This is a genomic window from Streptomyces sp. NBC_01723, assembly GCF_036246005.1.
Classification (GTDB): Bacteria; Actinomycetota; Actinomycetes; order Streptomycetales; family Streptomycetaceae; genus Streptomyces.
The window spans coordinates 3,231,870-3,462,555 of sequence record NZ_CP109171.1 but is presented as its reverse complement, the minus strand read 5'-3'; the positions used below and the strand labels follow the sequence as shown (position 1 = coordinate 3,462,555).

General features: G+C 72.3%; 172 protein-coding genes, 3 tRNA genes, 3 pseudogenes and 1 riboswitch (2 of these 179 only partly in view). Of the genes and pseudogenes, 102 read left to right on the top strand and 76 right to left on the bottom strand.

Features of this window, described 5'->3' with window-relative positions; translation table 11 throughout:
• The 3 genes and pseudogenes from OIE75_RS15820 to OIE75_RS15810 form a co-directional block, all read right to left on the bottom strand.
• Positions 1–3,457, bottom strand: the start of a protein-coding gene (locus OIE75_RS15820; protein WP_329471268.1) for a non-ribosomal peptide synthetase. It extends 3,764 nt beyond the left edge of the window; the window shows 3,457 of its 7,221 coding nt (coding positions 1–3,457); its start codon is at positions 3,455–3,457; the stop codon falls past the left edge of the window.
• A pseudogene (locus OIE75_RS15815) lies at positions 3,457–14,364 on the bottom strand (amino acid adenylation domain-containing protein); the annotation flags it as partial. The pseudogene OIE75_RS15815 and the gene OIE75_RS15820, both read right to left, overlap by 1 nt.
• Positions 14,361–36,206, bottom strand: coding sequence for a non-ribosomal peptide synthase/polyketide synthase (locus OIE75_RS15810; protein ID WP_329471266.1), 21,846 nt, complete (start codon positions 36,204–36,206; stop codon positions 14,361–14,363). The gene OIE75_RS15810 and the pseudogene OIE75_RS15815, both read right to left, overlap by 4 nt.
• 313 nt (positions 36,207–36,519) lie before the next feature.
• Between OIE75_RS15810 and hppD the strand changes: the two genes are divergently transcribed.
• Genes hppD through OIE75_RS15795 form a run of 3 tightly spaced genes read left to right on the top strand, consistent with a single transcriptional unit; the run spans position 36,520 to position 40,078 of the window.
• Positions 36,520–37,593, top strand: a complete 1,074-nt coding sequence (gene hppD / locus OIE75_RS15805; RefSeq protein ID WP_307012985.1) for a 4-hydroxyphenylpyruvate dioxygenase — start codon at positions 36,520–36,522, stop codon at positions 37,591–37,593.
• A complete protein-coding gene (locus OIE75_RS15800) occupies positions 37,590–38,756 on the top strand; it encodes an alpha-hydroxy acid oxidase (protein ID WP_307012983.1) in 1,167 nt (388 codons plus the stop codon). Before hppD ends, OIE75_RS15800 begins: the two co-directional genes overlap by 4 nt.
• Positions 38,753–40,078: an aminotransferase-like domain-containing protein gene (locus OIE75_RS15795; RefSeq protein WP_307012981.1), complete on the top strand. Its 1,326-nt coding sequence runs from the start codon at positions 38,753–38,755 to the stop codon at positions 40,076–40,078. Before OIE75_RS15800 ends, OIE75_RS15795 begins: the two co-directional genes overlap by 4 nt.
• Here the strand turns inward: OIE75_RS15795 and absA2 are convergent.
• The gene (gene absA2, locus OIE75_RS15790; RefSeq protein ID WP_122617551.1) at positions 40,067–40,735 is read right to left on the bottom strand and encodes a two component system response regulator; all 669 of its coding nucleotides are present in this window, start codon (positions 40,733–40,735) and stop codon (positions 40,067–40,069) included. The genes OIE75_RS15795 and absA2 overlap by 12 nt on opposite strands.
• Positions 40,736–40,767: 32 nt before the next feature.
• Positions 40,768–42,495, bottom strand: a complete 1,728-nt coding sequence (locus OIE75_RS15785) for a sensor histidine kinase (RefSeq protein WP_307012979.1) — start codon at positions 42,493–42,495, stop codon at positions 40,768–40,770.
• Positions 42,496–42,631: 136 nt separating this feature from the next.
• Here OIE75_RS15785 and OIE75_RS15780 point away from each other — a divergent pair, with 136 nt between their 5' ends.
• The 7 genes from OIE75_RS15780 to OIE75_RS15750 all read left to right on the top strand — a co-directional run bounded on the left by OIE75_RS15780 (position 42,632) and on the right by OIE75_RS15750 (position 48,188).
• Complete coding sequence (locus OIE75_RS15780; protein ID WP_329471265.1) at positions 42,632–43,585, top strand: ABC transporter ATP-binding protein; 954 nt, start codon at positions 42,632–42,634, stop codon at positions 43,583–43,585.
• 6 nt (positions 43,586–43,591) lie between these two features.
• Positions 43,592–44,386, top strand: a complete 795-nt coding sequence (locus OIE75_RS15775) for an ABC transporter permease subunit (protein ID WP_122617548.1) — start codon at positions 43,592–43,594, stop codon at positions 44,384–44,386.
• 184 nt (positions 44,387–44,570) lie between these two features.
• Positions 44,571–45,026, top strand: a complete 456-nt coding sequence (locus tag OIE75_RS15770) for a phospholipase (protein ID WP_122617547.1) — start codon at positions 44,571–44,573, stop codon at positions 45,024–45,026.
• 59 nt (positions 45,027–45,085) lie between these two features.
• On the top strand, positions 45,086–45,943 hold the full coding sequence (locus OIE75_RS15765) for a prephenate dehydrogenase (protein WP_329471264.1): 858 nt from the start codon (positions 45,086–45,088) through the stop codon (positions 45,941–45,943).
• 76 nt (positions 45,944–46,019) lie between these two features.
• Entirely contained in the window at positions 46,020–46,448 is a 429-nt protein-coding gene (locus tag OIE75_RS15760) for a hypothetical protein (protein WP_329471263.1), read from the top strand.
• A gap of 203 nt (positions 46,449–46,651) precedes the next feature.
• The gene (locus tag OIE75_RS15755; protein ID WP_329471262.1) at positions 46,652–47,830 is read left to right on the top strand and encodes an alpha/beta hydrolase; all 1,179 of its coding nucleotides are present in this window, start codon (positions 46,652–46,654) and stop codon (positions 47,828–47,830) included.
• Between the two features lie 142 nt (positions 47,831–47,972).
• The gene (locus OIE75_RS15750) at positions 47,973–48,188 is read left to right on the top strand and encodes an MbtH family protein (protein WP_122617543.1); all 216 of its coding nucleotides are present in this window, start codon (positions 47,973–47,975) and stop codon (positions 48,186–48,188) included.
• Between the two features lie 67 nt (positions 48,189–48,255).
• Here the strand turns inward: OIE75_RS15750 and OIE75_RS15745 are convergent, their stop codons facing one another.
• Both OIE75_RS15745 and OIE75_RS15740 read right to left on the bottom strand, forming a co-directional pair.
• Positions 48,256–50,151, bottom strand: a complete 1,896-nt coding sequence (locus OIE75_RS15745) for an AfsR/SARP family transcriptional regulator (protein WP_329471261.1) — start codon at positions 50,149–50,151, stop codon at positions 48,256–48,258.
• A gap of 750 nt (positions 50,152–50,901) precedes the next feature.
• Positions 50,902–53,292, bottom strand: a complete 2,391-nt coding sequence (locus OIE75_RS15740) for an HAD-IC family P-type ATPase (protein ID WP_307012963.1) — start codon at positions 53,290–53,292, stop codon at positions 50,902–50,904.
• Between the two features lie 266 nt (positions 53,293–53,558).
• Here OIE75_RS15740 and OIE75_RS15735 point away from each other — a divergent pair, with 266 nt between their 5' ends.
• Genes OIE75_RS15735 through OIE75_RS15710 form a run of 6 tightly spaced genes read left to right on the top strand, consistent with a single transcriptional unit; the run spans position 53,559 to position 59,939 of the window.
• Positions 53,559–54,605 carry a class I SAM-dependent methyltransferase gene (locus OIE75_RS15735; protein ID WP_307012961.1) on the top strand — a complete coding sequence of 349 codons (1,047 nt, stop codon included), beginning with the start codon at positions 53,559–53,561 and terminating at the stop codon, positions 54,603–54,605.
• Positions 54,602–56,116: an anthranilate synthase component I family protein gene (locus tag OIE75_RS15730; protein ID WP_329471260.1), complete on the top strand. Its 1,515-nt coding sequence runs from the start codon at positions 54,602–54,604 to the stop codon at positions 56,114–56,116. The genes OIE75_RS15735 and OIE75_RS15730 overlap by 4 nt, the downstream gene beginning before the upstream one ends.
• Positions 56,113–56,715, top strand: a complete 603-nt coding sequence (locus tag OIE75_RS15725) for an anthranilate synthase component II (RefSeq protein ID WP_307012957.1) — start codon at positions 56,113–56,115, stop codon at positions 56,713–56,715. Before OIE75_RS15730 ends, OIE75_RS15725 begins: the two co-directional genes overlap by 4 nt.
• A gap of 16 nt (positions 56,716–56,731) precedes the next feature.
• Positions 56,732–57,739 carry an anthranilate phosphoribosyltransferase gene (gene trpD, locus OIE75_RS15720; RefSeq protein WP_307017952.1) on the top strand — a complete coding sequence of 336 codons (1,008 nt, stop codon included), beginning with the start codon at positions 56,732–56,734 and terminating at the stop codon, positions 57,737–57,739.
• Positions 57,736–58,512, top strand: coding sequence for an indole-3-glycerol phosphate synthase TrpC (gene trpC, locus OIE75_RS15715; protein ID WP_307012955.1), 777 nt, complete (start codon positions 57,736–57,738; stop codon positions 58,510–58,512). Before trpD ends, trpC begins: the two co-directional genes overlap by 4 nt.
• Positions 58,509–59,939 (top strand): class II 3-deoxy-7-phosphoheptulonate synthase, encoded by a 1,431-nt coding sequence (locus tag OIE75_RS15710; RefSeq protein ID WP_307012953.1) that lies wholly within the window; start codon positions 58,509–58,511, stop codon positions 59,937–59,939. Before trpC ends, OIE75_RS15710 begins: the two co-directional genes overlap by 4 nt.
• A gap of 179 nt (positions 59,940–60,118) precedes the next feature.
• On the opposite strand, the gene OIE75_RS15705 is transcribed toward OIE75_RS15710, so the two are convergent.
• Complete coding sequence (locus OIE75_RS15705; RefSeq protein WP_329471259.1) at positions 60,119–61,750, bottom strand: IclR family transcriptional regulator domain-containing protein; 1,632 nt, start codon at positions 61,748–61,750, stop codon at positions 60,119–60,121.
• A gap of 35 nt (positions 61,751–61,785) precedes the next feature.
• The gene (locus OIE75_RS15700) at positions 61,786–63,075 is read right to left on the bottom strand and encodes a M6 family metalloprotease domain-containing protein (protein ID WP_329471258.1); all 1,290 of its coding nucleotides are present in this window, start codon (positions 63,073–63,075) and stop codon (positions 61,786–61,788) included.
• A 312-nt stretch (positions 63,076–63,387) separates the two neighbouring features.
• Here OIE75_RS15700 and OIE75_RS15695 point away from each other — a divergent pair, with 312 nt between their 5' ends.
• Together OIE75_RS15695 and OIE75_RS15690 are read left to right on the top strand one after the other, a co-directional pair.
• Entirely contained in the window at positions 63,388–64,041 is a 654-nt protein-coding gene (locus OIE75_RS15695; protein WP_307012948.1) for a TetR/AcrR family transcriptional regulator, read from the top strand.
• Between the two features lie 101 nt (positions 64,042–64,142).
• Positions 64,143–65,678: an MFS transporter gene (locus OIE75_RS15690; RefSeq protein ID WP_307012947.1), complete on the top strand. Its 1,536-nt coding sequence runs from the start codon at positions 64,143–64,145 to the stop codon at positions 65,676–65,678.
• 100 nt (positions 65,679–65,778) lie between these two features.
• On the opposite strand, the gene OIE75_RS15685 is transcribed toward OIE75_RS15690, so the two are convergent.
• Positions 65,779–66,270 carry a MarR family winged helix-turn-helix transcriptional regulator gene (locus OIE75_RS15685; protein ID WP_307012946.1) on the bottom strand — a complete coding sequence of 164 codons (492 nt, stop codon included), beginning with the start codon at positions 66,268–66,270 and terminating at the stop codon, positions 65,779–65,781.
• Between the two features lie 94 nt (positions 66,271–66,364).
• On the opposite strand from OIE75_RS15685, the gene OIE75_RS15680 reads away from it, so the two are divergent.
• Entirely contained in the window at positions 66,365–67,150 is a 786-nt protein-coding gene (locus OIE75_RS15680; RefSeq protein WP_163015960.1) for a dioxygenase family protein, read from the top strand.
• A gap of 17 nt (positions 67,151–67,167) precedes the next feature.
• Here OIE75_RS15680 and OIE75_RS15675 read toward each other — a convergent pair whose 3' ends face one another.
• Positions 67,168–67,686: a GNAT family N-acetyltransferase gene (locus OIE75_RS15675; RefSeq protein ID WP_329471256.1), complete on the bottom strand. Its 519-nt coding sequence runs from the start codon at positions 67,684–67,686 to the stop codon at positions 67,168–67,170.
• 181 nt (positions 67,687–67,867) lie between these two features.
• Between OIE75_RS15675 and OIE75_RS15670 the strand changes: the two genes are divergently transcribed.
• The gene (locus OIE75_RS15670) at positions 67,868–68,866 is read left to right on the top strand and encodes a sigma-70 family RNA polymerase sigma factor (protein ID WP_122617530.1); all 999 of its coding nucleotides are present in this window, start codon (positions 67,868–67,870) and stop codon (positions 68,864–68,866) included.
• A gap of 360 nt (positions 68,867–69,226) precedes the next feature.
• Complete coding sequence (locus OIE75_RS15665) at positions 69,227–69,922, top strand: TetR/AcrR family transcriptional regulator (RefSeq protein ID WP_307012944.1); 696 nt, start codon at positions 69,227–69,229, stop codon at positions 69,920–69,922.
• A 133-nt stretch (positions 69,923–70,055) separates the two neighbouring features.
• Here OIE75_RS15665 and OIE75_RS15660 read toward each other — a convergent pair whose 3' ends face one another.
• Positions 70,056–71,033, bottom strand: coding sequence for a helix-turn-helix transcriptional regulator (locus tag OIE75_RS15660; RefSeq protein ID WP_329471255.1), 978 nt, complete (start codon positions 71,031–71,033; stop codon positions 70,056–70,058).
• A 62-nt stretch (positions 71,034–71,095) separates the two neighbouring features.
• On the opposite strand from OIE75_RS15660, the gene OIE75_RS15655 reads away from it, so the two are divergent.
• The 4 genes from OIE75_RS15655 (at position 71,096) to OIE75_RS15640 (ending at position 76,656) form a co-directional block, all read left to right on the top strand.
• A complete protein-coding gene (locus OIE75_RS15655) occupies positions 71,096–72,628 on the top strand; it encodes an MFS transporter (protein ID WP_329471254.1) in 1,533 nt (510 codons plus the stop codon).
• 146 nt (positions 72,629–72,774) lie between these two features.
• Positions 72,775–73,536 carry a DeoR/GlpR family DNA-binding transcription regulator gene (locus tag OIE75_RS15650; protein WP_329471253.1) on the top strand — a complete coding sequence of 254 codons (762 nt, stop codon included), beginning with the start codon at positions 72,775–72,777 and terminating at the stop codon, positions 73,534–73,536.
• Positions 73,533–74,480: a 1-phosphofructokinase gene (gene pfkB / locus OIE75_RS15645; RefSeq protein ID WP_307012940.1), complete on the top strand. Its 948-nt coding sequence runs from the start codon at positions 73,533–73,535 to the stop codon at positions 74,478–74,480. Before OIE75_RS15650 ends, pfkB begins: the two co-directional genes overlap by 4 nt.
• 97 nt (positions 74,481–74,577) lie before the next feature.
• Positions 74,578–76,656, top strand: coding sequence for a PTS fructose transporter subunit IIABC (locus OIE75_RS15640; protein WP_307012939.1), 2,079 nt, complete (start codon positions 74,578–74,580; stop codon positions 76,654–76,656).
• Positions 76,657–76,725: 69 nt separating this feature from the next.
• Here OIE75_RS15640 and OIE75_RS15635 read toward each other — a convergent pair whose 3' ends face one another.
• The 3 genes from OIE75_RS15635 to OIE75_RS15625 all read right to left on the bottom strand — a co-directional run bounded on the left by OIE75_RS15635 (position 76,726) and on the right by OIE75_RS15625 (position 79,994).
• On the bottom strand, positions 76,726–77,475 hold the full coding sequence (locus OIE75_RS15635; protein ID WP_329471252.1) for a DUF6227 family protein: 750 nt from the start codon (positions 77,473–77,475) through the stop codon (positions 76,726–76,728).
• 217 nt (positions 77,476–77,692) lie between these two features.
• Positions 77,693–78,727, bottom strand: coding sequence for a P1 family peptidase (locus OIE75_RS15630; RefSeq protein ID WP_307012936.1), 1,035 nt, complete (start codon positions 78,725–78,727; stop codon positions 77,693–77,695).
• Between the two features lie 46 nt (positions 78,728–78,773).
• On the bottom strand, positions 78,774–79,994 hold the full coding sequence (locus OIE75_RS15625; RefSeq protein ID WP_329471251.1) for a low temperature requirement protein A: 1,221 nt from the start codon (positions 79,992–79,994) through the stop codon (positions 78,774–78,776).
• 62 nt (positions 79,995–80,056) lie between these two features.
• Between OIE75_RS15625 and OIE75_RS15620 the strand changes: the two genes are divergently transcribed.
• Positions 80,057–80,233, top strand: a complete 177-nt coding sequence (locus tag OIE75_RS15620) for a hypothetical protein (protein WP_122617522.1) — start codon at positions 80,057–80,059, stop codon at positions 80,231–80,233.
• A gap of 43 nt (positions 80,234–80,276) precedes the next feature.
• On the opposite strand, the gene mscL is transcribed toward OIE75_RS15620, so the two are convergent.
• From mscL to OIE75_RS15590, 6 genes are all read right to left on the bottom strand, one after another.
• A complete protein-coding gene (gene mscL / locus OIE75_RS15615) occupies positions 80,277–80,747 on the bottom strand; it encodes a large conductance mechanosensitive channel protein MscL (RefSeq protein ID WP_329471250.1) in 471 nt (156 codons plus the stop codon).
• A gap of 111 nt (positions 80,748–80,858) precedes the next feature.
• Entirely contained in the window at positions 80,859–81,329 is a 471-nt protein-coding gene (locus tag OIE75_RS15610; RefSeq protein ID WP_307017950.1) for a hypothetical protein, read from the bottom strand.
• Between the two features lie 401 nt (positions 81,330–81,730).
• Positions 81,731–82,573: an S-methyl-5'-thioadenosine phosphorylase gene (locus tag OIE75_RS15605; protein WP_307012930.1), complete on the bottom strand. Its 843-nt coding sequence runs from the start codon at positions 82,571–82,573 to the stop codon at positions 81,731–81,733.
• A 106-nt stretch (positions 82,574–82,679) separates the two neighbouring features.
• Positions 82,680–83,009 carry an FmdB family zinc ribbon protein gene (locus OIE75_RS15600; RefSeq protein ID WP_307012928.1) on the bottom strand — a complete coding sequence of 110 codons (330 nt, stop codon included), beginning with the start codon at positions 83,007–83,009 and terminating at the stop codon, positions 82,680–82,682.
• 67 nt (positions 83,010–83,076) lie between these two features.
• Positions 83,077–84,393, bottom strand: coding sequence for an MFS transporter (locus OIE75_RS15595; protein WP_329471249.1), 1,317 nt, complete (start codon positions 84,391–84,393; stop codon positions 83,077–83,079).
• 247 nt (positions 84,394–84,640) lie between these two features.
• A complete protein-coding gene (locus OIE75_RS15590) occupies positions 84,641–86,173 on the bottom strand; it encodes a potassium/proton antiporter (RefSeq protein ID WP_329471248.1) in 1,533 nt (510 codons plus the stop codon).
• Between the two features lie 276 nt (positions 86,174–86,449).
• Between OIE75_RS15590 and OIE75_RS15585 the strand changes: the two genes are divergently transcribed.
• Positions 86,450–89,221, top strand: a complete 2,772-nt coding sequence (locus tag OIE75_RS15585; RefSeq protein WP_329471247.1) for a penicillin acylase family protein — start codon at positions 86,450–86,452, stop codon at positions 89,219–89,221.
• A gap of 35 nt (positions 89,222–89,256) precedes the next feature.
• Here OIE75_RS15585 and OIE75_RS15580 read toward each other — a convergent pair whose 3' ends face one another.
• The gene (locus OIE75_RS15580; protein ID WP_329471246.1) at positions 89,257–89,871 is read right to left on the bottom strand and encodes a 5-formyltetrahydrofolate cyclo-ligase; all 615 of its coding nucleotides are present in this window, start codon (positions 89,869–89,871) and stop codon (positions 89,257–89,259) included.
• Between the two features lie 93 nt (positions 89,872–89,964).
• Between OIE75_RS15580 and galU the strand changes: the two genes are divergently transcribed.
• From galU to OIE75_RS15545, 7 genes are all read left to right on the top strand, one after another.
• Positions 89,965–90,867, top strand: coding sequence for a UTP--glucose-1-phosphate uridylyltransferase GalU (gene galU / locus OIE75_RS15575; RefSeq protein ID WP_307012918.1), 903 nt, complete (start codon positions 89,965–89,967; stop codon positions 90,865–90,867).
• A 5-nt stretch (positions 90,868–90,872) separates the two neighbouring features.
• Positions 90,873–92,219, top strand: a complete 1,347-nt coding sequence (glp, locus tag OIE75_RS15570; protein WP_393565502.1) for a molybdotransferase-like divisome protein Glp — start codon at positions 90,873–90,875, stop codon at positions 92,217–92,219.
• A gap of 86 nt (positions 92,220–92,305) precedes the next feature.
• On the top strand, positions 92,306–92,818 hold the full coding sequence (gene moaC, locus OIE75_RS15565) for a cyclic pyranopterin monophosphate synthase MoaC (protein ID WP_161332004.1): 513 nt from the start codon (positions 92,306–92,308) through the stop codon (positions 92,816–92,818).
• Entirely contained in the window at positions 92,815–93,354 is a 540-nt protein-coding gene (locus OIE75_RS15560; RefSeq protein ID WP_329471245.1) for a MogA/MoaB family molybdenum cofactor biosynthesis protein, read from the top strand. The genes moaC and OIE75_RS15560 overlap by 4 nt, the downstream gene beginning before the upstream one ends.
• Positions 93,351–93,986 (top strand): GNAT family N-acetyltransferase, encoded by a 636-nt coding sequence (locus OIE75_RS15555; protein WP_185832196.1) that lies wholly within the window; start codon positions 93,351–93,353, stop codon positions 93,984–93,986. The genes OIE75_RS15560 and OIE75_RS15555 overlap by 4 nt, the downstream gene beginning before the upstream one ends.
• A 172-nt stretch (positions 93,987–94,158) precedes the next feature.
• Positions 94,159–95,409, top strand: a complete 1,251-nt coding sequence (gene sepX / locus OIE75_RS15550; protein ID WP_329471244.1) for a divisome protein SepX/GlpR — start codon at positions 94,159–94,161, stop codon at positions 95,407–95,409.
• Positions 95,410–95,505: 96 nt separating this feature from the next.
• Positions 95,506–95,579, top strand: a tRNA-Ala gene (locus tag OIE75_RS15545).
• 187 nt (positions 95,580–95,766) lie between these two features.
• Here OIE75_RS15545 and OIE75_RS15540 read toward each other — a convergent pair.
• The gene (locus OIE75_RS15540) at positions 95,767–96,252 is read right to left on the bottom strand and encodes a GNAT family N-acetyltransferase (RefSeq protein WP_307012914.1); all 486 of its coding nucleotides are present in this window, start codon (positions 96,250–96,252) and stop codon (positions 95,767–95,769) included.
• A gap of 69 nt (positions 96,253–96,321) precedes the next feature.
• On the opposite strand from OIE75_RS15540, the gene OIE75_RS15535 reads away from it, so the two are divergent.
• A complete protein-coding gene (locus OIE75_RS15535; RefSeq protein WP_329471243.1) occupies positions 96,322–97,125 on the top strand; it encodes an exodeoxyribonuclease III in 804 nt (267 codons plus the stop codon).
• Here OIE75_RS15535 and OIE75_RS15530 read toward each other — a convergent pair.
• The gene (locus tag OIE75_RS15530; protein WP_329471242.1) at positions 97,113–97,790 is read right to left on the bottom strand and encodes a MerR family transcriptional regulator; all 678 of its coding nucleotides are present in this window, start codon (positions 97,788–97,790) and stop codon (positions 97,113–97,115) included. The genes OIE75_RS15535 and OIE75_RS15530 overlap by 13 nt on opposite strands.
• 142 nt (positions 97,791–97,932) lie before the next feature.
• Here OIE75_RS15530 and OIE75_RS15525 point away from each other — a divergent pair, with 142 nt between their 5' ends.
• The 4 genes from OIE75_RS15525 (at position 97,933) to OIE75_RS15510 (ending at position 101,570) form a co-directional block, all read left to right on the top strand.
• Positions 97,933–99,465, top strand: a complete 1,533-nt coding sequence (locus tag OIE75_RS15525; protein WP_329471241.1) for a flavin-containing monooxygenase — start codon at positions 97,933–97,935, stop codon at positions 99,463–99,465.
• A complete protein-coding gene (locus OIE75_RS15520; RefSeq protein WP_307012909.1) occupies positions 99,462–100,406 on the top strand; it encodes an alpha/beta fold hydrolase in 945 nt (314 codons plus the stop codon). The genes OIE75_RS15525 and OIE75_RS15520 overlap by 4 nt, the downstream gene beginning before the upstream one ends.
• Positions 100,403–101,296: an SDR family oxidoreductase gene (locus tag OIE75_RS15515; RefSeq protein ID WP_329471240.1), complete on the top strand. Its 894-nt coding sequence runs from the start codon at positions 100,403–100,405 to the stop codon at positions 101,294–101,296. The genes OIE75_RS15520 and OIE75_RS15515 overlap by 4 nt, the downstream gene beginning before the upstream one ends.
• 88 nt (positions 101,297–101,384) lie before the next feature.
• On the top strand, positions 101,385–101,570 hold the full coding sequence (locus OIE75_RS15510; protein WP_307012906.1) for a hypothetical protein: 186 nt from the start codon (positions 101,385–101,387) through the stop codon (positions 101,568–101,570).
• 199 nt (positions 101,571–101,769) lie between these two features.
• Here OIE75_RS15510 and OIE75_RS15505 read toward each other — a convergent pair whose 3' ends face one another.
• Positions 101,770–105,231: a S41 family peptidase gene (locus tag OIE75_RS15505; protein ID WP_329471239.1), complete on the bottom strand. Its 3,462-nt coding sequence runs from the start codon at positions 105,229–105,231 to the stop codon at positions 101,770–101,772.
• A gap of 157 nt (positions 105,232–105,388) precedes the next feature.
• Between OIE75_RS15505 and OIE75_RS15500 the strand changes: the two genes are divergently transcribed.
• The 5 genes from OIE75_RS15500 to OIE75_RS15480 all read left to right on the top strand — a co-directional run bounded on the left by OIE75_RS15500 (position 105,389) and on the right by OIE75_RS15480 (position 110,252).
• Complete coding sequence (locus OIE75_RS15500) at positions 105,389–106,000, top strand: TetR/AcrR family transcriptional regulator (RefSeq protein ID WP_307012904.1); 612 nt, start codon at positions 105,389–105,391, stop codon at positions 105,998–106,000.
• Positions 106,001–106,113: 113 nt separating this feature from the next.
• Positions 106,114–108,366 (top strand): MMPL family transporter, encoded by a 2,253-nt coding sequence (locus OIE75_RS15495; protein ID WP_329471238.1) that lies wholly within the window; start codon positions 106,114–106,116, stop codon positions 108,364–108,366.
• A 152-nt stretch (positions 108,367–108,518) separates the two neighbouring features.
• On the top strand, positions 108,519–109,031 hold the full coding sequence (locus tag OIE75_RS15490; RefSeq protein WP_329471237.1) for a YbaK/EbsC family protein: 513 nt from the start codon (positions 108,519–108,521) through the stop codon (positions 109,029–109,031).
• Positions 109,028–109,873: a DMT family transporter gene (locus OIE75_RS15485; RefSeq protein ID WP_307012900.1), complete on the top strand. Its 846-nt coding sequence runs from the start codon at positions 109,028–109,030 to the stop codon at positions 109,871–109,873. Before OIE75_RS15490 ends, OIE75_RS15485 begins: the two co-directional genes overlap by 4 nt.
• A 103-nt stretch (positions 109,874–109,976) precedes the next feature.
• Positions 109,977–110,252, top strand: coding sequence for a DUF1876 domain-containing protein (locus OIE75_RS15480; protein ID WP_125493354.1), 276 nt, complete (start codon positions 109,977–109,979; stop codon positions 110,250–110,252).
• Here the strand turns inward: OIE75_RS15480 and OIE75_RS15475 are convergent.
• The 4 genes from OIE75_RS15475 to OIE75_RS15460 form a co-directional block, all read right to left on the bottom strand.
• Positions 110,243–111,463: a serine hydrolase domain-containing protein gene (locus OIE75_RS15475; RefSeq protein ID WP_329471236.1), complete on the bottom strand. Its 1,221-nt coding sequence runs from the start codon at positions 111,461–111,463 to the stop codon at positions 110,243–110,245. The two genes, OIE75_RS15480 and OIE75_RS15475, sit on opposite strands and share 10 nt — an antisense overlap.
• Positions 111,464–111,534: 71 nt before the next feature.
• The gene (locus tag OIE75_RS15470) at positions 111,535–112,293 is read right to left on the bottom strand and encodes an energy-coupling factor ABC transporter ATP-binding protein (RefSeq protein WP_161330693.1); all 759 of its coding nucleotides are present in this window, start codon (positions 112,291–112,293) and stop codon (positions 111,535–111,537) included.
• On the bottom strand, positions 112,281–113,042 hold the full coding sequence (gene cbiQ / locus OIE75_RS15465) for a cobalt ECF transporter T component CbiQ (RefSeq protein ID WP_307012897.1): 762 nt from the start codon (positions 113,040–113,042) through the stop codon (positions 112,281–112,283). The genes OIE75_RS15470 and cbiQ overlap by 13 nt, the downstream gene beginning before the upstream one ends.
• 1 nt (position 113,043) lies before the next feature.
• Positions 113,044–114,141 (bottom strand): energy-coupling factor ABC transporter permease, encoded by a 1,098-nt coding sequence (locus tag OIE75_RS15460; protein ID WP_329471235.1) that lies wholly within the window; start codon positions 114,139–114,141, stop codon positions 113,044–113,046.
• Between the two features lie 162 nt (positions 114,142–114,303).
• Here OIE75_RS15460 and OIE75_RS15455 point away from each other — a divergent pair, with 162 nt between their 5' ends.
• The gene (locus tag OIE75_RS15455; RefSeq protein ID WP_329471234.1) at positions 114,304–114,681 is read left to right on the top strand and encodes an SsgA family sporulation/cell division regulator; all 378 of its coding nucleotides are present in this window, start codon (positions 114,304–114,306) and stop codon (positions 114,679–114,681) included.
• A gap of 33 nt (positions 114,682–114,714) precedes the next feature.
• On the opposite strand, the gene OIE75_RS15450 is transcribed toward OIE75_RS15455, so the two are convergent.
• Together OIE75_RS15450 and OIE75_RS15445 are read right to left on the bottom strand one after the other, a co-directional pair.
• A complete protein-coding gene (locus OIE75_RS15450; protein ID WP_307012891.1) occupies positions 114,715–116,385 on the bottom strand; it encodes a penicillin-binding transpeptidase domain-containing protein in 1,671 nt (556 codons plus the stop codon).
• A gap of 109 nt (positions 116,386–116,494) precedes the next feature.
• Positions 116,495–118,126 carry a penicillin-binding transpeptidase domain-containing protein gene (locus OIE75_RS15445; protein ID WP_329471233.1) on the bottom strand — a complete coding sequence of 544 codons (1,632 nt, stop codon included), beginning with the start codon at positions 118,124–118,126 and terminating at the stop codon, positions 116,495–116,497.
• Between the two features lie 390 nt (positions 118,127–118,516).
• Here OIE75_RS15445 and OIE75_RS15440 point away from each other — a divergent pair, with 390 nt between their 5' ends.
• Complete coding sequence (locus OIE75_RS15440; protein WP_307012887.1) at positions 118,517–118,753, top strand: hypothetical protein; 237 nt, start codon at positions 118,517–118,519, stop codon at positions 118,751–118,753.
• An 80-nt stretch (positions 118,754–118,833) separates the two neighbouring features.
• On the opposite strand, the gene OIE75_RS15435 is transcribed toward OIE75_RS15440, so the two are convergent.
• Entirely contained in the window at positions 118,834–120,579 is a 1,746-nt protein-coding gene (locus OIE75_RS15435; protein ID WP_329471232.1) for a dolichyl-phosphate-mannose--protein mannosyltransferase, read from the bottom strand.
• Between the two features lie 104 nt (positions 120,580–120,683).
• Between OIE75_RS15435 and rsmI the strand changes: the two genes are divergently transcribed.
• From rsmI to OIE75_RS15405, 6 genes and pseudogenes are all read left to right on the top strand, one after another.
• A complete protein-coding gene (gene rsmI / locus OIE75_RS15430) occupies positions 120,684–121,532 on the top strand; it encodes a 16S rRNA (cytidine(1402)-2'-O)-methyltransferase (RefSeq protein ID WP_125493345.1) in 849 nt (282 codons plus the stop codon).
• A 150-nt stretch (positions 121,533–121,682) separates the two neighbouring features.
• On the top strand, positions 121,683–122,120 hold the full coding sequence (locus tag OIE75_RS15425; RefSeq protein WP_329471231.1) for a hypothetical protein: 438 nt from the start codon (positions 121,683–121,685) through the stop codon (positions 122,118–122,120).
• A gap of 40 nt (positions 122,121–122,160) precedes the next feature.
• The gene (locus OIE75_RS15420) at positions 122,161–123,051 is read left to right on the top strand and encodes a TatD family hydrolase (protein ID WP_329471230.1); all 891 of its coding nucleotides are present in this window, start codon (positions 122,161–122,163) and stop codon (positions 123,049–123,051) included.
• Positions 123,052–123,200: 149 nt separating this feature from the next.
• Positions 123,201–124,421 (top strand): annotated as a pseudogene (locus OIE75_RS15415) (ubiquitin-like domain-containing protein); the annotation flags it as partial.
• Positions 124,422–124,489: 68 nt separating this feature from the next.
• Complete coding sequence (rsmA, locus tag OIE75_RS15410; protein WP_307012878.1) at positions 124,490–125,350, top strand: 16S rRNA (adenine(1518)-N(6)/adenine(1519)-N(6))-dimethyltransferase RsmA; 861 nt, start codon at positions 124,490–124,492, stop codon at positions 125,348–125,350.
• 7 nt (positions 125,351–125,357) lie between these two features.
• Complete coding sequence (locus OIE75_RS15405) at positions 125,358–126,251, top strand: 4-(cytidine 5'-diphospho)-2-C-methyl-D-erythritol kinase (protein WP_329471229.1); 894 nt, start codon at positions 125,358–125,360, stop codon at positions 126,249–126,251.
• Positions 126,252–126,261: 10 nt separating this feature from the next.
• Here OIE75_RS15405 and OIE75_RS15400 read toward each other — a convergent pair whose 3' ends face one another.
• Entirely contained in the window at positions 126,262–126,858 is a 597-nt protein-coding gene (locus OIE75_RS15400) for a Uma2 family endonuclease (RefSeq protein ID WP_125493359.1), read from the bottom strand.
• Positions 126,859–127,014: 156 nt separating this feature from the next.
• On the opposite strand from OIE75_RS15400, the gene OIE75_RS15395 reads away from it, so the two are divergent.
• From OIE75_RS15395 to OIE75_RS15380, 4 genes are all read left to right on the top strand, one after another.
• Positions 127,015–128,829 carry an ABC-F family ATP-binding cassette domain-containing protein gene (locus tag OIE75_RS15395; RefSeq protein ID WP_329471228.1) on the top strand — a complete coding sequence of 605 codons (1,815 nt, stop codon included), beginning with the start codon at positions 127,015–127,017 and terminating at the stop codon, positions 128,827–128,829.
• A 274-nt stretch (positions 128,830–129,103) separates the two neighbouring features.
• A complete protein-coding gene (locus OIE75_RS15390; protein ID WP_307012873.1) occupies positions 129,104–130,891 on the top strand; it encodes an outer membrane protein assembly factor BamB family protein in 1,788 nt (595 codons plus the stop codon).
• A gap of 63 nt (positions 130,892–130,954) precedes the next feature.
• The gene (locus OIE75_RS15385; protein WP_307012871.1) at positions 130,955–132,793 is read left to right on the top strand and encodes an outer membrane protein assembly factor BamB family protein; all 1,839 of its coding nucleotides are present in this window, start codon (positions 130,955–130,957) and stop codon (positions 132,791–132,793) included.
• 230 nt (positions 132,794–133,023) lie between these two features.
• Positions 133,024–133,698: a helix-turn-helix transcriptional regulator gene (locus OIE75_RS15380; RefSeq protein ID WP_307012869.1), complete on the top strand. Its 675-nt coding sequence runs from the start codon at positions 133,024–133,026 to the stop codon at positions 133,696–133,698.
• Positions 133,699–133,911: 213 nt separating this feature from the next.
• Here OIE75_RS15380 and OIE75_RS15375 read toward each other — a convergent pair whose 3' ends face one another.
• Positions 133,912–134,115: a hypothetical protein gene (locus tag OIE75_RS15375; protein ID WP_307012866.1), complete on the bottom strand. Its 204-nt coding sequence runs from the start codon at positions 134,113–134,115 to the stop codon at positions 133,912–133,914.
• 250 nt (positions 134,116–134,365) lie between these two features.
• Between OIE75_RS15375 and OIE75_RS15370 the strand changes: the two genes are divergently transcribed.
• Complete coding sequence (locus tag OIE75_RS15370; RefSeq protein WP_329471227.1) at positions 134,366–135,268, top strand: LysR family transcriptional regulator; 903 nt, start codon at positions 134,366–134,368, stop codon at positions 135,266–135,268.
• On the opposite strand, the gene OIE75_RS15365 is transcribed toward OIE75_RS15370, so the two are convergent.
• The 10 genes from OIE75_RS15365 to OIE75_RS15320 form a co-directional block, all read right to left on the bottom strand.
• The gene (locus tag OIE75_RS15365; RefSeq protein ID WP_329471226.1) at positions 135,210–135,836 is read right to left on the bottom strand and encodes a nitroreductase family protein; all 627 of its coding nucleotides are present in this window, start codon (positions 135,834–135,836) and stop codon (positions 135,210–135,212) included. The two genes, OIE75_RS15370 and OIE75_RS15365, sit on opposite strands and share 59 nt — an antisense overlap.
• A gap of 74 nt (positions 135,837–135,910) precedes the next feature.
• Positions 135,911–136,510, bottom strand: coding sequence for a TauD/TfdA family dioxygenase (locus OIE75_RS15360; protein WP_329471225.1), 600 nt, complete (start codon positions 136,508–136,510; stop codon positions 135,911–135,913).
• A 461-nt stretch (positions 136,511–136,971) separates the two neighbouring features.
• Entirely contained in the window at positions 136,972–138,057 is a 1,086-nt protein-coding gene (locus OIE75_RS15355) for an amino acid kinase family protein (RefSeq protein WP_329471224.1), read from the bottom strand.
• Entirely contained in the window at positions 138,054–139,097 is a 1,044-nt protein-coding gene (locus OIE75_RS15350) for an aspartate-semialdehyde dehydrogenase (RefSeq protein WP_307012857.1), read from the bottom strand. Before OIE75_RS15350 ends, OIE75_RS15355 begins: the two co-directional genes overlap by 4 nt.
• Positions 139,098–139,148: 51 nt before the next feature.
• Positions 139,149–140,132: a DMT family transporter gene (locus tag OIE75_RS15345; protein WP_329471223.1), complete on the bottom strand. Its 984-nt coding sequence runs from the start codon at positions 140,130–140,132 to the stop codon at positions 139,149–139,151.
• Between the two features lie 238 nt (positions 140,133–140,370).
• Positions 140,371–141,312 carry a transporter substrate-binding domain-containing protein gene (locus tag OIE75_RS15340; protein ID WP_307012852.1) on the bottom strand — a complete coding sequence of 314 codons (942 nt, stop codon included), beginning with the start codon at positions 141,310–141,312 and terminating at the stop codon, positions 140,371–140,373.
• Positions 141,309–142,652, bottom strand: a complete 1,344-nt coding sequence (locus OIE75_RS15335) for a methylaspartate mutase (protein WP_307012850.1) — start codon at positions 142,650–142,652, stop codon at positions 141,309–141,311. Before OIE75_RS15335 ends, OIE75_RS15340 begins: the two co-directional genes overlap by 4 nt.
• On the bottom strand, positions 142,649–143,116 hold the full coding sequence (locus OIE75_RS15330; protein ID WP_329471222.1) for a cobalamin B12-binding domain-containing protein: 468 nt from the start codon (positions 143,114–143,116) through the stop codon (positions 142,649–142,651). Before OIE75_RS15330 ends, OIE75_RS15335 begins: the two co-directional genes overlap by 4 nt.
• Positions 143,117–143,333: 217 nt before the next feature.
• Complete coding sequence (locus tag OIE75_RS15325; RefSeq protein ID WP_329471221.1) at positions 143,334–143,645, bottom strand: hypothetical protein; 312 nt, start codon at positions 143,643–143,645, stop codon at positions 143,334–143,336.
• Between the two features lie 21 nt (positions 143,646–143,666).
• Positions 143,667–145,346, bottom strand: coding sequence for a sodium:solute symporter family protein (locus OIE75_RS15320; RefSeq protein ID WP_307012845.1), 1,680 nt, complete (start codon positions 145,344–145,346; stop codon positions 143,667–143,669).
• 178 nt (positions 145,347–145,524) lie between these two features.
• Here OIE75_RS15320 and galT point away from each other — a divergent pair, with 178 nt between their 5' ends.
• From galT to OIE75_RS15295, 5 genes are all read left to right on the top strand, one after another.
• The gene (gene galT / locus OIE75_RS15315) at positions 145,525–146,586 is read left to right on the top strand and encodes a galactose-1-phosphate uridylyltransferase (protein ID WP_307012843.1); all 1,062 of its coding nucleotides are present in this window, start codon (positions 145,525–145,527) and stop codon (positions 146,584–146,586) included.
• On the top strand, positions 146,583–147,545 hold the full coding sequence (gene galE, locus OIE75_RS15310; RefSeq protein ID WP_307012841.1) for a UDP-glucose 4-epimerase GalE: 963 nt from the start codon (positions 146,583–146,585) through the stop codon (positions 147,543–147,545). Before galT ends, galE begins: the two co-directional genes overlap by 4 nt.
• Positions 147,546–147,573: 28 nt before the next feature.
• The gene (galK, locus tag OIE75_RS15305; RefSeq protein WP_329471220.1) at positions 147,574–148,737 is read left to right on the top strand and encodes a galactokinase; all 1,164 of its coding nucleotides are present in this window, start codon (positions 147,574–147,576) and stop codon (positions 148,735–148,737) included.
• 83 nt (positions 148,738–148,820) lie between these two features.
• Entirely contained in the window at positions 148,821–149,474 is a 654-nt protein-coding gene (locus tag OIE75_RS15300) for a hypothetical protein (protein ID WP_329471219.1), read from the top strand.
• The gene (locus tag OIE75_RS15295; protein ID WP_443078362.1) at positions 149,471–150,508 is read left to right on the top strand and encodes a hypothetical protein; all 1,038 of its coding nucleotides are present in this window, start codon (positions 149,471–149,473) and stop codon (positions 150,506–150,508) included. The genes OIE75_RS15300 and OIE75_RS15295 overlap by 4 nt, the downstream gene beginning before the upstream one ends.
• Here the strand turns inward: OIE75_RS15295 and OIE75_RS15290 are convergent.
• Together OIE75_RS15290 and OIE75_RS15285 are read right to left on the bottom strand one after the other, a co-directional pair.
• Positions 150,505–151,488, bottom strand: a complete 984-nt coding sequence (locus OIE75_RS15290; RefSeq protein WP_307017759.1) for an IS481 family transposase — start codon at positions 151,486–151,488, stop codon at positions 150,505–150,507. The genes OIE75_RS15295 and OIE75_RS15290 overlap by 4 nt on opposite strands.
• Positions 151,489–151,589: 101 nt before the next feature.
• Positions 151,590–152,051 carry a GNAT family N-acetyltransferase gene (locus tag OIE75_RS15285; RefSeq protein ID WP_329471217.1) on the bottom strand — a complete coding sequence of 154 codons (462 nt, stop codon included), beginning with the start codon at positions 152,049–152,051 and terminating at the stop codon, positions 151,590–151,592.
• Between the two features lie 304 nt (positions 152,052–152,355).
• On the opposite strand from OIE75_RS15285, the gene OIE75_RS15280 reads away from it, so the two are divergent.
• The gene (locus OIE75_RS15280) at positions 152,356–153,123 is read left to right on the top strand and encodes a response regulator transcription factor (RefSeq protein ID WP_307012830.1); all 768 of its coding nucleotides are present in this window, start codon (positions 152,356–152,358) and stop codon (positions 153,121–153,123) included.
• Here the strand turns inward: OIE75_RS15280 and tamR are convergent.
• Complete coding sequence (gene tamR, locus OIE75_RS15275; RefSeq protein WP_122616995.1) at positions 153,082–153,579, bottom strand: MarR family transcriptional regulator TamR; 498 nt, start codon at positions 153,577–153,579, stop codon at positions 153,082–153,084. The genes OIE75_RS15280 and tamR overlap by 42 nt on opposite strands.
• A gap of 117 nt (positions 153,580–153,696) precedes the next feature.
• Here tamR and OIE75_RS15270 point away from each other — a divergent pair, with 117 nt between their 5' ends.
• Positions 153,697–154,518, top strand: a complete 822-nt coding sequence (locus tag OIE75_RS15270) for a trans-aconitate 2-methyltransferase (RefSeq protein WP_329471216.1) — start codon at positions 153,697–153,699, stop codon at positions 154,516–154,518.
• On the top strand, positions 154,515–154,889 hold the full coding sequence (locus OIE75_RS15265; protein WP_125494730.1) for a VOC family protein: 375 nt from the start codon (positions 154,515–154,517) through the stop codon (positions 154,887–154,889). The genes OIE75_RS15270 and OIE75_RS15265 overlap by 4 nt, the downstream gene beginning before the upstream one ends.
• Before the next feature lie 58 nt (positions 154,890–154,947).
• Here the strand turns inward: OIE75_RS15265 and OIE75_RS15260 are convergent, their stop codons facing one another.
• The 3 genes from OIE75_RS15260 to OIE75_RS15250 are packed head-to-tail and all read right to left on the bottom strand — an operon-like array spanning position 154,948 to position 157,838.
• Positions 154,948–156,123: a CaiB/BaiF CoA transferase family protein gene (locus OIE75_RS15260; RefSeq protein ID WP_329471215.1), complete on the bottom strand. Its 1,176-nt coding sequence runs from the start codon at positions 156,121–156,123 to the stop codon at positions 154,948–154,950.
• 30 nt (positions 156,124–156,153) lie between these two features.
• Entirely contained in the window at positions 156,154–156,831 is a 678-nt protein-coding gene (locus tag OIE75_RS15255) for a TetR/AcrR family transcriptional regulator (RefSeq protein ID WP_307012825.1), read from the bottom strand.
• The gene (locus OIE75_RS15250) at positions 156,828–157,838 is read right to left on the bottom strand and encodes an acyl-CoA desaturase (protein WP_329471214.1); all 1,011 of its coding nucleotides are present in this window, start codon (positions 157,836–157,838) and stop codon (positions 156,828–156,830) included. The genes OIE75_RS15255 and OIE75_RS15250 overlap by 4 nt, the downstream gene beginning before the upstream one ends.
• A 341-nt stretch (positions 157,839–158,179) precedes the next feature.
• Between OIE75_RS15250 and ppc the strand changes: the two genes are divergently transcribed.
• On the top strand, positions 158,180–160,927 hold the full coding sequence (gene ppc / locus OIE75_RS15245) for a phosphoenolpyruvate carboxylase (protein WP_307012822.1): 2,748 nt from the start codon (positions 158,180–158,182) through the stop codon (positions 160,925–160,927).
• Between the two features lie 77 nt (positions 160,928–161,004).
• Here the strand turns inward: ppc and OIE75_RS15240 are convergent, their stop codons facing one another.
• The 7 genes from OIE75_RS15240 to OIE75_RS15210 form a co-directional block, all read right to left on the bottom strand.
• A complete protein-coding gene (locus OIE75_RS15240; RefSeq protein ID WP_329471213.1) occupies positions 161,005–161,514 on the bottom strand; it encodes a hypothetical protein in 510 nt (169 codons plus the stop codon).
• Between the two features lie 52 nt (positions 161,515–161,566).
• Complete coding sequence (gene pth, locus OIE75_RS15235; RefSeq protein WP_307012818.1) at positions 161,567–162,169, bottom strand: aminoacyl-tRNA hydrolase; 603 nt, start codon at positions 162,167–162,169, stop codon at positions 161,567–161,569.
• A 102-nt stretch (positions 162,170–162,271) separates the two neighbouring features.
• Entirely contained in the window at positions 162,272–162,874 is a 603-nt protein-coding gene (locus OIE75_RS15230; protein ID WP_329471212.1) for a 50S ribosomal protein L25/general stress protein Ctc, read from the bottom strand.
• A 219-nt stretch (positions 162,875–163,093) separates the two neighbouring features.
• On the bottom strand, positions 163,094–164,068 hold the full coding sequence (locus tag OIE75_RS15225) for a ribose-phosphate diphosphokinase (protein ID WP_114528017.1): 975 nt from the start codon (positions 164,066–164,068) through the stop codon (positions 163,094–163,096).
• 132 nt (positions 164,069–164,200) lie between these two features.
• Complete coding sequence (gene glmU / locus OIE75_RS15220; protein WP_307012814.1) at positions 164,201–165,649, bottom strand: bifunctional UDP-N-acetylglucosamine diphosphorylase/glucosamine-1-phosphate N-acetyltransferase GlmU; 1,449 nt, start codon at positions 165,647–165,649, stop codon at positions 164,201–164,203.
• 109 nt (positions 165,650–165,758) lie between these two features.
• Positions 165,759–165,831: transfer RNA gene (locus OIE75_RS15215), tRNA-Gln, on the bottom strand.
• 8 nt (positions 165,832–165,839) lie between these two features.
• On the bottom strand, positions 165,840–166,706 hold the full coding sequence (locus OIE75_RS15210; protein ID WP_329471211.1) for a hypothetical protein: 867 nt from the start codon (positions 166,704–166,706) through the stop codon (positions 165,840–165,842).
• A gap of 134 nt (positions 166,707–166,840) precedes the next feature.
• Between OIE75_RS15210 and OIE75_RS15205 the strand changes: the two genes are divergently transcribed.
• Positions 166,841–168,148, top strand: coding sequence for a sensor histidine kinase (locus OIE75_RS15205; RefSeq protein WP_329471210.1), 1,308 nt, complete (start codon positions 166,841–166,843; stop codon positions 168,146–168,148).
• Here OIE75_RS15205 and OIE75_RS15200 read toward each other — a convergent pair.
• Both OIE75_RS15200 and OIE75_RS15195 read right to left on the bottom strand, forming a co-directional pair.
• The gene (locus OIE75_RS15200) at positions 168,145–168,660 is read right to left on the bottom strand and encodes an SUKH-3 domain-containing protein (RefSeq protein ID WP_307012810.1); all 516 of its coding nucleotides are present in this window, start codon (positions 168,658–168,660) and stop codon (positions 168,145–168,147) included. The genes OIE75_RS15205 and OIE75_RS15200 overlap by 4 nt on opposite strands.
• Positions 168,661–168,722: 62 nt before the next feature.
• Positions 168,723–169,253, bottom strand: coding sequence for a YwqJ-related putative deaminase (locus OIE75_RS15195; RefSeq protein ID WP_329471209.1), 531 nt, complete (start codon positions 169,251–169,253; stop codon positions 168,723–168,725).
• A gap of 274 nt (positions 169,254–169,527) precedes the next feature.
• Here OIE75_RS15195 and OIE75_RS15190 point away from each other — a divergent pair, with 274 nt between their 5' ends.
• The 3 genes from OIE75_RS15190 to OIE75_RS15180 all read left to right on the top strand — a co-directional run bounded on the left by OIE75_RS15190 (position 169,528) and on the right by OIE75_RS15180 (position 174,326).
• The gene (locus tag OIE75_RS15190) at positions 169,528–170,523 is read left to right on the top strand and encodes an SMI1/KNR4 family protein (RefSeq protein WP_329471208.1); all 996 of its coding nucleotides are present in this window, start codon (positions 169,528–169,530) and stop codon (positions 170,521–170,523) included.
• 7 nt (positions 170,524–170,530) lie between these two features.
• Positions 170,531–173,212: an SUKH-4 family immunity protein gene (locus OIE75_RS15185; protein WP_329471207.1), complete on the top strand. Its 2,682-nt coding sequence runs from the start codon at positions 170,531–170,533 to the stop codon at positions 173,210–173,212.
• A gap of 223 nt (positions 173,213–173,435) precedes the next feature.
• Positions 173,436–174,326, top strand: coding sequence for a cellulose-binding protein (locus tag OIE75_RS15180; RefSeq protein ID WP_329471206.1), 891 nt, complete (start codon positions 173,436–173,438; stop codon positions 174,324–174,326).
• Positions 174,327–174,359: 33 nt separating this feature from the next.
• Here the strand turns inward: OIE75_RS15180 and OIE75_RS15175 are convergent, their stop codons facing one another.
• Positions 174,360–175,970 (bottom strand): sodium/solute symporter, encoded by a 1,611-nt coding sequence (locus OIE75_RS15175; RefSeq protein WP_329471205.1) that lies wholly within the window; start codon positions 175,968–175,970, stop codon positions 174,360–174,362.
• Positions 175,967–176,395: a DUF485 domain-containing protein gene (locus OIE75_RS15170; RefSeq protein WP_307012800.1), complete on the bottom strand. Its 429-nt coding sequence runs from the start codon at positions 176,393–176,395 to the stop codon at positions 175,967–175,969. The genes OIE75_RS15175 and OIE75_RS15170 overlap by 4 nt, the downstream gene beginning before the upstream one ends.
• 509 nt (positions 176,396–176,904) lie before the next feature.
• Between OIE75_RS15170 and OIE75_RS15165 the strand changes: the two genes are divergently transcribed.
• The 3 genes from OIE75_RS15165 to mfd all read left to right on the top strand — a co-directional run bounded on the left by OIE75_RS15165 (position 176,905) and on the right by mfd (position 184,108).
• A complete protein-coding gene (locus OIE75_RS15165; RefSeq protein WP_122617011.1) occupies positions 176,905–177,693 on the top strand; it encodes an ABC transporter ATP-binding protein in 789 nt (262 codons plus the stop codon).
• Complete coding sequence (locus OIE75_RS15160) at positions 177,690–180,254, top strand: ABC transporter permease (protein ID WP_329471204.1); 2,565 nt, start codon at positions 177,690–177,692, stop codon at positions 180,252–180,254. The genes OIE75_RS15165 and OIE75_RS15160 overlap by 4 nt, the downstream gene beginning before the upstream one ends.
• 320 nt (positions 180,255–180,574) lie before the next feature.
• On the top strand, positions 180,575–184,108 hold the full coding sequence (gene mfd / locus OIE75_RS15155) for a transcription-repair coupling factor (RefSeq protein WP_307012796.1): 3,534 nt from the start codon (positions 180,575–180,577) through the stop codon (positions 184,106–184,108).
• A 64-nt stretch (positions 184,109–184,172) separates the two neighbouring features.
• Here the strand turns inward: mfd and OIE75_RS15150 are convergent, their stop codons facing one another.
• Positions 184,173–184,370, bottom strand: coding sequence for an antitoxin (locus OIE75_RS15150; RefSeq protein WP_307012794.1), 198 nt, complete (start codon positions 184,368–184,370; stop codon positions 184,173–184,175).
• 137 nt (positions 184,371–184,507) lie between these two features.
• On the opposite strand from OIE75_RS15150, the gene OIE75_RS15145 reads away from it, so the two are divergent.
• Together OIE75_RS15145 and OIE75_RS15140 are read left to right on the top strand one after the other, a co-directional pair.
• Positions 184,508–184,936 carry a hypothetical protein gene (locus OIE75_RS15145; protein WP_443078360.1) on the top strand — a complete coding sequence of 143 codons (429 nt, stop codon included), beginning with the start codon at positions 184,508–184,510 and terminating at the stop codon, positions 184,934–184,936.
• A gap of 22 nt (positions 184,937–184,958) precedes the next feature.
• The gene (locus OIE75_RS15140; protein WP_329473996.1) at positions 184,959–185,714 is read left to right on the top strand and encodes an HNH endonuclease family protein; all 756 of its coding nucleotides are present in this window, start codon (positions 184,959–184,961) and stop codon (positions 185,712–185,714) included.
• A gap of 187 nt (positions 185,715–185,901) precedes the next feature.
• On the opposite strand, the gene OIE75_RS15135 is transcribed toward OIE75_RS15140, so the two are convergent.
• From OIE75_RS15135 to OIE75_RS15120, 4 genes are all read right to left on the bottom strand, one after another.
• On the bottom strand, positions 185,902–186,531 hold the full coding sequence (locus OIE75_RS15135; protein WP_329471203.1) for a class I SAM-dependent methyltransferase: 630 nt from the start codon (positions 186,529–186,531) through the stop codon (positions 185,902–185,904).
• Positions 186,532–187,019: 488 nt separating this feature from the next.
• Positions 187,020–187,619 carry a DUF6262 family protein gene (locus OIE75_RS15130; protein ID WP_329471202.1) on the bottom strand — a complete coding sequence of 200 codons (600 nt, stop codon included), beginning with the start codon at positions 187,617–187,619 and terminating at the stop codon, positions 187,020–187,022.
• Entirely contained in the window at positions 187,616–189,820 is a 2,205-nt protein-coding gene (locus OIE75_RS15125) for a tyrosine-type recombinase/integrase (RefSeq protein ID WP_329471201.1), read from the bottom strand. The genes OIE75_RS15130 and OIE75_RS15125 overlap by 4 nt, the downstream gene beginning before the upstream one ends.
• Entirely contained in the window at positions 189,817–190,947 is a 1,131-nt protein-coding gene (locus OIE75_RS15120) for a tyrosine-type recombinase/integrase (RefSeq protein WP_329471200.1), read from the bottom strand. Before OIE75_RS15120 ends, OIE75_RS15125 begins: the two co-directional genes overlap by 4 nt.
• Positions 190,948–191,070: 123 nt before the next feature.
• Between OIE75_RS15120 and OIE75_RS15115 the strand changes: the two are divergent.
• From OIE75_RS15115 to OIE75_RS15050, 14 genes and pseudogenes are all read left to right on the top strand, one after another.
• A pseudogene (locus OIE75_RS15115) lies at positions 191,071–191,493 on the top strand (HNH endonuclease family protein); the annotation flags it as partial.
• Positions 191,494–191,616: 123 nt separating this feature from the next.
• Positions 191,617–192,201, top strand: a complete 585-nt coding sequence (locus OIE75_RS15110; RefSeq protein ID WP_307012783.1) for a hypothetical protein — start codon at positions 191,617–191,619, stop codon at positions 192,199–192,201.
• A 53-nt stretch (positions 192,202–192,254) separates the two neighbouring features.
• Positions 192,255–193,745: a serine/threonine protein kinase PkaE gene (gene pkaE / locus OIE75_RS15105; RefSeq protein WP_329473995.1), complete on the top strand. Its 1,491-nt coding sequence runs from the start codon at positions 192,255–192,257 to the stop codon at positions 193,743–193,745.
• Positions 193,746–193,892: 147 nt separating this feature from the next.
• Positions 193,893–194,540: a SurA N-terminal domain-containing protein gene (locus OIE75_RS15100; RefSeq protein ID WP_307012782.1), complete on the top strand. Its 648-nt coding sequence runs from the start codon at positions 193,893–193,895 to the stop codon at positions 194,538–194,540.
• Positions 194,541–194,605: 65 nt separating this feature from the next.
• Positions 194,606–195,583, top strand: a complete 978-nt coding sequence (locus OIE75_RS15095; RefSeq protein ID WP_329471199.1) for a nucleoside triphosphate pyrophosphohydrolase — start codon at positions 194,606–194,608, stop codon at positions 195,581–195,583.
• The gene (locus tag OIE75_RS15090) at positions 195,580–196,887 is read left to right on the top strand and encodes a cytochrome P450 family protein (protein WP_307012780.1); all 1,308 of its coding nucleotides are present in this window, start codon (positions 195,580–195,582) and stop codon (positions 196,885–196,887) included. Before OIE75_RS15095 ends, OIE75_RS15090 begins: the two co-directional genes overlap by 4 nt.
• Before the next feature lie 142 nt (positions 196,888–197,029).
• Positions 197,030–198,070, top strand: a complete 1,041-nt coding sequence (locus tag OIE75_RS15085) for a LysM peptidoglycan-binding domain-containing protein (RefSeq protein WP_329471198.1) — start codon at positions 197,030–197,032, stop codon at positions 198,068–198,070.
• Positions 198,071–198,253: 183 nt separating this feature from the next.
• A riboswitch (cyclic di-AMP (ydaO/yuaA leader) is annotated at positions 198,254–198,420 on the top strand.
• Positions 198,421–198,423: 3 nt separating this feature from the next.
• Positions 198,424–199,125 (top strand): transglycosylase family protein, encoded by a 702-nt coding sequence (locus tag OIE75_RS15080; protein ID WP_329471197.1) that lies wholly within the window; start codon positions 198,424–198,426, stop codon positions 199,123–199,125.
• 243 nt (positions 199,126–199,368) lie between these two features.
• Positions 199,369–200,649, top strand: coding sequence for a phosphopyruvate hydratase (gene eno / locus OIE75_RS15075; protein ID WP_079030721.1), 1,281 nt, complete (start codon positions 199,369–199,371; stop codon positions 200,647–200,649).
• A 102-nt stretch (positions 200,650–200,751) separates the two neighbouring features.
• Positions 200,752–201,234 carry an FtsB family cell division protein gene (locus tag OIE75_RS15070; protein WP_125491366.1) on the top strand — a complete coding sequence of 161 codons (483 nt, stop codon included), beginning with the start codon at positions 200,752–200,754 and terminating at the stop codon, positions 201,232–201,234.
• 49 nt (positions 201,235–201,283) lie between these two features.
• Complete coding sequence (locus tag OIE75_RS15065; protein ID WP_307012777.1) at positions 201,284–201,835, top strand: DUF501 domain-containing protein; 552 nt, start codon at positions 201,284–201,286, stop codon at positions 201,833–201,835.
• On the top strand, positions 201,832–202,773 hold the full coding sequence (locus OIE75_RS15060; protein WP_329471196.1) for a Ppx/GppA phosphatase family protein: 942 nt from the start codon (positions 201,832–201,834) through the stop codon (positions 202,771–202,773). The genes OIE75_RS15065 and OIE75_RS15060 overlap by 4 nt, the downstream gene beginning before the upstream one ends.
• A gap of 511 nt (positions 202,774–203,284) precedes the next feature.
• Positions 203,285–204,703 (top strand): NAD(P)/FAD-dependent oxidoreductase, encoded by a 1,419-nt coding sequence (locus OIE75_RS15055; RefSeq protein WP_307012775.1) that lies wholly within the window; start codon positions 203,285–203,287, stop codon positions 204,701–204,703.
• 222 nt (positions 204,704–204,925) lie between these two features.
• Complete coding sequence (locus tag OIE75_RS15050) at positions 204,926–206,242, top strand: cyclopropane-fatty-acyl-phospholipid synthase family protein (RefSeq protein WP_329471195.1); 1,317 nt, start codon at positions 204,926–204,928, stop codon at positions 206,240–206,242.
• A 71-nt stretch (positions 206,243–206,313) separates the two neighbouring features.
• Here OIE75_RS15050 and OIE75_RS15045 read toward each other — a convergent pair whose 3' ends face one another.
• Positions 206,314–208,845 carry an ABC transporter permease gene (locus tag OIE75_RS15045; RefSeq protein ID WP_329471194.1) on the bottom strand — a complete coding sequence of 844 codons (2,532 nt, stop codon included), beginning with the start codon at positions 208,843–208,845 and terminating at the stop codon, positions 206,314–206,316.
• A gap of 57 nt (positions 208,846–208,902) precedes the next feature.
• Entirely contained in the window at positions 208,903–209,673 is a 771-nt protein-coding gene (locus OIE75_RS15040) for an ABC transporter ATP-binding protein (RefSeq protein WP_329471193.1), read from the bottom strand.
• A 382-nt stretch (positions 209,674–210,055) separates the two neighbouring features.
• On the opposite strand from OIE75_RS15040, the gene OIE75_RS15035 reads away from it, so the two are divergent.
• The 3 genes from OIE75_RS15035 to OIE75_RS15025 all read left to right on the top strand — a co-directional run bounded on the left by OIE75_RS15035 (position 210,056) and on the right by OIE75_RS15025 (position 212,549).
• Positions 210,056–210,139: transfer RNA gene (locus tag OIE75_RS15035), tRNA-Leu, on the top strand.
• Between the two features lie 142 nt (positions 210,140–210,281).
• Positions 210,282–211,460 carry a 4-hydroxybenzoate 3-monooxygenase gene (locus tag OIE75_RS15030; RefSeq protein ID WP_329471192.1) on the top strand — a complete coding sequence of 393 codons (1,179 nt, stop codon included), beginning with the start codon at positions 210,282–210,284 and terminating at the stop codon, positions 211,458–211,460.
• A 168-nt stretch (positions 211,461–211,628) separates the two neighbouring features.
• Entirely contained in the window at positions 211,629–212,549 is a 921-nt protein-coding gene (locus OIE75_RS15025) for a Bax inhibitor-1/YccA family protein (RefSeq protein WP_307012771.1), read from the top strand.
• 84 nt (positions 212,550–212,633) lie between these two features.
• Here OIE75_RS15025 and OIE75_RS15020 read toward each other — a convergent pair whose 3' ends face one another.
• Positions 212,634–212,864 carry a DUF4287 domain-containing protein gene (locus OIE75_RS15020; RefSeq protein WP_064728274.1) on the bottom strand — a complete coding sequence of 77 codons (231 nt, stop codon included), beginning with the start codon at positions 212,862–212,864 and terminating at the stop codon, positions 212,634–212,636.
• A 103-nt stretch (positions 212,865–212,967) separates the two neighbouring features.
• Here OIE75_RS15020 and OIE75_RS15015 point away from each other — a divergent pair, with 103 nt between their 5' ends.
• The gene (locus tag OIE75_RS15015; protein WP_234961090.1) at positions 212,968–213,279 is read left to right on the top strand and encodes a hypothetical protein; all 312 of its coding nucleotides are present in this window, start codon (positions 212,968–212,970) and stop codon (positions 213,277–213,279) included.
• A gap of 34 nt (positions 213,280–213,313) precedes the next feature.
• On the opposite strand, the gene OIE75_RS15010 is transcribed toward OIE75_RS15015, so the two are convergent.
• The 3 genes from OIE75_RS15010 to OIE75_RS15000 form a co-directional block, all read right to left on the bottom strand.
• Entirely contained in the window at positions 213,314–214,117 is an 804-nt protein-coding gene (locus OIE75_RS15010) for a hypothetical protein (RefSeq protein ID WP_125491354.1), read from the bottom strand.
• 297 nt (positions 214,118–214,414) lie between these two features.
• Positions 214,415–215,635 (bottom strand): acetyl-CoA C-acetyltransferase, encoded by a 1,221-nt coding sequence (locus tag OIE75_RS15005; protein WP_329471191.1) that lies wholly within the window; start codon positions 215,633–215,635, stop codon positions 214,415–214,417.
• Positions 215,636–215,896: 261 nt separating this feature from the next.
• Positions 215,897–216,922, bottom strand: coding sequence for an SGNH/GDSL hydrolase family protein (locus tag OIE75_RS15000; protein ID WP_307012769.1), 1,026 nt, complete (start codon positions 216,920–216,922; stop codon positions 215,897–215,899).
• Between the two features lie 177 nt (positions 216,923–217,099).
• Here OIE75_RS15000 and OIE75_RS14995 point away from each other — a divergent pair, with 177 nt between their 5' ends.
• Positions 217,100–218,485 (top strand): cystathionine beta-synthase, encoded by a 1,386-nt coding sequence (locus OIE75_RS14995; RefSeq protein WP_307012768.1) that lies wholly within the window; start codon positions 217,100–217,102, stop codon positions 218,483–218,485.
• A gap of 358 nt (positions 218,486–218,843) precedes the next feature.
• Here OIE75_RS14995 and OIE75_RS14990 read toward each other — a convergent pair whose 3' ends face one another.
• Together OIE75_RS14990 and OIE75_RS14985 are read right to left on the bottom strand one after the other, a co-directional pair.
• The gene (locus tag OIE75_RS14990; RefSeq protein WP_329473994.1) at positions 218,844–219,266 is read right to left on the bottom strand and encodes a hypothetical protein; all 423 of its coding nucleotides are present in this window, start codon (positions 219,264–219,266) and stop codon (positions 218,844–218,846) included.
• A gap of 106 nt (positions 219,267–219,372) precedes the next feature.
• Positions 219,373–219,831 carry a protein-tyrosine phosphatase family protein gene (locus tag OIE75_RS14985; protein ID WP_329471190.1) on the bottom strand — a complete coding sequence of 153 codons (459 nt, stop codon included), beginning with the start codon at positions 219,829–219,831 and terminating at the stop codon, positions 219,373–219,375.
• A gap of 113 nt (positions 219,832–219,944) precedes the next feature.
• On the opposite strand from OIE75_RS14985, the gene OIE75_RS14980 reads away from it, so the two are divergent.
• Positions 219,945–220,823: a MurR/RpiR family transcriptional regulator gene (locus tag OIE75_RS14980; protein ID WP_307012766.1), complete on the top strand. Its 879-nt coding sequence runs from the start codon at positions 219,945–219,947 to the stop codon at positions 220,821–220,823.
• A gap of 112 nt (positions 220,824–220,935) precedes the next feature.
• Positions 220,936–221,523, top strand: coding sequence for a hypothetical protein (locus OIE75_RS14975; protein WP_307012765.1), 588 nt, complete (start codon positions 220,936–220,938; stop codon positions 221,521–221,523).
• 79 nt (positions 221,524–221,602) lie between these two features.
• Here OIE75_RS14975 and OIE75_RS14970 read toward each other — a convergent pair whose 3' ends face one another.
• Entirely contained in the window at positions 221,603–222,988 is a 1,386-nt protein-coding gene (locus tag OIE75_RS14970; protein ID WP_329473993.1) for a diaminopimelate decarboxylase, read from the bottom strand.
• 178 nt (positions 222,989–223,166) lie between these two features.
• Here OIE75_RS14970 and hutU point away from each other — a divergent pair, with 178 nt between their 5' ends.
• Genes hutU through hutI form a run of 4 tightly spaced genes read left to right on the top strand, consistent with a single transcriptional unit; the run spans position 223,167 to position 228,617 of the window.
• Positions 223,167–224,840 carry a urocanate hydratase gene (gene hutU, locus OIE75_RS14965; protein ID WP_329471189.1) on the top strand — a complete coding sequence of 558 codons (1,674 nt, stop codon included), beginning with the start codon at positions 223,167–223,169 and terminating at the stop codon, positions 224,838–224,840.
• Positions 224,837–226,054 carry an allantoate amidohydrolase gene (locus OIE75_RS14960; protein WP_329471188.1) on the top strand — a complete coding sequence of 406 codons (1,218 nt, stop codon included), beginning with the start codon at positions 224,837–224,839 and terminating at the stop codon, positions 226,052–226,054. The genes hutU and OIE75_RS14960 overlap by 4 nt, the downstream gene beginning before the upstream one ends.
• Entirely contained in the window at positions 226,051–227,445 is a 1,395-nt protein-coding gene (locus OIE75_RS14955) for a formimidoylglutamate deiminase (protein WP_329471187.1), read from the top strand. Before OIE75_RS14960 ends, OIE75_RS14955 begins: the two co-directional genes overlap by 4 nt.
• The gene (hutI, locus tag OIE75_RS14950) at positions 227,442–228,617 is read left to right on the top strand and encodes an imidazolonepropionase (RefSeq protein WP_307012760.1); all 1,176 of its coding nucleotides are present in this window, start codon (positions 227,442–227,444) and stop codon (positions 228,615–228,617) included. Before OIE75_RS14955 ends, hutI begins: the two co-directional genes overlap by 4 nt.
• 67 nt (positions 228,618–228,684) lie before the next feature.
• Here hutI and OIE75_RS14945 read toward each other — a convergent pair whose 3' ends face one another.
• Positions 228,685–229,599, bottom strand: a complete 915-nt coding sequence (locus tag OIE75_RS14945; protein ID WP_373462966.1) for an RNA polymerase sigma factor SigF — start codon at positions 229,597–229,599, stop codon at positions 228,685–228,687.
• Between the two features lie 252 nt (positions 229,600–229,851).
• Between OIE75_RS14945 and OIE75_RS14940 the strand changes: the two genes are divergently transcribed.
• Positions 229,852–230,229, top strand: a complete 378-nt coding sequence (locus OIE75_RS14940) for an STAS domain-containing protein (RefSeq protein WP_122617044.1) — start codon at positions 229,852–229,854, stop codon at positions 230,227–230,229.
• A gap of 194 nt (positions 230,230–230,423) precedes the next feature.
• Positions 230,424–230,686, top strand: the beginning of a protein-coding gene (locus OIE75_RS14935; protein WP_329471186.1) for an ATP-binding protein. Its footprint extends 364 nt past the window's final position; the window shows 263 of its 627 coding nt (coding positions 1–263); its start codon is at positions 230,424–230,426; its stop codon lies off the right edge, out of view.

Here is a 230,686-nt window from a genome sequence, read left to right as displayed (position 1 = left end):
CGGCCTCGGTGGAGTCGGCCGTCTCGAAGACCAGCCGGACCTCCTCGGGGCGGTGCACCACCTGCCGGGCGCCGCGCTCGTCCTCGGCGAACGTCGTCCGCAGGCTCTCGTGCCGCCCGATCACGTCCAGCAGCGCCTCGCGCAGCGCGTCCGGGCGCAGCGGTCCGGAGAGCCGCAGCGCGGTCGGGATGTTGTAGGTGGGGCTCGGCCCCTCCAGCAGGTGCAGGAACCACAGGCGCTGCTGGGCGTACGAGAGCGGTATCCGCTCGGGACGCGGCTGCGCCGTGAGGGCGGCGCGCGCCCGGCCGGCGTGGTCGAGCGTCCCGGCGAGCGCGGCCGGCGTCGGCGCCTCGAAGAACTGCCGGATCGACAGCTCGGCGCCCAGCGTGGTGCGGATCCGGCTGACCAGGCGGGTGGCGAGCAGGGAGTGCCCGCCGAGGTCGAAGAAGTCGTCGTCGACGCCGACGCTCGGCAGCGCCAGGACCTCCGCGTACAGGTCGCAGAGGATCTCCTCGCGCGGGGTGCGCGGCGCCCGGCCCGCCGTCCGGCCGGTGTACGTGGGCGCGGGCAGCGCCGCCCGGTCCAGCTTGCCGTTCGGGCTCAACGGCAGGGCGTCCAGCGTGACGTACGCCGAGGGCATCATGAAGTCCGGCAGCGAGCGGGCCAGTCCGGCGTGGACGGCGGCCTCGTCCCAGCGGACGTCGCCGTCCGGCACGACGTACGCGACGAGGCGCTGGTCGCCCGGCTGGTCCTCGCGCAGCACGACCGCGGCCTGGCGCACGCCCGGTCCGGCCGTGACGGCGGCCTCGATCTCGCCCAGCTCGATGCGGTACCCGCGCAGTTTGACCTGCCGGTCCGCCCGGCCCGCGAAGACCAGCTCGCCCCCCTCGGTCCAGTGCGCGAGGTCACCCGTGCGGTACATGCGGCTGCCCGGTGCGCCGAACGGGTCGGCCGGGAACCGTTCGGCGGTCAGCCCGCCCCGGCCCAGGTAGCCGCGCGCCAGCTGCACGCCCGCCAGGTACACCTCGCCGTCCAGGCCCGGCGCCACCGGCCGCAGCGCCGCGTCGAGGACGTACACCCGCACCCCCTCGTGCGGGGTGCCGATCGGCACCGGCCCCGCCGGCACCGCGCGGTCCGGGTCGATCCAGTGCTCCAGGCAGTGTCCGGTGGCCTCGGTGGGTCCGTAGACGTTCACCACCGTCACGTCCGGCATGGTCTCCCGCCAGGGCGCCAGGACCTCGCCGCGCAGCTCCTCACCGCCCAGCGTGATGGTGCCCGACGGCGACACGTCCTCGGGCATGGTGGTGAGCAGCGCCAGATGGGACGGGGTGCCCTTCATGAACGTGGCCCGGCGGAAGCCGGGTTCGCTCACCGCGGTCTCGGCGAGCGCGCGCAGATCCGTCAGCCGGACGCAGCCGCCGCTGATCAGCGGGGCGTGCAGGGAGCCGACGCTCTGGTCGAAGGAGGCCGACGCCTGCATCACGGACAGCCCCGAGATGTCCGGCGCCTGCGAGGACCGGCAGTGGCGGACGAACGCCGACAGCGCCCGGTGCTCGACGACGACACCCTTGGGGCGGCCCGTCGTGCCCGACGTGTAGATGACGTACGCCGGATGCCCCGGCAGCAGCGGGCCCGAGCGGTCCGCGTCGGAGAGGCCGCCACCGGAGTGCCGGGCCAGCGACCGGCCGGTGCCGGGGTCGTCCATCACGAACGTCAGCGGCCCGCTGCACTCCTCGCCGATCCGGGCGTCCACGTCGGAGGTGGTGAGGACGAGCGCCGGGTCGGAGTCCTCGATCATGTACCGGATGCGGTCCGGCGGGTACTCCGGGTCGATCGGCACGTAGACACCGCCCGCCTTGAGCACCGCCAGCATGCCGACGACGAGTTCGGTGCGGCGCGGTACCGCCACCGCCACGGGCCGTTCCGGGCCGACGCCCAGCTCGATCAGGCGCCGGGCCAGCCGGTTGGCCGCCGCGTCCAGTTCGGCGTAGGTCAGCCGCCCGTCGGGGGCGATCAGCGCCGTCTTGCCGGGGGTGCGCGCCACCTGCTCCTCGAACAGGTCGGTGAACCGCTCGGCGGGCCGGACGTCGTCCGAGCCGCTCCACTTCTCCAGGACGGTGCCGCGCACCTCCGGGTCGAGCAGCGCGACCGCGCCGACCCGGGTCCGCGGGCTGTCCAGGATCGTGCGCAGGGCCCGGCGGAAGGCGGCGACCACCGCCTGGATCCGCTCCGCGTCGAAGACCTGGGGGAGGTAGCCCAGCGAGAACCGCAGGGTCTCCCGGGGCAGGGCCAGCAGGCCCAGCGGGTAGTGCATCTGGTCCTTCGAGTGGACCTTGAGCACCGTGGGGAGGTCGGCGTCCGGGGCGGCGCCCGGCGGCCGGCCGCGGCTGGAGTTCAGCGGGTAGTTCTCGAACACCATGGCCGTGTCGAAGAGTTCGCCCGATCCCGCCCAGCGCTGGATCTCCGCGAGCCCCACCCACTGGTGGTCGATGAGCCGGGCCTGCTCGCTCTGGGTACGGCGCAGGAACTCCGCCAGTGTCTCGGCGGGCCGCAGCCGCACCCGCAGCGGCAGGGTGTTCATGAAGAGACCGACCATGGTGTCGACGCCGGGCAGCTCCGGCGGGCGGCCGCTGACCGTCACGCCGAACACCACGTCGTCCCGGCCCGTCAGGTGGGACAGCACCAGCCCCCAGGCGCCCTGGATCACGGTGTTCACCGTCAGCCCGTGCGACCGGGCGAACCGGGTCAGGGCGGCGCTCGCCGCCTCGTCCTCGGAGAAGTCGATCCGCTCGGGCGCCGCGGTGAGCGCACCCCGGTCCGGCGCCACGATGCTCGGCGTGCCGAACCCGGCGAACGCGTCCGTCCACGCCTCCTGGGCGGCGTCCCGGTCCCGGCCGCCGAGCCAGCCCAGGTAGTCCCGGTAGGGGCGCACCCGGGGCAGGACCGTGGCGTCGCCGTGCACCGTGTACAGGGTCATCAGCTCGCGCAGCAGGATCGGCATCGACCAGCCGTCCAGCAGGATGTGGTGGAGCGTCATCAGCAGGCGGTGCCGGTCCGGGCCGAGCCGGACCAGGGTGAAGCGGATCAGCGGCGGCCGGGACAGGTCGAAGCGCGTCCAGCGGTCCCGCTCGGCGATCCGCTCCGCCGCGGCCTCCCGCTCCTCCTCCGGTACGGCGGCCAGGTCCTCCTCGCCCCAGGGCAGGGCGACCCGGCGGGGGATGAGCTGCACCGGGCGCTTGAGGCCCTCGTGCCGGAAGGCGGCCCGCAGGTTGGCGTGCCGCTCCAGCAGCGCCTGCCCGGCCCGGCGCAGCCGCTCCGGGTCCGTGTTCCCCTCCAGCTCGATGAAGACCTGGACGTTGTAGGCGTCCAGTTCCTCGTCGTCGAAGAGGTTGTGGAACAGCATCCCCTCCTGGAGCGGGGACAGCGGCAGGATGTCTTCCAAGCCGGACTTGGCCATCAGAGGGAGCCCCATTCGCTCTCGAGTCGGGTGATGTCGTCCTCGCTGAGCGAGGTGAGGGAGACGTCCGAGGGGGTCAGACCGCTCGCCTCGGGCCGGCCGGCGTGCTCGACCAGCGCCTTCAGGGCCCGGAACCAGCCCTCGCCCAGGCGCCGCACCTCGGCCTCGGAGAGCACGGCGTCCGCGTACGTCCACACGCTGTGCAGCCGGGGCCCCGCCTCGGTGTCGTGGGCGCCCGCGACCAGTTCGACGGGGTGCGCGAGCGGCGTGTCCGGGTGCTGGCCGGCGACCCCGCGCCCGAGCACGCTCCACGCCTCGGGGCCGGCGGCGCCGTCGGCGGCCCGCCCGCCGGTGTACCGGCCCAGGTAGTTGAAGCCGTACGCCGGTACCGGGAGCGCGGCGAACCGGTCCCGGGTGCGCGGGTTGAGGTGGCGCAGCAGGCCGAAGCCCACGCCGTCGCGCGGGACGGCCCGCAGTTGCTCCTTGACCCGCTTCAGGGCGCGGCCCGCGGCGGCACCGCCGTCCCACACCTCCGGCCACTCCCACTCGTCGACCTCCGGGCGCAGCGGCACCGGGTGCATCGACGTGAACCAGCCGGTGGTGCGGGTGAGGTCGGCGCCCGGCACCAGGTGCTCGTGGCGGCCGTGGCTCTCCAGGTCCACCGTGACCGGCGTGCCCGCGCCGCCGCCCCGGGCGCGCCGCCAGTCGGCGACGGCCAGCCCGAACGCGGTGAGCAGCAGGTCGTTGATCTCGGCGCGGAACACCCCGGGGACCCAGGTGAGGAGGGCGTCGGTGGTGTCCGCGTCCAGGTCGAGGACGACCTGACCGGAGCGGGCGTGGGTGTCGCGGGCCGGGTCGAGGGCCGGGTCCGTCGGCTCGGCGGCCGGGCGGACCGCGTCCAGCCAGTGGTCCGTCTCCGCCTCCGTGGCGGCCGTGCCCGCGAGGTCCCGCAGCGCACCGGCCCACTGGCGCCAGTGCGTGCCGGCCGGGCTGAGCGGGCGGTCCTCGTAGGCGGCGGCCAGGTCCGGCACGAGCAGCCGCCAGCTGACGGCGTCCACGGCCAGGTGGTGGGCGACCAGGACCAGCAGCCCCGGGCGGCCGGGACCGCGGTCGATGCGGCAGGCGCGCAGCATCCGGCCGTCGGCGGGGTCCAGCCGGTCGCGTTCGGCGGCGGCCGCCTCGGCGACCACGGCGCGCAGCGCGTCGTCGTCGCCGTCCGGTGCCCGCAGGTGCGTGAGCAGGTCCGCGGCGTCCACCGTGCCGGGCTCGGGGACGGCCATGGACCAGTCCGCGGCGACCCGCAGCCGCAGCGAGTCGTGCCGGTCGACGACGGCCCCGAGGGCGGCCACCAGCCGCTCCTCGTCGAGGTCCGCGGGCACGGACACCACCACCGACTGGTTGAACGGGGCGACCGGGCCGCCCAGTGAGGCGAACCAGCCCATGATCGGCGTGGCCGGCACCGGCCCGCTCGCCGGCACCTCCTCGACGGCCCCGGCGTCCGTCTCCGGCTCGTCCGCGCCGTCCAGCGCCTCGGCGATGTGGGCGACGCTCTGGTGCTCGAACACGTCCCGCACCGAGAGCGTGAGCCCCTTCGCGCGGGCCCGGCTGACCAGCTGGATGGAGAGGATGCTGTCGCCGCCGAGGTCGAAGAAGCCGTCGTCGACACCGACGGAGTCGAGGCCCAGCGCCTCGGCGAACAGCGTGCACAGCAGCTCCTCGCGGGCCGTCGTCGGCGCCCGGCCGGTGCCGGCGGCCGCGTAGTCCGGCGCGGGCAGCCGCCCCCGGTCCAGTTTGCCGTTGGCCGTCAGCGGCAGCTCGGCCAGCCGGACGAACGCCGACGGCACCATGTAGTCGGGCAGCGACTCGCGCAGCCCGTCCCGCAGCTCCTCGTCCGACGGCACGGGTCCGTCCCCGGCCACCAGGTAGGCGACCAGCCGCCGGTCGCCCGGGCGGTCCTCGCGTACGACCGCCACCGCCTCCGGCACCCCCTGGTGCCGGGACAGGGCGGACTCGATCTCGCCCAGCTCGACCCGGAAGCCGCGGATCTTCACCTGGTCGTCGACGCGGCTGATGAACTCCAGGTCGCCGTGCCGGTTCCAGCGCACGATGTCGCCGGTGCGGTACATCCGCTCGCCCGGCCCCTCGAAGGGGTTGGCGACGAACCGGGACGCGCTCTGCCCGGGCCGGTTGAGGTAGCCGCGCGCCAGCTGCACCCCGGACACGTACAGCTCGCCCGGCACCCCGGCCGGCACGGGCTGCAGGTACGGGTCGAGGACCAGCATCCGGGTGTTGGGGAACGGGCGGCCGATGGTCAGCACGCCGTCCGCGAGGTCGTCCGGCGTCTCGACCCGCCACGTCGTGCAGCCGACGATCGTCTCGGTCGGACCGTACTCGTTCAGGACCCGCGCCCCCGGATGCGCCGCGAGCAGCGTCCGCACCGCGCGGCCGGTCAGCGACTCGCCGCCGAGGACCAGTTCCCCGTCCGGCACGCACACCCCGGGCAGCCCGGTGATCAGCGGCAGATGGCTGGGCGTCGCCTTCAGGAACGTCATCTGCGGCAGGTCCGCGGGCACGTCACCGTCCAGCGCCCGCTCGTGCAGCTCCTCCAGGTCCGCCAAATGTACGCAGCCGCCGTTCAGCAGCGGCGCGAACAGGCCCGTCACGGTCAGGTCGAAGGAGAGCGGCGAGTGCAGCAGCGCGTTGCCCGCCACGCCCGGGTACAGCTCCGTCGACACCGCCAGGTAGTTGACCACCGGCTGGTGCTCGACGAGCACCCCCTTCGGCCGGCCCGTCGAGCCCGACGTGTAGATGATGTACGCCGCGTTCCACGGCGACAGCGGCTGCGTCCGGTCCTCGTCCGCCAGGTCGTGCGCGGGCTGCGCGGCGAGCCGTGCCGTCACGTCCGGGTCGTCGAGGAGCAGCCGGGGCAGCTCCTCCGGGAACACCCCCGCCGGGACCGCGGACGTGGTCAGCGCGCACACCGGCGCCGCGTCCTCCGTCATCGTCGCGATCCGCTCCCGCGGGCTGCCCGGGTCGACCGGCAGGTACGCCGCGCCCGTCTTCAGCACCGCGAGCACCGCCACGCCCATCTCCACCGACGGCGGCAGCGAGATCGCCACCACCTGCTCCGGGCCCGCCCCGGACTCCGCGAGGAGGTGGGCCAGCCGGTTGGCGCGCGAGTTCAGCTCGGCGTACGTCAGCGTCGTCCCGTCCGCCGAGAACGCCGGGCGCCTCGGGGTCCTCGCCACCTGCTCCTCGAACAGCTCCGGCAGGGTCCCCTCGCGCTGCGGACGCGCCGTGTCGTTCCACTCCTGGAGCAGCTGCCGCCGCTCGGCCGGGTCCAGCAGGCCGATGCCGCCGATCGGCAGGTCCGGGTCGGCCGTGACCGAGCCCAGCACGCCGAGCAGCCGTGAGATCACCGACTCCGCCGTCTCCCGGTCGAACAGCTCCGTGCGGTACTCCAGCGAACCCCGCATGCCCGCGGGGCCGCCCGACGCGTCGTGCCGCTCGCCGAAGGTCAGCGACAGGTCGAACTTCGCCACGCCGGTGCCGGCCGTCATCCGGGTCGCGTTCAGGAGCGCGCCACCGTCGCCGGACGCCGCCCGCCCGGTGCTCCGGTCCGCCGTGTTGTTGAACGTGATCATCACCTGGTACAGCGGGTGATGGGCCAGACTGCGCGCCGGGTTGACCGCCTCCACCAGCCGCTCGAACGGGACCTCCTGGTGCGCGTACGCCGCCAGGTCGCCCTCCCGGACGCGGCCGAGCAGCTCGCGGAAGGTGGGGTTGCCGCCGGTGTCGGTGCGCAGCACCAGCGTGTTCACGAAGAACCCGACGAGATCCTCGGTGGCGGCGTCGTTCCGCCCGGCCACCGCCGTGCCGATCGGGATGTCCTCGCCCGCCCCGAGCCGCGTCAGCAGCGCGGCGAACGCGGCCTGGGTCACCATGAACAGGCTGGAGTGCGTGGCCCGCGCCAGCTCCGTCAGCCGCGCGTGCAGCGCCGCCGGCACCGTGAACGCGATGCGGTCGCCGGTGTACCCGGCGGTCGCGGGCCGCGGCCGGTCGGTGGGCAGCTCCAGCGCCTCGGGCAGCCCGGCCAGCGCGTCCTTCCAGTACGCCAGCTGCCGCCCGGCCACGCTCTCCGGGTCGGTCTCGTCACCGAGGACGTCGCGCTGCCACAGCGCGTAGTCCGCGTACTGCACCGGCAGCGGCTCCCAGCCCGGCGCGTCACCCGCGCAGCGCGCCGCGTACGCCGCCGTCAGGTCACGGGCCAGCGGCGCCATCGACCAGCCGTCGCTGGCGATGTGGTGGATGAGCAGCAGCAGGACGTGATCCGTCTCCGAGACCCGGAACAGCCGTGCCAGGAACGGGATGTCGCCGGTCAGGTCGAACACGTGCCGGGCCGCCTCCGCCACCCGCTCCTCGACCTCCTGCGCGGTGACGTCGACGACGTCGAGACTCCGGGCGGCCGGATCGGCGGGCAGCACGATCTGCCGCGACCCGTCGTCGTCCGCCGCGAACACGGTCCGCAGACTCTCGTGCCGCTCCACCACGTCACCGATCGCCCGCTCCAGCGCCGCCCGGTCCACCGGACCGGACAGCCGCAGCGCCGTGGGCACGTTGTACGTCGCCGAAGGACCCTCGAACTGGTGCAGGAACCACAGCCGTTGCTGCGCCGGCGACAGCGGCACCCGCTCCGGGCGCTCCCGGGCCACCAGCGGCGTCCGCGCGCCCGCCGCCCCGTCCAGCACCCCGGAGAGCCCGGCGATGGTCGGCGTCTCGAAGAACTGCCGCACGGACAGCTCGACGCCCAGCGCCGTCCTGATCCGGCTCACCAGCCGACTGGCGAGCAGCGAGTGCCCGCCCAGGTCGAAGAAGCCGTCGTCGATGCCGACCCGGGCGACGCCCAGCACATCGGCGAAGAGCGCGCACAGGATCTCCTCGCGCGGGCCCCGCGGCTCCCGGCCGGCCGGCTCACCGTCGTACTCCGGGACGGGCAGCGCCTTGCGGTCCAGCTTCCGGTTCGGCGTCAGCGGCAGCGCGTCGAGCACCACGAACGCCGTCGGCACCATGAACTCCGGCAGCCGTCCCCGCAGCCGCTCCCGCAGCTCCCGCGCGTCCGGCGCCGGGCCCGCCGGGACGACGTAGGCGACCAGCCGCCGGTCGCCCGGGCGGTCCTCGCGCACCGTCACCGCGGTCTCGGCGACCGACGGGTGCCGGGCCAGCTCCGCCTCGATCTCCCCGAGTTCGATGCGGAAACCGCGCAGCTTGACCTGCTGGTCCACCCGGCTCAGATACCGCAGCGCGCCGTCCCTCCGACGGCACACCAGGTCACCCGTGCGGTACATCCGCGCGCCGGGCGGACCGTACGGGTCGGCGGTGAACCGCTCCGACGTCAGCGCGGGACGCCGGTGGTAGCCCTGCGCCAACTGCTCCCCGGCCAGGTACAGCTCGCCCGGCACCCCCACCGGGACCGGCCGCAGCGCCGCGTCCAGCACATACGCCGAGGTGTTGGCGAGAGGGCCGCCGATGACCGGTCCGGACGCGGCGACATCGGCGGCCGTGGCCCAGATCGTCACCTCCGTCGGCCCGTAGAGGTTCGTCACGGAACGGGCCCGCTCCGTCAGCGTGCGCGCCAACTCGGTGGGCAGCGCCTCGCCGCCCACCAGGACGCGCACCCCGGCCAGTTCGTCCGCCGCCACGGCCGCGACACCCTGCCACAGGCTCGGCGTCGCCTGGACCATGGTGATCCCCGACGCGGTGACGGTGCGCAGCAGCGCGTGCGGGTCCTTCGCGGTCTCCTCGTCGGCGAGCACCAGCACCGCCCCGTGCAGCAGCGGCAGGAAGATCTCCAGGCCCGCGATGTCGAAGCCCACCGTCGTGACGGCGAGCAGCCGGTCACCGGCGGTGGGAGCGAACCGCCGGCCCATGTCCGCCAGGAAGTTCCCGAGCGCCGCACGCGGCACCACCACGCCCTTGGGGCGTCCCGTGGAACCCGAGGTGTAGATCGTGTACGCCGGATGCGAGCCGAGGACCGGACCCCGCAGCTCGTCGGCGCCGAGGTCGTCGCCCGCGTACCCCGCCAGCTCCGCGTCCGCGACCGGCTCCCTCAGCGTGAGGGCCGGTTCGGCGTCGGCCAGCATGTACGCGACCCGGTCGGCCGGATAGTGCGGGTCGATCGGCAGAAACGCGGCCCCGGACTTCAGCACCGCCAGCAGCGTCACGACCAGCTCCGCCGACCGGGGCAGCGCCACGGCGACGGACCCGCCCGGGGCCGCGCCCCGCGCGACGAGGTGCCGGGCCAGCCGGTTCGCCTGCGCGTTGAGCTGCCCGTACGACAGCCGCGTACCGCCGAACTCCAGGGCCGTCGCGTCCGGCGACCGCCGCGCCCGCCGCTCGAACAGCCCGGCCACCGAGTCGGCGGGCGCCTCGGCGGCGGTGTCGTTCCACTCCTCCAGGACCAGCCGCCGCTCCGCCGCGTCCATGATCTCCAGCTGTCCGACGGGCCGCCCCGGATGGGCCACCGCCGCCGTGAGCAGCCGCACCAGACGGTCGGCCAGGTCCCGCACGGTCTCCCGGTCGAAGAGCGCTGTGCTGTACGTGACACCGCCGCTCATGCCCTCGCAGGCGTTGTCGGCGCCGAAGTGCTCGGCCAGCGCGAACGACAGGTCGAAGCGCGCCGAGACCGACTCGGACGCCAGCACCTCGGCCGCGAGACCGGCGAACCGCTCCGTCTTCGCGCCCTGCGTGTTGTGCAGGGTGAGCATGGTCTGGAAGAGGGGGTGGTGGGCGAGGGAGCGGGTGGGGTTGAGGGCTTCGACGAGGCGTTCGAAGGGGAGGTCCTGGTGGGCGTAGGCGGTGAGGTCGGTGTCGCGTACGCGGGTGAGCAGGTCGCGGAAGGTGGGGTTGCCGCTGGTGTCGGTGCGCAGGACGAGGGTGTTGACGAAGAAGCCGATGAGGTGGTCGGTGGCGTCGTCGGTGCGTCCGGCGATGGGGGTGCCGATGGGGATGTCGTCGCCGGCGCCGTGCCGGGTGAGCAGGGTGGCGAGCGCGGCCTGGAGCACCATGAACGCGGTCGTGTTGGTCGACCGGGCCAGTTCGGTCAGTCGGGTGTGCAGCTCGGCGGGGACGGTGAAGGTGACCCGGTCGCCGGTGTGGTCGGCGGTGGCGGGGCGCGGCCGGTCGGTGGGGAGGTCGAGCTGCTCGGGCAGGCCGGCCAGTTGCCGCTGCCAGTAGGACAGTTGTCGTCCCGCGAGGCTGTCGGCGTCGGTCTCGTCGCCGAGGATCTCCTGCTGCCAGAGCGCGTAGTCGGCGTACTGGACGGGCAGCGGCTGCCAGGCGGGCGCGGCGCCCGCGCAGCGGGCGGTGTAGGCGGCGGTGAGGTCCTGGGCGAGCGGGGTGCGGGACCAGGCGTCGCTGGCGATGTGGTGCACCAGCAGCAGCAGGACGTGCTCCTCCTCCGACACCCGGAACAGCCGCACCCGCACGGGCAGGTCGGTCGTCAGGTCGAAGGGGTACGACGCGGCCTCCGCCACTCGCACGGCGACCTCCGCCTCGGCCACGTCGACCACCGCGAACGGCGTCGCGGCGACCTCCGCGGGCAGAACGACCTGATGGGCGCCCTGCTCGTCCTCGGTGAAGACCGTCCGCAGGCTCTCGTGCCGGGCGATCAGGTCCCCGACCGCCGCGCGCAGGGCGTCGTGGTCGAGGGTGCCGGTGAGGCGGAGGGTGGTGGGGATGTTGTAGGTCGGGGTGGGCCCTTCGAGCTGGTGCAGGAACCACAGGCGCTGCTGGGCGTAGGAGAGCGGGATCCGCTCGGGACGGGGCTTCGCGGTGAGCGCGGTACGGACGGAGCCCGACGTCTCGAGGGCGCCGGCCAGACCCGCCACGGTCGGCGTCTCGAACAATTGCCGGATCGGCAGCTCGACACCGAGGGTGGTGCGGACCCGGCTGACCAGGCGGGTGGCGAGGAGTGAGTGCCCGCCGAGCCCGAAGAAGTCGTCGTCGATCGTCACGTCGCCCACCGCGAGGATCTCCGCGTACAGGCCGCAGAGGATTTCCTCGCGGGGGGTGCGGGGGGCGCGTCCGGTGGTCGTGGTGGCGTAGGTGGGGGCGGGGAGGGCTTTGCGGTCGAGTTTGCCGTTGGGGGTGAGGGGGAGGGCGTCGAGGGTGACGTAGGCGGAGGGGCGCATGTAGTCGGGGAGGGTGCGGGTGACTGCGTCCCGGGTGGTGTTCTCGTCCCAGTTGGTGGTGACCACGTAGGCGACGAGGCGTTGGTCGCCGGGGGTGTCTTCGCGGAGTTGGACGGTGGCTTGGGTGATGCCGGGCTGGGTGGTGAGGGTGGCTTCGATCTCGCCGAGTTCGATGCGGTGGCCGCGGAGTTTGACCTGGTGGTCGGCGCGTCCGTCGTAGACGAGGTGGCCTTGGTGGTTCCAGTGGGCGAGGTCGCCGGTGCGGTACATGCGTGCGCCGGGGGTGGGGCTGTGGGGGTTGGCGGTGAAGCGTTCGGCGGTGAGGGCGTGGCGGCCGAGGTAGCCGCGGGCGAGTTGTTCACCGGCGAGGTACAGCTCTCCGGTGACACCGGGGGCTACAGGACGCAGAGCTGAATCGAGGACGTAGACCTGGGTGTTGGCGAAGGGGCGTCCGATGGGGACGGGGCCTTCTTCGGTGCCGTTGAGGTGGTGGTCGGTGATGTTGACGGTGGATTCGGTGGGGCCGTAGGCGTTGATGATCTGGACGTCGGGGTGCTGGTTGCGCCAGGTGGCCAGGTGGTCGGTGTGGAGGGCTTCGCCGCCGAGGATGAGGGTGTGGGAGGGGGACGCCGTCTCCGGCAGGTTGGTGAGGAGGGGGAGGTGGCTGGGGGTGGCTTTGATGAGGGTTGGCTGGGTTGTGGTTTCTTCGAGGGTGGTGAGGTGGACGGTGCCGCCGGCGGTGAGGGGGGTCCACAGGGCGGTGATGGTGAGGTCGAAGGCGAGGGGTGAGTGCAGGACGGTGGCGCCGTTCATGGCGCTGTAGGTCCGGCGGGCTCGGTGGAGGTAGGTGGCGAGGGCGTGGTGTTCGATGACGACGCCCTTGGGGCGGCCGGTGGAGCCGGAGGTGTAGATCATGTAGGCCGCGTGGCGCGGTGACCACGGGCTACGGCGCTCGGCGTTCGTGATCGTCGTGGTGGAGTGCCCGGCGTACTGCGCTGCGGGTATCGGCTCGGTGAGGGTCAGGGCCGGTCGGGCGTCGTCGAGCATGTAGCTGATGCGTTCGGCGGGGTAGTCCGGGTCGATGGGCAGGTAGGCGGCGCCGGTCTTCAGTACGGCCAGCATGCTGGTGATGGCGTCCAGCGACTTCGGCAGTGCGATCGCGACGAAGTCCTCCGCGCCCAGGCCCTGTTCGAGCAGGTGCCGGGCGAGTTGGTTGGCGTGCCCGTCCAGCTCGGCGTAGGTCAGGGACCCGGAATCGCACACCACGGCGACCGCGTCCGGCGTCCGCCCGGCCTGCTCGCTGATCAGTTCGTGCAGCGGCGTCCCGGGAAGCTCGGTCCGTGCTCCGTTCCACTCCACCAGGACCCGTTCCCGGTCGGCCGGGTCGAGGGTGTCCAGGTGGGCGACGGGCAGGTCCGAGTCGGAGATCAGGGTCTCCAGGACGCGCAGCATCCGCCGACCGAAGCCGCGGGCGTACTCCTCGTCGTAGAGGTCGGGGCGGTAGTCCACGCGGAAGGACAGCTCCGCGCCGCGCATCGTCGCGACGACGTTGACGGCGAAGTGCGTGCCGCCCTTGATGTCCGCCGAGGCCACCCGGAGCCGGTCGGGGTCGGAGGTGGCGGTGAGGTCGCCGTCCTCGACCGGGTAGTTCTGGAAGACCATGGCGGTGTCGAAGAGTTCGCCGTGTCCGGCCCAGCGCTGGATGTCGGCGAGTCCGGCCCACTGGTGGTCCAGGAGGCGGGCCTGTTCGGCCTGGAGACGGCGGAAGAGGGCGCCCAGGGGCTCGGCGTGGTCGAGGCGGGCCCGGACGGGCAGGGTGTTGATGAAGAGGCCGATCATGGACTCGACGCCGGGCAGCTCGGGTGGGCGGCCGGAGACGGTGGCGCCGAAGACGACGTCGTCGCGTCCGGTGGCCTGGGCCAGGGCGAGTGCCCAGGCGCCCTGGACCACGGTGTTCATGGTCACGCCCTGTCCCCGCGCCCACGCCGCGAGCGCACCGCTGACCTCGGAGTCCACGGTGAACGACACCTGCTCGGGCGCGGTCGACGCCGCCGGTCCGGCCGGGGCGAGGAGGGTGGCCTCGTCGAGTCCGGCCAGCGACCCCTGCCACGCGGTCCGGGCCGCTTCCCGGTCGCGGGCGTCGAGCCAGGCCAGGTAGTCGCGGTACGGGCGGAGCCGCGGAAGCGCGGACGGGTCGCCGGAGGAGGCGTAGAGCGCCATCAGCTCGCGCAGCAGGACCGGCATGGACCAGCCGTCGAGCACGATGTGGTGGTTGGTCATCACCAGCCGGACGCGGTCGGCGGAGAGCCGGATCGCCGTGAAGCGGAGCAGCGGCGGGCGGCCCAGGTCGAAGCGGCGGGCGCGGTCGGCGGCCGCGAGGCGGTCGGCCTCGGGGCCGCGCTCGTCCTCGGGCAGCGCGCTCAGGTCGGCGTCCTGCCACGGCAGGTCGACGTCGTGCAGGACGAGTTGGGCCCAGGCCCCGTTCTTGCGCTGCCGGAACCCGGCCCGCAGGTTGGCGTGGCGGCGCAGCAGGGCCTCGGCCGCCGCGCGCATCCGGGAGCCGTCGTACGGGCCCTCCAGCTCGAAGGCGACCTGGCCGACGTAGAGGTCGGGTCCCTCCGTGTGCAGCAGCCCGAGGAACACGAAGCCCTCTTGCAGCGGGGAGAGCGGAAGAATGTCCTCGATCTTGCTACGCGAACGAGACGGTTGCTGGCTCACTGCTCAATCTCCCACTCGGACTCAAGGTCGGACTCGAACTCCTCGATCTCGGACTGACTGAGCGAGTCGAGGGTGACGTCGGACGGCGTCAGGCCGCCCGCGCCGGAACGGCCGGCGTGCTCCACCAGGGCCTCCAGGGCCCGGAACCAGTGCTCGGCCAGGAGCCGGGCGTCGTGATCGGGGACCAGGCGGCGTGCGTAGGTCCATTCCGCGCGCAGTCGGGGGCCGTCCGCTCCCTCGTGCACGACGGCGCTGATCTCCACCGCGTGTGCCATGGGCGCCGCCGGTCGCGAGGCGGCCAGTCCACCGCCGGTCACGGTCCACGGCTCCGGGGCGCCGGTGGCCGGGGTGACCCGTCTGCCCAGGTAGTTGAAGCCGAAGTCGGGCTCGGGTAGGCGCGCCAGCCGGGGCCCGGTGGTGGGGTTCAGGTGGCGCAGCAGGCCGAAGCCGATGCCGTCGCCCGGCACGGCCCGTACCTGCTCCTTGACCTGCTTGAGGCCGTCGCGGAGCGCGTCGCCGTCCTGGTGCAGCCGCGCCCAGTCGGCGACCTCGGGGGCCAGCCGCACCGGGTGCAGGGCGGTGAACCAGCCCGCCGTGCGGCTGAGTTCGGCGCCGGGCACGGCGTCCTCGTGCCGCCCGTGGCTCTCCAGGTCGACCACGACGGGCGCGTCCGGGTCCTCGCCGCGCCCGCGCCGCCACTCGGCGACGGCGAACGCGAAGGCGGTCAGCAGGACGTCGTTCACACCGGCGTTGACACTCCCCGGCACCTCGGTGAGCAGGGCCGCGGTCGTGTCCGACGGCAGATCGAGGCCGACGCGTCCGGCCTCGCCCTGGACGTCGCGCGCACGGTCCAGCCGCAGCGCTCCCGCCCCGGCGAGCGTGTGCTCCCAGTGGGCGGTCTCCGCCTCGACCCGGGGGTCGGTGGCGAGCCGTTCCAGCGAGGTGGCCCACTGCCGCCACGAGGTGCCCACGGGGGCCGGTGCGTCACCCCGGTACGCCGTCGCGAGGTCCGGCACGACGATGCTCCACGTCACCGAGTCGACCACCAGGTGGTGGGCGACCAGGACCAGTACGCCGTCCCCGCCGGGCCCGGGCTCCACCAGCACCGCCTGGAGCATGAGGCCCTCAGCGGGCGCGAGGCGGTCCCGTGCGGCGCGGGCCGCGTCCGTGACCAGGCCGTCGAAGTCGTCGGCGCCGGGCGCCCCGGTGACGACGCGGAGCACGTCCGAGGCCGGCACGCTGCCCGGAGGCCGGACCTCGGCGCTTCCGTCGGGACGGACCAGGAGCCGCAGCGCGTCATGGTGGTCCAGCACCCTCTGGAGGGCCCCGGCCAGCCGGTCGCCGTCCACCGCGGGCGGCACGGACACGACGACCGACTGGTTGAAGTCGTCGCCACCCAGACCGAGTTCGGCGACACGGGCCATCACGGGGGTCAGCGGGACGGGGCCGTGCGGCGGCACCTCCTCGACCTCCGGCGCGGCGTCGCCGTCCCGCTCGGCCAGTGCCGCGGCCAGCTCGGCCGTCGACTGGTACTCGAAGACGTCGCGGACGGCGAGGGCCAGGCCGGCGGCGCGGGCCCGGCTGACGAGCTGGATGGAGAGGATGCTGTCGCCGCCCAGGTCGAAGAACCCGTCGTCGATGCCCACCGCGGACAGGCCCAGCACCTCGGCGAAGAGCGTGCACAGCAGCTCCTCGGCGGGGGTGCGGGCGGCCCGCCCGGTGGACGCCGCCGCGTAGTCGGGTGCGGGCAGCGCCTTGCGGTCCAGCTTGCCGTTGACGGTCAGCGGCAGCGCGTCGAGGACCACGAAGGCCGACGGCACCATGTAGTCGGGCAGCGCCTGGCGGGCGAAGGCGCGCAGCGCGTCCGGGTCCACCTCGCCGTCCCGGCCCTCGGCGGCCACGACGTAGCCGACGAGCCGCCGGTCGCCGGGCCGGTCCTCGCGGACGACGACGGCGGCCTGGGCCAGCTCCGGCCGGGTGGACAGCACCGTCTCGATCTCGCCCAGCTCCACCCGGAAGCCGCGGATCTTGACCTGGTCGTCCGCGCGGGCCAGGTACTCGAGTTCGCCCGCCGGGTTGTAGCGGACCAGGTCGCCGGTGCGGTACATCCGCTCGCCGGACCCGCCGTACGGGTCGGCGACGAACCGCTCGCAGGTCAGGTCCGAGCGGCCCAGGTAGCCGCGCGCCAGACCGGTCCCGGAGATGAACAGCTCGCCCGGCACCCCCGCGGGCACCGGCTGGAGGTACTGGTCGAGCACGTACGCCCGGGTGTTCCCCGTCGGACGGCCGACCGGCAGGCTGCCCCGGGCCGCGTACGGCGCCCCGACCTCGTGCTGCGTCACGCACAGCGTCGTCTCCGTCGGTCCGTACAGGTGGCGCAGCACGGCACGCGGGGCGTGCTCGAGGACCCGGGCGACCGCGGCCGGCGAGACCACGTCACCGCCGGTCAGCACCTCCCGCACCCCGGCGAAGCACTCCGGCGCCTCCTCGGCGATGACCCGGAAGAAGCCCGCGGTGAGGTGGATCGCGGTGATGTCGTGGGCGGCGATCAGGTCGGTGACGGCGGCCGCGTCCAGGTGTCCGGGCGGTGCCACGACGACCGTTCCGCCGGAGACCAGCGGCACCCACATCTCGTAGCAGGACACGTCGAACGCGTGCGGCGCGTGCAGCAGCACCCGCTCGTGCGCCTCCGGCCGCCAGCAGTGGTCGCGGACCAGGTCCACCACCCCGCGCTGGGTGACCGCCACGCCCTTCGGCACCCCGGTGGACCCGGAGGTGTACATGACGTACGCGAGGTCCTGCGGGCGCAGCCCCACGTCCGGTACGCCGTCGGCCTGCCCGGACCCGGGCGGGGCGCCGAACTCGTCGACCACCATGACCCGCGCGCCCAGCTCTCCGGCGCGCACGGCCTCGGCGCGGTCGGCCAGGACGAGCGTCGCCGCGGTGTCCGCCACCACGTGCCGCATCCGGTCGAGGGGGTACGTGTCGTGCAGCGGCACGTAGGCGCCGCCCGCGCGGCTGATGGCCAGGGTCGCCACCACATGGGCCAGGGACCGTTCCATCAGCATGACCACGGGAGTCCCCGGCCGCACACCCTGCTGCCGCAGCACCCGGGCCAGCCGACCGGCGCGCGCGTCGAGTTCGGCGTACGACACGGTCGTCCCGCCCTGCACCAGGGCCGGCGCGTCGGGCGTGCGGAGCACCTGCGCCGCGAACAGCTCGGGCAGCGTCGCGTCCAGGGTCTCCAGCGCGGCCCCGGTCCCCTCGCCGAGCAGCCGGTGCCGTTCGGTTCCGCTCAGCACCGGTACGTGGGACAGCCGGACACCGGGGTCGGCGACGACCGCCTCCAGGGTCCGTACGAACCGCTCCACCAGCGACCGCGCCGTCGACCGGTCGAACAGGTCGGTCCGGAAGTCCAGCGCGCCCGTGAGCCCGCTGCTCCGGCCCTCGCCGTCCCTGGTCTCGGCCAGCGCGAAGGCCAGGTCGACTTTGGCCGCACCGAGCCGGCTGCGCTCCACGCCGACCCGCAGCCCCGGCAGGGTGAGCGAGCCCTCCGGGTCCGCGTCGGCCGTGCTCAGGATGAGCATGACCTGGAAGAGCGGGTGGTGCGCCAGCGTCCGGACCGGGTTGAGCGCCTCGACCAGCCGCTCGAAGGGGAGGTCCTGGTGGGCGTAGGCCGCCAGGTCGGTGCGGCGCGTGTTCTCCAGCAGCTCCCGGAAGGTGGGGTTGCCGCTGGTGTCGGTGCGCAGGACGAGGGTGTTGACGAAGAAGCCGACGAGGTTCTCCGTCGCGCCGTCCGTGCGGCCCGCGACCGGCGTGCCGATCGGGATGTCCTCGCCCGCGCCCAACCGGGTCAGCAGCGCGGCTAGCGCCGCCTGCACCACCATGAACGTACTCGAGTGCGTGCTCCTGGCCAGCTGGGTCAGCCGCGCGTACAGGTCCGCGTCGAGCGAGAACGCGACCCGGTCGCCGTCCTGGTCCGCCACCGCGGGGCGGGGCCGGTCGGTGGGCAGCTCCAACTGCTCGGGCAGCCCGGCCAACCGCTCCTTCCAGTGGGCGAGCTGGCGGCCGGCCGCACTGTCGGCGTCGGCCTCGTCCCCGAGGACCTCCCGCTGCCACAGCGCGTAGTCGGCGTACTGCACGGGCAGCGGCTCCCAGGCCGGCGCGTCGCCCGCACACCGCGCCGTGTACGCGGCGGCGAGGTCCTGCCCCAGCGGCGTGCGGGACCAGGCGTCGGTGGCGATGTGGTGGATGAGGAGCAGCAGCACGTGCTCCCGCTCCGAGATCCGGAACAGCGTCGCCCGCACCGGAATGCCCGCCGTGAGGTCGAACGCGTGGTGCACGGCTGTGGACAGCCGCGCGTCCAGCTCCGCCTCCTCGGTGTCGACCACGACCAGCGGCAGCAGACCGGGCTCCCACGCCTGCACCACCTGCCGGGGCCCCTGCTCGTCCTCGGTGTAGGTCGTGCGCAGGCTCTCGTGCCGGGCGAGCAGGTCGTTGATCGCCGCGTGCAGGGCGTCCCGGTCGAGAGCGCCGGTGAGACGGAGGGTGGTGGGGATGTTGTACGTCGCCGAGGGCCCTTCGAGCTGGTGCAGGAACCAGAGGCGCTGCTGGGCGTACGACAGCGGAACGCGCTGGGGCCGCGGCTTCGCCGTCAGCGCGGCCCGCGCACCGTCGGCCTGGTCCAGCGCCCCCGAAAGCCCGGCGATGGTCGGCGTCTCGAAGAACTGCCGCACGGACAGCTCGACGTGCAGTGCGGTGCGGGTGCGGCTGACGAGGCGGGTGGCGAGGAGTGAGTGTCCGCCGAGGTCGAAGAAGTTGTCGTCGATGGTGACCTGGTCGACGCCGAGTACTTCGGCGAAGAGGGTGCAGAGGATCTCTTCGCGGGGGGTGCGGGGGGCGCGTCCGGTGGTCGTGGTGGCGTAGGTGGGGGCGGGGAGGGCTTTGCGGTCGAGTTTGCCGTTGGGGGTGAGGGGGAGGGCGTCGAGGGTGACGTAGGCGGAGGGGCGCATGTAGTCGGGGAGGGTGCGGGTGACTGCGTCCCGGGTGGTGTTCTCGTCCCAGTTGGTGGTGACCACGTAGGCGACGAGGCGTTGGTCGCCGGGGGTGTCTTCGCGGAGTTGGACGGTGGCTTGGGTGATGCCGGGCCGGGTGGTGAGGGTGGCTTCGATCTCGCCGAGTTCGATGCGGTGGCCGCGGAGTTTGACCTGGTGGTCGGCGCGTCCGTCGTAGACGAGGTGGCCTTGGTGGTTCCAGTGGGCGAGGTCGCCGGTGCGGTACATGCGTGTGCCGGGGGTGGGGCTGTGGGGGTTGGCGGTGAAGCGTTCGGCGGTGAGGGCGTGGCGGCCGAGGTAGCCGCGGGCGAGTTGTTCACCGGCGAGGTACAGCTCACCCGTGACACCGGGGGGTACGGGTCGCAGGGACGAGTCCAGGACGTAGACCTGGGTGTTGGCGAAGGGGCGTCCGATGGGGATGGGGCCGTCGGGTGTGTCTTCGTTGAGGTGGTGGTCGGTGATGTTGACGGTGGATTCGGTGGGGCCGTAGGCGTTGATGACCTGGACGTCGGGGTGCTGGTTGCGCCAGGTGGCCAGGTGGTCGGTGTGGAGGGCTTCGCCGCCGAGGATGAGGGTGTGGGAGGGGGACGCCGTCTCCGGCAGGTTGGTGAGGAGGGGGAGGTGGCTGGGGGTGGCCTTGATGAGGCTGGGCTGGGTTGTGGTTTCTTCCAGGGTGGTGAGGTGGACGGTGCCGCCGGCGGTGAGGGGGGTCCACAGGGCTGTGATGGTGAGGTCGAAGGCGAGGGGTGAGTGCAGGACGGTGACGCCGTTCATGGCGCTGTAGGTCCGGCGGGCTCGGTGGAGGTAGGTGGCCAGGGCGTGGTGTTCGATGACGACGCCCTTGGGGCGGCCGGTGGAGCCGGAGGTGTAGATCATGTAGGCCGCGTGCCGCGGTGACCACGGGCTACGGCGCTCGGCGTTCGTGATCTGGCCGCTGGGCTGGTCGCTGTACGCGGCGGCCGCTATGGGCTCGGTGAGGGTCAGGGCGGGCCGGGCGTCGTCGAGCATGTAGCTGATGCGTTCGGCGGGGTAGTCCGGGTCGATGGGCAGGTAGGCGGCGCCGGTCTTCAGTACGGCCAGCATGCTGGTGATGGCGTCCAGTGACTTCGGCAGTGCGATCGCGACGAAGTCCTCCGCGCCCAGGCCCTGTTCGAGCAGGTGCCGGGCGAGTTGGTTGGCGTGCCCGTCCAGCTCGGCGTAGGTCAGGGACCCGGAATCGCACACCACGGCGACCGCGTCCGGCGTCCGCCCGGCCTGCTCGCTGATCAGTTCGTGCAGCGGCGTCCCGGGAAGCTCGGTCCGTGCTCCGTTCCACTCCACCAGGACCCGCTCCCGCTCGACCGCGTCCATCAGGTCGATGGCGCCGATCGGCTGGTCCGGAGCCGTCGTGGCGGCCTCCAGTACCCGGAGGAACCGGTCCGCGATCGCCTGGGCGGAGCCGCGGTCGAGGAGTTCCGTGCTGAAGTCCAGTGCCGCGTCGATGCCTTGCGGTCGGCGGGACGCGTCGAAGGACTCCGCGAACCCGAAGGAGAGGTCGAACTTGGAAGACGTCCGCTGGACCTCCCGGAGCGTGACAGCGAGCCCCGGAAGACCGGCGATGTCCTTCAGCGCGCCCTCGTGGTCCGTGTTGTTGAAGGTCAACAAAACCTGGAACAGCGGGTGATGGGACAGCGTACGGGTCGGGTTCAGAGCCTCGACCAGGCGCTCGAAGGGGAGGTCCTGGTGCGCGTAGGCGGCGAGGTCGGTGTCCCGCACGCGGTCGAGAAGGCGGCGGAAGGTCGGATCGCCGGCCGTGTCCGTGCGGAGGACCAGCGTGTTGATGAAGAGCCCGATCAGGTCGTCGGCCGCGTCGTCCGTGCGCCCGGCGACGGGCGTGCCGATCGGGATGTCCTCACCGGCGCCGAGACGCGTGAGCAGGACCGCGACGGCCGCCTGGATCACCATGAACGCACTGGTGTTGGTGGCCCGCGCCAGTTCCGTCAGCCGCGTGTGCAGCTCCGCGGGCACGGTGAACGGAACGCGGTCGCCCGAGTACCCCGCGACGGCCGGTCGCGGCCGGTCGGTGGGGAGGTCGAGCTGCTCGGGCAGGCCGGCCAGTTGCCGCTGCCAGTAGGAGAGTTGTCGTCCCGCGAGGCTGTCGGCGTCGGTCTCGTCGCCGAGGATCTCCTGCTGCCAGAGCGCGTAGTCGGCGTACTGGACGGAGAGCGGAGCCCACGCGGGCGCCTCGCTCCGGACACGGGCCGCGTAGGCGGCGGTGAGGTCCTGGGCCAGGGGAGCCCGGGACCAGGCGTCGCTGGCGATGTGGTGGATGAGGAGCAGCAGCACATGCTCCCGCTCCGACACCCGGAAGAGCGAGGTGCGCGCGGGCAGTTCCTGCGCGAGGTCGAAGCGGTGGCCGACGGCCTCGTCGAGCCGGACGCCGACCTCCGCCTCGGCCACGTCCACGACCGTGAAGGGCGTCGAGGCGGCTTCCACGGGCAGCACGATCTGATACGCGCCCTGCTCGTCCTCGGTGAAGACCGTCCGCAGGCTTTCGTGCCGGGCGACGACGTCACCGATCGCCGCGCGCAGGGCCTCCACGTCGAGCGTGCCGTCGAGCCGCAGCGTGAGCACGGTGTTGTAGGTCGCCGAGGGCCCTTCGAGCTGGTGCAGGAACCACAGGCGCTGCTGGGCGTAGGAGAGCGGGATCCGCTCGGGGCGCGGCTTCGCGGTGAGCGCGGTACGGACGGAGCCCGACGTGTCGAGGGCACCGGCCAGACCCGCCACGGTCGGCGTCTCGAAGAGCTGCCGGATGGAGAGTTCGACGTGCAGTGCGGTGCGGGTGCGGCTGACGAGGCGGGTGGCGAGGAGTGAGTGTCCGCCGAGGTCGAAGAAGTTGTCGTCGATGGTGACCTGGTCGACGCCGAGTACTTCGGCGAAGAGGGTGCAGAGGATCTCTTCGCGGGGGGTGCGGGGGGCGCGTCCGGTGGAGGAGGCCGCGTAGTCGGGGGTTGGCAGGGCTTTGCGGTCGAGTTTGCCGTTGGGCGTGAGGGGGAGGGCGTCGAGGGTGACGTAGGCGGAGGGGCGCATGTAGTCGGGCAGGGCGTGAGCCAGTGTGTCCCGGACGGTGTTCTCGTCCCAGTCGGTGGCGACCACGTAGGCGACGAGGCGCTGGTCTCCCGGCTGGTCCTCGCGGAGTTGGACGGTGGCTTGGGTGATGCCGGGCCGGGTGGTGAGGGTGGCTTCGATCTCGCCGAGTTCGATGCGGTGGCCGCGGAGTTTGACCTGGTGGTCGGCGCGTCCGTCGTAGACGAGGTGGCCTTGGTGGTTCCAGTGGGCGAGGTCGCCGGTGCGGTACATGCGTGCGCCGGGGGTGGGGCTGTGGGGGTTGGCGGTGAAGCGTTCCGAGGTCAGTGCGGAGCGGCCGAGGTAGCCGCGGGCCAACTGCTCACCGGCGAGGTACAGCTCTCCGGTGACACCGGGGGCTACAGGACGTAGAGCCGAATCGAGGACGTAGACCTGGGTGTTGGCGAATGGGCGTCCGATGGGGACGGGGCCGTCGGGTGTGTCTTCGTTGAGGTGGTGGTCGGTGATGTTGACGGTGGATTCGGTGGGGCCGTAGGCGTTGATGATCTGGACGTCGGGGTGCTGGTTGCGCCAGGTGGCCAGGTGGTCGGTGTGGAGGGCCTCCCCGCCGAGGATGAGGGTGTGGGAGGGGGACGCCGTCTCCGGCAGGTTGGTGAGGAGGGGGAGGTGGCTGGGGGTGGCTTTGATGAGGCTGGGCTGGGTTGTGGTGTCTTCCAGGGTGGTGAGGTGGACGGTTCCGCCGGCGGTGAGGGGGGTCCACAGGGCTGTGATGGTGAGGTCGAAGGCGAGTGGTGAGTGCAGGACGGTGACGCCGTTCATGGCGCTGTATGTGGTGCGGGCTCGGTGGAGGTAAGTGGCGAGGGCGTGGTGTTCGATGACGACGCCTTTGGGGCGGCCGGTGGAGCCGGAGGTGTAGATCATGTAGGCCGCGTGGCGCGGTGACCACGGGCTACGGCGCTCGGCGTTCGTGATCTGGCCGCTGGGCTGGTCGCTGTACGCGGCGGCCGCTATGGGCTCGGTGAGGGTCAGGGCGGGCTGGGCGTCGTCGAGCATGTAGCTGATGCGCTCGGCGGGGTAGTCCGGGTCGATGGGCAGGTAGGCGGCGCCGGTCTTCAGTACGGCCAGCATGCTGGTGATCGCGTCCAGCGACTTCGGCAGTGCGATCGCGACGAAGTCCTCCGCGCCCAGGCCCTGTTCGAGCAGGTGCCGGGCGAGTTGGTTGGCGCGCCTGTCCAGCTCGGCGTAGGTCAGGGACCCGGAATCGCACACCACGGCGACCGCGTCCGGCGTCCGCCCGGCCTGCTCGCTGATCAGTTCGTGCAGCGGCGTCCCGGGAAGCTCGGTCCGTGCTCCGTTCCACTCCACCAGGACCCGCTCCCGGTCGGCCGGGTCGAGGGTGTCCAGGTGGGCGACGGGCAGGTCCGAGTCGGAGATCAGGGTCTCCAGGACGCGCAGCATCCGGTTCGCCAGCGAGCGGACCAGGTCGCCGGAGCAGGTGTCCGCGCGGTGGTCGAGGCGCAGCCGCAGGCTGTCGTCGCGGGTGTGGGCCACGAGGTTGACGGCGAAGTCCGTGCTCTCGACCGCGTCGAAACCGGCCACCCGCAGCCCGTCGAGCTGGCGGCTCGTCGTGTCGGCGCTCACCGGGTAGTTCTGGAAGACCATGGCGGTGTCGAAGAGTTCGCCGTGTCCGGCCCAGCGCTGGATGTCGGCGAGTCCGGCCCACTGGTGGTCCAGGAGGCGGGCCTGTTCGGCCTGGAGACGGCGGAAGAGGGCGCCCAGGGGCTCGGCGTGGTCGAGGCGGGCCCGGACGGGCAGGGTGTTGATGAAGAGGCCGATCATGGACTCGACGCCGGGCAGCTCGGGCGGGCGGCCGGAGACGGTGGCGCCGAAGACGACGTCGTCGCGTCCGGTGGCCTGGGCCAGGGCGAGTGCCCAGGCGCCCTGGACCACGGTGTTCATGGTCACGCCCTGGCGCCGTGCCCACGCGGAGAGGGCCGCCGTGGCGTCATCGTCCAGGCCGAACGGGACGCTCAAGGGGGCCGTCTCGGCCGGGCCGGCGTCCGGGGCGAGGAGGGTGGTCTCGTCGAGGTCCGCCAGGGACTCCTGCCAGGCGGTCCGGGCAGCGTCCCGGTCGCGGGCGTCGAGCCAGGCCAGGTAGTCGCGGTACGGGCGAACCCGGGGCAGGCTCACGGGGTCGCCGCCGGAGACGTACAGCTCGGTCAGTTCCTGCCAGAGCAGGGGCATGGACCAGCCGTCGAGCAGAATGTGATGGTTGGTCATCACCAGGCGGACGCGGTCGGCGGACAGGCGGATCGCCGTGAAGCGCATCAGCGGCGGGCTGGTGAGGTCGAAGCGGCGTTCCCGGTCTGCGGCCGCCAGCCGTCCGGCCTCCGCGTCACGTGCGTCCTGGGCGCGGTCGGTCAGGTCGTACTCGCTCCAGTCCGGTTCGACGTCGGCGGGGACCACCTGCACCCACGCGCCGGACCCGGTCTGCCGGAACCCGGCCCGCAGGTTGGCGTGGCGGCGCAGCAAGGCGTGGGCCGCCGCGCGCATCCGGGTGCCGTCGAAGGTGCCCTCCAGGTCGAAAGAGAGCTGGCCGACGTAGACGTCGCGGGCGGACTCGTCGTACAGGTTGAGGAAGAGGAAGCCCTCCTGGAGCGGGGCGAGGGGCAGGACGTCCTGGAGGCCGGGGAGGACGTCCTCCAGGTGCTCGATCTCGTCCTGGGCGAGCGCGGGGTGGGCGATGTCGGAGGGGGTGAGGCCGCCCGCGCCGGGCTGCCGGGCCTCCTCGACCAGGTGGCGCAGCATCCGGAACCAGGCGTCGGCCAGCCGCTGGGCGTCCTCGGGCTCCAACTCGGTGCGGGAGTAGGTCCAGCGTGCGCGCAGCCGGGTGCCGTCGGGGGTCTCCCGGGCGACGGCGTTGACGTCCACGGGGTGGGCCAGTGGCATGGCACCGTCGATACCGGCGACGTCGCCGCCCTCGATGGTCCACGGAGCCTCGTCGACTCCCTCCTGGCCGATCTGACCCAGGTAGTTGAAGCCGAACTCCGGGACGGGCAGCGCGGCGAGGGCGTCCCGGGTGCGCGGGTTGAGGTGGCGCAGCAGGCCGTAGCCGAGGCCGTCGCCCGGTACGGCGCGCAGCTGCTCCTTGACGGCCTTCAGCGCCCGGATCGCCGATCCGGCGTCGCCGGAGAGGGCGGGCGGGGCCAGCCGGACCGGATACATCGACGTGAACCATCCGGCGGTGCGGCTGAGTTCGGCGCCCGGGACCGCCTCCTCGTGGCGGCCGTGGCTCTCCAGGTCCACGACGACGGGTGCGGCGGGGTCCTCGGAGCGGCCGTGCCGCCACTGGGCGACGGCCAGGGCGAAGGTGCTCAGCAGCACGTCGTTGATGGTCGCGTGGCAGACGCCGGGGACCCGGGTGAGCAGGGCCTCGGTGGTGTCCGCGTCGAGTTCGGCGGTGATCTCGCCCGCGGTCGCGTGGGTGTCCCGCGCGGGGTCCACGTGCAGCGCGCGCGGGGTGTCGCCGAGTACCGCACGCCAGTGGTCCAGCTCGTTCTCGGTCCGCGGCTGTGCGGCCAGGTCGGTCAGGGCCAGCGCCCACCGGCGCCACGGCGTGCCCACGGGGGCGAGGGCGTCGCCGGCGTAGGCGGCCGCCAGGTCGGGGATGAGGAGGCGCCAGGTGACGCCGTCCATGACCAGGTGGTTGGCGACCAGGACGAGCAGGCCGTCCTGGGCGGCGCCCCGGTCGAGCCAGACGGCCTGGAGCATGATGCCGTCGGCGGGGGCCAGGCGGGCGCGGGCCGCCCACGCCTGCTCGGTGACCGCGGCGCGCACGGCGGACTCGTCGAGGCGTACGGCGTCGAAGCGGACCAGGCAGTCGGCCGGTGTCACGGAGCCCGGCTCCGGGATCTCGATGGTCCAGTCGTCGGCCACCCGCATGCGCAGCGCGTCGTGGCGGTCGAGCACGGCCCGCAGCGCGGCGCCGAGCGTGTCGAAGTCGAGGGCGGCGGGCACGCGCAGGACCAAAGACTGGTTGAACTCGGCCTTGCCGGACCCGAGATCGGCGAACCAGCCCATCATCGGGGTGCGCGGCGCCGGACCGTACGCCGGGACGTCGGAGTCCCGCGCGGAGTCGTCCGGGCCGGGCGTTTCGGCGGCCGACCGGGCCAGCAGGGCGGGCGTCTGGTGCTCGAAGACGTCCCGCACGGACAGGACCAGGCCCGCCGCGCGGGCGCGGCCGACGAGCTGGATGGAGAGGATGCTGTCGCCGCCCAGGTCGAAGAAGCCGTCGTCCACGCCGGGCGACTCCACGCCGAGGACCTCGCCGAACAGGTCGACCAGCAGCCGCTCGCGCGGGTCGCGGGCGGCCCGGCCGGAGGTGCGGGCGGAGTAGTCGGGGGCGGGCAGCGCCTTGCGGTCCAGCTTGCCGTTGATCGTCAGCGGCAGCGCGTCCAGCACGACGAACGCGGTCGGGATCATGTGGTCGGGCAGGGTCTCGCGCAGTTCGGCGCGGAGCGCGGCGGTGTCGACGGTGCGGCCGGGCTCGGGCACGACGTAGGCCACGAGCCGCCGGTCGCCGGGCCGGTCCTCGCGGACGATCACGGCCGCCCGTGCCAGGTGCGGGCGCTCGGTGATGACCGCCTCGATCTCGGTGGGCTCGATCCGCAGGCCGCGGATCTTGACCTGGGTGTCGACGCGCCCCAGGTACTCCAGCTCGCCGTCGGGCAGCCAGCGCACCAGGTCGCCGGTGCGGTAGAGGCGGGTGCCGGGGTCGCCGAAGGGGTTGGCCACGAACCGCTCGGAGGTCAGGGCGGGGCGGGCGTGGTAGCCGCGGGCCAGGTGCGGTCCGGCGGCGTACAGCTCACCGGGCACGCCGGGCGGGACGGGGCGCAGGGCCGCGTCCAGCACGTAGACGGCGCTGTTGGTGACGGGGGAGCCGATGGGCGGGGTGAGGGGGCCGGACAGCGGCCCGCTCATCGTGGAGCAGACCGTGGTCTCGGTGGGACCGTAGGAGTTGAGCATCGTCCGGCCCGGCGACCAGCGCTCCACCAGCTCGGGCGGGATCGCCTCGGCGCCCACGACGAGGGTCAGCCCGTCGGGCAGCGACCCCTCCGGCAGCAGCCCGAGGACGGAGGTCGTCAGGCTCAGGTGGGTCGCCGCGTGCCGGGTCGCCAGCTCGGCCAGTTCGGGTCCCGGCGTGGTCTCCGGCGGTGCCACGACCAGGGCGGCGCCGGTGAGCAGGCCCATCGCCAGCTCCCAGAACGACGCGTCGAAGCTCGGCGAGAGATGCTGGAGGACCTTGCTGCCCGGGCCCGCCGCGCAGTCGCGGGTGAAGATGTCCACGAGGCCGGGCAGCCCGGTGTGGGTGACGACGACTCCCTTGGGGCGGCCCGTCGTTCCCGAGGTGTAGATCATGTACGCGGGGTGCTCGGGACGCAGCGGGGACGGCCGGTCGGCGTCGGTGACGTCGTGGCCGGGGAGCGCGGCGAGGGCCGTCACCGTCCCGGCGTCGTCGAGCGGGAGGACGGGCGTTCCCGTGTCCGGGAGGCCGGCGGCCAGGGCGGACGTGGTGACGACGAGGGTGGGGGCCGCGTCCCGGACGAGGTGGGTGATCCGCTCGGCGGGGTAGGCCGGGTCGACGGGCAGGTAGGCCGCGCCCGCCTTGAACGCGGCGAGCGCCGAGACGACCAGGTCCGCCGAACGGGGGAGGGCAACCGCCACGAACCGCTCCGGGCCGGCGCCCAGTTCGAGGAAGCGGCGGGCCAGCCGGTTGGCTCGCTCGTTCAGCTCGCCGTAGGTCAGGGTCCCGTCGGCGGACTCCACGGCGAGGTGGTCCGGGCGCTCGGCCGCGTGCCGGGCGACGTGGTCGGCGAAGGTGCGGTCGACCGGCCTGCGGGCGGTGTCGTTCCACTCGACCAGGACGCGGTCCAGTTCCCGGGCGCTGAGCACGTCCACGTCGCCGATGCGGCGGCCCGGATCGGCGACCAGCGCGTCCAGGAGCCGCAGGAAGCGCTCCACCAGAAGTGCGACCGTGCCCTCGTCGAACAGGTCCGCGCTGTACTCGGCCGCGCCCACCAGCCCGGCGGGGGCACCGTCGGCGTCGCGGTGCTCGGCGAGTTCGAGGGCGAGGTCCAGCTTGGCGACGCCGGTGGTCACGTCGAGGAGGCTCACGCCGAGGCCGGTGGTGGCGAGCGCGGCGAGGGCGTCCTGCTGGGTGGTGTCCAGGCTGAGCAGCACCTGGAAGAGCGGGTTGTGGGAGAGCGACCTGGTCGGCGAGAGGACGTCCACCAGGTGCTCGAAGGGCAGGTCCTGGTGGTCGTAGGCGCTCAGGTCGGCGTCCCGCACCCGGTCGAGGAGTTCCCGGAAGGTGGGGTCGCCGCTGGTGTCGGTGCGCAGCACCAGGGTGTTGACGAAGAAGCCGACGACCTGGTCCACGGCGTCGTCGCCGCGGCCCGCCACCGGTGTGCCCAGGGGGATGTCGTCGCCCGCGCCCAGCCGGGTCAGCAGGGCCGCCAGGGCCGCCTGGAGCACCATGAAGACGCTGGTGCGGGACTCCCTGGCCAGCTCCGCCGCGCCCCGGTGCAGGTCGGCGGGGACGGTCAGCGGGACCCGGCCGCCGCGGTGCGAGGCGACCGCGGGCAGCGGCCGGTCCGCGGGCAGTTCGAGCCGGTCGGGCAGCCCGGCCAGGGCCTGCTTCCAGTGCGCGAGCTGGCGGCCGGCGGGGCTGGTGCCGTCGGAGGCGTCCCCGAGCGAGGCCCGCTGCCACAGGGTGTAGTCCGCGTACTGCACGGGCAGCGGCGCCCAGTCGGGGGCGTGGCCGGCCGTGCGGGCGGTGTAGGCGGCGGCCAGGTCGCGGACCAGCGGGCCGAGGGACCAGCCGTCACCGGCGATGTGGTGGACCATCAGCAGCAGGACGTGCTCGTCCGCGGCGAGCCGGAACAGCTCCGCGCGGACCGGGATGTCGGCCGTCAGGTCGAAGCAGTGCCGGGCGGCCTCTTCGAGACGGGGGCCGAGCAGATCCTCGGTGAGGTCGGTGACCGGCAGGTCGAAGCGCACTCCGGCGGCGTCCAGGACGGTCTGCCGGGCGCCCTGCGCGTCCTCGGTGAAGACGGTCCGCAGGCTCTCGTGGCGTACGACGACGTCCTGGAAGGCCGCGCGCAGCGCCTCCGGGACGAGGGCACCGGTCAGCCGCAGCGCGCCGGTGATGTTGTAGGTGGGGGAGGGGCCTTCGAGCTGGTGCAGGAACCAGAGCCGCTGCTGGGCGTACGACAGGGGCAGCCGCTCCGGGCGGGCCCCCGCCGTCAGCGCCGTCCCGGCCCGCTCGGCCCCGTCGAGGACGGCGGAGAGCCCGGCCACGGTCGGGCTCTCGAACAGCCGCCGCACGGACAGTTCGACGCCGAGGGTGCTGCGGATGCGGGCGGCCAGCCGGGTGGCGAGCAGGGAGTGGCCGCCGAGGTCGAAGAAGCTGTCGTCGACGGTCAGCCGGGGCACCCCGAGCACCTCGGCGAACAGCGAGCACAGGATCTCCTCGCGCGGGCCGCGCGGGGCGCGTCCGGTGACCTGCCCCGCGTGGGCGGGGGCGGGCAGCGCCTTGGTGTCGAGCTTGCCGTTGGGCGTCAGCGGCAGCACGTCCAGGGTGACGAACGCCGACGGCAGCATATGGTCGGGCAGGTGACCGGCGGCGTGGTCGTGCAGCGCGCGGGCGGTCGTGTCGGTGCCCGTGACCACGTACGCGACGAGCCGCGGGTCGCCCTGGACGTCCTCGCGCGCCACCACGGCCACGTCGTCGACGGCGGGGTGCGCGGCGAGCACGGCCTCGATCTCGCCGGGCTCGATGCGGAAGCCGCGGATCTTCACCTGCTGGTCGGCGCGGCCCAGGTAGTCCAGGCCGCCGTCGGTGCGGCGCCTGGCCAGGTCGCCGGTGCGGTACATCCGGGTGCCGTGCTCGCCGAACAGGGCGGCGTACGGGTCGGCGGGGAACCGGTCCGCGGTGAGCGCCGGGCGGCCCAGGTAGCCGCGGGCCAGTCCCGCGCCGGCCACGTACATCTCGCCGGTGACGCCGGGCGGGGTGGGACGAAGCCGGTCGTCGAGGACGTAGACGCGCAGGTCGGGGATGTTGACGCCGATCGTGCTCGCCGACGCGGCGGCCGCGGTGGCGCGGTCCAGGGCGAAGTGCGAGACGTGCACGGTGGTCTCGGTGATGCCGTACATGTTGACCAGCGCCGGCGCGTCCTCGGCGTGCCGCTCGTACCATTCGGCCAGCCGGGACAGGTCGAGGGCCTCGCCGCCGAACACCACGGTGCGCAGAGCGAGTTCGTCGCGGCTCTCGCGGTCTGCGGCGGCCAGCTGATGGAACGCGGACGGCGTCTGGTTGAGGACGGTGACCCGCTCGCGGGCGAGCAGGGAGAGGAACGCGGCGGGGTCCCGGCTCACGTCGTGCGGGACGACGACGAGCCGGCCGCCGTGCAGCAGCGGACCCCACAGCTCCCACACCGAGAAGTCGAAGGCGTACGAGTGGAACAGCGTCCACACGTCGTGCTCGTCGAAGCCGAACCAGTGCTCGGTGGCGGAGAAGAGCCGCACGACGTTGCGGTGCGGCACGGCCACGCCCTTGGGGCGGCCGGTCGAGCCGGAGGTGTAGATGACGTAGGCGGTGTCCGCGGGGTCGAGGGGCCGGACCCGCTCGCCCTGCGTCAGGTCGGTGGCGGGGTACGGGTGGCCGGCCGCCTCGCCGAGGACGATGCGGGGCACCTCGTGGGCGGGCAGCCGGTCGGCGGTGGCGCGGTCGGTGAGCAGGGCCGCGGGCGCGGAGTCGGACAGCGCGTGGGCGAGCCGGTCGGCCGGGTAGCCCGGGTCCAACGGCACATAGGCGGCGCCCGACTTGACCACCGCGAGCAGCGCCACGACCAGCTCGGGCGAGCGCGGCAGGGCGAGGGCGACCAGCGCGTCGGGGCCGATGCCGCGCGCCGTCAGCTGCCGGGCCAGGCGGTTGGCGCGGGCGTTGAGGTCGGCGTAGGAGAGCGAGGTGCCCTCGAAGGTCAGCGCGGTGCGGCCCGGGTGCCGGGCGGCCTGCCGCTCGAACAGCTCGGGCAGCGTGGCGGTGACGGGCGAGGAGGAAGCGGGGGCGCCGTCCGGCCGGTTGGCCGTCACCAGCAGGTCGCGGTGTTCGCCGGGGACGAGCACGTCGACGTCGCCCAGCCGCAGGCCCGGGTCGGCGGCGACCGCCGTGAGCAGCCGCAGCAGCCGCTCGGTGAGCGTGCGCACGGTCCCCGCGTCGAAGAGTTCGGTGCTGAACTCCACCGCGAGGTCGAGACCGGCCTGCCCGCCGTCCGCGTCCCGCCGCTCGTCGAAGGCGAGGACGAGGTCGAAGCGGGACAGCCCGGTGTGCACCGGCAGCAGCGACGTGCTGATCCCGGGCAGCCGCCCCAGCTCGCCCAGGGCGTCCTGCTGGGTGGTGTCGAAGGTCAGCATCACCTGGAACAGCGGGTGGTGGGAGGTGGCCCGGTCGGGGTTGACCGCCTCGACGAGCCGCTCGAAGGGCAGGTCCTGGTGGGCGTAGGCGGCCAGGCCGCGCTCGCGGACGCGGCCGAGCAGGTCGCGGAAGGTCGGGTCGCCGCTGGTGTCGGTGCGCAGCACCAGCGTGTTGACGAAGAACCCGACCAGGTTCTCCACCGCCGCGTCGGTGCGGCCGGCGATGGTCGAGCCGATCGGCACGTCCTCACCCGCGCCGAGCCGCGTCAGCAGCCCCGCGAGGGCGGCCTGGAGCACCATGAAGACGCTGGTCCGCGTCTCGCCGGCCAGCGCGGCCAGTGAGCGGTGCAGGGCGGCGGGCACCGTCAGGTCGAGGCGGGCGCCGGAGTTGTCGCGGCGCACGGGACGCGGACGGTCGGTGGGCAGCTCCAGCCGCTCCGGCAGCCCGGCGAGCGCCTCCCGCCAGTGCGCGAGCTGCCGGGCGCCCTCGCCACCCGCACTCCCGGCCTCGTCGCCGCCGGTGCCGAGCAGTTCGCGCTGCCAGAGCGTGTAGTCGGCGTACTGCACCGGCAGCGGCGCCCAGTCGGGGGCCGTACCGGCCGACCGGGCGGCGTAGGCGGCGCCCAGGTCACGGGCGAGGGGCGCCAGCGACCAGCCGTCGCCCGCGATGTGGTGCAGCACGAGGAGGAGGACGTGGTCCTCGGGCGCCACCCGCAGGAGCGTGGCCCGCAGCGGCACGTCGCGGGTGAGGTCGAAGCGGTGCCGGGCGGTGCGCGCGAGGTCGTCGGTCAGCCGCTCCGGGGCGCTGTCCAGCGTCTCCAGGCGGGACGGGGCCCGCTCGGGGGAGAGGATCACCTGGTGGGGCCCGTGTGCGTCCTCGGCGAAGACCGTGCGCAGGCTCTCGTGCCGGGCCACCACGTCGCCGACGGCCGCAGACAGGGCGGCCTCGTCCACCTCGCCGGTCAGCCGGAGCGCCGCCGGGATGTTGTACAGCGGCGAGGGTCCCTCGTACTGGTGGATGAACCAGAGGCGCTGCTGCGCGAAGGAGAGCGGCAGCCGTTCGGGACGCGGCCGGGCGGTGACCGCCGCGCGGGCCCGCCCGGTCTCCGCCAGCGCCGGGGCCAGCTCCGCCACGCTCGGCGACTCGAAGACCCGCTGGATCGGCACCTCCGCGCCGGCCGCGGCGCGGATGCGGCTGATCAGCCGGGTGGCGAGCAGGGAGTGGCCGCCCAGTTCGAAGAAGCTGTCGTCGACGCCGACCTCGTCGACGCCGAGCACCTCGGCGAAGAGCGCGCACAGCAGCTCCTCGCCCGGGGTGCCCGGGGCCCGCCCGGCGGAGCGCTCGGTGCGGGCGGGGGCGGGCAGGGCCCTGCGGTCGAGCTTGCCGTTCGGGGTGACCGGCAGCTCGGGCAGGGTGACGAAGGCGGCGGGCACCATGTAGCCGGGCAGCAGTTCGCGCAGGCGCGCGGTGAGCAGCGCGGCGTCCGCCTCCGCGCCCGGCGCGGGCACGGTGTAGCCGACGAGCCGCTGGTCGCCGGGCCGGTCCTCGCGCAGGACGACGGCGGCCTGGGCGACCTCCGGCTGCCGCACCAGCGCCGCCTCGATCTCGCCGAGTTCGATCCGGAAGCCGCGCAGCTTGACCTGGTGGTCGGCGCGGCCGAGGTAGTCGAGGCTGCCGTCGTGGTTCCAGCGCGCGAGGTCGCCGGTGCGGTACATCCGGCTGCCGGGCGCCCCGTGCGGGTCGGCGGTGAAGCGTTCGGCGCTGAGGCCGGGGCGGCCCAGGTAGCCGCGGGCCAGCTGCACGCCGGCGATGTACAGCTCGCCGGGCACGCCGGCCGGGACCGGGCGCAGCGCGGCGTCCAGCACGTACATCCGGGTGTTCCACACCGGGCGTCCGATCGGCACCGGCCCGTCGCCGGTGTCCTCGGAGCACGGCCAGTACGTCACGTCGACGGCGGCCTCGGTGGGCCCGTACAGGTTGTGCAGCGGTACGTCCGACACGGCACGGAAGCGGGCGCGCAGCTCCGCCGAGAGGGCCTCGCCGCTGCAGAAGACCCGGCGCAGGCCGCTCAGCGCGGCCGCGGACGGCTCGCGCAGGAACACGTCGAGCATCGACGGTACGAAGTGCAGGGTGGTCACGCCCGCGCGCCGGACGGTGTCGGCCAGGTAGGCGGGGTCCAGGTGGCCCTCGGGCCGGGCGACGACCAGGGTGGCGCCCTGGACGAGGGGCCAGAAGAACTCCCACACGGACACGTCGAAGCCGGAGGGCGTCTTCTGCAGCACCCGGTCGGACGGTTCCAGGCCGTAGGTGTCCTGCATCCAGGCCAGGCGGTTGACGATCGCCCGGTGCGAGACCACGACGCCCTTGGGGCGGCCGGTGGAGCCCGAGGTGTAGATGACGTAGGCCGGGTGGTCGGGGGCGGGCGCCGTCGTCGGCGCGGTGGCGGCGGGCTCCGGGGAGGCGGCCGGGTCGTCGAGGAGCAGCCGGGGCGTGCCGTCCTGCGGCAGCCGCTCCTCGGCCTCGCGCGTGGTCAGGACGAGCATCGCGCCCGCGTCCCGCAGGATGTGCGCGATGCGGTCGGCCGGATAGCCGGGGTCGACCGGCACGTACGCCGCGCCCGCCCTGACCACCGCGACCAGCGCCACGACCAGCTCGGCGGACCGTGGCACGGCCACCGCGACGAAGCGTTCCGGACCGGCGCCCCGGGCGGCCAGCGCGGCGGCCAGCCGCTCGGCGCGGGCGTCCAGTTCGGCGTAGGTCAGCGAGGTGCCCTCGAACACGACGGCCTCGTGGTCCGGGGTGCGCGCGGCCCGCGCGGCGAGCAGGTCGGGCAGCGTCGCGGCGGGCACCTCGCGCACGGTGTCGTTCCACCCGTCGAGGACGAGGTCCCGCTCGTCCGGCGTGAGCAGCGCCACGTCGTCGACACCGGCCGCGGGGTCGGCCGCCAGCTCGGCCAGGAACCGGACGAAGCGTTCCTGCAACGAGTCCAGGTCCCGGGCGCCGTACACCTGCGGGTTGCCCTCGAAGTCGACGCGGAGCCCGTCCTCGGGGGTGCCGGACAGCACGATGTTCAGGTCGGCCGTCGGGCCCGAACTGATGCTGCGCATCAGGCCGACCGGCCCGCCGAAGTCCACCGGCCTGATGTACGGCATGACGTTGACGGTGGGTCCCGACACCCCGGAGCCGCCCAGCTCGCGGTCGAGGTCCTCGCCGCGGTAGCGGCTGTGCGCCATCAGGCCGCTCATCGCCGCGGACACGTTCTCGACCACCCGCGCGAAGCTGTCGCCGGGGTGCACGGCCAGCCGCAGCGGCAGCCGGTTGGAGACCATGCCGGGCGTCACCCGGGCGCCCGCGCCGTAGCGGCCGGTGACCGGCACGGAGACCACGATGTCCCGGGCGCCCGTCATCCGGTGCACGAAGGCGCCCACGCCGGCGATCACCACGCGCGCCCAGTGCGCGCCGGTCGCGTCGGCGGCGCTGCCGAGCACGCCCGTGCGCTCCGGGCCGAGGGTCAGGCTCCGCACGGTCGGCGCGAGCACCCGGGCGCCGCCCCGGCCGGTGAGGGAGACGGGCTCGGGGCGGTCGGCGAACAGGCCGGTCCAGTAGGCCCGGTCCCGCTCGTGCCGCGCCGAGCCGCGGTAGGCCTCCTCACCGGCGACCATCCGGTCCGTGTCCCCGAACGAGTGCGCCGGGGCCTCGCGCCCGTCCCGCAGCGCGCGGTAGACCTCGGCCAGCCGCTCGTAGAACAGGGCCATGCTGGTGCCGTCGATGACGATGTGGTGGACGCCCAGGTAGTACACGTGCCGGCCGCCGCCGAGCGTGAACAGGGCGTGGCTGCTGAGGCCGGGCCGGTCGAGCGGCAGCGGCGTCGCACGGTCCCGCTCCATCCACCGCTGGGCCTCGCCCTCGGGGTCCTCGTGGCCGGAGAGGTCGATGTGGCGCAGCACCACGGGGGTGTACGGCACCCCGTCCGGGCCCTCGACGGCGTCCGAACCCTCCGGCGCGGGCGGGCAGTACGCGCGGTACGGCCGGCCCTCCTCGTCGGTGAGGAAGCGGGAGCAGAGCGTCTCCGTCTCGGCCACGGTGTGCCGCAGGGCCGCGCTCAGCAGCGCGTGGTCCAGCGGCCCGTCGATCTCCAGGCAGGACCCGGTCCGGTAGTGCGCGCCGCGCGGGTCCAGCTGCTGCGCGAGCCACACCTCGTGCTGGGCGCTGGTCAGACCGTGCCGAACCGAAGAGTTCTCAGACACCTGTCTCCTCACAATCCTCCGCCGGAACCCCCGGCCTCTCAGTGGCGCGCACTAAAACAAACAAGGTGTTGCCCGGATGGCATTCAATTAAGGGCGAACTGGGACGCTAGCAAGGCTGCGACGAGATGGTCAATATAGTTATCCGAGTGGATAACCGCAGGTAGGAAGCTTGATAACCAGCTGATAGCGAGGTTATACGGGTCATTTGTAGAGTGTGGTCACGCGCATTTCCCATTGCTGCCCGAGAATGCGGTGAACCCTCTTCCCCGGCGGGTGCTCCCGTATTTCTCCCCTTCATTCATTGGAGATCCGCATGCCGCCCAGTGCCATTGCGTACGCCGAGCTGTACGTCGCGGACGACCGGGACGCCTCCGGCTTCCTCGTCGACAGCCTCGGCTTCGTCCCCCTGGCCGTGGCGGGCCCCGCCACCGGGACGCACGACCGCCGGTCCACCGTGCTGCGCAGCGGTGAGGTCACCCTCGTGGTCACCCAGGCGCTGCGGCCGGACACCGACGTCGCCCGGTACGTGGAGCGGCACGGCGACTCCATCGCCGACCTCGCCTTCAGCTGCGACGACGTGCGGTCCTGCTTCGACCGCGCGGTCCTCGCCGGCGCCACGGCGCTGCAGACGCCGACGCCCTCGCAACGGGCGGGCCAGGACGCCTGGTTCGCCGCCGTCTCCGGCTTCGGGGACCTCCGGCACACGCTGGTCGCCACCGACGGGGACGGCGCGGCGCTGCTGCCGCCCGACCGCGACTGGGCCCTGCTGCCGGCCGCCACCGGCGACGCGGGCCCCCGGCCCTTCCTCGACCACGTCGCCGTCTGCCTGGAGGCGGGCACGCTGCGGAGCACCGCCGAGTTCTACGAGGCGGCCTTCGACATGCCCTACTACTCCTCCGAGTACATCGAGGTGGGCGAGCAGGCGATGGACTCCATCGTCGTGCGCAACGCCGGCGGCGGCATCACCTTCACGCTCATCGAGCCCGACGACACCCGGGTGCCGGGCCAGATCGACCAGTTCCTGACCGCCCACGACGGCCCGGGCGTCCAGCACCTGGCCTTCCTGGTGGACGACATCGTCGACTCGGTCCGCTCGCTCGGCAACCGGGGCGTGGCCTTCCTGCGCACCCCGGGCGCCTACTACGACCTGCTCACCGAGCGGGTCGGCGCCATGGCCGACGCCATCGGCGACCTGCGCGAGACCAACGTCCTCGCGGACCGCGACGAGTGGGGCTACCTGCTGCAGATCTTCACCCGCTCGCCCTACCCGCGCGGCACGCTCTTCTACGAGTACATCCAGCGCAACGGTGCCCGCGGCTTCGGCAGTTCCAACATCAAGGCGCTGTACGAGGCCGTCGAGAGGGAGCGGGAAGTGGCCGGTCGATGACGACCGCCACCCGGCGGCCCGCCGATGCCACCGCCGGGGACCCGGCGCGGGAGCCGCTCACGCTCGACGACTTCGCCGCACTCGCCCGCCGGGAACTGCCGCCCGCGGTGTGGGACTTCATCGCGGGCGGCGCCGGACGGGAGCGGACCCTCGCCGCCAACGAGGCCGTCTTCGACGCGGTGCGGCTGCGGCCCAGGGCGCTGCCCGGCATCGAGGAGCCGGACACCTCCGTGGAACTGCTCGGCTCCCGGTGGGCGGCACCGGTCGGCATCGCGCCGGTCGCCTACCACGAACTCGCCCACCCGGACGGCGAGACCGCCACCGCCGCCGCCACCGGCGCGCTCGGGCTCCCGCTGGTCGTCAGCACCTTCGCGAGCCGGTCCCTCGAAGAGGTGGCCCGCGCCGCGAGCGCGCCGCTCTGGTTCCAGCTGTACTGCTTCCGCGACCACGGCACCACCCTGGACCTGGCCCGTCGCGCGCGGGACAGCGGCTACCAGGCGCTGGTGCTCACCGTCGACACCCCGTTCACCGGCCGCCGGCTGCGCGACCTGCGCAACGGCTTCGCGGTCCCCGCCCACATCACCCCGGCCAACCTGGCCGGTTCGGCGGCGGCCGGCAGCGCGACCCCCTCGGCGCACAGCAGGCTGGCCTTCGACCGCCGTCTGGACTGGTCCTTCGTGGCCCGGCTGGGCGCGGAGAGCGGGCTGCCGGTGCTCGCCAAGGGCGTCCTGACCGCGGCGGACGCCGAGGCGGCCGTGCGGGCGGGCGTCGCGGGCGTCGTCGTCTCCAACCACGGGGGCCGGCAGCTCGACGGTGCTCCCGCCACCCTGGAGGCGCTGCCCGAGGTGGCGGCCGCCGTGCGCGGACGCGTCCCGGTCCTCCTCGACGGCGGCGTCCGCACCGGCGCCGACGTCCTCGCCGCCCTGGCCCTCGGCGCCCGCGCGGTCCTCGTCGGCCGCCCCGCGCTGTACGCCCTCGCGGCGGGCGGCGGACCGGCCGTACGCCGCATGCTCACCCTGCTGACGGCGGACTTCGCCGACACGATGACCCTCACGGGCCACGCGACGACCGGGACGATCACCCCGGACACACTGTTCCGGCCCGACCCCGGCCGGCCCGCCGAGCGCCGTGCGGCGCCGCACACAGACAGGAGCCACGGATGACGACCGCCCGCGTGAGCACGGAACCGGCAGGTGTGCTGCCGCGGAGCGGTCTGCACGCCAGCCTCTCCGCGCCGCTGCTCGACACGATGACCTTCCTCAACGAGGTCACCCTCCGCTATCCGCAGGCGATCTCCTTCGCGCCGGGGCGGCCGTACGAGGGGGACTTCGACGTCGCGCGCGTCCCCGGGCTCATCGAGACCTACCTCGACCACCTGCGCGCCCGCGGCCTCTCCGAGGACCGCGTCCGTACCGCGCTCTACCAGTACGGCGAGACCGCCGGCCAGATCAGGGACATCGTCGCGGGCATGCTCGCCGTCGACGAGGACATGACGGTCGACCCGGCCTCCGTCGTCGTGACGGTCGGCTGCCAGGAGGCCGTACTCCTCACCCTGCGCGCCCTCTTCACCGGCCCCGACGACGTGCTCCTCGTCGACAGCCCCGCCTACGTCGGCATCACCGGCGCCGCGAGCCTGCTGGACATCCCCGTCGTGCCCGTGCCCGGCACCCCGAACGGCCCGAGCCTGGAAGGGCTCGAACGCACCGTCCGGGAGATCGAGGCGAGCGGCCGGCGCGCCCGGTGCCTGTACGTGGTGCCCGACTGCTCCAACCCGACCGGCGTCAGCATGCGCCGCGAGGACCGCACCGCCCTGCTCGACACCGCGGCCCGGCTGGGGCTGCTGCTCCTGGAGGACAACCCCTACGGGGTGTTCAGCCGGGTGCGCCGCCCCACGCTCAAGTCCCTCGACACCGACCGGCGCGTCGTCTACCTGGGTTCCTTCGCGAAGACCGCCTTCCCGGGCGCCCGGGTCGGCTTCGTCGTCGCCGACCAGCTGGTGGCGGGCGCGGACGGCCGCCCGCCGGGTCTGCTCGCGGACGAAGTGGCCAAGGTCAAGAGCATGGTCACCGTCAACACCTCCAGCCTGAGCCAGGCCGCGGTCGCGGGACTGCTCCTCCAGAACGGCGGCGGGCTGCGGTCGGCCAACGAGTCCTCGGCACGCCACTACCAGGCCACCATGCGGTGCCTGCGGGAGACGCTCGCCGCCGAACTGCCGCCCGGCTCACCGGAGACGGCCGGGGTGCGCTGGAACGACCCCGACGGCGGCTTCTTCCTCACCCTCGACGTGCCCTTCGAGGCGGACGAGGCCGCGCTGGACGTCTCCGCGGAGAAGTACGGCGTCATCTGGACCCCGATGCGCCACTTCCACCTGGACGACGCGGGCGACCGGCAGATCCGGCTCTCGTGCAGCTACCTCACCACCGACCGGGCCGCCGAGGGCGCGGCCCGGCTGGCCCGCTTCGTCAAGGACCGCTCAGCGCCCTAGGTCGGCGTCCTGCACCAGTCCCGCCTCGTAGGCGATGATCGCCGCCTGCACCCGGTTGCGGACCTCCAACTGGGTGAAGATGGCGCTGACATACGTCTTGATCGTGCCCTCGACCAGGTGCAGCCGCTGCGCGATCTCCGCGTTGGACAGCCCGGCCCCCAGCATGCCGAGGACCTCCTGCTCCCGCTTGGTCAGCAGCGTGGTGCGCTCCCCGGACACCTCCGAGCGCGGCGAGGGCGCCCGGCGCAGCTCGGTCATCAGCCGACGCGCCACCAGCGGGGAGAGACAGGACCCCCCGGACGCCACGGCCCGCACGCCGGAGATCAGGTCGCGCGGGTCGGACGCCTTGAGGAGGAATCCGGCGACCCCCTGGTCGAGGGCCCGCTCGATGTACTTGTCCTCCCCGAAGGTGGTGAGGACGACGACCGCGGTGTCCGGGTTGGTGGTCCGCAGTTCACCCGCGGCGGTCAGGCCGTCCATCTCCGGCATCCGGATGTCGAGCAGCGCCACGTCGGGGCGGTGCTTGCGGGCCAGTTCGACCGCTTCCCGCCCGTCGGACGCCTCGGCGACCACCTCGATGCCCGGCTCGGTCGTCAGGATGGAGCGGACCCCGGCCCTGATGATGGTCTCGTCGTCGGCGAGCAGTACGCGAATCATCCGGTTCTTCCCTGGTGGTGAGAGATGGTCGGTCAGAGCGTGTCCTTGGCCATGAGGACATCATCCTCGAAACACAGCCGGTACATGGTGTCGCCGAAGTCGAGAAGACTCCTGCTCGCCCGGTAGTACTCGCACGTCGCCCCGGCCGGCACGGCGGGCTCGGAGGTGACCGGCGGCGGCTTCCTGATCCGCCGGTCCGGCAGCACCGGCGCCAGCTCGTCGCGGGTCTCCCCGACACGTATCCCGGCGTACTCCTCGGGGCTGAGCGACGTCGTCGCCGAGGTGAAGACGTAGAGCCCGCCGAGGAACGTCACGATGGCGGCACCGAGCACCACCGGGATCAACGCGGCCCGCCGCGCGTCGCGCCTGAGCCGGGCCCGGGTGCGCAGCAGCGCGGTCCGCGAGGCGCTGAGCCAGGGCGCGGCGGACGCGGGCCGGGCCGCGTCGGCCCCGGCACCCCGCCCGGTCGCAGCGGCCCCGGAACCCGCGTCCTCGCCGCCGCCGACCGCGTCGTGGTCGTCGGGGTGCGGTCCCGGACCGCCGGTGCCGGTGCCCGGCGGTTCGATGTGCCGTGACGGCGAGGACGCGCTGCGCGGCAGGCGCGCGTGCACCTCGAAGCCGCCGGCCCGCGGGCCGGTCCGCAGCGTGCCGCCCGCGAGCCGGACGCGCTCGTCGAGGCCGATCAGCCCGGACCCGCTGCCCGTCGCGGGCGCCTCCGCACCCTGCTCCGGCCGCTCGTTGACGACCGAGACCACGGTCTCGTCCGCCGTGTGCGTGACCCGTACGGTGATGGGGGCACCCGGCGCGTGCTTGGCCGCGTTGGTCAGGGCCTCCTGCACCACCCGGTAGGCCGCGAGGTCGGACAGCAGCGGGGTGCCCGGCCGGTCCCGCGCCCCGTCCTCCTGGAAATCCACCGGCATGCCCGACGGCTGGAAGCGGCGCACGAGCTGGGCGATGGACTCGTGGGCGGGGGTCAGCGAGGGCGTGGGGTCCTCCCGCAGCAGCCCGATCACCTCGTGCAGCCGCTCGGTGGCCATCGTGCACCGCTCGCGCAACTGCCCGACGGACTCCCGGTGCTGCTCCGACAGACCCGGGGCCAGTTCGAGACCACCGGCGAGCAGCGCCATCACGCTCAGCTCGTGGCCCAGGGAGTCGTGCATGTCCTGCGCGATCCGGGCCCGCTCCTTCAGCCGCGCCTGGTCGGCGATGTAGCGCTGGCGCCACTCCAGTTGCTCGGCGTGCTCCCAGCCGGCGTGCGTCAACGCGGTCCGCTGGCTCCACCAGTTGCCCGCCCACCAGGGCAGCACACAGGCGATGAACTCCGTCATCAGCAGGCTCAGCCAGTCCTTGGACTGGGCGACCGTACTCACCAGCAGGAGACCGGCCACCGCGACGCACAGGAACACCAGGTGCGCCGGCCACAACCGGGTCAGTCTGCGGCCCGCGAGGCAGCTCAGCACCACCGTCGCCATCGACGGCCACAGGCTCGCGCCGAACCACGGATAGAACAGCGTGAGGAGCGCCGCGAGCAGCAGCGACAGCAGCGGAGCGGTGCGCTGCACCACCACCGCCGCGGTGATGACCAGGCACGCGGTCAGCCAGCTGACCGGCGTGCTCACGAGCGCCTCGGTGCTGAAGGCGGAGGGCGCCAGCAGCACCAGGAGCAGCACCAGATCGCCACGCCGGGCGAACGGGCGTTCGGAGCCCAGGACCCGCAGAAGCGATTCGGTTCGTCGGCGCACGGCCTGCCATCGGTGCATTCCAGCACGCTACAAGAGGCGTTGCGGGCTCCGGATCTGCCGAAAGTCGAATGCGGTCGTTGCCGATCGCCAGATGTTTTCGCCCTTCCCCTCTCCCTAGCGTTGAGGACGTGACTTTGGAAGGAGCCACCAGGCGATGATCACTTTGGACCGACTGACCAAGCGGTACGGCGACAAGACGGCCGTCTCGGACCTCTCGTTCGAGATCAACCCGGGAAAGGTCACCGGATTCCTCGGCCCGAACGGCGCGGGGAAGTCGACGACCATGCGCATGATCGTCGGTCTGGACGCGCCGACGTCCGGGCGGGCCCTGGTGGGCGGCAAGCGGTACGAGGAGCTGCGGCACCCGTTGCGCGAGGTCGGCGCCCTGCTCGACGCCCGCGCGGGCCACCCCGGCCGCTCGGCCCACCAGCACCTGCTCGGCCTGGCCCGCAGCAACGGCATCCCGGCCTCCCGGGTCGCCGAGGTCCTGGAGACCGTCGGCCTGACCGAGGTGGCGAAGAAGCGCATCGGCTCCTTCTCCCTCGGCATGGGCCAGCGGCTCGGGATCGCCGCGGCCCTGCTGGGCGACCCGAAGGTGCTGCTCTTCGACGAGCCGGTCAACGGCCTCGACCCGGACGGTGTGCGCTGGGTCCGCGAGCTGATGCGCTCCCTGGCCGCCGAGGGCAGGACGATCTTCGTCTCCAGTCACCTGATGAGCGAGATGCAGGAGACCGCCGACCACCTCCTGGTCATCGGCCGCGGAAAGATCATCGCCGACGCGCCGATCGAGGAGGTCATCGCGGGCAGCTCGCTGACCGCCGTCCGGGTCCGGACCCCGCAGCCCGACGTGCTCAGGCGCGAGCTGCTGGAGTTCGGTCTGCGGGTCGAGCCGAACGCCGGCTCCGAGCCCGACGAGCTCCTCGTCGTGGGCGGCACCCTGGAGGAGATCGGCGACCTGGCCTTCCACCACCGCGTCCCCATCCACGAACTCAGCATGCGCAAGGCCAGCCTGGAACAGGCGTACATGGAACTCACCGCCGCGAGCGTGGAGTACGGCTCTCCCGCGCTCGCCCAGGTCACCGAAGTCCCGGACCACCAGAAGGCGTAACTGGATATGACTACTACAACCGTCCCCAAGCTCGTGGGCCCAGTGAAGGGCGGCGGCTTCAAGGGCGCCGTCGCGTTCGAATGGACCAAGTTCTGGAGTGTCCGGGCCACTTGGTGGAACCTGGTCGTCGGCCTGGTGCTCACCGTGGGCTTCGCCGCCATCGTCGGCGCGTCGGCCGACGCCAGCGCGAAGAAGGGCGTCGACGTCACGATGCCCGCTCCGCACCACGCCTCGCAGGCATTCCTCATCTCCCAGCTGACCATCGTGGTGCTCGCCACCCTCGCCCTCACCAGCGAGTACTCCAGCGGCTCCATCCGCACCACGCTCCAGAGCGTGCCCAAGCGTGGCCGGATGCTCCGCTCCAAGACCCTGGTGATCGCCGCGGTCGTGGTCGTCGCCGGCTTCGTCTTCAGCCTGCTGGGCACCCTGGTGGCCGCACCCCTGATGGGCGACTACGGCGACTACACCGGCGGCCAGTTGTTCGGCACCGCGCTCGGCGCCGGGGTCTACCTCGCCCTCCTCGCCGTCATGGCGATCGGGCTCGGCACCGTCCTGCGCAGCGCCGCGGGCACCATCACGACCCTCATCATGGTGCTGCTCGCCCTGCCCCAACTGATGGGCGTCGTGGGCGCCAAGTGGCTGGAGACCGCCTCCGACTACATGCCCAGCGTCGCCGGCACCGTCCTGCTGACCCAGGACAGCGACCCGTACGGCGGCGGAACCGCCCTGCTGGTCCTCCTGCTGTGGGCGCTGGCCGCCTACGTCGCCGGTGCCGCGGTCCTGCGCCGCCGAGATGCCTAGGACACCCGTACTCCTCCCCCCACGGAAGAGGAAGGGGCCGCACTCCGCCAGCCGGGTGCGGCCCCTTCGCCGTGTCACCTTCGCCGTGTCCGGACGGGGCGCGATAGCGGTGCGATAAGGGGCCCATAGCGGGTCTCGCCAAGGTGGTTGAGCCGCATCCTCACCCCACCTTGGAGGCCGTCCCATGCGCACCACGACGAAGACCAGGACCACCCTCGCCGCCCTCGGTTCGGCGCTCGCGCTCGGCATCGCCGCCGCCCCCGCCCAGGCGGCCCCCGCGGACAAGCCGCAGGTGCTCTCCTCCTTCACGCAGACCAGCGCGTCCAGCCAGAACGCGTGGCTCGCGGCCAACCGCAACCAGTCCGCCTGGGCCGCCTACGGATTCGACTGGTCGACCGACCTGTGCACCCAGGCGCCGGACAACCCCTTCGGCTTCCCCTTCGACAACGCCTGTGCGCGCCACGACTTCGGCTACCGCAACTACAAGGCGGCCGGCCAGTTCGACGCCAACAAGAGCCGCATCGACAGCGCCTTCTACGAGGACATGAAGCGCGTCTGCACCGGCTACACCGGCGAGAAGAACACGGCCTGCAACAGCACCGCCTGGACCTACTACCAGGCGGTCAAGATCTTCGGCTGAGCGGAAGCGAGGGCGGCAGCGGGACCGGGACCGGGTCCCGGCCGAGGAGAGGAAGACGGATGCGCAGCGTCGTCATCGTGGGCGCCGGGGTGATCGGCTGCTCCGTGGGGCTCGCACTGCGACGGCACGGCGTGACCACCTACCTGGACGACGCCGACCCCGAGGCGGCGCTGGCCGGCGAACGCTGCGGGGCCGGATTCGCGGCGCGTCCCCCGCGGCAGGCCGACATCGCGGTGCTCGCGGTGCCGCCCGACCAGGTCGCCCCGGTCCTCGCCGAGCACCAGAAGCTCGGCACGGCCCGCTGCTACACCGACGTCTCCGGCGTCAAGGTACGACTGCACCGCGAGGTCAGGGCCTACGGCTGTGACCTGACCTCGCTGGTCAGCGGCGCCCCCGTGGTCGGCGGCGGAGAGCGCCCCGCGCAGCCCCGGGCCGACCTCTTCGACGGCAGGCCCTGGGCGCTCACCCCCACCGAGGCCACCGGGAACCTCGCCCTGAACTGCGCGCTGGAACTGGTCGCGCTGTGCGGGGCGGTCTCGGTGCTGCTCGACCCCGAGGCCCACGACCGTGCCGTCGCCCTCGTCTCGCACGCGCCGCACCTGGTCGCGAGCCTCGTCGCCGCGCGCCTGCTGGGCGGCGACGAGTCGGCCGTGCGGCTGGCCGGCCAGGACCTGCGCGACGTCACCAGGACCGCGGACGGCAACCCCGAGCGGTGGGCCCAGACCCTGACCGCCAACGCCGGTCCCGTCGCCGACCAGTTGGACGACTGGGCGGCCGAGGCGCAGGCCGTGGCCCGCGAACTGCGGGACGCCGCCCGGTCCGGGGACGCCACCGGGCCGGTCCGGCTGCGGGAGGCCCTGCGCTTCGGCGTGGCGGGCCGGGCCCGCATCCGCGAGCCGGACACACCCCGGCCCTGAGGCCTGGAGGGAACCACGGACCACCGTACGGACGGCACCACGCACGGACCGGAACCACCGACGGAAGGACACGACCATGCGCGGAATCCTGCGTGCCACGGCTCTCACCGCGGCGATCGGCGCGGCCGCCCTGCTCCCATCGACGGCGGCCTCCGCCACGCCCGGCCAGAACGCGGCGCCCGGCTGTGTGACGGACAGCGGGACCGAGGACTTCGGCCGGGGCGAGATCACCGTCTGCGTCGGCGACGACGGCGTACGCGTGACCGGCCACGTCGAGGACCTCAAGCCCGGCGGCCCCTTCACCGGCGGTGACTCCGCCTGCGTGGCCTGGAACATCACCTGGGAGACCGCGTCCGGAACCGCGTCCAGCACCAGCTACCTGGCCTGCCCCCACTTCTCGGGCGAGGCGTACGTCGAGTTCGACTTCGACCCGACCGAGTCGGAGTACGGCCCGAAGAACGTCACCGGTGTGCGCGACACGAGCCTCGTGACGATCTACATGTGAGGGCCCTGCCGAAAGAACCCCTGCCGTAGGAAAGGGGAAAGCGGCGAAGCGAATGACCAAGGTCCAGGCGTATCACCGTTCGGCCCACGGAGATCGCACAGACTTCTGCCGACCAAGGTCATGAATCCGCCGTCCCCGCTTTCACCTCGCCTTTTCCGCTCCTAACGTCATCGGTGTTCCTGCTTCCGACGAAGTGAGCGCGGATGACGAAGGTGACCCGGTCCGGCCGTCCGGCGCGTCGATGCGCCGCCCTCGCGGCCGCGCTGCTGCTGGCCGTCGCACCCTCCTACGCGGGCGGCCGGAGCGCGGCCGCCGCCCCGGCCCCCAAGGTGGCGCGCGCCGCGCCCACCGCCCTGCCCGCCCTCCCCGCGCCGACCGGCGCCCTGCCGGTCGGCCTGCGCACGGCACAGCTGAGCGACACCTCCCGGCGCGACCCCTGGAACCCGGACCGGCACCGCGAGCTGACGGTGTCGCTCTGGTACCCCGCGCTGCCCTCCCGGGCGCCGCACGCCTCCTACGTCACCGCGCGGGAGTCGGAGCTGATCCTGCGCTTCCACCGGGTGAAGGGCGTGCCCGCCGACCTGCTCAGCCGCACCCGCGTCCACGCGCGCCTGGCCCCGCCGCCGCTGCCCGCGCCCCCGCGCGGCCTGCCCCTCGTCCTGCTGTCACCGGGCTTCACGCTGCCCCGCACCTCGCTGACCGGGCTCGCCGAGGAACTGGCCAGCCGGGGCTACGCCGTCGCCGCCGTCGACCACGCCTACGAGGCCCCGGCCATCAGCCACCCCGACGGCCGCGTGACCGGCTGCCTGGCCTGCGAACGACGCCCGGAGGGCGCCCGGGTGGCCGCCGTCCGCGCCGCCGACCTCCGCTTCCTGCGCGAGCGCCTGCTCCGGTCGCCCGGCACCGCGGGGCTGGGGCCGCTGGACCCGTCGCGGGTGGCGGTGGTGGGCCACTCCGTGGGCGGCGCCGCGGCCTTCGAGGCGCTGCGCACCGATGCCGGCTTCGCCGCCGCCGCCAACCTGGACGGCACCGTGCACACCGCCGGGAAGAGCCCGGTGGACCGGCCGTTCCTGCTGCTCGGCGCGGGCGGGCACGGCCGTCCGGGCGCCGACCCCACCTGGGAGCGGGCCTGGAAGGACCTGTCCGGGCCGCGCCGCTGGCTCTCGGTGCGCGGCGCGGGCCACCTGTCCTTCACCGACTACGCGCCGCTCCTGGAGCGGACCGGCGCGGCGGGCCCCGAGGTCACGCTCGGCGCGGCGGACGCCCAGCGGATCACCCGTGAGCTGGTGGCGGCCTTCCTCGACGAGCGGCTGCGCAGCCACGGCCCCCGGCTCGACACGGCGGCCCGGCACGACCCGGAGGTCGTCGACCACGGTCGCTGAGCGGGCCCTGCGCGACCCGCGCCGGCCCGCGGAAAAACGGATCGATATCGGAAGGAAAAACGGTCCCCGTACCTTGACGGTGGTCGGCAGGGTCCGCAACCCGCGCAGAGTCTTTGCCCGACGCTCCCGGAAGGAATGCGAAGTGACCAATCCGTTCGAAGACGCAGACGGCCGCTACCTCGTGCTGGTCAATGACGAGGGGCAGCACTCGCTGTGGCCGTCGTTCGTGGACGTGCCCGCCGGATGGACGGTCGCCTTCGGCGAGTCCGACCGGGAGGCGTGCCTGGAGTACGTGGAGAAGAACTGGACGGACATGCGGCCCAGGAGCCTCGTGGAGGCGATGAGCGCCGGCAACTGACGCCCCCGCACGACGCGACGGCCCGTACGACCCCGGCAGGGGCGTACGGGCCGTAGTCGTGGCCGGATCAGTCGGTGCCCACCCCGCACGGGGTGGCGGCCACCAGGGAGTGGAAGGCGTGCAGCCGCACCAACTCCTGCCACCGGTAGCGCATCTCGCCCCAGGCGCTGCGGCCCACCGCCTCCACGAGCTGGGCGTCGACCAGGGTCTCGATCAGATCCTCGGCCTCCAGCAGGTCCGTGCCGAGCACCTTCGCCGCCTCCGCGGCCTCGAACTCCGAGTCGTCGAGGCGGCTCAACTCCCGGTAGGCGGCGGCCACCCTGGGATCCAGGTCCCGCATGCTGCGGTCCAGCCGGGCGCGCAACGAGTCGTCACCGATGCTGAGTTCCGCCAGCCGGTCGCCCGAGCGCTCCAGCCGGCGGACCAGATCGAGGACCCGCCAGTGCGTCTTGGTGAGCAGCCGGGCCGCGGCGGCCCGCAGCGCCAGCGGGGTGTGCCCGCACAGCGCGGCGAGGCGGCTGGTCGCCTCGGGGGAGTCCTCCGCCCTGGCGTCCCGCAGCACGCTGGTGAGCGTCTCCCGGGACTCGTCGTCCGACAGCGGCGCGACGCGCAGCCGCAGGGCGCGGTACTTCTGCATCAGCTCGTCCAGGTTGGCCCGGCCGGTGATCAGGACGCAGCACCCGCCGCTCGTGGGCAGCAGATGACGCACCTGGGCGTACGACGAGGCGTGGTCGAGCACGATCAGGACGCGTCGGCCCTCCAGCATCCCGCGGTACCGCTCGGCCGCGTCCGCGGGCTCGGCGGGCAGCGGGCCCTCGGCTCCCAGCTGGCGCAGGAACTGGTGGAGCACGGTCAGCGTGTCGCCCTCCCGGAGGTCGGCGAAGAGCTGCCCGTCCGGGAATCTGTGTGCCGTGCGGTGCGCCCAGTTGACAGCGAGGCTGGTCTTTCCGATTCCGGGACTTCCGGTGATGTAGGCGATGGGGGGTGGATTCTGTGCGGATCCGTCGAGCAGCACATCATCCATCAGCCACTGCTCCCGACTACGCCCGATGAAGTAGGCGTCGCTTTCCGGAAGCTGACTCGGAACGGTCTGCCGGACCTCTCTTTGCGGCGCCGCTATGCCGGGGACATCGAGCTGCGGGAATTCGTCCCGGAGGATCGAGTCGTGCAGTGTCTGGAGGTCGGTGCCCAGTTCGAGACCGATCTCTTCGATGGAGTGTCGCATTCCGTCGCGGAATGTCGACAGCGCCTCCGCCCGTCGGCCCGATCGGTACTGGGCGAGCATCAGGTAGTAGCGCAGCCGGTCCCGCAGCGGGCAGGCGCCCACCAGCGCCTGGAGTTCGCCCAGCACGGCCTGGTGTTCGCCGAGTTGGAGGCGGAGCGCCATGTGCTGTTCCACGGCCAGCATCCGCTGTTCGTCCAGGCGGGCCGCCTCGGTCTCGGCGAAGGGCGCGTAGACGCCGCCGAGCGCGGGGCCGCGCCACAGGGCCAGCGCCTGGCGCAGCGCCTCCGCCGCCGGAGCCGGGCGGTTCTCCACCGTCAGCTCCGTGGCCCGGGCGACCAGTTGCTCGAAACGGAGCGAGTCGAGCGAGTGACCGGCGAGGCTGAGCATGTAGCCGGGCGTGGCCGTGACGATGGTTTCCTGGTCCCAGCCCGCGGTGCGGAAGATCTTGCGCAGAGTGGCGATGCAAATGGCCACCTGAGTGCGCGCCGTACTCGGCGGACGCCCGTTCCAGACCTTCTCTATCAGGGAATCAAAAGACACCACCTGATTGAACGAGAGAAGCAGGGCGGAGAGTACGGCCCGCTGCCTGGGACCGCCCACCGTAAGACCTCGGCCGTTCATTTGTACTTCGAGCGGCCCGAGCACTCCGAATTCGAGACCGACGGCGGGTATTTCCTTTTGGGAGTTCTCCGCGGTGCCGATTCTCTTGTATATCGGTTCTATCAGCCGAAGATCCATGACCTCTTGATACCCCCGCGTCAAGTTGTGCTGATGTCTGCGTGCCGAAATGCTCCGGATCTTTTGGGTGCCGTGGACATGAAAACTGCGCGAAGATCGGGTCAGCCGGGTTCACCGCTGGTAGGGCCCTCGTCGCCATGTCACTCACCTCCGGATCCGGTTGCTTCGTCAGGAGTTCCTGGGTTGTGTGAGTACCTCACTTCCGCTCGAGTCCATACGCCCGGCCCGGTGGCCGGGCGGCAGAGGGGGAGGGAGCGCGTCGCGAATGTCACTGTCGTGGTCGCCGGCGCGGCACCGCCTGCGGCTCGGCCCAATGTGACCTGCGGATTTTATCCGTCGTAGCTGGCTCCCCCCTGCCTGCAGTCGAATAATACGGATCTTCTTTGAGTCCAACACTCAACTTTCGTCAGGTCTCTGCCCTGGCTTTGGATAGTGCGCCGTTTCCTATTGCTCCGGGGCTTGGAACAGGCCCCCCGGTTACCCGTCGGTCACCTCGCATGTGGATTGTGTAAAAAATGTGAACTCCGCTGGTGGCGGCCGATGTTGTGGCCCGCCGCGGCCGACGCGGCCGCAGGGGCTCGGGGCGCTCCGGAGCCGTCGCGTCCGGTGGTACCGGTGCCGAGGTTTGGCTGGATCGTGACGCCCCTTGCGTCAGGGAGCCGTACGGACGCACAGACGAAAGGGACGCCCGGCACGGGCCGGGCGTCCCTTCCTCTCACCGGGCGGTACGGGGGATGACCGCCCGGTCGCTCACTCGGCGTCGAGCCCGCGCCGCATGCGGGCCCAGACCACCTCCAGCAGCAGTCCGGCGACCGCCGCACAGGCGACCGCCGTCCACGGAGCGGCGACACCGACCAGCTTCAGCTGGAAGAACTCCTGGAGCCACGGCACCACGAGCACCACCGCGAAGCTCACCGCCATGGTCAGCACCAGCGCCACCCGCCACCAGGTGTACGGACGGGCGATGATGGCCAGGGCCCACAACGCGGTGAGGAACAGCGCGAGCGTCGCCGCCGAGGTCTCGGCGTCCAGGTTGTCGTCGTACACGGTCCGGGCGACCAGGTAGGCCACCGAGGTGGCGGTGGCCGCCAGCACGCCGGCCGGGATCGCGAACCTGAGGACACGGCCGACGAAGTTGGCCCGGGCACGCTCCTTGTTGGGGGCGAGCGCGATGAAGAACGCCGGGATGCCGATGGTGAGGGAGCCGATCAGGGTGATGTGGCGCGGCAGGAAGGGGTAGGGCACCTGGGCCAGCACGACGACCAGCGCCATCACCACCGAGTACACGGTCTTGGTGAGGAACAGGTTGGCCACCCGCTCGATGTTGCCGATCACCCGGCGCCCCTCCGCGACCACCGAGGGCAGTGCGGAGAAGTTGTTGTTCAGCAGGACGATCTGCGCGACCGCCCGGGTGGCCGGGCTGCCCGAGCCCATCCCCACGCCGATGTCCGCGTCCTTGAGCGCGAGGACGTCGTTGACGCCGTCGCCGGTCATCGCCACGGTGTGGCCGCGCGACTGGAGGGCGCCCACCATGTCCCGCTTCTGCTGCGGCCCGACCCGCCCGAAGATGGAGTTCTCCTCGACGGCGTCGGCCAGTTCCTTCGGGTCCTCGGGCAGGAACCGGGCGTCCACCGGCCGCTCGGCTCCCGGCAGCGACAGGCTGGAGGCGACGGCGCCCACCGAGACGGCGTTGTCGCCCGAGATCACCTTCGCCGTCACACCCTGGTCGGCGAAGTACTGGAGCGTCGCCGGCGCCTCCTGGCGCACCCGCTGCTTGATGACGACGAGCGCGGCGGCCGTGACCGCGTCGGGCACGGCCCCGGGGTCGTCCATGAGCGCGTCCAGCTGCCGCGAACAGCGCGCGAGGAGCAGCACGCGCAGCCCCCGCGCCCCGTAGGAGTCGGCGGCGGTGAGCACCGAGTGGCCGGCCGGCAGCATCGCGTCCGGCGCGCCGAGCAGCCACGCCGACTCGGTGCCGGACGGTTCGACGAAGGAGGCGCCGCTCCAGCGCCGCGCGGACGAGAAGGGCGCGGTGGCGGTGCGCCGCCAGTCACCGGGAGCGGGGTAGGACTCGATGATCGCCTGGAGGCTGGAGTTGGGGCGCTCGTCGGCGGCGCCGAGCGCGCCGAGTACCGCCTCGACCGGCACGTCCGGCAGCAGCGGCAGGACCTCGTCGACGTCCATCGACGCCTCGGTGAGCGTGCCCGTCTTGTCCAGGCAGACCGTGTCCACCCGGGCCAGCCCCTCGATCGCCGGCAACTCCTGCACGAGGCACTGCTTCTTGCCCAGCCGGACCACGCCGACCGCGAAGGCCAGTGAGGTCAGCAGCACCAGGCCCTCGGGAACCATGGGGACGAGACCGCCCACCATGCGCCGGATCGCCTCGGAGAAGTTGTCGTCGTTCACCACGAACTGCGTGATGATCAGCGCGATGCCCGCCGGGATGATCGCCCAGGTGACGAACTTCAGGATCCGGTCGATGCCGTTGCGCAGCTCGGAGTTGACCAGGCTGAAGCGCTTGGCCTCTTCGGCGAGCTGCGAGGCGTACGCCTCCCGGCCCACCCGGGTGGCGGTGAACGCCCCCGATCCGGCGACCACGAAGCTGCCGGACATCACCGGGTCGCCGGGCTGCTTGACCACCGGGTCGGCCTCGCCGGTGAGCAGTGACTCGTCGACCTCCAGGTTGTCGCCCGAGGTGACGGTGCCGTCCACCACGATCTTGTCGCCCTGACCGAGATCGATGGTGTCGTCGATGACGATCTCGGAGGCGCTCAGCTCGACCCGCTGCCCGTCCCGCCAGACCCGCGGCCGGCTCTCACCGACGATCGCGAGCTGGTCCAGGGTCCGCTTGGCGCGCACCTCCTGGATGATGCCGATCAGTGTGTTGGCGAGGATGACCCCGCCGAACAGTCCGTCCTGCACCGGCCCGACGATCATCACGATGACGAACAGCACGCCGATGATCGCGTTGATGCGCGTGAACAGGTTGCCCCGGACGATCTCTCCGATGCTGCGGCTCGACCGGGCCGGCACATCGTTGACCTGCCCCGCCGCGACCCGTTCGGCGACCTCCGCCGCGCTCAGGCCGCCCCTCCCGCCGACGCGCGTCGTGCCCCCCGGCTCGTCCAACTGGTTCTTCATCCCTGACGCCCTCCCGGGCTCGACTCCGCGCTCAGTTCCGGTCTCGGCTGCGTCCCCCGCCACGTGACTGTAGGAGCCCGTCATCCACCGCCACCAGGCACGAACGACGTCTCTTGCGCCTTACTTTCGACAGGGACGGACCTTGGCCCGGCGGGGCGAAAGCCGATCGATATCGAGCAGAAAGTTGACGCTCCTAGCGTCGTGCCGGCAGCCCGGCGGGCATCGCGTTGGCCCGCGCCCACCCCCACCCGAGGAGATCCCGACGCATGCACGCACAGACGAGCGGACACCCCGTGACCGGGGACGACGTGCGAGGACAGCTGGCGGAACTGCGTCGGCACCACCCCGAGTTGCACGCCCTCGCCGACCCGCGGCGGATCGCCGCGTGGGAGGCGGCCAGGGACGCCACCCCGCCGCGGCACGACGACTTCGGCGCCGAGGGCGAGGGCAGCCGGGGCGTGGAGTACGTGCAGGCCCAGGCCCTCAACCGGCGGGCCCGGGAGACCGGGATCAGGAAGCTCCTCGGCTTCGCCGACACCGCCCGCCGCACGCCGGACGGCGAGCGGCCCGTCCTGGTCGACCTGCTGGGCGGCGACGGACTGGTCCGCATGGTGTGCGAGGAACTGGGCATCGGCGACTTCAACATCCTCACCTGCGACGCGTCCCCCCACATGGTGACGACGGCGTGGGCGGCGGGCGTGCCCGCCCTGCTCCAGCGGGCCGAGCAGCCACTGCTGCGCGACGGCAGCGTGGACGCCGTACTCCTGGCCTACGGCTCGCACCACGTGCCGCCCTCGGACCGCCAGACGGTGGCCACCGAGGCGCGCCGGATGCTCCGCCCCGGCGGCACGTTCGTCCTGCACGACTTCCTCGTCGGCTCCCCGGCGGACGTGTGGTTCGAGGAGGTCACCGACGTGTACTCGGCGACCGGCCACAAGTTCCTCCACTTCACCCGGGACGAGATCGACGGATACCTGGAGAAGGCCGGCTACGACCACCGCGAGGTCGTGGAGATCGACGACCCGTACACCGCCGTCGGCGCCACCCCCGAGGAGGCCGAGCTGGAGATCGGCCGGTACCTGCTCAACATGTACGGGCTGGTCAAGGTCTTCGAGGGCCGCACCGAGACCGAGGCGTACCGCTGGGTGGCCGAGACCGCGAAGGCCGTCTTCCGCTACCCGGACGCGCCGGAGGGCCTCACCTCCTGCGCACTGCGCCGGGAGGAGGCCGCCGGCGGGTGGCGCGTCACCATCCCGCGGCGCGCCGTCGTCGGAGTGGGCCGGGTCTCCTCCGCCGCCGGGAAGGCGGCATGACCACCCACGCCACCGGGTCCGGGGCGCGCACGGCGTACGCACCGGACCCGCGCGAGGCGGCCGCGGCGGCCCGCGCCACCGTCCCGGACCGCTCCGCCGCCGCGGCACTGGCCCGGGAACACGACGTCATCCCGCTCCACCAGGAGTTCCTGGACGACGCCATCAGCCCCGTGACCGCCTTCTCCCAGCTGTGCGGACCGGACGAGGCGGGCTTCCTGCTGGAGAGCGTGCCCGTCTCCGGCGGGGTGGCACGCTACTCGTACGTCGGCCACCGCCCCGTCCCGCTGGACCTGCCCGGCGGCGACCCGCTGACCGCGCTGCGCGGCTTCCTGGCCCGGTCCGCGGCTCCGGTGCGCGGACTGCCTCCGTTCCACGGCGGGATCGTCGGCTACCTCGGCTACGAGGCGGCCCGCCATTTCGAGGACCTCCCCGTCGCCGGGGGACCGCCGCCCGGCCTTCCCGAGTCCGCCTTCCTGGCCGCCGACGACCTCGTCGTCTTCGACCACGCGACGCGGCGGGTCCTGCTGATGACCCTGTACCGCCCGGCCCTGGAGTCCTACGACGACGCCGTCGCCCGGATCACGCACCTCAACCGCAGGCTGCGCGAGGCGGACCGGCCCGCCGGGTTCGCCGGCCGGCCGCTCGCCGGCGCCGCACCGGTGGACACCGAGACGGACGGCTGGACCGCCAACCTCACCGAGGCGGAGTTCACGGACCGCGTCGCCCGCGCCCGCGAGCACATCGCGGCCGGCGACGCCTTCCAGATCGTGCTCTCCCGGCGGCTCAGCAGACCCCTGCGCGCCGCACCGCTCGACCTGTACCGGCACCTGCGGGCCACCAACCCCTCGCCGTACATGTACCACCTGAGCCTCGGCGGCGGCCGGCACATCATCGGCGCCTCGCCCGAACTCCTCGTCAAGGCGACCGGCCGCACGGTACGCACCCGGCCCCTGGCCGGCACCCGCCCCCGGCACCCCGACCCCGCCGAGGACCTGAGGCTGGAGCGGGAACTGCTCGCCGACGAGAAGGAGCGCGCCGAACACGTGATGCTGGTCGACCTCGGCCGCAACGACCTCGGCCGGGTCACCGAACCGGGCACCGTCCGGGTCGAGCGGCTGATGCGGGTCGAGCGCTTCTCCCACGTGATGCACCTGTCGTCCACCGTCGCCGGAGACCTCGCACCGGGCCGGGACGCGCTGGACGCCCTGCGCTCCGCCTTCCCCGCCGGCACCCTCTCCGGAGCGCCCAAGATCCGGGCCATGGAGATCATCGCCGAGCTGGAGCCCGAGCGGCGCGGCGTGTACGGCGGTGCCCTCGGGTTCGTCGGCGCGGACGGCCTGACCGACTTCGCCATCGCGCTGCGCACCGTGGTCGTCGCCGACGGGCAGGTGCACGTGCAGGCGGGCGCCGGGCTCGTCGCCGACTCCGACCCCGCCGCCGAGTTCCGCGAGACGCTGCACAAGTCGCGGGCGATGCTCACAGCCGTACGCCGGGCGGAGGCCGGGACATGAGCGCACCGTACGGAACCCGCCCGGGTGCCGGGCCGCGCGTCGCGGTCGTCGACAACTACGACTCGTTCACCTACAACCTCGTCCACTACGTCGCCGAACAGGGCGGCCGGCCCACCGTCTTCCGCAACGACGCCGTCGGCCTCGCCGACCTCGCCGCGTTCGACCTGCTGCTGCTCTCGCCCGGTCCCGGCACGCCGGACGAGGCGGGGATCTGCGTCGAAGCGGTCCGCGCACTCGGCGCCCGGCTGCCGATCCTCGGCGTCTGCCTGGGCCACCAGAGCATCGCGGCGGCCTTCGGCGGCTCGGTGGTGCGCGGCGAACAGGTGCACGGCAAGGCGTCCGCGGTGCACCACGACGGCAGCGGCGTCCTGGCCGGCCTGCCCGACCCGTTCACCGCCACCCGGTACCACTCGCTCGTGGTCGCGCCCACCGGTCTGCCGGACGAACTGGTCGTCACGGCCCGCACGGCGGACGGCACGATCATGGGCCTGCGCCACCGCGAGCACCCCGTCCACGGGGTGCAGTTCCACCCGGAGTCGGTGCTCAGCCCCGAGGGCAAGCAGCTGATCGCGAACTTCCTGGAGTGCGCTGATGATTGAGTCCCTGAGAACGCTCGTGCGGCGCCCCCTCACCGAGGGCGAGGCCGCCGACGCGATGCGCGTGATCATGCGCGGCGAGGCCACCGCGGCCCAGATCGCCGGGTTCGCGCTGGCCGTCACGGTGCGCGGCGCGTCCGTGGACGACCTGGTCGGCATGGCCCGCGCCGCCCAGGAGTTCGCCACGCCGGTGCCGTGCGAGGGTGACCTGCTCGACACCTGCGGGACCGGTGGCGACGGGCTGAACACCTTCAACATCTCCACCGCGTCCGCGATCGTCGCCGCCGCCTGCGGGGTACGGGTCGCCAAGCACGGCAACCGCAGCGCCTCCTCCGCCTGCGGCAGCGCCGACGTGCTGGAGGAGCTGGGCATCCGCATCGACCTCGGCGCCGAGGAGGCCGCGGCCTGCCTGGAGCGCGCCGGGATCACCTTCCTGTTCGCCCCGGTCTTCCACCCGGCCTTCCGGCACACGGCGGGCCCGCGCCGGGAACTGGGCGCGCGGACCGTCTTCAACCTGCTCGGGCCGCTGTGCAACCCGTCGGGCGCCCGGCTGCGCACCCTGGGCGTGCCGAGCCGGGAGCTGGTGGAACCGATGACCGAGGTCCTCGACCGGCTCGGCGTCACCAGCGCCCTGGTCTTCCACAGCGAGGACGGCATGGACGAACTGAGCACCGGCGCACCGGCCCACATGGTCGAGCTGCGCGACGGCCGCCGCACCACCCACCGCTTCGACCCCGCCGACCACGGACTGGCCAGGTCCGGGCCCGGCGACCTGGCCGGCGGCGACCGCGCCGTCAACGCGGCCGTCGTCCGCCGCGTCCTGTCCGGTGAACGCGGCCCCGCGCGGGACGTGGTGCTGCTCAACGCCGCCGCCGCCCTGCGCGTCGCCGACCTGGCCGGCACCTGGCCCGACGCGCTGCGGCTCGCCGGGACCGCCGTGGACAACGGCGCCGCCGCCGACCTGCTCGACCGCTGGACCCGCGCCTCCTGGCAGCGCGCGGACGCGGACGTGGAGGTGCCGGCGTGAGCGGCATCCTCACCACCCTCGTCGCCGACGCGGAACTCCAGACGCGTCGCCGCCGCGCGGCACGTCCCGAGGCGGAACTGGCAGACCTGGCCGCCGCCGCGCCCCCCGCCCGGGACTTCGCCGCCGCACTGCGCGAACCGGGCCTCGCAGTCATCGCCGAGATGAAGCCCCGCAGCCCCTCCAAGGGGCCGCTCACCGACGACTACCGCCCCGCCGAGCTGGCCCGCGCCTACCAGGACGGCGGCGCCCACGCCCTGTCGGTGCTCACCCACGAGGCCGGGTTCGGCGGCAGCCCCGAGCACCTGGCCGTCGCCCGCGCCGCCTGCGAGCTGCCCGTGCTGCGCAAGGACTTCGTCACCGACGAGTACCAGATCCTGGAGGCCCGCGCGCTCGGCGCCGACGCCCTGCTGCTGATCGTCGCCGCGCTGAGTCCGGAGCGGCTGGCCGAACTCCTCGCCCACACCCGGGCACAGGGCATGGAGGCGCTGGTCGAGGTGCACGACGAGCGGGAGGTGGACGTGGCCCTCGCGGCGGGCGCCGACGTCATCGGCGTCAACCACCGCGACCTGCGGGACTTCTCGATCGACCGGACCCTTTCGGCCCGGCTGCGCGGGCGGGTGGGCACCGGACGCGTCATGGTCGGGGAGAGCGGAGTCCGCGGCGCGGCGGACGCCCGTGCGCTGGAAGGGGCCGGGGTCGACGCGGTCCTGGTCGGAGAACTGCTCATGCGGGCCGGGGATCCCGGTGCCACGATCAAGGAACTGGTCGGATGACGGCGAGCGACACGCACACGACACGACGGGCGGTCCCGGACGGGGCCCCGGCGACGGGCGGCGGTGGACGGGGCGCGTGGAGCCCGGACTCGTGGCGCGGCCGCCCGGCCGCCCAGCAGCCGGACTGGCCCGACCCCGAGGAGCTGCGCGGGGTGGAGAACACCCTCGCCCTGCGGCCGCCGCTGGTGCTCCCCGAGGAGATCCTCGACCTGCGCCGCTCCCTGGCCCAGGTCGCCGCCGGGGAGGGCTTCCTGCTCCAGGCGGGCGACTGCGCCGAGCGGTTCGGCTCCTGCACCGAGGCCGGGGTGCGCGGCAAGCTGCGGGTGATCCTGCAGGTGGCCATCCTGCTCACCTACGGATCCGGGCTGCCGGTGGTCAAGGTGGGCAGGATCGCGGGCCAGTTCGGCAAGCCCCGCAGCCGCCCCACGGAGACCGTCGATGGCGTCGAACTGCCCGCGTTCCGCGGCGACATCGTCAACCGGCCCGAGTTCACCGCCGAGGCCCGCCGCCCGGACGCCGGACGGCTGTTGAGCGCCTACCACCACGCCTCGGCGGCCCTGAACGTGCTGCGCGCGCTGACCCTGGGCGGCTACGCCGACCTGGGCCAGGTGCACGACTGGAACCAGGAGTTCGTCCGGCGCAGCGCCGCCGGACAACGCTACGAGAAGGCCGCCGACGACATCACCTGGGCCCTCAGGTTCATGTCCGCGTGCGGCCTGGACACCCGCTCCCAGGCGGCCCTGCACCAGGTGCAGCTCTACACCTCGCACGAGGCGCTGCTGCCCCAGTACGAACAGGCGCTGATCCGCTACGACGAGAAGCGGCGCGGCTGGTTCGACACCAGCGCCCACATGCTGTGGATCGGCGACCGCACCCGGCGGCTCGACGGGGCGCACGTGGAGCTGCTGGCCGGGGTGGACAACCCGATCGGCGTCAAGGTGGGCCCGTCCACCGGCGCCGACGACCTGCGCGAGCTGTGCGAACGGCTCGACCCGGACCGCGCCCCGGGCAGGCTCGTCCTGATCAGCCGGCTCGGCGCCGGACGCGGCGCGGAGCTGCTGCCGCCGCTGCTGCGGGCCGTGCGCGACGCCGGGCACACCCCGGTGTGGGCCTGCGACCCCATGCACGGCAACACCTTCGTCTCGGAGAGCGGCTACAAGACCCGCCGGCTGTCCGACATCACCACCGAGGTCGCCGAGTTCTTCGCTGCGCACCGCGAGGAGGGCCTGCACCCGGGCGGCATCCACCTCGAACTCACCGGCGACGACGTCACCGAATGCCTGGGCGGCGACCTCGACGAGGTCCTGGACACTCACCTGGCCAGCCGCTACGAGACCGCCTGCGACCCACGGCTGAACGCCGCCCAGTCCATCGAACTCGCCTTCCGCGTCGCGGAGTTCCTCCGGGAGCAGCGCAGCGGGGCCTGAGCCGTACTGCCGAAGGTAAGTTCCACGCCTGACGAACGCCAGGTGTGGCGCGCGGGACGGTCTCCGTACCCTCGTGCCAGGGCCTGAAATTCCCCCGCAGGCTCCGTTCGAACCGGCCCGGGGGCGGCGATCCGACCTCTGCGGACCGCCGCCCCCGGGCCGCCGCCGTTTCCGCGGGGTCAGACGGCGGGCACCCGGCAGAAGCGCCCCGCCACCCGCAGTTCGGTCTCGATGAGGTCCGCCGTGCGCCGCAGCTCCGGCAGGACCCGCGTCACGCACTCCTCCGTCGTCCGGCGGGCCGCGTGCATCGCCACGTTCACGGCGGCCACCACCCGTCCCGTACGGTCGCGCACCGGGACCGCGACGGCGCGCAGCCCGGCCTCCAGCTCCTCGTCGACCAGGGCGTGGCCCCGCGCCCGCACCTCCCGCAGCACGTCGGACGGTGTCCCGGCGCCGTCCGGGCGGCCGGCCAGCAGCACGCGCCCCAACGCGGTCGCGTACGCGGGCAGCCGGGTACCGACCGTGACCCGGGCGCTCAGCACGCGGCCGGTGGACGCCCGGGCCGTGTACTGGATCTCCTCGCCCGTCTCCGACAGGACGGCCAGCGCCGCCGACTCGTGCACCCGGCCGGCCAGCGCGGTCAGGTGCGGCTGGGCGATCTCGGGCAGGGACGTGCGGGAGAGCGGCGGGAAGCCGAGCGAGAGCACCCGGGGGGTGAGCGCGAACGCCCGGTCGGGCGCCGGTGCCACCAGCCCCGCGTGCTCGTAGGTGATCAGCGCCCGGCGGGCGGTCGCGCGGGCCAGACCGGTGGCCTTCGCGACCTCGGTGAGGGTCAGCGCCGGGCGGCCCGCGCCGAAGGCGGTCAGCACGGTCAGCCCGCGGGCCAGCGACTCCACGAACTCCCGGCCCAGCTCCTGTTTGGACGCACCGGTCCAGGTGGCCAGGCCGGAGGGCGGCGGCCCCGGTTCCGGTGGCGGCGCGGTGCGCAGGTCGTCCTCCATCGCGGCGACCGCCGCGCGCAGCCGGGGGAGCAGGGCGGCCCGCAGGTCCGGTGCCGTGTGGCGGCTGGTGTGGCTCACCACGCTCGCCACGCAGGCCACCCGTCCGGTGCCGGGGTCGCGCACCGGGACCGATACCGCCACCAGGCCCGGCTCGATCAACTGGTCGTCCAGCGCCCAGCCGTCGCCCGCCGCCCGCTCCGTACGTCGCTCGAAGTCCTCGTCCGGGGTGCCGTGTTCGCGCGGCGGTACGGCGGGGAAGCCGCGGTCCTCCGGGTCGGCCGCCCGGCGCCGGTGCCAGCGGTGCCAGTCGGCCGGCGTCCACTCGGCGGCGAACAGCGGTCCCGGCGCGGTGCGTTCGGCGGGCAGGAGGTCGCCGATGCGGAAGCTCAGGGACATCGCGCGGCGACGGGTGGCCTGGTGGATGAAGCGGATGCCGTCCCGGTCGCCGACCGCCAGCGACACCGACTCGTCCAGTTCGTCGGCGAGGGCGTCGGCGCGGGCGGCCAGCAGGTCGGGCAGGCGGAGCGCGGCGAGGTAGGCGTTGCCCAGTTCCATCAGCCGGGGGGCGAGGGACACGTCGCGGCCGTCCAGGCGGACGTATCCCACGCGGGCGAGGGTGGCGGTGAGGCGGTCGACGGTGGACCGGGCCAGTCCGGTGGCCTTCTCCAGCCCGCTGAGGCTGAGCGCGCCGCCGTCCGCCTCGGTCAGCCGGCGCAGCACGGCGATCCCGCGCAGCAGCGGCGCCACCGCCTCGTCCGGCACGGCGGCGGCCCCGTCGCGTGCGACGGCGTTCGTGGTGTTGGCGGGCATCGGCTCTCCGGTACGGCGTTCGCGGCAGGGCTACGTTAATCCCGCTCGCCGCGGGTGACCCGCACCCGGTGGTCGCCGTTCCCGTCCGCCCCCGCCACCTTGATCGTGACGTCCCGGGCCGGGTCCTGGAAGGTCTCGCCCGGGGTGAAGGCGGCGTCGGAGAGTTCGGCGTGGACGTTCGGACCGCGGGTGCAGCCGCCGCTGTCGCGCTGGGAGTCGTAGACCTTCACCGGGCCCATGCCGGTGTCGACGTCCGCGTCGACCTTGTAGACCAGCACACCCGGCCGGCACACCGTCTCGTCGTTGCCCGCCTGGGTGCGCAGCTCCACCGCGTAGCCGGACTCGCCGTCCAGCGGGACGACCACCAGCTTGTCGCCGCCCCTGCGGGCCAGCGGCGTCAGCGTGTACTCGGTCGTCCCGGCCGCCGCGGCGCAGTGCACCTGGGAGGGGTCGAGCCAGCCCAGCTTCCACTTGTGCCAGCCGAGGAGGTCGTTGTTGGCGCCCCAGTCCTCGCTCATGATGTCCCAGTGCCCGACGGCGCCCCCGCCGTCCTGGGTGTAGAGGTCGGGGAGCCCGAAGACGTGGCCGTTCTCGTGCGGCAGCACCCGGTAGCCGGTCTCGTCGTAGGAGCCGGAGCCGTCGTCCTGGCGGGAGTAGACGAAGGACGCGTTGGCCACCGGGACGCCGTCGGCGACCGGGGCGTCGGCGTTCCCGGCGAAGGTCACGGACAGCACCGTGTCCAGGGCGGACGGGCCCGCGTTGGGGGTGACCAGCACGTTCAGCAGGTCGTAGGAGCGGAAGTCCACCTCCGCGTCGGCCGTCGCCACGAGGTCCTGGACCATTTTGCGGTAGCCGGGTTCGAAGGGGGCGCCGCGCTCTATGGCGTACTCCGCGAACGACTTCGGCATCCGCAGCCAGTCCCGTACGGGGGTCTCGGGGCGGTAGTCGAGGCGGCCGTAGGAGCTGGTGCGGAACCACTCCTCGGTCTTCGGGAAGAACTCCGCGAACCGGTCGAGCGCCTCGCCCTCGCCGGGCGCGTCGGAGAAGTCGATCATCAGGTTCAGGGCCCGGACGGTGCCGGTCGAGGGGGCGTAGCCGGCGGAGGTCGGGACGCCCTCGGACATCTGGATCTCGGGTCCGCCACTGATCATGCAGGGGCCGTGCGCGGAGGAGCGGGAGAGGGCGGCCGGTCCGGCGCCCGCGGTGCCGGGCGCGAGGCCGCCGGTGCTCGCCGAGGTGCTGAGCGCGAGGGTCAGGACGCCGACGGTCCCGATCGCGGCCAGCCGGCGCGGACGTATGCGTCGGCTCGGCGGCTGCGCCTGCATGCGGACCTCCCCGCATCACGGCAGCCGCCCGGCACCGGCTGCGCTCCTGCGCTCACCCTGTGCCGGGGGGTGTGGGGGCGCGCGCTGGAGCGGCCGATCGTGGGTTTCTCGCCGGTAGCTTCCGTCCGGGGGACGGGCGTTGGGGCCTCACGGAGGGTGAGGAGCCGGGTCGTCCCGGTGGTGTGACTCAGGTCACGGTGTTTCTTCCCGGGTCCGGGAAATAACCGGGGATCGTTTCCCCGTTTAGCCCTGTGTCCGAGCGAAACGGGGACTGGCTCCCCGGATCGCGAACCCCTCGCCAAGGAGTACGCCGTGCAGACCGCGACCCCCGAGCAGCGCAAGGTGTCCCGGCCCCGTGCCGACGCTCTGCGCAACCGGGAGCGGATCGTCACCGCCGCCCGGGAGATGTTCGTCGAGCACGGCCCCGAGGTGCCGCTCGACGAGATCGCCCGCCGGGCCGGCGTGGGCAACGCCACGGTGTACCGCAACTTCCCCGACCGCGACGCCCTCGTCCGTGAGGTCGTCTGCTCGGTCATGGACCGCACGGCACGGGCGGCCGAGCTGGCCCTCGCGGAGACCGGTGACGCGTTCGAGGCGCTGGAGCGCTTCGTGCACGCCTCCGCCGACGAGCGGATCAGCGCCCTGTGCCCCATGGTCTCCAGCACGTTCGACCAGCACCACCCCGACCTGGAAGCGGCGCGCGAACGGGTCGAACGACTCGTCGCCGAGGTCATGGACCGGGCGAAGGCGGCCGGTCAGCTCCGTAACGACGTGGGCGTGGGCGACCTGATGATCGCCGCCGCCCAGCTGAGCCGGCCCCCGGCCGGTACGGGGTGTCTGAGCGCCGACCGGTTCGTCCACCGCCATCTCCAGCTGTTCCTGGACGGACTGCGGGCGCCGGCCCGCTCCGTCCTGCCCGGCAGCGAAGTGACCATGGAGGATCTGCGCCGGCCCTGCGACCAGTAGCTCCAGCAGTTCCGCGACACCCGACCGTCCGGCCGTCGCCGTAGGTCGGTCGTCCCTTTACTCACCTTTATCCGTCACGAAGTCCCGAAGTGGGTATCCCCATGTCTCAAACAGCCGTCAAGGCTCCCGGCGTCCCGGACGCCGGACGCTGGAAAGCGCTCGTCTTCATCGCGCTCGCCCAGCTGATGGTGGTCCTCGACGCCACCATCGTGAACATCGCCCTGCCCTCCGCCCAGCAGGACCTCGGCATCTCCGACGGCAACCGGCAGTGGGTCGTCACGGCCTACGCCCTCGCCTTCGGCGGTCTGCTGCTGTTCGGCGGCCGGATAGCCGACCTGTGGGGCCGCAAGCGCACCTTCGTCCTCGGCCTGGCCGGCTTCGCCGTCGCCTCGGCGCTCGGCGGCGCGGCCACCAACGAGGCGATGATGTTCGGCTCCCGCGCCCTCCAGGGTGTCTTCGGCGCCCTGCTCGCGCCCGCCGCGCTCTCCCTGCTCGCCGTGATGTTCACGGACGCCAAGGAGCGCGCCAAGGCCTTCGGCATCTACGGCGCGATCGCCGGTGGCGGCGGCGCCGTGGGTCTGATCCTCGGCGGATTCCTCACCGAGTACCTGAACTGGCGCTGGACGTTCTTCGTCAACATCCCGTTCGCCATCGTCGCCGCGGCCGGTGCCTACCTGGTCATCCGTGAGCCCCAGGGCGGCCGCAACCGCTCGCCGCTCGACATCCCCGGCGTGATCCTCTCCACCCTCGGCCTGGTCTCGCTCGTCTACGGCTTCACCCGCGCCGAGTCCAACGGCTGGAGCGACGCGCTGACCGTCGGCATGTTCGTCGCGGCGGCCGTGCTGCTGCTCGCCTTCGTGATCGTCGAGTCGAGGGTCAAGGCCCCGCTGCTGCCACTGCGGGTCATCACCGAGCGCAACCGCGGCGGGATCTACCTCTCGCTGGGCCTGGCGATCATCGCGATGTTCGGCCTGTTCCTCTTCCTGACCTACTACCTCCAGATCGTGAAGGGCTACACGCCGGTGAAGACCGGCTTCGCCTTCCTGCCGATGATCGCGGGCATGATCACGGGCTCCACCCAGATCGGCACCCGCCTGATGACCCGGGTCGCGCCCCGGCTGCTGATGGGCCCCGGCTTCCTGGTCGCCGCCGTCGGCATGCTGCTGCTGACCCAGCTGGAGATCGACACCTCCTACGCCGGTGTGCTGCTGCCCGGCATGCTCCTGCTCGGCCTCGGCATGGGTACGGCGTTCATGCCGGCCATGTCCATGGCCACCATGGGCGTGGAAGCGCGGGACGCCGGTGTCGCCTCGGCGATGGTCAACACCTCGCAGCAGGTGGGCGGCGCGATCGGTACGGCGCTGCTGAACACGATCGCGGCCTCGGCCACCACGTCCTACGTCGCCGACCACATCGGCGGCGCGACCTCCCGGTCCCAGCAGCAGCTGGTCCAGCTCCAGGGCCAGGTGCAGGGCTACACCAGCGCCATCTGGTTCGCCGTCGGCATCCTGGTGGCGGCCGCCGTGATCGCCCTGACCTTCATCAACGCCGGACGCCCGGGCGGCACCACCGTCACCGGGTCGGCCGCGGGTGACGGGGTCGAGGACGAGCTGCCGGTGCCGGTCGTCGCCCACTGACGCCGGACCCGGTACCCGCTCGGGCCCTTCGTTCCATCCGTGTGCGGGGGGAGGGGACGCCCTCCGCACACGGCTCCCAGGACCTGCCCCGGCCGCGCGTTCAGCGCAGCCAGGGCAGGTCCGCACCCGCTTCGCTCGGCTGAAGTCCCTCGGCGACGATCCGCATGATCTCGCCGAGGGACTTCTGCTGTTCGGGGGTGAGCCGGTCGAAGACGGCCTGGCGCACGGCGTCCACGTGGCCCGGAGCGGTCCGGCTCAGCACCGCGTACCCCTCGTCCGTGAGGATGGCGAACTGGCCGCGCTTGTCGGAGGGGCAGTCCTCGCGGCGGACCCAGCCGTTCTTCTCCAGCCGGGCGACCGCGTGCGAGAGCCGGGAGCGGGTGATCTTCGCGTGGCGGGCCAGCTCCGTCATCCGCAGCCGCCGCCTCGGCGACTCGGCCAGTTTGACCAGCAGGCCGTAGTAGACGTGCGGCATGCCCGCGTCGCGCTGGAGCTGCCGGTCGAGGTGGTCCTCCAGGAGGGTGGCGGCCTCGATGTAGGAGCGCCAGACGAGCTGCTCCTCGTCGGTGAGCCAGCGGGGTTCGTCGTTCATGGGTCCCACTCTACGGAACTACTCCTTGAAAGTTAAACAAGTTCGGGGTACATTGACCCAGTAGAGATTGAGAGTTCAAGTATCGGGAGCCGTCATGACCGCCGCCACGCAGGAGCGCATGCCCGCCCTCTACCTCAGCCACGGCGCCCCGCCGCTCGCCGACGACCCGGTCTGGCCCGGCGAACTCGCCGCGTGGGCCGCCGGGCTGCCCCGGCCGAAGGCGATCCTCGTCGTCTCCGCCCACTGGGAGGAGTCCCCGCTCGCCCTCGGCGCCACCACGACCCTGCCCCTGGTGTACGACTTCTGGGGCTTCCCGGAGCACTACTACCAGGTGCGTTACGAGGCTCCCGGCGCCCCCGCGCTGGCCGAGTCGGTCCGCAAGCTGCTGCGCGCCCCCGGCACGCCCGTCCAGGACGTCCCCGACCGCGGCCTCGACCACGGCGCCTACGTGCCGCTGGTCGAGATGTACCCCGACGCCGACATCCCGGTCCTCCAGGTCTCCATGCCGACCCTCGACCCGGAACGGCTGATGGAGACCGGCCGCAGGCTCGCGCCGCTGCGCGACGAGGGCGTGCTGATCATCGGCTCCGGCTTCTTCACCCACAACCTGGCCGCGCTGCGCCAGGGCGGTGTCCCCTCCTGGTCCGCGGAGTTCGACGACTGGGGCCGGCGTGCGCTGGAGGACGGTGACGTGGACGGGCTGCTCGACTTCGCCCGCAAGTCCCCGGCGGGGCGGCTCGCGCACCCGCGCACCGAGCACTTCGCGCCCCTGTTCGTGACCATGGGGGCCGCGGACGCGGCCGGTGAGCTGGACCTGCGGCGGTCGGTGATCGACGGGTTCTGGATGGGGCTGGCCAAGCGGTCCGTGCAGTTCGGCTGAGCGCCGCCCTGGCGGGGCTACAGCGGCTTCTCGTACCAGGCCACGTCCCAGTAGCGGCCGAACTTGCGGCCCACCTCGCGGTAGGTGCCGACGTACCGGAAGCCGAAGCGCTCGTGCAGCCGGGCCGAGGCCTCGTTGGGCTGGGCGATGCCCGCGTAGGCGCGGTGCAGGTCCTCACCGGCCAGCGCCTCGAACAGGGACGTGTAGAGCAGTGTGCCCACGCCCCGGCCGCCGGCGCCCGGGGCGACGTAGACGGTGGTCTCCACCGAGGTCCCGTAGGCGGGCTTGGCGCGGTAGGGGCTGGAGGTGGCGTATCCCAGAATCTCCTGTGAGTCCGCGTCCGTGGCAACCCTCAGCCGGTACGGGCCGTCTTCAGGGTGGGAGAGCAGCCAAGGGCGGCGCTCCTCCACGGTGAAGGGCTCGGTGTCGAACGTGACGGGCGTCTCACACACGTAGTGGTTGTAGAGGTCGGTGAGTGCCTTGAGGTCGTCCTCGACTCCCCGTCTGACCTGGACATCCGTACGTTCCGTCGACATCTCGCCACCTCCTGCGGCGGCACAGGGTACTGCATGATCAGAAAAATCGAGGGGCGGGTTGGGAATTCTGTCCGGATTCCAGTCGTTGTTTCCATCGGATGCAGGGCACCCGAGGAGAGTCCCCCACAGTGCTGAGCGTCCACCGGATCACTCGCTGAACCACCATCGCAAGGGAGCACGCATGGCAACCCGTGCCGTCGCCCGTCGTAAGTCCGCCACCGGCGAGACCTCCGGCGCGGCAACCAGCGTCCGCGCCAACGGCGGAGAGCTCGCCGACCGCGATCTGGTCGGCATGTACCTCGACGAGATCGCGCGTACGCCGCTGCTCGACGCCGCCAAGGAGGTCGAGCTGTCCCAGACCATCGAGGCGGGTGTCTTCGCGCGGCAGGTCCTCGAAGGCTACGAGGAGACCGGGGCGGATGCCACCCGTGAGGAACTCCAGGCCCTGATCGACGAGAGCGAGCGGGCGAAGGACGTCTTCATCCGGTCCAACCTCCGCCTGGTCGTCGCGGTCGCCCGCCGCTACCCGCGCAGCGGACTGCCGCTCCTCGACCTGATCCAGGAGGGCAACGCCGGCCTGGTCCGCGCGGTCGAGAAGTTCGACTACCGCAAGGGCTTCAAGTTCTCGACCTACGCGACCTGGTGGATCCGCCAGGCCATCACCCGGTCCATCGCCGACCAGTCCCGCACCATCCGCCTGCCCGTCCACCTGGTGGAGGAGCTGGGCCGGATCCGTCGCGTGCAGCGCGAGTTCAACCGCGAGCACGGCCGCGAGCCGGAGCCCGCCGAGATCGCGGCCGAGCTGGGCTCGACCCCGGAGCGCGTCACCGACGTGCTCGACTGGGCCCGCGACCCGGTCTCGCTGAACATGTCGGTGGACGACGAGGGCGAGACCCAGTTCGGCGACCTGCTGGAGGACACCTCCGCCGTGTCGCCCGAGCAGTCGGTGATGACCCTGCTGCGCAGCGAGGAGCTGGACGACCTCATCGGCCGCCTAGACCCGCGCACCGCCTCCATCATCAAGATGCGGTACGGCATCGTCGACGGCCGCGAGCGCACCCTGACCGAGGTCGGCAAGGAGCACGGCCTCACCCGTGAGCGCATCCGGCAGATCGAGAAGCACGCGCTGCTCGAGCTGAAGAAGCTGGCTCGCTCGACCGGCTTCGAGGCGGCGGCGTAGCACCGGCGCGTGACGCGGGGGCGTGACGTGGCGGGTGGGGCGCACGCCGGTGGCCGAACCCCGCGCAAACATGGCCGTACAACGCTGCTTCAACCCCCGGGGGCCCGGGAAAAACAACTCCGGGCCCGCCCGCAGGCGGCCCGGAACCACCGGACCGCCGCCCTTGAGGACCACGTCCCGACGCACTCCCCCCGGTGCCGGGACTTTCCCGAGCCGGGCTCGGCGCCCCTCCCCCCGGGGCGCCGCAGCCCGGCTCTCTCCCTGCCGGGAGCCCGAGCGGGCCGGCGGGACACCCCGAACCTGAACCCCGGGGTGGCCCGCCGAATGGCAGATTCTGCCACAGCGGCATAGCCTGCCGAAGTGAGCAGCACCATCCCCCCATTCCCCGACCCCGGGTCGGGACCGGTCTCCCTGACCGAACGGCGCAAGGCCGAGACCCGTATGGAGATCGCCCGCGCGGCGGCCCGCCTCTTCGTCGGCCAGGGCCTCAGAGCCACCCGGGCCGAGGACATCGCCCGCGCCGCCGGAATCGCCCCGCGCACCTTCTACCGCTACTTCGCGGCCAAGGAGGAGGCCGTCGCCCCGCTGTACGCCCTCGGCGCCGAGCGCTGGGTGCGAGCGGTCCGCGACGCCCCGGCCGAGCTGTCCCCGCCCGAGGCGCTGGAACACGCCGTCCGGCACACCCTGACCCCGGGCGCCGGAGTCTCGGCCGCCTCCTGGGAGTGGGCCCGCACCCTGATCCGCCTGGCCGGGAGCAGCCCGGCGCTGCGCAAGGTGTGGGCGGAGGTCTGCCACGACACGGAACGCGGACTCGCGGAGGCACTGGCCGCGCGGATGTCCGGCGGCGACGACAACGTTGCCGCACGCCTCGCGGCCTCGCCCCGGCTCCAGTTCGCGGCCGCCGTAGCCGGCGCCGCCGTGCGCGTCGCGGCGGAGCACTGGGCCATGGCCGCCGGGACGGCACGCAGCCCTCTGGAGCAGGCCCTGCGGAACCTGGAGACCCTGCGGGACTTCCCGTGGGAAGACGGGGAGGACGAGCCGCCGGGGCGGGGGTGAGCCGGGCGGGCGCCCGGTGGCGGAGCGTCGGACCCCGGGCGGACACCGGGCCGTCGCAGGCGTGCGGTCCGGGGGGAAGCGTCGGATCCGACGCGCGGGCGGCTCCGGTGCGTCGCCGGGGCCGCCGCCCGCCTCATCCCGTGCCGGACGGCGCCGCGCGACCCAGCCGCGCCCCCAACTCCCTTACCCGGTCCACCAGTTCCGCCGGCTGCCGGACCCGGAACTCCAGCCCCGTCATCGCCAGCCGCACCGCCATCCACTCGGGCGCGTCGGACACGGTCGTCCGCAGGACGCACGACGTGCCGTCGTCCACCGCCTCCGGCGCCCCGAGCCACTGCGGCAGCCGTGCCGCGACGGCCTCGGCCGGTTCGAGGAAGAGGACCTCGATCCCGTACGAGTCGTTGCGCCGCTGCATCGAGCGCCGCAGGTATTCGGCCGCGTCCCCGGTGGGCAGCTCCCGGGGCGTGAACCGGGCGCCGGTGGCGAAGGGCTCGCTGACCCGGTCGACCCGGAAGGTCCGCCAGTCGTCGCGGTCGAGGTCGTAGGCGATCAGGTACCAGCGGCGTCCCGTCGACACCAGCCGGTACGGCTCGGTCACGCGGCGCGACTCGGTGCCGTCGCCCGCGCGGTAGGCGAACCTCAGCCGCTCGTGTCCGGCCACCGTCGAGGCCATGACGGTCAGTGTGCCGGGCGCGATGCTCGGGCCGTCCCCGCTGGTCAGTGGCGTGGTCGCGGCCTGCAGCGTGGTCACCCGGTGCCGCAGCCGGGACGGCAGCACCTGCTCCAGCTTGGCCAGCGCCCGCACCGACGCCTCGTCCAGACCCTCGACCGCGTGCCCGGCGCCGGCGCGCAGCCCGACCGCGATGGCCACCGCCTCCTCGTCGTCGAGGACGAGCGGCGGCATCGCCTTGCCGGCCACCAGCCGGTAACCGCCGTCCGCGCCCATGGTGGCCTGCACGGGGTAGCCCAGCTCGCGCAGCCGGTCGATGTCGCGCCGGACCGTGCGGCGGGAGACCCCGAGCCGGTCGGCCAGCTCGCCGCCGGGCCATTCGCGGGGCGTCTGGAGGAGGGAGAGGAGCGTCAGCAGCCGGGCCGGAGTGTCCGTCGTCATGGCACCGAGGATGCCGCACATCTAGGACGTGATCAGTCCTACTGCGGTCCTAACTTCCTCGCATGACCTTCACGCAGACCCCGGACACGCCACCTGCCCCGCCCGCTTCACCCGCCCCGCCCGCGGGCGACCGCCGCCGCTGGTTCGCCCTCGCGATCGTGATGACCGCGGCCTTCATGGACCTGGTCGACGTCACCATCGTCAACATCGCGATCCCGTCGATCCAGCGGGACGAGGGCGCCTCCGTCAGCCAGATCCAGTGGATAACGGCCGGCTACGCCCTCGCCTTCGCCGCCGGTCTGATCACCGGCGGGCGGCTCGGCGACATCCACGGCCGCAAGCGGGTGTTCCTCGTCGGCATCGCCGGGTTCACCCTGGCGTCCGCGCTGTGCGGTCTGGCGGCGAACCCGGAGATGCTGGTCGCCTCCCGCATCCTCCAGGGCGCCATGGCGGCGCTGATGGTGCCGCAGGTCCTGTCGATCGTGCACGCCACCTTCCCCGCGCACGAACGCGGCAAGGTCTTCGGGCTGTTCGGCGCGATCGTCGGACTCGGCGCCGTCTCCGGCCCGCTGCTGGGCGCCCTGCTCACCGAGTGGAACCTCTTCGGCCTCGAATGGCGGCCCATCTTCCTCATCAACCTGCCGGTCGGCATCGCGGGACTCGTCCTCGGCAGCCGCTTCATCACGGAGTCCAAGGCGCCGCGCGCCCTGCGGCTGGACCTGGTCGGGGTCGCCCTGGTCACCCTCGGCATGCTGATGCTGGTCTACCCGCTCACCCGCGGCGAGGAGCTGGACTGGCCGCTGTGGGGGTTCCTGTCGATGGCCGGCTCGCTCGTGGTCCTCGCGGCGCTGGTGGCGTACGAGCGGCGCAAGAGCGCGCGGGACGGCTCGCCGCTGGTCGAGCTGTCGCTGTTCAGGGTGAAGAGCTTCGCGGCCGGCATCGCCGTGCAGACCGTCTTCGGCGTCGCGCTCGGCGTCTTCTTCCTGGTGTGGACGCTGTACATGCAGGTGGGACTCGGCTGGACCGCGCTGCGGGCCGGGCTGACCGGAGTGCCGTTCTCGATCGCCGTCTCGGTGGCGGCCGGGGTGTCGGTGCAGCTGCTGGTCCCGCGCTTCGGGCGCAAGGTGCTTCAGGCGGGCGCGCTGGTGATGGCGGCCGGAGTGCTGCTCTACATCTGGGAGTCCGAGCGCTACGGCCTCGGCATCGCGTCCTGGCAGATGGCGCTGCCGCTCACCGTGATGGGCGTCGGCATGGGCCTGATCGTCGCGCCGCTGACCGACGCGGTGCTGTCCCAGGTGCCACGTGAGCACGCCGGGGCCGCGTCCGGGCTCATCAACACCGTGCAGCAGATGGGCAACGCGCTCGGCCTCGGCCTGGTGTCGGTGGTCTTCTTCGGCACGATGAGCGACCACCTCGTCCCCGCCCGCCTGGGCCCGGCCTACGCGGACGCCTTCCAGAACGCGCTGGGCTGGGTGGCCGGGGTGATGGGCGTCATCTTCCTGCTGATGTTCGCGCTGCCCAAGCGGCCCGCCCAGCACGTGGAGGGGGCCGGGGCGGAGGAGCCGACGAGGGAGAAGGAGCCCGCGCTGCTCTGAGCCCCGCCGTCCGGGTCTCCGCCGCACGTGCCCGATCACGCCCGAACGTGTCCGAGCGTCTGCGTTTCTCTGTTTACATTCCGGAAAACCGGGGTTAGCCTCCCAGAGAAACCACAGGTTCGGGCATTGTTCGGAGGTGAATGGTCATGTACGCACCGGAGCGGCAGCAGGAGATCCTCCGGCTCGCCCGGGACAGTGGCCGGGTGGACGTGGTGTCGCTCGCCGAGGAGTTCAAGGTGACGGCGGAGACCATCCGCCGCGACCTCACGGCGCTGGACCGCGCCGGACTGCTCCGCCGGGTGCACGGTGGCGCGATCCCCGCCGGGCGGCTCGACTTCGAGCCCGACCTCGCCGAGCGCGAGTCCACCGCCGCCGACGAGAAGGGCCGGATCGCCAAGGCGGCCCTGGCCGAACTGCCCACCGAGGGCACGCTGATCCTCGACGCCGGCTCGACGGTGGCCCGCATGGCGGCGGCGATCCCGGCGGAGTCCTCGCTGACCGTCGTCACCCACAGCCTGCCCATCGCCGCCCGCCTCGCCGACCACCCCGGCATCCAGCTCCACCTGGTCGGCGGCCGGGTCCGGCACCGTACCCGCGCCGCCGTGGACGCCTGGGCGCTGCGCGCGTACGGCGAGATCCGCGCCGACGTCACGGTGGTGGCGGCCAACGGCTTCTCCGTCGAGTACGGCCTGACCACCCCCGACCTCGCCGAGGCCGCCGTCAAGCGGGCCGCCGTGGCCGCCGCCCGCCGCGCGGTGCTGGTCGCCGACTCCTCGAAGTACGGCCAGGAGCACTTCGCCCGCTTCGGCGCCCTGCACGACGTGGACCTGCTGATCACCGACACCGGGCTGAGCCCCGAAGACGCGGGCGACGTCGAGCGCGCCGGCACGGAAGTGGTACGCGCATGATCCTCACCGTCACCCCCAACCCTTCCCTGGACCGCACCTACGAGGTCCCCTCGCTCGACCGCGGCGAGGTCGTCCGCGCCACGGGCGAGCGCGTGGACCCGGGCGGCAAGGGCGTGAACGTCTCGCGAGCGGTGGCGGCGGCCGGCCGGCGCACCGTCGCGGTACTGCCGCTCGGCGGGGCGCCGGGAGCACTGGTGGCCGATCTGCTGGACGCCCAGGGAATCGAGGTCGCCCCGGTGCCGATCGCCGGGGCCACCCGCTCCAACATCGCGCTCGCCGAGGCCGACGGCGTCCTGACGAAGATCAACGCACCGGGCCCCGAACTGTCCGCCGCCGAACGGGAACTGCTCCTGGAGACCGTACGGAGCCAGTCGTCCGGCGCCGACTGGATCGCCTGCTGCGGCAGCCTGCCCCGCGGCCTCGCCCCCTCCTGGTACGCCGAGCTGGTCGCCCGGGCGCACGCCGCCGGTGCCCGCATCGCCCTGGACACCTCGGGACCCGCCCTGCTCCAGGCCCTGCGCGAGCGGCCCGACGTGGTCAAGCCGAACGCCGAGGAACTCGCGGAGGCGGTCGGACGCCCCCTCGCCACGGTCGGCGACGCCGTGAAGGCCGCCGAGGAACTGCGGGAGCTGGGCGCCCGGTCCGTGCTCGCCAGCCTGGGCGCCGACGGGCAACTGCTCGTGGCCGAGGAGGGCACGTGGTTCGGCAACGCCCGCGTGGACGCCGTACGCAGCAACGTGGGCGCCGGCGACTCCTCCCTCGCCGGGTTCCTGATCGCCCGGGGAGCGGGGCCCGGCGCCCTCGCCTCCGCCGTCGCGCACGGCGCCGCCGCCGTCCGGCTGCCGGGCAGCGTGATGCCTACGCCGGACCACCTGGATCCGTCCGCCGTGACGGTCACCACCGAGGTGCCGACGGACCGCGCACTGCGGGAGCCGACGTCATGACCCCCGACCACATCCCCGGCCTCCACCCGACCGTCCCCCTCCCCGCCCCCGCCCCTCACCCCGTGTTCCGGGCGATACGCGAGCTAAGGAGCCCGCGATGAGCGACATGATCAGTGCGGATCTGGTCGACCTCGACCTGTCCGCCGACACCAAGGAAGCGGCGGCGCGCGCCCTCGCCGAGCGGATGGTGGCCCGGGGCCGGGTGACCGACCTGGAGGGCTTCCTCGCCGACGTGGCCGCCCGTGAGGCGCAGATGCCGACCGGCCTCGACGGCGGCATCGGCATCCCGCACTGCCGCAGCGAGCACGTCACCGAGCCCACGCTGGCCTTCGGGCGCAGTGCGCGGGGCATCGACTTCGGGGCGGCGGACGGCCCGGCCGACCTGGTCTTCCTGATCGCCGCGCCGGCGGGCGCCGACGACGCCCACCTGACGATCCTCTCCTCGCTGGCCCGGCAGCTGATGAACGCCGAGTTCACGGACGCGCTGCGCGCGGTGGGCGACCCGGCGGACGCGGCGGCGCTGATCCGCGGCGAGGAGCCCGCGGCCGACGCCGGCGACGAGGACTCCGTGGCGACCCCGGCGGCGGCCTCCGCCGGGGCCGCCACGGTCGGCACCGGCGACCCGGAGGACCCCGGACCGTCGTCCGGGCGCCCCTTCCGGATCGTCGCCGTCACCTCCTGCCCCACCGGCATCGCGCACACCTACATGGCCGCCGAGTCGCTGGAGAACGCGGGCCGCGAGGAGGGCGTCGAGGTCGTCGTCGAGACCCAGGGATCGGCCGGGTTCGACCGGCTGGACCCCGCGGTGATCGCGGCGGCGGACGGTGTGATCCTCGCCCACGACGTGCCGGTGCGCGAGAAGGACCGCTTCGCCGGGAAGCCCACCGTCGACACCGGCGTCAAGGCCGCCATCAACCGGCCGGGCGAGCTGATCGGCGAGGTCCGCGGGAAGGCGGCCCGCGGCGAGGTCACGGCGGCCGGGGCGACGGATCCGTCCGGTTCCGCCGGTGCGACGCCGGTCGAGCGGGGCGGCGAATCAGGCGAGGGGTACGGGACGAAACTCCGCAAGTGGCTGATGTCCGGCGTCAGTTACATGGTCCCGTTCGTCGCCGCGGGCGGTCTGCTGATCGCCCTGGGCTTCGCGATCGGCGGCTACGAGATCAACAAGGCGCCCTCCGTGATGGACCACTTCGTGTGGACCCAGGCGGACAGCTGGGCGGCCCTGCTGTTCCAGATCGGCGGCGTGGCCTTCGCCTTCCTCGTCCCGGTGCTGGCCGGCTACATCGCCTACGGCATGGCCGACCGGCCGGGCCTGGTCCCCGGCTTCGTCGGCGGCTCGATCGCGCTGACCATCGACGCCGGTTTCCTCGGCGGTCTGGCGGCCGGTCTGATCTCGGGTGCCGTGGTGCTGGCCATCCAACGGGTGCGCATCCCGAAGGCGTTGCGCGGCATCATGCCGGTGGTGGTGATCCCGCTGATCTCGGCGGCGGTCGTCGGGTTCCTGATGTTCGTGGTGATCGGCAAACCCATCGCGTCCGCACAGTCGGCGATGACCGACTGGCTGAACGGCCTGTCCGGCGCCAACGCGGTCCTGCTCGGCGCGCTCCTCGGCCTGATGATGTGCTTCGACCTCGGCGGCCCGGTCAACAAGGTCGCCTACACCTTCGCCACCGCGGGCATCGCGGTCGCCAGTCCCAGCGACTCGGCGATGAAGATCATGGCGGCGGTGATGGCGGCCGGCATGGTCCCGCCGCTGGCGATGGCCCTGGCCACCACCGTGCGCGGCCGGCTCTTCAACGCCGCCGAGCGCGAGAACGGCAAGGCCGCCTGGGTGCTGGGCGCTTCCTTCATCTCCGAGGGCGCGATCCCGTTCGCCGCGGCCGACCCGCTGCGGGTCATCCCGTCCTCGATGGTGGGCGGCGCGGTCACCGGCGCCATGTCCATGGCCTTCGGCGCCACGCTGCGGGCCCCGCACGGCGGCATCTTCGTGGTCCCGCTGATCGGCAACCCGCTGCTCTACCTGGTCGCCATCGCGGCCGGCGTCTGCGTCACCACGGCCCTGGTGATCGTCCTCAAGGGCCTGCGCAAACCGGCGCGGGGGGCGACGGCCCAGGGCTCCGGCGGTGCGGACCCGTCGGCCCCGGCACCCGGGGCGAAGCAGCCGGTGGCCGCGTAGAGCCGGGGCGGCCGGACGCTCCCGCCGTCACCGCTCACCGCTCACCGCTCACCGCTCACCGCTCACCGCTCAGGAGGAGGGCTGCGCGGCCCGTCGCTCCATCGCGCGGCGGGCCGCGTCCTCGCTGTCGTAGACCTCGCACATGTGCCGACCGTCGGGCGTGGCCGTGTGCTCGACCTCCCAGAGGGAGACCTCGGCGCCGTCCCGGAGCAGGAACGCGTGCTCGTAGAGCGAGAACCCGGCCCGGGCGCGGCCCGCGCGGCCGGGACCGCCGAAGGCCTGGATGATCTGGTGCGCGGACGCCGTCGCCAGCAGCTCGGCCAGCTCGGATCCCGGCCGGTCCGCGTTCTCCGCGCGGCGCAGCAGCCGACGGGCGTGGTCCGCCGAGGCGTCGGAGACGTAGGTGTGCCGCGGGGCAGGGACCGGGGAGTGGTGCACCTGCACCGGCAGTTCGAAGTCCGGCGTCTCCGGCGGCAGCGCCAGCCGGGAGGTCGCGGTGCGCAGCTCCTCGTCGTCCAGGTACACCTCGTGCTGCGATTCACCGCCCGGAACGGTGTTGTGGACCAGCTCCCAGAGCGTGAGCGCCGAACCGTCGGCGAGCAGCCAGGTGTGCCGGTACGTCTCACGGTGCAGCCCCGCGCTGTGGTGCGCGGAGTGCAGGGAACCGTCGTGCGCCAGCGCGCAGTCCAGGCGCCGTATCGTCTCGTCGGGCAGTTCGAACGAGTTCAGGGCGCGACCCAGCAGCCGCATGAGGTGCTCCTCCGGAGACTCGGGCGACTCGGGTGGTTCGTACGCTGCCGTCTCGTACGGAACGCTCAAGGCTTCTCCCGGCGTTGCTGCATGTCACCTTGTGGGTGCATACCGTAGCCCCTCCATCGGACATCATGTCCGGGAACCGAGAAAACGTACGCACGAAAAACCGGCGGGCCGCGCGAAAAGTTCCCGCGCGACCCGACGTTCCGTCAAAATCGGCTGGTCAACGCCGCGTCGGACGACATCCGTCGCAACTTTTCCACACCGCCCGGCCGTTCCTCCGTCACCCGCCGTACAGCTCCCCGTACGACGGCCAGGCCCCGCCCGGTCCGTCCACCGGCCCGGCGGCCCGGACCGCGCGGACGATCGCACGCGTCACCATGTCCGCGCCCGCCGCCAGCACCTCGTTCAGCGCGAGCGGCTGCCCCTCGGCGAGCGGACGCGCCCCGGTCGCCAGCGCGAAGACCGTGTCCCCGTCACTGAGCAGGTGCACCGGCCGGACGGCGCGCGCGATCCCGTCGTGCGCCGTGCCGGCCAGCTTCTGCGCCTGCGCCTTCGACAGGTCGGCGTCGGTGGCGACCACGGCGAGCGTGGTGTTCAACGGCGGCGGTGCGTTCCTCGCCGCGACCTCCGCCAGGCGCCGCCCCGCCGCCGCGTGCGCCTCCGGCGCCGGGTACGGGATCCGCCCGCCGCCGAACAGTTCCCCGTACAGCACCCCCGTCTCCGGATCCGTCACCGACCCCGCCGCGTTGGCCACCACCAGCGCCGCCACCGTGATGCCCGAGTCCAGCACGGTGCTCGCGGTGCCGACCCCGCCCTTCAGCGTGCCGACCACGGCCCCCGTGCCCGCCCCGACGCATCCCTGCGGCACCCCGGCGCCGGGGGAGTCCGCACTCGCCTGCGCTGCCTCGACGGCCGCCCGTCCGGTGGCGGCGTCCGGCCTGGCCCGGAAGTCGCCGCCGCGCCCCAGGTCGAAGACACAGGCCGCGGGCACCACCGGCACCACGTGGGCGGGGTCCGGCCCGACGCGCACCCCCCGTCCCCGCTCCTCCAGCCAGGCCATCACCCCCGACGCCGCGTCGAGCCCGTACGCGCTGCCGCCGGTCAGCACCACCGCCTGCACCCGCTGCACCAGGTTGCGCGGATCGAGCGCGTCGGTCTCCTTGGTGCCGGGGCCCCCGCCGCGCACGTCCACGGCCGCCACCGCCCCGTCCTCCGGAGCGAGCACCACCGTCGTCCCCGTGAGCCATCCGTCGCCGCGCCGCGTCGCGTGCCCCACCAGCAGACCCGCGACGTCCGTCAATGCGTCAACTGTCATACCGCCAGTCTCGTCCACACCGGAGGCCGGGGCGGGCCGCGCCGGGTCAGGCGGCGGGCGGCGTCGCGCCCCGTGGCCGCCCGGCGCGCCGCGCGGTCAGCGTCACGCCGGCCGCCACGGCCAGCGCCAGGACGACTCCGGCCACCAGCACCGCCATGTCCCCCAGGAAGGTGCAGCAGATCACCAGCAGCGCGGCGGTCGGCAGCACCAACTGCTCGGCGATGCCCACCTTGAAGTGCCGTGCGTGCAGCGCCCACACCGCGATCAGGAACAGCGCCGTCGGCAGGGTCACCGCCGCGGACGCCGCGAGTGTCGAGATGTGCGCCTTCCCCACGGTCTGCTCCACCGCCACCTCCAGCCCCGCCCCGATCGCGGCAGCCGAGGCGAACACCACGTAGTGGCCGTAACCCCACACGAACGACTGCCTGCTGGTCCGCAGTCGGCTGTGGACGGGGACCACGAAGTAGATCCACCAGGCGGAGAAGACGAGGAGCAGCCCGCCCGCCGCGATCGGCAGCACCTCGCCCAGCGCGTCGTTCTCCTCGATGCCCGACTTGACCGCCACCGTGGCCGCCGCGATGGTCTCGCCGAGCACGATGATCGTGAACAGCCCGTACCGCTCGGAGATGTGGTGCGGATGCCAGGCCGACATGTGCCTGCGCTCGGCGAACACCGGCACGCACAGCTCCAGCACCACCATCGCCAGGTACAGCCAGCCGCGGCCGCCCTCGGGCAGGACAAGCAGTCCCAGCCAGCCGACCTGGCAGACCAGCACGCCTCCCGCGTATCTCAGGGCCATGGCACGCTCCGCCGCCCCGGCCGTGCGCGCCGCCCTGAGCCACTGCACCGACATGGCGACCCGCATGATCACGTATCCGAGGACGACGGCCACGTAGTCGTGGTCCTCGAAGGCCCGGGAGACGCCCGCCGCCAGCACCAGCACACCGGCCATCTGCACCAGGGTGACGATCCGGTAGAGCACGTCGTCGTTGTCGTAGGCCGAGGCGAACCACGTGAAGTTCATCCACGCCCACCAGATGGCGAAGAAGATCATCGCGTAGTTGAGAACGCCCTCGCCGGCATGGCCCTCGGCGACCGAGTGCACCAGCTGCACGCCCGCCTGGGCGATGGCGACGACGAAGCACAGGTCGAAGAAGAGCTCCAGCGGGGTGGCGACGCGGTGCGGCTCCTGCCGCCCGCGGGCCTTCAGGCTGCGGACCGGAGGACGGGCGCCGGGCGGGCCCGAGGGCTGGGGACTGGACGTCATGGCTCCCAGCACAGCAGAGAGGACGCCGGTCCGCTTGTGGAACGGGGCCGTACCCTGGACCCATGAGTACCGCCCCCGAACCCGAGCCGCGCGCGCCCAGGCCGGCGCTGGTCTTCGACGACCCGCTGGACCAGCAGACGTCGGACGACACCGACCGCGGCTGGGGCGAGCGGCCCGAGGGCGACAGCGCGGCCGACCTGAAGCGCTTCCTCGACGAGAAGCCGCCGCACCACCTGTGAGCCGCGCGGGCACCCGCCCGCACCCCGGCCGCCGCCGCTGCCGCTAGGAGCGGTCGGGCCCCGAACCGCGCTGTGCGACCAGCTCGTCCCGGATCTCCTTGAGCACCTCCAGCTCGGTGACCTCGATGATCTCCTCGGCGCTCTCCTTGGCCCTGCGGCGGGCCTCCTGCCGGGCCAGGTACTTCGCCATGGGCAGGACCATCAGGAAGTAGACGACGGCCGCGGTGATCAGGAACGAGAGCGTGGCGCCCAGCACCGAGCCCCACAGGATCCGCACGCCCGTCGCGGTGTCGCCGGTCCCGGTGCACGGGCCCTTCAGGCAGGAGCTGTAACTGTCCAGGCTCTGCGTGCCGAACGCCCCGATCACCGGGTTGATGACCCCCTTCACCACCGAGTTGACGATGTTGGTGAAGGCGGTGCCGATGACGACCGCCACCGCCAGGTCGATGACGTTTCCGCGCATCAGGAAGGCCTTGAAGCCCTGCCAGAGGCTCGGGTCGTTCTTCTCGCTCACGGTGGACGCTCTCCTCGCTTGAACAGGTGTTGGAATGGAGCGCTCCGCAACCTACGTCAGCGTTGGGCCGTGCTGTCCAATCCGGTCCCTCGAACGAGCGACTTGACGGCCTCAGCACAGGGTCACCGCCAACCGCCCCGTGGTACCCGCGCCGACCAGCCGGTGAGCGGTGTCGCGCGGCACCGACACCACGACCAGGGCCCCGCCCGCCGCCCCGTCCACGGGCTCCGGCACCTTCGTCACCCGCGCCCCGCGCGCGACCACTGAGGCGTCGCCGGCGTCCCCGGTCGCGACCACGTCGACGCGGTCGCCCGGACCGAGCAGCCGTACCGTCTCCGCGTCCGCGATCCGTACCGGCGCCGCCACGAGCCGCGGGCCGGGCCGCTCGCGCACCTGGTCGGCCACCGGATGTCCGCGTGCCCGCCTCGGGTCCGGCCCAGCGGTCCCCTGCTGTGGGCCCGCGGCCACGAGCGCCGCGGCCGTGACGGCGAGCCCGGCGGCCACGACGCGCCGCCGGCGCCGGACGAGCCGGTGCAGCCGGTGCCGTCCGCCGCGCACCCGCACCGGGGCGAAGGGCGGCACCTCGCCGGTGGGTGGCGCGTCGGTGCCGAGCGGGAACGGGCCGGGGGAGGGGAGGACGGAACGGGACACGGTGACCACCACCTGCGACGAGGGATCGGCTTGCGCTCCCACGATGAGGCTTTTCGCCGGACCCCGCCGAGGCCCGTGGACCACCGCCCGCTTGTGGACAACTCCGTCACCCGAAGGGGACGTTCCGCCTGAACCGGGGCCGTCCCCGCCCTGCGGCGGCATGATCCCCGGATCCGTCCCGCCCTGCGGCGGCATGATCCCCGGATCCGTCCCGCCCTGCGGCGGCACGATCCCCGGATCCGCCCCGCCCTGCGGCGGCACGATCCCCGGATCCATCCCGCCCACCGCTGCCTCGCGCCCTGCGGCAGCACGACCCCCGGATCCGCCCCGCCCTACGGCAGCACGATCCCCGGATCCATCCCGCCCAGCGCCGCCCCGCACGGGCAGTCCCGCTCCCCGCTCGCCGGCAGCGCGGCCACCGCGTCGAACAGGACGCCCCGCAGCCGGTCCACGTTGGCCGCGAACACCCGCAGCACCTCCTCGTGCGAGACGCCCTCACCGCTCTCGGCGCCGGCGTCCAGGTCGGTGACGAGGGTCAGCGAGGTGTAGCAGAGCTCCAGTTCACGGGCGAGCGCCGACTCCGGGTGGCCGGTCATGCCCACCACGGACCAGCCCTGCGCCCGGTGCCACAGCGACTCCGCCCGGGTGCCGAAACGGGGCCCCTCGACCACGACCAGGGTGCCGCCGTCCACGGCTTCCCAGTCCCTTCCCCGCGCCGCCTTCAGCGCGGCGGCCCGTCCGGTGGGGCAGTACGGGTCGGCCAGCGACACGTGCACCACGTTGGGCACGGTGCCGTCGGGCAGCGGCAGTCCGTCGAAGTACGTCGACGGGCGGGACCTGGTCCGGTCGACGAACTGGTCCGGCACCAGCAGCGTGCCCGGCCCGTACTCCGGACGCAGGCCGCCGACCGCGCACGGACCGAGGACCTGGCGCGCGCCGACCGAGCGCAGCGCCCACAGGTTGGCCCGGTAGTTGATCCGGTGCGGCGGCAGATGGTGGCCGCGACCGTGCCGGGGGAGGAAGGCGACCCGTCGGCCGGCGATCTCGCCGAGGAAGAGCGAGTCGCTGGGCGGCCCGTAAGGGGTGTCCACCTCGACCTCGGTCACGTCGTCGAGGAACGAGTAGAAACCGGAGCCGCCGATCACGCCGATCTCGGCATTCACCTTGTTCGCCATGTCCGCACCCTAACCGGCCCGGGAAACGCCGAGGACCCCGTCGTCGTACGACGACAGGGTCTCGTAAGAACCTGGTGCGGCCGAGGCTCTCGCCCGGCCCGCGGGCCTAGGCGGCGGTGGTGCTGGAGGAGGAGCTGCCGGAGCCGGAGGACGACGAGGACGAACCCGAGCCGGACGCCGACGACGAGGACGAACCCGAGTCCGAGGAGGACGACGCCCCCGACTTCGACGACGACGCCGGCGAGCTGCTCGACGAGCTGCCGCGGCTGTCGTTGCGGTAGAAGCCGGAACCCTTGAAGACGATGCCGACCGCCGAGAACACCTTCTTCAGGCGGCCCTGGCAGTTCGGGCACTCGGTGAGGGCGTCGTCGGTGAACTTCTGCACCGCCTCGAGGCCCTCGCCGCACTCGGTGCACTGGTACTGGTACGTCGGCACTGTCTTCCTCCTGGCACTCTCACTCGATGAGTGCTAACGACGGTCCATAGTGACGTATTCCTCGGGATCAGTCCACTGCGACGGGCTCGCGGTGACCGACGCCACGTGCGACCGTGCGCCCCTGGGGCCGGGAGGCCAGCCGTGAGCGCAGTGCCACCAGGACCGCCAGGGCGAGCACCGTGCCGCCCATCGGCACCAGGAATCCGGCCCCGTCACGGAACCCGTCCTCCAGCTGTCCGGCGACGGTCACCGCCAGCGCCTGCCCGAGGGCGACGGCGCCGGTCAGCCAGGTGAAGGCCTCGGTGCGGGCCCCGGCCGGGACCAGGCCCTCCACCAGGGTGTAGCCGGTGACGATGGCGGGCGCGACGCAGATGCCGACCAGCAGACCGAGGCCGGCCAGTACGAGCACCGACTGCGCCGCCCACAGGCCGGAGGCGGTCAGCGCGAGGGCGGCGTAACCGATCAGGAGGCGCCGCTGCGGGGCGACCTTCCAGGCGATGGCGCCGCAGGCCAGGCCGGAGAGCATGTTTCCGGCGGCGAAGACGCCGTAGAGGACGCCGTTCAGGCCGGGCTCGCCGATCGACTCGGTGAACGCGGCCAGCGACACCTGCATGCCGCCGAAGACGGAGCCGACGCCCAGGAAGGCGACGATCAGAACGCGCACCCCGGGGACGCGCAGCGCGGAAACGTGCTCCTCGCGCGCGTGCGCGCCGTCGGCCCCGCCGACCTCGGGCTGCGTGCTCTTCTGCGCGGCGAACAGCAGACCGCCCACCAGGGTGAGCGCGGCCTCGGTGACCAGGCCCGCGGCCGGGCCGATGCCCGTGCACAGGGCGGTCGCCACCAGCGGGCCGAGGACGAAGGTCAGCTCGTCGGTGACGGACTCGAAGGCGGCGGCGGTGCTCATCAGGGGGGAGCCCTTGAGCTTGACGCCCCAGCGGGCCCGCACCATCGGCCCGACCTGCGGCACCGACGCACCCGCGGGCACGGCCGCCGCGAACAGCGCCCACAGCGGTGCGTCCGCGAGCGCGAGGACGGTCAGGGCCAGGCCGGCCGCCGCGTGCACGAGAACGCCGGGCAGCAGGACGGCGCGCTGTCCGTAGCGGTCGGCGAGCCGTCCGCTGTAGGGGGCGAACAGGGCCATGGAGACGCCGGTGACGGCCGCGACGGCGCCCGCGACGCCGTAGGAGCCCGTGGTGTGCTGCACGAGCAGCACGATGGAGATCGTCAGCATCGCGAACGGCTGGCGGGCCGCGAAACCGGGGAGCAGGAACGTCCAGGCGCCGCGGGTGCGCAGCAGCTGTCCGTATCCGGGGCGGGCGGAGGCGGACGCGGTGTGCGGCGCTGCCTCCGGCGACTTCTTCGACGGGGTGACCGTGGATGCCACGGCCGTGCCTTTCTGCCGCCTGGTAGCGCGAATCCGCCTCGCGGCTGTCGCCGTGCGGGAGCGCCGAGAGCTGTCCTCTTGCGCGGACTGCGGTAGATGCCGGAGCCCGTGCGGATGAGGGGGCGTGCCGGCCGCCATACGGTCGCGCCAGCTCTGCATCAGACAGAGTTGGTTCGATCAGGTGCCGCACACATCGTACAGGGATCAAGAGGGGCACAACCGTGTGAAAGCGAGCACCCCGCCCCGCTCACCGGTGACGGCCGTCGTGGTCCCCCGTGCCCAGCCAGCCGGCCAGCTTGCCGCCGTGGCCGACCGCGCGCAATCGTGCCTCGGCCGCGTCGCGGACGGGGTCCGTGGCGACGACGAGGAGCTCGTCCCCGCGCCGCAGTCCCGTCGTGGGCAGCGGCACGAACGACTTCTCGTCGCGCACGACGAGCGTGACCGCGGAGCCGGGCGGCAGCCGCAGCTCGCTGACCTCGACGCCGTGCATCCTCGAGCCCTCGGGGATCGTCACGGACAGCAGGTGTCCGCGCAGCCGCTCCAGCGGCGCCGACTCGATGCCGAGGTCGGCGGCCTCGTCGCTCTTGCCCAGGCGCAGCTTGCGGGCCAGCCACGGCAGCGTCGGCCCCTGGATCAGGGTGTAGACGACGACCAGGACGAAGACGATGTTGAAGATCCGGCGACTGCCGTCGACGCCCTCCACCATGGGGATCGTCGCCAGGATGATGGGCACCGCGCCACGCAGTCCGGCCCAGGACATGAGGGCCTGCTCCTGCCACGGCACCCGGAAGGGCACCAGGCACAGCACGACGCTCAGGGGACGCGCCACCATGGTGAGCACCAGCCCGATGACCAGGGCCGGCAGGATGTCGTCGCCCAGTTCGTGCGGGGTGACCAGCAGGCCGAGCAGCACGAACATGCCGATCTGGGCGAGCCAGCCGAGCCCGTCGGCGAACCCGCGGGTGGCGGGCCAGTGCGGCAGCCGGGCGTTGCCCATCACCATCGAGGCGAGGTAGACGGCCAGGAAGCCGCTGCCGTGCGCCATGGCGCCGGCCGCGTAGGCCGCGACGGCGATGGAGAGGACGGCGATGGGGTAGAGGCCCGAGGCGGGCAGCGCCACGTGCCGCAGTCCCCACGACCCCAGCCAGCCCACCGCGAGCCCGATGGCGGCACCGATGGCCAGCTCCAGGGCGATCTCGCCGAGCAGCACGTACCAGTGCTCGATCGGGCCGGCCGCGGAGAAGGCGACCACCAGGATGACCACCGGGGCGTCGTTGAAGCCCGACTCGGCCTCCAGGGTGCCCACTATGCGCGAGGGCAGCGGGATCCTGCGCAGCACGGAGAAGACGGCGGCCGCGTCCGTGGAGGACACCACCGCGCCGACGATCAGTGCCTGCCGCCACTCCAGCCCGGTCAGGTAGTGCGCGCCCGCCGCCGTCACGCCGACGCTGACCGCGACCCCGACCAGCGCCAGTGCGGAGGCGGCCGGCAGCGCCGGTTTCGCCTCCTTCCACTTCGTGCCGAGTCCGCCCTCGGCCAGGATCACGACCAGGGCGGCGTACCCGATGACCTGGACCAGTTCGGCGTTGTCGAAGTGGATGTCGCCGATGCCGTCCTGGCCCATGGCGACGCCGATGGCCAGGTAGACGAGCAGGCTGGGGAGCCCGCTGCGCGAGGAGATCCGCACCGCCACGACGGCGATGAGCAGGACGAGCGAGCAGACGAGCAGGAGCTGGTTGAGGTGGTGGACAGTCAGCGGCCGTTCCCTTCCCTGGCGCACAGCACGGAATCACAGCGCGGGCGAGTGCGCTCGTTCGGCACGCGAGGCGCACCCCCATGGCACACGAAGCCACCATGCTCTGCGGACAACTACTTCGTTACCTTACCTAACTCTTGACGCTTTCTTGACGCTCGGCTTGGCAAGATCGAACGCCCGTGCGCCGCGGTACCCGACTCCGCGTCAAGGGCGAGCCGGGCCTGCGCCTACAGTTGCTCCAGCGCTCAGTACAAAGCACAGCCCGCCCCTGCCGCTCGTGTTAGGACAGCAAGGACAGCGATGCCCCCCAACACCACCGCCTCCACGGGTCAGCAGCCCGGCACGTCCGGCAGGAAGAAGGGGCGCAAAGGGCGCCTGCTCGTCCTCGTGCTGGTGCTGGCCATCATCGGCGGCCTCGCCTACGGGGCGTACTGGTCCATCAGCACCGTCCGCGCGTCCTTCCCGCAGACCAAGGGCTCTATAACGCTGGACGGACTGTCGGGTCCGGTCGACGTCAAGCGCGACGGCTACGGCATCCCGCAGATCTACGCCTCCACCGACGAGGACCTGTTCATGGCGCAGGGCTACGTCCAGGCGCAGGACCGGTTCTACGAGATGGACGTGCGCCGGCACATGACCGGCGGGCGCCTGTCGGAGATGTTCGGCAAGAGCCAGGTCGACAACGACGAGTTCCTGCGCACCCTGGGCTGGCACCGGGTGGCGAAGAAGGAGTACGACGAGGAGCTGTCGGACTCCACGAAGAAGTACCTCCAGGCGTACGCCAAGGGAGTCAACGCCTACCTGAAGGGCAAGGACGGCAAGGACATCTCCCTGGAGTACGCCGCCCTCGGCTTCACCAACGACTACAAGCCGCAGGAGTGGACCCCGGTCGACTCGGTGGCCTGGCTCAAGGCGATGGCCTGGGACCTGCGCGGCAACATGCAGGACGAGGTCGACCGCGCCCTGATGACCAGCCGCCTCGGCCCCAAGCAGATCGCCGACCTGTACCCGGCGTATCCCTACGACCGGAACAAGGCGATCGTCCAGGAGGGGCAGTACGACGAGCTGACCAAGACGTTCGACGGCGGCGGCCCGTCAGGGGGCGACGACTCTTCGTCCGGCTCCGGAACGGGCACAGGCACCGGAACGGGCACAGGCACCGGCACGGGCAACGCCCTCGAAGGCCAGCTGTCCGGCCTCCAGGACGTCCTGGACGACCTCCCCACCGCCGTCGGCGTGAACGGCAACGGCATCGGATCCAACTCCTGGGTGGTGTCCGGCAAGCACACCATCACCGGACAGCCGCTGCTGGCCAACGACCCGCACCTGTCCCCGTCCCTGCCGTCCGTCTGGTACCAGATGGGCCTGCACTGCCGGACCGTCTCCGCGAAGTGCCAGTACGACGTGTCCGGCTACACCTTCGCGGGCATGCCCGGCGTCGTCATCGGCCACAACCAGCAGATCGCCTGGGGCCTGACCAACTCCGGCGTCGACGTCACCGACCTCTACCTGGAGAAGATCACCGGCGAGGGCTACCAGTACGACGGCAAGGTGGTGCCCTTCCAGACGCGGCGGGAGACCATCAAGGTCGCCGGCGGTGAGTCCAAGACCATCGTCGTGCGCGAGACCAACAACGGTCCGCTCCTGTCCGACCGCGACAGCGAACTGGTGCAGACCGGCAAGAAGGCCACCGTCGACACCGCCGCCCCCGACCGCGGCGACGGCTACGGCGTCGCGCTGCGCTGGACCGCGCTCGACGCGGGCAACACGATGGACTCCGTCTTCGCGATCGACCGGGCCGAGAACTGGGACGACTTCCGCGAGGCCGCGACCCTCTTCGACGTGCCCTCGCAGAACCTGGTCTACGCCGACAGCGAGCACATCGGCTACACCCTGCCCGGCAAGATCCCGGTGCGCGCCGAGGGCCACGACGGCTCCGTCCCGGCCCCCGGCTGGAACTCCAAGTACCGCTGGACCGGCGAGTACATCGACCAGGACGAGCTGCCCTACGAGTACGACCCGGAGCGCGGCTACATCGTGACCGCCAACCAGGCCGTCGTCGGTGAGGACTACCCGTACACGCTGACCACGGACTGGGGTTACGGCACCCGCAGCCAGCGCATCACCTCCCTGATCGAGCAGAAGATCAAGGACGGCGGCAAGATCTCCACCGACGACATGCGCCAGATGCAGCTGGACAACAGCAGCGAGATGGCCAAGCTGCTCGTGCCCCAGCTGCTGAAGATCGACGTCGGCGACAAGGACGTCCGCGAGGCGCAGAAGCTGCTGGAGGGCTGGGACTACACCCAGGACGCCGACTCGGCCGCCGCCGCGTACTTCAACGCCGTCTGGCGCAACACCCTCAAGCTGGCCTTCGGCAACAAGCTCCCCAAGGAGCTGCGGGTCAAGGGCCAGTGCCTGTGGGTCGACCCGGTCAACACCACCGGGCCCGCGGACGAGGTCGACAAGGTGCGCGAGTGCGGCCGGCGCGACGCCGACCAGGCCCAGCCGGACGGCGGCGACCGCTGGTTCGAGGTGGTCCGCACCCAGATGCAGAACCCCAAGAGCGACTGGTGGACCACGCCCGACTCCGGCGCCCGCGACGGTGCCGAGAACAACCGGGACGACCTGTTCAAGAGGGCCATGATCGACGCCCGCTGGGAGCTGACCGCCAAGCTCGGCAAGGACATCGACACCTGGAACTGGGGCCGGCTGCACCGCCTGTTCCTGAACAACCAGACCCTGGGCACCGAGGGCCCCGGCTTCGTGAAGTACGCCCTCAACCGCGGCCCGTGGAAGCTCAGCGGCGGCGAGGCCGCGGTCAACGCCGCCGGCTGGAACGCGGCCGGCGGCTACGGGGTGGTGTGGGTGCCGTCCATGCGGATGGTGGTCAACCTCGGCGACCTCGACAAGTCCCGGTGGATCAACCTCACCGGAGCCTCCGGACACGCCTACAGCGCCCACTACACCGACCAGACCGACAAGTGGGCCGACGGTGAACTGCTGCCGTGGGCCTTCTCCAAGAAGGCGGTCGACGAGAGCACGAGCGACACCCTGGTGCTCAAGCCGTAACGGCACCGCCCGCGCGGGAACGGCCCGCGCGGGCGTCAGCGGAACCTGCGCACCCCCGACGGCGTCACCACCGCGTCCACCGGCCGGTCGTGCGGCTCGCCGGGGACGTGCGCGACGACCTCCCGGTCGTACAGCAGCACCAGCAGCGCGGGACGCGCGCCCGACCGCTCCAGGCGGGCGAGCACCCGGTCGTACGATCCGCCGCCGCGACCCAGCCTGAGGCCCCGCCCGTCCACCGCGACCCCCGGCAGCAGCACCACGTCGGCCTCCGTCACCGCGTCCGGCCCCAGGCGGGCACCGGCGGGCTCGAACAGGTCCATCCGCCCGCCGTGCCGCACGCGCGCGAGGGAGTCCGTCCCGGTGTACTCGCCCCAGTCCAGGTCGTTGTCCGGCAGCAGGGCGGGCAGCAGGACGCGCACGCCCCGCGCGCACAGCGCGTCCAGCAGCGCGAGGGTGCCCGGCTCGGCGCCCACGGAGACGTACGCCGCCACCGCGCGCGCCCCCTCGACCTCCGGCATCCCGAGCGCCCGCGCGGCCAGCGCGTCCCCCGATTCCCGCACGTCATCGGCCGTCAACGTGTTCCTCACCGCGAGGATCTCCCGACGCAAGGTCCGCTTGTCAGGTTCGTCCGCAGGGCCGGTGTGTGGCATTGGTCGCTCCCGTACCGCTCTAATGCGCTCATATGAGCGCCAATGATCCTGAGTCACAGATTCTCCCTATAGGCACCGGATATGGTGGCGCGCATGACTCAGTCCCACCCCAGGATCAGCAAGGCTGTCATCCCCGCAGCCGGGCTCGGTACCCGGTTCCTGCCGGCCACCAAAGCCACTCCCAAGGAGATGCTGCCGGTCGTCGACAAGCCGGCGATCCAGTACGTGGTCGAAGAGGCCGTGGCCGCCGGCCTCGGCGACGTCCTCATGGTCACGGGCCGCAACAAGCGCCCCCTGGAGGACCACTTCGACCGCAACTACGAACTGGAGTCCGCCCTCCAGAAGAAGGGCGACGCGGGACGGCTCGCCAAGGTCCAGGAGTCCAGCGACCTCGCGATGATGCACTACGTCCGCCAGGGCGACCCCAGGGGCCTCGGCCACGCCGTACTGTGCGCCGCCCCGCACGTCGGCCACGAACCCTTCGCGGTCCTGCTCGGCGACGACCTGATCGACCCGCGCGACCCGCTCCTCCAGCGCATGATCGACGTCCAGGAGCAGTACGGCGGCAGCGTGATCGCCCTCATGGAGGTCGCGCCGGAACAGATCCACCTCTACGGCTGCGCCTCCGTGGCCCCGACCGGCGACGGCGACGTGGTCAAGGTCACCGGGCTGGTCGAGAAGCCCGACGAGGCCGACGCCCCCTCCAACTACGCCATCATCGGCCGCTACGTCCTCGACCCCCGCATCTTCGACATACTCCGCAAGACCGAGCCCGGCCGCGGCGGCGAGATCCAGCTCACCGACGCCCTCCAGCAGCTGGCCGCGGACGAGAAGGTCGGCGGTCCCGTGCACGGCGTCGTCTTCAAGGGCCGCCGCTACGACACCGGTGACCGGGGCGACTATCTGCGTGCCATTGTCAGACTCGCATGCGAACGTGAAGACCTGGGCCCGGACTTCCGGACCTGGCTTCGCAGTTACGTAGCCGAGGAGATGTAACGACGTTGAGCAGCGCGCCCCGTGACACCGGACACGACCACGCCATCGCGGACGCCGGTCCGGACCGGCTGTGGTCGGTGCAGGACCACCTGGACGACGTCCTCGCCACCGTCCGCCCCCTGGAGCCCATCGAGCTGAACCTGCTCGACGCCCAGGGCTGCGTCCTGGTCGACGACGTCACGGTGCCGCTGTCCCTGCCGCCCTTCGACAACAGCTCCATGGACGGGTACGCGGTGCGGGCCACCGACGTCGCGGGCGCCAGCGAGGAGTTCCCCGCCGTCCTGGAGGTCGTCGGGGACGTCGCCGCCGGCCAGGCCGACCCGCCCTCCGTCGGCCCCGGCCAGGCCGCCCGCATCATGACCGGCGCCCCGCTCCCGCCCGGCGCCGAGGCCGTCGTCCCCGTGGAGTGGACCGACGGCGGGCTCGGCGAGGGCCCGGTCTCCGGCATGCGGGCCCGCAGCCTGGCCCCCGAGGGCGCCGAGGGACAGGTGCACGTCTACCGGCCGGCCGAGTCCCGTGCCCACGTGCGCGCCAAGGGCAGCGACGTCCGCTCCGGCGACCGCGCCCTGGAGGCGGGCACCGTCCTGGGTCCGCCGCAGATCGGCCTGCTCGCCGCGATCGGCCGGGGCAAGGTCCGGGTCCGCCCGCGCCCGCGCGTGGTGGTGCTCTCCACCGGCAGCGAACTCGTCCAGCCCGACGAGCAGCTGGCCTCCGGTCAGATCTACGACTCCAACAGCTTCGCCCTCACCGCGGCCGCCCGGGACGCCGGCGCCATCGCCTACCGGGTGGGCGCCGTCGCCGACGACGCCGAGACCCTGCGGGCCACCATCGAGGACCAGCTCGTGCGGGCCGACCTGATGGTCACCACCGGCGGCGTGAGCGTCGGCGCCTACGACGTGGTCAAGGAGGCGCTGGCGCACGTCGGCGACGAGGACGAGCCGGGCAGCGGCGTGGACTTCCGCAAGCTCGCCATGCAGCCCGGCAAGCCCCAGGGCTTCGGCGCCATCGGCCCCGACCACACCCCGCTGCTCGCCCTGCCCGGCAACCCGGTGTCGTCGTACGTCTCCTTCGAGCTGTTCGTCCGCCCCGCGATCCGCACCCTCATGGGCCTGCCCGACGTCCACCGGCCGACGGTCACCGCCACCCTGGCCGCGAAGAAGGCGCTGACCTCGCCCAAGGGCCGCCGCCAGTTCCTGCGCGGCACCTACGCCGACGGCTCGGTCACCCCGGTCGGCGGCTCCGGCTCCCACCTGATCGCCGCCCTCGCGCACGCCGACGCGCTGATCGTCGTCCCCGAGGACACCGAGTCCGTCGAGCCGGGCGCCGACGTCGAGGTGGTCCTGCTCGGCTGACCCCGCCCGGTTGCCGGTAGCGTGTCGCGCACAGCAGGCCCACGCGCCGCACCGCGCCGGGCCAGGACCGGGAGCGCCACACAAGCATGAGTACGCAGGACCGAACCCCGAACGGCGGACGGGACCCGCAAGGCCGGCTGACACACATCGACGAGGCGGGCGCCGCCCGGATGGTCGACGTGTCCGGCAAGGACGTCACCGCCCGCACCGCCCGCGCCAGCGGGCGCGTCCTCGTCGCCCCCCGCGTGGTGGAGCTGCTGCGCGGCGAGGGGGTCCCCAAGGGCGACGCCCTGGCCACCGCGCGGATCGCGGGCATCATGGGCGCCAAACGCACCCCGGACCTGATCCCGTTGTGCCACCCGCTGTCGGTCTCCGGTGTGAAACTGGACCTGTCGGTCGCGGACGACGCCGTGGAGATCACCGCCACGGTGAAGACGACGGATCGCACGGGCGTCGAGATGGAGGCGCTCACCGCGGTCACCGTCGCCGCGCTCACCGTGATCGACATGGTCAAGGCGGTAGACAAGGGAGCGGTCATCACGGACGTGCGGGTGGAGGAGAAGACGGGCGGCAAGTCGGGCGACTGGAGCCGGTCATGACGCGGGACGAGTCGACGGGGGGCGCCCTCGCCGCCCCGTACAGCGCCCTGGTGGTCACCGCCTCCAACCGGGCCGCCGCCGGGGTCTACGAGGACAAGGGCGGCCCTCTGATCGCCGACGGCCTGCGCCGGTTCGGCTTCGCCGTGGACGGACCGCAGGTCGTCCCGGACGGCGACCCCGTCGAGGCCGCCCTGCGCGCGGGCGCCGTGGCCGGCTACGACGTGATCGTCACCACCGGCGGCACCGGCATCTCGCCCACCGACCGCACCCCCGAGGCCACCCGGGCGGTGATCGGCCACGAGATCCCCGGCATCGCGGAGGCGATCCGGGCGTACGGGCGGGACAAGGTGCCCACCGCGGCGCTCTCCCGGGGCCTGGCCGGGGTGGCGGGCGGCACCCTGATCGTCAACCTGCCGGGCTCCTCCGGCGGGGTGAAGGACGGCCTCGCCGTGCTGGAGCCGCTGCTGATCCACGCCGTCGACCAGCTCCGGGGCGGCGACCACCCCAGACTCGGCACGGGAGGGGGTGCGAGCTGAACAGCCCATCCTGGCCCGCGGAGCTGAGGGACGGCGACATCGTCCTGAGGCCGATCAGGCTGCGCGACCAGCGGGCCTGGCGCGAGGTCAACCGGCGCAACCGCGACTGGCTGCGCCCCTGGGAGGCCACCATCCCGCCCCCCGGCCCCGGCGGCCCGCTCGCGCACCGGCCGACCTACCGGCAGATGGTGCGGCACCTGAGGTCGGAGGCGAACGCGGGGCGGATGCTGCCGTTCGTCATCGAGTACCAGGGGCGGCTGGCCGGGCAGTTGACGGTGGCCGGTATCACCTGGGGCTCGATGTGCTCCGGCCATGTCGGCTACTGGGTGGACGAGTCGGTGGCCGGGCGCGGCGTGATGCCGACGGCCGTGGCGATGGCCGTGGACCACTGTTTCCGCACCGTCGGGCTGCACCGCGTCGAGGTCTGTATTCGCCCCGAGAACGCGCCCAGCCGCCGGGTGGTGGAGAAACTCGGATTCCGCGAGGAGGGCCGCAGGCCGCGTTATCTCCACATCGACGGCGCGTGGCGCGACCATCTCGTCTTCGCGCTCACCGCGGAAGAGGTGCCGGAGGGTCTGCTGAGGCGCTGGCACCGGTCACGGGACCGGAGTGCGCCGAACACCGGAAATTGAATAAACGTTCGAAATTGATCGACTGGCGATCGTCCGAAGCGGAGAAATTCGCGACTCTGACAGTCTGCTGATCGCATCGATCACAAGAAAAGTTCGAAATATCAGCCAGATCGTGCGACACACCGGCCCAATTGGCGGATGGCCTCACGGAAACCCCTCTACCGTGTGAGGCGTGAGCAGCAGCGGCCTCATCTACGCAGTCATTGTCGGGGCCTGGGCCGCCTACTTGGTGCCGATGTGGCTCCGTAGGCAGGACGAGCTGAACGAGGCCCGTCCGACGGAACGCTTCAGCACCGCCATCCGGCTGCTGTCCGGACGGGCGGGAATGGAGCGCCGGTACGTCAAGGACCTGCGGTCGCGCCCCGCCGACGAGGCGGAGCCCGACGCCGACGCCCCGGACGCCGTCACCGACTCGGTGGACGTCCGGGCCTTCGCTGTGTCCCGGACCCGACGGCACACCCGGCCCACCCCACCGCAGCACACCGCGGAACGGCCCGAGAAGGCGCGCCCGGAGCCGGGCGCACCCGCGCAGGGCCCCAGAGCCGGCACGTCCCCGGAACACCCGGGCCGCACCACCGGCTCCGGCGCCGCAGCGGCCCGGGGGCGGGTCCCGCAGGCCCGCCGCGCACCCGTCTCCGCCGAGGCCGCGGCCCGTGCCCGGCGCACCAAGGTCCTCGCACGCCGCCGCCGCACCACCGTGATGCTGTTCCTGGCCTTCACGCTCGGCTCGGTCGTCGCGGCGGTCGGCGGACTCGCCTTCCTGTGGGCGCCCGGCGTGCCCGCACTGCTGCTCAGCGCCTACATCGCCCACCTGCGCACGCAGGAACGCCGCCGGTTCGCCTTCCAGATGGACCGCCGCCAGGCCGAGGTCGCCGCGCAGCGGCTGCGCGACCGCGGTCCCCGGCCACCGGGGAGGCGCACCCCCGCCGACCCCGTCGGTGCCGTCGGCGACCCCGACGCCGAGGAACTGGACGAAGGGCCCGAGACGGAGGCCGACGCCGGGCTCTCCGCGCTCGCCGCGGACCGGCGGGCACTGGTCGAGCAGACCGACCACGCCGAGTGGGTCGACCAGCAGCGCGAACCCCGCGGGCGCCCGCGCGGCGACAGCTGGGACCCGGTGCCGGTGCCCCTGCCCACCTACGTCACCGCACCGGTCGCCCCGCGCGCCACGCCCGACGTGGACCTCGCGGCACCCGACGCCTGGAGCTCGGCCCGCTCCAGCGCCGTCACCCCCGAACAGGAGGACGCGGTCTCCGCCCCCGCGCCGGACCGCCCCGCCGATCCCGCCGAGGACCGCACGGAGACGCCGGCCCGCAGCGACGCCCGCCGCGCCGCCTCGGCCCGCCGGGCCCGGGAGCGCGGCCGCACACCCCTCTTCGACCAGTACGACGACGGCGGCCGTCCCCGCGCCGCCAACGAGTAGACGCGCCTGGTGGACCCGTCCGGGGCCGTCCCGCCGCGGTCCCGGAAAGGATTTTTGAGCAGGCCGGTCGGGGTGCTAAAGTTTCACTCGTTGCAAGGGCCTGTGGCGCAGTCTGGTAGCGCACCTCGTTCGCATCGAGGGGGTCTGGGGTTCAAATCCCCACAGGTCCACGCACATTGTCGAGGGTCCCGCCCGGTCATCACGACCGGACGGGACCTTCGTCGTTCCCCGGCCCGCCCGCCCGCGCCCGAGACGGATCCGTGATCGTCCGCCGCGCGACCCTGTGTGCGGTGTCACACCAACCTGATCCGCCATCAGAGTCGCGCTGAACGGCACGGGCGCCGAGGGGACGAGGCCCTAGAGGGCCTGGAGAGCCTTCGCGTAGCAGAGGCTGTCCTCGTGGAAGCGGTAGTAGCCGAACTTCGTGCACGGCTCGTACCCGCTGGACAGGTACAGAGCCACTGCCTCCGGCTGCTTCGTGCCCGTCTCCAGCACCATCCGGGTCCGGCCCGCCGCGCGGGCGTCCTCCTCCAGGGCGGCCAGGATGCGGCGGGCCACCCCGCGGCCACGCACCTGTTCTATGACGAACATCCGCTTCAGCTCGGCGTCCCCGTCGAGGTTCCCCTCGTCGTTGGCGTCCTGGCCGCGCCAGCCGCCCGAGGCGACCGGGACCCCGCTCTCGTCGTACGCGACCAGGTAGAGGCCGTTCGGCGGCGCGAAGTCCGACGCGTCCAGGTGCGTGGCGTCGCCGCCGTCGCCGTAGCGGATGTCGTACTCGGCCTGGACCTCGTCGTTGAGCTTGACGGCGTCGGGGTGGTCGAAGGCGACCCGGCGAATGTTCATGCTACCTACCGTATATTAATGCGAGGTCCGGGATCGGGGCACCGTCCAGTGTGCCGGTATCGTGCCCTGGTGCTCACCGTGACCTCCGTGAATGTGAACGGTCTGCGCGCCGCCGCGAAGAAGGGCTTCGTGGAGTGGCTCGCCGACACCACCGCCGACGTGCTGTGCCTCCAGGAGGTACGGGCCGAGCCCCAGCAGCTGCCCGAGCACGTCCGTACGCCCGACGGCTGGCACGTCACGCACGCGCCGGCCGCCGCCAAGGGCCGGGCCGGCGTCTCCCTCTACACCCGCCGCGAGCCCGACGCCGTCCGTGTCGGCTTCGGCTCGGCCGAGTTCGACGGCAGCGGCCGCTACGTCGAGGCCGACCTGCCCGGTGTGACGGTCGCCTCCCTCTACCTCCCGTCCGGCGAGGTCGGCACCGAGCGCCAGGACGAGAAGGTCCGCTTCATGGGCGAGTTCCTCGCCTACCTCAAGGAACTGCGCGAGCGCGCCGCCGCCGAGGGCCGCGAGGTCGTCGTCTGCGGCGACTGGAACATCGCCCACCGCGAGGCCGACCTGAAGAACTGGCGCGCGAACAAGAGGAACTCGGGCTTCCTGCCGGAGGAACGGGACTGGCTGAGCCGCGTCCTCGACCCGGCGGAGGGCGGCTACGTGGACGTCGTGCGCGCACTGCACCCGGATGTCGAGGGGCCGTACTCGTGGTGGTCGTACCGGGGGCGGGCCTTTGACAATGATTCAGGTTGGAGAATCGACTACCACCTGGCGACCCCGGGGTTGGCCGCCAAGGCGGTCAAGGGGCAGGTCGAGCGGGCCGCCACGCATGCCGAGCGCTGGTCCGACCACGCGCCGGTCACGGTGGTCTACGAACGCTGAGTATCGGCCGGGCGGGTCTGCCCCGCCCGCTTCCGGGTCCGTCGGTCCAGGGCCAGGGAGAGTTCCGCCTCCACCACGCTGCGGGCCAGGGGGCGTAGGCGGTGGAGGTCCTGTTCGGGGGCGTGGCGGAGGATCAGGGTGGTGAAGAGTTCGGCGAGGGCGTCGGCGTGTTCGCGGACGCGGGCGCCGGCCTGGAGGACCTCGGCGAGCGGGATGCCCTCGCGGACCAGGGCCGAGGAGACCTCCAGCAGGCTGTGGCTGATGTGGACGAGTTCGTCGCCGTCGGTGCCCAGGTAGCCGAGGTCCATCGCGGCGGCCAGGTTCTCGGGGGTGACCTCGCCCTCGAAGCGGGCGGCGAGTTCCTCGGGGGTGAGGCGGACCGGGGTCTCCTCGGTGGGCTCGCCGAGGCCGAGCAGGTCGCCGACGTCGCGGCCGTGGTCGAAGGCGTCGGCGAGTTCCGCGATGCCGTTGAGGGTGTGGCCGCGTTCCAGGAGCGCCGCGATGGTGCGCAGGCGGGCCAGGTGGTGGTCGTCGTACCAGGCTATGCGGCCCTCGCGGCGGGGTGGCGGGATCAGTTTGCGCTCGCGGTAGAAGCGCAGGGTGCGCACCGTGATGCCGGCCAGCCCGGCCAGTTCCTCCATGCGGTATTCACGCTTCTCGGTCACGTCACCGACCTTAAGTCGTACCGCCGGTAACTTTCCTTCGCGCGACCCCTACCCATGAGTACGGAGCTGTTCTACTCTCCCATTGCGCCAGTGTTCACTGGCATGGTTCCAGACGGTCCAGGCTAAGCGTGGAGGCTCCGGGATGGCCGAGCACGAGCAGGTTCAGGAACACGTACGGGTGGCGGTGATCGGGTCGGGCTTCGGTGGCCTCGGGGCCGCCGTGCGGCTGCGGCGCGAAGGGATCACGGACTTCGTCGTGCTGGAGCGGGCGGGGAGCGTCGGGGGTACCTGGCGCGACAACAGTTATCCCGGCTGCGCCTGCGACGTGCCGTCCCACCTGTACTCCTTCTCCTTCGCGCCCAACCCCGAGTGGCCGCGCACCTTCTCCGGGCAGGAGCACATCCGCGCCTACCTGGAGCACGTCACCGACACCTTCGGGCTCCGTCCCCACCTCCGCTTCGACTCGGAGGTGAAGCGGATGGCGTGGGACACCGAGCAGCTGCGGTGGGAGATCGAGACGGCGAGCGGGAACCTCACCGCCGACGTCGTCGTGTCCGCGACCGGGCCACTGTCCGACCCCAAGGTTCCGGACATCCCGGGTCTCGACTCCTTCCCGGGCAAGGTCTTCCACTGCGCCCGCTGGGACCACGACCACGACCTCACCGGCAAGCGCGTCGCCATGATCGGCACCGGCGCCTCCGCCATCCAGATCGTGCCGGCCGTCCAGCCGAAGGCCGGCCGTCTCACCCTCTTCCAGCGCACCCCGGCCTGGGTGATGCCCCGCATGGACCGGGCGATCAGCGGCGCCGAGCGCGCCCTGCACCGGGCGGTGCCCGCCACCACCAAGGTGCGGCGCGGGCTGCTGTGGGGCATCCGGGAACTCCAGGTGCAGGCGTTCACCAGGCACCCCAACGAGCTGGGCTTCATCGAGCGGATCGCCAAGCGCAACATGGGCGCCGCGATCAAGGACCCGGAGCTGCGCGCCAAACTCACCCCCGACTACCGCATCGGCTGCAAGCGGATCCTGCTGTCGAGCAGCTACTACCCGGCGCTCGCCCAGCCCAATGTCGACGTGGTCGCCGCCGGACTCAGCGAGGTGCGCGGGTCCACCCTCGTCGGCGCCGACGGCAGCGAGGCCGAGGCCGACGTGATCATCTTCGGCACCGGCTTCCACGTGACCGACATGCCCATCGCCGAGCGGGTCGTGGGCGCGGACGGGCGGACCCTCGCCGAGACCTGGAAGGGCGGCATGGAGGCGCTGCGCGGTGCCTCGGCGGCGGGCTTCCCCAACTTCATGACGGTCATCGGGCCCAACACCGGCCTGGGGAACTCGTCCATGATCCTGATGATCGAGTCCCAGCTGAACTACATGGCCGACTACCTGCGCCAGATCGACGTCCTCGGCGGCCGCACCGCCCTCGACGCCCGCCCGGCCGCCGTGCGGAACTGGAACCACCGGGTGCAGGAGCGGATGAAGCGCACCGTGTGGAACACCGGCGGCTGCACCAGCTGGTACCTGGACGCGAGCGGCCGCAACACCACCGTCTGGCCCGGTACGACCGCCGAGTTCCGGAGGGCGACACGGCGCGTGGACCTCGCGGAGTACGACGTGCTGCGCGCGCCCGCCGCCCGGCCCGCCGCCGGCGCCGAGCCGGTCTCCGAGGTGAGCGCGTGAGCCGCCTGCTGCGTGACGCCGACGGTCGGTACGCCCCGCCCGTCCCCGCCCGTGAACTGACCGTCACCGCCGCCGACGGCGCCCGGATCCACGTGGAGGTGCACGGCCCCGAGGGGGCGCCCGCGGTGGTGCTGGCGCACGGCTGGTGCTGCTCGACCTCCTTCTGGGCGGCGCAGGTCCGCGAACTGGCCGCCGGTCACCGGGTCATCGCCTACGACCAGCGCGGTCACGGCCGCAGCCCGGCGAACCCGGCGTACGGCACCGAGCCGCTCGCCGACGACCTGGAAGCCGTCCTGGAGGCGACGCTCGCGCCGGGTGAACGGGCGGTGGTCGCCGGGCACTCGATGGGCGGGATGACGGTGATGGCCGCGGCGACCAGGTCCGCGGTGCGCGAGCACGTGGCGGCCGTCCTGCTGTGCAGCACGGGCAGTTCACGGCTGGTGGCGTCCGCCACCGTGGTGCCGCTCGGGGAGGGCCGGGTGCGCACCTGGCTGACCCGGCGGATCCTCGGTTCCCGGGCGCCGCTCGGGCCGGTCACGCCCCTCGCCCGGCGGATCCTCAGGTACGGGACGATGGGCCCCGGTTCGGGCCCGGACATGATCGAGGCCTGTGCCCGCATCGTGCACGCCTGCCCGCGCCGGGTCCGTCACGGCTGGTCGCGGGTGCTCGACCTGCTCGATCTCGACCACGGCGTACGGGAGTTGCGGATGCCGGTGGAGGTCGTGGTCGGTACCGCCGACCGGCTGACCCCGCCCGCGCAGGCCCGGTCGCTGGCCGCCGCGCTGCCCAACTGCGTGGGCCTGACCGAGCTGGAGGGGCTCGGCCACATGACGCCGGTGGAGGCGCCGGAGCTGGTCACCGGGAAGATACGGGCGCTCGCCGCCGCCCACATACCCAGCGCACGCAGCGAGCGTGCCGTACACGCCGAGGAGAGCGCATGAGCAGGGTGAGCCTGGAAGGGCGGGTCGCCGTCGTCACCGGAGCGGCGCGGGGTGTCGGGGAACTGCTGGCCCGCAAGCTGTCCGCGCGCGGCGTGAAGGTGGCGCTGGTGGGGCTGGAGCCCGACGCGCTCAAGCAGGTCTCCGCCCGGCTGCACAGCGAGAGCGAGCACTGGCACGCCGACGTGACCGACCACGAGGCGATGGCCCGGGTCGCGGCCGAGGTCAAGGAGCGCTTCGGCCGGATCGACATCGTCGTCGCCAACGCGGGCGTGGCCAGCGGCGGGCCCTTCGTCGACTCCGACCCGGAGTCCTGGCGGCGGGTGATCGAGGTCAACCTGGTCGGGTCGGCCGTGACGGGCCGCGCCTTCCTGCCGGCGCTGCTGGAGAGCCGTGGCTACCTGCTCCAGATAGCCTCGCTGGCCGCGATCACGCCCGCGCCGATGATGTCCGCGTACTGCGCGTCCAAGTCCGGTGTGGAGGCGTACGCGCACAGCCTGCGCGGCGAGGTCGGGCACCGGGGTGTGAAGGTCGGCGTCGGCTACCTCTCGTGGACCGACACGGACATGGTGCGCGGCGCCGACCAGGACGACGTCATGCGCGAGTTGCGGCAGCGGCTGCCCTGGCCGTCGAACAAGACCTACCCGCTGGGCCCGGCGGTCGACCGGCTGGTGGAGGGCATCGAGCGCCGTTCCGCGCACGTCTACGGGCAGTGGTGGCTGCGCGGCATGCAGGGCATGCGCGGCTACCTGCCAGCCCTCGTCGGCACCGTCGGGCAGCGCGAGATGCGGCGGTTCGGGGACCGGTTGAACGGGGTCCGCATGGGGCTGGTCGGGGCGGGCGGAGCGGCCGACGAACAGGGCCGGTCAGGGGCGACTACGGTCCGTAAGTGATCGACATGCGCAGGGTCACGGCTCGTGTGAATCTGATCGAGCGCCCGGCCGAAGCGGTCGGGCCCGATCACCACAGGAGTGAACCCACATGGGTATGAAGGACCAGTTCCAGGACAAGGCCGAGCGCATGCAGCAGCAGGGCAAGCAGCGGGCCGAGCAGGCGAAGGACCAGTCCCAGAACCGCGACCGCCGTCGCGACGAGGACGAGATGGACCCGTCCTCGCGTCGCCGGGAGGCGGAGGACCGCTTCGAGCAGCACCGCGACAACGCCTGATCCGTCGCCGCTGAGGTGAAGGGGCGCCCCCCGTCGTACGGGAGGCGCCCTTTCTCATGCCCGGGTGGCCATGCCCCCGGTGGCCATGCCCCGGCGGCCATGCCCCCGGTGGCCATGCCCCCGGCGGCCATGCCCCGGCGGCCATGCCCCCGGTGGCCATGTGCCCGGCGGCCATGTCCCGGTGGCCGGGCCCCGGTTCTCACTCCCGGGGCGGCAGCGGCGGACGGGATCGGTCCGGTACGTCCACGTAACCGGGGGGCTTCGCCGGCGGGTTGGTCTCCAGCAGCTCCAACGCCAGCCGCACCGCCTCGTCCAGCACCGGGTAGCGGCCCTCGGCCCAGTCCAGGGGGGTGCGCAGCGCCTCGACGTCGGGGGCGACGCCGTAGTTCTCCACGGACCAGCCGTACGCGTCGAACCAGGCCGCGTTCATCGGCACCGTGATCACCGTGCCGTCGCCGAGGCGGTGCCGGCCGGTCATGCCGACCACGCCGCCCCAGGTGCGCTGCCCGACGACCGGACCGATGCGCAGCAGCTTGAACGCGGCGGTGATCATGTCGCCGTCGGAGGAGGTGGCCTCGTCGGCGACCGCGACGACCGGGCCGCGCGGCGCGTTGGAGGCGTACGACACCGGCTGGGCGTCGCGGGTGAGGTCCCAGCCCAGGATGGTGCGGGTGAGCTTCTCGACGACGAGTTCGCTGATGTGCCCGCCGGCGTTGCCGCGCACGTCCACGATCAGCGCGGGCCGGGAGACCTCCATGCGCAGGTCGCGGTTGAACTGGGCCCAGCCGGAGCCGCCCATGTCCGGGATGTGCAGGTAGCCGCACCGCCCGCCGCTCAACTCGCGGACGACCTCGCGGCGTTTGGCGACCCAGTCCTGGTAGCGCAGGGGACGTTCGTCGACCAGCGGTACGACGGCGACCCGCCGGGACGGTCCTCCGGTGCCCTCGGCCGGTGAGAAGGTCAGCTCCACCGTCGTACCGCCAGCCCCCGCCAGCAGCGGATACGGGCCCGCCGCCGGGTCCACCGGGCGGCCGTCCACGTGGGTCAGTACGGCCCCCTCGCGGATGCCCGTGCCGGCCAGCGGGGAGCGGGCCTTGGAGTCGGAGGAGTCGCCGGGCAGGATGCGCTTGACCACCCAGTGGCCCTCCCGGCAGACGAAGTTGGCTCCGAGCAGGCCCTGCCAGCGCTGGTAGTGCGCCGGGCCCTCGTTGCGCCGGGCGGCGGCGACGTAGGCGTGGGAGGTGCCGAGTTCGCCGAGCACCTCGCGCAGCAGGTCGGCGAACTCGTCCGGAGAGGCGACCCGTTCGACCAGCGGACGGTACTGGCCGAGGACGGCGTCCCAGTCGATGCCGCACATGCCGGGGTCCCAGAAGTAGGCGCGGATCAGGCGGCCCGCCTCGTCGTAGGCCTGGCGCCACTCGGCGGGCGGGTCGACCACGTGCAGGATGCGGCGGAGGTCGATCCAGGTGGTCGAATCGCCGTCGCCGGCCTCGGTGGCGGGCACCGCGCGCAGGTCGCCCTCGTCGAGCACGACCAGGCGGGTGCCGTCGCCGCTGACCCGGAACCAGTCGAGGTGGTCGACCAGTTCGGACTTCTTCGCCTTGGCCAGGCCGAAGTGCTCCAGGGTGGGCCGCTCGCTGGGATCGGCCGGGTTGGCGAAGGTCTCGCCGAGCGCGCCCGAGATCGGCCAGCGCAGCCAGACCAGGCCGCCCCCGGCGACCGGTTGCAGCGCCGAGTACTTGGAGGCGGCGACCGGGAAGGGGGTCACCCGGCTCGCCAGGCCCTCGACCTCGACGGTGACGGCGCCGCCCTCGCCGGGTTCGTCCTCCAGGGGGTCCAGACCGCCGGCGGCGGGGCGGCCCTCGGGGTTGAGGGCGAAGGGGGAGGGGGTCGCGGAGGACAGGGGGACCAGGTAGGGGCGGCAGCCCAGCGGGAAGGAGAGGTCGCCGGTGTGCACGTCGTACACCGGGTCGAAGCCGCGCCAGGAGAGGAAGGCGAGGTAGCGGCCGTCCCGGGTGAAGACGGGGTTCTCGTCCTCGAAGCGTCCGTCGGTCACGTCGACGACGAGCGGGTCGTGCCCGTTCTGCCCGTTGATCCGGGCCATCTTGATCTGGCGCAGCGAGCGTCCGATGCCCGGGTGGGACCAGGTGAGCCAGGTCCCGTCGGGGGAGAAGGCGAGGTCGGTCACGGGTCCGTTGACGGACCGGATCAGCTCGGTGACGGAGCTTCCGGCGGTACCGGTGCTGTAGGCGTCCTCCACCGGGCCGGCACCGCTCTCCGGGGCGCCGGCTCCTGCCGGGCCGTCGGCCGCGACCGGACCGTCGGCCCGCGGGCCCCCCGCCGGGCGGTCGGCTCCCCCCGGCGCAGCGTCCTCCGCCGGGCTCCCCGTGCCCTCCCCCTCCAGCTCCTCCGCGGCTCCGGCGTCCTCCTCCGCGACGTCGAGCAGCAGCAGCCGGCCGTCGTGAGAGGCGACGGCGAGGCGGTCGCCCGCGGGGTCCGAGGCCAGCTCCAGGATCCGGCCGAGCCCTCCGGTGGCCGCCCGCCGCGCCGCACGGCCCCCGGATGCCCGGGGCAGGTGGGCGATCTCCACGGCGTCCTCGCCCGCCGCGTCCGTCACGTACGCGATCCGGCCGCTCTCGCCGAGCATCTCCGGCAGCCGCACCCGTACGCCCGGGGTGTCGGCGAGGGTGCGGGCGGGGCCGTCGCGGTGGGTGAGCCAGTACAGGCTGCCCCGGACGACGACGGCGCTCGCGCGGCCCGTCTCGTCGACGGAGATGCCGCCCACGTTCTGGGCGGCGGGCACCTGGTACGTACGCCGTCCCGCGCGCGGCCCGCTGAGGCGCACGTCGAGCCGGCGCGGCACCGACCCGGACGCGAGGTCGTCCACGATCCACAGGTCGCCCGCGCACTGGTACACCACCCGGGTCCCGTCGCTCGCGGCGTTGCGGGCGTAGAACGCGTCGTGGTCGGTGTGGCGGCGCAGGCCGGTGCCGTCGTGGGCGCAGGAGTAGAGGTTGCCGACGCCCTCGTGGTCGGAGAGGAAGGCGATCCGGTCGCCGACGAACATGGGGGCGGCCAGGTGTCCGCCGAGGTCGGGCAGGAGCCGCTCCCCGTGCAGCCAGAGCCTGCCGGTGGCACCGCCCCGGTAGCGCTTCCAGGCGGCGGGTTCGTGCGGCGGGGTGCCGGTGAGCAGCAGGGTCCGGCGTTCCCCGTCGAGGTCGGCGGCCTGGATGTCGGTGACCGGGCCCCAGGGCAGTTTGCGGCCGGGGTCGCCGTCGGGGCCGACCTTGTAGGCCCAGGTGAGGTGGGAGAAGGGCTCGCCGTGCGAGGCGACGGCGAGGACGGCGGTGGTGCCGTCGGGATCGGGCGGCGACCAGCCGCAGACCCGGGTGTCGAAGCCGCCCCAGTGGGTGAGCTGCCGGCCGGGGCCGCCGTCCACCGGCACCAGGTGGACCTCCGGCACCAGGCTGCGCCAGCTGGTGTACGCGATGTGCCGGCCGTCGGGCGAGAAGCGCGGGTGGCCCAACTTGGTGCGGTCGACGGTGAGCCGCCAGGCGCGGCCCGGACCGTCGAGGGACGCGAGCCAGAGGTCGTCCTCTGCCACGAAGCAGAGCTGGTCGCCACTGAGGTGCGGAAGGCGCAGATAACTCACCCACCCCATGCTTTTCCGGGCTCCGGGTACCGGCAACTTATGGCGAGCCGACAACCGTGACCCAGAACACGAACGAAACCGTTTCGTTTCGCTAGTGGCCGGGGTACATTCGTCGTGTACGAAACGGTGTCGTTCTGACAGAGTGGACTGGAGAGGAGTGAGCGAGATGACCGGGGCAACCACCGCGCGTCGCAGTCGGATCACTCCCGAGCGCGAGGCCGAGCTGTACGAGGCCGTGCTCGACCTGCTCCGGGAAGTCGGGTACGACGCTCTGACCATGGACGCCGTCGCGTCCCGTACGCGGTCCAGCAAGGCGACGCTCTACCGCCAGTGGGGCGGCAAGGCCGAGCTGGTCGTCAAGGCCATCCGGCACAACAAGCCCGGTGAGATCGGCGACGTCGACACCGGCTCGCTCCGCGGCGACCTGCACGCCGTGATGGCCCGCGAGGACGACTGCACCATGGAACAGAACTCCGCGCTGATGCGCGGTGTCGCCATGGCGCTGCACCAGAACCCGGACCTGCGACAGGCGTTCCGCGACCAGCTGGTCGAGCCCGAGATGGCGGAGTTCCGGCGGGTGCTGCAACGCGCCGTCGACCGCGGCGAGATAAGACCGGACTGTCCGGCCCTGGACTTCCTCGTCCACATGATGGTGGGCGGCTTCGCCACCCGCACGCTGCTGGACGACCAGCCGCCGACCCGGGACTTCCTCGCCTCCTACATCGACGCCGTGATCCTCCCCGCACTCGGCGTCTCCACCACTGACACGTCCCGGTAGCCGAACCCCCGGCTGCGACCCCCTGCTGAGCCCCATCTGACGTCACCGCTCACGTCGTCGGGCCGATCACCCCTGCCCCGAAGTTCCCACGACCTGACCGGGAGTACGCCCCCGTGGCCACGTTCCTCTACAAACTCGGCCGGCTCGCCTTCCGCCGACGGCACTTCGTCGCCCTGATCTGGGTGGCCCTGCTGACGCTCGCCGGCGTCGGCGCGGCCAGCGCCCCGCCCGCCGGCACCACGTCCTTCTCCATCCCCGGAACCGAGGCCCAGAAGGCCTTCGACCTGCTGGAACAGCGCTTCCCCGGCCAGAGCGCCGACGGGGCGACGGCCCGCGTCGTCTTCAAGGCACCGTCCGGCGAGAAGATGACGGACGCCGGGAACAAGGCGACGGTCGAGAAGACCGTCGACGAACTGGCGGACGGCTCCGAGGTCGCCTCGGTCGCCGACCCGTACACCGGCAACGCCGTCAGCAAGGACGGCACCGTCGCCTACGCGTCGGTGCGCTACGACGTCTCCGGCATGGAGCTGGAGGAGTCGACCAAGCACGCCCTGGAGGACGCCGCCGAGCAGGCGCGGGAGTCCGGGCTGACCGTCGAGGTCGGCGGCGACGCGCTCCAGGCCGTACCGGAGACCGGCGCCACCGAGATCATCGGCATCGCGGTCGCCGCGGTCGTCCTGGTCATCACCTTCGGCTCGCTGGTCGCGGCCGGGCTGCCCCTGCTCACCGCCCTGATCGGCGTGGGCATCGGCGTCTCCTCGATCACCGCGCTGGCCGGCGCGCTGGAGCTGGGCTCGACCACCTCCATCCTGGCCATGATGATCGGCCTCGCGGTCGGCATCGACTACGCCCTGTTCATCGTCTCCCGCTACCGCGCCGAACTCGCCGAGGGGCGTGAGCGCGAGGACGCGGCGGGCCGGGCGGTCGGCACCGCGGGCTCCGCGGTCGTCTTCGCCGGCCTCACCGTCGTCATCGCCCTGGTGGGCCTGGCGGTCGTCAACATCCCGATGCTCACCAAGATGGGCGTCGCGGCGGCCGGCACCGTAGCCATCGCGGTCCTGATCGCCCTGACGATGATCCCCGCACTGCTCGGCTACGCCGGACGCCGCGTCAAGCCGGCCGGCGTGAAGGGCGGGCTCCTGGGCCGCGGCCGCGGCGCACGGAGGGGTGAACAGAAAGACGAGCGGAAGGACGAGGCCGAACCGGCCAAGGCCAACCTGGGCACCCGCTGGGCGAGCTTCGTCGTCCGCCGCCCCCTGGCCGTCCTCCTCCTCGGCGTGATCGGCCTCGGCGCCGCCGCGATCCCCGCCTCCGACCTGGAACTCGGCCTGCCCGACGACGGCTCCCAGCCGACGTCCACGACCCAGCGCCGCGCCTACGACCTGCTCTCCGAGGGCTTCGGACCTGGCTTCAACGGTCCCCTGATGGTCGTGGTCGACGCCAAGGGCAGCGCCGCCCCGAAGGACGCCTTCACCCAGGTATCCGACGAGATCGAGGGCCTCGACGGTGTCGTGGCGGTGACCCCGCCCGCCCCCAACAAGGGCGGCGACACGGCGACGATCAGCGTGATCCCGGACTCCAAGCCGTCCTCCGTGCAGACCGAGGACCTGGTGCACGCCATCCGCGACGCGGGCGGGGACATCGAGGCGGACACCGGCGCGCAGACCCTGGTCACCGGCTCGACGGCGATGAACATCGACGTCAGCGAGAAACTGAACGACGCGCTGCTGCCGTACCTGGTCCTCGTCGTCGGCCTGGCCTTCCTCCTGCTGATCGTGGTGTTCCGCTCGATCCTGGTCCCGCTGAAGGCGGCGCTCGGCTTCCTGCTCTCCGTCATGGCGGCGCTCGGCGCGGTCGTCGCGGTCTTCCAGTGGGGCTGGCTGTCCGGCCTGATGGGCGTCGAGGAGACCGGCCCGGTCATGTCGATGATGCCGATCTTCATGGTCGGCGTGGTCTTCGGCCTGGCCATGGACTACGAGGTCTTCCTGGTCACCCGCATGCGTGAGGCGTACGTCCACGGGGAGAAGCCCAGCCAGGCGGTCGTCACCGGCTTCAAGCACGGAGCCAGGGTCGTCACCGCCGCCGCGGTCATCATGATGGCGGTCTTCGCGGGCTTCATCGGCTCCAGCGAGTCGATGGTCAAGATGATCGGCTTCGGCCTGGCGGTCGCCGTCTTCTTCGACGCCTTCGTCGTCCGCATGGCCCTCGTCCCGGCGGTGCTCGCGCTGCTCGGCAAGAAGGCATGGTGGCTGCCGAAGTGGCTGGACCGCGCCCTGCCCAACGTGGACGTGGAGGGCGAGGGACTGCGCACGGCCGACGAGCGGGGCTCCGACCCCGACGAGGACCGGGAACTGGTGCGCACCTGATCCGCCACCTCTGACAGGAGGACATCGAAACCAGCCGGTGAGGGCTCCGTGGGGACGGGGCTGCCCTCACCGGCTTCCTCCGTACCGGGGCCCGCCCGGGCGCCGCGGAACCAGGTCGCCTGCCGGCTGCACGCACCGCTACCGTGCCGTCCATGACCACCACCGACGACGCCTCCGAAGACTCCGCCGCCCACCCCCGCTTCGCCGAGGCCCTGAACGGACTCGGCCTCGGCGATCTGGCCGCTCAGGCCCGGCGCTTCCCCGAGGCCGCGCGTACCGCCACCGAGGCCGCCGCCGCGATCGGGTGCGAGCTGAGCCAGATCTGCAAGTCCCTCATCTTCGCCGCCGACGGCGTGCCCGTCCTGGTCCTCATGGACGGCGCCTCCCGCGTCGACCTGGAGCGCGTCCGGGAGGAACTCGGCGCGGAGAAGGTCACCCGGGCCAGGGCCGACGCCGTACGGGAGACCACCGGATACGCGATCGGCGGCGTCCCGCCCTTCGGGCACCGCAACCCGACCCGCGTCCTCGCCGACCGTTCGCTCCTCGCCCACGAGGTCGTCTGGGCCGCCGCCGGAACCCCCTACGCCGTGTTCCCGATGGCGCCCAAGGACCTCGTCACCACCGCCGGCGCCACCCTCGTGGACGTGCGCGAGCGCTCCGCGTGACCCCTCTGGTCACCGGCGCCGTCCTGCTCGCCGCCGTCACGCACGCAAGCTGGAACGCGATCGCCCACCGGATCACGGACAAGCTCACCGGCTTCGCGCTGATATCCGGCGGCGGGATGCTCATCGGCCTCGCGCTGCTGCCGTTCACGGCGTTCCCGAGGGCCGCGGCCTGGCCGTACCTCCTGGTCTCCGCCGTTCTCCACATCGCCTACTACGCCCTGCTGATGCGGTCCTTCCGGCTGGGCGACTTCGGCCAGGCCTACCCGATCGCCCGCGGCAGCGCGCCCCTGCTGGTCACCGTGGGTGCCGCCGTCCTCGTTCACGAGGTGCCGGACCGCTGGGCGACCGCCGGGGTCCTGCTGGCCTGCGCCGGCCTGACCGGCGTCGCCCTGTGGGGGCTGCGCGGACGCCGGCCCGACTGGGCGGCGATCGGCGCGGCCCTCGCCACCGGCGTGAGCATCGCGGCGTACACGGTGGTCGACGGGCTCGGCGTCCGCGCCTCCGGGTCCTCCCTCGGGTACATCGCCTGGCTGATGGCGGTGCAGGGGACGGTCCTCCCGGCCTACTTCCTCTACCGACACCGCGCCGGTGCCTGGGCGCTGCTGCGGCCCCGGGCCGGACTGGGACTGCTCGGCGCGGTGCTCTCCGTCGGCGCCTACGCACTCGTCCTGTGGGCGCAGACACGCGCCGAACTCGCGCCGATCGCCGCCCTGCGCGAGTCCTCGATCCTGGTCGGCGCGGCGATCGGGGCCCTCTTCTTCAAGGAGCGGTTCGGGGCGCCCCGGATCGCGGCCGCGGGGCTCCTGGTCGTCGGGATCGGGCTGATGCTGCACACGGGATGAGCCGCACCGCACGCGTCACGCGCGATGAGCCGGAGCGGCCGGCATGGTGCGGGCGGCGGCCGTGAGGAGCACCCTGGAAGCAGGTCTTCCGGAGGTGATCCTCATGATGCACACCGCAGTGGGATGGCACGTCGAGATGGAGTTCATGGAGGACGACCAGCACACGCGGGCGGTCGCGATGGTGCGGCTCCCCGACGGCACCGAGGTCCGCGCGCACGGCCACGCCAGCCGGCACCGGATCGACTCCCAGCAGCCACGGGTCGGTGAGGAGGTCGCGGGGGCCCGCGCGTTGAACGAGCTGGCGATGCAGCTGCTCACCAAGGCGCACGACGAGATCGACGCGGCGTCGGGACGGACGTCACACCCCATTCACGTCTGAGGGGTGTCCACGTCCGTGCCGGTCCGCCGCAGCGACTCCCGTACCGCCCGCACCAGCGCCTGCGCCCGTGGGTCCGCCGTCACCGTCTTGCGGAAGCCGTTGGTGACGTAGCCGAAGGCGACACCGGCCTCCGGGTCGGCGAAGCCGAGGGCGCCGCCGCGGCCCGGGTGGCCGAAGGAGCCGGGGGACAGGAGCGGCGAGGCGCTGCCGTGCAGCATGTAGCCGAGGCCGAAGCGGGTGCCCACGACCAGCACCCGGTCCGGCCCGGCGGACTCCTCGGCCCGGGCCCGCTCCATGGTCGCCGGGTCGAACAGCCGCACCCGCCGGGTCACCCCGTCCACGTCGCCGATCAGCGCGGCGTAGAAGCGGGCCAGCCCGTCGGCGGTCGCGATGCCGTTGGTCGCCGGGAGGACGGCCGCGCGGTAGGCCGGGTCGTTCTGGTCCGGGAAGGGCGTGATCGCGGCGAAGGCACGGCGGGTGAGCGAGCCGGGGTCCGCGTAGGCCTCGGTGACGGCGCGCTTGGGGCGCAGCCGCGGGCCGCTCCCGGACGGCCCCGGCTCGGGGTCCTCCAGCCGCCCGACCCGCCCGGCCCGGCCCGCCGCCTCCTCCGCGGCGGGCAGCCCCATCCACAGGTCCAGGTTGAGTGGCCGGGCGATCTCGTCCGCGATCCACTCCCCGGCGCCCCGCCCGCCCGTCACCCGCCGGACCAGCTCGTCCAGCAGCCAGCCGTAGGTCAGCGCGTGGTAGCCGTGGTCGGTGCCCGGCTCCCAGACGGGCGCCTGGGCGGCGACGGCCCGTGGGCCGCGCAGCGGGTCGAGGGCGTCCTCGGGGGTGAGTGGGCGGTCCAGGACCGGCAGCCCGGCCCGGTGGTTCAGCACGTGCCGGACCAGCACGCGCTCCTTGCCGTGCGCCTTGAACTCGGGCCAGTACTCGCCCACCGGCGCGTCCAGGTCCAGCTCCCCGCGCTGGTGCAGCAGGAGCGGTACGGCGGCGGCGACGCCCTTGGTCGCCGAGCGCACGACCTGGGCGGTGCCCCGGCGCCAGGGTTCGGTGCCATCGACGTCACGGGTGCCGCCCCACAGGTCGACGACCTTGCGCCCGCCCCGGTAGACGGCGACCGCCGCGCCCCGGTCGCCGAGCGCCGCGAAGTTGCCCGCGAACGCGTCCCTCACCGGCTCGAAGCCCTCGGCCACTGTGCCGTGCACGTCCACGCCCACCTCTGTACGTCCCTTCCGGTCGCCCGCGCCAGTGGATGCAACCGCCACCGGCCGCCGGTGATTCCTCACCCGCCCGTCGACACCGACCGCGGGTCGAAGCCGAAGGGCAGTTCCAGCCGGTGGGCGCGCATCAGCGCCTCGTCGGAGAGCAGGCCCGCGGTCGGGCCGTCCGCCGCGATCACGCCGTCGCTGAGGATCAGGGCGCGGGGGCACAGCTCCAGCGCGTAGGGGAGGTCGTGGGTGACCATCAGGACCGTGACGTCCAGGGAGCGCAGGATGTCGGCGAGCTCGCGGCGGGAGGCCGGGTCGAGGTTGGAGGAGGGTTCGTCCAGGACCAGGATCTCCGGCTCCATGGCGAGCACCGTCGCCACCGCCACCCGGCGCCGCTGCCCGAAGGACAGGTGGTGCGGGGGCCGGTCCTTGAACTCCGCCATGCCGACCAGCGCCAGCGCCCGGTCCACGCACGCCTCCAGCTCCGGCCCCTTCACCCCGGCCGCCGCCGGTCCGAACGCCACGTCCTCGCGCACGGTGGGCATGAAGAGCTGGTCGTCGGGGTCCTGGAAGACGATGCCGACCCGGCGCCTGATCTGCGCCATGTTCGGCTTGTCCACGGGCAGCCCGGCGACGGTGACCGTGCCGGCACCGCCGGTCAGGATGCCGTTGAGATGCAGGACCAGGGTCGTCTTGCCCGCGCCGTTCGGCCCGAGCAGCGCGACCCGCTCGCCGCGGGCGACGGAGAAGTCGACGCCGAACAGGGCCTGGTGCCCGTCGGGGTATGCGTAGGCGAGGCCGGAGACGTCCAGGGAAGCGGTCACAGGGTCCATCCCAGCAGACAGACGACGAGCGCCGCACCCGGGAGGGCCAGCGCGTACGACCACTGCGCCCGGGACGCGGTCACCTCGTCGATGACCGGCATGGAACCGGCGTAGCCGCGGCTGAGCATGGCCAGGTGGACGCGCTCGCCGCGTTCGTAGGAGCGGATGAAGAGCGCGCCCGCCGACTTGGCGAGCACGCCCCAGTGTCGGACGCCGCTCGCCTCGAAGCCGCGCGATTCACGGGCGATCCGCATCCGCCGCATCTCGTCCGCGATCACGTCCCCGTACCGGATCATGAAGGTCGCGATCTGCACCAGCAGCGGGGGGAGCCGCAGCCGCTGGAGGCCGAGCAGCAGGGAGCGCAGCTCGGTGGTGGAGGCGAGCAGTACGGAGGCGGCGACGCCCAGGGTGCCCTTGGCCAGGACGTTCCAGGCGCCCCAGAGGCCGCTCACGCTCAGCGACATGCCGAGCACCTCGACCCGCTCGCCCTCCGCCACGAACGGCATCAGCACCGCGAACGCGACGAACGGCACCTCGATCAGCAGCCGCTTGAGCAGGAAGCCCGCCGGCACGCGGGCCGCGTACGCCACCGCGGCGAGCAGCAGCGCGTAGAGGCCGAAGGCCCACATCGCCTCGCGGGGCGTCGACACGACGACGATCACGAAGGCGAACGTGGCGGCGAGTTTGGTGTGCGGGGGCAGGCCGTGCACGGGGGAGTCCCCGGGCCGGTGGAGCCGATGGGCGTGGCCGGCACCCATGTCAGACGGTCGTGTCCGTGTTCGTCGGCGAGGTGTCGTCGCTGCGGCGCCTGCGCACGGCCCAGAACACCGCGCTGCCCGCGACGACCGTGACACCGACGCCGATCACGCCCGCGAGGCCGCCGGAGACACGGGCGTTCGCGACGTCCTCGACGCCGTAGTCGGCGAGCGGGGAGCCGGCGTTCGCGTGCTCCTCGGTCTTCTCGTCGATGCCCTTGTCGGCGGCGACCTTCTCCAGGCCGTCGGGGTTGGCGGACGCGTAGAAGCTGACGAAGCCGGCGAGGACCAGGGAGGTGATCAGCCCGGAGATCCACAGCCTGCGGTGCGAGCGGGCGGCGACGGGGGCCGGTGCGGGGGAGGGTCCGGTGCCGGGGGCGTCGGGGGCGTCGACCAGTTCGCCGTTCACGCGCAGCTTGAGCCGCTGCTGGAGCCCGCGCGCCCCGTACACCAGGTCGGGGCGTACGGCGATGACGGCGCCGACGGTCAGTGCGGTGATCGCGGCCTCGCCGAGGCCGATCAGCACGTGCACGCCGACCATCGCGGTGGCGACCTTGCCGATGGCGATGTCGGTGGTGCCGCCGATCCAGTACAGGAAGGTGAAGGCGAGGGCGGCGGCCGGCACCGAGACGAGGGCGGCGACGAAGGAGGCGACGGTGACCGAGCGGCGGGTGCGCGGCAGGACCTTCACCAGGCCCCGGAAGAGGGCGTAGGCGACGACCGTGGTGACGATCGCCATGTCCGTGATGTTCACGCCGAGCGCGGTGAGCCCGCCGTCGGCGAAGAGGATGCCCTGCATGAGCAGGACGACGGAGACACACAGCACGCCGGTGAAGGGGCCGACGAGGATGGCGGCCAGCGCGCCGCCGAGCAGATGCCCGCTGGTCCCGGCCGCGACCGGGAAGTTCAGCATCTGCACCGCGAAGATGAACGCCGCGACCAGCCCGGCCAGAGGAGCCGTCCGCTCTCCCCCACGCTCCGCGCGGGAGGCGCCCCCAAACTCACGGCGCGCGCCGCGCAGGCTGACCGCGATGGCGCCGGCGGCGACGACGCCGGTGACGGCGGAGGTCGGGGCGTTGATGAATCCGTCAGGTACATGCACGGTTCGATGATAGGGACCAGTTGCGAGTGATTCGCAAGAGCGAGGTAAAGGCTGATCTCACATGTGATATTCAGCCCAAAAGGCGTGAATTGGAAAATATGGGACATTGGAGTGGGGGTAGACACAGCTTTCGCACAGGTGGCAGAGCGTAAGGGGCATCCGATGTCCGTAGTCGAGCAGTACGCACGAGCCCACATCCTCACGGACGCGGACCTCCCCGGCCAGGACGACGGCGGAGCGATACCCGTCGTCCTGCGCTACGACCCCGACCGCGACCCGCGATCCGTGAGTGTCGCGCTGCCCGCGCGGGGCCTCGCCCCCGGCCCCCGGGAGTGGACCTTCCCCCGCGACCTGCTGGAACAGGGCCTGCGCGCGCCCACCGGGTCCGGCGAGGTGCGGGTGTGGCCGTGCGGCCGGGTGCAGGCCGTCGTCGAGTTCCACTCCCCGCAGGGCTGCTCGGTGGTCCAGTTCGAGACCAAGCCGCTCATCCGCTTCCTGCGCCGCACCTACACCGCCGCGGCACAGCCGGTGGCCCACTGAGCCACCGGCCGCGCGCCGGACCGCGCCGGCCGGTCAGCCGCCCGCCTTCAGCAGCTCCGCCACCAGCGGACCCGCGGTCTCGCCGCCGTGGCCGCCCTGCTGGACCACGCCCGCCGCGGCCACGTCGCCCCGGTACGCGGTGAACCAGCCGTTGGGCTGCTTCTGGCCGTCGACCTCCGCCGAGCCGGTCTTCGCGCCGACGTCACCGCTCACCCCGGCCATCGCCTCCGCCGCGGTGCCGTACGCCGCCGTGTAGGACATCAGCTCGCGCAACTGTGCCAGCGTCCCCGCCGACATGGTGCGGGAGGCGGTGGCGAGGGCCCGTCCGTCGACCGAGGGGGCGACCAGATAGGGCTGGTGGAAGCCGCCCGACTTCACGGTCGCCGACACCGACGCCATGTTCAGCGGGTTCATCCGCACCCCGCCCTGCCCGATCAGGGAGGCGCCCATCTGGGCGTCGCTCTGCACCGGGACCGAACCGTCGAAGGTGGACACACCGACGGACCAGTTGTTCATCGACAGGCCGAACACCTCCTTGGCCTGGCGGGTCAGGTCGTCGTCCTTCAGCTTCGGGGCCTGGCTGATGAAGGCGGTGTTGCAGGAGCGGGCGAAGCTCGCCTTGAACGTGCCGTCCTTGATCTCGAACTTGTCGTCGTTCTGGAACTTCCAGCCGCCGTAGCTGAAGTACTTCGGGCACGGGTGCTTCTCGTCCATCGACGCCAGGTTCTTCTCGATGAGCATCGAGGCCGTGACGACCTTCATCGTGGAGCCCGGGGCGAGGGAGCCCTGGAAGGCGGTGTTGAAGCCGTGGCCGCCGTTGGCGACCGCGAGGACCTCGCCGGTGGAGGCGCGCAGCGCGACCACCGACGCGCGCTCCTTGCCGTCCACCTGCTTCTCGGCGACCGCCTGGAGGGCGGGGTCCAGGGTGGTCTTCAGGGTGCCGGGGGTGCCCTTGCTCAGCTCCAGCAGGGTCTTGTCGGCGACCTTCGCCGCCTTCGACTCCTTGCCGCGGACCACGCGCAGTTCGATGCCGGGGGTGCCGCCGGCCTTGTCGCCGTACTTCTCGCGCAGACCGTCCAGGACGCTGCCGAGCGAGGGGTACTTCGCGGCGGTGATCTCGGCGCCGTCCCGGTCCAGCGCCTTCACCGGCGGGTCCCCGGCCTCGCCGGTGACCAGCTTGTCACCGTCCTTCAGCTCCGGGTGGACGACGGCGGCGTGCCAGTCGACGCGGGGTTCGCCGTCGCCGGCCCGGCGCACGACGGTCAGCGCGCTGTCGTACGCCAGTGGCGCGGTCGTCTTCCCGTGGGCGACCGTGCCCTTCACGGAGAACGGGACCTTCTCCCCGGCCGGGGTGCCCGCGGTGAGGGTGACGTCCTTGATCCGGGCGTCCTTGGCGTAGCCGGTGAGCAGGGCCTTCGCGGCCTCCGCGTCGTCGGTCGCGGCGGCGGCGCCGGCCGTGTCGCCCTTCTGCCACGCGGTCAGGAACCCCTGCGCCGTCGAGGTGATCTCGGCCGCCGTCAGGGGGCCCGACTTCACCTCGTCGGCCGCCGCGGACTTCGTCCTGGCGTCGTCCTCGGCGCCGGACTCGCCGCCGAACATCGCGTAGGCGCCGAACCCGGCACCGGCCACGACCACCGCGGCCACCCCACCGATCACGGCGGGTGCCGTCCTGCGCCGTTCGCCGGCGCCCCTTCTGCTGCTCACTGCGTCCCGTCCTCTTCGGCGCCCGGATCCCGGGCCGCTCGATGCCCTCGTTGCCTCATGCTTCCAACGACCCGACCACAGTAGGGGCATACACCGTGGCCGGTCCGGCTCAGCCCCCCGCTCGTAGCACGTCCGCGACAATCGGGCCGGCCGCGTCGCCGCCGTGGCCGCCCTCCTCGGTCATCGCCGCCGCCGCGACGTCGTTGCGGAAGCCGGTGAACCAACTGTTGGACGTGGTCTGCCCGTCGACCTCGGCCGACCCGGTCTTCGCGCCGATGTCGCCGCCGAGACCGGCCATCGCCGGCCGGCCGGTGCCCTGGGTGGCGGTGAGCCGCATCATCTGCTTGAGCTGGGCCGCGGTGCTCTGCGGCAGGCCCTTGGCGGTGGCGAACTCGCGGTCGTCCAGGTCGCGGGAGACCAGGTAGGGCTGGCGGAACTCGCCGGTGATGGCGGTGGCCGTCACCGAGGCCATGTTCAGCGGGTTCATCTGGACCACGCCCTGGCCGATGGCGTTGGCCGCGCGGTCCGGGCCGCCGGAGGCGGGGACCCTGCCGTCGAAGGAGACGATGCCGGTCTGCCAGTTGTCCCCGCCCAGCCCGAAGCGCTCCTGGGCCTCCTGGGTCAGCGAGGAGTCCGAGAGCGGGTCCTCGTCGACGAGCTTGATGAAGCCCGTGTTGCAGGACCGCATGAAGGTGTTGGCGAGCGTGGCTCCCTCGTTCGGCTCCATGCCGGTCAGGTTCTTGAAGGTCTGGCTCTGCCAGGTCGCCGTGCTGGGGCAGGGGGCGGGTTGGTTCATCGAGGTCACGCCGTTGTCGATGAGCATCGCGGCAGTGATGATCTTCATGGTGGAGCCGGGGGCGACGCGACCCTGGAACGCCGCGTTGAAGCCGTCCGCGCGGTTGTTGGCCACGGCCAGCACCTCGCCGGTGCTGGGCCTGACCGCGACCACGGACGACTCGCCGTACCGCTTCACGGCCTTCTCGGCCGCCGCCTGCACGCCCGCGTTGAGCGTCGTGCGCAGCTTGCCGGGCTCGCCCTTGCTGAGCGTCAGCAACGGGGAGTCGGGGGCGTCCTGGGCGGTGTGCCGGACCACCAGCTCGACGCCCGGGGTGCCGCCCGCCTCGGCGCCGTACCGCTCCCGGAGCGTGGCCAGGACCGGTCCGAGCGACGGGTACTTCTCCTTCGTCAGCACCTCGCCGCCCCGGCCGACGGCCTCGATCTGCGGGGTCGCCGACTCCTCGGTGACCAGCGTGTCCCCGTCCTTCAGCGAGGGGTGGACGACGGACGGCTGCCAGTCCACCAGCGCCCGCCCGCTGGTCTCACCGCGCACGACCTTCAGGGTGCTCTTGTACGTCAGCGGCTTGGTCGCGCCCTCGTACGACACCTTCGCCTTCACGGTGAACGGCACGGACGCGCCGGCCGCGGCGGAGGGCGTGATCTCGACGCCGGAGATGTGCGCCTCCTCTCCGTAGGCCGCCAGCAGCGTCGTGGCGACCGAGGCGTTGTTCGTGTGCGTCGCCGCCGTCGCCGCGTCGCCCTTCTCCCACGCCGCGAAGAACTTCCCGGCCGCCTCCTCGACCTCGTCCGCGCTCGGCGGCCCGCTCTTGACCGACGCCCCGGCGGCGCCGGACCCCCCGTCCCCGTCCAGCGCCGAGACAACGTTGTACGCGCCGTACCCGGCCCCGCCGACCATCACCGCGAACACGCCGCCTATGACGGCGACCTTCACCCCCCTGCCCATCGGCAGTCCCCTCCCCGTCTCCCCGTCCGGCCTTCCGCGCGCCGACTTGAACGCGTTCAGAAGCACTTGTGGGTCGCACTCTATGTGCAGGGCGTGACCGGCGGTACGAAAGTTTCCGGATGGTGGCCGAATGGAGATGAGGCGTGTTCAGATCCGTTCGTGCTCCCGGCCGTCCGGGCGCCCGGCGAACTCGCCGCACCCGTGCACGACTTGCCCGGGGCCGCGCGCGCGGACCGGTCGTCCGCAAGGAACGCCCGTACCCCGGCGCCCGGTCGGCCGAGGCCGGCGCATCCCCCGGAAGCGCATGCTGATCGGGCCCCGTGGGGGGTGGCTCACCCGCTCGGATGCCCTCGGTGAGCAACTGATCGCGAAGGTGTGCATGGTGAGTTCATGAACACAACACCTCAGCACAAGAAGGCAGTTTCCCTCCGAGCCCGCGCACTCGTGGTGAGTGCCGCCGTGGGCATCGCCTGCGCGGCGGGGGTGGCGACTGCCACGTCCGCCGTGGCCGCGACGCCCGCCACGCACGCCGCCACGACTGCCGCCTCGGGCCACGGCGGCGGCGGGGACGGGGACGAGTTCCAGTGCGGTAACGGCCTCCTCCCCATCCTCAACTTCTGCAACTGACGGACCACCACACCCACCCGCAGGGCGGTCGGGACCGGGGGCGGCGCCCCTCACCCCCGACCGCCCTGCCGAACGCCCGGCTAGACCCAGGTGTCCAGCCACATCCGCGACCGCCAGTCCTCCATCGGGAGGGCGGTGCCGGTGTACAGGGGCCAGAAGTAGATGAAGTTCCACGCGATCAGCAGGACCAGTACGCCCGCCCCGGTCGCGCCCGCCACGCGGCGGGCGTCGCCGCAGCCCGGGCGGCCGATGACCGCCCCCAGCAGCATCGCCACCGCCAGGCACAGGAAGGGCAGGAAGACGACGGCGTAGAAGAGGAAGATCGTCCGCTCCTGGTACAGGAACCAGGGCAGATAGCCGGCCGCGATGCCGCAGGCGATGGCGCCCGCCCGCCAGTCGCGGCGGAAGGCCCAGCGCCACAGGACGTACAGCAGCGCGAAGCAGCCCACCCACCACAGCAGCGGCGTGCCCAGCGCCAGGACCTCGCGGGCGCACTTCTCGCCGGCGTCGACCGGGCAGCCGTCCGCGCCGGGGGACGGCGACTCGTAGAAGTAGGAGACCGGGCGCCCCAGGACCAGCCAGCTCCACGGGTTCGACTGGTAGGTGTGCGGCGAGGTCAGGTTGGTGTGGAACTCCAGCACCTGGGTCTCGTAGTGCCACAGGCTGCGCCACCAGTCGGGCAGCAGCCAGGACCAGGAGCTGTTCGCGCCGTCGTTCGCCGCCCAGTCGCGGTAGTAGCCGCCGGAGCCGTCGGTGGGGGAGAGGATCCAGCCCAGCCAGGACAGCACGTACGTCGCGAGCGCCACCGGCACCGTGGACAGGAACGCCCAGCCCAGGTCGTGCCTCAGCACCGCCAGATGCGGCCGTTCGGCGCCCGCGACCCGGCGGGTGCCGACGTCCCACAGCACCGCCATCACGCAGAAGGCCGCCATGATGTAGAGGCCGTTCCACTTGGTGGCCGCGGCCAGACCCAGCATCAGCCCCGCCGCCAGCCGCCACGGCCGCCACCCGAATCGGAACGTCTCGGCGATGCCCGCGTCCGGCCGGACCAGGCCGTCCCCGTCCACCGGCAGTGCGGCGGCGAGCTTCCCGCGGGCCCGGTCGCGGTCGACGACCAGGCAGCCGAACGCCGCCAGCACGAAGAACATCAGCACGCTGTCGAGGAGCGCGGTGCGGCTCATCACGAAGTGCAGCCCGTCCACCGCCATCAGCGCGCCCGCCAGGCACCCGAGGAAGGTCGAGCGGAACAGCCGCCGTCCGATCCGGCACAGCAGCAGCACCGACACCGTGCCGAGCAGCGCCGTCATGAAACGCCAGCCGAACGGGTCGAAACCGAACAGCACCTCGCCCAGACCGATGATGTACTTGCCGACCGGCGGATGCACGACGTACGCCGCGTCCGCCGGGATCGGGACGTCGCCGCCCGAGTTCAGGATCAGGTCGTTGGCGTTCTTGTCCCAGTTGACCTCGAAGCCGCGGTGGATCAGCGCCCACGCGTCCTTGGCGTAGTACGTCTCGTCGAATATCACCGCCTTCGGACTGCCCAGGTTCCAGAACCGCAGCACGCCCGCGAAGAACGCCACCAGCAGCGGCCCGCCCCACGCCGACCAGCGCAGGATCCTCCCGGTGAGCGGCTTCGACAGGCCGAGGAACGCCCACAGGCGCGGACCCGGGCTGGTGTACGGCGGCACCAGCCGGTCGCCGACGTCGCCGGCCGCGGGCCCCGCCGGGTAGCCGAAGCGGCGCAGCCGCTGCTGCCAGGCGGGCCGCTCGTCGTGCGGTGCCTGGTCCTGCCGGGTGTCCGTGGAGGACGCGGTACTGGTCACCGCGCCATCGTAGGGAACCGTGCTGTGCACGTCCCGCGCATGGCCCCCACCCGCCCGATGCGTCCCGCGGAAGGAAGCCCGTCCGCCCCTGGGAGGATGGGGGCGTGACTGGAACCCTTGTACTGGCGGGCACCCCCATCGGCGACGTCCGGGACGCCCCGCCGCGGCTCGCCGAGGAACTGGCCGGCGCCGACGTGGTCGCCGCCGAGGACACCCGGCGGCTGCGCCGGCTCACCCAGGCGCTCGGCGTCACCCCGCGCGGGCGCGTCGTGTCGTACTTCGAGGGCAACGAGTCCGCCCGCACACCCGAGCTGGTCGAGGAACTGGCGGGCGGCGCGCGCGTGCTGCTGGTCACCGACGCCGGGATGCCGTCGGTGTCCGACCCCGGCTACCGGCTGGTCGCCGCCGCCGTCGAGCGGGACGTCCGGGTCACCGCCGTACCCGGCCCGTCCGCCGTGCTGACCGCGCTCGCACTGTCCGGGCTGCCGGTCGACCGGTTCTGCTTCGAGGGCTTCCTGCCCCGCAAGGCGGGCGAGCGGCTGACCCGGCTGCGCGAGGTCGCCGAAGAGCGCCGCACCCTCGTCTACTTCGAGGCGCCGCACCGCCTCGACGACACCCTCGCCGCGATGGCCGAGGCCTTCGGCGCCGACCGCAGGGCCGCCGTCTGCCGGGAGCTGACCAAGACCTACGAGGAGGTCAGGCGCGGCGGGCTGGGCGAGCTGGCCGCGTGGGCCGCCGAGGGAGTGCGCGGCGAGATCACCGTCGTCGTCGAGGGCGCCCCGGACCGCGGGCCCGAGGAGCTGGACGCCGCGGAACTGGTGCGCCTGGTGCGGGTGCGCGAGGAGGCGGGGGAGCGCCGCAAGGAGGCGATCGCGGCGGTGGCCGCCCAGGTGGGCGTGCCCAAGCGGGAGGTGTTCGACGCGGTGGTGGCGGCGAAGAACGCGGGGGCGTGATCCGGCCGCGCTTGACCCGTTCCTGACCTCGCGGGCCCTTCCGCCAAGGACACCCCAAATCGGCTCAAACACTCGGCACTGCCTGGTGCTTTCCGACTGGTGGAGGAGTCCACTGGAGGAAGGAACGGCGAACGAACCGAAGGAGCCGGGATGAGCATGAGTGAGAGCGCGGCACGGACCGGAATACCCTCCGGGGCCACCTCCGTCGTCCACGAGTCGTACTCCTTCGCCTGCATGCGCTGCGGGCACGGCTGGGAGCAGTCCTTCGAGATCGAGCACCGCAAGGACGCCGACGGCCACGAGTACGTGCGCTACGTCTCGGAGGGCCGCGTCGTGCCCTCCCCGCTGACCCGGCCGACCTGCGCCAACTGCGACAACCACGTCGTACGGATCATGCGGCCGGGTCGGGTCGCCTCGGTCCGCGGCACCGACCACGGCCCGCACCGGGTGCCGGCCGCCGGCCCCCTCGAGGTGCCGCCGGTGCCCGAGACGCCCGGTCCCGGAGCGGCGGGGCTCTCCGCCGAACGCCGGCACTGGCACCTGGGCGACCTGCTGCACGCTCTCCACCTCCACCGCCGGGCGAGCTGACGCCCCCGGGGAGCGGGCGGGGGTTTCGTAGGATCGGGGCATGCCTTCGAACGCCTCGGGACGCTCCGACAAGAACGACGCGCCCCCGCTCCCCGAGCCCCTCCGGGTGCCGGTCGCCGACTCGCACACCCACCTCGACATGCAGTCCGGCACGGTGGCGGAGGCGCTCGCCAAGGCCGCGTCGGCCGGTGTCACGACGGTCGTGCAGGTCGGCTGCGACCTGGCCGGCTCCCGCTGGGCGGCCGAGACCGCGGCGGCGCACGACGCCGTGCACGCCACCGTCGCCCTGCACCCCAACGAGGCACCGCGCATCGTCCACGGCGACCCCGACGGCTGGTCGCGGCAGGGGGCGCGGCGGCCGGGAGGGGACGCGGCGCTCGACGACGCGCTCGCGGAGATCGACCGGCTGGCCGCGCTGGAGCAGGTCAAGGGCGTCGGCGAGACCGGCCTCGACTACTTCCGCACCGGGCCCGAGGGCAAGGAGGCGCAGGAGCGGTCCTTCCGCGCCCACATCGAGATCGCCAAGCGGCACGGCAAGGCCCTGGTCATCCACGACCGGGACGCCCACGCCGACGTCCTGCGCGTCCTCAAGGAGGAGGGCGCCCCCGAGCGCACCGTCTTCCACTGCTACTCCGGCGACGCCGAGATGGCCGGGATCTGCGCCCGCGCCGGGTACTACATGTCCTTCGCCGGCAACGTCACCTTCAAGAACGCCCAGAGCCTGCGCGACGCCCTCGCGGTCGCCCCCCTGGAACTGGTCCTGGTGGAGACCGACGCGCCGTTCCTGACCCCGGTGCCCTACCGGGGCCGCCCCAACGCCCCCTACCTGGTGCCGGTCACGGTGCGGGCGATGGCCGCGGTGCGGGGCGTCGACGAGGACACCCTGGCGACCGCCCTGGCCGCGAACACGGCCCGCGCCTTCGGCTACTGACCGGCGGCAGGTCGAACCACGCTGCGTAGTCGCGTCGCTTTGGAGAGCGACGAACGCTCCGCTAGGTTCTGGGGGCCCGATCCGGACCCCTGGAGCGTGTCGGCGTGAGCAGAACGCAGTTCGAGACCACCGAGGTCGCCGAGGGACACGAGTACCTCGCACCGTACGACGTGCACAGCGCGCCGACCCTGCCGTACGGCGCCGTCCTCCCGTCCGCCCGCACGCCGGGCGACGGGCGGGCCGAGCGGCGGCGCCGGGCGCGGGAGGCCGGACGCGCGGACGGCTCCCTGCGCCGCCTGCTGCCCCGCGCGCTGGTCGTGGCCTTCCTCGCGGGCGGCACCACCGCCTTCGTGGCCAAGGACAAGGCGGTCGAGCTGACCGTCGACGGGACGCCCCGCACGCTGCACACCTTCGCCGACGACGTGACCGAGCTGCTCGCGCAGGAGGGCGTCGAGGTCGGCGCCCACGACGTGATCGTGCCGGCCCCCGGCACCCCGCTGACCAGCGGCGAGGACATCGCCGTCCGCCACGGGCGGCCCGTCCTGCTCACCCTCGACGGCCACCGCCGCCAGGTGTGGACGACCGCGGAGACGGTGCACGGCGCGCTGCGGCAGCTCGGCGTCCGGACGGAGGGCGCCCACCTGTCCACCGAGGGCTCCCGGCGCATCGGCCGCGAGGGCCTCGCCCTGACGGTGCGGACCGAGCGGGTGGTGACCGTCATGGCGGACGGCCGGGCCCGCACCGTCCGCACCAACGCCGCGACCGTGCGGGAGGCGGTCGAGGCGGCCGGGGTGACCCTGCGCGGCGAGGACACCACCTCCGTCCCCGCGACCGGCTTCCCCCGCGACGGCCAGACCGTCACCGTGCTGCGGATCACCGGCTCGCAGGAGGTCCGCGAGGACCCGGTCCCCTTCGACGTCCGACGGGCGGAGGACTCCTCGCTGTACCGGGGCACGGAGGTCGTCCAGCAGGCCGGCCAGCCCGGACTGCGCCGCACCACCTACGCCCTGCGCACCGTCAACGGCGTCCGGCAGAAGCCGCGCCGGCTCGGTACCGAGCTGGTGCGCGAACCCCGCGCGCAGATCATCCTGGTCGGCACCCGCCCCCGCCCCACGTCCGTGCGGGGCGCCGACCACCTCAACTGGCAAGGGCTCGCCGCCTGCGAGTCGGGCGGCCGTCCGGACGCCGTCGACCCCTCGGGCACCTACGGGGGCCTCTACCAGTTCGACACCCACACCTGGCAGAGCGTCGGCGGCGAGGGCCGCCCGCAGGACGCGACCGCCGCTGAGCAGACGTACCGGGCGAAGCAGCTGTACGTCCGCGCGGGCGCCGGTTCCTGGCCGCACTGCGGGGCCCGGCTGCGGGGCTGACGGGCCCGCCCCCGGCCCCGCCGCACGACCCCGGCAAAGCCGCCGCCGCCCCCGGATACCCTTGCGGGGTGAGCAGCCCCACCCCCGACGCCCTTCTGGGCCCCGCCGACATCCGCGAACTCGCGGCCGCCCTCGGCGTGCGCCCCACCAAGCAGCGCGGCCAGAACTTCGTCATCGACGCCAACACCGTCCGCCGTATCGTCCGCACCGCCGAGGTCCGCCCCGACGACGTGGTGGTCGAGGTGGGACCGGGTCTCGGCTCGCTCACCCTGGCCCTGCTGGAGGCCGCCGACCGGGTCACCGCCGTCGAGATCGACGACGTACTCGCCGGCGCCCTGCCCGCCACCGTCGCCGCCCGCATGCCGGAGCGCGCCGACCGGTTCGCGCTCGTCCACTCCGACGCCATGCACGTGACCGAGCTGCCGGGCCCCGCCCCGACCGCGCTGGTCGCCAACCTGCCGTACAACGTGGCCGTGCCCGTCCTCCTCCACATGCTCGACACCTTCCCGACCATCGAGCGCACCCTCGTCATGGTCCAGGCCGAGGTCGCCGACCGCCTCGCCGCCGGGCCCGGCAACAAGGTGTACGGAGTGCCGTCCGTGAAGGCCAACTGGTACGCCGAGGTCCGCCGGGCCGGCGCCATCGGCCGCAGCGTCTTCTGGCCCGCACCGAACGTGGACAGCGGGCTGGTCTCACTCGTCCGGCGGACCGAGCCGCTGAAGACCACCGCCTCCAAGCGCGAGGTCTTCGCCGTGGTCGACGCCGCCTTCGCCCAGCGCCGCAAGACGCTGCGGGCCGCCCTCGCCGGATGGGCGGGGTCCGCCGCGGCCGCCGAGGCCGCGCTCGTCGCCGCGGGCGTGTCGCCGCAGGCGCGCGGAGAGGCGCTGACCGTGGAAGAGTTCGCGCGTATCGCCGAACACAAGGAGTGACGAGCAAGTGAGCGTGACGGTCCGCGTCCCCGCCAAGGTCAACGTCCAGCTCGCGGTCGGCGCCGCCCGCCCCGACGGCTTCCACGACCTCGCCAACGTCTTCCTCGCCGTCTCCCTCTACGACGAGGTCACCGCGGTCCCGGACGCCGGCGGGCTCCGCGTCACCTGCGAGGGCCCCGACGCCGGCGAGGTGCCCCTGGACCGCACCAACCTGGCCGCCCGCGCCGCGCTGGCCCTCGCCGAGCGGTACGGCCGCGCACCCGACGTGCACCTGCACATCGCCAAGGACATCCCCGTCGCCGGCGGCATGGCGGGCGGCAGCGCGGACGGCGCGGCCGCCCTGCTCGCCTGCGACGCCCTGTGGGGCACCGGCGCCTCCCGCGACGAACTGCTCGCCATCTGCGCCGAGCTGGGCAGCGACGTGCCGTTCAGCCTGGTCGGCGGGGCGGCGCTGGGCACCGGGCGGGGCGAGAAGCTGACCGGGCTGGAGGTCGGCGGCGAGTTCCACTGGGTGTTCGCGCTGGCCGGGCGGGGACTGTCGACGCCGGCCGTGTTCCGCGAGTTCGACCGGCTGGCGGAGGGCGACATCCCGGCACCGGTCGCCGACCAGGCGGTCCTGGACGCCCTCGCGAAGGGCGACTCCACGGCGCTCGCCGTGGCCGTCTCGAACGACCTTCAGCCGGCCGCGCTCTCCCTCTTCCCCGAGTTGTCCGACACCCTCGCCGCGGGACGGGCAGCGGGCGCTCTGGCGGCAATGGTCTCGGGCTCGGGCCCGACCACAGCCTTCCTCGCCCCGGACGCCGGCTCCGCGTCCGACATCGCCGGCGTGCTGCGGGCGTCGGGCACCTGCCGTGACGTGCGTACGGCGGTGGGGGCGGTGGCGGGGGCGACGGTGGTGTGAGCGACCCGGCTCAGAGTTCGTCGATGGCGGTCAGGTCGATGTCGATGACATAAGGCTTCTCGACCTTGATCCGGTCCCGGTGGATGCCCATGTGTACATACGCGTCGGTCATCGGGTCGAGTTCGTAGACGTGGACGACCGGCCTGCCGTTGGTACCACCTTGCTCGACTCGCCAGAAGTTCGGGATGCCCGCAGCGGCGTACTTCTGCGGCTTGGTCGTTCGGTCGCGGGACTCGGAGTCCGGCGAGACGACCTCGACGGCGAGGAGGACGTCCTCGGCCCGATAGCTCGTCTGCGTCGGCCCGGTGACTGCCTCGGCACGGATGACGCTGACGTCGGGCTCCGGGCCATTGCGCTGATCGAGGATGGTGGTCATCTCCCGGCTGACCTTGAACTCGGCGGGCAAGCCGGCACGCAGTCCCCAGACCAGCAGGTCGATCACGTTCGCGTGGAAACGGCGCTGCGGACTCACGAAAACAAGGCTCCCGTCGATCAACTGGGTGTGCGGCGGGAGATCCGGCAGGGTGAACAGGTCGTCCACGGTGTAGCCGTCCACGGGGGGCACCGGCCACTGCTGGCGGCGGTGCTCTACTGACTCGGCGGTCATGGTTCCTCCCATGGACGGGATCCTGCTGCCTGCCTTCTACGGTAGCCGGGCAGTCCGACAGAGGTCACCACAAAGAGTGACCACCCCCGCCCGCGTCACCCCACCCCCCGGAGGGCCTACGCTGGAAGGCTGATCGATCCCCCAGGCAGGAGAGAAATGGCCGTCAATCTGGTCAATGTCGAGAACGTCAGCAAGGTGTACGGCACCCGTGCACTGCTCGACGGCGTGTCCCTCGGCGTCTCCGAAGGGGACCGCATCGGCGTCGTCGGCCGCAACGGCGACGGCAAGACGACCATGATCCGGATGCTGGCCAGGCTGGAGGAGCCCGACACCGGCCGCGTCACCCACTCCGGCGGGCTGCGGCTCGGCGTGCTCACCCAGCACGACTCCCTGGACCCCGAGGCCACCGTCCGGCACGAGGTCATCGGCGACCTGGCCGACCACGAGTGGGCCGGCAACGCCAAGATCAGGGACGTGCTGACCGGGCTGTTCGGCGGGCTGGACATGCCGGGCTTCCCGCAGGGGCTGGACACGGTCATCGGGCCGCTCTCCGGTGGCGAGCGGCGCCGGATCGCGCTCGCCAAGCTGCTCATCGAGGAGCAGGACCTCGTCGTCCTCGACGAGCCCACCAACCACCTCGACGTCGAGGGCATCGCCTGGCTCGCCCGGCACCTGCGCGAGCGCCGGTCCGCGCTCGTCTGCGTGACGCACGACCGGTGGTTCCTCGACCAGGTCTGCACCCGCATGTGGGACGTGCAGCGCGGCGACGTCTTCGAGTACGAGGGCGGCTACTCCGACTACGTCTTCGCCCGCGCCGAGCGCGAGCGCATCGCCGCCACCGAGGAGACCAAGCGGCAGAACCTGGTCCGCAAGGAGCTGGCCTGGCTCCGGCGCGGGGCGCCCGCCCGTACCTCCAAGCCGCGCTTCCGCGTCGAGGCCGCCAACGAGCTGATCGCCGACGTGCCGCCGCCCCGGGACAGCAGCGAGCTGATGAAGTTCGCCTCGTCCCGGCTCGGCAAGACCGTGTTCGACCTGGAGGACGTGACCGTCCAGGCCGGCCCCAAGGTGCTGCTCAAGCACGTCACCTGGCAGCTCGGCCCCGGCGACCGCATCGGCCTGGTCGGCGTCAACGGCGCCGGCAAGACCTCCCTGCTGCGCACCCTCAGGGACGCCGCCCGCAGCGACGGCGAGGAGCAGCCGGTGAGCGGACGGGTCCGCGTCGGCCGGACGGTCAAGCTGGCCTACCTCTCCCAGGAGGTCGCCGAACTCGACCCCACCTGGCGGGTGCTGGAGGCCGTGCAGCGCGTCCGCGAGCGCGTCGACCTCGGCAAGGGCCGCGAGATGACCGCCGGACAGCTGTGCGAGACCTTCGGCTTCGGCAAGGAGAAGCAGTGGACGCCGGTCGGCGACCTCTCCGGCGGTGAGCGGCGGCGGCTCCAGCTGCTCCGGCTCCTCATGGACGAGCCCAACGTCCTCTTCCTCGACGAGCCCACCAACGACCTCGACATCGAGACCCTGACCCAGCTGGAGGACGTGCTCGACGGCTGGCCCGGCTCGATGATCGTCATCTCCCACGACCGGTTCTTCGTCGAGCGGACCACCGACCGGGTCTTCGCCCTGCTCGGCGACGGCGCGCTCCGGATGCTGCCGCGCGGCATCGACGAGTACCTGGAGCGGCGCCGGCGCATGGAGGAGGCGGCCGCGGCGGCCGTGCCCGCCCCGGTGCGGAAGCCGGCCGCCGACGTGCCCGAGAAGAGCGCCGCCGACGCGCGCGCCGCCAAGAAGGAACTCCAGAAGATCGAGCGGCAGCTCGACAAGGTCTCCGAGAAGGAGACCAAGCTGCACGCCCGGATCGCCGAGAACGCCACGGACTTCGCGAAGGTGGCCGAACTCGACGCCGAGCTGCGCGGGCTGGCCGGGCAGCGCGAGGACCTGGAGACGCGCTGGCTGGAACTGGCCGAGGACGCCTAGCCCTTGGCCCCCGGAGCCCTGCGCGTAGGGGGCGCGGGTGGCGTGAAGAGGGCGTGAAGGTGCGTAACAGTGGCATCACGGGCCGGTTCTCCCTTGGGAACAGGGGTGGACGCGGCCCGGTGGGCTGTCGGCCGCGGGTGATAGAAAGGCCGTCCGAGGAGTGTCTCGGAGGACTGTCCGCGACAGTCCGGACGATCGCCTGAGACGACCGCGGGGGCAGCGCGTACCCCGGGTCGTGGCTAAAAATCAGTGAGTCATAAGGGGGAACGCGCTGATGAGCCAGCCGCCCAACCAGCCGCCGCAGTCGGGTGGCTTCGGAGCACCGCAGGACCCACCGCCGGGAGGCTTCGGGGCACCGACCCCGCCGCCGCAGGGCCCGCCCCAGACGCCGCCGCCCCCGCAGGGCCCGCCGTCCGGCCCGCCGCCCCAGCCGGGGTACGGCTACCCGCAGCAGCAGCCCGGCCAGCCGGGACCGTACGGGCAGCCCGGACCGTACAACTCCGGCCCCTACGCCCAGCCCCAGCAGCCCGGACCGTACGGCCAGCAGCCCGGCTACGGCTACCCGCAGCCGCAGTACCCGGGCGGCCCCGGCACCCCGCCGCCCGGCGGCCCCGGCTCCCGCAACCCCTTCAAGGGCAAGCCCGCCCTCGTCGTCGGCGCCGCGGTCGCGGCCCTGCTGGTCATCGGCGGCAGCGTGTGGGCGGTGACCGCCAACAGCGGCGACGACAAGGACAAGAAGCCGGTGGCCGGCAAGAGCGACGACCCGAAGCCCTCCGGCTCCGGCGGCGGCGCCCCGGTCAACCCCGGCGACGGCAGCGGTGACGGCGGCGAGGACCCCGACAACCTCAACGAGGGCCGCCAGGCCGGCGAGTCCAAGGTGCTCTGGTACAAGGAGGCGCCCGACGCCCCCGGTTCCGGCGCCGACGCCAACGGCATGTGGATCACCGACAAGACCGCGGTGAAGGCGGCGTACAAGCAGGTCTTCGCCTACAACGTCGGCGACGGCAAGCCCACCTGGGACCCGATCGCCTTCCCGGAGAAGATCTGCGCGGTCACCCCGGAGAAGACGGCCGACGACAAGATCATCGTCGCCTACATGAGCGGCTCCAGCGACCGCGCCAAGTGCAACAAGCTCCAGGAGATCGACCTCGCCACCGGCGCGAAGGGCTGGACGGAGGAGGTCGCCGACGGCGAGCTGTTCGACTCCACGCTCTCCGTCGAACTCTCCGTCAGCGGCACCACGCTGATGGTCGGCCGCTCCCAGTCCGGCACCGCCTACGACGTCACCAGCGGCAAGAAGCTGTACGACAAGAAGCGGTACGGCGACGCCTGCTTCCCCGCCGGGTTCGCCGGCAGCGCGAAGAAGCTCGTCCAGGTCGCCTCCTGCGGCGCCGGCGGCAACAACGAGCACGACGAGGTCCAGGGACTCGACCCGAAGACCGGCAAGGTCCTGTGGACCTACAAGTACGACAAGGGCTGGCGGGTCGCCCGCGCCTACTCCGTCGACCCGCTGGTCGTCTACGCCACCAACGAGGACAAGAAGGTCTGGAACATCTCCACCTTCACCTCCGGCGGCAAGGTCGTCGAACAGGTCGGCGTCGACGAGGACTTCGCCCCCGAGTGCGGCTGGGCCATCCTCGAGCGCGACCTCCAGGGCTGCTCCGGCGTCGCGGTCGCCGACAACACCCTCTACCTGCCCACCGAGGCGACCAGCGGCGCCAACGAGATCGTCGCGATCAACCTCGCCACCGGCAAGGAGAAGTGGCGGACGAAGTCCCCCGCGGACGAGTCGATGATGCCGCTGAAGGTCGAGGGCGACCAGCTCGTCGCGTACGTCCAGCCGTCCTACGACGCGGGCGGCCAGGTCGTCGCCATCCCGACCGGCGGCAGCGCCCACGCGCCGGCCAAGCTGCTGCAGAACCCGCAGGGCGTCGCGGACATCGAGAACAGCTTCTACTCCAAGGACATCGACTGGGTCGACGGGCGGTTCTACATCTCCACCACCCGCCTGACCGGAAACGACGAGTCGAAGGAGAAGTTGATGCTCGCCTACGGCAAGTGACCTTCTTCGCCGCTCTCTCCGACTCTTTCCCCGTCGTCCCCGCTTCCCCGAGGTAGTCACGCCATGAGCCAGCCGCCGCCCCCGCCGCCGCCCAACCAGCCGCCCACGCCGCCTTCGGGAGGCCCGCCCAACTTCGGGAAGGCTCCCGAGCCGGGGTACGGCTACCCGCAGACGCCGCCGCAGACCCCGCCGCAGGCGCCCGCGGCTCCGCCCACTCCGCCGGCGGGACCGCCGCCGCAGCAGCCGGGGTACGGGTATCCGCAGACTCCGCCGCAGCCCCAGCCGGGGTACGGCTACCCCGGTCAGCAGCCCGGGCAGCCGGGGCCGTACGGGCAGCCGACGCCGGTGTACGGGCAGCCGGGTCAGCCCGGGCAGCCGCAGTACGGCTATCCGCAGGCGACCGTGCCGATGCAGCCCCAGCCCGGCGGGCCGGGCGGCGGCCGGAAGATCAACGCGCAGCTGGCGATCATCGTGTCGGCCGTCGTCGCGATCGCGCTGATCATCGGCGGCGGGGTCTGGTACGCCAAGTCCTCCGACGACGGCGGCAAGGACGACACCGCCAGTTCCAGCGGGGGCACCGGTGGCAAGGGCGGCACCGACGAGAAGGGCGGCGAGGGCGGCGAGTCCTCCGCCGGCACGGAGAAGGTCCCCTCCGACCCCGCCGCCAAGGTGCTCTTCCAGGTCCCGGCGCCCGCGGTGAGCAAGGACGACAGCAGCGTCGTCGTCTCCGGGTCCTGGCTCACCGACAAGGTGTACGCCAAGAGCGGCATCGCCGAGGTCGTCGGGTACGACCCCGACAAGGGCAGCAAGCAGTGGTCGATCAAGCTCGCCGGTCCCGTCTGCGCGGCCAGCCAGCACGTCACCGACGACAACAAGACGGTCGTCATCCACCAGCCCGCCATGCCGACCAAGGCCGAGCCCTCGCACGGCTGCACCCAGGTCGCCGTCCTCGACCTGGACGCCGGGAAGAAGCTGTGGACGAAGACCGCCGGTGACCAGCCGATCAACTTCAGCAACGTCACGATCAGCGGCGACACCGTCGCGGCCGGCAGCACCGAGGGCGGCGTCGGCTTCGACATCGCCAAGGGCGAGGTCCTCTGGTCCCCGAAGGCGACCGACTCCTGCTACGACGCCGGGTACGGCGGCGGCGACAAGCTGGTCGCGGTGCGCAAGTGCGGCTCGTACGACGCCCGGCAGCTGAACATCCAGAGCATCGACCCGAAGAGCGGGAAGGTGATCTCCGAGTACAAGATGGCCAAGGGCATCGAGTACGCGGGCGTCGTGTCCACGGACCCGCTGGTCGTGGCCGCCGACGTCGGTGACTCCGCCGGCGACGGCAGCGGCATCTCGGACTTCTTCTCGATCGACAACAAGACCGGCAAGCTGCTCACCCGCATCTCGGTCCCCGGCGAGCAGTTCGCGGCCCGCTGCGACACGATCACCAAGATCGAGAACTGCACGGGGCTCGCGGTCGGTGCGAACCGGCTCTACATCCCGACCGAGGAGCACGAGGGCAGCGGAGAGTCCTACAGCCGGACCAACGAGGTCGTCGCCTTCGACCTGGCCACGGGGAAGCAGACGGGGCAGCGGGCGGACGCCGGCGAGGACTACACGATCACTCCGCTGCGCATGGACGGCGGCAACGTGATCGCCTACAAGCGGCCGCCGTACGACAAGGGCGGTCAGATCGTCAGCATCGACGGCGGGTCGTTCAAGCAGACCACGCTGCTGGAGAACCCGGCCACCGACGCGGTGCGGGACGTGGAGTCCAGCATGTCGCCGGACTACTCCGAGATCCTCTACTCGCAGGGGCACCTGTACATGTCGCAGGTGTTCGCAAGTGAGCCGACCAGCGCGGACGAGAAGGAGTACCTGGCGATCGGGTTCGGCACGAGCGGCTGAGTCCGCGGTGCCTCTCGGTGCCCTTGAGTGCCCTTGACTGCCCTTCGGCCCCGTTCCCGCTTCCTGCGGGGGCGGGGCCGTCTTGTGGGTGCGGGGCGCTGCGCGGGGGCGTATTGGGGTGGGATTCGGTGATCGGGGGGCGATTCTCGCCGGTAGCGGCAGCGCGGGATCCGGCTAGCGTGTAGCTTCCGGGGGCATGCCGGGGGTCTGGGTGACTGGGGGGTTGCTCCATGGGAGTACGGCTCATGGTGGTCGACGATCACCGATTGCTCGCCGAGGCGCTGGCCTCTGCGCTGAAGCTGCGCGGGCACCGTGTGCTGGCCGCGACGGCGCCGGCCGCGGGGGCGGCCGAGCTGGTGATCAGCCGGGCGCCGGAGGTGTGCCTGCTCGGGACGGCGACGCCGGCCGAGGCGGGGATGTTCGATCCGGTGGTGCGGATCAAGCGGGAGCGTCCGCAGGTGGCGGTGCTGGTGCTGGGACCGGTGCCGAGCCCTCGCGGGATCGCGGCGGCGTTCGCGTCGGGGGCGTCGGGGTACGTCCGGCACGACGAGCGCATAGAGGGCGTGGAACGGGCGATCATGAAGGCGCGGGCCGGGGAGGCGGCGGTGGCGCCGGCGCTGTTGCAGGGGGCGTTCGGGGAACTGCTGAATCCGGCGGCGCAGCCCGACGACGAGGGGGCGCGGCTGCTGCAGATGCTCACGCCGAGGGAGGTGGAGGTCCTGGTCCGGGTCGCCGACGGCGAGGACACCCGGCTGATCGCGGCGGGGATGGGGATAGCACCGTCGACGGCGCGTACGCATGTGCAGCGGGTGCTGATGAAGCTGGGGGTGGGCTCACGGCTGGAGGCGGCGGCTCTGGCGGCCCGGACGGGGTTGCTGGACCGGGCGAGCACCTCCGGCGGCTGAGCGGGGTGCCTGCGGCGGCCTGCGCGGGTTGAGTGAGGGTGCGCGCGGCGCGGTGCGTGGGCCTGTGGGCCGGGGGCGCGCTCGGGGGTGTCCGTCCTCGGAACGGCGCGGAACCGGTCGGCCACAAAAGTGCCCTGCGGTGACGCGCCGACCGCTGCGGGCGGACACCCCCCGACACGGCCCCTTCCCGACGTACGCGGCTCTCCGGCCGCCTCAGCCGTGGGTGGTTGCGCGGGTCACCCTGTCCTCGTGCGGGCCGTAGGCGAGGTCGAACGTGATCAGGACGCCGGTTCGGCGGTCCTTGCCCTGCTCCGTGTCGCGGCGGGCGCGGGCGGCCCCGACGAGCGCGGGGAGGGCTCCGGCGGAGAGGACGGCGAGGGCGAGGACGGCCTGGACGGCCCAGTTGGATGTGTCCATGACATTCTCCTGACGTGGAGGGCGTACGGAAAAGCTACGAGCTTGCGTATGGCCAGGTCCACGCGCCGCTGGGCAGTGAAATCGATGCCGCCATCGGCTGTGCCGATAGCTCGGCACATGAGGGATGTCACATAACGCTGGGTGGTGATTGCTGGCCGCGTGTAGCTTTGCCCCCTTTGGGGTGCTGCGCCGAGGCCCATGACGGAGGCATGATCTCCTCGTCGAAACGTATAGACCACAAGGGGGTTCGGTGGAGACTCGCCACTTGGTGACGTTCCAGAAGGTCGCGACACTGCTGAGTTTCACTCGCGCGGCGAAGGAACTCAGTTATGCGCAGTCGAGTGTGACCACGCAGATCCGCGCGTTGGAGACCTCGTTGGGGGTGGAGCTCTTCGACCGATTAGGCGGGCGTATCCGGCTGACGCCCGCCGGTGAGAAGCTGCTGGAGTACGCCGGTCAGATCCTCGCCCTGACCGAGGCCGCGCGTGCGGACGTGGCAGGCGAGGACGGACCGTCGGGCACCTTGGTGGTCGGCACGATGGAGAGCATCACCTCGTACCGGATGCCGCCGCTGCTGGAGTTCCTCCACCACCGTTACCCCAAGGTGCAGTTGTCGCTCCGGCCGAGTCTGTGTGCGGAGACCTGCCACGCGCTGCGCCAGGGAAGCTTCGACATCGGCTTCCTCATGGAGCGGGAGACCCGGCACCACGGCCTGGAGACCGTGGTGCTGGCCGAGGAGCCGCTGGCGCTGGTCAGCGCACCCGGACATCCGCTCGCACAGCTGCCGGAGGTGTCGCTCGACCACCTTCGGGCGACCCCGATCCTCGCGACCGAGGCGGGCTGCGCCTACCGCGACCTGTTCGAGGAGGTGCTGTGGGGCGCGGAGACCACGCCGTTCCTCGAGTTCGGCACCGTAGAAGCGATCAAGAGAGGCGTGGTGTCCGGGCTCGGTGCCGCGCTGCTTCCCGCGATGACCGTGGCCCAGGAGCTGGAGAAGGGGGAGATGACAACGCTGTCTTGGGAGATTCCGTTCTCCGTGCACACGCAGTTGGCGTGGCGCAGCGGCAGGCGGCTGTCGCGGGAGCTGAAGCTGTTCATCGACCAGGCGGTGCGGCTGATGCGTGAGGACGAGCAGATGGCCGCGTCGGGCTGACCCGCCCGGCCGTGAGCCCGGGGGTGAAGACGGAGATCCGGCCGGTCACGTCGTCGGGTGCCCGGCGCCTGGGCCGGTGAGGCTCTGCCGGGGTGCCGATGTACAGCCAGCCCAGGAGGCGTTCGGCCGGCCGGAGCCGGAGCAGGCGATGGACCTGGGCGGATTCGGTGAACTTGCCGGTGCGCCAGATGCTCCCGAAGCCCCGGGCGTGCAGCAGCAGGCCCAGGGAGCCCGCCATGGCGCCGGCGGCGGCCAGCTGCTCCCATTCGGGCACGCGGTGATCGGGCACCGGTGTGAACACCAGCGTGGCGAGCAGCGGCGCCCGGTGGGTCTTCGCCGCCGTGCGGTCCGGCCGGAAGTCCGGTGGGGGACAGGCTTCGGCGAAGCACCGGCCGAGGGCGGCGCGGCCTTCACCCCGGACCAGGATCCACCGCCAGGGGCGGAGCCGGCCGTGGTCGGGGGCGGTGGCGGCGGCCCGGAGCAGGTAGGCGAACTCCTCGTCGCTCGGGGCCGGTTCGGTGAGCTGGTGTTCGCTGCGGCGGCTCAGTACGGCCGTCATGACGTCCATGGCGTTCCTCCTCTGCACGCGGAGCGGGGGGTGGCGGGGCCCGCCGACAGGCCCCGCCACCCCGTTGGGGCGGTTCAGTAGTGCACGCGGCGGCTGTCCGGGGTCTGGCGGTAGCGGATGGACCACTGGCTGCGCCGTACGTAGGTCCGCTGGAGCCAGCGGTCGGCGCCGTCGTAGCGGGCGGTGAACGGTGTGCGGGCGTGCAGGCCCTTGCGGTTGTTGATCAGGAGCGCCTCGCCGGGGCGCAGGTGGACCTGGTGGGAGGTCTCCCGGCAGGCGGCCTGGAGCCGGTCCAGGGCCGCCTCGGCGGCTGTGGTCATCGCGCGCACGCCGTTGGCGGAGGAGGAGATCTCCGGGAACTCCTCCGGGCCGCTGATCATGGCCACCGGGTCGGAGAGGACCTCGCGTCCGCCGGCCACGTCACGCACGTAGCTGCCGGGGGCGTTGAGCCGGAACAGCGGGCTGCGGAGCAGTTCGAGGGTCCGGGAGTCGAGGGCCCGGACGATGTCGCGGGCGTCGGCGTAGTGGGTGGCGGCGATGCCGTCGTGGTCGGCGCGCAGGCAGCTGAGGACGAGGAAGTCGGGGTTGCTGACGTCGTAGCGGCCGATGGCGTCGTGGACGATGTCGTTGTGGAAGTTGAGGAAGACGGTCGACCCCTGGTTGGTCTGCGTCATCGCGCCGCCCTCGACGGGTATGACGTCGTGGACGAGGTTGCCGCTCTTCTCGGTGAGGAACCCGACCGGCTCGCCGAGCAGGCCGGAGAGGCCCAGCAGGACGCCCTCGGCGACGAAGCTCGGCTTGCCGGTGGCCGGGCCGCCGTTCGCCGGGGTGGGGGGGCAGCTCCGCGTCGACGGGGAGGTTGCGGACGTAGCCGACGCCGGGGGCGTCGTTGTGGCGGCCGAAGTCGAGGATCTGCTGGAGCTGTCCGAGGGGCAGGGTGGCGAAGATCTGGTGGTAGCGGGCCATGGCGCGGTCGATGTCCGCGGTGGGATCGGGCTCGGCGGCGAGCGCTCGCCCGATGGCGTCCCGGGTGGCGTCCGGCACGTCGATGAGCCCCAGGGTCTGCGGGGCGCGGGTGCTGGTCTCGACGGCGGTCGTGGTCATGGTGACGGGCTCCTTCGCTGGGCTGGACTGGTCAGAGGGCTCGGATGCCGGTGGTGGGACCGGGGAGTGCGTCGTGGAGCTTCTGGGCGAGTTGGCGGGCCTGCTCGGGGTCGTCGGCGATGTGGGTGGTCGCGCGGCTCCCGGTGATCTCGGTGACGGGGATGCCCAGGGCGCGGCCCGCGGGCAGCTCGTGGAGGCGCTGGAAGCGCTCGATGTCCAGGTAGCCTCCGACGACCACGAGGTGCGGCCCGTCCTCGAGCCGTACGGTGTCGATGCCTTCGGTGTGGAAGACGCTGTGCGCCAGGTCCGCCTGGGCCGCGGTGTCGTAGGCGAGCACCTGGGACTTCGTGTTGAGGACGACGCCGACGGCGGGGCCGCCCTCGCTGCCGATGACGGTGCCCGAGGGGAAGGGCGCCCGGTTGTGCCGGCAGACCAGGGTGATGCCGTGCTGCTTGGCGGTCCGCACCGACCTGCGGTGCAGGACCTTCGCCCCGTACAGCGACATCAGGGCGGCGGTGTCGTGCGTCACCTCGGGCAGCAGGCGGGCGCCGCTGACCGCGTTCGGATCCGCGCTGTAGACGCCGTCGACGTCCGAGTGGATCTCGCAGCGCTCGGTGCCGAGCGCCGCCGCGACGAGCACGGCCGACAGGTCGGAGCTGTTCTTCCCGAGCCAGGTCGGGCGGCCCTGCCGGTCGGCGGCCTGGCCGCCGGGGACGATCACGACCTGGTGCGCCGCCAGGGCCCGCCGCAGCGGTTCGGCGTCCAGTTGCTCCACCTTGGCCCACATGAACGTGCTGTCGGTGACGAGGCCCTGCTGGTGGCCGGCGAGCACGGTGGCCGTGACGCCGGCCCGGTGCAGGGAGGTGGCCAGGAGGTGGGCGCTGGTGGTGTCGGCGAGGGTGAGGAGTCCGGCGACCGTGGCTTCCTGCGGCTGCGGGTTGGCCTCGTGCAGCATGGTGCGGAGCTTCTCGGTGTCCCCGGGCATGGCACTGACCACGACGGCCATGGGCCGCTGCTCGTCCTCGATCCGCTGCCGCAGAGCCTCGGCGAGGTCGGTGTAGGCGTGCGGGGCGGGGAACGTGGAGCCCCCGAACTTCAGGACGGCGGGTGTGGTCACAGCGCACCCCGCTCGGTGAGGGCCTCGGCGATCTGCAGGGCGTTGAGCGCGGCACCGATGCGCACGTTGTCGGCGACGATCCACAACCAGAATCCGCGGGGGTTGTGTCCGGCCACGCGGATCCGGCCGACGTGCACCCGGTTCGGGTCGCCCGCGGTGCGGGGGGTGGGGAAGGAGTCCGTGGTCCTCGGGTCGTGGACGGTGACCTCGGGCTGCCCGGCCAGCAGGTCGACGAGTTCGTCCCGTTCGACGGGGTTGTGGCACTCGATCCAGGCCGCCTCGGAGTGGCTGTTCACCACCGGGACGCGCACGCAGGTGGTGGTGACGTCCAGGTGCGGCAGTCCGAGGATCTTGCGGGACTCCTGGAGCATCTTCTGCTCCTCGAAGGTGAAGCCGTCGTCCAGGAGGCGGTCGATGCTCGGGATCACGTCGAAGGCGAGGGACGGGGTGAAGGTCCCGGACACCCCGGCGCTCTCGGGGTCCTCGAGGACGGTGCGGGCGCCGGCGTGCAGTTCCTCGATACCGGAGTAGCCCGCGCCGGAGGCCGCCTGGTAGGTGCTGACCACGGCCTGGCGTATGCCCCAGCGCTCCTGGACCGGCCCCAGCAGTCTCACCAGCGGGATGGTGGAGCAGTTCGGGTTGGCGATGACGCCGCTCACCGGGCGGGTGCCGAGTACGTGGGCGTTGACCTGGGGGACGACCAGCGGGGTGTCGGGGTCCATCCGGAAGGCGCTGGTGTTGTCGATGACCAGGGTGCCCTGGGCGACGGCCTTGGGTACGAAGGTGGTGCTCACCCGGGCGCCGGCGGAGAAGAAGGCCACGTCGGCCTGGGAGAAGTCGAAGCCGTCCAGGTCCTGCACCTGGTAGGTACGGCCCTCCACGGCCACCTCGCGCCCGGCCGAGCGGGCCGAGGCGACCAGGTGCAGGTCGCGGTAGCGGAAGCCGCGTTCCTCGATGAGCTGCAGGAGGGTGGTGCCGACCACTCCGGTGGCGCCGACCAGGGCGATGCGCGGTGCGGCGGGATCGGTGACACGGGGCATGGTGTGGAGTCCCTTCAGACGGTGGTGCGCTGCTCGGACGGTGGGCGTCGGTCAGACGGTGGTGCGCTTGCGGGGGGCCGAGACCTGCTCCGCCGGGGTCGTGGGGGCGGTCGGGGTGGCCGGCGCGGCCGGTGCGGGGGCGGAGCGCCGGCCCGGACGCCAGCCGAGGTTGACGCCGAGGGAGGCGGCCACGATGAGCGGGATGCCCAGGGCCTGCAGCCAGGTGACGTGGTGTCCGTAGACGGCCCAGTCGCAGATCATGGCGGCGGCCGGGTAGACGAAGGCCAGGACGGCGATCTTCGACGTGGGCAGCTTCTGGTACGAGGAGTACATCAGGACGTACATGACGCCGGTGTGGATGAAGCCGAGGCCGACCAGCCAGGCCCAGCCGCTGCCGAGGTCGGCGCTCTGGCCGAGTTGGGTGAAGGGCAGCAGCAGCGGGATGCCCAGCGTGACCTGGACGAGGGCGACCAGGTGGGGCTTCACTCCGGACACGCGCTTGGTGATGATCGTCGACAGGCCGTAGAAGAGGGCGGCCAGCAGGGCGTATCCGAGCCCGGTCAGGTAGGCGCTGCCGGCGGAGAGGTCCGAGGTCGAGACGCCCGCGACGAGGATGAGCCCGAGGAAGGCGACGACCAGCCAGCCCGCCTTGTGCGCGGTGATGCGGTCCTTGAACAGCACGGCCCCGAGCAGCACCACGAAGAACGGCTGCGTGTGGTAGACGACGGTGGCCACGGAGATGGACGTGGTGCTGTAGGACTCGAAGAGGAAGGCCCAGTTGAAGACGATGAAGACGCCGCCGAGTGCGGCCATGCCGAGCTTCTTCGGGGTGAAGCCGTGGTTCTTGAAGAAGCCGCGGGCCAGGCAGTAGAGGCCGAGGAAGAGGGTGCCGAACACGCACCGGTAGAAGACGACGTTGAACGGGGAGGCGCCGGACTCGACGACGAAGATGCCGAGGGTGCCCGACAGCAGCATGGCGGCCGTCAGTTCCGTGGCGCCGCGCGTCTCCTGCCGCGTAGTTTCTGATGTGCTCATGTCAGACTCCTGATCTGGGGGGAATGCTCTCCGGTGTGCTGGGGAACGCGGCGCCGGGCCGGGTGAGGGTGGCGCGGTGCCGAGCGGCGGTGCGGTGGTGCGGTCCGTCCCGCCGCTGCGGTGCACCGGCGTGACACCCAAGCTACGAGCCCGTGCGGGGCCCGGTCCACGGGCCGCTGGGGAACGAAACCGATGCCCTCATCGAGGCTGCCGATGGCAGCCTCGAGCAGGCGGAACGTCAGTGCAGGGGCAGCGGGTAGTGCAGGCCACCGTCGGTCCACAGGGCGTTGGCGCCGCGGCTCACCCGCAGGCCGGACGCGGCGCCGAGGTTGCGCTCGTAGACATCGCCGTAGGTACCGACGGCGTCCAGCACACGGCGTGCCCAGTCCTCGTCCAGGCCCAGCGCCGGGCCGTGCTTGCCCGCCAGGCCGGCGACCTCGTCCGCGGCCCGCCGCGAGCCCTGCTCGCGGACGGCGTCCTCGGCGCCGACGAGGAGCTGCAGCACCCAGCGGCACACCCGGAACCAGCCCGGGTCGTCGTCGCGGACGGCGAGCGCCATGGGCTCCCTGGAGATGGCGGTCTCCAGCACCGTGTGCTCCTCCGGCCGGGGCAGCGTGGCGCGGGCACCGGCCAGCGCGATGCGGTCCAGGACGTAGGCCGCGCACGCGCCGTCCGCGTAACCGGCCAGCGCCTCGGCGGGAGTGGGGTACGCGACGGGCTCGACCCGCAGCCCGCGCGCGCCGAACCAGGCCGCCAGGTTGCCCGCGGTGGTGGTCCCCTCCTGGGTGGCGACGCGCAGCCCGTCCAGTTGCTCAGGGCGGGATATCCCGTCCGCACCCCGGACCAGGAAGCCCTCTCCGTCGTAGCAGGTGACCCCGGCGAACAGGACGGGCTGGGCGGCCTCGCGCCCGAGGGTCCACGACAGATTGCAGGTGGCCACGTCCGCCGCGCCCGAGACGAGCCGTGTCAGCCGCTCGGCGGGGTCCGTGGGCAGCCACTCGACGGCCTCGGCGTCGCCGGTCACCGCCGCGGCCACCGCGCGGGCCACGTCCGCGTCCAGCCCGGTCCACGAGCCCTGCCCGTCCGGCAGGGACAGCCCGCGGATCCCCTGGCTGACCACCGCCCGGACCCTGCCGCGCTCACGTACCGCTTCCAGTGTGTCGTGCGCTCCGGTCGTCACAGCATCCCCCTCGCCGCCGCGCCGACCAGCTGCTCGCGGTCGAACCGGCGTTCGTTGTAGCCGAGCATGTCGATCAGTGAGCGCGCCGTCACCGGTGCGCGGCCGTATCCGTCCGAGCCGGTCACGGGCATCGCGCCCGGATGGCACCAGCGCAGGGTGCCCGCGGGGTCGATCGCCGCCCGCGACCGGTTGGCGTTGTCCTGGTGCAGACAGAACGGCACGTCCAGGTGCCCGCGGGCGAAGGCCTCCACCAGCGCGGACCCGACGTCGTCGCCGAAGCGCAGCGTGGATGTGATCAGTTGCCGCGCCTCTTCGTAGACGCCCGTCTGCTGAATCGATTCCTCGGCCGGGCCGTGGCGCTGCTCGTCCGAGGCCACCGCGGCGGCGAACTCCAGGGCGTCGACGTTCTCGTCGATGGTCGGAATCCGGTGCGCCTCCACGGCGGTCTTCACGATGAGCCGTTCGGTACCACTGCGGACCGCCAGCCGGACACTGTCCTCCAGCATCCGGTAGGCGCCCACCGGAGTCCGGGGGAAGACACCCATGTACGTGTAGAGCACCACGTGCCAGTCGACGTCCCCGAGCCACTGGCCGGCGAGGCGGCGCAGCGCGTCGAGCGCTTCGAGGTCCTGCCCGGGGCTGGTCTGCTGCGCGTAGCTGACCGAGACGCTGCGCACCCCGTTCTCCCGGAAGAACATCCCCTCCAGGATGCTGAGGGCGATCAGCAGGCTGGGCGGGCACAGCTGGCCGAGCATGCAGCCGCCGAAGCTCTCCAGGTGCATCGTCTCCGGCTGGTCCGCCAGGATGCGGCAGCACTGGGCCCAGGCCGCCGTGGCCTCCGGCAGCGGCACGCGGCTGTAGGGCAGGCAGTACGAGACCGGACCGCCCTCGGTGGCGTCCGCACCGATACGGGCCAGCGCGCCGAACAGTTCCTGCGGAAGCGCCGAGCCGTGGCGGAACTGGACCGGGAAGTCGTCGCCGGACACGCCCGCGAGCAGGCGGCGGGTCTCCTCCGTGCCGTGGGCCACCACGGGGTAACCGTTGAGATCGTCGCCCCGCTCCAGCGCCCGTCGGGCGGATGCGTGATCGTTGACGCGGGTGTAGCTGTCGACGGTGACCGTGCCGACCGACGCGCCCCGCACTCCTCGCACCGCCTCGAGGCCGCGACGCATCGTCGCCACGTCGGCGAAACCCATCCGGGGCTGCACCACCAGGTGTCCCTGCTCATGGCTGCGCCGGACGAAGCGGGAGAAGCGGCCGTGTGCCGGGACGACCGGCGAGGGCCTCGCGGAAACGGGCCGGGCGGGTAAAGCGCGTGCGAGATCGCTGCTCATTGTCATGCCCTCTCACCTGCCGTCGCGAGTTCACGGACAGAGCCTTCTCCCAGCGAGCCGAGAAAGGTGTCGAATTCGGCCAGCCCGGCTTCCGCCTCGAAAGCCGCGTCGAATCCCGCTGCTACGAGTTCGGTACCGAACCGGGCGTTCTCGGAGCCTCGGATACCGAGTTTTCCGCCGATGACGACCCGTAGTCCGGCCAGTTCGGGATCGGACCGGATCCTGCCGATGAGACGCAGTCCGTCCAGGTGCCCGTGGCCGTTGACGGTGCTCACCACCAGGGCGTCGGGGCGGTGTCTGCGACACTCGGCGAGGATCACGTCGTCCGGGACGCAGGCTCCGAGGTTGACCACCTCGCTGCCTCGTTCTTCCAGCAGCAACTGCAGAAAGACCAGGTTCCACATGTGGGCATCTGATGACACGCTGGTGACGACGAATCGTCCGGCAGGTGTCTGGGATATCTCGTCCATTGCTCCCGTCCGGAAGTCGGAGAAGCTGACGCAGTGAAAACTACGAGTTCGGACGATGCCCGGTCCATGAGCTGGTGGGGAGCGAAATCGATGCCCGTATCAAGGCTGTCGATCGCGAGCGACGACGACGGGAGGAGGGCGGGGTGAGGGCGCCCCGGAACGCCGGTCGGCAGGCGCCCCGCCGGCCGTTCCGGGAGCGCGGCTCACGGAACCCGCGTCACTCCCGTGGCGCCTCCTCCTCGGCGGGGGGCGGCGGGGGAACCGTGGGGCTGAGCTTCAGCCACACCAGGAAGAAGAGGCCGAGGGCCAGCATGCCCACGCCGGTCCAGAGGTTGATGTTCACCCCCTGCGCCTTGTCGATCTCGTCGTCGGACGCCACGAAGCCCGCGATCATCACGATGACGCCGTAGACCGCGAACAGCCCGCCGATGATCCGCCGGATGTCGAACAGCCGCGCGGCCGTGACGGACTTGGTCTCCAGCTCGGAGACCTCGTCCTGGACGTTCTTGTCGGAGTAGGAATCAGACATGCTCTCTCAATCCTCCCGCGATCAGAACGAGAACGGGATGTAGCAGGCGGCGGCCAGGATGATCGCGCCCCAGCCCAGCAGCGCCGGCTTGCGGTACCACGCGTCGTCGCCCTTGGCCGGTGCCTCGGACATGCCGGGCGACGTCGTGCCGTAGACCAGACCCTGCAGCTCGCTGACCGGCTTCGGGGCCGTGAACAGGGACACCGCGACCATGACCACCGCGCCGGCCACGAAGCCCGCGATCGCGGAGACGAAGTTGGCTCCCTGGTCGGAGGGGATGTCGATGATGCCCTGCTTGTAGATGACGAAGTAGTTCACCATCGCGGCGGTCGTGCCCGCGATCAGGCCCCAGAAGCCGGACTTCATCGACGCGCGCTTCCAGAACATGCCGATGATGAAGACCACGAACATCGGCACGTTGAAGAAGGAGAACAGCGTCTGGAGGTAGCTCATGATGTTGGAGAAGGACGACGCCAGGAACGCCGTGCCGATCGAGGCCAGCACGCCGATCACGGTGATCAGGCGGCCGAAGCGCACGTAGTACTCGTCCGGGCGGTCCTTCTTCACGTACTTCTGCCAGATGTCGGTCGTGAAGACCGTGTTGAAGGAGGAGATGTTGGCCGCCATACCGGCCATGAACGCGGCCAGCAGACCGGTCACCGCGATGCCGAGGACACCGTTGGGCAGCAGCTGCTGCATCAGGTACGGGATCGCGTCGTTGTACTGGAGGTCGGAACCGGGCGTGCCGATCTTCGGGACCAGGACGGCGGCGACCAGGCCCGGGATCATCACCACGAAGACGATGAAGATCTTCGGGAAGGCGGCGATCAGGGGCGTGCGCTGGGCCGCCGAGAGGTTCTTGGCGGAGAGGGCGCGCTGCACCTCGGCGAAGTTCGTCGTCCAGTAGCCGAAGGAGAGGACGAAGCCGAGGCCGAGGACGATGGTCAGCCAGTTGGCGCCCAGCGGGTTGTCGCTGCCGATCCCCGTCCCGCCCCACGCCGTCACGAAGTCGGGGCCCCGTGACTGCGAGAGGGAGTCGGACAGGCCGTCCCAGCCGCCGACCTTCTTCAGGCCCAGGATGGTGATCGGGATGAGGCCGGCCAGGATCACGAAGAACTGGAGGACCTCGTTGTAGATGGCCGAGGACAGACCGCCCAGGGTGATGTACGCGAGGACGAAGAAGCCGGCCACCACGATGGCCACCCACTCCGGCCAGCCCAGGAGCGCCTCGACCACGATCGCGAGGGCGTAGAGGTTCACGCCCGCGATCAGGATGGCCGCCACGGCGAACAGAATCGAACTGAGCAGGTGCGCGGCCTTGTCGAAGCGGAGGAGGAGGAACTCCGGGACCGACCTGACCTTCGAGCCGTAGTAGAACGGCATCATCACCAGGCCGAGGAAGACCATCGCCGGGATGGCGCCGATCCAGTACCAGTGGGTCGTGTAGACGCCGTACTGGGCGCTGTTGGCGGCCATGCCCAGGATCTCGGTGGCGCCCAGGTTGGCCGCGACGAAGGCGAGGCCGGTGACCCAGGCGGGCAGCGAGCGGCCGGACAGGAAGAAGTCCAGGCTGGTCTTGACCGAACGGCGGGCGGCGAAGCCGATGCCCAGGACGACGACGAAGTAGATCCCGAGGATCGTGTAGTCGAGCCAGTTGGTGGGGAGCCGAAGTTCTGCTGCTAGGTATGTGGGGGTTTGCATTAAGCACTCGCTTCGTTCGCGAACTGATCCGGAGCGGAACCTACGCCTCCGCGTTCAGTAATTGAACACTTCTGGTGATGAACTTTGTTTGATTGTGATGAACGGCTGGGCCGTGGTGGGTTGTGATGTGTTATGTTTGATTGTGTTGGGTGAATGGTGGGCGCAGAGGAGTGCGGCAGTGAAGAAGACCTCTACCCGGCTGGCCGACGGCCGTGAGCTGGTCTACTACGACCTGCGGGACGACACCGTGCGCGACGCGGTGGACCACCGCCCGCTGGAGCGGACCGTCACCACCTCCGAGGTCCGCCGCGACCCCCTGCTCGGCGACTCGATCGCCGTCGCCTCGCACCGCCAGGGCCGCACCTACCACCCGCCGGCCGACCAGTGCCCCCTGTGCCCCTCGCAGGGCGAGCGGCTGAGCGAGATCCCGGACTCGTCGTACGACGTCGTGGTCTTCGAGAACCGTTTCCCCTCGCTGGCCGGCGACTCCGGCCGCTGCGAGGTCGTCTGCTTCACCTCCGACCACGACGCGTCCTTCGCCGACCTGGGCGAGGAGCAGGCCCGGCTCGTGCTCGACGCCTGGACCGACCGCACCTCCGAGCTGTCCCATCTGCCCTCCGTTGAACAGGTGTTCTGCTTCGAGAACCGGGGCGCCGAGATCGGCGTGACGCTGGGTCACCCGCACGGGCAGATCTACGCCTACCCCTTCACCACGCCCCGCACCGCCCTGATGCTCCGTTCACTCGCCGCCCACAAGGACGCGACGGGCGGGGACAACCTCTTCGACGCCGTCCTGGCGGAGGAACTGGCCGGTGAGCGGGTCGTCCTGGAGAGTGAGGAGTGGGTGGCCTTCGTGCCGTACGCGGCGCACTGGCCGTACGAGGTGCACCTCTACCCCAGGCGCAGGGTGCCCGACCTGCTCGGGCTCGACGAGGCGGCGCGCACAGAGTTCCCCCAGGTCTATCTGGAACTGTTGAGGCGCTTCGACCGGATCTTCGGTGCGGGCGAGCCTCCGACGCCCTACATCGCGGCCTGGCACCAGGCCCCGTTCGGGCAGCTGGAGGAGTTCGAGGGCGTGACGCGGGACGACTTCGCGCTGCACCTGGAGCTTTTCACCATCCGCCGTACGTCCGGCAAGCTGAAGTTCCTCGCGGGCTCCGAGTCCGGCATGAACGTGTTCATCAACGACGTGCCCCCGGAGCGCGCGGCCGAGCGACTGCGAGAGGTAGCGAGTTCATGAGCGGGAAGTACCTGGTGACGGGCGGTGCGGGTTACGTCGGCAGCGTCGTCGCCCAGCATCTGGTGGAGGCCGGGCACGAGGTCGTCGTCCTCGACAACCTCTCGACCGGTTTCCGTGAGGGGGTGCCGGCGGGCGCCTCCTTCATCGAGGGGGACATCCGCGACGCCGCCAAGTGGCTGGACTCCACCTTCGACGGCGTGTTGCATTTCGCCGCCTTCTCCCAGGTGGGGGAGTCGGTCGTGAAGCCCGAGAAGTACTGGGACAACAACGTCGGCGGGACCATGGCCCTGCTGGAGGCCATGCGGGGCGCCGGCGTGCGGCGGCTCGTCTTCTCCTCCACGGCCGCCACGTACGGCGAGCCCGAGCAGGTCCCGATCCTCGAGTCCGCGCCGACGAGGCCCACCAATCCGTACGGCGCCTCCAAGCTCGCCGTCGACCACATGATCTCGGGGGAGGCGGCCGCCCACGGCCTGGGCGCGGTGTCGCTGCGCTACTTCAACGTCGCGGGCGCCTACGGGGAGTACGGCGAGCGCCACGACCCCGAGTCGCACCTGATCCCGCTCGTCCTCCAGGTGGCCCAGGGCCGGCGCGACGCGATCTCCGTCTTCGGCGACGACTACCCGACCCCGGACGGCACCTGCGTACGGGACTACATCCACGTCGCCGACCTGGCCGAGGCCCATCTGCTCGCGGTGGGGGCGGCCGCCCCCGGTGAGCACCTCATCTGCAACCTGGGCAACGGCAACGGGTTCTCCGTCCGCGAGGTCGTCGAGACCGTCCGCCGCGTCACCGGTCACCCGATCCCCGAGGTCGTGGCCCCCCGACGGGGCGGCGACCCGGCGGTCCTGGTGGCGTCGGCGGACACGGCACGCGAGAAACTGGGCTGGAACCCGTCCCGCGCGGATCTCGCGGGGATCGTCGCGGACGCGTGGGAGTTCGCGCAGCGACGCGCGGGCTAGGACTTACGGAAGGGTGAGGGGTCAGGGCATGGGCGAAGCTGTCGCAGGGACCGTCGGCGAGCGGTTCCGGGAGCTGTACGGGGCGGAACCGCAAGGGGTGTGGGCCGCGCCGGGCCGGGTCAACCTGATCGGCGAACACACCGACTACAACGACGGCTTCGTCATGCCGTTCGCCCTGCCGCACACCGCGGTCGCCGCCGTTTCCCGGCGCGACGACGGCATCCTGCGCCTGCACTCGGCGGACGTCCCCGGCGACCCCGTCGAGCTGCGCGTGGCCGACCTGGACCCCGGGTCGGACAAGTCCTGGACGGCGTACCCCTCGGGTGTCGTCTGGGCGCTGCGCGAGGCGGGCCACGAGCTGACCGGTGCCGACGTCCACCTCGCCTCCACGGTCCCGTCCGGCGCGGGCCTCTCCTCCTCGGCGGCCCTGGAGGTCGTCGTCGCCCTCGCCCTGAACGACCTCTACGCGCTCGGCCTGCGCGGCTGGCAGCTGGCCCGCCTGTGCCAGCGCGCGGAGAACGTCTACGTCGGCGCGCCGGTCGGCATCATGGACCAGACCGCCTCCGCCTGCTGCGAGGCGGGCCACGCCCTGTTCCTCGACACCCGCGACCTCTCCCAGCGGCAGATCCCCTTCGACCTCGCGGCCGAGGGCATGCGCCTGCTCGTGGTCGACACGCAGGTCAAGCACTCCCACAGCGAGGGCGAGTACGGCAAGCGCCGCGCGGGCTGCGAGAAGGGCGCCGCGCTGCTGGGCGTCGACGCGCTGCGCGACGTGCCCCACGCCGACCTGGACGCCGCGCTGGAACGGCTGGGCGACGAGGAGGAGGTACGCCGTCTCGTCCGGCACGTCGTCACGGAGGACGAGCGCGTCGAGCGCGTGGTGTCCCTCCTGGAATCCGGCGACACCCGCGCCATCGGCCCCGTCCTCGTCGAGGGCCACGTCTCCCTCCGCGACGACTTCCGTATCTCCTGCCCGGAGCTGGACCTGGTCGTCGACACCGCCCTCGCCTCCGGCGCCCTCGGCGCCCGGATGACCGGCGGCGGCTTCGGCGGCTCGGCGATCGTCCTGGCCGAGGCCACCGACGTGGACGCCATCACCAAGGCGGTCGAAGAGGCCTTCGCGGCAGCGGCCTTCACGGCTCCCCGGGTGTTCGAGGCGGTGCCGTCGGCGGGCGCACGGCGGGTGAGCTGACGGGAACCCGACTGACGTTCCGTAACTCCCGGTAGATAGCGTGGACACACTCGTGTGAACCCTCGCCCCACCGGGAGCCATCCGTGAATCGCCGCCCCACGTTCCTCACAGCCGCCACGTTCGCCACCGCCGCGGCCCTGACGCTGTCCGCGTGCGGGGGCGGTGACGATGACTCCGGCGACAACGACAAGATCGCGGGCGCGGACACGGGCCAGGCATCGACACCGGCTTCGCCGAGTACGCCGGGCTCCGCCGAGCGGCCGAAGATTGATCTGCCGTCGGATCTGACTTACACGTTCGAGTGGCCCAAGTCGGGCGACAAGGACGAAGACGCGGTCCTGGCCGACAGCCAGCAGTTCATCAAGGCCGTCGACATGGCCATCGCCGAGCAGGACCCGCTCAGCAAGGCCTACCGCTTCTACTCCGAGGGCGAAGCGGCGGCCGGGAGTCAGAAGTTCATCCAGGAGTTCGTGGACTACAAGGACCGCATCACCGGCGCCAAGCGTTACTTCAACGCCAACGTCAAGATCAACAGTGACGGTACGGCGGCCTTCATCTACTGCGAGGACCAGAACAAGGCCTACAACAAGAGCCTCAAGACCGGCAAGACTGACGTGACCGCCGCCTCGAAGGACAACTTCGTCCTCTACAGCAGCAGGCTCCGGGCCAACAAGCAGGGTGTCTGGGTCACCGAGACGCTGACGTCGCAGCGTGGGAGCGCCGCATGCCAGTCATGAGGTACCGAAGCTCGGCGGCTGTCGCCTTCGGTGCGGTCGTCGCGCTCTCGTTGTGCTCGCCGCAGGCGTTCGCGGGCTACGGACACGACGACAGCACCAACGGCTCGGCGGCCGACACGAGCGCCTCGGGTGAGCGTGAAGGCGACACGCTCAAGTCGGGTGTCGGCGGAGTGATCGTCTTTGACCGGTCCAAGAACGGGACCGGTAAGTCGGCCGGCACCGTCGCCTCCAGTACCTCCTGGACGCCCCCCGCCTGCTACTACGCGCCCAAGCACACGGCCAAGGAACTCGACGCGCAGATGCGGCAGGTGTGGGAGAGCAGTGCGCCCAGTCACGAGTGGGCCCTGAAGACCCAGAACTACTTCGTCAACGGGCAGCCCTACAAGGACTTCAACAAGGACAAGGAGGGCGAGGGGTACTGGTGGGACTCGTACGTCACCGAGGGGCGCGAGGCCGACCCGGCGTCGCAGGAGTGCGACGAGTTGCCCTTCTGGGTCGATGAGGGCGACGCGCCACCCCCCGACCGCCCCCAGGCCATCACCGCCGAGACGCTCGCCCAACTCGCCTACGCCGAGATCCGCGTGCCCTCGACCGAGGTCGACCTGGCGCCGGAGGGTGCCACGAAGGTGAACCTGCCGACCTGGGCATGGCTCGACACCGCCGAGTTCAAGCCCGTCTCCGTCACCGCCTCCGTCCCGATGCTCGGCCTCAGCGCGACGACCACGGCCGAACCGGTGTCGCTGAAGATCGCCCCGGGCACGGACGACGCCATCACCTACCCGGCGTCCGGACAGTGCGAGATCCGGGACGGACGGATCGGCGCGCCCTACGCCAAGGGCAAGGCCGACGAGACGCCGCCGTGCGGGGTGAAGTACCTGCGTTCCTCCGGCGAGGGTTCGTACCAGCTCCGGGCCACCGTCACGTGGAAGATCAGCTGGACGAGCACGACCGGCGCCGGCGGCGACCTGCCCGACGGCGAGTTCGGGGCAGGCCAGGACGTCGTCGTCCAGGAGATCCAGGCCGTCAACCGCTAGGTGTATTGACCCGCAACGTTGTTCACGCGGCTGATTGGTGGCTGGCCTCCGAGTGCGGTGTGGCAGCGGTGGTGGTTGTAGGTGTGGAGGAAGTCTGCCAGGGCTGCTGTTCGTTCGGTGTTGCTGGTGTAGGGCCGCAGGTAGGCCCATTCGTCGAGCAGGGTGCGGTTGAAGCGTTCGACCTTGCCGTTGGTCTGCGGCCGGTAGGGCCGGATCTTCTTGTGGGTGATGCCCGCGGTGGCCAGCGTCTGGGTGAACAGTCTGGACTTGTAGCAGGAGCCGTTGTCGGTCAGGACCCGTTCGACGGTGATGCCGTGAGCAGCGAAGAAGGCGTTCGCCCGCTGCCAGAAGCCGGCGGCGGTCTCCTTGCGCTCGTCGGTGAGGACTTCGCTGTAGGCCAGGCGGGAGTGGTCGTCGACGGCGGAGTGGATGTAGCTGTAGCCGATTACCGGTGTGCAGCTCTTGCGCTCGGTGGTGGTGGACTGGCGATTGCGGTCACCGGCCGCGCGGCCGACAGTTCGCCATCCGCCGCCGTCGGGGATGTTGCCGAGTTTCTTGATGTCGACGTGGACCAGCTCGCCCGCTCTGGCTCGCTCGTAGCGGCGGATCGGTTCGCCGGTGGGCCGGTCGAGCCAGGCCAGACGGTTCAGACCGTGCCTGACCAGGATGCGGTGGACGGTCGAGGCGTGAAGACCCAGGATCGGTCCGATGCGTGCCGGGCCGAGCTTGCGCCCGGAACGCAGTCGGCAGACCCGGGCCTCGACCGCAGACGGCGTGCGGTGTGGAGTGGTGCGGGGCCGGCTGGAACGGTCGTGCAGCCCCGCATCGCCTTCGGTCCGCCAGCGGCGGACCCACTTGTGGGCTGTAGGACGGGATATACCCATCTCCGCGGCCACGTGCGCGACGGGACGGCCGGACAGGACGCGTTCGACCAGGATTCGTCTGCCGTGAACGGTAAGACGGGCATTACGGTGGGACACGAAGACCTCCGTGTGGTGAAGCCTAGACACCTCCACCACACCGGAGGTCTTCGCCATGATCAAGATCTCGACCCTGTTAACAACGCTCGTGGTCAATACAGCTAGGCCGCGGCCAGCCGTTTCACCAGCGTGTACTCCGTGATCCCCGGCGGGTAGTCGGGGATCACGCACATCACGTCGTAGCCGTGGCGCGTGTAGAAGTCCGGTGCCTGGAAGTCCCAGGTCTCCACGCGGGACGTCGCGCAGCCGCGTTGCTCGCGGGCCGTTCGTTCCGCCTCCGTCAGCAGGGCCGAGCCCAGGCCCGTGCCGCGGTGGCGGGCGTCGACCCACAGGTAGGTCACGTGCAGCCAGGTCGCCCAGGTGTGGCCGACGAGGCCGCCGGCCAGGCCGCCGGAGGCGTCCAGCAGCCAGACGTGCAACGGAAATTCGCGTTCGTGAGGGGTTCCGCGCAGCGAACGCAGGACCGAGGACGCCGCGGTGTTCGTCTCCCGTAGGCGGGTGCGCAGCAGATCGCGTCGTGCTTTGTCGACTTCTGTCACAAGACGAAACATGCGGCTCACCATAAACGGGCGGGGCTGTCAGTTCTGCAAATAACCTTCCGCTCCCGGCGCCCGCCCGTACTCTGATGAACAGCACCGGTGGGGGCCGGTGCCGTTCAGGGGGCGAGACAGCCGGGTACGGCGCTCGGGGCGGGACAGCGGTGTACGCGCGGCGGCGGCCGTGCGGCCGTGGCGTTCCCACCCGGAGTGCCGAGCGCACTGCCGGATACGGGGCTTCGGGCGCCGTGCCCGTGCCGGTGTCGTCCTCCCATGATGGACAGACGATGGGTATCCCCTGCTCCGGGAGGAGCTCGGGGGAGGGGGTTCCGTGGTTCGTATCCGAGTCCTGGTCGTCGACGACCATCGCATCTTCGCCGAGTCGCTCGCCGCCGCCCTGGCCGCCGAGCCCGACGTCGACGTCTCCGCGGCCGGCAGCGGTCCGGCCGCACTGCGCTGCCTGGAGCGGGCCGCGTCCGAGGGGCGGCCGTTCGACGTGCTGCTCGTCGACGCCGACCTGGGCGGCCGGGTGCCCGGCACCCGGCCCGCCGTGCCCGTGCGGGAGGGCAACGAGGACGGGCTGGTGGACGGGATCTCGCTGGTCGCCGGCGTGCGGTCGGGGCAGCCGGGGGTACGGATCGTCGTCCTCGCCGGGCGGGACGACCCCCGGCGGGCGGCGCTGGCGCTGGGGGCCGGAGCCTCCGGGTGGGTCGCCAAGGACTGCTCCCTGTCGCGGCTGCTCAGCGTCATCCGGGGTGTGCTGCGCGACGAGACGCATCTGCCGCCCGCCCTGCTCACCGGCGTCCTGCGCGAACTGACCGCCGCCCGCAAGCACCGCACCGAGAGCGAGCGCCTGGTGGAGTCGCTGACTCCGAGGGAGCGCGAGGTGCTGCGGTGCATGGTGGCCGGGCTCGGGCGCAAGGCCGTCGCCGAGCGGTTGTACCTGTCCCCGCACACCGTGCGGACCCACATGCAGAACGTGCTGGGCAAGCTGGGCGTCCACTCCACCCTCGCGGCGGTGGCGCTGGCCCGGCGGGCGGGGGTGGGGCCGGCCGACCTAGCCGGGGATGTTGTCGAACGGGGCGGTCAGCTGGCGTAGCAGTGCCGCCAGTTCGCTGCGCTGGGCGCGGGACAGTTCGGCCAGGATGGCCCGTTCCTGGGCCAGGAGCCCGGCGAGCGACTGGTCGGCGCGGTCGCGGCCCTCGTCCGTGAGCCGGACCAGTACGCCGCGCCGGTCGCTGGGGTCGGGCAGCCGCTCGACCAGGCCCTTCTTCGCCAGGCGGTCGATACGGTTGGTCATCGTGCCCGAGGTGACCAGGGTCTGGGTGAGGAGCTGGCCCGGTGAGAGCTGGTACGGGGTGCCGGCCCGGCGCAGCGCGGTGAGCACGTCGAACTCCCAGGGCTCCAACTGGTGCTCGGAGAAAGCCAGTCGGCGGGCGCGGTCCAGGTGCCGGGCGAGCCTGCTGACCCGGCTCAGCACCTCCAGCGGTTCCACGTCGAGGTCCGGGCGCTCCCGGCGCCACGCTGCGACCAGTCGATCGACCTCGTCCTCCATGTCGATCAGTGTAGTGGTTGTGTCGACGTGAAGTCTCTTGATGTCGATTGTCTTGACGTCGAGATAGTTCGCCCGCGACGCTGGATACCCGTCCGCACGGTCACCCCTGGAGAGTCCATGCCCGCCACCTCCCCCGCCTGGGACCCCGCCCAGTATCTCCGCCACGCCGATCACCGGGCCCGACCCTTCGCGGACCTCCTCGCCCGTGTCCCGGACCTGCCGGGCGACCCGCCCCGCATCGCCGACCTCGGCTGCGGCCCGGGCAACGCCACCGCCCTGCTCGCCGACCGCTGGCCCACCGCCCGCATCACCGGCTACGACAACTCGCCCCAGATGCTCGACCGGGCCCGGCAGTACGCCGGCCCCACCCCCGGCGGCGGCCACCTCGACTTCGCACCCGCCGACGCCCGCACCTGGACCCCCGACGAGCCCCTCGGCCTCCTCGTCAGCAACGCCACCCTCCAGTGGGTCCCCGGCCACGTCGACCGTCTCCCCGACTGGATCGAGCGGCTCGCCCCCGGCGGCACCCTCGCCTTCCAGGTGCCCGGCAACTTCGACGCCCCCAGCCACCGCCTGATGCGCGAACTCGCCCACTCCCGGCGCTGGCGGGACCGCCTCGCGGGCGTCCTGCGCCACGACGACGCCGTGCTCACCCCCGAGGCCTACCTCGCCCACCTCACGGCCACCGGCTGCACCGCCGACGTCTGGGAGACGACGTACGTCCACCTGCTGGACGGCGAGGACGCCGTGCTGGACTGGGTGAAGGGGACGGGACTGCGCCCCGTACTGGCCGCCCTCGACGACGACCCGGCCGCCCGCGAGACCTTCGTCGAGGAGTACCGAACGGTCCTGCGCGCCGCCTACCCGGCCGGACCGCACGGCACCCCCTTCCCGTTCCGCCGCGTCTTCGCCGTCGCCCGCAAGCCGGAGGAGTCGTGATCACCGCGGTCGACCACGTGCAGCTCGCCGCGCCGCCCGGCTCCGAGGAGTCGCTGCGCGCGTTCTACACGGGCGTCCTCGGCATGGCCGAGACCCCCAAGCCGCCCGCGCTCGCCGCCCGCGGTGGCTGCTGGTTCCAGGCGGGCACCGTCCGGCTCCACCTGGGGATCGAGCCCGGGTTCCGCCCGGCCCGCAAGGCCCATCCCGGGCTGCGGGTCACCGGGATCGAGGCGTACGCCGCCCGGCTGGAGGCCCGGGGCGCTTCCGTCACCTGGGACGACGAGCTGCCCGGCCACCGGCGCTTCTACTGCGCCGACCCGGTCGGCAACCGCCTGGAGTTCCTGGAGCCCGGCGAACGCCCCCGCCCCTGACGCCCGGCGTACCGGACGCCCGGCCACTGCCGGGTGCCGGCCGGGGGCCGTGGCGGGTTCACGCCACGCCCTCCTCGACCAGCGCGTCGATGGCGTCGCCGGACAGGCCCAGCTCGCCCAGGACGGCGCGGGTGTGCTCGCCCAGCGCCGGTACGGCGTCCATGCGGGGCGCGTCCCCGGTCGGGCCCGGCGGAGCCAGCGCCGGGACCGGACCGGCCGGTGTCGCGACCTCGTGCCGGCGCCCGCGCGCGGCGAGCTGCGGGTGCTCCCAGACCTCGGCGAGCGTGTTGACCCGGGCGTTGGCGACCGGCACCGCGCCGAGCAGTTCGATCGCCTCCGCGCTGGTCAGCTCCGCGAAACGGGCCGCGACGATCGCGCCGAGCGCCTCGCGGTGCGTGTTGCGGTCCGCGTTGGTGGCGTAGTGCGGGTGGTCGGCCAGCTCCGGACGGTTCAGGAAGACCGTGCAGAAGCCGCGCCATTCCCGCTCGTTCTGCACGGCCATCATGACGGTCTTCCCGTCGCCGGCCGTGTACGGGCCGTACGGGTGGATGGTCGCGTGCGCGGCACCCGCCCGGGGCGGCGGCTCCGCGCCGTCGTACGCGTAGTACAGGGGGAAGCCCATCCACTCCACGGTGGCCTCCAGCATGGACACGTCCAGGTGCGTGCCCCGGCCGGTCCGCCCGCGTTCCAGCAGCGCCGCCAGGATCGAGCTGTAGGCGTGCGTGCCCGCCGCGATGTCCGACACCGGGATGCCCACCTTGGCCATCTCGTCCGGCGTGCCCGTGACGGACAGCAGCCCCGCCTCGGACTGCACCAGCAGGTCGTACGCCTTGCGCCCCTCGTACGGCCCCGGGCCGCCGTAGCCGGAGATGTCGCACACGATCAGCCCCGGGTGCCGCGCCCGCAGCTCCTCGGCGCCCAGACCCGCCCGTGCCGCGGCCCCCGGCGCCAGGTTCTGGAGGAACACGTCGGCGCCCGCGATCAGCCGGAGCAGCAGGTCCTTGCCGCGGGGGTCCTTGATGTCCAGGGTGAGGGACTCCTTGCCGCGGTTCGCCCACACGAAGTGCGAGCTGAGTCCCTTCACCCGGGAGTCGTAGGCGCGGGCGAAGTCCCCCGTGCCGGGGCGCTCCACCTTGATCACCCGGGCGCCGAGGTCGGCGAGCTGACGGCTCGCGTAGGGTGCGGCGATCGCCTGTTCCAGCGAGACGACCGTGACTCCGCGCAGCGGCTGCATCTGTGTTCTCTCCGGTACCGGTGGCCGCGGTCAGCTCTTGCGGTGCCCTATGAGCCGGGGCTTGGGCTCCAGGCCGTCCAGGCCGTGCCAGGCCAGGTTCACCAGGTGGGCGGCCACCTCCGCCTTCTTCGGCCTGCGCACGTCCAGCCACCACTGGCCGGTCAGCGCCACCATGCCGACCAGCGCCTGCGCGTACAGCGGGGCCAGCTTGGCGTCGAAGCCGCGGCTCTTGAACTCGCGGCCCAGGATGTCCTCCACCTGGGTGGCGATGTCGGAGATGAGCGAGGCGAAGGAGCCCGTCGACTGCGGGATGGGGGAGTCGCGGACCAGGATGCGGAAGCCGTCCGTGTACTCCTCGATGTAGTCCAGGAGCGCGAAGGCGGCCTGCTCGCACAGCTCGCGCGGGTGGCCGGCGGTCAGGGAGCTGGTCACCATGTCGAGCAGCCGCCGCATCTCGCGGTCCACCACCACCGCGTACAGCCCCTCCTTGCCGCCGAAGTGCTCGTACACCACCGGCTTGGAGACCCCGGCCTTCGCCGCGATCTCCTCCACGGAGGTGCCCTCGAAGCCCTTCGCCGCGAAGAGGGTGCGGCCGATCTCCAGCAACTGCTGGCGGCGCTCGGCACCGGTCATCCGGGTGCGGCGCGCGCGCCTGGGCTTCTCGTTGCCTGGGGTGCTGCTGGAGTCGGTCGCCACGCCGTCAATCATGCCGCCTTCGCCGTCTCCTTCCGGCGGCGGGCGCCGTCCTGCTCGGTGTTGCGGCGAGAATCGATACGCGAGCGTGACGGCCAGCGCACGTCGTACGCCCATCCGAACGCCTCGAACCAGCGGATCAGCCGCGCGGACGAGTCGAGCTGACCGCGCATGACGCCGTGCCGCGCCGAGGTCGGGTCGGCGTGGTGCAGGTTGTGCCAGGACTCGCCGCAGGACAGGATCGCCAGCCACCACACGTTGCCCGAGCGGTCCCGCGACTTGAAGGGGCGCTTGCCCACCGCGTGGCAGATCGAGTTGATCGACCAGGTCACGTGATGCAGCAGCGCCACCCGGACGAGTGAACCCCAGAAGAACCCGGTGAACGCTCCCCACCACGACATCGTGACCAGCCCGCCGATCAGCGCGGGCAGGGCCAGCGACAGCAGCGTCCACAGGACGAACTGGCGGGAGACCGCGCGCAGCGCCGGGTCCTTGATCAGGTCCGGCGCGTACTTCTCCTGCGACGTCTGCTCCTCGTCGAACATCCATGCGATGTGGGCCCACCACAGGCCCTTCAGCAGTGCCGGCACCGTCTCCCCGTACCGCCACGGCGAGTGCGGGTCGCCCTCGTCGTCGGAGAACTTGTGGTGCTTGCGGTGGTCGGCCACCCAGCGGACCAGCGGCCCCTCGACCGCCATCGAGCCCGCGATCGCCAACGCGATCTTCAGGGGCCGCTTCGCCTTGAAGGAGCCGTGGGTGAAGTGACGGTGGAAGCCGATCGTGATGCCGTGGCAGCCGAGGAAGTAGAAGAAGACCAGCAGACCCAGGTCCAGCCAGCTCACGCCCCACCCCCACGCCAGCGGCACCGCCGCCACCAGCGCGAGGAACGGGACGGCGATGAACAGCAGCAGGGTGATCTGCTCGATCGACCGCTTCTGCTCACCGCCCAGCGTGGCGGACGACGCGGCGGCGTCGCCGGAGGGTTGCGAAGCGTCTGGGATCACATCGGAACTCGTGGTCATGCGCGTCCCCTGTGGGGTCGAGGGTGGTGTCCGGTGCCGGGCCTCGGGACCATGCACGTTTTCCTACGGTTCCGTAACCTACGGCGACGTAAGTATTGCAGCGCGTTGCCGCGCGGCAAGAGCCCGAGAACCTGCGAGTCCGGGCCGACACCTATCCTGGGAGTCGGTCGGACAGCGCGGTCCGCTCTGAATAATTCCCGGACGTCCGGCCCGTAAGCGGCGCCCGCCGCGCGAGACGCCGTCCGGGTTCCCTCCCAGACGATCCCACCCGTCGCCCGCCACCGCCCCTCGAGGGAGTCGCCGGCGCGACGCACCTTCGATCACTGCAAGGAGCCGCACCTGTGAGCAGTGCCGACGACCAGACCACCACGACGACCAGCAGCGAACTGCGAGCCGACATCCGCCGGCTGGGCGACCTCCTCGGAGAGACCCTCGTGAGGCAGGAAGGCCCCGAGCTTCTGGAACTCGTCGAGAAGGTGCGCCGACTCACCCGAGAGGACGGCGAGGCCGCCGCGGAACTGCTGCGCGGCACCGAACTGGAGACCGCGGCCAAGCTGGTCCGCGCCTTCTCCACCTACTTCCACCTCGCCAACGTCACCGAGCAGGTGCACCGAGGCCGTGAGCTGGGCGCCAAGCGCGCCGCCGAGGGCGGACTGCTCGCCCGCACGGCCGACCGCCTCAAGGACGCCGACCCGGAGCACCTTCAGGAGACCGTCCGCCACCTCAACGTGCGCCCCGTCTTCACCGCGCACCCCACCGAGGCCGCGCGCCGCTCCGTCCTCAACAAGCTGCGCCGCATCGCAGCCCTCCTGGACACCCCGGTCATCGAGTCCGACCGGCGCCGCCTGGACACCCGCCTCGCCGAGAACATCGACCTCGTGTGGCAGACCGACGAACTCCGCGTCGTCCGCCCCGAGCCCGCCGACGAGGCCCGCAACGCCATCTACTACCTGGACGAGCTGCACGCGGGCGCCGTCGGCGACGTCCTGGAGGACCTGACCGCGGAGCTGGAGCGGGCCGGCGTCAAGCTCCCCGACGACACCCGCCCGCTCACCTTCGGCAGCTGGATCGGCGGCGACCGCGACGGCAACCCCAACGTCACCCCCCAGGTCACCTGGGACGTCCTCATCCTCCAGCACGAGCACGGCATCAACGACGCCCTGGAGATGATCGACGAGCTGCGCGGCTTCCTCTCCAACTCGATCCGCTACGCCGGCGCCACCGAGGAACTCCTCGCCTCCCTCCAGGCCGACCTCGACCGGCTCCCCGAGATCAGCCCCCGCTACAAGCGGCTCAACGCCGAGGAGCCCTACCGGCTCAAGGCCACCTGCATCCGGCAGAAGCTCGAGAACACCAAGCAGCGCCTCGCCAAGGGCACCTCCCACGAGGACGGCCGCGACTACCTGGGCACCGCCGAACTCCTCGACGACCTGCGCGTCATCCAGGCCTCCCTGCGCGAGCACCGCGGCGGCCTCTTCGCCGACGGCCGCCTGGCCCGCACCATCCGCACCCTGGCCGCCTTCGGCCTCCAGCTGGCCACCCTGGACGTCCGCGAGCACGCCGACGCCCACCACCACGCGCTCGGCCAGCTCTTCGACCGGCTCGGCGAGGAGTCCTGGCGCTACGCCGACATGCCCCGCGAGTACCGCGCCAAGCTCCTCGCCAAGGAGCTGCGCTCCCGGCGTCCGCTGGCGCCCACCCCGGCGCCCGTCGACGCGCCGGGCGAGAAGACCCTCGGCGTCTTCCAGACGGTCCGGCGCGCCCTGGAGGTCTTCGGCCCCGAGGTCATCGAGTCCTACATCATCTCGATGTGCCAGGGCGCCGACGACGTCTTCGCCGCCGCCGTGCTGGCCCGCGAGGCCGGCCTGATCGACCTGCACGCCGGCTGGGCGAAGATCGGCATCGTGCCGCTCCTGGAGACCACCGACGAGCTGAAGGCCGCCGACACCATCCTGGAGGACCTCCTCGCCGACCCCTCCTACCGGCGCCTGGTCGCGCTGCGCGGGGACGTCCAGGAGGTCATGCTCGGCTACTCCGACTCCTCCAAGTTCGGCGGCATCACCACCTCGCAGTGGGAGATCCACCGCGCCCAGCGCCGGCTGCGCGACGTCGCCCACCGCCACGGCGTACGGCTGCGCCTCTTCCACGGCCGCGGCGGCACCGTCGGCCGCGGCGGCGGCCCCACCCACGACGCGATCCTCGCCCAGCCCTGGGGCACCCTGGAAGGCGAGATCAAGGTCACCGAGCAGGGCGAGGTCATCTCCGACAAGTACCTCATCCCGTCGCTGGCCAGGGAGAACCTGGAACTGACCGTCGCGGCCACCCTCCAGGCGTCCGCGCTGCACACCGCGCCCCGCCAGTCCGACGAGGCCCTCGCCCGCTGGGACGCCGCCATGGACGTCGTCTCCGACGCCGCCCACACCGCGTACCGGTCACTCGTCGAGGACCCCGACCTGCCCGCGTACTTCCTGGCCTCCACGCCGGTCGACCAGCTCGCCGACCTGCACCTGGGCTCGCGGCCCTCGCGCCGCCCCGGCTCGGGCGTCTCGCTCGACGGACTGCGGGCCATCCCGTGGGTGTTCGGCTGGACCCAGTCGCGGCAGATCGTCCCCGGCTGGTTCGGCGTCGGCTCCGGCCTCAAGGCGCTGCGCGAGGCGGGCGTGCGCCAGGAGGGCGACGCCGTCCTCGAAGAGATGCACCAGCACTGGCACTTCTTCCGCAACTTCATCTCCAACGTCGAGATGACACTCGCCAAGACCGACCTGCGGATCGCGCAGCACTACGTCGACACCCTCGTCCCCGACGAGCTGAAGCACGTCTTCGACGCCATCAAGGCCGAGCACGAGCTGACCGTCACCGAGGTCCTGCGCGTCACCGGCGAGACCGAACTGCTGGACGCCGACCCGGTCCTCAAGCAGACGTTCAGCATCCGCGACGCCTACCTGGACCCCATCTCCTACCTCCAGGTCGCCCTCCTCGGCCGCCAGCGCGAGGCGGCCGCCGCCGGCACGGAGCCCGACCCGCTCCTCGCCCGCGCCCTGCTCCTCACCGTCAACGGCGTGGCGGCGGGCCTGCGCAACACCGGCTGACCGCGGCCCCGTACACAGGACGGTGCCCCCGTGCTCACCAAGAGCCCGGGGGCACCGCCATGCCGTACGCGGGAAGCTCACACCGCGAAGAACGCCGCCGTCAGCAGCGCCACACCCGCCCCGGCCATCGCCCACGCCATCCGCGTCCGCCGCAGCCCTCCGGCCACCACCACCGACGCCAGCAGCAGCGCCCCGCCCAGCGGCACCCACGCGTACAGCACCCCCGCCGGACCGGAACGCACCACCTCGTCGCTCCCCGGCTTCACCACCACCGAGTACGTCCGCCCCTTGGCCACGGCGACCGAGTCCTCCATGACGACCCGCTCCCGCTCCCGGGACCCCGCCGACACCGGTGCGTACGGGCCGCTGCACGCACCGTCGGCGCACCCCGTCACCTCGACCGTGCCCTGCTCGCGGCCCTTGGTCAGCAGCACGTGCTGCGCCGTGCCCCAGGACGCCCACACACCCGCGATCAGGATCAGCGCCGCGACCGTGCCCATCGCCGCGATCCGGCCGAATCGCATCAGGGCGTACGAGACCTGACGGGGACGAGGGGCGGCGGCGGAGGCAGGCATGGCCGGGATCATTGGCCATACCTGAGCGGTCGGTCAACTCGCCCGCGCGCCATCAACGGACAAGTCAGGAGTTGTACGTGCTCTGCGCCCGCTCCAGCCCCTCGATGACCAGAGCCTCCACCGCGTCCGCCGCCCGGTCCACGAAGTAGTCCAGCTCCTTGCGCTCCGCCGACCCGAAGTCGCGCAGCACGAAGTCCGCCACCTGCATCCGCCCCGGCGGCCGACCGATCCCGAACCGCACCCGGTGGTACTCCCGGCCCAGCGCCTTCGTGATCGACTTCAGCCCGTTGTGCCCGTTGTCCCCGCCGCCCAGCTTCAGCCGCAGCACGCCGTAGTCGATGTCCAACTCGTCGTGCACCGCGACGATGTTGGCGAGCGGAACCTTGTAGAAGTCCGCCAGCGCCGTCACCGGGCCGCCCGACACGTTCATGAACGACATCGGCTTCGCCAGGATCACCCGCCGGTTGGCCGGCCCGGGCGGGCCGATCCGCCCCTCGACCACCTGGGCCTGCGCCTTGCCGTGCCGTTTGAACCGCGCCCCCATCCGGTCCGCCAGCAGATCCGCCACCATGAAGCCGACGTTGTGCCGGTTCGCGGCGTACTCGGGGCCCGGATTGCCCAGGCCGGCGATCAGCCAGGGCGCACTCGCGTCCGTCGTCACGTCCATGTCTCCTCGCTACCCGTCCGCACATACGCGTCGGCCGCTGCTCCGCACGGGAACAGCGGCCGACCACATGATGACCCAGGCCCGACAGGACCCGGGGGACGATCAGGCCTCGGCGGCCTCTTCGCCCTCGGTCCCACCCTCGCCCTCGGCGGCCGGCTCCTCGGCCTGCGCGGACAGGACCTGCACGACCACGGCGTCCTCTTCGACGGCCAGCTTCACGCCGGACGGCAGCTTGACGTCCTTGGCGTGGATCGAGGCACCGGCCTCCAGACCCTCCACCGACACGGTGACGTGCTCCGGGATGTGCGTGGCCTCGGCCTCGACCGGCAGCGCGTCCAGGACGTACTCCAGCAGGAAGCCGCCCGGGGCCAGCTCGCCCTCGGCCTGCACCGGGATCTCCACGGTCACGGTCTCGCCGCGCTTGACCAGCTGGAGGTCGACGTGCTCCAGGAAGCCCTTGATCGGGTCACGCTGCACGGACTTCGGGATCGCCAGCTCGTTGGTCTTGCCGTCGATGTCCAGCGCGATCAGGACGTTCGGCGTACGCAGCGCCATCAGCAGCTCGTGGCCCGGCAGCGTCAGGTGCAGCGGGTCGGAACCGTGGCCGTACAGAACGCCGGGAACCTTGTCGTCACGACGGATACGGCGGGCGGCACCCTTGCCGAACTCGGTGCGCGTGCCGGCGGAGATCTTCACCTCGGACATGATCACTCCTCGTAGAGGTAGAAACGGACGTGGTCACCCGGCCACGAACGGCCTGCTACGAAGAGCGCGTCGATAACGGACAACCGAACCCGCGACACGGGTACGGCCTCCCTCGCCGAGCAACTTCAGCAGTCTACTCGGAGGGGGAGGCCGCACCCAAAACGATCTCCACGTGCTGTGCAGAACGGTTACTGCACGACGCTCACAGCTCGTCGAAACTCACTGCTCGTCGAACAGGCTCGTCACCGAACCGTCCTCGAACACCTCGCGCACCGCGCGCGCGATGGTCGGCGCGATCGACAGCACCGTGATCTTGTCCAGCTCCAGCTCGTTCGGCGTGGGCAGCGTGTCCGTGAACACGAACTCGCTCACCTTCGAGTTCTTCAGCCGGTCCGCCGCCGGACCCGACAGCACACCGTGCGTCGCGGTCACGATGACGTCCTCCGCACCGTGCGCGAACAGGGCGTCCGCGGCGGCGCAGATGGTGCCGCCGGTGTCGATCATGTCGTCGACCAGGACACAGATGCGCCCCTCCACGTCACCCACGACCTCGTGCACCGTGACCTGGTTCGCCACGTCCTTGTCGCGCCGCTTGTGCACGATCGCCAGCGGCGCGCCCAGCCGGTCGCACCAGCGGTCCGCCACCCGCACCCGGCCCGCGTCCGGGGAGACCACCGTCAGCTTCGAACGGTCCACCTTCGCGCCCACGTAGTCCGCGAGCAGCGGCAGCGCGAACAGGTGGTCCACCGGGCCGTCGAAGAACCCCTGGATCTGGTCCGTGTGCAGATCCACGGCGAGAATCCGGTCCGCACCCGCGGTCTTCATCAGGTCCGCGATCAGACGCGCCGAGATCGGTTCACGTCCGCGGTGCTTCTTGTCCTGCCGCGCGTAACCGTAGAACGGCACGATGACCGTGATGGAGCGGGCCGACGCGCGCTTCAGCGCGTCGATCATGATCAGCTGCTCCATGACCCACTTGTTGATCGGGGCCGTGTGGCTCTGGATCAGGAAACAGTCCGCACCACGCGCCGACTCCTGATAACGCACATAGATCTCACCGTTGGCGAAGTCGAAGGCCTTCGTCGGGACGACCCCGATACCCAGCTGGTGGGCGATCTCCTCGGCAAGCTCGGGGTGGGCGCGGCCGGAGAAGAACATCAGTTTCTTCTCGCCGGTCGTCTTGATCCCGGTCACAGCACTGTCTCCTCAGAGGTTCGCAGCTGAGCGTCACGGGCGCTCTCCCGACTGGCCGCGGGGGCGTCTCAGCTGGTGGGGTGCGGATGTGCACTTATCACGGTACGCCGTGTTCGACGCGCCGGTTTCCGGTCAGTCTTCGCTTCCCGCCTCCCGGGAGACCGCCTCGGCCGCCTTCGCCGCCGCGCTCCCCGGACGCTTCCGGGCCACCCAACCCTCGATATTCCGCTGCTGGCCGCGGGCCACGGCCAGCGAACCGGGCGGCACGTCCTTCGTGATCACCGAGCCGGCGGCGGTGTAGGAACCGTCCCCGACCGTGACAGGAGCCACAAACATGTTGTCCGAACCCGTACGGCAATGGGAGCCGACGGTCGTGTGGTGCTTGTCCTGCCCGTCGTAGTTCACGAACACGCTCGCGGCACCGATGTTGGTGTACTCACCGATCGTCGCGTCACCCACGTACGACAGGTGCGGGATCTTCGTCCCCTCGCCGACCGACGCGTTCTTCGTCTCGACGTACGTACCCACCTTGGACTTGAGACCGAGACGGGTCCCCGGCCGCAGATACGCGAACGGACCGACCGACGCCTGCGGGCCCACGTCCGCGCTGTAGGAGACGGTGTTGTCCACCCGCGCCCCCGCCCCGACCCGAGTGTCCGTAAGCCGAGTGTTCGGTCCCACCTCGGCGCCCTCGGCCAGGTGCGTCGCACCGTGCAGCTGCGTACCCGGGTGGACGACGACGTCCTGCTCGAACGTCACCGTCACGTCGACCCACGTGCTCGCCGGGTCGACGACCGTCACGCCGGCCAGCATCGCCCGCGTCAACAGCCGGTCGTTGAGGATCCGGCGGGCCTCGGCGAGCTGCACGCGGTTGTTGATGCCCGCGATCTCCCGGTGGTCACCGGCCACGGAGGCGCCGACCCGGTGCCCGGCCTCGCGCAGGATCCCGAGGACGTCCGTCAGGTACTCCTCACCCTGGCTGTTGTCCGTCCGCACCTTCCCCAGCGCGTCGGCGAGCAGCCGCCCGTCGAACGCGAAGACACCGGAATTGATCTCCCGGATCGCCCGCTGCGCCTCGGACGCGTCCTTGTGCTCCACGATCGCGGTGACGGCGCCGGTGGCCTCCTCCCGCACGATCCGGCCGTACCCCGTCGCGTCCGGCACCTCGGCCGTCAGCACGGTCACGGCGTTCCCGTCGGCGGAGTGCGTGGTGGCGAGGGCCCGGAGGGTGTCGCCGGTCAGCAGCGGGGTGTCGCCGCAGACCACGACCACGGTCCCGTCCACGGCGCCGCCCAGCGCCTCGAGTCCCATCCGCACCGCGTGCCCGGTGCCGTTCTGCTGCTCCTGCACGGCGGTGCGTACGTCGGGGGCGACCTCGGCGAGGTGCGCGGTGACCTTCTCGCGGGCGTGCCCGACGACGACGACCAGGTTCTGCGGGTCCAGCTCACCGGAGGCGGCGAGCACGTGCCCCACGAGGGACCGGCCGCACAGCTCGTGCAGGACCTTGGGTGTGGCCGACTTCATACGGGTGCCCTCACCCGCTGCGAGAACGACGACGGCTGCCGGGCGAATGGCGCTCACGGGATGCCCTTCGGCTTTTGGGGGTGGGGACATCCGCAGGATACCGGGGCGGTTTGAGGGGGGCATGAGTGCGGGCCCTGACCGTGTGGTCAGGGCCCGCACCGAGCAGCTCCGCCAGCTGGATTCGAACCAGCACTACAGGGCTTCAAAGGCCCGCGGGCTACCAGTTACCCCATGGCGGATGGCTGCGTCAGACCATACCTGAGGCCGGCGTACTGCCAAGAACGATCCCGTTCCACCAACCTTCGATCCGTCGGTACAGATCAGCGCTCTGTACGACGCTGATCACCAGGCAGCCACGGTAGTGATCGCCCACGTTCTTGCGGACCGTCTTTGGGTTGTGTTTTTTGAGCGTCGTCTTCCCGAAGCGGGCGGTGTCGGTGCCCGCGAGGGACGCCCAGTACTGCTCCGCAGCGGTCACGTCGGCAGTTTCGTGGATCATCACGCGGAATCGCAGACGCTCGCGTTCCACGTTGAGCAGATCGAGCCAGGCCATGAAGACTTTGATCATGCCGGGGTCGCTGTTGACGAAGAGGACATACTCACGGCGGCTGTAGGGCTTGTCCTTCGCCCCCTCTGCCCAGTAGAGCCCCACGCCGAGAAGGAACAGTTCCCGATCGTTCATGCGACCGATCTCTTGCAGTGCAGCAGCCTTTGTCTGCTCGCGCGCGGCGTCGCGCACCGCCAGCTCGTGCTCCCACCGCTTCCGTGCCGCGAGCCTCGCCTGCTCCGACGGTTCCCGTCGCTCCGGCTTCGGCAGATCCCGCACCCACAGCGAGATCGAACCCTTGCTGCACCCCAGTTCCACCTGGATCTGGTCGTACGTCCACCCCTGGAGCCGCAGCTCCCGTGCCCGCTCCCGCACGTAGTCCTTCGCGTTCGGGCGCTTCGTCCATTCGGGCGGCGGCTCGCCCTCCAGGAGCCGGTTGAGGATGTCGTTGTTGTCGACGTGCAGCCGGTCGCGGATCTGGCGGCGGCTGAGCCCCTCGCGCCGCAGCGCCACCGCCCGCTCCCGCAGGCCCTCGAAGTCCGCGTACTTGTTCTGTGAACGTGCCATGGGCATACCGTCCGGCCGGAATCCTCGCCACCGGTGTGGAATGGCGAGGGGTTCACCAGTTCGAGGGATATCGCGTCCTATCGTTTGTCGAAAGTCACCGGAAATGGGGCGGCTCGCGCCCGTAGGCTGGAGGCATGACCACGACGGGGGAAGACCACGTGCCGGCCCGGGGTGGGCCTTGGTGGTGGGACAGGCGGCGCGGCGCGGTGCTCGATGTGAGCCTCGGTGCCGTGTCCGCGTTGGAGTGCGCGGCGGAGGGGGTCCCGTTCGCGCGGGACGCCGGGATCCCGTTGGCGGTGGGGGTCCTCTTCGGGCTGCTGGCCGGCTCGGTGCTGGTGGTGCGGCGCAGGTGGCCGATCGCGGTGGTGCTGGTGGCGATCGCCGTCACGCCGGCCGAGATGGGCTTCCTGATGGGCGTCGTCGGCCTGTACACGCTGGCGGCGTCGGAGTTGCCGCGGCGGATCATCGGGTCGCTGGCCGGGATGTCGCTGCTGGGGACGTTGATCGTGACGTTCGTGCGGCTGCGGCAGGACATGGCGCGGGACGGGGTGGACCTGGGGGACTGGTTCCTGCCGTTCGCGTCGATCGCGACCTCGCTCGGGCTGACCGCTCCGCCGTTGCTGCTCGGCCTGTACGTGGGGCAGCGGCGGCGGTTGATGGAGAGCCTGCGGGAGCGGGCGGACTCGCTGGAGCGGGAGCTCCAGTTGCTCGCGGAGCGGGCGGAGGAGCGCGCGGAGTGGGCGCGGGGCGAGGAGCGGACGCGGATCGCCCGGGAGATGCACGACGTGGTGGCGCACCGGGTGAGCCTGATGGTGGTGCACGCGGCCGCGTTGCAGGCGGTGGCCCGGAAGGATCCGGAGAAGGCGGTGAAGAACGCCGCGCTCGTGGGGGACATGGGGCGGCAGGCGCTGACGGAGCTGCGGGAGATGCTCGGCGTGCTGCGCAGTGGTGGGAGCGGTGCCCGTGCGGCGCGGGCCTCGGTGCCGTTGGCGGCGGTGGGCGTGGCGGCGGCCGCGGCGGCGTCGCGGGCGGCGGGTGAAGGGGAGTCGGACGGTCCGTGCCTGTCCGAGCTGGACGAGTTGGTCGGTCAGTCGGAGGCGACCGGGATGGTCGTCGATCTGTCCGTGGAGGGGGAGGAGCGGGTGTACGCGGCGGAGGTGGAGGCGACTGCGTTCCGGGTGGTGCAGGAGGCGCTGACGAACGTGCACAAGCACGCGGCGGGGGCGAAGACGTATGTGCGGCTGGCGCACCGGGTGTCGGAGATCGCGATGCAGGTGGAGAACGAGCCGCCGCCCGAGGCCGCGACGTCGGCGCGGTTGCCGTCGGGCGGCAACGGGCTGGTGGGGATGAAGGAGCGGGTGGCCGCGCTCGGGGGTGTGTTCGTGTCGGGGCCGACGGACGCGGGGGGTTTCCGGGTGTCGGCGGTGATTCCGGCGTCCTAGGCGGTGGCCGTGTGGGGTCGGCCGGTGGTGAGGCGGGTCGGCTGGGTGCCGGCGACGAGCGTCGCGAGGGCGGTGTCGATGTCGGGGCCGAGGTACCAGTCGCCGGTGTGGTCGAGGGCGTAGACGCGGCCCTCGGTGTCGATGGCGATGAGGGCCTGGCTGTCGGTCTCGGTGCCGAGGGGGCAGGTCTGGGTGTCGAGGGCGCGGCCGAGGTCGCCGAGGGTGCGGGCCATGTGGAGGCCGTGCAGGGGGTCGAGGTGCAGGGTGGCGGGGGCGATCTGGCGGCCGGGGCCCGTGGGGGTGAGGTGGAGGCCGCCGAACTCGGCCCACGCCTCGACGGCGGCGGGGAAGACGGTGTGGCGGTGTCCGGCCGGTGAGGTGTGTTCGCGCAGGGTGTCGGCCCAGATCTCGGCCTGTTTGATGTCCCAGCGTCCGGGTTGCCAGCCGGCGTCGCGCAGTGCGGCGTCGACGGGGACGGGGAAGCGGGTGGTGGAGGTGCGGTCGGCTTGCATCGGCTCTTGGTTCTCTTCGGTCGGCTCTGGCGGCTCGGTCCTCGGCGTCGGTGGCCGGCGGGTCAGCCCTCGCTCGTCGTGGGGTCGACGACGCGGACGCCGAAGTGGGCGCTGAGGGCGGTGCAGGCGCGGCACGGTGCGGCGAAGCTGCCGTGGAGGGGGTCGCCGTCCTCGCGGATGCGGCGGGTGGTGAGTTTGGCGTGTTTGAGTGCTTTGCGGGCTTCGCCGTTGGTCATGGGTTTTCGTGCGGCGCGTTTGCTGCGGGTGGCGTCGGTGGTGGCCAGGTGCCGTGAGATGAGGATCGTCTCGGCGCAGCGGCCGGTGTAACGGTCTCGTTGGCCGCTGGTGAGGGTGTCGAGGAAGTCCTGGACGAGATGGTGCAGAGCGGGCGGGGCGTCGGCGCGGGTGGCCGTGCCGGTGAGGGTGGTGCCGCGCACGGAGAGGGCGGCGGCGACGGTCGGGAGTATGCCGTCGCGGCGGTGCCGGAGGGTGGGGGCGTGCGGGGCCTCGGCGCTGCTCCAGCCGATGCGGGGGTCGCCGCCCCGGGGGTCGTCGGGTCGCCCGGTGACGGGTCCCGTCTGTGTCGCACTCATGATCATCTTCCCCTCCTGAGCATCCCCCGGATGGTCACAGAGTGCCAAATCCCGTGGCTGCTGGGGAAGCTGGGGCTTGGCGACACGCCCGGGTATGGGCCCTGTGTCACGGGAGGGTGACGGCAGGTCACGGATGCGGAGGTCGGCGTGTCGGGTGCGGGGTCCGGCGCCGGTGACCCCTCTCGACGTACCGCATAGGCTGTCGGCACCGCTCATGCGTGCGGTGACCAGACAGTGCAGACAGATCAGACAGACGCCGCAGGGGGCAACCGCCATGACTACAGGTCGGCTCGGGCAGCGAGCCGCGCCGCCGAACGCGGCCTATGCCGGGCAGGTCGTGCATTTCCCGGATCCGGTGCGGGCGGCCCGTCACCCGAGAGGAGTACGGGTTGACGAGGGCGGCTACCCCGTCTTCTCGCCGTACGCCCGCGCGGTGGCGGAGATCGCGGAGCCGCCCGTGGGGTTCGGCGTCGACGAGTTGCGGCTGACGGACTACGTGTCGGCCAACGCGGCGCTGTCCGCGTCGGGGCACGAGCTGTGGGACACGGTGCCCGCGGTGGCGACGCCGCACGGCTGGACGTGGCACCACGTGGCCGGTTCGCGCCGGATGGAACTGGTGCCGGTCGAGGTGAAGGCGCTGCTGCGGCACCACGGCGGCATCGCGACGGCGACCGTGGACCAGGGCAAGCGCGGCACCAGGCCCTTGCAGGAGACGCGTCCGGCGCACTTCGGGCTGCCGAAGTCGGGCGTCGCGGTCTCGGAGCAGCAGGTGCTGGGGGTCGAGGAGGGTCTCGGCTACCGGCTGCCGGGCGCGTACCGGTCGTTCCTGAAGGCGGCGGGCGGCTGTGCGCCGGTCGGCACGGCGCTCGACGCCGAGCTGGGGCTGCTGGTCGACCAGCCGTTCTTCACGGTGCGTGAGGAGGCGGCGGTCAACGACCTCGTCTATGTCAACAAGTGCCTGCGGGACCACCTGACCAAGGACTACTTGGGTGTCGCGTTCGTCCAGGGCGGTCTGCTCGCGGTGAAGGTCAAGGGCGACCGGCTCGGTTCGGTGTGGTTCTGTGCCTACGACGACGTGCGCGACGTGGATCCCTCGTTGCCGCCCGCGGACCGGGTGGAGCGGCTGCTGATGCCCTGCGGCGAGGACTTCGACGCGTTCCTGTCGCGGCTGGCGGGGTCCCCGCCGGAGCTGGAGACGGTGGCGAACCTGATGGTGGACGGCGGATTCGCGCACGTGGTGCCCGCGACGCCGGCGTCCGTAGGGGAGTGAGCTGACGATGGTGACGTTCGCGCAGGCGCAGGAGCGCGCGGAGGAGTGGGTCAACGGCGAGCTGCCGGCGTACCAGCACCGTGAGGTGCGCGTGCGGGAGTTCGACCTCGGTTTCGTGGTGTGGGCCGAGGACCGTGCGGACGGCCCGCGTTCGGACGGCGGTGCGCAGCGGCTGGTGATCGCCCGGGACAGCGGGGAGGCGACGCTGTGGCCGGGGCTGCCGGTGGGTGAGGTCATCCGCCGGTACGAGGAGGAGTACGGCCGTCCCGACGAGGCCGAGGAGGCGCAGCCGGCGCCCGCCGCGCGGGTCGACCTGAACCAGACGTCGTTCCTGCTGAGTCCGCCGGAGTGGCTGCAGGAGGCGGCGGACAAGCTGGGGATTCCGGACCGCAGGCGCGGGGATCGGGACAGCGGCACCGGGGACGCCGGTGCTTCCGGTTCCGGTTCCGTGGCCGGTCCTGCCGCTCCGCTTCCCGAGACCGAGGCCGGCGTGCCGTCGGCCCCTGCCGGGGGCAGCGGTGCGGCGTGGCCTGCCGCCGCGTCCGGTGGTGACGGCGGCTCCGGGGCGGGCGCGGGTGCGTCCGGTACGCCGGGTGCCCCTGCCGGGGCGACGCCCTGGGCGGGGACGGACACCAACGCGGACGCCGGTGAGGACCGTTCCGTACCGCTGCCGCAGACCGTGTTCTCGCCGCCGCTGAGCGGGGCCGACGACGACGCGCCGCCGCCCGCGACGCCGGACGCCAAGACGGCGCTGATGTCGGGCGGCAGTTCGCTGCCGCCGACGGCGCTGTCGCCCGCGCTCGACGAGCCGAACGCGTCCGCCGCGCCCGCCGGTCCGGGCACGCCGCCGTCCGCGCCGCAGACGCCGCCCGCCGCGCAGCCGCCCGCAGGTCCGGGTGCGCCCGCCGCGCCGGCTCAGCCGCCCGCGCCGAACACCGGGGACATCGCCGACGCCGCGACCAGCAAGGCGGCGCCTCCGCCGCGCCGTGGCGGTGGCCCGACCACGCCGCCTCCGCCCGGTGCCCCGGGTGTGCCGGGCGGGCGGCCCGGCTCCACGCCGCCGCCGTCGGGGACTCCGGCACCGGGTACGCCGGCCGGCGGGTACGTGCCTACGCAGCTGGTGTCTTCGCTCGGGCCCGAGGGTCCGGGTGGCCCGGGGGCGCCGGCTGGGCCGGGGACGCCGCCGCCTCCGCCGGGTGCTCCGCAGCCTCCTGCCGCGCCGGGCACGCCGCCCGGTACGCCCCCCGGTCCGCAGGCGCCGGGTACGCCGCCCCCGCCGAGCGCTCCGGGCGGAACGCCGCCGGGCGGTATGCACCACGCCGCCACGATGCTGGCCGACCCCGGCCGCGCGGGTGGCGGTGCGCCCCAGCCTCCGGCTCCTCCCGGGCCTCCCGGTGCCCCCGCGGCTCCGGGCGCTCCTGGGGCCCCCGGTGCGCCGGGCGCGCCCGCGGCTCCGGGGACGCCGCCCCCGCCCGCCGCTCCGGGGATGCCCGGCGCGCAGGGCTCCTCGGGCGGCGCCGTGCACCACGCGCAGACCGTGCTGGCCGCGCCCTCGCTCGGCGGACCCGGTGGAGTCGGCGCGCCTCCGCCGCCGCCCGGCGCTCCGGGGGCCCCCGGCGGCGGGCAGCCGATGCCGCCGGGTGCCATGCCGCCGCCCGGGCAGCCGATGCCCGGTCAGCCGCAGGCGTACGGCTATCCGCAGCCGCCCGCCGGTCAGCCGACCGTCGGTCCGGGCTACCAGGCCGTGCTCCGCTACCGCGCCCACGACGGCTCCGAGCAGCAGCTGATCCGGCGTTCGGCGCCGGGCACGCCGCACCCGGAGTGGCAGATGTTCCACGAGCTGCGCTCCATGAACGTCCCGCCGGACCAGGTGCTGGAGCTGCACACCGAGCTGGAGTCGTGCGAGCTGCCGGGCGCGTACTGCGCGCGGATGATCCGGGAGCAGTGGCCGCAGGCGCGGATCACCTCGATCGCCCCGTACGGCACGGACCACGCGAGCCGGCAGCAGGGCATGCGGCAACTGCTCGCGCACCAGGGCGAGCTGCACCAGGTGGCCGACGGGCCGGCCCGTCCGGCGCCGGTGCGCGCTCCGCTGCCGCAGGTGCAGCCGGTGCCGCCGGTTCCGCCGGAGGCGATCGGTCAGGAGCTGGGCGGCGCGTTCGGACCGGGGGTCTTCCGGTTCGAGCAGGCCGCGGTCTCCCGGCAGGGTGTGCCGCCGGTCGTGGCGCACACGCTGGTGGCCGCGGGTCTGCCGATGGACATGGGGCCGTTCTTCTGGGCGCAGGCCCAGCCGGGGCGCCCGGTGCCCACGCTGGCGGAGCTGGCGGCCGAACGGGGGGTGCAGCCGGCCTCGGACGCGGGTTCGTACCTCGTCGTCGGCAGCGACTTCGGCCGCGCGGTCTGTGTGCAGTACGGCACCGCGGCCATCGTGGCCGTGCCGGTGGAGGCGGGGCCGGGCGGTGCGCCGGTGCCGCCGCAGTTCGTGAACTCCGGGCTGCCGGAGTTCGCGCGCTCGCTGGCGCTGCTGGGCCGGATGTGGCGGCTCAGGTTCGGTCTGAACCAGGAGCAGGCGGGCCGCTGGACCGTCGACTTCCAGGCGCAGCTGGCCGCGCTGGACCCGGCGGCGCTCGGCTCGCCGGAGAGCTGGTGGTCGGTGCTGCTGGAACAGATGTGGGACGGACTGCTCTGAGACGGCCTGCGTGAGACGGCCTGCGTGACACGGACTGCTGTGGGACGGACTGCTGCTGGACGGCGGCGTTCCTGACGTATCGAAGGGCGGGGCCCGGTCGGCCGGTGAGGCGACCGAGCCCCGCCCTTCGCGTGCGGTGTGTCGCATGACGAGGGCTTACATCCGATCCATAAAGTCGGTTAAGTCCATTTAGTGCGGCAGGTTCACCACAGGGGTGATCAGCATGAGCAGCGCAGCGGCGGCTCCCGACGGATTCGTGACCGTACGCGGGCGTGAGCGCGGCTACCGTCCGGAACAGGTGGAGGAGTGTGTCGCGGCGCTCTCCGACGACCGCGACGCGGCCTGGGAGCGGGCCGCCCGCCTCACCGTGCTCGCCCGGGAGATGGAGGAGGACCTGGGCGACCTGCTGGACGAGGTCGCGCAGCTCACCTCGCAGGACTACGAGGTGCTCGGGGAGGGCGCGCGGCGGTTGTTCCGGCTCGGCGAGGAGGAGGCCGAGGCCGTGCGGCAGCGGGCGCGTGACGCGGGGGACGACTGGATGCGGGAAGCGCGGGCGTACGCCGACGGCGTGCTGGAGGCGGCGAGGGCGCGGGCCGACGCGGTGCGCGCCGAGGCCGACGAACAGGCCCGGCAGCGGCTGCTCGTGGCGCGTGCGGAGGCCGACGAGGTGCGGATCGAGGCGCGGCGGGAGGTGAAGGCGGGGCGCGGAGAGGTGCTGTCCGTGCTGCGCGAGGCGCGCACGCGCACCGAGGACACGCTCGCGGCGCAGGGCCGGGAGCACGCCGAGCGGCTGGCCGGAGCGGAGCGGGCCGAGGAGGAGCGGGCCGAGGCGCTGGACGCGCACCACGCGGAGGCGGTGGCCCGCGCCGAGCGGGAGGTGTGCGAGGCGGAGCGGGCGCTGGCCGAGGCGGGGGAGGCGGCCGGGCGGATGGGGGAGGAGGCCCGGGCCCGGGCGGCCGAGGTGGTCGCCGAGGCCCGGGTGCGGCAGGAGGAGATCGTCCGCGAGACGGAGCGGGTGCTGCGCGAGCACGGGGAGCGGTGGGACGAACTGCAGGCCCACATGGCCTCCGTACGCAGCAATCTCAGTTCGCTGACCGGCCGGGCGGTCGAGTGAGGGCACCCGGGGCCCGCCCGGCGGCCGGCGTGGTCAGTCGCCCCTGCGCACCGCCCCCGCCAGGATCCACCCCTCCACCGCCTCGTACTGCCGGCGCTGCTCCTCGGCCTTGCGCCGGCCGGAGAGCATGGTGCCGATCCAGCCGCAGGCGAAGCCGAACGGGATGGAGACCAGGCCGGTCGTGGTGAACGGGAACCAGTTGAAGTCGGCCTCGGGGAAGGCGGAGACGGGTGAGCCCGAGACCAGGTTGGTGCCCGGCATCAGCAGCAGGACGGCCAGCGAGCCGCCGATGAGGGTGCTGAGCATCCCGGTGCGGGTGTAGCGGCGCCAGAAGAGGCCGTAGACCAGGGCGGGGGCGATGGCCGAGGCGCCCAGGCAGAACGACAGCGTCACCAGTGGCTGGAGGCTGCGGTGCTGGACCAGGGTGGCCAGGACGATCGCCGGGACGCCGACGGCCAGCGCGGAGACGCGGGCGAGGGCCATCTCGCGGCGCGGTGACATCTCCTGCACGCGGGTGGCGAACACGTCGTGGGCCAGGGAGTTGGCGCAGGCGAGGATCATGCCGCCGACGGAGGCGAGCAGGGTGAGGAAGACGGCTGTGGTGACCATCGTGAACAGGAACGTTTCCGCGGTGGACACCTCCGCACCGAAGGCGGCCTGCGATCCCAGGAGGTAGGCGGTGTTGCCCTGCGGGTCGACCGCGGCCACGACCGCCCGCCCCACCAGCGCCGTCGCACCGAAGCCGATGACCGTGACGACCAGCACGAACAGCGCCACGCTGGACACGGCCCAGGACATCGAGCGGCGTACCTGGCGGGCCGAGGAGGCGGTGTACATGCGCATGGTGATGTGCGGGAGGCAGGCTCCGCCGAGTACGACCGTCAGGTGCGCGGTGATCATGTCGGCGTCGGGGTGGGGCCCGCCGGCGAACTGGAGCCCCGAGTGCAGGAACGCCGAGCCCACCCCGCTGCGGTCCGCCGCCGCGCCGAACAGCGCGCCCGGGTCCCAGTCGAAGCGGTTGAGGATCAGTACGGCCACCACGGCGCCCGAGCCGAGCAGCATCACGATCTTGAGGATCTGGATGAGGGCGGTGCCCTTCATCCCGCCGATCGCCGCGTAGCTGATCATCAGCACACCCAGCCCGATGATGCACCCGGTCTCCAGCGACTCGCCGGAGAACCCGAGGACGAAGGCGAGCAGTTGGCCGGTGCCCGCGAGCTGCACCAGCATCAGCGGCAGCAGCGCGGCGAGGGTGACGGCGCAGGTGGCGACGCGGACGCTGCGGCCGGGCATCCGGCGGGCGAGCGCGTCGCCCATGGTGAACCGGCCCGCGTTGCGCAGGGGTTCGGCCAGCAGGAACATCAGCAGCATCAGGGAGAGTGCGGTGCTGAGCGCCAGCACGACACCGTCGTGGCCGAACAGGGCGATGACGCCGCTGGTGCCGAGGACGGACGCCGCCGAGATGTAGTCGCCCGCGATCGCGAGGCCGTTGCGCATCGGGGACAGGGAGCTGTACCCGGTGTAGAACTCGTCGAGGTCGTCCCGGTCGGGGCCGGTCATCACGCACAGCAGCAGCGTGATGGTGGCGACCGCGGTGAAGCCGACCAGGGACATGGTCTGCGCGTTGCCGCTGAACTCGGTCATCGTCCCGCCTCCCGCCGGGCGTCCAGTTCGGCCTCCTTGCGGATGCGGTCCGCGAGCGGGTCCACGCGGCGCCGGGCGGTCTGCTCGTAGAGCGCGATCGCCAGCCAGGTGACGGGCAGTTGGACCAGGGCGAGCAGTAGTCCGGTGGGCAGTCCGTCGACGACCGTGCCGGTCATGAATCCGGGCGCGTAGGCGGACAGGATCAGGAACAGGGTGAAGTAGCCGAGCGCGGTGAGCGTGGCGGTGCGCCGCTGCCAGCGGTAGGCGCTGCGCAGGATCCGCAGGTCGCTGTGGTGCCCCAGCGGGTCGCGCCGCGGGGCGCGTCGGGTCGGGGCGCGGTGGGACGGCGCCTGGTGCGCCGGGGCACGGGGCGGGTACGGCGGTGGGGGGTGATGGGGGTACGACGGGGACGGGTCGTAGGACATCCCGGTTCTCCTTGCGCGGCTGGGGCCCGGGTGGCGGACCGCAGGGAGGTGGGGGGTGGGGAGTCACGCACGTTACTCGCCGGTCACCTGGAGCGCTGCCTTTTGGCCGAACTGGTCGGTCGGTATGGCCTGGCCGACGTGCCGGTTTGCCCCTCACGTGGCGGGAGGGTGGAGGCTTGGTGCGTCTCGGGGTGGAGAGCGACCCCGAGACCGACTCCACCGAAGGGTGGACTGCCCCTAGGGGTACCTCCGTACTACGGCTCGGGGAGGGTTCGTACCGGCGGAGGACGAGAGGGGCCGGGCGGCGTCCTTAATCTGGCCTTACGCCGCTGGGGGGCGGCAAACCGGACCCGTGGGGGTGGGGTTTTCCCCAGGAAAAGAGTGCGCTGAACACCAGCGCGCCCGCCCCACGGTTCCGGACAGACTCTTCGAGACAGCAGCACGGCGCACCCGCGACAGTCCAACGGGGCACCGGCGGCTCACTCGATGACCGACATAGGAGACTTGACATGACATCGGCCGTAAGTATTCCCACGCACGGGGGCACCGGAGGGCGTACGGCCGTTGCCGCGCGAGCGCGGCAGGTCGTGAAGGCCTACGGGTCGGGCGAGACGCGGGTGGTGGCCCTCGACCATGTGGACGTGGACATCGACCGCGGTCGGTTCACCGCCATCATGGGGCCGTCGGGCTCCGGCAAGTCCACGCTGATGCACTGCCTGGCCGGCCTGGACACGGTCACCGGCGGGCAGATCTACCTCGACGAGACCGAGATCACCGGCCTCAAGGACAAGAAGCTCACGCGGCTGCGCCGGGACCGGATCGGCTTCATCTTCCAGGCGTTCAACCTGCTCCCGACGCTCAACGCGATCGAGAACATCACGCTGCCCATGGACATCGCGGGCCGTAAGTACGACAAGGCGTGGCTGGACCGGGTCGTGGAGACCGTGGGGCTGGCCGGCCGGCTCAAGCACCGGCCCACCCAGCTCTCCGGCGGCCAGCAGCAGCGGGTCGCGGTGGCGCGGGCCCTGGCCGCCCGACCCGAGATCATCTTCGGCGACGAGCCCACCGGGAACCTCGACTCCCGCGCCGGTGCCGAGGTGCTGGGCTTCCTGCGCCGCTCGGTCACCGAACTGGGCCAGACCATCGTCATGGTCACCCACGACCCGGTCGCCGCGAGCTACGCGGACCGGGTGCTGTACCTCGCCGACGGCCGGATCGTCGACGAGATGCTGAGCCCGACCGCGGACGCCGTCCTCGACCGCATGAAGGACTTCGACGCCCGGGGGCGCACGTCATGACCGTCGTCAAGACCTCGATGCGCAACTTCCTCGCGCACAAGGGCCGGATGGCGCTCTCGGCGGTGGCGGTGCTGCTGTCGGTGGCGTTCGTGTGCGGCACCCTGGTGTTCACCGACACGATGAACACCACCTTCGACAAGCTCTTCGCGATCACCTCGTCCGACGTGACGGTCCTGCCGAAGGACGCCAAGGCCGAGGACACCCCGCAGAACGGCGTGCCCGAGGCCCTCCCGGCCTCCGCACTGGAGCGGGCCCGGGCGACCGAGGGCGTCAAGTCCGCCGAGGGCGTCGTCAGTTCGATGAACGTGACGGTCGTCAACAGCGACAACGACAACGTGGGCGCCACCAACGGCGCCCCGACGATCGCCGGAAACTGGACGAAGAACGACCTCCGGTCGATGGAGATCACCACCGGGCACGCCCCGCGCGGGCCCACCGAGGTGATGGTCGACGCCGACACCGCCGACAAGCACGACCTGAAGCTCGGCGACGAACTGCGCACCATCGCGCAGACCGGCGACTTCAAGGCGAAGATCGTCGGCATCGCCTCCTTCACAGTGACCAACCCCGGCGCCGCCGTCATCTACTTCGACACGGCCACCGCCCAGAGCGAACTGCTGGGCGCCACCGGCAAGTTCACCCAGCTCAACATCACCGCCGAGGCCGGTGTCTCCGACACGCGCCTCAAGCAGGACGTCGCCTCGTCCCTGGACGGCACCTACAAGGTCCAGACGGCCAAGGAGAACTCCGACGAGAACCGCGAGGGCATCGGCGAGTTCATGAACGTCATCAAGTACGCCATGCTCGGCTTCGCCGGGATCGCGTTCCTGGTCGGCATCTTCCTCATCATCAACACCTTCTCCATGCTGGTCGCCCAGCGCACCCGCGAGATCGGCCTGATGCGGGCCATCGGCTCCTCCCGCCGGCAGGTCAACCGCTCCGTGCTGGTCGAGGCGCTGCTCCTCGGCATCGTCGGCTCCGTCCTCGGCGTCGCGGCCGGAGTCGGCATCGCCATCGGCCTGATGAAGCTGATGTCCGCCGCGGGCATGAACCTGTCCACCGACGACCTGACCATCAAGACGGCGACGCCCGTGATCGGCCTGGTCCTCGGCGTCGTGGTCACCGTCCTGGCCGCCTACCTGCCGGCCCGCCGCGCCGGCAAGATCTCTCCGATGGCCGCCCTGCGCGACGCCGGTACGCCGGCCGACGTCAAGGCCGGCTGGATACGCGGCCTGATCGGCCTGGTGCTCACCGGCTCCGGTGCCGCGGCCCTGCTCACGGCGGCCGGCGCCGACAAGGCGAGCGAGGGTTCGCTGATGCTCGGCGCGGGCATCGTGCTCTCCCTCATCGGCTTCGTCGTCATCGGCCCGCTGCTGGCCGGCTTCGTGGTCCGGGTGATCAGCGCGGTGCTGCTGCGGGCCTTCGGCCCCGTCGGCCGGCTGGCCGAGCGCAACGCCCTGCGCAACCCGCGCCGCACCGGTGCCACGGGCGCCGCCCTGATGATCGGCCTCGCGCTGGTGGCCTGTCTCTCCGTGGTCGGCTCCTCCATGGTCGCCTCGGCCACCAGCGAGCTGGACAAGACGGTCGGAGCGGACTTCATCGTCCAGGGCAACCAGCGGATCGTGCCGAAGGCCGAGAAGGCGATGCAGGACACGCCCGGCCTGGAGCACGTCACCCGCTACAAGATGCTCGACGCCACGCTGACCTCGCCCGACGGCAAGACCGACGACGACGGTGTCACGGCCGCCGACCCGACCTACGCCGAGGACGTCCGCCGCGCCACGACGGAGGGCAAGCTCTCCGCCGCCTACGGGCCGGACGCCATGTCCGTCGGCTCGGACTACGCCGAGAAGCACGGCGTCCACGTCGGTGACACCGTCTCGGTCGCCTTCAAGGGCGGCGAGACCGCGAAGCTCAAGGTCGCCGCGATCACGAGCGACGACGTGGCCATCGACCAGGGCGCCCGGTACATCAGCATCGACACGATGCGGAAGTACCTGCCGGCGGAGAGCGTCCCGCCGAACACGATCATGTTCGCCAAGGCCGAGGACGGCAGGAGCGACCAGGCGTACGCGGCGCTGAAGAAGTCCATGGACGCCTACCCGCAGTACCAGGTGGCCGACCAGACCGACTACAAGCAGGAGCTGAAGGACCAGGTCGGCCAGTTGCTGAACATGGTCTACGGCCTGCTCGCCCTGGCGATCATCGTCGCGGTCCTCGGTGTGGTGAACACCCTGGCCCTCTCGGTGGTCGAGCGGACCCGCGAGATCGGCCTGATGCGGGCGATCGGACTCTCCCGCCGCCAGCTGCGCCGCATGATCCGCATGGAGTCCGTCGTCATCGCCCTCTTCGGCGCGCTGCTCGGCCTCGGACTCGGGATGGGCTGGGGCGCCACGGCGCAGAAGCTCCTCGCCCTGGAGGGACTGAACGTCCTCGACATCCCCTGGCCGACGATCATCGGTGTCTTCATCGGCTCGGCCTTCGTGGGCCTGTTCGCCGCCCTGGTCCCGGCCTTCCGCGCGGGCCGCATGAACGTCCTGAACGCCATCGCGACGGAGTAGCAGCCGACAGCCACCGCACACGGGGGTTGCGGGGGACCCGGCGCCGGAAGCCACGAGGCATCCGGCGCCGGCTCTTGTGCGGGGGCACTACGGGCGTCCACCCTTCAACCCGCCGAGTCGGGTGGTTGGTGGGCATGGGCCCGGGGGGGTTCCAGGGGGCGGAGCCCCTGGTACGGCCACCGCGACGCCGCCACCCCGCACCCGGCGTCGTCCACAGCCCCCGACGCACCCGCGCCCGGCGACGTACGCTGGACACCCCCGGCCCCACCCGCGTCGGGCTACTCGTGTTGCCCCACCCCAGGACGGAAAGCGCCCCCTCCATGAGCCTGCACGGTCTGCTCGACGCCGTCGTCAAGGACACCGCCCTCGCGGAAGCGATCTCGGCGGCCGCAGACGGCAACCGCATGCACGTCGATCTGGTCGGCCCACCCGCGGCCCGCCCCTTCGCCATCGCCGCCCTGGCCCGCGAGACGTCCCGTACCGTCCTGGCGGTGACGGCGACGGGCCGCGAGGCGGAGGACCTCGCCGCGGCCCTGCGCTCCCTCCTGCCCCCCGAGGGCATCGTCGAGTACCCCTCCTGGGAGACCCTCCCGCACGAGCGCCTCAGCCCGCGCAGCGACACCGTCGGCCGCCGCCTGGCCGTCCTGCGGCGCCTGGCCCATCCCCGCCCCGACGACCCGGAGACCGGCCCGGTCTCCGTCGTCGTGGCGCCCGTCAGGTCCGTGCTCCAGCCGCAGGTCAAGGGCCTGGGCGACCTGGAGCCGGTGGCCCTGCGCACCGGACAGACCGCCGACCTGAACGAGACCGTGGAAGCCCTCGCGGCAGCCGCGTACGCGCGCGTGGAGCTGGTGGAGAAGCGCGGCGAGTTCGCCGTCCGCGGCGGCATCCTGGACGTCTTCCCGCCGACCGAGGAGCACCCCCTCCGCGTCGAGTTCTGGGGCGACGACGTCGAGGAGATCCGCTACTTCAAGGTCGCCGACCAGCGCTCCCTGGAGATCGCCGAACACGGCCTGTGGGCCCCGCCCTGCCGCGAGCTGCTGCTGACCCCGGACGTGCGCGAGCGCGCCGCCGCCCTCGCCGAGGCCCACCCCGAGCTGGGCGAACTGCTCGGCAAGATCGCCGAGGGCATCGCGGTCGAGGGCATGGAGTCCCTCGCCCCCGTCCTCGTCGACGACATGGAACTGCTCCTGGACGTGCTCCCCAAGGGCGCCATGGCCCTCGTCTGCGACCCCGAGCGGGTGCGGACCCGCGCCGCCGACCTGGTGGCGACGAGCCAGGAGTTCCTCCAGGCGTCCTGGGCGGCCACCGCGGGCGGCGGCGAGGCGCCGATCGACGTCGACGCGGCCTCGCTCTGGTCCATCGCCGACGTCCGGGAGCGGGCCCGCGAGCTGGACGTGATGTGGTGGTCGGTGTCGCCGTTCGCCGCCGACGACGCGTTCGAGGAGGCCGACACCCTCAAGCTCGGCATGCACGCCCCCGAGACCTACCGCGGCGACACCGCCAAGGCGCTGGCCGACACCAAGGGCTGGCTCGCCGACGGCTGGCGCGCGGTCTACGTCACCGAGGGCCACGGCCCGGCCGCCCGCACCGTCGAGGTCCTCGGCGGCGAGGGCATCGCGGCCCGGCTGGACAACGACCTGGGCACCCTCAGTCCCTCCGTCGTGCACGTCTCCTGCGGCTCGATCGACCACGGCTTCGTCGACCGCGCCCTCCGGCTCGCCGTCCTCACCGAGACCGACCTGACCGGCCAGAAGGCAGCGGGCCGCGAGGGCGCCCGGATGCCCGCCCGGCGCCGCAAGACCATCGACCCGCTCACCCTGGAGACGGGCGACTACATCGTCCACGAGCAGCACGGTGTGGGCCGCTACATCGAGATGGTGCAGCGCACCGTGCAGGGCGCCACCCGCGAGTACCTGGTCGTGGAGTACGCCCCCGCCAAGCGCGGCCAGCCCGGCGACCGGCTCTACATCCCCACCGACCAGCTGGAGCAGATCACCAAGTACGTCGGCGGCGAGGCCCCCACCCTGCACCGTCTCGGCGGCGCCGACTGGACCAAGACCAAGGCCCGCGCGAAGAAGGCGGTCAAGGAGATCGCCGCCGACCTGATCAAGCTCTACAGCGCGCGGATGGCGGCCCCGGGACACGCCTTCGGCGCCGACACGCCCTGGCAGCGCGAGCTGGAGGACGCCTTCCCCTACGCCGAGACCCCGGACCAGCTCACGACCATCGCCGAGGTCAAGGACGACATGGAGAAGACGGTCCCCATGGACCGCCTGATCTGCGGCGACGTCGGCTACGGCAAGACCGAGATCGCGGTCCGCGCCGCCTTCAAGGCGGTCCAGGACGGCAAGCAGGTCGCCGTACTCGTGCCGACGACCCTGCTGGTGCAGCAGCACTTCGGGACGTTCGGCGAGCGGTACGCCCAGTTCCCGGTGAACGTGAAGGCGCTGTCCCGCTTCCAGACCGACACCGAGTCGAAGGCGACCCTGGAGGGCCTGCGCGAGGGCTCGGTGGACATCGTCATCGGCACCCACCGGCTGTTCTCGTCCGAGACCAAGTTCAAGGACCTGGGCCTGGTCATCGTCGACGAGGAGCAGCGCTTCGGCGTCGAGCACAAGGAGCAGCTGAAGAAGCTCCGCGCCAACGTCGACGTGCTGACCATGTCCGCCACCCCCATCCCGCGCACCCTGGAGATGGCGGTCACCGGCATCCGCGAGATGTCCACGATCACCACCCCGCCGGAGGAGCGCCACCCGGTGCTGACCTTCGTCGGCCCCTACGAGCAGAAGCAGATCGGCGCCGCCATCCGCCGCGAGCTGCTGCGCGAGGGCCAGGTCTTCTACATCCACAACCGCGTCGAGTCCATCGACCGCGCGGCGGCGCGGCTGCGCGAGATCGTCCCCGAGGCGCGCATCGCCACCGCCCACGGCCAGATGTCCGAGCAGGCCCTGGAACAGGTGGTCGTCGACTTCTGGGAGAAGAAGTTCGACGTGCTCGTCTCCACCACCATCGTCGAGTCCGGCATCGACATCTCCAACGCCAACACCCTGATCGTCGAGCGCGGCGACAACTTCGGCCTCAGCCAGCTCCACCAGCTGCGCGGCCGGGTCGGCCGAGGACGGGAGCGCGGCTACGCGTACTTCCTCTACCCGCCGGAGAAGCCCCTGACGGAGACGGCGCACGAGCGGCTCGCCACCATCGCCCAGCACACCGAGATGGGCGCGGGCATGTACGTGGCGATGAAGGACCTGGAGATCCGCGGCGCGGGCAACCTGCTCGGCGGCGAGCAGTCCGGCCACATCGCCGGCGTCGGCTTCGACCTGTACGTGCGGATGGTCGGCGAGGCGGTCGCCGACTACCGGGCGTCGCTGGAGGGCGGTGTGGAGGAGGAGCCGCCGCTGGAGGTCAAGATCGAGCTGCCGGTCGACGCCCACGTCCCGCACGACTACGCGCCCGGCGAGCGACTGCGCCTGCAGGCGTACCGGTCCATCGCCTCCGCCAACAGCGAGGAGGACATCAAGGCCGTACGCGAGGAGCTCGTCGACCGCTACGGCAAGCTGCCGGAGCCGGTGGAGAACCTGCTGCTGGTCGCGGGCCTGCGGATGCTCGCGCGGGCGTGCGCCGTCGGCGAGATCGTGCTCCAGGGCAACAACATCCGCTTCGCGCCGGTGGAGTTGCGCGAGTCCCAGGAGCTGAGGCTGAAGCGGCTCTACCCCGGCAGCGTCATCAAGGCGGGCACCCGCCAGGTCCTCGTACCGCGCCCGAAGACCGCGAAGGTCGGCGGCAAGCCGCTGCTCGGGCGGGAACTGCTCGGCTGGGTGGGGGAGTTCCTGACCTCGATCCTGGGGTCGTAGCGCGAAGCCCGTCCATGGGGCAGCCCCATGGACGGGCTTCGGCGGTTGTGGACGTGCGGAGCGGCTACCGCTGCTCCGGCCGGTCGCCGCCCTCGCGCCCGAAGCCGAGCTTTCCCTCGGCCTGCTGCTGCGCGGAGTCGACCTGCTTCTCGTACTTGCCGCCGGTCCGCTGGTTGACCTGGCGCTCGGCGGCGTCGGACATCTTCCTTGACCTGTCCTTGTCCTTGCCGGCCATGGCTTTGACCTTGTCGAGGATGCCCATGCAGCAGCTCCTTCCGAGACGTGACTCACTTTCGAAGGTACGGCAGACATGTCCGACATGCCCAATTAAGCCCACTTTGGTCTGGACCTCTCCGTCGCTACGGTGATACCGGCGATCGAGTCGGGGGAGGGACGCGCATGACGCGGCACAGCAGGATCCGTACCGGATGGACCGCGGGCGCGGCCCTCGCACTGGCCCTGGTCAGCGGATGCGAGGGCCTGGAGGGCGACGCGGCCTCCCCCACCGACAGCGGCGCCGCCGCCCCGGCCGCCGGACCGGCCGTCAGCCCCCTGCGCAACCCGGACGGCACCGGCCCCGGCCTCGCCCCGGTCGCCGGCGACGGCCCCGAGGCCACGGCCCGGGGGCTCATCGAGGACCTGGAGACCAAGGGACGCGGCCCGAAGACGGGCTACGACCGCGACGAGTTCGGCTACGCCTGGATGGACTCCGCCGACGGCGTCCCGCTCGCCCGCAACGGCTGCGACACGCGCATTATCTCTATGCTTCGAGCCGTGATGACACTGTTTTCGCAGCCTATGCAGGGTGCGGTCAGCCATGCGTACTGAGAGGCACGTGAGTCACAGCGTCATGCGCGCTCACCGAAAGAAGGGTGCGATTGCGGTCACCGTTGCCGCCGTGCTCGTCGCAGGATGTGACGCCACAGAGCCGGGCGGGAACTCCCCGGAGTCCGGTCCGGGCACCACTACTGGGCGAGCGGTGAGCCCGCTGAAGAATCCTGACGGAATGAAGCCGGGTCTCGCCCCTCTCACGTCGGAGACGGACGAGGCCGACGCGCGCAAGCTTATCGACGGACTGGCCACGAAGGGCCGCGGGCCGAAGACGGGCTACGACCGGGACGAGTTCGGATACGCCTGGATGGACACGGCAGATGGCGTTCCGCTGGCCCGGAATGGTTGTGACACTCGAAACGATCTTATGAATCGCGATGGTGAGGACGTTCGTTTCCGCGCAGGTTCCGACTGTGTGGTTGTCTCGATGACGTTGGACGACCCCTACACCGGCCGCACCGTCGACTGGCGCAAACAGCAGGCCACCGAGGTCCAGATCGACCACGTGGTGCCGTTGTCGTACAGCTGGCAGATGGGCGCGGCCCGCTGGCCGGAGAGCAGAAGGAAACAGTTCGCGAACGACGTGCTCAATCTGCTTCCGGTCGAAGGCCGCGCCAACTCTGCGAAGCGGGACTCCGGGCCCGCCTCCTGGCTGCCGCCGAACAAGCGGATCCGGTGCGCGTACGCAGTCCGCTTCGCGCAGGTCGCCGAGAAGTACGAGCTCCCGGTGACGGCCCCGGACAAGGTGACGATGCTTGCCCAGTGTGGCGAGTGAGGACGAAGCACTCGCCGAGAACCTGCGCTCATCGCGAGACGGTGCTGCGGCTTCCCTCCGGATGGTTACGTTGAGACAAAGCCCAGTGGTGGCCACTACGACACCTTGAGCAGCCGCTGGAGTACAGCGAGGTCCGCATGATGTTCAACCGTGCCCATGAGCTACTCCTCAGGCCACGGGACGCGCTCTACGGGCGGCGGACCAGTAAGTGTGCATCGAGGAAGCCCCGCTCAGACGCTGGGTCATGGAGCAACCGAGCCACCGTGTCGAGCCCGGCTGCGGCCAGCAACTCGGCAAACTGCTCCGTCGGCCAGCTGTATGCGGGCGCCACCTTGTGATCGAAGCGAACCGGCTCCGGCCCTTCGGTCCCGAAGAAGGACACCAGGAGCAAGCCCCCTGGTGCCAGGACACGCACCTGCTCAGAGAGCAGTGCGGGCAACTCTCCAGGTGGGGTATGGATCATCGAGTAGTGGGCCAGCACTCCACCGAGTTCGCCGTCCTTGACCGGCAGGGCCTCCATTCGCGCTTCGTCGAACCGCAGCGCCGGATAGGCCCGACGGGCGTGGTCGACCATGGCCGGAGAGAGGTCGAGCCCAAAGGCATCCAGCCCCAAATCGTGCAGCATTGCCGTCAGATGACCGGGACCGCACCCGACGTCGGCTACCCGCAGGTTGGCCGCATCACGCACGAGCTCGGCGAAGGTGCCGATCATGTTCCGCGCGAACGGCTGCGTCTCCAGCTGGTTGGCGAACATCGACGCATACAGTTCGACGACTCCGTCGTAGGCCGCCCTGGTCCTGTCCTGGTGTCCCAACATGGGAAGGAAGCTAACACCCGTGCCGTTCGCCGCTGTTCTTCGGCCCATGGCGGTCCTTCCCCTCGGTACTGATCATCCCACCACCTGACCGCAGGACGTCTCCAGCGCCGCGGAGAAGGCGATGGAGGCGTACTACGAGGGGTGGCGGTGCTCAAGTCGGCGCGGTGGTGCGTGTCGGCAATTCGGTTCGCCGCCCGGTGGCAACACCGCCGACCTGGTGGGAAGCCAGCTCCGTCATCTGAACGGGGATACTGCCCTGGCTCCCGCCCCGGGTCACGGAACGGCGCGGGTGCAGACTCCCGTCCGGGGCCGAAGGGAATCTGGGGTGCCGTACGGACCTCTGTCTGGAGAACGTGGTGGCGCGGGGCGGCCAGGCGGCACTCATCGATTGCGGCCTGACCCGGGATGAGTTGATCCGGCGGCCCAAGGCAGGCCGGTGTGCCGGGACCGTAACGGTCGGCAGAGGCCGTCCGCCGACCGCTCGTCGGTCAGCTGCCCGGGACTGCTCGCATTGCCCTACGGAGGCTCGCGCGGGCAGCAGTGAGGTCGTCCTCAGCTTCCCGGAGCCGGCCCTCCAGCGCGGAACAACACTCCTGGGACTTCCCTAGCTTGGCGCGAAGGACAGCGTTCTCTCGTTCCAGCTCCTGGACCCTGCCGACCAGTTGAGCGCGATCTGCTTCCTCCAGTTCTGCTCCTAGCGAGAGCCGGACGCGTTCTCGGAGGCGATCGCGCTCGCGCTTGAGGTCCTTGATCTCTTCACGGGCCAGGGCGAGATCCGTTTGCAGGCCGGCAGAGGACACCTGCTGGGCTGCTGGGTACGAGGAGATTCGGTGTCCCTGCGCACGCTGGGCGGAGATGCCGGCCTCGACGGCCTCGTGCACCCGAGGCTGGTTATAGATGAACCAGGTGGATACCGCTGCCTCCCGCGCTACCTGAGCAACAGTGATGCGTCGTCCCGTCCGGAGAAGGCCGTTTACTGCTTCGAGTGCGCGCGCAGTCTTGGTTTCACTGTCCTGGGCACGGCTGGCGCGCAGACGCTCGACCCGGGCGTCCCGGTCGTTGGCGTTCGAAGGGGCCGGGCGCTTCATCCGGGGCTCCGTGTCGTCAGTGCCTGCAGGGGCACGAAGGCTGCGGCCGAGCGGGCCTTGCGCAGTTCGCGCGAAGCGGATTCGACGGCGTCCCGCTCGTCGGTGGGCATCGCCTCAAGCTTCCGCCGCATCTCGTCGGCCGACTTCGAGTAGGCGCGGATCTGGTCGTCGAGATTGCGTACGACCCAGTCGGCGGCCTCCATGGCAACGGCAGCTTCCTTGTCGGCCCGCAGGTCCGCGATCTGCTGTTCCAGGGCTGGCAGGTAGGAGGGATCAGGCCGGTAGAAATCGCATCCGGCGCACTGGAAGCGGATGCGGCAGTGCCCGCCGCCGGCCTTGACGTTGCTCGGTTCGGTGCAGCCGCCGTAGGGAACGGCGACGCTCTCCACCTCGTAGGCGAGGGGATCGCTGAAGCCGTGAGCTGCGCCGTGCCGGTCGACGGCGAGCGTCGCGACCGTCCGTACGGCCTCCTGTTTCCGGGTGAGGGAGACCTTGTAGTAGCCCATGGTCACGTCCAGCGAACGGTGGTCCATGAGTTCCCGCAGGACGTCGGGGCGGGTGCCCGCGTCCGCATGGCGCTGGGCGTAGGCGTGGCGGAAGCCGTACGGAACGACCTGGGTGCGGTCGTAAGCGAGCGGGTTGCCGTCCTCGTCGAGCCGGTCGTCCACGAGGTCCGGGATCAGCTCGTCGATCCAGTCGCGGAAGATCCGGTTGCAGAACTGCGCAGCGTTCAGGTGCCCACGGCGTGGACGATTGCGCTGTCCCGGTGAGGGAAACAGCCACTGAGCACAGCCCGGCACGACCGGCAGCGCATCGAGTTCTCGCTGCCAGGTCTCGACCAGCTGGGCGGTGCTCTCCGAGACAGGCAGGCGGCGGCCGTGCCGCCGCCGCTTGTGGTTGTCGTAGAGCAGCGTCGGTTTGCCCTCGACCCGCTCCAGACAGTCACGGTGCAGGCTGGTGACCTCACCCGGGCGTCGGCCGGTGTCCCGGAGGACCGCGTAGACCACCTGATACATCCGCGCGAAGTCGGCGGCCGTCCAGCCGCCGCTTGCATAGGCCGTCGAGGTGCCCAGCAGGCCGAGGTGCACGTCGAGTTGGGCGATGACGTGCTCGGGGATCGCGCGGCCGAGATCGTCCTCGGTCACCTCCACGGCGGCGATCGAGTGGAAGCGGGGATTGAGGGCGAACCCGCCGGGCACGTGGTCCATCATCCCGGCCTGGCGGGCGTATTCCAGGAACGTGCGCCAGTAGCGGAGCAGGGCCCTGCGGTGGCTGGTGGAGTAGTCGTGCCCGTCCTCGGGCCGCTTGATGATCCGGAAGAGGTCCACCACAGCGTTCATATCGGCCATGGTGAGCGCCTCAGGCTCCTCGCTGTGCGGCCTGCCCGCCAGCGCGGAGGAGGCGATGGTGGCCGCGTATACGGTCTGCCGGAGATCGAGGACCGCCGGACGCGCGGTGCGTCCGTATTCCTTGACCAGGTCCCGCAGCCAGCGCTGCTTCACCGGGCGGAAGTCGATGTCGCCGTAGACAGCGGCGTACTTGCGACCGCGCCCGGCCGTCAGCCCGATGAGAGCGCACTCCCACACGTCGCCGGAGGTCGGGTCGGTGCCCTCGAACTCGACACGTGCGCGGCGGACGTGCAGCAGAACACCGTTCAGGACGCCGGCGGTCGCAGCCGGAAGCCCGGAGGGGAAAGAGGCGTCCAGGTCGAGGAGCGAGCCGAGTCCGGCAGGGAGACCGGCCACAATGCGGCGTACCCGCTGGGGGACCAGGCTGATCCCGGCGTCGTCGCGCTGCTGGAGCCCGTACAGGAGCTCCTGGCGGACCGCCGGGCTCACATCGGCGAGCGAGAACTGGGAGACGCCCGGCATTGCCCCGTTCGCAGAGGTGTTGGGCTTGCGGCGGGACGGATCCGGGGTGTGCGTGGTGTCGAAGTCCGCGGGGTTCCCCAGGAGGTAGCGGGCTTTCCGGCAGGCGTCGCAGCGGGATCCGTTGCTCGCCACATGGGTGACGCAGGCGACCACGGAGCAGATGAACACGCTGGTCGTCGGGTTGCCGGGATCGGCAGTGAACAGCGCCTGGACAGGGTCCCACTCATCCGTGCGCCAGCCCGACGGGAGGCGTGCCGCGAGCCACGACGGCCACTCCGGGACAACAGGGACGGAGGAAGCGGCAGCGGAGCCGAAGAGTGCAATGGTCATCGCAGCAGCTCCGTCGCGAGGCTTTCGACGGCCGCGACGGCTGCGCGGAGATCCTCGTCCTGGGCGTGCAGGTACACGGCGGTGCTCGCCGAGGATGCGTGGCCCAGGAGGGTCTGTACGACGTCCGGAGCGACCCCGTTGCGAATCCAGCGGGTGGCGGCAGTGTGCCGCATCATGTGCGGTCGGGCGGTCAGACCGCAGCGCCTCCCGATCCGTTCGATCACTTGCTTGGCGTTGGAGTACGAGAGAGGACGTCCCGCGTGGACGCCGACGAGGTTGACGAAGACGTAGTCACAGTCGGTGGAGCCGGCCACCTGTTCACGCTCGGCGAGGTGATCGCGATATCGATGCACCACCTCTGGCGTCAGCGGAACCATGCGAGGTCGCCCGGCTTTGGCCCGTGCCCCGTTGACGTTGTCGTGCCGAGGTCTGACGTGCAGGTGTGCGCCACCGGTCCGGCAGCCGAGGTGAGTGGAGTCGGGGAGCAGATGCATGTCCTCACGCCGCAGTCCGAGAGCTTCACCGATGCGGAGACCCGCTTCTACGAGAACAGTCAGCAGCAGCCGGTCACGCGCGGTGCGCGCGGCGTCGAGGAGCTGATCCGTCTGGGCGCGGGTGAGCGTCTGTGGCGCCCGCTCGATCTCCGGCGCCTTCAGGACGCGGGCTTTGACCATAAGGTGCTGGCCACCCTCGCCGGGATCGAAGCCGGCCGGGGCGTGGGTGAGGAAGCGGGGCTCGCTGAGACGAGCGGCGACTTCGTGGGCCACATGTCCCTGGACGGCACAGAAGCGGAGGAATTCGCAGACCGCGGTGAGCGTGGCGTTGACCGTCTTGCCGGTCGGAGGCCGCCCGTACCGGGTCGGTGTCCGCTCGACGTGGAACTTGAACAGGCTCACGTCCCGGAGTCGGACGGCCTTCCAGTCGGCCCCCCGCTCCGTGCACCAGTTGAGGAAGCGGCCGATTCTGGGGATGTATGCGCGCTGTGTCTGCGGTGACCGCCCGGCTCCGCGCAGATACAGGGAGAACTCGCGGGCCTCGGGGTGAGGCGCGCAAGTCTCCTCGTTGACGAGGAGCCAGGTGATCTCGCCGGTCGTAGGCGACACGGCCTTCTCTGCGCGTAATGTCACGGGATCTGCTTCCTGTCTCCGATGTCACTCATGTGCCTCATGGCGTGACTGATAACTGCGAGGGACAAGAAGGGGTTACGGCTGTGCCTCATGTGCATCGAGGACTGGAGGGCGATAGAGATAACGCGCAACGACCTCCTCAAGCGCGACGGCCAGGAGGTCCGCTTCCGCTCCGGCTCCGACTGCGTGGTCGTCGCGATGAGCCTCGACGACCCCTACACCGGAACGACCATCGAGTGGCGCAAGCAGGAGGCGAGCGAGGTCCAGATCGACCACGTCGTGCCGCTGTCCTACAGCTGGCAGATGGGCTCCTCGCGATGGACGGAGAACAAGCGCGAGCAACTGGCCAACGACCCCCTCAACCTGATCCCCGTCCAGGGCCGCGCCAACTCCGCCAAGCGCGACTCCGGACCCGCCTCCTGGCTCCCGCCGGCCAAGCAGGTCCGGTGCGCGTACGCGGTCCGCTTCGCCCAGGTCGCCGCCAAGTACGAACTGGCGGTGACCGCGCCCGACCGGGAGGCGATGCTCCGCCAGTGCGGCGGCTGACACCGCCCTCGGCCGGCCGGAGTGATCAGGTCGACAACGGTTCGGTACAACCCGGGGCCGCCTGTCGGTGTCGGCCTATACGCTCGACGCGACATCCGCCCGTTCCAGGTACCAGGAGCAGCCATGCACGGCCACGGCTACACGCAGCCGGTGAAGCAGCCGCCCTCACCCGGGTATCTGGTCTCCATGCGCGTGCTGTTCGTGACCCTGTCGGTCCTCACCTGCGGCTTCCTGACCTGGGTGATGCTGCTGCGGCTGGCGGTCGTCACCCGCAGGTCCGTGGACTGGGGCCTGTTCGTGGCGGTCCTGGCCGTCGACATCCTCAGCATCGTGCTGATCGGGACCGAGCCCGGCGACGAGATCCACACCCCCGGCGGCTACACCGGACTCGCGCTGCTGCTCATCACACTCGTGGCCGTGATCGCCTACTACATCGCGGCCGACGTGCGCCACTTCCAGCAGCAGCGGTACGGCGGCTACGCCCCGACCCCGACCCCCGGCTACGGCTACCCGCAGCAGCCCTCCTCGCCGTTCACGGCCACCACCGTGCCGCAGACCGCGCCGCCGCAGACCACACCGCCGCCCCCGCGGCAGACGCCGCCCCCGCCCGCCCGCATCGACCAAGTCCGCGCCGAACTCGACGAACTCAGCGACTACCTGCGCCGCCACGACGGCAACGGCGGCGCCGGTCACCAGGGCGGAACGTGAGCGCGCGGCAGGCGACCGGCACGACAGGACGCGTCGTCGCCGACCGCTACGAGCTGTCCCAACTCGTCGGACAGGGCGGCATGGGCCAGGTCTGGACGGCGTACGACCGACGGCTCGACCGGCGCGTGGCCGTCAAGCTGCTGCGCCCCGACAAGGTCGCCGGGCAGGAGGCCGACGAACTGCGCCGCCGGTTCGTCCGCGAGTGCCGGGTCACCGCACAGGTCGACCACCCCGGCCTGGTCACGGTGCACGACGCGGGCAGCGAGGGCGAGGAACTCTTCCTCGTCATGCAGTACGTCGACGGCGCCGACCTCGCCGACCACCTCGCCGAACACGACCCCTACCCGTGGCAGTGGGCCGTCGCGGTCGCCGCGCAACTGTGCGCCGTACTGAGTGCCGTGCACGCCGTGCCGATCGTCCACCGCGACCTCAAACCGCGCAACGTGATGGTGAAGCAGGACGGCACCGTCACCGTCCTCGACCTCGGCGTCGCCTCCGTCATGGACGCCGACACCACCCGCCTCACCCACACCGGCACCCCCATCGGCTCGCCCGCCTACATGGCGCCCGAGCAGGCCATGGGCGGCGCCGTCGGCCCGTACACCGACCTGTACGCACTCGGCGTCGTCCTGCACGAACTGCTCAGCGGCGACGTGCCGTTCGCCGGTTCCACCGCGCTCGGCGTGCTCCACCGCCACCTGTACGAACCGCCGCTGCCCGTGCGCCGTGTCCGCCCCGAGGTCCCCGAGGCGCTCGAAGCCCTCGTCCTGCGCCTGCTCGCCAAGGACCCGCAGCACCGCCCCGACTCCGCCCAGGAGGTCTACGAACACCTGGCGCTGCTGCTCCCCGCGCGCGGCATGCCCACCGGCCGCGCGCTGGACCCCACCCGCCCCTTCGTCCGCCCGCACGCCCCCTGGCCCAACCGCGCCCGCACCCCCGCCCCGCAGCCGGCCCCCGTGCCGCCCACCGCGGACGCCGCCAAGCCGGACGTCGCCCGCGCCGTCGACGAGGTCAAACGCCTCCTCGGCGAGGGCCGCATCACCCAGGCCGTCGACATCCTCGGCGCCATCCTGCCCACCGCCGCCGAACAGCACGGCGAACGCTCCCCGGTCGTCCGCACCCTGCGCAAGCAGTACGCGGCCACCCTCATGGACGACGGCCAGTACCGGCGCGCCCTGCCCGAACTGCGCCGCCTCGCCGACGAACGCGCCGCCGAGGCCGGCCAGGCCGACCCGCAGTCCCTGCGCCACCGCTACGACGCCGCCCAGTGCCTGGAACAGCTCGGCGAACCGGCCGCCGCCCTGGCCGAGTACCGCGCGCTGCTCCCTTACTACGAGAACCAGTACGTCGCCGGCGACCCCGACCTCGCCCACGACGTCCGCCGCCGCGTCGGCCACCTGCTGCTCGCCCTCGGCGACCGCCCCGCCGCCCACGACACACTGGCCCGGCTGCTGCACGACGTGGAGCGCGTCCACGGCCCCGGCCACCCGCTCGCCTCCGACGTCCGGCGGACGCTCCACTGGCTGGGCCGGATGCGCGGCTGACGACCACCGCAGCGCGCGGGGGCGAGGCGGTGCCCGAAGTCCTGGTGAATCGTTGGTCCAATGGGTTGGCCAGAGCCGGGCCACTGCCTAACATCGATCATCGCAAGACCTTGTGCACCGTCGCACAATCTCCAACGGGAGGTCTCCTTGCACCGCCGCCGTCGCCCCGCGCTCCTCCTCACCGCCGCGATCGCCGCCGCGGCACCCCTGCTCACCGCCTGCGGCAACGACGCGCATCCGGGCGCGGCGGCCGTCGTCGGCGACCAGCGCATCACCGTCTCCCAGCTGGAGAACCGCGTCGACGAGGTACGCGCGGCGCAGCGGGCCGCCGTCCCGGACGACACCCAGTACCAGCAGGTCGTCGCCCAGACCGGCACCCTCACCCGCGACACCCTGCACGGCATGGTCCTGGACCAGGTGCTGCACCGCGCCGCCCGGGACGCCGGTGTGACCGTCACCCGCAAGGAAGTGCAGGCGATGCGCGCGGGCCTGGAGGAGCAGGCCGGCGGCCCGAAGCAGCTGGAGACGGCCTGGCTCCAGCAGTACGGCGTCGCCCCCGAGCGCCTCGACGAGAACCTCCGCCTCCAGCTGGAGGCCCAGAAGCTGGCCCAGGGCCTCGGCACCGACACCAGCCGCCCCGAGTTCTGGCAGGCCCTGTCCAAGGCCTCCGCCAAGCTCGACGTCGACCTCAACCCGCGCTACGGCGCCTGGGACGTCCGCAAGAGCAGCCGCGTCAACGCCGAGACGCCGTGGCTGCGGGAGACCACCGCCGCGAGGAGCCAGGAGACGGCGTAACGGTCCTGCGCAGGCCCCCTGTGGACAACTCGGGGGGCGTCCGGGGCATGCGTTACGTTCGTGGAGTGAACGCAACCACCGCCGACGCGGCCCCCGCCGACCCGGGCCGCATCGTCCTCCTCACCACCAGTCACCGCGTCGCCCCCGGCCTGCTCTCCTGGCCCGCCTGGCAGGCCCTGCGCACCGCCGACCGCGTGCTGTGCGCCGACGGCACCCACCCCCAGCTGCCCTACCTGCGCGAGGCGGGGATACGGGTCGACGAGGCGGCCCCCACCGCCGAGGAACTGGTCGGCGCCTGCGCCGGCGGCCGCACCGCGGTGGTCGTGGCGACCGGCGAGGGCGACCCCGCGCTCACCGACGGACTGGCCCGCCTCGCCGGCTCCGGCCGCGTCCACATGCCCGAGCTGGAGCTGCTCCCCGCCTCCTACGACCTCCCCGGCGCCCGCCTCCTCGACCTGATCCAGGTCATGGACCGCATCCGCCTCGAATGCCCCTGGTCCTCCCAGCGCACCCACAAGGGCCTCGCCAAGTACGCCATCGAGGAGGCCTACGAACTCGTCGAGGCGATCGAGGACGGCGACCGCGACGAGCTGCGCGAGGAACTGGGCGACGTCCTCCTCCAGGTCGTCTTCCACGCCCGCATCGCCGAGGAGGACCCGGACGCGCCGTTCTCCGTCGACGACGTGGCCGGCACCATCGTCACCAAGCTGATCCACCGCCACCCCCACGTCTTCGGCGACGAGACGGCCGCCACCCCGGAGGACGTCCGGGAGCACTGGCTGCGCACCAAGGCCGCCGAGAAGCAGCGCACCTCCGTCACCGAGGGCGTCCCCCTCGGCCAGCCCGGCCTCGCCCTCGCCGCCAAGCTCGCCTCCCGCGTCCGCCAGGCCGGCCTCCGGGTCCCCCTCCCCTCCGGCGAGGGCATCGGCTACGACCTCCTCGCCCTGGCCGCCCGCGCCGAGTCCGAGGGCACCGACCCGGAGGCGGCGCTCAGAGCGGCGGCCCGGGCGTACCGGGACGCGATCCGGGGGGTCGAGGGGTGACCCCGCGCCCGCAGCCCGCCGGACCCGCCCCCGAGCTGTTCACCTGGGAGTTCGCCAGCGACCCCTACCCCGCCTACGCCTGGCTGCGCGAACACGCCCCCGTGCACCGCACACGGCTGCCCAGCGGCGTGGAGGCCTGGCTGGTCACCCGGTACGCCGATGCCAAGCAGGCCCTCGCCGACCCCCGGCTGTCCAAGAACCCGGCCCACCACGACGAGCCCGCGCACGCCAAGGGCAAGACGGGCATTCCGGGGGAGCGGAAGGCCGAGCTGATGACCCATCTGCTGAACATCGACCCGCCGGACCACACCCGGCTGCGCCGACTGGTCAGCAAGGCGTTCACCCCTCGCCGGGTCGCCGAGTTCGCACCCCGGGTGCAGGAGCTGGCCGACGACCTCATCGACCGGTTCGCGGCCGACGGCTCCGCCGACCTGATCCACGACTTCGCCTTCCCGCTGCCCATCTACGCCATCTGCGACCTGCTCGGCGTACCCCGCGAGGACCAGGACGACTTCCGGGACTGGGCGGGCATGATGATCCGTCACGGAGGGGGCCCACGCGGCGGTGTGGCGCGGTCGGTCAAGAAGATGCGGGGCTACCTCGCCGACCTCATCCACCGCAAACGCGCCGCGCTGCCGCCCGAGCCCGGCCCCGGCGAGGACCTCATCTCGGGTCTCATCCGCGCCTCCGACCACGGCGAGCACCTCACGGAGAACGAGGCCGCGGCGATGGCCTTCATCCTTCTCTTCGCGGGTTTCGAGACCACGGTCAATCTGGTGGGCAACGGGACCTACGCCCTGCTCACCCACCCCGAGCAGCGCGCCCGCCTCCAGTCCTCCCTCGCGGCCGGCGAACGCGGCCTGCTGGAGACCGGCGTGGAGGAACTGCTCCGCTACGACGGCCCGGTGGAGCTGGCCACCTGGCGCTTCGCCACCGAGCCGCTCACCTTCGGCGGTCAGGAGATCGCGGCGGGCGATCCCGTCCTCGTCGTCCTGGCCGCCGCCGACCGGGACCCGGAGCGCTTCGCCGACCCGGACACCCTGGACCTGGCCCGCCGCGACAGCCAGCACCTCGGGTACGGCCACGGCATCCACTACTGCCTCGGCGCCCCGCTCGCCCGGCTGGAGGGGCAGACCGCGCTCGCCACGCTCCTCACCCGCCTCCCCGACCTGCGCCTCGCCGCCGACCCGGGCGAACTGCGCTGGCGCGGCGGGCTCATCATGCGGGGTCTGCGCACTTTGCCCGTCTCGTTCACGCCGTCCGCGTCAGCACTCGGCAACGGTGCGTCGTCAAGGCAAACGTGACACGCCCTCAACTCTGTGATCTTCACGTGATCTGTGCGGCATGAACTTGTGACAAGCGATCATCTGCCTATACGTTCACGAACCAGTGTGGCGACGAGCATCACCCGCCGCACGGTCCCCGTCGTCTGTGAAAGGTCGTCGCATGCTCTCCGGGAACGGTCGTCACCGCCGCCCCCGCCAGGCTCCCGCACTGGTCGTCGCCGCCGGAGTGACCGGCTCCGCCATCGCCATCCCGCTGCTCGGCGCCACCGGCGCCCACGCGGCCGGGGCGAACTGGGACCAGGTCGCCGAGTGCGAGACCGGCGGCGCCTGGAGCCAGAACGTCGGCAACGGCTACTACGGCGGCCTCCAGCTCCCCCAGGAGGCGTGGGAGCGGTACGGCGGTCTGGAGTACGCGGCCAGCGCCGACCAGGCCAGTCGCTCCCAGCAGATAAGAATCGCCGAGAAGCTGTACGCGGACCAGGGCATCGCGGCCTGGCCGACCTGCGGGCTGCTCGCGGGTCTCGGCAACCCCCCGGGCGCCACCGCCCCGACGGGTGACGGCGCGTCGGAGGGTTCGCAGGCCCCGAAGACGTCGGACACCCCCGACCCCGCCGGATCGGCCGCCGGGTCCAAGACGCCCGAGCCGACGGGTTCGCCCAAGGCGTCGGACTCGCCCGAGTCGTCCGAATCATCCGAGTCGTCCGACGCGTCGTCGCCGTCGGGTTCGGAGAAGGAGACCGCGCCGACTCCCGGCGCGTCCGCTTCGTCCCCTTCGTCGTCTTCTCCGTCCTCCGGGTCGGATTCCTCTGACGACTCGTCCGGCGGCAAGGATCAATCCGCCAAGACGGGCACATCGCCTGAAAGTGACCGCCGCGCCACCGACGAACCGGAGGCCGCCGACCGCTCGTCCGGCTCGGGCAAGCACCGCGGCGACAGTGCGGACGAGGGCGGGCGCTGGAAGGGCCTCACCGACAGCACCTCGGGCCGGCACGCCTCGCGTGACGGAGGGTCGGGCGACGCCGACGACGGCTCGTACATCGTCCGCTCCGGGGACAATCTCTGGGCCATCGCCGACTCCTTTGGTGTCGACGGCGGATGGCGTGCGCTCTACTCCGACAACGAGCGGGTCGTCGGCCAGGACCCCGACCGCATCCTGCCCGGTCAGACGCTCACGGTCACGGGCGAATCGGGCGAAAAGTAGGGGGAGTTCACGTCACGGTTAGAGACTCTATGTCCGTTTTGGATCTCGTGAGAGATAGGTCTCAGAAGCCGTGATCGTCTTTGAAAATCCGCGGAGCGCGTGTCTACGGTCATGACCGCTCGCCACCGCGGGCCCCGACAGCCGCAACGCCGAATCCTGCCAGCGGCCGTACGGGAACAGTCGTCGCGTAAAGCGCCGAAGGCAGGAGCGGGGGACCCAAGGTAAGTGCCGCACCGGGCAGTTCTGCCGGAGCGGCTAGGGGTGGAGCCGAGTTCCGCGAGGAACCCGGCCGGGCAACTCAACCGGCCCGAACCCGACAGCTCACCTCGCAGGCGTCGGTGAGGGGATCAACCATGCTGTTTTCCGGCAAGGGCAAGCACCGTCGTCCGTCCAAGGCCACTCGCGTCATCGCCGTCGCCGGCGTGACCGGTGCCGCCGTCGCCGCCCCGCTGATGGCGGCCGGCAACGCCTCCGCCGCCACCACCTCCGAGTGGGACGCCGTCGCCCAGTGCGAGTCCGGTGGCAACTGGTCCATCAACACCGGCAACGGCTACTACGGCGGCCTCCAGTTCTCCGCGTCCACCTGGGCCGGCTACGGCGGTACCCAGTACGCCGCCACCGCCGACCAGGCCAGCAAGGCGCAGCAGATCGAGATCGCCGAGAAGGTGCTCGCGGGCCAGGGCAAGGGTGCCTGGCCGGTCTGCGGCACCGGCCTCTCGAACGCCGCGAACACCGGCGGCGGCTCCGGCGAGAGCCAGGACAGCGGCTCCACCGCCGACCGCTCCACCGAGCAGAAGGCGTCCCGCTCCGACGAGCGCCCGGCCGCCGAGCCGAAGGCCGAGAAGAAGGCCGAGGAGAAGACGGTCACCACCCCCACCGGCAAGAAGGTCGAGAAGGGTGACGGCGAGTACAAGGTCGTCAAGGGTGACACCCTCAGCTCCATCGCCGAGAAGCACGAGGTCAAGGGCGGCTGGGAGAAGCTGTTCAAGCTGAACGACGACATCGTCGACGAGGCCGACCTGATCTTCCCGGGTCAGCAGCTGCACCTGAAGTAAGCGGCTCCTGTCGCGATTCCCGCCCCGGTGCGTGTTCCCCGTGCGCACCGGGGCGGGATTTTTGCGCCCGTCGCCCAGCCCTCTTTGTTCCGTTCGGAAACAATTTACTCTCGGTTCTGTCCAGCGGGTGGGCGATCGGCTGGCCGATCGCCCGGAGCCGGTTAGGCTCGGTCCCGCAGAGCCGACGCGGTCCTGCGGACCCGCGCGTCACACCGAAGCGTCACATTGAAGAAGGAGATGCTCGTGCCGTCCATCGACGTCGTCGTAGCCCGGGAAATCCTGGACTCCCGAGGCAACCCCACGGTCGAGGTCGAGGTCGGCCTCGACGACGGCAGCACGGGTCGTGCCGCCGTTCCGTCCGGCGCCTCCACCGGTGCCTTCGAGGCCATCGAACTCCGTGACGGCGACCCGGGCCGTTACCTCGGCAAGGGCGTCGAGAAGGCCGTCCTCGCCGTCATCGAGCAGATCGGCCCGGAGCTGGTCGGGTACGACGCCACCGAGCAGCGCCTGATCGACCAGGCCATGTTCGACCTGGACGCCACCGACAACAAGGGCTCGCTCGGCGCCAACGCCATCCTCGGCGTCTCCCTCGCCGTCGCCCACGCCGCCTCCGAGGCCAGCGACCTGCCGCTCTTCCGCTACCTGGGCGGCCCCAACGCGCACCTGCTGCCGGTGCCGATGATGAACATCCTGAACGGCGGCTCGCACGCCGACTCCAACGTGGACATCCAGGAGTTCATGATCGCCCCGATCGGCGCGGAGTCCTTCTCCGAGGCCCTGCGCTGGGGCGCCGAGGTCTACCACACGCTCAAGAAGGTCCTGAAGAACAAGGGCCTGGCCACCGGCCTCGGCGACGAGGGCGGCTTCGCCCCGAACCTCGGCTCCAACCGCGAGGCCCTCGACCTCATCCTGGAGGCGATCAAGGAGGCCGGCTACACCCCCGGCGAGCAGATCGCCCTCGCGCTCGACGTCGCCGCGTCCGAGTTCTACAAGGACGGCTCCTACGCCTTCGAGGGCAAGAACCGCACCGCCGCCGAGATGACCGAGTACTACGCCGAGCTGGTCGAGGCGTACCCGCTGGTCTCCATCGAGGACCCGCTGTTCGAGGACGACTGGGACGGCTGGAACACCATCACCGCCAAGCTCGGCGACAAGGTGCAGCTCGTCGGCGACGACCTGTTCGTCACCAACCCGGAGCGCCTGGCCCGCGGCATCGAGGAGAACTCGGCCAACGCCCTGCTCGTCAAGGTCAACCAGATCGGTTCGCTGACCGAGACCCTGGACGCCGTGGAGCTGGCCCAGCGCAACGGCTTCAAGTGCATGATGTCCCACCGCTCCGGCGAGACCGAGGACGTCACCATCGCCGACCTGGCCGTCGCCACCAACTGCGGCCAGATCAAGACCGGCGCCCCGGCCCGCTCCGAGCGCGTCGCCAAGTACAACCAGCTGCTGCGCATCGAGGAGATCCTCGACGACGCCGCGGTGTACGCCGGCCGCAGCGCCTTCCCGCGCTTCAAGGGCTGAGCGCCGCCGCCGTCGTAGGCGGCGTCGTACGTACGTCCCCGTACTCGGTCCCGTACCGTGTGCGGGGACGTACGCACGTGTGGACGGGAAGCGGGGACAGACATGGCGGTGAAGGACCGGGACCGTTTCTCCACCGCGACCAGGATCCGGATCATCGGGGAACAGACCGCGGCCCGGGTCTACCGCTCGCAGACCAAGCGCCAGGCCCGTCGCTCCCGGCTGACCGGCCGGGCCGCGCTGCTCGCGATGGTGCTCTGCTCCCTCGTCGTGGCGCTCGCCTATCCGATACGGCAGTACGTCGCCCAGCGCGCCGAGATCGCCGATCTGCGGCGGGAGCAGCAGGAGACCCGGGACCGGGTCGAGGAGCTGCGCGACCTCAAGGCGCGCTGGCAGGACGACGCCTACGCCGAGCAGCAGGTCCGGCTGCGGCTGCACTACGTGATGCCGGGGGAGACGGGGTTCGTCGTCGTCGACCCGGACGCCGCCAGGAAGGCCCGCGCCGAGTCCGGCGGGGCCGACCGCCCCTGGTACCGGAACGTCTGGGACGGTGTCGACAAGGCCGACGCCGCCGCCCGCCGGCCGTGAACCGACCGCGCCGGCACTGACTCAACAGGAAGACCAGCAGAAGACAGTCATGCAGACTCCCCCGCCGACCACGCCGCGCACCGAGCCCACCGACGCGGACGTGCTGGCCTTCAAGCAGCAGCTCGGCCGTCCTCCGCGCGGCCTGCGCGCCATCGCGCACCGCTGCCCCTGCGGACAGCCGGACGTCGTGGAGACGGCACCGCGGCTGCCCGACGGCACCCCCTTCCCGACGCTGTACTACCTGACGTGCCCGAAGGCGGCCTCCGCCATCGGCACGCTGGAGGCGAACGGCGTGATGAAGGAGATGACCGAGCGCCTCGCCGCCGACCCGGAGCTGGCCGACGCCTACCGCGCGGCGCACGAGGACTACATCCGGCGCCGCGACGAGATCGAGGAGCTGACCGGTTTCCCGAGCGCGGGCGGCATGCCGGACCGGGTCAAGTGCCTGCACGTGCTGGTCGCCCACTCGCTGGCGGCCGGACCCGGCGTCAATCCGCTGGGCGACGAGGCGATCGCGCTGCTGCCCGAGTGGTGGCGCAAGGGGCCGTGCGTGACGCCCGCCGACCCCGCCGGCCCCGCCGACCAGGAGGACGCCCAGTGACCCGTGTCGCCGCCGTCGACTGCGGTACGAACTCGATCCGGCTGCTCGTCGCGGACGCCGACCCGGCCACCGGTGAGCTGACCGACCTGGACCGCCGCATGACCATCGTGCGGCTCGGCCAGGGCGTCGACCGCACCGGGCGGCTGGCGCCGGAGGCGCTGGAGCGGACCTTCGCCGCGTGCCGCGAGTACGCCGAGGTGATCAAGGAGCACGGCGCCGAGCGGGTGCGCTTCGTGGCGACCTCCGCCTCCCGGGACGCGGAGAACCGCGACGACTTCGTGCGCGGGGTGCTGGACATCCTCGGTGTGGAGCCGGAGGTCATCTCCGGCGACCAGGAGGCGGAGTTCTCCTTCACCGGGGCGACCCGGGAGCTGGCGGGGCGCGACGACCTCGACCGGCCCTACCTGGTCGTCGACATCGGCGGCGGCTCCACCGAGTTCGTGGTGGGCGACGACCATGTGCGCGCCGCCCGCTCGGTGGACGTCGGCTGTGTGCGGATGACCGAGCGGCACCTGGTGCGCGAGGGCGTGGTGACCGACCCGCCCACCGCCGAGCAGGTCGCGGCGATGCGGGCCGACATCGAGGCGGCCCTCGACCTCGCCGAGGAGACGGTGCCGCTGCGCGAGGCGCGCACGCTGGTCGGGCTGGCCGGGTCGGTGACGACGGTGTCCGCCATCGCGCAGGAGCTGCCGGCGTACGACTCGGCCGCCATCCACCACTCCCGGGTCTCCCGGGACCGGGTCCGGGAGATCACCGACTGGCTGCTGCGCTCCACGCACGCCGAGCGGGCGGCCGTCCCCTCCATGCACCCGGGCCGCGTCGACGTGATCGGGGCGGGCGCGCTGGTGCTGCTCTCGATCATGGAGCGGACCGGTGCGGAGGAGGTCGTCGTGAGCGAACACGACATCCTCGACGGCATCGCGTGGTCGGTCGCGTAGGGCCTGTCGTTTGGGTCAGGCCGGCTGACAGAGACTGCGCCTTTGACTCACCCGAGCCCCGCGACGCCGGCATGATCCAAACGACAGGCCCTGGCCCGCGGGGTGCCGGTCTGAGCAGGACGGACGACGATTGAGCGGCTGCCGGGGGGCCTCACGGGCCTCCCGGTGACGTCCCGTCCGGAAAGTTCGTGAAGTTCTTCACAAGGAATTGGGCCCTGTCGGACGACGAAAGCGCGGTCGCTGACCCTTTTGGGGCTTCAACTGCCCTTTGAACGTGTTCAGGACGGTGCTCGGAGGGTGCCTCGAAGAGGGGTCGCGAGGGGGTGGTCCACCGTCCCCGGCGGCACGGAGGGGCAGCTCACGCGGCATTGACAACGGGGTGTGAGGGGGTCCGGTTCCTCTCCTCACCATGATCTCCGTCACGTGAGTGGCGGATGGTAACACAGACCTAACATGAGCTTGTGAAGGGGCGCACGAACGACCCCCCTGGGGCGGGTGGATACTCGATGGCATGAGCACCACGGAGCGTCCCAGGATCCTCGTAGTAGGCGGTGGGTACGTAGGCCTGTACGCAGCTCGACGCATCCAGAAGAAGATGCGTTACGGCGAGGCGACCGTCACCGTCGTCGACCCGCGGTCGTACATGACCTACCAGCCCTTCCTCCCCGAAGCCGCCGCCGGCAGCATCTCCCCCCGACACGTCGTCGTCCCCCTCAGGCGCGTGCTCCCCAAGGCGGAGGTCCTCACCGGCCGGGTCACCACCATCGACCAGGACCGCAAGGTCGCCACGATCGCCCCGCTGGTGGGCGAGGCGTACGAGCTGCCCTTCGACTACCTGGTCATCGCGATGGGCGCGGTCTCCCGCACCTTCCCGATCCCCGGCCTCGCCGAGCAGGGCATCGGCATGAAGGGCATCGAGGAGTCCATCGGCCTGCGCAACCACGTCCTGGAGCAGCTCGACAAGGCCGACTCCACCACCGACGAGGAGATCCGCCGCAAGGCGCTCACCTTCGTCTTCATCGGCGGCGGGTTCGCCGGCGCGGAGACCATCGGTGAGGTCGAGGACATGGCCCGCGACGCGGCCAAGTACTACACCAACGTCTCCCGCGAGGACATGCGCTTCGTCCTCGTCGACGCCGCCGACAAGATCCTCCCCGAGGTCGGTCCCAAGCTCGGCCAGTACGGCAAGGAGCACCTCGAGGGCCGCGGCGTCGAGGTCTACCTGTCCACCTCCATGGACTCCTGCGTCGACGGCCACGTGGTGCTGAAGAACGGGCTGGAGGTCGACTCCAACACCATCGTGTGGACGGCCGGCGTCAAGCCCAACCCGGCGCTCTCCCGCTTCGGCCTGCCGCTGGGTCCCCGCGGTCACGTCGACTGCGAGCCGACCCTCCAGGTCAAGGGCACCGACTACATCTGGGCCGCGGGCGACAACGCCCAGGTGCCGGACCTCGTCGGACGCAAGGCGGGCAACGAGAACGCCTGGTGCCCGCCGAACGCCCAGCACGCGCTGCGCCAGGCCAAGGTCCTCGGCGACAACGTGATCTCCGGCATGCGGGGCTTCCCGCAGAAGGAGTACAGCCACGCCAACAAGGGCGCGGTGGCGGGCCTCGGCCTGCACAAGGGCGTCGCGATGATCGTCATGGGCAAGATGAAGATCAAGCTCAAGGGCCGTCTCGCCTGGTACATGCACCGTGGCTACCACGGCATGGCGATGCCGACGTTCAACCGGAAGATCCGCGTCTTCGCGGACTGGACCCTCGGCATGTTCCTCAAGCGCGAGGTCGTCTCCCTCGGTGCGATGGAGACTCCGCGCGAGGAGTTCTACGAGGCCGCCAAGCCGGCCCCGGTCGCGCCGCCGAAGGCCGCCGACCAGGGCGAGAAGATCGCGTCGTCGGAGAAGGCCGAGGAGAAGGCCAAGGCCTCCTGACCCCGGCTCCCGAGCGTCGGTAGTACCCGCGGTACCCCCGAAGGGGCCGCCCGCCATCCGTGGTGCGGGCGGCCCCTTCGCGTTGCTCCGGCGGGGCGACGATTCCGATGGTGTGTACAAGTATTTTGCCGAGTCGTAACGCGTGCCGGGGACTGTGCGGCGGGCTCCCAGGTGTTTACGTGGTGTTGGACATTCCGGGATCGCACGTCACGGAGGTACGCCATGGCTGACGCCGCGCTGCGGCTGCAGGACCTCTTCGAACAGTTGCTGGGAGCACCTCTCCGGGTGCGCATCCGCGCCTGGGACGGTTCCGAGGCGGGCCCGCCGGGTGCGCCGACCCTCGTCGTCCGCAACCGCAGGGCCCTGCGCCGCCTGCTGTTCAAACCGGGCGAACTCGGCCTGGCCCGTGCCTGGGTGGCCGGCGACCTCGACGTCGACGGAGACCTCTACACCGTCCTCGAAGCGATGGCCGGACTCGTCTGGGAGCGCGGAGAGGACGCCCGGGGCCTGGCCGAGGCGCTGCGCGACCCCGAGGTCCGGGCCGCCGTACGCGGACTGGTGCGGCTCGGCGGGCCGCCGCTGCCGCCCGCACCGCCGCCGGAGGAGATCCGCCGGGCCCGCGGCCACCTGCACACCAGGCGCAGCGACAGACGGGCCGTCAGCCACCACTACGACGTGGGCAACGACTTCTACGAACTCGTCCTCGGCCCGTCCATGGTGTACTCCTGCGCCTACTGGCCGGCCCTTCCGGCCGAGGGCGGCACTCTGGAGAACGCCCAGCGCGACAAGCTCGAACTCGTCAGCCGCAAGCTCGGTCTGAGCCCCGGTCAGCGCCTCCTCGACGTCGGCTGCGGCTGGGGCTCCATGGCGATCCACGCGGCCCGCGAGCACGGCGTGAGCGTCGTCGGCGTGACGCTCTCCCAGGAACAGGCCGCCTACGCCCGCAAGCGCGTCGCCGACGAGGGCCTCACCGACCGGGTGGAGATCCGCGTCCAGGACTACCGGGACGTGTCCGACGGGCCGTACGACGCCATCTCGTCCATCGGCATGGCCGAGCACGTCGGCGCCGAGCGCTATCTGGAGTACGCCACCGACCTGCACCGGCTCCTCAAGCCCGGTGGACGGCTGCTGAACCACCAGATCGCCCGCCGCCCCCAGCGGGACGAGTCCGCCTACCAGGTCGACGAGTTCATCGACGCCTACGTCTTCCCGGACGGCGAACTCGCCCCCGTCGGCACCACCGTCACCCAGCTGGAGCGGGCCGGGTTCGAGGTGCGCGACGTGGAGTCGATCCGCGAGCACTACGCGCTCACCCTGCGCCGCTGGGTCGCCGACCTGGAGGCCGAGTGGACGGCGGCCCTGAAACTGGTCAGCCCCGGCCGCGCCCGCGTCTGGCGGCTGTACATGGCCGCCTCCGCGCTCGCCTTCGAGCGCAACCGCATCGGCGTCAACCAGGTCCTCGCCGTGAAGACCCCCGCCTCGGGCGCCTCCGGGATGCCGTTGCGGGCCCGCGTGTGGGGCGCGCCCGGCCGAGCCTGACCCGCACCCGACCCGAGGGCCGGGCCCCCGTGCGGGGAGCCCGGCCCTCGGTGCGCCGCGTCGCGGTGAGGTCACTCGGTCTTGATCGCGTTCAGCATGTTCAGCCGGGCGGCGTTGCGGGCCGGCCACATGGCGGCCAGGACACCCACCAGACCGGCCAGCACCACGAAGATCCCGATCCGGTCCCAGGGCAGGACCAGCGCGTACCCCGGGATGCTGTCCGCGACGGTCTCGCCGATCGCCCAGCCGAGGAACGTGCCGAGACCGATGCCCACCACCGCGCCGAACACCGAGATGACGACGGCCTCCAGCCGCACCATCCGCTTCACCCGGCGCCGGTCGAGACCGATCGCGCGCAGCATGCCGATCTCCTGCTGCCGTTCGAAGACGGACATCGCGAGGGTGTTGACGACGCCGAGCACCGCGATGATCAGGGCCATCGCCAGCAGGCCGTACATGACGTTCAGCAGGGTGTTGATGGCGCCGCCGAACTCGTCGCGGATGTCCTGGCGGTCCATCACGGTGATCGCGGGGTTGTCGCCGAGCGCGTCGACGAGGACCTTCTCGTTCGCCGCCGACTGGCCGCCGTCGGTCTTCACGAAGATCTCCCGGATGGACGGCTTGGCCTCGTGCCCGGCCACGACCTTCCGGTCCACGAGGACGGGGGAGAGGAACTCGCTGTCCTTGTAGACGGCACCGACCGTCAGCTCGGCCTTCTCGTCGTCGTCGAAGGTGACGGAGACGGTGTCGCCGGGCTTCCAGCCCCTGCTCTCGGCCGTCTCCTCGGCGACCGCGATCCGGCCCTGGGCGAGCGAGCCGGCGTTGCCGCTGACGGTGTCGACGGTCAGCACCTTCTCGATGTCGCCCGGGGTGACCGCCGAGGCGGACACGAAGTCGCCGTCGACCCGGAAGTAGGCGTCCTGCTGCGGCGAGACCGCGGACACGCCGTCGGCCTTCTCCAGGGCCGTCAGCGCGGACCGGTCGAGGTCGCCGCCGTTGGCCATCGAGACCATGTAGTCGGCCCTGATGTTGTCCGTGGTCATCTTGTCGATGGCCGCGCCGACCGTGACGCCGAGCACCGACAGGGCGGTCACCAGCGTCAGCCCGATCGCCAGCGCCGAGGCGGTGGCGCCGGTGCGGCGGGGGTTGCGGACCGCGTTCTGGCCGGCCAGCTTGCCCGCCACCCCGAAGGGCCCGACGAGCAGCGGACGGACGAGTGCGATCACGGGCCGGGACAGCAGCGGGATGAGGACGATCACGCCGATGAGCGCCAGGAACGCGCCCGCGCCGATGTACAGCCGGCCGTCGTCGCCGCCGGTCGAGGCGCCCGCCACGATCCCCACCGCACCGAGGGCGGTGACGGCCGCGCCGATGGAGTTGCGCAGCACCAGCGACTTGGTGGTGGCCACCGCGTGGACGCTGTTCATGGCCGCCACCGGCGGGATCTTCGCGGCCCGGCGGCCCGGCAGCCAGGCGGCGAACACCGTGATCAGCACGCCCACCAGGAACGCCGCGACCACCGGGGTGGCGGACAGGACCAGCGGACCGGCCGGCATCTTCATGTCGAGCGCCGCCATGCCGGAGCGCAGTCCGACGGCAAGACCGACGCCGAGGGCGAAGCCGACGGCCGAGGCCACCAGACCCACCAGCGCGGCCTCGGCCAGCACCGAGCGGGTGATCTGCCTGCGGGACGCGCCGACGGCACGCATCAGGGCGATCTCCTTGGTGCGCTGGGCGACCAGCATCGTGAACGTGTTGGAGATCAGGAAGATGCCGACGAAGAGCGCGATGCCCGCGAAGCCGAGCAGGACCTGCTTGAGGTTGCCCATGCCCTGTTCGATCTGGTCGGCCTGCTCGTCCGCGAGCGCCTGGCCGGTCTGGGCCTCGGCGCTCTCCGGCAGCAGCGGCTCGACCGCCTTCAGGACCCGCGTGTCGTCGGCGCCGGGGGCGGCGGCGACGGTGGCGCTCTCGAAGTAGCCGGGCCGGAGGTACTGCTGCTGGGCGACGGCGGTGTCGAAGAGGACGAGGCTGCCGCCGGCGTTGACGGCGCCGTCCTCGGTGGTGAACACACCGCTGAGGGTGTACTCCTTCACCGGGCCGTTGGTCGCGACGCGCACCCGGTCGCCGACCTTGTACTCGCCCTTGCCGGCGGACTCCTCGTCCAGGGCGATCTGGTCGTCCTTCACCGGGCCGGAGCCGTCGGTGAACGTGTACGCGGTGTCCTTGCCGTCCTTGCCGGGCGCGAAGTTGGAGCCCTTGTTGGACCAGCCGACGCCGATGAGCTTCCCGTCGGGGTCGGCGACACCGGCGAAGCCCTCGACGCGGCCGTACACCCCGGCGACGCCGTCCACGGCGGAGATCTTGTCGAGGACCTCGCCGGAGAGGCCGGGCTCTTCCTTGGGGTTGTCGGGGTCGGCGTGCGAGCTGACGGCGACGGCGACGTCGTCGTAGCTCTTCGCCGACTGGTTGCGGAAGGCGTTGGAGAGGGTGTCGGCGAAGACCAGGGTGCCCGACACGAACGCCACGCCGAGCATCACGGCGAGCACGGTCATCAGCAACCTGGCCTTGTGCGCGAAGACATTGCGCAAGGCGGTACGGAACATGGGGTCTTCTCTGTCCAGACGTACGTACGAGTCGGTACGGGGGCGGGCGGGGGGACGTCAGCTGGTGCGGCCCTTGGCGTCGAACCGCTTCATGCGGTCCAGCACCGCGTCGGCCGTCGGCCCGTACAGCTCGTCGACGATGCGTCCGTCGGCGAGGAAGACCACCCGGTCCGCGTAGGCCGCGGCCACCGGGTCGTGGGTCACCATCACGACGGTCTGGCCCAGCTCCCGCACCGAGTTGCGCAGGAAGCCCAGCACCTCGGCGCCGGAACGGGAGTCGAGGTTTCCGGTCGGCTCGTCACCGAAGATGATCTCCGGCCGGGAGGCCAGCGCCCGGGCCACGGCGACGCGCTGCTGCTGGCCGCCGGAGAGCTGGGCGGGGCGGTGACCGAGCCGGCCGGAGAGGCCGACCATCTGGATCACGGAGTCCACCCACTGCTTGTCCGGCTTGCGGCCCGCGATGTCCATCGGGAGGGTGATGTTCTCCAGCGCGGTCAGCGTCGGCAGCAGGTTGAACGCCTGGAAGATGAAGCCGATCTTGTCCCGGCGCAAGTTGGTCAGCTGCTTGTCCTTCAGCGAGCCCAGTTCGGTCTCACCGATGCGCACGGAGCCGGAGGAGAAGGTGTCGAGGCCGGCCACGCAGTGCATCAGCGTGGACTTGCCGGAGCCGGAGGGGCCCATGATGGCGGTCAGCTCGGCCTGCCGGAAGTCGATGGAGACCCGGTCCAGAGCGACCACCTGGGTCTCACCCTGGCCGTAGATCTTGGACAGCTCCGTGGCGCGTGCGGCCACGACGGTGGACCGGTCGGCGATGGGTGCGGTGGTCACGGGAAAGGCGCTCCTGTCGGTACGGCGTGTGCTCGGGGACGTCTCCCATCGTTCCGCCCGGACGGCGCCGTGTAGTCAGCCGCTGTTCCGGTTTCGGGGGGCGACTTCGGTCGGACGGGCGGCGGCGGTGTCATACCTGCGGATGACGGCCGACCCCGACGGCGGAACGGGGCGGGCGCCCTGACCGGGACGGTGAAATCCCGTCATTCCACGTGCGCCGCGGGCCGCCACTCGCGAGGCTGTTGGCGAGTACTGATGGCCTGAACCAGGAACTGATGGACCCTCAGGCGCCAATAAAATAAGACAACATCGCACCTCCCGCCCACGGTTCGGGAGGTGTGTCCCGATAGGCTCAAGACACTCGACGCGGAGCCCATGGCCTGCCCGGATGGTGGAATGCAGACACGGCGAGCTTAAACCTCGCTGCCCCTTCGAGGGCGTGCCGGTTCAAGTCCGGCTCCGGGCACTTCCGACGCTTCCCTTCAGTTCCGCAGGCTCCCACCCCCTGAACCGTTGACAGCGGCGCGCGTGTGGTCGGAAACTCACCCCGATATTCGGTGAAGGAAATTTCACCACGCGAACAAGCGAACGCGACGAAGGGACGACCGATGCGCACCACCGTCGGCATCATCGGGGCCGGACCCGCCGGACTCCTGCTGGCCCGGCTGCTCCACGACGCCGGGATCGACTCGGTCGTCCTGGAGAGCCGCGACCGCGCCTACGTCGAACGCCGGCAGCGCGCCGGGATCCTGGAGCAGGGCACGGTGGACGTGCTGCGCGCGGCCGGGGCGGGGGAGCGGATGGACCGCGAGGGGCTGCGCCACGACGGCATCGAGCTGCGCTTCGACCGGCGGCGCCACCGCGTGGACTTCCCCGCGCTCACCGGCGGCAGGTCCGTCATGGTCTACGCCCAGACCGAGGTCTGCAAGGACCTCATCGCCCTCCAGTTGGAGGACGGCGGGCCGCTGCTCTTCGAGGCCGAGGCGCTGGCCGTGGAGGGCGCCGGGACCGACCGCCCGCGCATCCGCTTCCGGCACGGCGGCGCCGACGGGACGGAGGACGTCCTGGAGTGCGACTACGTCGTCGGCTGCGACGGCTTCTGGGGCATCGCCCGGACGGCGGTCCCGAACGGCCGCACCTTCGAACGGACGTACCCCTTCGGCTGGCTCGGCATCCTCGCCGACGTCGCCCCCTCCCACCACGAGCTGGTCTACGCCCGCCACGACCGCGGCTTCGCCCTGCTGTCCATGCGCTCCCCGTCCGTCTCCCGCCTCTACCTCCAGGTCCCCGCGGACACGGACGCCGACAGCTGGAGCGACGACGCGATCTGGGCCGAGCTGGAGCGCCGCTTCGAGACCGACGACGACTGGACGCTGCGCCGCGGCCCCATCACCCAGAAGTCCGTCACCCCCATGCGTTCCCACGTCCACGAGCCCATGCGGTACGGCCGCCTCTTCCTGGCCGGCGACGCCGCGCACATCGTGCCGCCCACCGGCGCCAAGGGCCTCAACCTCGCCGTCGGCGACGTCGTCACCCTCGCGCGGGCGCTGGCCCACCGCGCCGGGACCGGCTCCGACGCGCTGCTCGACGCCTACTCCGCCACCTGCCTGCGCCGCGTCTGGCAGGCCGAGCGGTTCTCGTACGACATGACGACCCTGCTGCACCGCGACCCGGCCGCCACGCCCTTCGACGACCGCCTCCAAGTGGCCCGTCTGGACCGGATCGCCTCCTCCCGCGCCGCCGAGACCGACCTCGCCGAGGCCTACACCGGGTTCCCGATCGGGTGAGCGGTCCCGGACGTCCCCTGGGGCCCCGGCCGTGAGGGGAATCACTGATCGGCGTAGCGTGTTGTGCGCCAGAGCGAGGGAAAGATCCTCCCCAAGCAGTAGGGTCATTCCTTTGCCGTTCTATTACTCTTGAGCCAAGGCTGCGCCGTGTGGCCATGGAGGAGTGAAATGAGGAGCAGAAACCCGGTCTTCTCGCGACGGGGGTTCAGCCGCGACAACGGCTACGCGGGCTTCAACGCCGCGCCGCAGGCCGGGGGACCCGCCGTCGCCACGCAGGGCAACCCGTACGCGCAGGGCACGCAGGGCACCCCGTACGCCCAGCCCGCGGACAACCCGTACGCGCAGAACCCGTACGCCCAGCAGGACCTTCAGTACGGCACGCCGCCGCAGGCGCCGGCCACCACCGGCCGGATGACGATGGACGACGTCGTCATCCGCACCGGCAGCACGCTCGGCGTGCTCGTGGTGACCGCCGCGCTCGCGTGGGCGCTGCTGCCCGTGGACGACGCCAACATCGGCCGCTCGTACGGCATCGGTATCGGTGCCGCCCTGATCGGCATGGTCCTGGCGCTCGTCCAGTCCTTCAAGCGCAAGGCCTCGCCCGCGCTGATCCTGTCGTACGCGGCGTTCGAGGGTGTCTTCCTCGGCGTCGTCTCCAGCGTCGTCGACAACCGCATCGCGGACGGCGCGGCCATGCAGGCCGTGATCGGCACGATGGCGGTCTTCGCCGGTGTGCTGATCGCCTACAAGGCCGGCTGGATCCGCGTCAACCGCCGCTTCTACGGCTTCGTGATGGCGGCGGCGCTCGGCTTCGTCTTCCTGATGATGGTGAACCTGCTGTTCGCCGTCTTCGGCGGCGGCGACGGCCTCGGTTTCCGCAGTGGTGCGCTCGGTGTCGTCTTCGGCATCGTCGGCGTCATCCTCGGCGCCTGCTTCCTCGCCCTGGACTTCAAGCAGGTCGAGGACGGGCTCGCCTACGGTGCGCCGCGCGAGGAGGCCTGGCTCGCGGCCTTCGGCCTCACGCTGACGCTGGTCTGGATCTACCTCGAGTTCCTGCGACTCATCGCGATCTTGAACAGCAACGACTAGCGGATACCGCCGTCGGTGTGACAAGTGAAGGGCCCCGGGCTTCAAGCCCGGGGCCCTTCGTCGTCGTGGTGCCGGCGCCCCCGCTCAGAGCAGGTTGCGCGCGGCCCTTCTCAGGTCGTACTCGTGGACGATGGCCTTCGCGTGGCCGTACGCGAGGTTGTGTTCGTGGCGGAGCCAGCTGACCTTCTCCTCGAAGCGGAAAAGGGAGGGGCCGTCCTCGACGGCACGCAGCCAGTCGGAGATCTCACGACCGGTGCACTGGGGAATGCGGGCGAGCAGATTGCGATGGGTCTCCTCGGAGAAGACTTGGGACATCGGCGCCTCCGGGCGAAAGGGGATGTAAGCCGGTCCTTCAGGTCACCGTGCCTGAGTGTTCGCCCGTTGGCAACAGTCCCGGACGGCCGCGTACGCTCGCGCCGTGGTTGATACGACGCCTTTGACCCGTGCCGTGGACGACTTCGCCGACCGGCTGCGGGCCGCCCCGCAGAGCAGACTCCAACGCGGCGCCGCCGCCGAGGCGCTGGAGCTGGCCAGGGAGCTGGCCCGGCGCGCCCAGCTGATCGAGGAACCGGGGGCCGAGCCCCGTCTGATGCCCGACGCGGGCATGTTCGCGGCCGCCGACCAGATCGCCGTCGCCGCACACGACTTGGCCCTCGTACTGACGGACGAGGGCCAGGTGGAAGAAGCGGCGGGGCTGGTGGAGGAGGCCCGCAAGCGGGCCGGGGTCTAGGGACTCGGTGCGGCAGTAGTCCTGTGTGCCAGGACTACAGGGACGCGATGACCCGGTCCGCCAGGATGTACACGTTCTCCTCGCCGCACGCGAAGGTCAGCGTGTAGGCGCCGGAGATCCCCGAGCCGCCGAGGAGGTACGGAGTCTGGCCGGCGCCCAGCGCGTCCGCCAGGCGCTCCGCGGTCTCGCGGTGGCCCGGGGTCATGCACAGGGTGGTGCCGTCGGAGAAGACGTACACGTCGAGGGTGCCCAGCGGCCCCGGACGGACGTCCGCGAGCGTGACGCCCGACTCGGCCAGCCCCTCCAGGGTGGCGACGGTCCGCTCGTGGTCGTTCACGGCCGGTGCCGGGTTCGGTACGAAGTCCGGGTGCGAGGGGTGCCGGCGGCGCGCGGCGGCCAGCTCGGCGGAGTCCCTCGGGCCGGCGAGGTCCTGCGCGGACGGCTCGTCGCTCTCCGCGACCGGCTCGATCACGGGCTCCAGCCCCACGAGGTCGGCCTGACGGGGCAGGAACAGCTCACTGTCGGTCAGCCCGAGCAGCAGCGGGGCGTCGGACGCGTCCCGCGACTCCTGGGCGGCCCAGAAGGCCCTCGCCTCGGCGAGTTCCCGCTCGCGCTCCTCGGCGAGCGCCTCCGCGACGGCGGCGCGTATCTCCTCGGCGTCGGCGGTGGTGCGGGCGGCCGGCACACGGCCCCGCGTTGCGGTTGCCCGGCTCTCGGCCAGCTCGGCGCGCAGGGCGGTCACCTGCCGGCGCAGCACCAGAATGCTGCGCAGGACGGCGACGCCCACGGCGCCGGTGGCGGCCGTGGTGAGCAGCAGGGCGATCGGCATGGCGCTCACTGACGTACTCCCGGTTCAAAGTCGACCCCCGACTTCCTACATCAGCTTGAAGGGAGGACTAACCGTCTGTCAGTGCGTAACGTCACGAAACGGACAGGACTTTGGGCCCGGTAGGGAGGGGTGTGGTTGGTCTGACCTGCGTAAATCAAGGGGGCGGGAGAGGTAGGTCACATCCTGGGGGAGATTGGGTCACAAAACGGCCCAGAACCCTGTGGTCACAGGGCCCCGGGCCGTGGCGTCACGCAGGGTCCCCCGGGCGCTACTGACAGTCCTTCAGTCACCCGCCCGGTACGGCCGTCAGCTCAGGCGCTCGATGACCATCGCCATGCCCTGGCCGCCGCCGACGCACATCGTCTCCAGGCCGAACTGCTTGTCGTGCCACTGGAGGGAGTTGATGAGCGTGCCGGTGATGCGGGCACCGGTCATGCCGAAGGGGTGGCCGACGGCGATGGCACCGCCGTTGACGTTCAGCTTCTCCAGCGGGATGCCGAGGTCGCGGTAGGAGGGGATGACCTGCGCGGCGAACGCCTCGTTGATCTCGACCAGGTCGATGTCGCCGATGCCCAGCCCGGCGCGGGACAGGGCCTGCTTGCTGGCCTCGACCGGGCCCAGGCCCATGATCTCGGGGGAGAGGCCGGAGACGCCGGTGGAGACGATCCGGGCGAGCGGGGTCAGGCCCAGCTCGCGGGCCTTGGTGTCGCTCATGATCACGAGGGCGGCGGCGCCGTCGTTGAGCGGGCAGCAGTTGCCGGCGGTGACCAGCCCGTCGGGGCGGAACACCGGCTTCAGGCCCTGTACGCCCTCCAGGGTGACGCCGGCGCGGGGGCCGTCGTCCTTGGCGACGACGGTGCCGTCGGGGAGGGTCACCGGGGTGATCTCGCGCTCCCAGAAGCCGTTCTTGATGGCTTCCTCGGCGAGGTTCTGGGAGCGGACGCCGAACTCGTCCATGTCCTGCCGGGTGACGCCCTTGGAGCGGGCGAGGTTCTCGGCGGTCTGGCCCATCGCGATGTACGGGTCGGGGACCAGGCCGTCCTCGCGCGGGTCGTGCCAGGTGGTGCCCTCCTGCCCGGCGACGGCGGCGGTACGGGCCTCCGCCTCGGCGAACAGCGGATTGCGCGTGTCCGGCAGGCTGTCGGAGTTGCCCTTGGCGAACCGGGAGACCATCTCGACGCCGGCCGAGACGAAGACGTCGCCCTCGCCGGCCTTGATGGCGTGCAGGGCCATGCGGGAGGTCTGCAGGGACGAGGAGCAGTACCGGGTGACGGTGCAGCCCGGCAGGTGGTCCATGCCCATCTCGACGGCGACGATACGGCCGAGGTTGTTGCCCTGCTCGCCGCCGGGCAGGCCGCAGCCGAGCATCAGGTCGTCGATGTCCCGGGGGTCGAGTTCCGGAACCTTGGCGAGCGCGGACTGGATGATCGTGGCGGCCAGGTCGTCGGGGCGCAGATCCTTCAGGGAGCCCTTGAAAGCGCGGCCGATGGGGGAGCGGGCGGCAGAAACGATCACGGCTTCGGGCATCACGGCTCCAGTGGAGAGGCGGTGGGCGGCTGCTGGGGAAGTTACCCGGACGTATGGCCTGGGTCACGGGTGTGGGGGTGTGACATGGACCGCAACTTTCTAAGCGCTTGCTTTTGCCTCCGGCGGTTGGACGTTGTCGGCGCGGGGCGTCGTGGTGGCCGTCGACCTGGGGGGGGCGCCCCCAGACCCCCGTCGGCCTGGACGGCCTCGTCCTCAAACGCCGGACGGGCTGAAGGAGGCCGCCGCAGCGGCACCCCGCCCCTACCTCGGCTGAGCCGACGGTGCGGGTTCTGCCTCCGACACCCTGCGGCGCCGGCGGCGCTTGAGCAGTGCCCACGGCCCCCGGGGCCCCGTCGGCATCGCCGCCGCGACCTCCGTGCCGGCCTCGGAGGCCGCTTCCGCCGCCGCCCGGGCCACCGGCAGGAAGCCCTCGCGGCGCAGGGCGTCGGGGTGCTCCTCCTCGGCCGGCCACAGGCCGAGCGCGGCGCACACCGACGGCAGGACGGCCATCGCGGCCGTGGCGTACCCCTCGGCGGAGGGGTGGTAGTTGTCGGGGCCGAACAGCTCGCGCGGGTTCTGCGCGAACTCCGGGCCCAGCAGGTCGCCCAGCGACACCGTGCGCCCGCCCTGCTCCACGACGCCGATGGTCTGCGCCGCCGCCAGCTGCCGCGAGGTGCGCCGGGCCACCCAGCGCAGCGGCTGCCGCACCCGCTCGATCGTGCCCAGGTCCGGGCAGGTGCCGACCACTACCTCCGCGCCGGCCGTGCGCAGCCGCCGTACCGCCGCCGACAGGTGCCGGACCGACTGGGTCGCCGGCATCCGGTGGGTGACGTCGTTGGCGCCGATCATGATCACGCAGATGTCGGGGACCCGGCCGTGCTCCGCGAGCACCAGCGCCACCTGCCGGTCCAGGTCGTCCGAACACGCCCCGGGCGCCGCGACCGAACCCAGGTCCACCGGCCGCTCGGCCACCGCCGCCAGCCCCGAGGCCAGCAGCGCGCCCGGTGTCTGGCCGGCCCGGTGCACACCCTGCCCGGCGGCCGTGGAATCGCCCAGCATCATCAGGCGCAGCGGCGGCTCACCGGCCGTCGGCAGGCCGTCCCCGTACAGCCCCTGCGCGTTCGGCACCCGGTCGGGCGTGCCGATGCCCACCCGGCGCCTGGCCAGCTGCACCTCCGCCAGCAGCAGACCGACCGCGGCCGCACCGGCCAGCCCGATGCCGCCGCCTCCGTAAGCCGCTCCCGTAGCGATCCGGCGCGCCACCCTCGCTCTGGACATGCTCGTCATACGTCGCCGCCACCTCCTTCAAGCCGTACACCCACTCCTTGCCCCGTACGGACGGTTGTCCAATCTCAACGGGGAGTGAACGACCGTCACGTGGCACGGGCGGGTGCACGGGGCGGGCAGGCCATAGGCTGGCCGGACCGATAAACGACCCATCCTTTGCGGCATCCGGAGACCACGGTGCATTTCCACGACTCGATGATCAGCCTCGTCGGCAACACCCCGCTGGTGCGGCTCAACAGCGTGACCAAGGGCCTGAGGGCTACCGTCCTGGCCAAGGTGGAGTACTTCAACCCGGGCGGCTCGGTGAAGGACCGCATCGCCCTGCGCATGATCGAGGCCGCCGAGAAGAGCGGAGAGCTGCAGCCCGGCGGCACGATCGTCGAGCCCACCAGCGGCAACACCGGCGTGGGCCTCGCGATCGTGGCCCAGCAGAAGGGCTACAAGTGCATCTTCGTCTGCCCTGACAAGGTGTCCACCGACAAGATCAACGTCCTGCGCGCGTACGGCGCCGAGGTCGTCGTCTGCCCGACCGCGGTCGACCCCGAGCACCCGGACTCCTACTACAACGTCTCCGACCGGCTGGTCCGCGAGACGCCGGGCGCCTGGAAGCCGGACCAGTACTCCAACCCGCACAACCCGCTCTCCCACTACCACTCCACGGGCCCCGAGCTGTGGGAGCAGACCGCGGGGAAGCTCACCCACTTCGTGACCGGTGTCGGCACCGGCGGCACCATCTCCGGCACCGGCCGGTACCTGAAGGAGATCAGCGACGGCGCCGTGCAGGTCATCGGCGCCGACCCCGAGGGCTCCGTCTACTCCGGCGGTTCCGGACGGCCGTACCTGGTCGAGGGCGTCGGCGAGGACTTCTGGCCGACCGCGTACGACCGGAACGTCGCCGACGAGATCGTCCCCGTCTCCGACAAGGACTCCTTCCAGATGACCCGCCGCCTCGCCAAGGAGGAGGGCCTGCTGGTGGGCGGCTCCTGCGGCATGGCGGTCGTCGCGGCGCTCGAGGTGGCGGCGCGGCTCGGCGAGGACGACGTGGTGGTCGTACTGCTGCCGGACAGCGGGCGCGGTTACCTCAGCAAGATCTTCAACGACGAGTGGATGGCCGACTACGGCTTCCTGGAGGACGCCGGCCCCAGCGCCCGCGTCGCCGACGTCCTGAACCACAAGGAGGGCGACTCGATCCCCTCCCTCGTCCACATGCACCCGGACGAGACGGTCGGTCAGGCCATCGAGGTGCTGCGCGAGTACGGCGTCTCGCAGATGCCCATCGTCAAGCCCGGCGCCGGCCACCCGGACGTGATGGCCGCCGAGGTCGTCGGCTCGGTCGTGGAACGCGAGCTGCTGGACGCCCTCTTCACCAAGCGCGCCTCGCTGGACGACCCGCTGGAGAAGCACATGTCCGCCCCGCTGCCGCAGGTCGGCTCCGGCGAGCCGGTCGAGGACCTGATGTCGGTGCTCGGCCGCGCCGACGCGGCGATCGTCCTCGTCGAGGGCAGGCCCACCGGCGTGGTGAGCCGTCAGGACCTGCTGTCCTTCCTGGCCCGCGGGAAGTAGAACCGGCGGTGTCCGCCGGGTGAATCCCCGATGCGCACCGCCGACTTGGCCCGCTCCGCGATCTTCGTGGACTTCGCGGAAGCGGTACGCGCACGTCACGTGCGCGCAGCAGTCGCTTAACACGCGACCGGCAGAGTATGCGGTGTCGGCGGGATTGGGAGCGGCTCCCCGGTCCGGCCGGCGCCGAACGGCGTCACGGACCTTCCGGAGCGGCTCCCGGACCTCCAAGGACGCCACGGACGCGCCGCCCCGGCCGTGAGGCCCGGCACCGCGCGTCCCCCGCGGGGACCGCCGTCGTCCCGCCCCCCAGTGATGGGGGTGCCGGCGGTCCCCGCGCAGTCTTCCGCCAGCCCCTCTGTCAGTCCTCCCAGGCGTCGTCCCGCCGGGCGCGGCGGCGTCCGAACAGGCCCGGGTTGGTGCGGGCGGCCTGTACGACGTTCACCCCGACGATGCCCGCCCAGGCGACCAGCAGTCCGGGGAGGTCGGCGACTCCGCCGCCGATCGCGGAGAGCGGGACGGCGAGCACCAGCGAGACGATGCCGAAGCCGAAGCGCTCGCCGAACGAGTCCGTGGACCTCGGCGTCCGGCTCTCCCGGGCCGTGGTCATCTGCTGCTCGGCGAACTGCCGGCGCACCCGGCGCTCGACCGCGCCGTCGATGCGCTGGTCGACCTTCTCCAGGAACGAGTCGACCAGCGCGGACTCGTACTCCTCGCCCAGCTCCCTGCGGGTCTGCAGGGTGGCGTCGAGTTCTTTCCTGAGGTCGGCGTCCCGCGCGTCCATTCCCGTCATGTCACTCAAGGTAGGCGGCCGGGGAGGCGGTGGCACTGGGGACAGCCCCCGTATCCGGTGGGGGATGTCCCGCAGGGGTCAGCGAGGACGGACGAGGTCACGCCCGCCCGATGCCGCCGGTGCTCGCGGCGTGGACCTGACGGACGAAGCGCCGCTGCCAGGGCACCTCGACGGCACGGGAGTGGTAGTTGCGCCGCACCCACCTGACCGCCTCCTCGGGGTCCATGCCCTCGAAGACGCAGATCGCGGACAGCGCGGTACCGGTCCGGCCGACGCCGCCCCCGCAGCAGACCTCCACGCGCTCGCCCGGCGCGCGCTCGTAGGCGTCGCGGAGCTTGCGCATCGCGTCCATCGGGTCGGCGGGGAGCCAGAAGTCCCGCCAGGGCACCCAGACCGACTCCCACGGCGGGCTGGGCGGCTCGTGATCCGTCAGGTGCACGGTGTACGTCGGCGTCTGCCCCTCCGGCAGGTCGTATCGGAGGCCGCGTCCCCTGAGCCTGCGGCCCGAGGGCAGCTCCACCAGCCCGGGGGTGCCGGCGTCCCATGATTCGGTCATCCGTCGTCCTGTTCCCTCGGTCCCGTCGCGCTCGGCATCGTGCCCTCCGGCGCCTGGATGTATAACGGTATGCAGTGACCGGGCGACGTGAATACACCTAGGGGGAGCAGGCCATGAGCGGGACCAGTGGGGCCGGCGCGAGTGGGGGGACGGGCGGGGCCGACAGCCCGGCCGCACGGCTCCAGGCGCTCTTCGAGGGGCACCGGCTGACGCCGACCCAGCGGCGCATCGCGCACAGCATGGTGCGCCGGGCGCCCGAGGTGCCCTTCCTGTCGAGCGTCGAGCTGGCCGAACTGGCCGGGGTCAGCCAGCCGTCGGTGACCCGCTTCGCCGTCGCCCTCGGCTTCGACGGCTACCCGGCGCTCCGCCGCCACCTGCGCGAGGTCGCCCCGGCGGAACCGGAAGCCGGCACCGCCTCCCGCAACGAGTACCAGCAGGCGGTGGCCGCGGAGATCGAGAACCTGCGGCATCTGGCGGAGGTGCTGGCCGACCCCGGGCCGGTGGCGGAGGCGGGCCGCCTGCTCGCCGGCAGCCGGCCGCTGCCGGTGCTCGGACTGCGGGCCGCCGCGGCCCAGGCGCACGGCTTCGCCTACTTCGCCGCGAAGGTCCACCCGGACGTCCGGCTGCTCAACGAGGGCGGCACGATGCTCCACGACCGCGTCGACGCCGCCGTCCGGGCCGGCGCCACCGCCCTGCTCTGCTTCGCCCTGCCCCGGCATCCGCGCGAGGTCGTCGACGCGCTCACCCACGCCAAGGAGGCCGGGCTCATGGTGGTGACGGTCGCCGACTCCGCCTTCGCGCCGGTCGCCAAGGTGTCCGACCTGCTGCTGCCCGCCGCCGTCGGCACGGGCCTCGCGTTCGACACCGCCTGCGCGCCGATGCTGCTGGGCCGGGTGCTGCTCGAGGCGATGTGCGACGACCTGCCGGACGCGCAGGCCCGGCTGGAGGAGTTCGACACCAAGGCCGCGGCGCGGGGGCTGTTCGTGGAGTGACCCGGACGGCTGACGCGTTCTCAGACTCGTCTCAGCTTGCCCCGTTACCGTGCGGCGCCTGACCCGCCCTTCAAACGTGTCGGACGGGCAGAAACGGGACGGGAGGCAGGACGTGGCGCGCGCAGGACAGGTGGGGCTGGCTCGGGTCGCCGTCGTCGTACGGGCGGGAGCCGCACCGCTGTGGTGGCTGGGCGTTCTCGCGGCGGGCGTCGGCGTGCTGGTGCCGGGGCTGACCGGGCGCCGGATCGGCGTACTGGCCGGCGCCGCGCTGTTCATGGTCGCGGCGGCCGCCGTGGCGTGGACGCGGCGCGGGCGCTACACGGCCCTGGCCGGTTCGGCCGCCCGCGCGGGCAGGCACGACGTGCTCCAGGACCGCGCGGTGACCCTGCGCAACTGGCGCCGGGGCCACCGCTGGTGGCTGCTCCTCGCCTTCCTCGCCGCCCTGGGCAGCGCCTTCGCCGTGCCCGCCGCGGGCGGACTGCTGATGGCCGGCTGCGGCGCGGGCCTGTGGCTCAAGTCCGCCTGGATCGGCCGCCGCGAACAGTCCGGCGAGGCCCTGCTGTGGGTCCGCGTGGACTGGCTCGCCGACAACACCGGCCGCCCGGCGGGCAAGACGGTCAGGGCCTACCGCAGCACGGGCATCGCGGCGGGCGACGCGGCCCCGGGCGGCGCGAGGCGCAAGGCCCCGACACTGGCCTGACGGCATCGTCAGGGGCGCGGGCCGGTGACCTCACGCGGCTCCGCCGCGTGGGCGCGCCCGGCAGCGACGCATACCCGGCCTACGCACGGCCGGTGCCCCCACGGCGAACGGCGGCGGTCAGCGCGTCGGCGTGACCCCCACCCGCCTCGGCCACGATCTCCTCAACGCGCTGCTCCTCCCGCACGGTGGCGAAGGAGACACCCCCGCCCCCGTCGGAGACGAACCCGTACACCCCGGGCCGCGCCAGCGAGTTGTACGCGTAGTGATGCGCGAAGTAGTACGCCCCCGTGTCCAGCGCCGCCGCGTAGTCCCCCTGCGCCAGCAACGGCATCGCCCGCCCCACGGCCAGCAGGTCGCCCGCGAAGCACGCCGGCCCCGCCACGTCCTGCACCACGTCGGGCCCCTCCTTCGGCAACCCCTTGCCGTCGTACGCGGCGATCCGCAGCGGCCACGCCCCCGGCGCGTACACCGTCCGCGTCGCGACCTGCACGCCCGCGTGCGTCACCGCGACCGGCCGCCCGCCCGCCCTCTTGGCGTACTCCACGCGCGCCACGACCGTGCCGTGCTTGGCCAGCAGGGACCGCCCGAACTCGGTGACCAGCCCGTAGCGCCCGTCGAACAGCCCCGGCACCGCCTCGCGCAGCGCGCGCGCGTACTCGGCGTACGTCGGTGACTCCTCGTCCGACGCGAAGTTCACCGGCAGCCCGCCGCCGATGTCCAGGGTGTCGACCTGCTGCCGCCCGGCCCGCTCGTTGATCTCCTCGGCGAGGGCGTACGACGCCGCCACGCCCTCGGCCATCAGGGTGAGCGGGATGCCCTGGGACCCGGTGTGGGTGTGCAGCCGGGTCAGCCACGGCCGGTCCAGGTAGGCCCGCACCACCCACTCCCGCGCCCCCTCGTCCCGCAGCGCAACGCCGAACTTCGAGGTCGCGGTCGCCGTCGAGAGGGCCTCGATGGAACCCCCGCCAACCTGCGGGTTCACCCGGATTCCGAGGGGCGAGGCGGTGTCGGGTACGGCCTTCACCAGGGCGTCGAGGCGCTCCAGTTCCTGGGGGTTGTCCGCGTTGACCGCGATCCCCAGCTCCAGCGCCTCCCGCAGCTCGGCCGGCGTCTTCGCGGGCGAGTCCAGCACCGTCCGCTCCGCCGGCACCCCCGCGGCCCGGGCCAGCGCCAGCTCGCCGGGGCTGGCCACCTCCACGCCGATGCCCTCCTCGTGCAACAGCCGCACCACCGGGACCAGCGGGGTCGCCTTGACCGCGAAGGCGTGCAGCACGGGCGTACCGGGCGCCGTCACCGCGTCGAACGCCGCCCGCAGGGCCGCCGCCGACTCCCGGATCCCGGCGACGTCGAGGAGCCCGACGATCGGAACGTCCGGCCCGAGCAGCCCCTGCTCCACCGCGGCCCGCACCGCCCCGTCCCGCCGCGCGGCCCGCTCCGTCCCCGTGCCGTCGAGGTCACCGCTCATGCCCGTGCCGTCGCTCACGCGATCCTCCCTGTCGTCGCAGCCTGCCTACGCGTCCAGCCCCACACTCGCACGCGCCCGGCGCGGGACACGAACGTATTGACTAGTTCTATTCACGAAGCGAGTATGTGAATATCCGTAGCAATAATCCGCCCGGGAGCAAGCCACCAGGAGGCAGACCATGTCCGGACCCCGCGCCGTCCGAGCGCCACGCGGTACGACGCCGAGCGCCTTGGGCTGGCAGCAGGAGGCCGCCCTGCGGATGCTGCAGAACAACCTCGACCCCGAGGTCGCCGAGCACCCCGACAAGCTCGTCGTCTACGGCGGCACGGGCAAGGCGGCCCGCGACTGGCGCTCCTTCGACGCCATGGTCCGCACCCTGGAGAAGCTCAAGCAGGACGAGACGATGCTCGTCCAGTCCGGCCGACCGGTCGGCGTCATGCAGACCCACGAGTGGGCCCCGCGCGTCCTCATCGCCAACTCCAACCTCGTCGGCGACTGGGCCACCTGGGAGGAGTTCCGCCGCCTGGAGGCCCTCGGCCTGACCATGTACGGGCAGATGACGGCCGGCTCCTGGATCTACATCGGCACCCAGGGCATCCTCCAGGGCACCTACGAGACCTTCGCCGCCGTCGCCGCCAAGAAGTTCGGCGGAACCCTCGCCGGCACCATCACCCTCACCGCCGGCCTCGGCGGCATGGGCGGCGCCCAGCCCCTCGCCGTCACCATGAACGACGGCGTCGTGATCTGCGTCGACTGCGACCCGCGCGCCATCGACCGGCGCATCGAGCACCGCTACCTCGACGTGCGGGCCGACTCCCTCGACCACGCCCTCCAGCTGGCCACCGAGGCCCGGGACCGGCGTAAGCCGCTGTCCATCGGTGTCCTCGGCAACGCCGCCGAGCTGGTCCCGCAGCTGCTCGCCATGGGCGCCCCCATCGACATCGTCACCGACCAGACCTCGGCCCACGACCCGCTGGCCTACCTGCCCACCGGGATCGCCTTCGAGGACATGGCCGACGCCGCCCTCGAGGACCCGGCGGGCTTCACCACCCGCGCCCGCGAGTCCATGGCCCGGCACGTCGAGGCCATGGTCGGCTTCCAGGACGCCGGCGCCGAGGTCTTCGACTACGGCAACTCCATCCGCGGCGAGGCCCAGCTCGCCGGATACGACCGGGCCTTCGCCTTCCCCGGCTTCGTCCCCGCCTACATCCGCCCCCTCTTCTGCGAGGGCAAGGGCCCCTTCCGCTGGGCCGCCCTGTCCGGCGACCCCGCCGACATCGCCAAGACCGACAAGGCGATCCTCGACCTCTTCCCGGAGAACGAGTCGCTGGCCCGCTGGATCAAGATGGCGGGGGAGCGGGTCCACTTCCAGGGCCTGCCCGCCCGGATCTGCTGGCTCGGCTACGGCGAGCGCGACAAGGCCGGTGAGCGCTTCAACGACATGGTCGCGAGCGGTGAGCTGGCCGCGCCGATCGTCATCGGCCGCGACCACCTCGACTGCGGCTCCGTCGCCTCCCCGTACCGCGAGACCGAGTCGATGCTCGACGGCTCCGACGCCATCGCCGACTGGCCGCTGCTCAACGCCATGGTCAACGTGGCCTCCGGTGCCTCCTGGGTCTCCCTCCACCACGGCGGCGGCGTCGGCATGGGCCGCTCCATCCACGCCGGCCAGGTGACGGTCGCCGACGGCTCCGCACTCGCCGGGGAGAAGATCCGCCGCGTCCTCACCAACGACCCCGGCATGGGCGTCATCCGGCACGTCGACGCCGGGTACGACATCGCCGAGTCGGTCGCCGGGGAGCGGGGCGTGCGGGTGCCGATGCGCGAGGGCCGCGAGGGTGGCGCCGCGTGAGCTTCCACAGCACGTGGGCGGAGCTGCTGCCGATCGGCCGCAGCTCCGCCTCCGGCGGCTACCGCCGCTACGCCTGGACGGGCGCCGACGCCGACTGCCGCACCTGGTTCCAGGAGCAGGCCGAGGCGCGCGGGCTGGCCTACGAGACCGACCGCAACGGCAACCAGTGGGCCTGGCTCGGTGACCCGGCCGCCGGGGACGCCGTCGTCACCGGGTCCCACCTGGACTCCGTGCCCGACGGCGGCGCCTTCGACGGGCCCCTCGGTGTCGTCTCCGCCTTCGCCGCCCTGGACGAACTGCGCGGGAGGGGATCGCGGTTCACCAGGCCGCTCGGCATCGTCAATTTCGGCGACGAGGAGGGCGCCCGCTTCGGCCTGGCCTGCGTCGGCTCCCGGCTCACCGCGGGGGCACTCACCGTGGAACAGGCCCACCGGCTGACCGACGGGGACGGCATCACCCTCCCGCGGGCCATGGAGGACGCCGGCCACGACCCGGACGCCCTCGGCCCGGACCCCGAGCGGCTCGCCCGCATCGGCGCCTTCGTCGAACTCCACGTCGAGCAGGGCCGCGCCCTCGACCTGTCCGGCGACCGGATCGGCATCGCCTCCGCCATCTGGCCGCACGGACGCTGGCGGTTCGACTTCCGGGGCGAGGCCAACCACGCCGGCACCACCCGCCTCGCCGACCGCCGCGACCCGATGCTGTCCTACGCCGAGACCGTCCTCGCCGCCCGCCGCGAGGCCGAACTCGCGAGGGCCGTCGCCACCTTCGGCAAGATCAGTGTGGAGCCCAACGGCGTCAACGCCATCCCGTCCCTGGTCCGCGGCTGGCTCGACTCCCGCGCCGCCGACCAGCAGAGCCTGGACGCCGTGGTCACCGGGGTGGAGCGGGCGGCCCGCGAGTACGCCGCGGCCCACGGAGCCGACCTCGACGTCGTCCGCGAGTCCTTCACGCCCGTCGTCGAGTTCGACCACGCCCTGCGCGACGAACTCGCCCGCATCCTGGGCGGCGCGACGGAACTGAAGGTCCCCGTGCTCGGCACCGGCGCCGGACACGACGCCGGAATCCTCTCCGACCGCATCCCGACCGCCATGCTGTTCGTACGCAACCCCACCGGCGTCTCGCACTCCCCGGCCGAGTACGCGGCCGAGGACGACTGCGTGGCCGGGGTGAACGCACTCGCCGACGCACTGGAAGGGCTGGCCTGCACGTGACCCCCACCGAGCGGACCCGGACCTACTGGCTGGAGCACGCCTGGCTCGGCACGCACGTCGAGCCGGGCGTCGCCGTGGAGGTGGCGGACGGCCGCATCACCGCCGTCCGCCAGGACACGCCCACCCCGCCCCCCGGCGCCGAGATCCTGCGCGGACTGACGCTGCCCGGCCTGGCCAACGCCCACAGCCACGCCTTCCACCGGGCCCTGCGCGGCACCGTCCAGGTCGGCTCCGGCACCTTCTGGACCTGGCGCGAGGTCATGTACTCCGTCGCCGACCGGCTGAACCCGGACACCTACCGAGACCTGGCCCGCGCGGTGTACGCCGAGATGGCGCTGGCCGGCATCACCACCGTCGGCGAGTTCCACTACGTCCACCACGCGCCCGGCGGCACCCCCTACGCCGACCCCAACGCGATGGGCGAGGCGCTGATCGAGGCCGCCGCCGAGGCCGGCATCCGCATCACCCTCCTGGACACCTGCTACCTGTCGGCCGGCTTCGGCGAGCCCCCGAACACCCACCAGCGCCGCTTCTCCGACGGGACGGCGGACGCCTGGGCGCGACGCTCTTCACTTCTCAAGGAACGGGATCACGCACGGATCGGGGCCGCGATCCACTCCGTACGGGCCGTGCCCGCGGACCAGCTGGCGACCGTGGCGCGCTGGGCCGGGGATCGGCAGGCCCCGCTGCACGTGCACCTGTCCGAGCAGACCGCCGAGAACGACGCCTGTCACCGGGTCCACGGCCGCACCCCCACCCGCCTGCTGGCCGACCACGGCGTGCTGGGGGAGCGCACCACCGGCGTCCACAGCACCCACCTCACGGACGAGGACGTCGCCCTGCTCGGCGGCAGCCGCACCGGCACCTGCATGTGTCCCACCACGGAACGGGACCTCGCCGACGGCATCGGCCCCGCGGCCGCCCTCCAGCGGGCGGGCTCGCCCCTCTCCCTGGGCTCCGACAGCCACGCCGTCGTCGACCTGCTGGAAGAGGCGCGGGCCATGGAGCTGAACGAGCGCCTGCGCACCCGCACCCGCGGCCACTGGACCGCCGCCGCACTGCTGCGCGCCGCCACCGCCGACGGCCACGCCGCCCTCGGCTGGGACGACACCGGCCGGATCGAGACCGGCGCCCGCGCCGACCTCGCGACGGTCGCCCTCGACTCGGTCAGGACGGCGGGGCCGCTGCCCAGGCTCGGCGCCGAGACGGCCGTATTCGCCGCGACGGCAGCGGACGTACGGCACACGGTCGTGGGCGGACGGCACGTCGTACGCGACGGGGCGCACACCCTCGTACCCGAGGTGCCGCGGGCCCTCGCGCGGGCCGTGGAAGCCCTGCGCGCCCAGCCATCACCCAACCCCGCCCCCACGAGGACGCCACGGACGCCATGAGTACCAGCACCGTCATCACCAACATCGCCGCACTCGTCACCAACGACCCCTCCCTCGGTGACAGCTCCCCGCTCGGACTGGTCCGGGACGCGGCCGTCGTCATCGACGGCGACCGCGTCGCGTGGACCGGTGAATCAAGCAGAGCACCCGCCACTGACAACCGGGTCGACGCCGGGGGCCGGGCGGTCCTGCCCGGCTTCGTGGACTCGCACTCGCACCTCCTCTTCGGCGGCGACCGCACCGAGGAGTTCAACGCCCGCATGTCCGGCCGCCCCTACGGCGCCGGCGGCATCCGCACCACCGTCGCCGCCACCCGCGCCGCCAGCGACGCGGAACTGGAGGCGGGTCTCACCCGCTACCTCGCGGAGGCCCTGCGCCAGGGCACGACGACCTTCGAGACCAAGTCCGGCTACGGCCTGACCACCGCCGACGAGTCCCGCGCCCTGCGCGTCGCCGCCCGCCACACCGACGAGGTCACCTTCCTCGGCGCGCACATCGTCGCCCCCGAACTCGCCGACGACCCCGCCGCCTACGTCGCCCTCGTCACCGGCGAGATGCTCGACGCCTGCGCGCCGCACGCCCGCTGGATCGACGTGTTCTGCGAGAAGGGCGCCTTCGACGGCGACCAGGCCCGCGCGATCCTCACCGCGGGCAGGGCCAGGGGCCTGCACCCCCGCGTCCACGCCAACCAGCTCTCCTACGGCCCGGGCGTCCAGCTCGCGGTCGAACTCGACGCCGCCAGCGCCGACCACTGCACCCACCTCACCGACGCCGACGTGGACGCGCTGGCGGGCGGCAGGACGGTCGCCACGCTGCTGCCGGGCGCCGAGTTCTCCACCCGCGCCGAGTGGCCGGACGCCCGGCGCCTGCTCGACGCGGGGGTCACGGTCGCGCTGTCCACCGACTGCAACCCGGGGTCGTCCTTCACGTCCTCGGTGCCGTTCTGCGTCGCGCTCGCGGTGCGGGACATGGGGATGACGCCGGACGAGGCGGTCTGGTCGGCCACCGCGGGCGGCGCCGCCGCGCTGCGCCGTGACGACGTCGGCCGCCTCACGCCGGGCGCGTACGCCGATCTGACGCTCCTCGACGCCCCGAGCCACGTGCACCTCGCCTACCGGCCGGGCGTGCCGCTGGTCAGCGGGGTCTGGCGGCGCGGCGTACGCGTGGTCTGAGCAGCCCGAAGGGGGGCGGCCCGGCCTCGGACCACCCCCCTGGAGGGCAAGCGTCGTCCGGTGAGGATCACTCCTCGACCGTGAGCCCCTTGCGCAGCCGCACGAGCGTGCGCGACAACAGCCGCGACACGTGCATCTGGGAGATGCCCAGCTCCTCGCCGATCTCCGACTGGGTCATGCCCGCGACGAAGCGGAGGGAGAGGATCTTCCGGTCCCGGGCGGGCAGCTCGGCGATCAGCGGCTTCAGCGACTCGACGTACTCGATGCCCTCGAGCCCGTGGTCCTCGTAGCCGATCCGGTCGGCGAGCGCACCCTCGGCGTCGTCCTCCTCCGGCTGGGCGTCCAGCGAGGAGGCGGTGTAGGCGTTCGACGCCGCCATGCCCTCGACGACCTCGTCCCGGGTCAGGCCGAGGTGCTCGGCCAGCTCGGTCACGGTGGGGGCGCGGTCGAGCCGCTGGGCCAGCTCGTCGCCCGCCTTGGCGAGGTCGAGCCGCAGCTCCTGGAGGCGGCGCGGGACGCGCACGGACCACGAGGTGTCGCGGAAGAAGCGCTTGATCTCGCCGATGATGGTCGGCATCGCGAACGTGGGGAACTCCACACCGCGCGACAGCTCGAAGCGGTCGATCGCCTTGATCAGGCCGATCGTGCCGACCTGGATGATGTCCTCCATCGGCTCGCTGCGCGAGCGGAAGCGGGAGGCGGCGAACTTGACCAGAGCCAGGTTCAGCTCGACGAGCGTGTTGCGTACGTACGCGTACTCGTAGGTGCCTTCCTCCAGCGACTCCAGTCGCCCGAAGAGGGTCTTGGACAGAGCCCTGGCGTCCGCCGGAGCGACCTCGTCGTACGCGGGGATGTCCGGAAGCCCGGCGAGTGCGCCGTCGTGGTCGACGACGGCGTCGGGGTGCTCGATGGGATCCAGATGTTCCGGAAGGAGTGCCGACGTCGCTTCTTGGGTACGCGATCCGTCGAGCCGGGGTGACATGGTGTCCTCCATCGTTCTCGGCATACGGCTGCCGAAGCCAATTGCGTGCACTGCGGTGTGCGGCGCCTCCAAAGCCGGCCGTGTCGTTTTACGTGTCCACCTAGGCCTACCGGGTTTACCGAGGCGATCGCAAGTGTGCTCTGTACGCTTATGTCCGTTTGTGTGCGGTTGTTCGGGTGTCGGAGTGCGTGCGGAAGGCGTAGTGTTCGAGGTCGTCAGCAAGCAGTCATGACCTCGGGAGAGAGAAACGGCATGGACCGCGGGACGGTCGGCAGTGCCCAGTCGGGCCGGCTTCTGGTCGAGGTACGGGAAGAGGGCCCCAGCGCCGTCGTGACCCCGGCGGGTGAGTTGGATCACCACACCGCCGAGCTGTTGCGCGAGCCGCTGGAGGAGTGCCTCGCCAAGGGATTCAATCGCCTTGTCGTCGACTGCTCGCGCCTGGAGTTCTGCGACTCCACGGGACTCAACGTCCTGCTCGGCGCGCGGCTGAAGGCGGAGGCCGCAGGGGGCGGTGTGCATCTGGTGGCCATGCAGCCGGTGGTGGCCCGTGTCTTCGAGATCACGGGGGCCGAAGCGGTCTTCACGCTGCACGACACGCTTGCGGCCGCCCTGGCCGACGAGTCCGGCTGAGCCGGTTCTTGTCCGGCCGTCGGCGGGTTTCGTGCGCCTCACGGGACGGGCGTTTTCGCCTCGTCCCGTGTTTCGTGTCGATTGCAGGGGTGTTCGGACGGCCCGGTCGGGCAGGAGAGACCCTGAGTCGGCTGTACGACGTTCCTGTCCAAGACTTGAAATGTGAACTGGTGGATCGGTGAGGTGAAGCGCTGATGAGCACCACCCGGCCCTACTCGCCGGGCGACCGCGGTCCGGAGTCCGGCGGCGCTTCCGGGGCGCCCGAGGGGGGCGTGCCCGGAACCGGGGAGTCCGAGGGCGGCGTGCCCGCCGGGCAGGCCGCCGTGATGGGCGCTCCCGTACCCGCGGGCGCGGCCCCGGCGGCTTCCGGGAGCGCGGCTCACGCCCCGCCCGGCCCCGTCTCGGAGGGCGGGCGGCAGGTCCGCCTGCTGAACTTCGAGGACGCGAGCGGGGTCGT

Bases quoted from the DNA above. Each gene is read 5' to 3' on its own strand.
- hppD (WP_307012985.1), top strand. From the start codon at position 36,520: ATGCCGCCCAGTGCCATTGCGTACGCCGAGCTGTACGTCGCGGACGAC.
- OIE75_RS15800 (WP_307012983.1), top strand. From the start codon at position 37,590: ATGACGACCGCCACCCGGCGGCCCGCCGATGCCACCGCCGGGGACCCG.
- OIE75_RS15795 (WP_307012981.1), top strand. From the start codon at position 38,753: ATGACGACCGCCCGCGTGAGCACGGAACCGGCAGGTGTGCTGCCGCGG.
- absA2 (WP_122617551.1), bottom strand. From the start codon at position 40,735: ATGATTCGCGTACTGCTCGCCGACGACGAGACCATCATCAGGGCCGGG.
- OIE75_RS15785 (WP_307012979.1), bottom strand. From the start codon at position 42,495: ATGCACCGATGGCAGGCCGTGCGCCGACGAACCGAATCGCTTCTGCGG.
- OIE75_RS15780 (WP_329471265.1), top strand. From the start codon at position 42,632: ATGATCACTTTGGACCGACTGACCAAGCGGTACGGCGACAAGACGGCC.
- OIE75_RS15775 (WP_122617548.1), top strand. From the start codon at position 43,592: ATGACTACTACAACCGTCCCCAAGCTCGTGGGCCCAGTGAAGGGCGGC.
- OIE75_RS15770 (WP_122617547.1), top strand. From the start codon at position 44,571: ATGCGCACCACGACGAAGACCAGGACCACCCTCGCCGCCCTCGGTTCG.
- OIE75_RS15765 (WP_329471264.1), top strand. From the start codon at position 45,086: ATGCGCAGCGTCGTCATCGTGGGCGCCGGGGTGATCGGCTGCTCCGTG.
- OIE75_RS15760 (WP_329471263.1), top strand. From the start codon at position 46,020: ATGCGCGGAATCCTGCGTGCCACGGCTCTCACCGCGGCGATCGGCGCG.
- OIE75_RS15755 (WP_329471262.1), top strand. From the start codon at position 46,652: ATGACGAAGGTGACCCGGTCCGGCCGTCCGGCGCGTCGATGCGCCGCC.
- OIE75_RS15745 (WP_329471261.1), bottom strand. From the start codon at position 50,151: ATGGATCTTCGGCTGATAGAACCGATATACAAGAGAATCGGCACCGCG.
- OIE75_RS15740 (WP_307012963.1), bottom strand. From the start codon at position 53,292: ATGAAGAACCAGTTGGACGAGCCGGGGGGCACGACGCGCGTCGGCGGG.
- OIE75_RS15735 (WP_307012961.1), top strand. From the start codon at position 53,559: ATGCACGCACAGACGAGCGGACACCCCGTGACCGGGGACGACGTGCGA.
- OIE75_RS15730 (WP_329471260.1), top strand. From the start codon at position 54,602: ATGACCACCCACGCCACCGGGTCCGGGGCGCGCACGGCGTACGCACCG.
- OIE75_RS15725 (WP_307012957.1), top strand. From the start codon at position 56,113: ATGAGCGCACCGTACGGAACCCGCCCGGGTGCCGGGCCGCGCGTCGCG.
- OIE75_RS15710 (WP_307012953.1), top strand. From the start codon at position 58,509: ATGACGGCGAGCGACACGCACACGACACGACGGGCGGTCCCGGACGGG.
- OIE75_RS15705 (WP_329471259.1), bottom strand. From the start codon at position 61,750: ATGCCCGCCAACACCACGAACGCCGTCGCACGCGACGGGGCCGCCGCC.
- OIE75_RS15700 (WP_329471258.1), bottom strand. From the start codon at position 63,075: ATGCAGGCGCAGCCGCCGAGCCGACGCATACGTCCGCGCCGGCTGGCC.
- OIE75_RS15690 (WP_307012947.1), top strand. From the start codon at position 64,143: ATGTCTCAAACAGCCGTCAAGGCTCCCGGCGTCCCGGACGCCGGACGC.
- OIE75_RS15685 (WP_307012946.1), bottom strand. From the start codon at position 66,270: ATGAACGACGAACCCCGCTGGCTCACCGACGAGGAGCAGCTCGTCTGG.
- OIE75_RS15680 (WP_163015960.1), top strand. From the start codon at position 66,365: ATGACCGCCGCCACGCAGGAGCGCATGCCCGCCCTCTACCTCAGCCAC.
- OIE75_RS15675 (WP_329471256.1), bottom strand. From the start codon at position 67,686: ATGTCGACGGAACGTACGGATGTCCAGGTCAGACGGGGAGTCGAGGAC.
- OIE75_RS15670 (WP_122617530.1), top strand. From the start codon at position 67,868: ATGGCAACCCGTGCCGTCGCCCGTCGTAAGTCCGCCACCGGCGAGACC.
- OIE75_RS15660 (WP_329471255.1), bottom strand. From the start codon at position 71,033: ATGACGACGGACACTCCGGCCCGGCTGCTGACGCTCCTCTCCCTCCTC.
- OIE75_RS15655 (WP_329471254.1), top strand. From the start codon at position 71,096: ATGACCTTCACGCAGACCCCGGACACGCCACCTGCCCCGCCCGCTTCA.
- OIE75_RS15650 (WP_329471253.1), top strand. From the start codon at position 72,775: ATGTACGCACCGGAGCGGCAGCAGGAGATCCTCCGGCTCGCCCGGGAC.
- pfkB (WP_307012940.1), top strand. From the start codon at position 73,533: ATGATCCTCACCGTCACCCCCAACCCTTCCCTGGACCGCACCTACGAG.
- OIE75_RS15640 (WP_307012939.1), top strand. From the start codon at position 74,578: ATGAGCGACATGATCAGTGCGGATCTGGTCGACCTCGACCTGTCCGCC.
- OIE75_RS15630 (WP_307012936.1), bottom strand. From the start codon at position 78,727: ATGACAGTTGACGCATTGACGGACGTCGCGGGTCTGCTGGTGGGGCAC.
- OIE75_RS15625 (WP_329471251.1), bottom strand. From the start codon at position 79,994: ATGACGTCCAGTCCCCAGCCCTCGGGCCCGCCCGGCGCCCGTCCTCCG.
- OIE75_RS15620 (WP_122617522.1), top strand. From the start codon at position 80,057: ATGAGTACCGCCCCCGAACCCGAGCCGCGCGCGCCCAGGCCGGCGCTG.
- OIE75_RS15605 (WP_307012930.1), bottom strand. From the start codon at position 82,573: ATGGCGAACAAGGTGAATGCCGAGATCGGCGTGATCGGCGGCTCCGGT.
- OIE75_RS15585 (WP_329471247.1), top strand. From the start codon at position 86,450: ATGCCCCCCAACACCACCGCCTCCACGGGTCAGCAGCCCGGCACGTCC.
- OIE75_RS15580 (WP_329471246.1), bottom strand. From the start codon at position 89,871: ATGCCACACACCGGCCCTGCGGACGAACCTGACAAGCGGACCTTGCGT.
- galU (WP_307012918.1), top strand. From the start codon at position 89,965: ATGACTCAGTCCCACCCCAGGATCAGCAAGGCTGTCATCCCCGCAGCC.
- moaC (WP_161332004.1), top strand. From the start codon at position 92,306: ATGAGTACGCAGGACCGAACCCCGAACGGCGGACGGGACCCGCAAGGC.
- OIE75_RS15560 (WP_329471245.1), top strand. From the start codon at position 92,815: ATGACGCGGGACGAGTCGACGGGGGGCGCCCTCGCCGCCCCGTACAGC.
- OIE75_RS15540 (WP_307012914.1), bottom strand. From the start codon at position 96,252: ATGAACATTCGCCGGGTCGCCTTCGACCACCCCGACGCCGTCAAGCTC.
- OIE75_RS15525 (WP_329471241.1), top strand. From the start codon at position 97,933: ATGGCCGAGCACGAGCAGGTTCAGGAACACGTACGGGTGGCGGTGATC.
- OIE75_RS15515 (WP_329471240.1), top strand. From the start codon at position 100,403: ATGAGCAGGGTGAGCCTGGAAGGGCGGGTCGCCGTCGTCACCGGAGCG.
- OIE75_RS15510 (WP_307012906.1), top strand. From the start codon at position 101,385: ATGGGTATGAAGGACCAGTTCCAGGACAAGGCCGAGCGCATGCAGCAG.
- OIE75_RS15505 (WP_329471239.1), bottom strand. From the start codon at position 105,231: ATGGGGTGGGTGAGTTATCTGCGCCTTCCGCACCTCAGTGGCGACCAG.
- OIE75_RS15500 (WP_307012904.1), top strand. From the start codon at position 105,389: ATGACCGGGGCAACCACCGCGCGTCGCAGTCGGATCACTCCCGAGCGC.
- OIE75_RS15490 (WP_329471237.1), top strand. From the start codon at position 108,519: ATGACCACCACCGACGACGCCTCCGAAGACTCCGCCGCCCACCCCCGC.
- OIE75_RS15480 (WP_125493354.1), top strand. From the start codon at position 109,977: ATGATGCACACCGCAGTGGGATGGCACGTCGAGATGGAGTTCATGGAG.
- OIE75_RS15470 (WP_161330693.1), bottom strand. From the start codon at position 112,293: ATGGACCCTGTGACCGCTTCCCTGGACGTCTCCGGCCTCGCCTACGCA.
- cbiQ (WP_307012897.1), bottom strand. From the start codon at position 113,042: ATGGGTGCCGGCCACGCCCATCGGCTCCACCGGCCCGGGGACTCCCCC.
- OIE75_RS15455 (WP_329471234.1), top strand. From the start codon at position 114,304: ATGTCCGTAGTCGAGCAGTACGCACGAGCCCACATCCTCACGGACGCG.
- OIE75_RS15445 (WP_329471233.1), bottom strand. From the start codon at position 118,126: ATGGGCAGGGGGGTGAAGGTCGCCGTCATAGGCGGCGTGTTCGCGGTG.
- OIE75_RS15440 (WP_307012887.1), top strand. From the start codon at position 118,517: ATGAACACAACACCTCAGCACAAGAAGGCAGTTTCCCTCCGAGCCCGC.
- OIE75_RS15425 (WP_329471231.1), top strand. From the start codon at position 121,683: ATGAGCATGAGTGAGAGCGCGGCACGGACCGGAATACCCTCCGGGGCC.
- OIE75_RS15420 (WP_329471230.1), top strand. From the start codon at position 122,161: ATGCCTTCGAACGCCTCGGGACGCTCCGACAAGAACGACGCGCCCCCG.
- OIE75_RS15400 (WP_125493359.1), bottom strand. From the start codon at position 126,858: ATGACCGCCGAGTCAGTAGAGCACCGCCGCCAGCAGTGGCCGGTGCCC.
- OIE75_RS15395 (WP_329471228.1), top strand. From the start codon at position 127,015: ATGGCCGTCAATCTGGTCAATGTCGAGAACGTCAGCAAGGTGTACGGC.
- OIE75_RS15390 (WP_307012873.1), top strand. From the start codon at position 129,104: ATGAGCCAGCCGCCCAACCAGCCGCCGCAGTCGGGTGGCTTCGGAGCA.
- OIE75_RS15385 (WP_307012871.1), top strand. From the start codon at position 130,955: ATGAGCCAGCCGCCGCCCCCGCCGCCGCCCAACCAGCCGCCCACGCCG.
- OIE75_RS15380 (WP_307012869.1), top strand. From the start codon at position 133,024: ATGGGAGTACGGCTCATGGTGGTCGACGATCACCGATTGCTCGCCGAG.
- OIE75_RS15375 (WP_307012866.1), bottom strand. From the start codon at position 134,115: ATGGACACATCCAACTGGGCCGTCCAGGCCGTCCTCGCCCTCGCCGTC.
- OIE75_RS15365 (WP_329471226.1), bottom strand. From the start codon at position 135,836: ATGGACGTCATGACGGCCGTACTGAGCCGCCGCAGCGAACACCAGCTC.
- OIE75_RS15360 (WP_329471225.1), bottom strand. From the start codon at position 136,510: ATGACGCAGACCAACCAGGGGTCGACCGTCTTCCTCAACTTCCACAAC.
- OIE75_RS15350 (WP_307012857.1), bottom strand. From the start codon at position 139,097: ATGCCCCGTGTCACCGATCCCGCCGCACCGCGCATCGCCCTGGTCGGC.
- OIE75_RS15345 (WP_329471223.1), bottom strand. From the start codon at position 140,132: ATGAGCACATCAGAAACTACGCGGCAGGAGACGCGCGGCGCCACGGAA.
- OIE75_RS15335 (WP_307012850.1), bottom strand. From the start codon at position 142,652: ATGACAATGAGCAGCGATCTCGCACGCGCTTTACCCGCCCGGCCCGTT.
- OIE75_RS15330 (WP_329471222.1), bottom strand. From the start codon at position 143,116: ATGGACGAGATATCCCAGACACCTGCCGGACGATTCGTCGTCACCAGC.
- OIE75_RS15325 (WP_329471221.1), bottom strand. From the start codon at position 143,645: ATGTCTGATTCCTACTCCGACAAGAACGTCCAGGACGAGGTCTCCGAG.
- OIE75_RS15320 (WP_307012845.1), bottom strand. From the start codon at position 145,346: ATGCAAACCCCCACATACCTAGCAGCAGAACTTCGGCTCCCCACCAAC.
- galE (WP_307012841.1), top strand. From the start codon at position 146,583: ATGAGCGGGAAGTACCTGGTGACGGGCGGTGCGGGTTACGTCGGCAGC.
- galK (WP_329471220.1), top strand. From the start codon at position 147,574: ATGGGCGAAGCTGTCGCAGGGACCGTCGGCGAGCGGTTCCGGGAGCTG.
- OIE75_RS15295 (WP_443078362.1), top strand. From the start codon at position 149,471: ATGAGGTACCGAAGCTCGGCGGCTGTCGCCTTCGGTGCGGTCGTCGCG.
- OIE75_RS15285 (WP_329471217.1), bottom strand. From the start codon at position 152,051: ATGGTGAGCCGCATGTTTCGTCTTGTGACAGAAGTCGACAAAGCACGA.
- tamR (WP_122616995.1), bottom strand. From the start codon at position 153,579: ATGGAGGACGAGGTCGATCGACTGGTCGCAGCGTGGCGCCGGGAGCGC.
- OIE75_RS15270 (WP_329471216.1), top strand. From the start codon at position 153,697: ATGCCCGCCACCTCCCCCGCCTGGGACCCCGCCCAGTATCTCCGCCAC.
- OIE75_RS15260 (WP_329471215.1), bottom strand. From the start codon at position 156,123: ATGCAGCCGCTGCGCGGAGTCACGGTCGTCTCGCTGGAACAGGCGATC.
- OIE75_RS15255 (WP_307012825.1), bottom strand. From the start codon at position 156,831: ATGATTGACGGCGTGGCGACCGACTCCAGCAGCACCCCAGGCAACGAG.
- OIE75_RS15250 (WP_329471214.1), bottom strand. From the start codon at position 157,838: ATGACCACGAGTTCCGATGTGATCCCAGACGCTTCGCAACCCTCCGGC.
- OIE75_RS15240 (WP_329471213.1), bottom strand. From the start codon at position 161,514: ATGATCCCGGCCATGCCTGCCTCCGCCGCCGCCCCTCGTCCCCGTCAG.
- pth (WP_307012818.1), bottom strand. From the start codon at position 162,169: ATGGACGTGACGACGGACGCGAGTGCGCCCTGGCTGATCGCCGGCCTG.
- OIE75_RS15230 (WP_329471212.1), bottom strand. From the start codon at position 162,874: ATGTCCGAGGTGAAGATCTCCGCCGGCACGCGCACCGAGTTCGGCAAG.
- OIE75_RS15210 (WP_329471211.1), bottom strand. From the start codon at position 166,706: ATGGCACGTTCACAGAACAAGTACGCGGACTTCGAGGGCCTGCGGGAG.
- OIE75_RS15205 (WP_329471210.1), top strand. From the start codon at position 166,841: ATGACCACGACGGGGGAAGACCACGTGCCGGCCCGGGGTGGGCCTTGG.
- OIE75_RS15200 (WP_307012810.1), bottom strand. From the start codon at position 168,660: ATGCAAGCCGACCGCACCTCCACCACCCGCTTCCCCGTCCCCGTCGAC.
- OIE75_RS15195 (WP_329471209.1), bottom strand. From the start codon at position 169,253: ATGAGTGCGACACAGACGGGACCCGTCACCGGGCGACCCGACGACCCC.
- OIE75_RS15190 (WP_329471208.1), top strand. From the start codon at position 169,528: ATGACTACAGGTCGGCTCGGGCAGCGAGCCGCGCCGCCGAACGCGGCC.
- OIE75_RS15185 (WP_329471207.1), top strand. From the start codon at position 170,531: ATGGTGACGTTCGCGCAGGCGCAGGAGCGCGCGGAGGAGTGGGTCAAC.
- OIE75_RS15180 (WP_329471206.1), top strand. From the start codon at position 173,436: ATGAGCAGCGCAGCGGCGGCTCCCGACGGATTCGTGACCGTACGCGGG.
- OIE75_RS15175 (WP_329471205.1), bottom strand. From the start codon at position 175,970: ATGACCGAGTTCAGCGGCAACGCGCAGACCATGTCCCTGGTCGGCTTC.
- OIE75_RS15170 (WP_307012800.1), bottom strand. From the start codon at position 176,395: ATGTCCTACGACCCGTCCCCGTCGTACCCCCATCACCCCCCACCGCCG.
- OIE75_RS15165 (WP_122617011.1), top strand. From the start codon at position 176,905: ATGACATCGGCCGTAAGTATTCCCACGCACGGGGGCACCGGAGGGCGT.
- OIE75_RS15160 (WP_329471204.1), top strand. From the start codon at position 177,690: ATGACCGTCGTCAAGACCTCGATGCGCAACTTCCTCGCGCACAAGGGC.
- mfd (WP_307012796.1), top strand. From the start codon at position 180,575: ATGAGCCTGCACGGTCTGCTCGACGCCGTCGTCAAGGACACCGCCCTC.
- OIE75_RS15150 (WP_307012794.1), bottom strand. From the start codon at position 184,370: ATGGGCATCCTCGACAAGGTCAAAGCCATGGCCGGCAAGGACAAGGAC.
- OIE75_RS15145 (WP_443078360.1), top strand. From the start codon at position 184,508: ATGACGCGGCACAGCAGGATCCGTACCGGATGGACCGCGGGCGCGGCC.
- OIE75_RS15140 (WP_329473996.1), top strand. From the start codon at position 184,959: ATGCGCGCTCACCGAAAGAAGGGTGCGATTGCGGTCACCGTTGCCGCC.
- OIE75_RS15135 (WP_329471203.1), bottom strand. From the start codon at position 186,531: ATGTTGGGACACCAGGACAGGACCAGGGCGGCCTACGACGGAGTCGTC.
- OIE75_RS15130 (WP_329471202.1), bottom strand. From the start codon at position 187,619: ATGAAGCGCCCGGCCCCTTCGAACGCCAACGACCGGGACGCCCGGGTC.
- OIE75_RS15125 (WP_329471201.1), bottom strand. From the start codon at position 189,820: ATGACCATTGCACTCTTCGGCTCCGCTGCCGCTTCCTCCGTCCCTGTT.
- OIE75_RS15110 (WP_307012783.1), top strand. From the start codon at position 191,617: ATGCACGGCCACGGCTACACGCAGCCGGTGAAGCAGCCGCCCTCACCC.
- OIE75_RS15085 (WP_329471198.1), top strand. From the start codon at position 197,030: ATGCTCTCCGGGAACGGTCGTCACCGCCGCCCCCGCCAGGCTCCCGCA.
- OIE75_RS15080 (WP_329471197.1), top strand. From the start codon at position 198,424: ATGCTGTTTTCCGGCAAGGGCAAGCACCGTCGTCCGTCCAAGGCCACT.
- OIE75_RS15070 (WP_125491366.1), top strand. From the start codon at position 200,752: ATGGCGGTGAAGGACCGGGACCGTTTCTCCACCGCGACCAGGATCCGG.
- OIE75_RS15065 (WP_307012777.1), top strand. From the start codon at position 201,284: ATGCAGACTCCCCCGCCGACCACGCCGCGCACCGAGCCCACCGACGCG.
- OIE75_RS15055 (WP_307012775.1), top strand. From the start codon at position 203,285: ATGAGCACCACGGAGCGTCCCAGGATCCTCGTAGTAGGCGGTGGGTAC.
- OIE75_RS15050 (WP_329471195.1), top strand. From the start codon at position 204,926: ATGGCTGACGCCGCGCTGCGGCTGCAGGACCTCTTCGAACAGTTGCTG.
- OIE75_RS15045 (WP_329471194.1), bottom strand. From the start codon at position 208,845: ATGTTCCGTACCGCCTTGCGCAATGTCTTCGCGCACAAGGCCAGGTTG.
- OIE75_RS15030 (WP_329471192.1), top strand. From the start codon at position 210,282: ATGCGCACCACCGTCGGCATCATCGGGGCCGGACCCGCCGGACTCCTG.
- OIE75_RS15025 (WP_307012771.1), top strand. From the start codon at position 211,629: ATGAGGAGCAGAAACCCGGTCTTCTCGCGACGGGGGTTCAGCCGCGAC.
- OIE75_RS15020 (WP_064728274.1), bottom strand. From the start codon at position 212,864: ATGTCCCAAGTCTTCTCCGAGGAGACCCATCGCAATCTGCTCGCCCGC.
- OIE75_RS15005 (WP_329471191.1), bottom strand. From the start codon at position 215,635: ATGCCCGAAGCCGTGATCGTTTCTGCCGCCCGCTCCCCCATCGGCCGC.
- OIE75_RS15000 (WP_307012769.1), bottom strand. From the start codon at position 216,922: ATGACGAGCATGTCCAGAGCGAGGGTGGCGCGCCGGATCGCTACGGGA.
- OIE75_RS14990 (WP_329473994.1), bottom strand. From the start codon at position 219,266: ATGGACGCGCGGGACGCCGACCTCAGGAAAGAACTCGACGCCACCCTG.
- OIE75_RS14985 (WP_329471190.1), bottom strand. From the start codon at position 219,831: ATGACCGAATCATGGGACGCCGGCACCCCCGGGCTGGTGGAGCTGCCC.
- OIE75_RS14980 (WP_307012766.1), top strand. From the start codon at position 219,945: ATGAGCGGGACCAGTGGGGCCGGCGCGAGTGGGGGGACGGGCGGGGCC.
- OIE75_RS14970 (WP_329473993.1), bottom strand. From the start codon at position 222,988: ATGAGCGGTGACCTCGACGGCACGGGGACGGAGCGGGCCGCGCGGCGG.
- hutU (WP_329471189.1), top strand. From the start codon at position 223,167: ATGTCCGGACCCCGCGCCGTCCGAGCGCCACGCGGTACGACGCCGAGC.
- hutI (WP_307012760.1), top strand. From the start codon at position 227,442: ATGAGTACCAGCACCGTCATCACCAACATCGCCGCACTCGTCACCAAC.
- OIE75_RS14945 (WP_373462966.1), bottom strand. From the start codon at position 229,599: ATGTCACCCCGGCTCGACGGATCGCGTACCCAAGAAGCGACGTCGGCA.
- OIE75_RS14940 (WP_122617044.1), top strand. From the start codon at position 229,852: ATGGACCGCGGGACGGTCGGCAGTGCCCAGTCGGGCCGGCTTCTGGTC.